Source organism: Stenotrophomonas indicatrix, assembly GCF_050573115.1.
GTDB classification, from domain to species: domain Bacteria; phylum Pseudomonadota; class Gammaproteobacteria; order Xanthomonadales; family Xanthomonadaceae; genus Stenotrophomonas; species Stenotrophomonas lactitubi_A.
This window is the reverse complement of the sequence record NZ_JBNYZT010000008.1, coordinates 112,642-291,484: the sequence shown is the minus strand read 5'-3', so window position 1 is coordinate 291,484 and position 178,843 is coordinate 112,642. Positions and strand designations below refer to the sequence as shown.

Annotated in this window: 156 protein-coding genes, 1 tRNA gene and 7 pseudogenes (1 of these 164 cut by a window edge); 84 read left to right on the top strand and 80 right to left on the bottom strand. The window is 65.6% G+C overall.

Annotated elements, in window-relative coordinates; translation table 11 throughout:
• Window positions 1–123: 123 nt before the first annotated feature.
• From ACQ5SA_RS18625 to ACQ5SA_RS18610, 4 genes are all read right to left on the bottom strand, one after another.
• Window positions 124–1,263 (bottom strand): hypothetical protein, encoded by a 1,140-nt coding sequence (locus ACQ5SA_RS18625; protein ID WP_499315497.1) that lies wholly within the window; start codon window positions 1,261–1,263, stop codon window positions 124–126.
• A gap of 141 nt (window positions 1,264–1,404) precedes the next feature.
• Entirely contained in the window at window positions 1,405–2,013 is a 609-nt protein-coding gene (locus tag ACQ5SA_RS18620; protein WP_499315496.1) for a thioredoxin family protein, read from the bottom strand.
• A 16-nt stretch (window positions 2,014–2,029) separates the two neighbouring features.
• Window positions 2,030–3,529 (bottom strand): peptide MFS transporter, encoded by a 1,500-nt coding sequence (locus ACQ5SA_RS18615; RefSeq protein WP_230112150.1) that lies wholly within the window; start codon window positions 3,527–3,529, stop codon window positions 2,030–2,032.
• A gap of 179 nt (window positions 3,530–3,708) precedes the next feature.
• Window positions 3,709–4,584: a tryptophan 2,3-dioxygenase gene (locus ACQ5SA_RS18610; RefSeq protein ID WP_230112148.1), complete on the bottom strand. Its 876-nt coding sequence runs from the start codon at window positions 4,582–4,584 to the stop codon at window positions 3,709–3,711.
• Between the two features lie 325 nt (window positions 4,585–4,909).
• On the opposite strand from ACQ5SA_RS18610, the gene pdhA reads away from it, so the two are divergent.
• From pdhA to ACQ5SA_RS18590, 4 genes are read left to right on the top strand one after another with little or no spacing between them, the layout of a single operon-like run.
• Window positions 4,910–5,992 (top strand): pyruvate dehydrogenase (acetyl-transferring) E1 component subunit alpha, encoded by a 1,083-nt coding sequence (gene pdhA / locus ACQ5SA_RS18605; protein WP_089237414.1) that lies wholly within the window; start codon window positions 4,910–4,912, stop codon window positions 5,990–5,992.
• Window positions 5,985–7,052: an alpha-ketoacid dehydrogenase subunit beta gene (locus ACQ5SA_RS18600; RefSeq protein ID WP_089237416.1), complete on the top strand. Its 1,068-nt coding sequence runs from the start codon at window positions 5,985–5,987 to the stop codon at window positions 7,050–7,052. The genes pdhA and ACQ5SA_RS18600 overlap by 8 nt, the downstream gene beginning before the upstream one ends.
• 1 nt (window position 7,053) lies before the next feature.
• Complete coding sequence (locus ACQ5SA_RS18595) at window positions 7,054–7,407, top strand: SH3 domain-containing protein (RefSeq protein WP_025874583.1); 354 nt, start codon at window positions 7,054–7,056, stop codon at window positions 7,405–7,407.
• Window positions 7,404–8,798, top strand: coding sequence for a dihydrolipoamide acetyltransferase family protein (locus ACQ5SA_RS18590; RefSeq protein ID WP_499315494.1), 1,395 nt, complete (start codon window positions 7,404–7,406; stop codon window positions 8,796–8,798). Before ACQ5SA_RS18595 ends, ACQ5SA_RS18590 begins: the two co-directional genes overlap by 4 nt.
• A gap of 185 nt (window positions 8,799–8,983) precedes the next feature.
• Here the strand turns inward: ACQ5SA_RS18590 and ACQ5SA_RS18585 are convergent, their stop codons facing one another.
• From ACQ5SA_RS18585 to ACQ5SA_RS18575, 3 genes are all read right to left on the bottom strand, one after another.
• Window positions 8,984–9,370 (bottom strand): VOC family protein, encoded by a 387-nt coding sequence (locus tag ACQ5SA_RS18585; protein WP_499315493.1) that lies wholly within the window; start codon window positions 9,368–9,370, stop codon window positions 8,984–8,986.
• A gap of 221 nt (window positions 9,371–9,591) precedes the next feature.
• A complete protein-coding gene (locus tag ACQ5SA_RS18580) occupies window positions 9,592–10,299 on the bottom strand; it encodes a helix-turn-helix transcriptional regulator (protein ID WP_499315492.1) in 708 nt (235 codons plus the stop codon).
• A complete protein-coding gene (locus tag ACQ5SA_RS18575; protein ID WP_499315491.1) occupies window positions 10,299–10,934 on the bottom strand; it encodes a Rossmann-fold NAD(P)-binding domain-containing protein in 636 nt (211 codons plus the stop codon). The genes ACQ5SA_RS18580 and ACQ5SA_RS18575 overlap by 1 nt, the downstream gene beginning before the upstream one ends.
• A 105-nt stretch (window positions 10,935–11,039) precedes the next feature.
• On the opposite strand from ACQ5SA_RS18575, the gene ACQ5SA_RS18570 reads away from it, so the two are divergent.
• The gene (locus tag ACQ5SA_RS18570) at window positions 11,040–12,578 is read left to right on the top strand and encodes a GGDEF domain-containing protein (protein ID WP_499315489.1); all 1,539 of its coding nucleotides are present in this window, start codon (window positions 11,040–11,042) and stop codon (window positions 12,576–12,578) included.
• Window positions 12,579–12,685: 107 nt separating this feature from the next.
• Here the strand turns inward: ACQ5SA_RS18570 and ACQ5SA_RS18565 are convergent, their stop codons facing one another.
• Complete coding sequence (locus ACQ5SA_RS18565; protein ID WP_089237428.1) at window positions 12,686–13,612, bottom strand: DUF808 domain-containing protein; 927 nt, start codon at window positions 13,610–13,612, stop codon at window positions 12,686–12,688.
• 245 nt (window positions 13,613–13,857) lie between these two features.
• On the opposite strand from ACQ5SA_RS18565, the pseudogene ACQ5SA_RS18560 reads away from it, so the two are divergent.
• Window positions 13,858–15,504: pseudogene (locus ACQ5SA_RS18560) on the top strand (ABC1 kinase family protein); the annotation flags it as partial.
• A gap of 271 nt (window positions 15,505–15,775) precedes the next feature.
• Window positions 15,776–17,881, top strand: a complete 2,106-nt coding sequence (locus tag ACQ5SA_RS18555) for a phosphoglycerol transferase I (RefSeq protein ID WP_499315487.1) — start codon at window positions 15,776–15,778, stop codon at window positions 17,879–17,881.
• 582 nt (window positions 17,882–18,463) lie between these two features.
• On the opposite strand, the gene ACQ5SA_RS18550 is transcribed toward ACQ5SA_RS18555, so the two are convergent.
• The gene (locus tag ACQ5SA_RS18550; RefSeq protein WP_499315486.1) at window positions 18,464–20,893 is read right to left on the bottom strand and encodes a DUF3772 domain-containing protein; all 2,430 of its coding nucleotides are present in this window, start codon (window positions 20,891–20,893) and stop codon (window positions 18,464–18,466) included.
• A 90-nt stretch (window positions 20,894–20,983) separates the two neighbouring features.
• Window positions 20,984–21,232 carry a hypothetical protein gene (locus ACQ5SA_RS18545; protein WP_089237451.1) on the bottom strand — a complete coding sequence of 83 codons (249 nt, stop codon included), beginning with the start codon at window positions 21,230–21,232 and terminating at the stop codon, window positions 20,984–20,986.
• 182 nt (window positions 21,233–21,414) lie between these two features.
• On the opposite strand from ACQ5SA_RS18545, the gene ACQ5SA_RS18540 reads away from it, so the two are divergent.
• The 3 genes from ACQ5SA_RS18540 to ACQ5SA_RS18530 all read left to right on the top strand — a co-directional run bounded on the left by ACQ5SA_RS18540 (window position 21,415) and on the right by ACQ5SA_RS18530 (window position 23,748).
• Window positions 21,415–21,909, top strand: a complete 495-nt coding sequence (locus ACQ5SA_RS18540; protein ID WP_340568678.1) for a lipocalin family protein — start codon at window positions 21,415–21,417, stop codon at window positions 21,907–21,909.
• Between the two features lie 12 nt (window positions 21,910–21,921).
• Window positions 21,922–23,133, top strand: coding sequence for an NAD(P)/FAD-dependent oxidoreductase (locus ACQ5SA_RS18535; protein WP_499315484.1), 1,212 nt, complete (start codon window positions 21,922–21,924; stop codon window positions 23,131–23,133).
• Between the two features lie 123 nt (window positions 23,134–23,256).
• A complete protein-coding gene (locus ACQ5SA_RS18530) occupies window positions 23,257–23,748 on the top strand; it encodes a hypothetical protein (RefSeq protein WP_099819724.1) in 492 nt (163 codons plus the stop codon).
• Between the two features lie 512 nt (window positions 23,749–24,260).
• On the opposite strand, the gene ACQ5SA_RS18525 is transcribed toward ACQ5SA_RS18530, so the two are convergent.
• Window positions 24,261–24,695 carry a PepSY domain-containing protein gene (locus ACQ5SA_RS18525; protein WP_229980339.1) on the bottom strand — a complete coding sequence of 145 codons (435 nt, stop codon included), beginning with the start codon at window positions 24,693–24,695 and terminating at the stop codon, window positions 24,261–24,263.
• A gap of 148 nt (window positions 24,696–24,843) precedes the next feature.
• Here ACQ5SA_RS18525 and ACQ5SA_RS18520 point away from each other — a divergent pair, with 148 nt between their 5' ends.
• From ACQ5SA_RS18520 to ACQ5SA_RS18510, 3 genes are read left to right on the top strand one after another with little or no spacing between them, the layout of a single operon-like run.
• The gene (locus ACQ5SA_RS18520) at window positions 24,844–25,134 is read left to right on the top strand and encodes a PepSY domain-containing protein (protein WP_089238156.1); all 291 of its coding nucleotides are present in this window, start codon (window positions 24,844–24,846) and stop codon (window positions 25,132–25,134) included.
• A complete protein-coding gene (locus ACQ5SA_RS18515) occupies window positions 25,134–25,793 on the top strand; it encodes a response regulator transcription factor (protein ID WP_499315483.1) in 660 nt (219 codons plus the stop codon). Before ACQ5SA_RS18520 ends, ACQ5SA_RS18515 begins: the two co-directional genes overlap by 1 nt.
• Complete coding sequence (locus ACQ5SA_RS18510; protein ID WP_499315481.1) at window positions 25,790–27,109, top strand: ATP-binding protein; 1,320 nt, start codon at window positions 25,790–25,792, stop codon at window positions 27,107–27,109. Before ACQ5SA_RS18515 ends, ACQ5SA_RS18510 begins: the two co-directional genes overlap by 4 nt.
• A gap of 164 nt (window positions 27,110–27,273) precedes the next feature.
• Here the strand turns inward: ACQ5SA_RS18510 and ACQ5SA_RS18505 are convergent, their stop codons facing one another.
• Entirely contained in the window at window positions 27,274–27,594 is a 321-nt protein-coding gene (locus ACQ5SA_RS18505) for a DUF6122 family protein (RefSeq protein ID WP_033832425.1), read from the bottom strand.
• Window positions 27,595–27,637: 43 nt separating this feature from the next.
• Window positions 27,638–29,527 carry an arginine decarboxylase gene (gene speA / locus ACQ5SA_RS18500; protein ID WP_049465636.1) on the bottom strand — a complete coding sequence of 630 codons (1,890 nt, stop codon included), beginning with the start codon at window positions 29,525–29,527 and terminating at the stop codon, window positions 27,638–27,640.
• A gap of 179 nt (window positions 29,528–29,706) precedes the next feature.
• Here speA and speE point away from each other — a divergent pair, with 179 nt between their 5' ends.
• Complete coding sequence (speE, locus tag ACQ5SA_RS18495; RefSeq protein ID WP_191077689.1) at window positions 29,707–30,561, top strand: polyamine aminopropyltransferase; 855 nt, start codon at window positions 29,707–29,709, stop codon at window positions 30,559–30,561.
• Between the two features lie 124 nt (window positions 30,562–30,685).
• Here the strand turns inward: speE and ACQ5SA_RS18490 are convergent, their stop codons facing one another.
• Entirely contained in the window at window positions 30,686–31,591 is a 906-nt protein-coding gene (locus tag ACQ5SA_RS18490; RefSeq protein WP_049465655.1) for an aspartyl/asparaginyl beta-hydroxylase domain-containing protein, read from the bottom strand.
• A gap of 205 nt (window positions 31,592–31,796) precedes the next feature.
• On the opposite strand from ACQ5SA_RS18490, the gene ACQ5SA_RS18485 reads away from it, so the two are divergent.
• Together ACQ5SA_RS18485 and ACQ5SA_RS18480 are read left to right on the top strand one after the other, a co-directional pair.
• The gene (locus ACQ5SA_RS18485; RefSeq protein WP_499315479.1) at window positions 31,797–32,765 is read left to right on the top strand and encodes an alpha/beta fold hydrolase; all 969 of its coding nucleotides are present in this window, start codon (window positions 31,797–31,799) and stop codon (window positions 32,763–32,765) included.
• A 210-nt stretch (window positions 32,766–32,975) separates the two neighbouring features.
• Window positions 32,976–33,635 carry an RIO1 family regulatory kinase/ATPase domain-containing protein gene (locus ACQ5SA_RS18480; protein ID WP_236508963.1) on the top strand — a complete coding sequence of 220 codons (660 nt, stop codon included), beginning with the start codon at window positions 32,976–32,978 and terminating at the stop codon, window positions 33,633–33,635.
• 90 nt (window positions 33,636–33,725) lie between these two features.
• Here the strand turns inward: ACQ5SA_RS18480 and ACQ5SA_RS18475 are convergent, their stop codons facing one another.
• Complete coding sequence (locus ACQ5SA_RS18475; protein WP_499315478.1) at window positions 33,726–34,064, bottom strand: P-II family nitrogen regulator; 339 nt, start codon at window positions 34,062–34,064, stop codon at window positions 33,726–33,728.
• 158 nt (window positions 34,065–34,222) lie between these two features.
• On the opposite strand from ACQ5SA_RS18475, the gene ubiK reads away from it, so the two are divergent.
• The 7 genes and pseudogenes from ubiK to arr (ACQ5SA_RS18440) all read left to right on the top strand — a co-directional run bounded on the left by ubiK (window position 34,223) and on the right by arr (ACQ5SA_RS18440) (window position 38,165).
• On the top strand, window positions 34,223–34,474 hold the full coding sequence (gene ubiK / locus ACQ5SA_RS18470; protein ID WP_089237467.1) for a ubiquinone biosynthesis accessory factor UbiK: 252 nt from the start codon (window positions 34,223–34,225) through the stop codon (window positions 34,472–34,474).
• A gap of 126 nt (window positions 34,475–34,600) precedes the next feature.
• Window positions 34,601–35,035, top strand: coding sequence for an NAD(+)--rifampin ADP-ribosyltransferase (gene arr, locus ACQ5SA_RS18465; RefSeq protein WP_499315476.1), 435 nt, complete (start codon window positions 34,601–34,603; stop codon window positions 35,033–35,035).
• A gap of 451 nt (window positions 35,036–35,486) precedes the next feature.
• Entirely contained in the window at window positions 35,487–36,209 is a 723-nt protein-coding gene (locus tag ACQ5SA_RS18460) for a hypothetical protein (RefSeq protein WP_499315475.1), read from the top strand.
• Between the two features lie 240 nt (window positions 36,210–36,449).
• A complete protein-coding gene (locus ACQ5SA_RS18455) occupies window positions 36,450–37,001 on the top strand; it encodes a hypothetical protein (RefSeq protein WP_499315473.1) in 552 nt (183 codons plus the stop codon).
• Window positions 36,998–37,471 (top strand): hypothetical protein, encoded by a 474-nt coding sequence (locus ACQ5SA_RS18450; RefSeq protein WP_499315472.1) that lies wholly within the window; start codon window positions 36,998–37,000, stop codon window positions 37,469–37,471. Before ACQ5SA_RS18455 ends, ACQ5SA_RS18450 begins: the two co-directional genes overlap by 4 nt.
• Before the next feature lie 9 nt (window positions 37,472–37,480).
• Window positions 37,481–37,609 (top strand): annotated as a pseudogene (locus ACQ5SA_RS18445) (accessory factor UbiK family protein); the annotation flags it as partial.
• A gap of 124 nt (window positions 37,610–37,733) precedes the next feature.
• The gene (gene arr / locus ACQ5SA_RS18440; RefSeq protein ID WP_499315471.1) at window positions 37,734–38,165 is read left to right on the top strand and encodes an NAD(+)--rifampin ADP-ribosyltransferase; all 432 of its coding nucleotides are present in this window, start codon (window positions 37,734–37,736) and stop codon (window positions 38,163–38,165) included.
• A 1,451-nt stretch (window positions 38,166–39,616) separates the two neighbouring features.
• Here the strand turns inward: arr (ACQ5SA_RS18440) and ACQ5SA_RS18435 are convergent.
• The gene (locus ACQ5SA_RS18435; protein WP_499315470.1) at window positions 39,617–40,870 is read right to left on the bottom strand and encodes an HNH endonuclease; all 1,254 of its coding nucleotides are present in this window, start codon (window positions 40,868–40,870) and stop codon (window positions 39,617–39,619) included.
• Between the two features lie 719 nt (window positions 40,871–41,589).
• Between ACQ5SA_RS18435 and ACQ5SA_RS18430 the strand changes: the two genes are divergently transcribed.
• From ACQ5SA_RS18430 to ACQ5SA_RS18415, 4 genes are all read left to right on the top strand, one after another.
• Window positions 41,590–41,946, top strand: a complete 357-nt coding sequence (locus ACQ5SA_RS18430; RefSeq protein WP_499315469.1) for a hypothetical protein — start codon at window positions 41,590–41,592, stop codon at window positions 41,944–41,946.
• A gap of 47 nt (window positions 41,947–41,993) precedes the next feature.
• Window positions 41,994–42,539 (top strand): cold-shock protein, encoded by a 546-nt coding sequence (locus ACQ5SA_RS18425; RefSeq protein WP_499315468.1) that lies wholly within the window; start codon window positions 41,994–41,996, stop codon window positions 42,537–42,539.
• Window positions 42,540–42,688: 149 nt separating this feature from the next.
• A complete protein-coding gene (locus ACQ5SA_RS18420) occupies window positions 42,689–43,351 on the top strand; it encodes an imm11 family protein (RefSeq protein WP_499315467.1) in 663 nt (220 codons plus the stop codon).
• Window positions 43,352–43,392: 41 nt separating this feature from the next.
• The gene (locus ACQ5SA_RS18415) at window positions 43,393–46,071 is read left to right on the top strand and encodes an XVIPCD domain-containing protein (RefSeq protein WP_499315466.1); all 2,679 of its coding nucleotides are present in this window, start codon (window positions 43,393–43,395) and stop codon (window positions 46,069–46,071) included.
• Between the two features lie 52 nt (window positions 46,072–46,123).
• Here the strand turns inward: ACQ5SA_RS18415 and ACQ5SA_RS18410 are convergent, their stop codons facing one another.
• A complete protein-coding gene (locus tag ACQ5SA_RS18410) occupies window positions 46,124–46,843 on the bottom strand; it encodes an FtsX-like permease family protein (protein ID WP_499315465.1) in 720 nt (239 codons plus the stop codon).
• A gap of 7 nt (window positions 46,844–46,850) precedes the next feature.
• Between ACQ5SA_RS18410 and ACQ5SA_RS18405 the strand changes: the two are divergent.
• From ACQ5SA_RS18405 to ACQ5SA_RS18385, 5 genes and pseudogenes are all read left to right on the top strand, one after another.
• Window positions 46,851–47,036: pseudogene (locus ACQ5SA_RS18405) on the top strand (IS3 family transposase); the annotation flags it as partial.
• Between the two features lie 401 nt (window positions 47,037–47,437).
• Entirely contained in the window at window positions 47,438–47,656 is a 219-nt protein-coding gene (locus ACQ5SA_RS18400; protein ID WP_488766790.1) for a hypothetical protein, read from the top strand.
• 450 nt (window positions 47,657–48,106) lie between these two features.
• Window positions 48,107–48,313: pseudogene (locus ACQ5SA_RS18395) on the top strand (transposase); the annotation flags it as partial.
• 49 nt (window positions 48,314–48,362) lie between these two features.
• A complete protein-coding gene (locus tag ACQ5SA_RS18390; protein ID WP_488766817.1) occupies window positions 48,363–50,483 on the top strand; it encodes a peptidase domain-containing ABC transporter in 2,121 nt (706 codons plus the stop codon).
• Window positions 50,480–51,724: an HlyD family secretion protein gene (locus ACQ5SA_RS18385; RefSeq protein ID WP_488766788.1), complete on the top strand. Its 1,245-nt coding sequence runs from the start codon at window positions 50,480–50,482 to the stop codon at window positions 51,722–51,724. Before ACQ5SA_RS18390 ends, ACQ5SA_RS18385 begins: the two co-directional genes overlap by 4 nt.
• A gap of 81 nt (window positions 51,725–51,805) precedes the next feature.
• On the opposite strand, the pseudogene ACQ5SA_RS18380 reads toward ACQ5SA_RS18385, so the two are convergent.
• From ACQ5SA_RS18380 to ACQ5SA_RS18370, 3 genes and pseudogenes are all read right to left on the bottom strand, one after another.
• Window positions 51,806–52,002: pseudogene (locus ACQ5SA_RS18380) on the bottom strand (IS3 family transposase); the annotation flags it as partial.
• Window positions 52,003–52,113: 111 nt separating this feature from the next.
• Entirely contained in the window at window positions 52,114–52,590 is a 477-nt protein-coding gene (locus tag ACQ5SA_RS18375) for a nuclear transport factor 2 family protein (RefSeq protein WP_191077680.1), read from the bottom strand.
• A gap of 63 nt (window positions 52,591–52,653) precedes the next feature.
• The gene (locus ACQ5SA_RS18370) at window positions 52,654–53,223 is read right to left on the bottom strand and encodes a TetR/AcrR family transcriptional regulator (RefSeq protein ID WP_180165154.1); all 570 of its coding nucleotides are present in this window, start codon (window positions 53,221–53,223) and stop codon (window positions 52,654–52,656) included.
• Between the two features lie 183 nt (window positions 53,224–53,406).
• On the opposite strand from ACQ5SA_RS18370, the gene ACQ5SA_RS18365 reads away from it, so the two are divergent.
• From ACQ5SA_RS18365 to ACQ5SA_RS18355, 3 genes are all read left to right on the top strand, one after another.
• Window positions 53,407–54,912, top strand: a complete 1,506-nt coding sequence (locus ACQ5SA_RS18365; RefSeq protein ID WP_499315463.1) for a YifB family Mg chelatase-like AAA ATPase — start codon at window positions 53,407–53,409, stop codon at window positions 54,910–54,912.
• A 99-nt stretch (window positions 54,913–55,011) separates the two neighbouring features.
• Window positions 55,012–55,464 carry a hypothetical protein gene (locus tag ACQ5SA_RS18360; RefSeq protein WP_499315462.1) on the top strand — a complete coding sequence of 151 codons (453 nt, stop codon included), beginning with the start codon at window positions 55,012–55,014 and terminating at the stop codon, window positions 55,462–55,464.
• Window positions 55,465–55,500: 36 nt separating this feature from the next.
• Window positions 55,501–59,844 (top strand): AAA domain-containing protein, encoded by a 4,344-nt coding sequence (locus ACQ5SA_RS18355; RefSeq protein ID WP_499315460.1) that lies wholly within the window; start codon window positions 55,501–55,503, stop codon window positions 59,842–59,844.
• Between the two features lie 39 nt (window positions 59,845–59,883).
• Here ACQ5SA_RS18355 and ACQ5SA_RS18350 read toward each other — a convergent pair whose 3' ends face one another.
• From ACQ5SA_RS18350 to ACQ5SA_RS18335, 4 genes are all read right to left on the bottom strand, one after another.
• The gene (locus tag ACQ5SA_RS18350; protein WP_499315458.1) at window positions 59,884–60,192 is read right to left on the bottom strand and encodes a hypothetical protein; all 309 of its coding nucleotides are present in this window, start codon (window positions 60,190–60,192) and stop codon (window positions 59,884–59,886) included.
• A gap of 262 nt (window positions 60,193–60,454) precedes the next feature.
• A complete protein-coding gene (locus ACQ5SA_RS18345) occupies window positions 60,455–62,770 on the bottom strand; it encodes a TonB-dependent receptor (protein WP_499315457.1) in 2,316 nt (771 codons plus the stop codon).
• A 334-nt stretch (window positions 62,771–63,104) separates the two neighbouring features.
• Window positions 63,105–64,040, bottom strand: a complete 936-nt coding sequence (locus tag ACQ5SA_RS18340) for a ComEC/Rec2 family competence protein (protein WP_499315455.1) — start codon at window positions 64,038–64,040, stop codon at window positions 63,105–63,107.
• Between the two features lie 228 nt (window positions 64,041–64,268).
• Window positions 64,269–65,819 carry a sigma 54-interacting transcriptional regulator gene (locus tag ACQ5SA_RS18335; protein WP_499315453.1) on the bottom strand — a complete coding sequence of 517 codons (1,551 nt, stop codon included), beginning with the start codon at window positions 65,817–65,819 and terminating at the stop codon, window positions 64,269–64,271.
• Window positions 65,820–66,065: 246 nt separating this feature from the next.
• Between ACQ5SA_RS18335 and ACQ5SA_RS18330 the strand changes: the two genes are divergently transcribed.
• From ACQ5SA_RS18330 to ACQ5SA_RS18315, 4 genes are all read left to right on the top strand, one after another.
• Window positions 66,066–66,674: a hypothetical protein gene (locus ACQ5SA_RS18330; protein ID WP_353098952.1), complete on the top strand. Its 609-nt coding sequence runs from the start codon at window positions 66,066–66,068 to the stop codon at window positions 66,672–66,674.
• Window positions 66,675–66,793: 119 nt separating this feature from the next.
• A complete protein-coding gene (locus ACQ5SA_RS18325; protein ID WP_499315452.1) occupies window positions 66,794–67,111 on the top strand; it encodes a hypothetical protein in 318 nt (105 codons plus the stop codon).
• Window positions 67,108–69,912 (top strand): hypothetical protein, encoded by a 2,805-nt coding sequence (locus ACQ5SA_RS18320; protein ID WP_499315450.1) that lies wholly within the window; start codon window positions 67,108–67,110, stop codon window positions 69,910–69,912. Before ACQ5SA_RS18325 ends, ACQ5SA_RS18320 begins: the two co-directional genes overlap by 4 nt.
• Window positions 69,909–70,511: a tail fiber protein gene (locus ACQ5SA_RS18315; RefSeq protein WP_499315448.1), complete on the top strand. Its 603-nt coding sequence runs from the start codon at window positions 69,909–69,911 to the stop codon at window positions 70,509–70,511. Before ACQ5SA_RS18320 ends, ACQ5SA_RS18315 begins: the two co-directional genes overlap by 4 nt.
• On the opposite strand, the gene ACQ5SA_RS18310 is transcribed toward ACQ5SA_RS18315, so the two are convergent.
• From ACQ5SA_RS18310 to yidA, 3 genes are all read right to left on the bottom strand, one after another.
• Window positions 70,474–71,058 (bottom strand): hypothetical protein, encoded by a 585-nt coding sequence (locus ACQ5SA_RS18310; protein WP_353098956.1) that lies wholly within the window; start codon window positions 71,056–71,058, stop codon window positions 70,474–70,476. The genes ACQ5SA_RS18315 and ACQ5SA_RS18310 overlap by 38 nt on opposite strands.
• Window positions 71,055–73,196, bottom strand: a complete 2,142-nt coding sequence (locus ACQ5SA_RS18305) for a protein kinase domain-containing protein (RefSeq protein ID WP_353098957.1) — start codon at window positions 73,194–73,196, stop codon at window positions 71,055–71,057. The genes ACQ5SA_RS18310 and ACQ5SA_RS18305 overlap by 4 nt, the downstream gene beginning before the upstream one ends.
• A gap of 179 nt (window positions 73,197–73,375) precedes the next feature.
• Window positions 73,376–74,209 (bottom strand): sugar-phosphatase, encoded by an 834-nt coding sequence (gene yidA / locus ACQ5SA_RS18300; protein ID WP_499315446.1) that lies wholly within the window; start codon window positions 74,207–74,209, stop codon window positions 73,376–73,378.
• Window positions 74,210–74,381: 172 nt separating this feature from the next.
• Between yidA and ACQ5SA_RS18295 the strand changes: the two genes are divergently transcribed.
• The gene (locus ACQ5SA_RS18295) at window positions 74,382–75,044 is read left to right on the top strand and encodes an exopolysaccharide biosynthesis protein (RefSeq protein WP_230110961.1); all 663 of its coding nucleotides are present in this window, start codon (window positions 74,382–74,384) and stop codon (window positions 75,042–75,044) included.
• A 52-nt stretch (window positions 75,045–75,096) separates the two neighbouring features.
• Here the strand turns inward: ACQ5SA_RS18295 and ACQ5SA_RS18290 are convergent, their stop codons facing one another.
• The 4 genes from ACQ5SA_RS18290 to ACQ5SA_RS18275 all read right to left on the bottom strand — a co-directional run bounded on the left by ACQ5SA_RS18290 (window position 75,097) and on the right by ACQ5SA_RS18275 (window position 77,685).
• Window positions 75,097–76,407, bottom strand: a complete 1,311-nt coding sequence (locus tag ACQ5SA_RS18290; protein ID WP_499315445.1) for a PQQ-dependent sugar dehydrogenase — start codon at window positions 76,405–76,407, stop codon at window positions 75,097–75,099.
• The gene (locus ACQ5SA_RS18285) at window positions 76,400–76,840 is read right to left on the bottom strand and encodes a DUF2231 domain-containing protein (protein ID WP_230110963.1); all 441 of its coding nucleotides are present in this window, start codon (window positions 76,838–76,840) and stop codon (window positions 76,400–76,402) included. Before ACQ5SA_RS18285 ends, ACQ5SA_RS18290 begins: the two co-directional genes overlap by 8 nt.
• 93 nt (window positions 76,841–76,933) lie before the next feature.
• On the bottom strand, window positions 76,934–77,257 hold the full coding sequence (locus ACQ5SA_RS18280; protein WP_230110964.1) for a hypothetical protein: 324 nt from the start codon (window positions 77,255–77,257) through the stop codon (window positions 76,934–76,936).
• Window positions 77,254–77,685, bottom strand: a complete 432-nt coding sequence (locus ACQ5SA_RS18275; RefSeq protein ID WP_230110965.1) for a hypothetical protein — start codon at window positions 77,683–77,685, stop codon at window positions 77,254–77,256. Before ACQ5SA_RS18275 ends, ACQ5SA_RS18280 begins: the two co-directional genes overlap by 4 nt.
• A gap of 278 nt (window positions 77,686–77,963) precedes the next feature.
• Here ACQ5SA_RS18275 and ACQ5SA_RS18270 point away from each other — a divergent pair, with 278 nt between their 5' ends.
• The gene (locus ACQ5SA_RS18270) at window positions 77,964–79,730 is read left to right on the top strand and encodes a S8 family serine peptidase (protein WP_499315442.1); all 1,767 of its coding nucleotides are present in this window, start codon (window positions 77,964–77,966) and stop codon (window positions 79,728–79,730) included.
• Window positions 79,730–80,311, top strand: coding sequence for a S8 family serine peptidase (locus ACQ5SA_RS18265; RefSeq protein ID WP_499315441.1), 582 nt, complete (start codon window positions 79,730–79,732; stop codon window positions 80,309–80,311). Before ACQ5SA_RS18270 ends, ACQ5SA_RS18265 begins: the two co-directional genes overlap by 1 nt.
• A 174-nt stretch (window positions 80,312–80,485) precedes the next feature.
• On the opposite strand, the gene ACQ5SA_RS18260 is transcribed toward ACQ5SA_RS18265, so the two are convergent.
• From ACQ5SA_RS18260 to cyoA, 5 genes are all read right to left on the bottom strand, one after another.
• A complete protein-coding gene (locus tag ACQ5SA_RS18260) occupies window positions 80,486–81,172 on the bottom strand; it encodes an SCO family protein (RefSeq protein ID WP_499315440.1) in 687 nt (228 codons plus the stop codon).
• A 114-nt stretch (window positions 81,173–81,286) separates the two neighbouring features.
• Entirely contained in the window at window positions 81,287–81,619 is a 333-nt protein-coding gene (cyoD, locus tag ACQ5SA_RS18255; protein WP_025877422.1) for a cytochrome o ubiquinol oxidase subunit IV, read from the bottom strand.
• A 1-nt stretch (window position 81,620) separates the two neighbouring features.
• Entirely contained in the window at window positions 81,621–82,256 is a 636-nt protein-coding gene (cyoC, locus tag ACQ5SA_RS18250) for a cytochrome o ubiquinol oxidase subunit III (RefSeq protein ID WP_080353828.1), read from the bottom strand.
• Window positions 82,253–84,229 carry a cytochrome o ubiquinol oxidase subunit I gene (gene cyoB, locus ACQ5SA_RS18245; protein WP_312786093.1) on the bottom strand — a complete coding sequence of 659 codons (1,977 nt, stop codon included), beginning with the start codon at window positions 84,227–84,229 and terminating at the stop codon, window positions 82,253–82,255. The genes cyoC and cyoB overlap by 4 nt, the downstream gene beginning before the upstream one ends.
• 5 nt (window positions 84,230–84,234) lie before the next feature.
• A complete protein-coding gene (cyoA, locus tag ACQ5SA_RS18240; protein ID WP_499315438.1) occupies window positions 84,235–85,140 on the bottom strand; it encodes a ubiquinol oxidase subunit II in 906 nt (301 codons plus the stop codon).
• A gap of 183 nt (window positions 85,141–85,323) precedes the next feature.
• On the opposite strand from cyoA, the gene ACQ5SA_RS18235 reads away from it, so the two are divergent.
• The 4 genes from ACQ5SA_RS18235 (at window position 85,324) to ACQ5SA_RS18220 (ending at window position 89,215) form a co-directional block, all read left to right on the top strand.
• Window positions 85,324–86,739: an aminotransferase-like domain-containing protein gene (locus tag ACQ5SA_RS18235; RefSeq protein ID WP_499315437.1), complete on the top strand. Its 1,416-nt coding sequence runs from the start codon at window positions 85,324–85,326 to the stop codon at window positions 86,737–86,739.
• 74 nt (window positions 86,740–86,813) lie between these two features.
• The gene (locus ACQ5SA_RS18230) at window positions 86,814–87,074 is read left to right on the top strand and encodes a hypothetical protein (protein WP_499315435.1); all 261 of its coding nucleotides are present in this window, start codon (window positions 86,814–86,816) and stop codon (window positions 87,072–87,074) included.
• Window positions 87,074–87,676: a DUF6436 domain-containing protein gene (locus ACQ5SA_RS18225; protein WP_499315433.1), complete on the top strand. Its 603-nt coding sequence runs from the start codon at window positions 87,074–87,076 to the stop codon at window positions 87,674–87,676. The genes ACQ5SA_RS18230 and ACQ5SA_RS18225 overlap by 1 nt, the downstream gene beginning before the upstream one ends.
• 9 nt (window positions 87,677–87,685) lie before the next feature.
• A complete protein-coding gene (locus ACQ5SA_RS18220) occupies window positions 87,686–89,215 on the top strand; it encodes an aminotransferase-like domain-containing protein (protein ID WP_499315431.1) in 1,530 nt (509 codons plus the stop codon).
• Window positions 89,216–89,352: 137 nt separating this feature from the next.
• Here the strand turns inward: ACQ5SA_RS18220 and ACQ5SA_RS18215 are convergent, their stop codons facing one another.
• From ACQ5SA_RS18215 to ACQ5SA_RS18205, 3 genes are all read right to left on the bottom strand, one after another.
• A complete protein-coding gene (locus tag ACQ5SA_RS18215; RefSeq protein ID WP_499315429.1) occupies window positions 89,353–90,654 on the bottom strand; it encodes an aminotransferase class V-fold PLP-dependent enzyme in 1,302 nt (433 codons plus the stop codon).
• Window positions 90,654–93,059, bottom strand: a complete 2,406-nt coding sequence (locus tag ACQ5SA_RS18210) for a TonB-dependent receptor plug domain-containing protein (RefSeq protein ID WP_499315428.1) — start codon at window positions 93,057–93,059, stop codon at window positions 90,654–90,656. Before ACQ5SA_RS18210 ends, ACQ5SA_RS18215 begins: the two co-directional genes overlap by 1 nt.
• A gap of 142 nt (window positions 93,060–93,201) precedes the next feature.
• A complete protein-coding gene (locus ACQ5SA_RS18205) occupies window positions 93,202–93,585 on the bottom strand; it encodes a hypothetical protein (RefSeq protein WP_499315427.1) in 384 nt (127 codons plus the stop codon).
• Window positions 93,586–93,771: 186 nt separating this feature from the next.
• Between ACQ5SA_RS18205 and ACQ5SA_RS18200 the strand changes: the two genes are divergently transcribed.
• The 3 genes from ACQ5SA_RS18200 to ACQ5SA_RS18190 all read left to right on the top strand — a co-directional run bounded on the left by ACQ5SA_RS18200 (window position 93,772) and on the right by ACQ5SA_RS18190 (window position 96,484).
• Window positions 93,772–94,599: an AraC family transcriptional regulator gene (locus ACQ5SA_RS18200; protein WP_499315426.1), complete on the top strand. Its 828-nt coding sequence runs from the start codon at window positions 93,772–93,774 to the stop codon at window positions 94,597–94,599.
• 73 nt (window positions 94,600–94,672) lie between these two features.
• Window positions 94,673–95,695 carry an alpha/beta hydrolase family protein gene (locus ACQ5SA_RS18195; RefSeq protein ID WP_499315505.1) on the top strand — a complete coding sequence of 341 codons (1,023 nt, stop codon included), beginning with the start codon at window positions 94,673–94,675 and terminating at the stop codon, window positions 95,693–95,695.
• Between the two features lie 117 nt (window positions 95,696–95,812).
• The gene (locus ACQ5SA_RS18190; RefSeq protein ID WP_230110986.1) at window positions 95,813–96,484 is read left to right on the top strand and encodes a VOC family protein; all 672 of its coding nucleotides are present in this window, start codon (window positions 95,813–95,815) and stop codon (window positions 96,482–96,484) included.
• A 1-nt stretch (window position 96,485) separates the two neighbouring features.
• Here ACQ5SA_RS18190 and ACQ5SA_RS18185 read toward each other — a convergent pair whose 3' ends face one another.
• The 3 genes from ACQ5SA_RS18185 to ACQ5SA_RS18175 form a co-directional block, all read right to left on the bottom strand.
• On the bottom strand, window positions 96,486–97,898 hold the full coding sequence (locus tag ACQ5SA_RS18185; protein WP_499315424.1) for a TPM domain-containing protein: 1,413 nt from the start codon (window positions 97,896–97,898) through the stop codon (window positions 96,486–96,488).
• On the bottom strand, window positions 97,895–99,733 hold the full coding sequence (locus ACQ5SA_RS18180; RefSeq protein ID WP_499315422.1) for a M3 family metallopeptidase: 1,839 nt from the start codon (window positions 99,731–99,733) through the stop codon (window positions 97,895–97,897). Before ACQ5SA_RS18180 ends, ACQ5SA_RS18185 begins: the two co-directional genes overlap by 4 nt.
• 72 nt (window positions 99,734–99,805) lie before the next feature.
• Window positions 99,806–100,318: a hypothetical protein gene (locus ACQ5SA_RS18175; protein ID WP_353098972.1), complete on the bottom strand. Its 513-nt coding sequence runs from the start codon at window positions 100,316–100,318 to the stop codon at window positions 99,806–99,808.
• Between the two features lie 81 nt (window positions 100,319–100,399).
• On the opposite strand from ACQ5SA_RS18175, the gene ACQ5SA_RS18170 reads away from it, so the two are divergent.
• Entirely contained in the window at window positions 100,400–101,026 is a 627-nt protein-coding gene (locus ACQ5SA_RS18170) for a YiiX/YebB-like N1pC/P60 family cysteine hydrolase (RefSeq protein WP_499315420.1), read from the top strand.
• Between the two features lie 54 nt (window positions 101,027–101,080).
• Here the strand turns inward: ACQ5SA_RS18170 and ACQ5SA_RS18165 are convergent, their stop codons facing one another.
• A complete protein-coding gene (locus ACQ5SA_RS18165) occupies window positions 101,081–101,242 on the bottom strand; it encodes a hypothetical protein (RefSeq protein WP_165378361.1) in 162 nt (53 codons plus the stop codon).
• A gap of 309 nt (window positions 101,243–101,551) precedes the next feature.
• Here ACQ5SA_RS18165 and ACQ5SA_RS18160 point away from each other — a divergent pair, with 309 nt between their 5' ends.
• A complete protein-coding gene (locus ACQ5SA_RS18160) occupies window positions 101,552–103,216 on the top strand; it encodes an AMP-binding protein (RefSeq protein ID WP_499315418.1) in 1,665 nt (554 codons plus the stop codon).
• 101 nt (window positions 103,217–103,317) lie between these two features.
• Here the strand turns inward: ACQ5SA_RS18160 and ACQ5SA_RS18155 are convergent, their stop codons facing one another.
• Window positions 103,318–104,742 carry a short-chain fatty acid transporter gene (locus ACQ5SA_RS18155; protein ID WP_499315416.1) on the bottom strand — a complete coding sequence of 475 codons (1,425 nt, stop codon included), beginning with the start codon at window positions 104,740–104,742 and terminating at the stop codon, window positions 103,318–103,320.
• A 170-nt stretch (window positions 104,743–104,912) separates the two neighbouring features.
• The gene (gene ubiA, locus ACQ5SA_RS18150; protein WP_499315414.1) at window positions 104,913–105,806 is read right to left on the bottom strand and encodes a 4-hydroxybenzoate octaprenyltransferase; all 894 of its coding nucleotides are present in this window, start codon (window positions 105,804–105,806) and stop codon (window positions 104,913–104,915) included.
• A gap of 149 nt (window positions 105,807–105,955) precedes the next feature.
• Here ubiA and ACQ5SA_RS18145 point away from each other — a divergent pair.
• Both ACQ5SA_RS18145 and ACQ5SA_RS18140 read left to right on the top strand, forming a co-directional pair.
• Window positions 105,956–106,032, top strand: a tRNA-Arg gene (locus ACQ5SA_RS18145).
• Between the two features lie 1,072 nt (window positions 106,033–107,104).
• Window positions 107,105–108,814 carry a DUF4434 domain-containing protein gene (locus ACQ5SA_RS18140; protein WP_499315412.1) on the top strand — a complete coding sequence of 570 codons (1,710 nt, stop codon included), beginning with the start codon at window positions 107,105–107,107 and terminating at the stop codon, window positions 108,812–108,814.
• 190 nt (window positions 108,815–109,004) lie between these two features.
• On the opposite strand, the gene ACQ5SA_RS18135 is transcribed toward ACQ5SA_RS18140, so the two are convergent.
• The 3 genes from ACQ5SA_RS18135 to ACQ5SA_RS18125 all read right to left on the bottom strand — a co-directional run bounded on the left by ACQ5SA_RS18135 (window position 109,005) and on the right by ACQ5SA_RS18125 (window position 116,892).
• A complete protein-coding gene (locus ACQ5SA_RS18135; protein ID WP_499315411.1) occupies window positions 109,005–110,360 on the bottom strand; it encodes a Gfo/Idh/MocA family protein in 1,356 nt (451 codons plus the stop codon).
• 64 nt (window positions 110,361–110,424) lie between these two features.
• Entirely contained in the window at window positions 110,425–113,400 is a 2,976-nt protein-coding gene (locus ACQ5SA_RS18130) for a TonB-dependent receptor domain-containing protein (protein ID WP_499315409.1), read from the bottom strand.
• A gap of 132 nt (window positions 113,401–113,532) precedes the next feature.
• Window positions 113,533–116,892, bottom strand: a complete 3,360-nt coding sequence (locus ACQ5SA_RS18125; protein WP_499315504.1) for a TIM-barrel domain-containing protein — start codon at window positions 116,890–116,892, stop codon at window positions 113,533–113,535.
• A 321-nt stretch (window positions 116,893–117,213) separates the two neighbouring features.
• Between ACQ5SA_RS18125 and ACQ5SA_RS18120 the strand changes: the two genes are divergently transcribed.
• The 6 genes from ACQ5SA_RS18120 to ACQ5SA_RS18095 all read left to right on the top strand — a co-directional run bounded on the left by ACQ5SA_RS18120 (window position 117,214) and on the right by ACQ5SA_RS18095 (window position 124,477).
• Window positions 117,214–118,368 carry an SIS domain-containing protein gene (locus ACQ5SA_RS18120; RefSeq protein WP_191077660.1) on the top strand — a complete coding sequence of 385 codons (1,155 nt, stop codon included), beginning with the start codon at window positions 117,214–117,216 and terminating at the stop codon, window positions 118,366–118,368.
• Window positions 118,361–119,299 carry an ROK family protein gene (locus ACQ5SA_RS18115; protein WP_499315408.1) on the top strand — a complete coding sequence of 313 codons (939 nt, stop codon included), beginning with the start codon at window positions 118,361–118,363 and terminating at the stop codon, window positions 119,297–119,299. Before ACQ5SA_RS18120 ends, ACQ5SA_RS18115 begins: the two co-directional genes overlap by 8 nt.
• 17 nt (window positions 119,300–119,316) lie before the next feature.
• Complete coding sequence (locus ACQ5SA_RS18110) at window positions 119,317–120,651, top strand: D-tagatose-bisphosphate aldolase, class II, non-catalytic subunit (protein ID WP_499315406.1); 1,335 nt, start codon at window positions 119,317–119,319, stop codon at window positions 120,649–120,651.
• 33 nt (window positions 120,652–120,684) lie between these two features.
• A complete protein-coding gene (locus ACQ5SA_RS18105; protein ID WP_099819958.1) occupies window positions 120,685–121,461 on the top strand; it encodes a DeoR family transcriptional regulator in 777 nt (258 codons plus the stop codon).
• Entirely contained in the window at window positions 121,458–122,573 is a 1,116-nt protein-coding gene (gene nagA, locus ACQ5SA_RS18100; protein WP_499315404.1) for an N-acetylglucosamine-6-phosphate deacetylase, read from the top strand. The genes ACQ5SA_RS18105 and nagA overlap by 4 nt, the downstream gene beginning before the upstream one ends.
• A 101-nt stretch (window positions 122,574–122,674) precedes the next feature.
• Window positions 122,675–124,477 (top strand): MFS transporter, encoded by a 1,803-nt coding sequence (locus ACQ5SA_RS18095; RefSeq protein WP_499315403.1) that lies wholly within the window; start codon window positions 122,675–122,677, stop codon window positions 124,475–124,477.
• A gap of 111 nt (window positions 124,478–124,588) precedes the next feature.
• On the opposite strand, the gene ACQ5SA_RS18090 is transcribed toward ACQ5SA_RS18095, so the two are convergent.
• The 4 genes and pseudogenes from ACQ5SA_RS18090 to ACQ5SA_RS18075 all read right to left on the bottom strand — a co-directional run bounded on the left by ACQ5SA_RS18090 (window position 124,589) and on the right by ACQ5SA_RS18075 (window position 126,551).
• Complete coding sequence (locus ACQ5SA_RS18090) at window positions 124,589–125,140, bottom strand: HdeD family acid-resistance protein (protein WP_353099106.1); 552 nt, start codon at window positions 125,138–125,140, stop codon at window positions 124,589–124,591.
• A 58-nt stretch (window positions 125,141–125,198) separates the two neighbouring features.
• Window positions 125,199–125,894: a ComF family protein gene (locus ACQ5SA_RS18085; RefSeq protein WP_499315401.1), complete on the bottom strand. Its 696-nt coding sequence runs from the start codon at window positions 125,892–125,894 to the stop codon at window positions 125,199–125,201.
• A gap of 117 nt (window positions 125,895–126,011) precedes the next feature.
• Window positions 126,012–126,218 (bottom strand): annotated as a pseudogene (locus tag ACQ5SA_RS18080) (PEP/pyruvate-binding domain-containing protein); the annotation flags it as partial.
• 66 nt (window positions 126,219–126,284) lie between these two features.
• Entirely contained in the window at window positions 126,285–126,551 is a 267-nt protein-coding gene (locus ACQ5SA_RS18075; protein ID WP_499315399.1) for a CPCC family cysteine-rich protein, read from the bottom strand.
• 353 nt (window positions 126,552–126,904) lie between these two features.
• Between ACQ5SA_RS18075 and ACQ5SA_RS18070 the strand changes: the two genes are divergently transcribed.
• Complete coding sequence (locus tag ACQ5SA_RS18070; RefSeq protein WP_499315397.1) at window positions 126,905–127,396, top strand: GNAT family N-acetyltransferase; 492 nt, start codon at window positions 126,905–126,907, stop codon at window positions 127,394–127,396.
• Window positions 127,397–127,556: 160 nt separating this feature from the next.
• Here ACQ5SA_RS18070 and ACQ5SA_RS18065 read toward each other — a convergent pair whose 3' ends face one another.
• From ACQ5SA_RS18065 to ACQ5SA_RS18045, 5 genes are all read right to left on the bottom strand, one after another.
• Complete coding sequence (locus tag ACQ5SA_RS18065; RefSeq protein WP_499315396.1) at window positions 127,557–127,886, bottom strand: hypothetical protein; 330 nt, start codon at window positions 127,884–127,886, stop codon at window positions 127,557–127,559.
• A gap of 78 nt (window positions 127,887–127,964) precedes the next feature.
• Window positions 127,965–129,074 carry a hypothetical protein gene (locus ACQ5SA_RS18060; protein ID WP_499315395.1) on the bottom strand — a complete coding sequence of 370 codons (1,110 nt, stop codon included), beginning with the start codon at window positions 129,072–129,074 and terminating at the stop codon, window positions 127,965–127,967.
• A gap of 77 nt (window positions 129,075–129,151) precedes the next feature.
• On the bottom strand, window positions 129,152–130,207 hold the full coding sequence (locus tag ACQ5SA_RS18055; protein WP_499315393.1) for a DUF5694 domain-containing protein: 1,056 nt from the start codon (window positions 130,205–130,207) through the stop codon (window positions 129,152–129,154).
• 200 nt (window positions 130,208–130,407) lie between these two features.
• Entirely contained in the window at window positions 130,408–131,055 is a 648-nt protein-coding gene (locus tag ACQ5SA_RS18050; protein WP_499315392.1) for a hypothetical protein, read from the bottom strand.
• Window positions 131,056–131,316: 261 nt separating this feature from the next.
• The gene (locus ACQ5SA_RS18045; protein ID WP_499315391.1) at window positions 131,317–131,865 is read right to left on the bottom strand and encodes an NIF family HAD-type phosphatase; all 549 of its coding nucleotides are present in this window, start codon (window positions 131,863–131,865) and stop codon (window positions 131,317–131,319) included.
• Window positions 131,866–132,112: 247 nt separating this feature from the next.
• Between ACQ5SA_RS18045 and ACQ5SA_RS18040 the strand changes: the two genes are divergently transcribed.
• Complete coding sequence (locus ACQ5SA_RS18040; protein WP_499315389.1) at window positions 132,113–132,535, top strand: H-NS histone family protein; 423 nt, start codon at window positions 132,113–132,115, stop codon at window positions 132,533–132,535.
• A 174-nt stretch (window positions 132,536–132,709) separates the two neighbouring features.
• Entirely contained in the window at window positions 132,710–133,273 is a 564-nt protein-coding gene (locus ACQ5SA_RS18035) for a fasciclin domain-containing protein (protein ID WP_499315502.1), read from the top strand.
• A 121-nt stretch (window positions 133,274–133,394) separates the two neighbouring features.
• Here ACQ5SA_RS18035 and ACQ5SA_RS18030 read toward each other — a convergent pair whose 3' ends face one another.
• Window positions 133,395–133,703 (bottom strand): hypothetical protein, encoded by a 309-nt coding sequence (locus ACQ5SA_RS18030; protein ID WP_499315388.1) that lies wholly within the window; start codon window positions 133,701–133,703, stop codon window positions 133,395–133,397.
• A gap of 38 nt (window positions 133,704–133,741) precedes the next feature.
• Window positions 133,742–134,308, bottom strand: coding sequence for a DUF3658 domain-containing protein (locus ACQ5SA_RS18025; RefSeq protein WP_499315387.1), 567 nt, complete (start codon window positions 134,306–134,308; stop codon window positions 133,742–133,744).
• 157 nt (window positions 134,309–134,465) lie between these two features.
• On the opposite strand from ACQ5SA_RS18025, the gene bioB reads away from it, so the two are divergent.
• The 5 genes from bioB to bioC all read left to right on the top strand — a co-directional run bounded on the left by bioB (window position 134,466) and on the right by bioC (window position 139,304).
• A complete protein-coding gene (bioB, locus tag ACQ5SA_RS18020) occupies window positions 134,466–135,509 on the top strand; it encodes a biotin synthase BioB (protein ID WP_499315385.1) in 1,044 nt (347 codons plus the stop codon).
• A 67-nt stretch (window positions 135,510–135,576) separates the two neighbouring features.
• Window positions 135,577–136,800 (top strand): 8-amino-7-oxononanoate synthase, encoded by a 1,224-nt coding sequence (gene bioF / locus ACQ5SA_RS18015; RefSeq protein ID WP_100553932.1) that lies wholly within the window; start codon window positions 135,577–135,579, stop codon window positions 136,798–136,800.
• Window positions 136,801–136,818: 18 nt separating this feature from the next.
• A complete protein-coding gene (gene bioH, locus ACQ5SA_RS18010) occupies window positions 136,819–137,598 on the top strand; it encodes a pimeloyl-ACP methyl ester esterase BioH (RefSeq protein WP_499315383.1) in 780 nt (259 codons plus the stop codon).
• 29 nt (window positions 137,599–137,627) lie between these two features.
• Window positions 137,628–138,407, top strand: coding sequence for an SDR family oxidoreductase (locus ACQ5SA_RS18005; RefSeq protein WP_499315381.1), 780 nt, complete (start codon window positions 137,628–137,630; stop codon window positions 138,405–138,407).
• A 12-nt stretch (window positions 138,408–138,419) separates the two neighbouring features.
• Window positions 138,420–139,304, top strand: coding sequence for a malonyl-ACP O-methyltransferase BioC (gene bioC, locus ACQ5SA_RS18000; protein ID WP_176022262.1), 885 nt, complete (start codon window positions 138,420–138,422; stop codon window positions 139,302–139,304).
• 119 nt (window positions 139,305–139,423) lie between these two features.
• Here the strand turns inward: bioC and ACQ5SA_RS17995 are convergent, their stop codons facing one another.
• Together ACQ5SA_RS17995 and ACQ5SA_RS17990 are read right to left on the bottom strand one after the other, a co-directional pair.
• The gene (locus tag ACQ5SA_RS17995; RefSeq protein WP_099819815.1) at window positions 139,424–140,056 is read right to left on the bottom strand and encodes a YdcF family protein; all 633 of its coding nucleotides are present in this window, start codon (window positions 140,054–140,056) and stop codon (window positions 139,424–139,426) included.
• On the bottom strand, window positions 140,053–141,015 hold the full coding sequence (locus ACQ5SA_RS17990; RefSeq protein ID WP_499315378.1) for a pyridoxal-phosphate dependent enzyme: 963 nt from the start codon (window positions 141,013–141,015) through the stop codon (window positions 140,053–140,055). Before ACQ5SA_RS17990 ends, ACQ5SA_RS17995 begins: the two co-directional genes overlap by 4 nt.
• A 159-nt stretch (window positions 141,016–141,174) precedes the next feature.
• On the opposite strand from ACQ5SA_RS17990, the gene ACQ5SA_RS17985 reads away from it, so the two are divergent.
• The 10 genes from ACQ5SA_RS17985 (at window position 141,175) to ACQ5SA_RS17940 (ending at window position 152,598) form a co-directional block, all read left to right on the top strand.
• The gene (locus ACQ5SA_RS17985; protein WP_089237625.1) at window positions 141,175–141,642 is read left to right on the top strand and encodes a hypothetical protein; all 468 of its coding nucleotides are present in this window, start codon (window positions 141,175–141,177) and stop codon (window positions 141,640–141,642) included.
• A gap of 587 nt (window positions 141,643–142,229) precedes the next feature.
• Entirely contained in the window at window positions 142,230–144,119 is a 1,890-nt protein-coding gene (gene mnmG / locus ACQ5SA_RS17980; protein ID WP_499315376.1) for a tRNA uridine-5-carboxymethylaminomethyl(34) synthesis enzyme MnmG, read from the top strand.
• Between the two features lie 129 nt (window positions 144,120–144,248).
• On the top strand, window positions 144,249–145,067 hold the full coding sequence (locus tag ACQ5SA_RS17975; protein ID WP_499315375.1) for a nucleotidyltransferase domain-containing protein: 819 nt from the start codon (window positions 144,249–144,251) through the stop codon (window positions 145,065–145,067).
• A 117-nt stretch (window positions 145,068–145,184) separates the two neighbouring features.
• The gene (locus ACQ5SA_RS17970; protein WP_099819819.1) at window positions 145,185–145,715 is read left to right on the top strand and encodes a gamma carbonic anhydrase family protein; all 531 of its coding nucleotides are present in this window, start codon (window positions 145,185–145,187) and stop codon (window positions 145,713–145,715) included.
• A gap of 124 nt (window positions 145,716–145,839) precedes the next feature.
• The gene (locus ACQ5SA_RS17965) at window positions 145,840–146,529 is read left to right on the top strand and encodes an RDD family protein (RefSeq protein WP_499315373.1); all 690 of its coding nucleotides are present in this window, start codon (window positions 145,840–145,842) and stop codon (window positions 146,527–146,529) included.
• Window positions 146,526–147,518 (top strand): stage II sporulation protein M, encoded by a 993-nt coding sequence (locus ACQ5SA_RS17960; protein WP_353099121.1) that lies wholly within the window; start codon window positions 146,526–146,528, stop codon window positions 147,516–147,518. Before ACQ5SA_RS17965 ends, ACQ5SA_RS17960 begins: the two co-directional genes overlap by 4 nt.
• Window positions 147,508–149,133, top strand: coding sequence for a DUF4129 domain-containing protein (locus tag ACQ5SA_RS17955; protein WP_499315371.1), 1,626 nt, complete (start codon window positions 147,508–147,510; stop codon window positions 149,131–149,133). Before ACQ5SA_RS17960 ends, ACQ5SA_RS17955 begins: the two co-directional genes overlap by 11 nt.
• Window positions 149,130–150,320: a DUF4350 domain-containing protein gene (locus tag ACQ5SA_RS17950; protein WP_499315370.1), complete on the top strand. Its 1,191-nt coding sequence runs from the start codon at window positions 149,130–149,132 to the stop codon at window positions 150,318–150,320. Before ACQ5SA_RS17955 ends, ACQ5SA_RS17950 begins: the two co-directional genes overlap by 4 nt.
• Window positions 150,317–151,303 carry an AAA family ATPase gene (locus ACQ5SA_RS17945; protein ID WP_089237639.1) on the top strand — a complete coding sequence of 329 codons (987 nt, stop codon included), beginning with the start codon at window positions 150,317–150,319 and terminating at the stop codon, window positions 151,301–151,303. Before ACQ5SA_RS17950 ends, ACQ5SA_RS17945 begins: the two co-directional genes overlap by 4 nt.
• The gene (locus ACQ5SA_RS17940; protein WP_499315368.1) at window positions 151,300–152,598 is read left to right on the top strand and encodes a DUF58 domain-containing protein; all 1,299 of its coding nucleotides are present in this window, start codon (window positions 151,300–151,302) and stop codon (window positions 152,596–152,598) included. Before ACQ5SA_RS17945 ends, ACQ5SA_RS17940 begins: the two co-directional genes overlap by 4 nt.
• Window positions 152,599–152,712: 114 nt before the next feature.
• On the opposite strand, the gene ACQ5SA_RS17935 is transcribed toward ACQ5SA_RS17940, so the two are convergent.
• A complete protein-coding gene (locus ACQ5SA_RS17935; RefSeq protein WP_499315367.1) occupies window positions 152,713–153,891 on the bottom strand; it encodes a glutathionylspermidine synthase family protein in 1,179 nt (392 codons plus the stop codon).
• Between the two features lie 7 nt (window positions 153,892–153,898).
• Window positions 153,899–154,468 (bottom strand): DUF1190 domain-containing protein, encoded by a 570-nt coding sequence (locus ACQ5SA_RS17930; protein ID WP_499315365.1) that lies wholly within the window; start codon window positions 154,466–154,468, stop codon window positions 153,899–153,901.
• A gap of 504 nt (window positions 154,469–154,972) precedes the next feature.
• Between ACQ5SA_RS17930 and ilvD the strand changes: the two genes are divergently transcribed.
• Window positions 154,973–156,811, top strand: coding sequence for a dihydroxy-acid dehydratase (gene ilvD / locus ACQ5SA_RS17925; RefSeq protein WP_499315363.1), 1,839 nt, complete (start codon window positions 154,973–154,975; stop codon window positions 156,809–156,811).
• A 71-nt stretch (window positions 156,812–156,882) separates the two neighbouring features.
• On the opposite strand, the gene ACQ5SA_RS17920 is transcribed toward ilvD, so the two are convergent.
• The 4 genes and pseudogenes from ACQ5SA_RS17920 to aroE form a co-directional block, all read right to left on the bottom strand.
• Complete coding sequence (locus ACQ5SA_RS17920) at window positions 156,883–157,173, bottom strand: hypothetical protein (RefSeq protein ID WP_499315361.1); 291 nt, start codon at window positions 157,171–157,173, stop codon at window positions 156,883–156,885.
• 129 nt (window positions 157,174–157,302) lie between these two features.
• Window positions 157,303–159,360, bottom strand: a pseudogene (gene dinG / locus ACQ5SA_RS17915) (ATP-dependent DNA helicase DinG); the annotation flags it as partial.
• Between the two features lie 197 nt (window positions 159,361–159,557).
• On the bottom strand, window positions 159,558–159,908 hold the full coding sequence (locus ACQ5SA_RS17910) for a hypothetical protein (protein ID WP_108265742.1): 351 nt from the start codon (window positions 159,906–159,908) through the stop codon (window positions 159,558–159,560).
• A gap of 3 nt (window positions 159,909–159,911) precedes the next feature.
• A complete protein-coding gene (gene aroE, locus ACQ5SA_RS17905; protein WP_353101630.1) occupies window positions 159,912–160,757 on the bottom strand; it encodes a shikimate dehydrogenase in 846 nt (281 codons plus the stop codon).
• Window positions 160,758–160,805: 48 nt separating this feature from the next.
• Between aroE and ACQ5SA_RS17900 the strand changes: the two genes are divergently transcribed.
• Window positions 160,806–161,669, top strand: a complete 864-nt coding sequence (locus tag ACQ5SA_RS17900) for a TolB family protein (RefSeq protein ID WP_499315359.1) — start codon at window positions 160,806–160,808, stop codon at window positions 161,667–161,669.
• A 195-nt stretch (window positions 161,670–161,864) separates the two neighbouring features.
• On the opposite strand, the gene ACQ5SA_RS17895 is transcribed toward ACQ5SA_RS17900, so the two are convergent.
• The 4 genes from ACQ5SA_RS17895 to ACQ5SA_RS17880 form a co-directional block, all read right to left on the bottom strand.
• Entirely contained in the window at window positions 161,865–162,134 is a 270-nt protein-coding gene (locus ACQ5SA_RS17895; RefSeq protein WP_230112891.1) for a gas vesicle protein GvpG, read from the bottom strand.
• A gap of 33 nt (window positions 162,135–162,167) precedes the next feature.
• Window positions 162,168–163,157: a porphobilinogen synthase gene (gene hemB, locus ACQ5SA_RS17890; RefSeq protein ID WP_025877543.1), complete on the bottom strand. Its 990-nt coding sequence runs from the start codon at window positions 163,155–163,157 to the stop codon at window positions 162,168–162,170.
• 19 nt (window positions 163,158–163,176) lie between these two features.
• Window positions 163,177–164,094, bottom strand: coding sequence for a bestrophin family protein (locus tag ACQ5SA_RS17885; RefSeq protein ID WP_230112890.1), 918 nt, complete (start codon window positions 164,092–164,094; stop codon window positions 163,177–163,179).
• 123 nt (window positions 164,095–164,217) lie between these two features.
• Entirely contained in the window at window positions 164,218–164,466 is a 249-nt protein-coding gene (locus ACQ5SA_RS17880; protein WP_032952021.1) for a hypothetical protein, read from the bottom strand.
• A 183-nt stretch (window positions 164,467–164,649) separates the two neighbouring features.
• Here ACQ5SA_RS17880 and ACQ5SA_RS17875 point away from each other — a divergent pair, with 183 nt between their 5' ends.
• Window positions 164,650–165,108 (top strand): hypothetical protein, encoded by a 459-nt coding sequence (locus ACQ5SA_RS17875; RefSeq protein WP_099819834.1) that lies wholly within the window; start codon window positions 164,650–164,652, stop codon window positions 165,106–165,108.
• 69 nt (window positions 165,109–165,177) lie between these two features.
• Here the strand turns inward: ACQ5SA_RS17875 and ACQ5SA_RS17870 are convergent, their stop codons facing one another.
• The 5 genes from ACQ5SA_RS17870 to ACQ5SA_RS17850 form a co-directional block, all read right to left on the bottom strand.
• The gene (locus ACQ5SA_RS17870; protein WP_499315349.1) at window positions 165,178–166,980 is read right to left on the bottom strand and encodes a DUF885 domain-containing protein; all 1,803 of its coding nucleotides are present in this window, start codon (window positions 166,978–166,980) and stop codon (window positions 165,178–165,180) included.
• Window positions 166,981–167,018: 38 nt separating this feature from the next.
• Window positions 167,019–168,389 carry a M12 family metallo-peptidase gene (locus tag ACQ5SA_RS17865; protein WP_499315347.1) on the bottom strand — a complete coding sequence of 457 codons (1,371 nt, stop codon included), beginning with the start codon at window positions 168,387–168,389 and terminating at the stop codon, window positions 167,019–167,021.
• A 299-nt stretch (window positions 168,390–168,688) separates the two neighbouring features.
• A complete protein-coding gene (locus ACQ5SA_RS17860) occupies window positions 168,689–169,204 on the bottom strand; it encodes a cytochrome c oxidase assembly factor Coa1 family protein (RefSeq protein WP_230112887.1) in 516 nt (171 codons plus the stop codon).
• A gap of 25 nt (window positions 169,205–169,229) precedes the next feature.
• Window positions 169,230–171,455: a S9 family peptidase gene (locus tag ACQ5SA_RS17855; protein WP_499315340.1), complete on the bottom strand. Its 2,226-nt coding sequence runs from the start codon at window positions 171,453–171,455 to the stop codon at window positions 169,230–169,232.
• Window positions 171,456–171,612: 157 nt separating this feature from the next.
• On the bottom strand, window positions 171,613–172,302 hold the full coding sequence (locus ACQ5SA_RS17850; protein ID WP_251474249.1) for a glutathione binding-like protein: 690 nt from the start codon (window positions 172,300–172,302) through the stop codon (window positions 171,613–171,615).
• A 113-nt stretch (window positions 172,303–172,415) separates the two neighbouring features.
• Between ACQ5SA_RS17850 and ACQ5SA_RS17845 the strand changes: the two genes are divergently transcribed.
• A complete protein-coding gene (locus ACQ5SA_RS17845; RefSeq protein ID WP_089237670.1) occupies window positions 172,416–173,045 on the top strand; it encodes a TIGR00645 family protein in 630 nt (209 codons plus the stop codon).
• A gap of 200 nt (window positions 173,046–173,245) precedes the next feature.
• Window positions 173,246–174,253 carry an energy transducer TonB gene (locus ACQ5SA_RS17840; protein WP_499315334.1) on the top strand — a complete coding sequence of 336 codons (1,008 nt, stop codon included), beginning with the start codon at window positions 173,246–173,248 and terminating at the stop codon, window positions 174,251–174,253.
• Window positions 174,254–174,327: 74 nt separating this feature from the next.
• Here ACQ5SA_RS17840 and ACQ5SA_RS17835 read toward each other — a convergent pair whose 3' ends face one another.
• Window positions 174,328–174,582: a hypothetical protein gene (locus ACQ5SA_RS17835; protein WP_230112882.1), complete on the bottom strand. Its 255-nt coding sequence runs from the start codon at window positions 174,580–174,582 to the stop codon at window positions 174,328–174,330.
• Window positions 174,583–174,657: 75 nt separating this feature from the next.
• Here ACQ5SA_RS17835 and ACQ5SA_RS17830 point away from each other — a divergent pair, with 75 nt between their 5' ends.
• Entirely contained in the window at window positions 174,658–175,446 is a 789-nt protein-coding gene (locus tag ACQ5SA_RS17830) for an AraC family transcriptional regulator (protein ID WP_499315332.1), read from the top strand.
• Between the two features lie 67 nt (window positions 175,447–175,513).
• On the top strand, window positions 175,514–175,939 hold the full coding sequence (locus ACQ5SA_RS17825; protein WP_394196686.1) for a DUF7832 domain-containing protein: 426 nt from the start codon (window positions 175,514–175,516) through the stop codon (window positions 175,937–175,939).
• A 72-nt stretch (window positions 175,940–176,011) separates the two neighbouring features.
• Here the strand turns inward: ACQ5SA_RS17825 and ACQ5SA_RS17820 are convergent, their stop codons facing one another.
• The 3 genes in view from ACQ5SA_RS17820 to ACQ5SA_RS17810 are tightly spaced (each overlapping or abutting the next) and all read right to left on the bottom strand, a layout consistent with a single transcriptional unit that may run on beyond the window.
• Window positions 176,012–177,196: an ABC transporter permease gene (locus ACQ5SA_RS17820; RefSeq protein WP_230112880.1), complete on the bottom strand. Its 1,185-nt coding sequence runs from the start codon at window positions 177,194–177,196 to the stop codon at window positions 176,012–176,014.
• Window positions 177,193–177,939 carry an ABC transporter ATP-binding protein gene (locus ACQ5SA_RS17815; RefSeq protein ID WP_100553960.1) on the bottom strand — a complete coding sequence of 249 codons (747 nt, stop codon included), beginning with the start codon at window positions 177,937–177,939 and terminating at the stop codon, window positions 177,193–177,195. The genes ACQ5SA_RS17820 and ACQ5SA_RS17815 overlap by 4 nt, the downstream gene beginning before the upstream one ends.
• Window positions 177,936–178,843 carry the 3' portion of an alpha/beta fold hydrolase gene (locus ACQ5SA_RS17810; RefSeq protein ID WP_499315328.1) on the bottom strand. 619 nt of this gene lie beyond the right edge of the window, so only the last 908 of its 1,527 coding nucleotides appear in the window; the start codon falls outside the window, past its right edge — the gene reads right to left on this strand; the stop codon is at window positions 177,936–177,938. The genes ACQ5SA_RS17815 and ACQ5SA_RS17810 overlap by 4 nt, the downstream gene beginning before the upstream one ends.

The window sequence follows — 178,843 nt, the reverse complement described above, 5'->3', positions numbered from 1 at the left end:
GTGGATGCGGAACCACCAGCACCAGCAGTAGATCCACGCCATGAGTGGATGCGGGACCACCAGCGCCAGCAGTAGATCCACGCCATGCGTGGATGCGGCCTCACGCGTGGATGCCCCACGTACTCAGCTCAGATGCTTGCGCCGCGCATGGATCCACGGCACCGCAAGCGCGCCAATGGCGCCACCAGCGAATCCGAGCGACGCGGCAACGGTGGCCGCTTCAACGGCTCCCGGCAACGCCAGCGCGGCAGTGACCAGCAGCAGCGACGGCAGGCCAACAAACGTACCCAGGAAGAACGGCCAGCGCGGCGACCAGGTATTGAGCTGCAGCAGGCTGACCGGCTGCCACGCCTCGGACGAGGCGTCTTCGGCGATCTTCGCGACAACTCTGCCCAGATCCACTTCCGGCAGCAGCTTGCCCGGACGCGCGGCGGCAATCGCTTCGGCCACGGCCTCGACGGGCGGGAAGCTGCCCGGCCACGCTACCGGTGCAGGCACGCCATAGGCGGTCAGCAGCGGCACGCTCAGCCACGGCGCCACCAGCGGGCGTAGCCTGCGCCGACCATGCACACACCAGATCTGGGGCTGGCCGTGCGCGGTCACGCTGTACAGCGCCAGCTCGCTCGGCGGCGGGTAGCCCAGCATGGTCACCCGTGCCGCCAGGCTGTCCTGGTCCATCGCACGCAGGAAGCCGGGGCGGCTGCGCCCTTCCTGCATCCAGGCTAGGCCAAGCGCGCCGACCAGATAGGCCTCGGCGACATCCTTGCTGCCCGCGTTGGCGCGATCGTCGCTGGCCAGGTACCAGGCCAGTGACTTCGGTTCGGGCACGTCGGTCAGTCCCCAGCGGCTGTCGTCGCCCAGTACATGACGCACCGGCAGGCGGGCCGGTGCGGTTTCACCACGCTCGCCGGGCTGCAGGAACGGCAACACGCCCTGCACGAAACTGGACAGGTCAATCGCGCGCACGCCGTTGCCGTGCCATTCCGGCGGCAGCAGTCCGGCCAGCTGTCCTTCGGCGGCCAGTCGATCCAGCCGCGCTTTCTGTTCCACCAGCTTCTGCACCGCCCCCTTCAGCACCACGTTGTCGGGCAAGGCGATCTGCGGCAACCGATGCCGCGGCGGTGCCAGCTCGAAGGCTGCTTCGCCGGTGCCGGTGTCGTCCAACAGAGTTTCCTGCGGCGGCAGGCTCACGCCATCGGGTGCCTCACCTTCGACCAGAGTGCTGGCAGATTCGGGCAGACGTTCGGCGTGGTCGCTGTGCATGGGCGCTCCGGAAGGTAGAGAGTCGACGGTCCTGTCGACTGACGTCCTTGCCGTTAGCGGCAGCAGAGAAATGTTCTGTAGATCCACGCCATGCATGGATGGCGCCGCAACCGGCGAAACGCCACCGGGCATGGCCCGGCGCTACCGCGGCGTTGGCGGCGCCCACTGCTTGAGGAACGCCAGTACGCGTGCGGTCTGCACGGTCTTGCCCTTCCGCATCGCTTCGCTGGGCTGCGGTGTCAGCAGGGTGCCATCGGCATCGATCACAAGCAGGTGTGGGTGCTCGCCTTCGAACGGCGGGAACTGGCCCAGGAAGGCCGCGTTCGGGTTCTCGGCGCTGTCGTTGACCTTCACCCACACGTAGTGGGCATCACGGAAGCGGCGCAGATCGCCATTCCCTTCCACGGCTTCATCCAGCGCATGGCAGGGCTCGCACGCGGCGTTGCCCACTTCCAGGATGATGCGCTTGCTGCCACGCTGGGCTTCGACCTTGGCCGTTTCCAGGTCGGCAACGGGATTGCGGGCCGGGTCGAACTGCGCGCCAAGCCCGGCAATGGCGGCGATATCGGCCGCCGCCGGGGTGTTGCCCGAGGCCACCGGTTCGCTGGGGTCAGCGACCGGTGGCTCGGTGGGGCGGGTATCGAGCGGCTGCGTGGGTTCGGGGGCAGCGGGAGGTTGAGGCTGCGAACAGGCGCCGATCAGCGCCGCACATACCACTGCCACCACTGCACCACCGAACGTTGTACGCATGCCCACTACCCTCCCATTACTTCACGCCATGCATCAGCTTGTTGATCAGCGGCGCGACCAGGAACAGGACCACACCCGAACCGATCAAGGCCCAGAACCCGAAGGTATACCCCTTCAGGGCCGACTCGACCGTCATGCCACCTTCACCACTGACCGCACCGGCGAAGATGCCCGACAGGTTGTTGCCGATGCCGGTGGACAGGAACCAGCCACCCATGCCGAAGCCGACCAGGCGCACCGGGGCCAGCTTGGTCACCATCGACAGGCCGATCGGCGACAGGCACAGCTCACCGACCGACTGGATGACGTAGACCATGAACAGGGTCCAGAACGGGATCTTGCCGTCCACGACCATCTGCGACAGGGCGTACATCAGCAGTGCGAAGGCAGCGCCGTTGAACAGCAGGCCGAGGCCGAACTTGCGCGGAATGGACGGATTGGCGCGGCCCAGGGCCACCCAGATCCAGGCGATGATCGGCGCCAGGGTGATGATCGCCACCGAGTTGACCGACTGGAACCACGCGGTCGGGAAGGTCCAGTCACCCAGCTGGCGGTTGACGATGTTCTCGGCCAGGAAGGTGAAGGAGCTGCCGGCCTGTTCGAAGAACATCCAGAACATGACGTTGAAGGCGAAGATGATCAGCATGGCGATCACGCGGTCGCGCTGCACCTTGCCCTCGCGGATGCCTTCCACCAGCAGCAGCACCGCCAGCGCGGCAAACATCACGCCGAGGATCCAGGCCAGCGCGGTGGCGCCGGTGGCGAGCAGGAAGTAGGCCACCGGAATGGCGAACAGCGAACCGACCAGCACCATGATGATGCGGCCGAAGCCTTCAGCACCGGCCGGCGGTGCACCAATGCCCTTCAGGCCGGCACGACCGATGTAGAACCACACCAGCGAGACCAGCATGCCCACGCCGGAAGCGATGAACACGACCTTGTACGACGGCATTTCCGAGGTGCCGAAGACCTTGCGGGCCAGGTACTCGGTCAGCACCGGAGCGATCATCGCGCCGATGTTGATGCCCATGTAGAAGATGGTGAAGCCCGAGTCGCGACGCTCGTCTTTCAGGCCGTACAGCTTGCCGACCATGGTCGAGATGTTGGGCTTGAACAGACCGTTGCCGACGATGATCGTGGCCAGGCCCAGCTTGAAGATGTGCTCCTGCGGCAGCGAGATCATGAACAGGCCGATGGCCATGATGACCGCGCCGGTCAGGATCGAGCGCTGGTAACCCAGTACCCGGTCGGCCACGTAGCCGCCGAAGATCGCGGCGGCGTACACCAGCGCCAGGTAGGCGCCGTAGATGCGGCTGGCGTCGCCTTCACCGGCAGCGTTGCCGTTGTAGAACTGCGACACGATGTACAACACCAAGGCCCAGCGTATGCCGTAGAACGCAAAGCGCTCCCAGAACTCGGTCATGAACAGCATCCACAACGGGCGCGGGTGGCCCATCGTGGTGTTGAAGTCCGGCAGCGCCGGCTCTGGGGTGTTCGCAGTGGCGTTTACGCTCATGCGGAATTCCTGGTTCGGTGGATGGAGGCACGTCCGATGTGCGGTGAAGCAACGCGCGAGGATCACCGACTTCTGGCGTTCACGTCAAATACACGCCGTTTGAGGCAGGTCGCGGCCTGCTCGCTGAACTTGCATCTGAAACGATCCAGCCAGCCGCGGGCGGCCAAGCTGAATGGGGATCAGGCCAGATCCGGCGGGGGCGCGACCTGCAACGTGGTGCGCACCTGGAACAATTCGGGGAAGAAGGTCAGTTCCAGCGCCTTGGCCAGGAAGCCCACGCCGGATGAGCCGCCGGTGCCGCGCTTGAACCCGATCACCCTCATCACCGTGCGCATGTGGCGGAATCGCCACAGCTGGAAGGCCGTTTCCAGGTCCACCAGGTCCTCGCACAGCGCGTACTCGCGCCAGTAGCGGTCGGTGTCCTGGTAGATGCGTTCGAAGACCGGCTGCAGTGCATCATCGGCCACATGCGGCTGGGTCCAGTCGTGGGCCTCGTACACTGCCGGCACGGCATGGCCGAAGCGGGCGAGGTACTTCAGGAACTCCTCGTACAGGCTCGGCGCCTCCAGCACGGTGCGCAGCTGCGCCTGCCCGGCCGTGTCGTGCTCGAACACCTGCAGCATCTGCGCGTTCTTGTTGCCCAGCAGGAACTCGATGTAGCGGTACTGCAGCGATTGGAAGCCCGAGGACGGGCCCAGCACGTCGCGGAACCCCATGTACTCGGACGGGGTCAAGGTCTCCAGTACCGACCACTGTTCGGTCAGCTGGCGCAGCACCTGCTTGCTGCGCGCCAGCACCTTGCGACACTGCCAGACCTCATCGCGCTGCAGGAAGGCGATCGCCGCACCCAGCTCATGGCCCAGCAGCTTCAGCCACAGCTCGGAGGTCTGGTGCTGGATGATGAAGAGCATTTCGTCGTGATGCGGCGGACTGGACAGCGGCTGCTGCGCACTGAGCAGCTGGTCCAGCCGCAGGTAGCCGCCGTAGGTCAGCCGCCCCTGCAGATCGGTGTGGATACCGGCTTCGAGATCGCGTTGGTTGTTGTCGACGGACATGGGCGGGACCAGATCGGGGGCGGCAAGGGTAGCGCGTTGCTGCCGCGCTGGCAGCCGCGGTGACCGTACCGGGGCGTGCGGCGCGGCTGTGGAACGGCCGTTGCGCGTGGAACCGTTTGCGCCGTTCTACTGGCGCTCAGCCCAAGGCGCTTTGTGATGCTTTGCAGCAATGGCTGAATACGTTGAAGTTATTGGCATCAGGCACCCGGAAGGGGGTACAAAGGCCGGCAGGCCGTGCTGCGCCGCAGGAGAGCTTTTTCGTACGCATTCCTTAACATGGCGATTCATATCATTTGTAACTTCTCTGTCGAAGGTGCAGTACGCAATGACGGTTGCCGCTGAGTTCAAGATCGAATACCTGCAGTATCTGGACACGGACGGCACGCTCGTCCGCGATGATCTGCCCGAAGCCCTGCGCGACCCGCGCGCGTTGCTGCCGATGTTCAAGCAGATGCTGTTCGTGCGCGTGTTCGACGGCAAGTCGATCGCGCTGCAGCGCACCGGCAAGCTGGGCACCTACGCGGCCTGCCTCGGCCACGAAGCCGCGCATGTGGGCATCGGCGCCTCGATGCAGAAGGACGACGTGTTCGCACCGTCCTACCGCGAGTACGGCGCGATGTTCATGCGTGGCGTGCGCCCGCACGACGTGCTGATGTACTGGGGCGGCGACGAGCGCGGCAACGACTACGGCGGCAATGCAGCCAAGGACTTCCCGTTCTGCGTGCCGATTTCCACCCAGTGCCTGCACGCCGCAGGCGCAGCGCTGAAGTTCAAGCTCAACAAGGAACAGCAGATCGCGGTAGCCGTGTGTGGCGACGGCGGCAGTTCCAAGACCGACTTCTACGCCGCACTGAATTCGGCCGGTGCCTACAAGCTCCCGCTGATCCTGTGCATCGTCAACAACGGCTGGGCCATCTCGGTCCCGCGTTCGGCCCAGACCGGCGCCGAGACGCTGGCACAGAAGGGTCTGGCCGGCGGCCTGCACTGCCTGCAGGTGGACGGCAACGATCTGATCGCGGTGATGGCCGCCATGCTGCAGGCGCGCGAACGTGCGCTGGCCGGCGACGGTGGCACCGTGCTGGAACTGATGACCTATCGCCTGTCCGACCACACCACCGCCGATGACGCGCGCCGCTACCGCGACGACGCCGAAGTGAAGGATGCCTGGCAGCGCGAGCCGATGCTGCGCCTGCGCAAGTACCTGACCAACGCCGGCGTGTGGAGCGAGGAAGAAGAAGCCGCCTGGACCGCCGAGTGCGGCAAGCGCGTGGACGAGGAAGTGAACCTGTACCTCAACACGCCGGTACAGCCGGTCGAGGCGATGTTCGATTTCCTCTATGCCGATCCGCCGCAGGACCTGCTGGCCCAGCGTGCCCAGGCGATCGCCCTGGAGCAGCGCCATGGATGAGATCAAGAACGGCGCGTCCAGCGCGCACACCAACGCCGCCGACAGCGCTGCCGTCGCGCGCGGAGAACAGAACATGACCGACACCCCGATCACCCTCATCGAAGCCATCACCCAGGCGCTGGCCTGGGAGCTGGAGCACGACAAGTCGGTGCTGGTGCTGGGCGAAGACGTGGGCGTCAACGGCGGCGTGTTCCGCGCCACCGCCGGCCTGCAGCAGCGCTTCGGCGCCGACCGCATCCTCGACACTCCGCTGGATGAAACCACCATCGCCGGCCTCACCATCGGCCTGGCCGCACAGGGCATGAAGCCGGTGGCCGAAGCCCAGTTCGATGGCTTCATGTACCCGATGGTCGACCACATCATCTGCCACGCCGCGCGCCTGCGTTACCGCACCCGTGGCCGCCTGCACTGCCCGATGGTGCTGCGCGTGCCGTGGGGTGGCGGCATCCGTGCGCCGGAGCACCACAGCGAGGCCAACGAAGCGATCTTCACCAACGTACCGGGCCTGCGCGTGGTGCTGCCATCCTCGCCGCAGCGCGCCTATGGCCTGCTGCTGGCCGCGATCCGCGAGCCGGATCCGGTGATCTACATGGAGCCCAAGCGCATCTACCGCCAGTACAAGGAAGTGGTCGTCAACGACGGCGAAGCCTTGCCGCTGGACGTGTGCTTCGTGCTGCGCGATGGCACCGACGTGACCCTGGTGACCTGGGGCGCGCAGGTGAAGGAAGCGCTGGAAGCCGCTGACAAGCTGGCCGGCGAAGGCATCAGTGCCGAAGTCATCGACGTGGCCACGCTGCGTCCGCTGGACTTCGCCACCATCGCCGAGTCGGTGGCCAAGACCGGCCGCTGCGTGATCGTGCAGGAGGCCCCGAAGACCGCGGGCTTCGGCGCGGAAATCGCCGCACGCCTGGCCGAGGAATCGCTGTACGACCTGCTGGCTCCTGTCGAGCGCGTTACCGGCTACGACACCCACATTCCGCTGTTCCGCCTGGAGATGAAGTATCTGCCGAGCGTGGAGCGGATCGTGGCTGCGGCCAAGCGCGCGGTGGCGGCAGGCTGACATGCGGGCCCGCCTTCTCGGGGCTTACCGCAGCCAGTATCCCAACCCGCTCCGGTTCCGCACCGGCCAGATCGTCGAAGTAGGTGTACGTGACGAGGAATGGCCGGCGTTTGCCTGGGTGCGCACCAGTGATGGGCGCGCCGGATGGGCACCGGTAGCGTGGTTGCAGCTGTTGGACGATGGTCGCGCAGAAGCCCTGCGCGACTATGACGCCCGCGAGCTGGATGTGGAGAACGGCGAGATGGTCAAGCTTCATCACGAACACGGCGGGTGGTGGTGGTCCGAGCGCGCCAATGGCGCGACGGGCTGGTTGCCTGCCCGCGAACTGGAACTGCTGGAAGAGAACTGCAAATGAGCCAGACCAAGAACTTCAACCTGCCCGACCTGGGCGAAGGCCTGCCGGACGCGACCATCGTCGAGTGGTTCGTCAAGGAAGGCGATGTGATCAAGCTGGACGAGCCGCTGGTCTCGATGGAGACCGCCAAGGCCGTCGTCGAAGTGCCCTCGCCGTTCTCCGGTACGGTGCTGAAGCTGTCCGGCGCTGCCGGCGACATCATCCCGACCGGCGCGGTGCTGGCCAGCTTCGCGCTGGACCCGAACCTGCCGCAGCGCGCTGACGGCCAGGACACCGGCCACAGCCACGGCCATGCCGCTCCGGCGGCACCAGCCGCACCGACGCCGCCGCCGCTGCCCACCGCAGCCGCCCCGGTAGCTGCTGAAGAAGCCAAGCCAGCGGCCGCCGAGCGTGATGACGCCGGCACCGTGGTCGGCGCGATGCAGAGCTCCAACGCAGTGCATGCCGAACAGGCGCTGGCCGTTGGCGGCGTCAAGGCCGTACCGGCCGTGCGTGCCACCGCGCGCAAGCTGGGCGTGGACCTGAGCCGCGTGCGTGCCACCGGCACTGATGGCGCGGTGACCATGGCCGACGTCAAGCAGGCGGCTGCCGATGGCAGCGCGAAGATCGGCGCCGCACCGGCAACGGTTGCTGCACCGGTTGCTGCCGCACCGGCTCCGGCCCAGGTGGCCGCGCCGGTACAGTCCGACGCACGCACCCCGCTGTCTGCCGCTGGCAAGCCGATGCGCACCCAGCCGCCGGGCGTGGTTGCCAAGGGCCAACCGGAGCCGCTGAAGGGCGTGCGCCGCAACATGGCCCGCGTCATGGCCGATGCGCACAGCAAGGTCGTGCCGACCACGCTGAACGACGACGCCGACATCCACGCCTGGCTGCCGGGCAACGACGTCACCGCGCGCCTGGTGCGCTCGATCGTGGTCGCCGCGCAGAAGGTGCCGGCGATGAACGCCTGGTTCGATGGTGAAGCGCTGACCCGCACCCTGCATGCGCAGGTGGACATCGGCATCGCCGTTGATACCGACGACGGCCTGTTCGTGCCGGCGCTGCGCAATGCCGACATGCTGGATGCCCGTGGCATCCGCGAAGGCGTGAACCGTCTGCGCGAGCAGGTGGAAGCGCGTTCGATCGCGGCGTCGGAACTGAGCGGCTACACCATCTCGCTGTCCAACTTCGGCATGTTCGCCGGCCGCTACGCGACCCCGGTCGTGGTGCCGCCGTGCGTGGCCATCGTCGGTGCCGGCCGTGCCCGCCACCAGATGACCCCGGTGATGGGCGGCGTGGAAGCGCACAAGGTCATTCCGCTGTCGGTGACCTTCGACCACCGCGCTGCCACCGGCGGTGAAGCAGCACGCTTCCTGCGCGCGATGATGGACGATCTGGCGCTGGCCAGCTGATCCGGTAGGTGCCAACCTTGGTTGGCACACATTGGAAGAGAACGCCGGGCAATGCCCGGCGTTTTTTGTGTCCGCTCCACTGTAGCGCCGAGCCATGCACGGCCGCTTTTCAGTAGATCCACGCCATGCGTGGATGAAGGCATGAAGCAAGCCGAGCTTGGGCTCGGCTATACAAAATGCGTGGATCAATCACGCGCGACCATTCCCTCGGCACGGCTGTAGACACGCAGGCGGTGACCATCGGGATCGACGCCGACGAAGGTGTGGCCGAACTCCAGCGTCACCGGTGCCTGCGCGATCAGCACACCGAGTCCGCGCCAGGCATCGTGCAACTGCTGCACTTCATCAGGATTGGCGACCACCATCGCCAGCTCGGCTGCACCCGCCTCGGCAGTGACCGGTGGCTGCACGTCATCGCGTTGCCACAGGCCCAGCGCGGCGCCATCGCCGAGCAGGAACAGGGCGAAGCCGGGCGACTGTTCGACCGGTGCCGTGCCGAGGATGCCGCTGTAGAAGGTGGCGCTGGTGTCAACGTCGCGCACGTACTGCAGCAGGGTGCTGGGCTTGAACATGGGGAACCTCCGTTGTTGGGAGCATCCATGGTGGCGCTGCCCTGCTGACAGATCCTGTCAGCAGCGTCGAGCCTGCTCGCGCTCTGGCTCTGGTAGAGGTCGAGCTTGCTCGACGCTTTTGCTCTTTGCTCTCCGCTCTCGGTAGATGTCGAGCTTGCTCGACGGTCTTGCTCTTCGCGGAGAGCAGTCGAGCAAGCTCGACCTCTACCAAAGCTAGTCCGTCACGAACGGTCCAGCCAATCCGGGGCGATGCCCTGCGCCTTCTGCCAGCGCCTTAGCAAGGTAGCTCGAGGCACCAGGTAGTGCGCTTCCAACACCCGCACATGGCGAATGCCGTCCAGGCGGAAATGGCGGAAGTCCTCGCGGCCCTCGCACCATGCCGCCAGCATCGGCACTTCATCGAAGTACCCCAGTGCGAACGGCCAGACCACGCGCTCGGTATGCCGTCCCTGTGCATCCTCATACGCGAACTGCAGCCGCTGCTGCGTGCCCACGGCCTCGCGCACGGCCTGCAGGCGCGCTGGGGGCACCTTGGCCGCCGTACGCGAAGGGCCCACCCGCAAGCCGTTGTCACGCAGTGCTTCGCGGCGTGCTGCCGGCAGCACATGGGCGATGCGCGCCAACGCATCACGCGCGGCCGCGGCCAGCGCCGGCTCGGTGCGTGCCGCCACCCAGCGCAGGCCCAACACCAGCGCGTCGATCTCGGCCGGTGGCAAGGTCAACGGTGGCAGCACGTCGCCCGGTTCCAGCTGGTAGCCGACACCGGCTTCCCCACGCAGGTCGGCGCCCTGTTCGCGCAGCGTTTCGATATCGCGGTACAGCGTGCGCAGGCTGATGCCCAGCTCGTCGGCCAGTGCCTGCCCGGCCACCGGCCGGCGGTGGCGGCGCAGCACCTGCAGCAGCTGGGTCAGACGCAGCGCGCGCGACATCAGTCCACCAGGTCTTTCGAAGCCACCACGTGCTCGCCCGGAGCCGGCGCCAGGGCCGCGTTCACCAGCGCCCGCGCGATACGCGCGCCCGGGTTGATACGCCACGCACGCGGCAGCACCGGCCGCAATGCCCCCAGCACCTGCAGGGCGAACTGTTCGCCGCGGCGCGCCTGTGGGCGGTGGCCGCCGATCAGGCCCGGCCGGACCAGGGTCAGTGAAGCGAAGCCCAGCGCGCGCAGGTCGCGCTCCAGCTCACCTTTTACCCGGCTGTAGAAGATGGCCGAACCCGGGTTGGCACCCGCCGCCGAATTCAGTACGAAGGCACGCGCGCCCTGGGTTCTGGTCAGGCGGGCGAAGGCGAGCGGATAGTCGTGGTCGATCCGGTAGAAAGCCTCGCGGCTTCCCGCCTGGGCCATGGTGCTGCCCAGCGCGCATACCACCGCATCCACCGGTGCCCAGCCCGGCGCATCCGGCAGCTGATCGAAGTCCAGCACCGGGGCGTGCAGTTTCGGGTCGCGCAGGTCCAGCGGCCGCCGGGTCGGGGCCACCACAGCGCGGCAGCGCGGGTCGTCCAGCAGCATCGGCAGGGCCAGCCCGCCCACCAGTCCGGTCGCCCCCAGCAACATCACACGCATACCCACCTCCACTGCGGCATCCTGTCGCCCATCCTATCGGTTCAAGCCACCGCCAGTTGCGCCGATATGCTGTGACCAGCCCCCTGCCACCCCAGGATTCGTTCCATGACGGACCAGCCCGACCCCCGCCCTGCCCCCGGCACCGCCATCGGACCGCCTGCGCGCGTGCGCGCGGTTGTCGACGACGGGCGCGGCGACCGGGTGGTGCTGCAGGGAGGGAACAGCGTGGCATTGCAGCAGCTGTTTGCCGGGGCCGATGCGCCCGAGCCGCTGCTGGCCGCCTTCGCCAATGGCATGGCCACCCTGCCAGGTGAGCTGGGCGACATGGGCGATCGCCTGCAATCGGCGCAGGCCAGTGCCGACTGGCCGCGTTATGGCCGGGCAATGCGGCAGCTGATCGACAAGTACATCCGCACCATCGACCAGCATTCGCCCGATGGCCAGCCCGACAGCCTGCGCCTGTCCGAGCAGCTGCGACTGCTGCTGGGCGGCGCGGTAGTCGCGCTGCTGCAGCACGATCCCGACCTGCGCGATCAGGCGCAGGCGTTGGCCGTACGCCTGCGCCAGTGGCAGCCGGGCGCGGCACTGGAACCGATCGAACAGGGTGCGCGTGAGCTGGGTCACCAGATCGGCGTGCGCGCCGAGAGCTGGCAGGAACAACAGGCGCTGCTGCTGGAATTGTTCGCACTGCTGCTGGAGAACGTCAGCGAGCTGCTGGATGACCGCAGCTGGCTGCAGGGTCAGATCGCAGCCGTGCGCCAATTGCTGGCCGGGCCGCTGGAAGCCGAGTCGGTCGAGCGCACACGCGCCGAGCTGCGCGAGGTGATCTACAAACAGGGCCTGCTGCGGCAGGGAATCGACGATTCGAAAGCGGCCATGCGGGGGTTGATGGGCGAGTTCATCGAGCGCATGGACGGCATGGCCGCCAGTACCGGTGAATACCACGACCGCATCGGCAGCTACGCGTTGCAGCTGCGCGAAGCGCGCAGCATCGCCGACCTCAACCACCTGCTGCAGGAAGTGATGCAGGACACCGGCAAGGTGCAGCAGCAGGCGGCGCAAGCACGCGATCACCTGGCCAGTGCGCGACAGGAAGTGGAGCGCGCCGAACAGCGCATCAACCAGCTGGAACAGGATCTGCGCGCGGCCGGCGATCTGGCGCGCATCGATCCGTTGACCCAGGCCCTGAACCGGCGCGGCCTGGATGAACTGCTGCAACGCGAACTCGCCCGCGCCGCCCGCAACAACTCGCCCTTGGGGCTGGCGGTGATCGATCTGGATGATTTCCACCAGACCAACGACGAACACGGCCACGCCGGCGGCGACGCGCTGCTGCAGCATCTGGTGGCGGTGTGCCGCCTGCTGCTGCGTGCCACCGATGGCATCGCCCGGCTGGGTGGCGACGAGTTCGTGCTGGTGCTGCCGGAAACCCCCGGCGCGGACAGCATGGCCACCGTGCAGCGCCTGCAGCGTTCGCTGGCGCATCGCGTACTGACCGTGCAGGACCGGAGGGTACCGGTGCATTTCAGTGCCGGGCTTTCGCAATGGCAGCCGGGCGACGATGCGGATTCGATGCTGCGACGCGCTGATGACGCCCTGTATGTGGCCAAGCGCGAAGGCAAGAACCGGGTGCACGCCGGGTAGTTCCCCGGCGCGCCGGAAACTGCTTGGGTAGGTGCCAACCTCGATTGGCACACGCAGCAGACAAACCGCCGACCAAGGTCGGCCTCTACCAGGCAGCGGGCTGGCGCTTACTTGCCGCGCAGCTTCTGCACGCCGGTCACCACCGCCAGCACGATCGCACCGGCAATGATGCCGACCACCATGTTGCCCAGCGCGTTGACCAGCCAGCCCCACTGGCCTTCACCGCCCAGCGCCTGCACCGCGTGGTGCAGCGCCGGCACGTTGTGTACCAGGATGCCGCCACCGACCAGGAACATCGCCGCGGTACCGGCCACCGACAGGAACTTCATCAGCCACGGCGCCGATACCAGCAGGCCACGGCCGACTGCCGCCAGCGCTGCGCCCTTGCGCGACAGATACAGGCCCAGGTCGTCCAGCTTGACGATGCCGGCGACCAGCCCATAGACGAACACGGTCATCCCCAGCGCGATCACCACCAGGGTACTGACCTGGTTGATGAACGACGCCGTGGCGACCACGCCCAGCGACAGCACGATGATTTCGGCCGAGAGGATGAAGTCGGTGCGGATCGCGCCCTTCACCTTGTCCTTCTCCCACGCAACCATATCCACCTGCGCATCGGCCAGCGCCTTGCGCCGCTCAGCCTGGTGTTCGGCGTCCTCGTCGGCTGAATGCAGGAAACGGTGCGCCAGCTTCTCCACGCCCTCGAAGCACAGGAAGGCACCGCCGATCATCATCAGCGGCACGATCAGCGGCACGTTCCAGCCACGGCTGTGCAGCCAGGCTTCCAATGCGCTGATCGCCAGCGCCGCCGGCACCAGGATCACCTTGTTCACCAGCGAGCCCTTGGCCACTGCCCACACCACCGGCAGCTCGCGGTTGGCATTGACGCCGGTCACCTGCTGCGCGTTCAGCGCCAGGTCGTCGCCCAGCACGCCGGCGGTCTTCTTGGCGGCGACCTTGGTCAGCACCGAGACGTCGTCGAGCAGGGAGGCGATATCGTCGAGCAGGGCAAACAGGCTGGCACCGGCCATGGGGGATCCAGTAAAGGGAATGAGCGGATTCTGACCGATCCTGCGCCACCTGCGGTAGCGGTCGGATTCACCGCGTGCCTACCGCCGCCCGGCGACACTGCGAAATCAGGTAGTGCCGGCCGCTGGCCGGCAAGCGCGCAGTTCCGGACATTGCCGGCCAGCGGCCGGCACTACCTGCCCTAGTCGCATGGGAGTTCCGCTTGAGCAATCCGCCCACCGCCAATGGCAATCCCCCGCTGGTCAAAGGCATGAACCGGCGCAGCCAGATCCTGCGCCTGTTGATGCGCTACCGCCATTCCGGCGTGTTCTCGGGCATGAACCTGGACGCTGCCGGCAGCCACACCGATGTGCCGCCCGACGGCAATCCCGAGCAGTTCGTCAGTGACCTGGAAGCGCTGGGGCCGACCTTCGTCAAGCTCGGGCAGATGCTCTCCACCCGTCCGGACATGGTGCCAGTTGAGTTCGCCACCGCCCTGGAGCGGATGCAGGAGAAGGTGGCCGAGATCCCCGTCGAACGCATCCACGCCATCGTCGAGCAGGAGCTGGGCGCACCGGTGAACAAGTTGTTCGCGGCATTCGATCCGCAGCCGCTGGGGTGCGCGTCCATCGCGCAGGTGCATCGCGCGGTGCTGCATGACGGCCGCGAGGTGGCGGTAAAAGTGCAGAAGCCCGAAGTCGCAGCGCAACTGCGTTCGGACCTGGAAGTGCTGCGCAGCTTCGCCCTGGCCGCCGACCACCTGACCCAGATCGGTCGCCGCGTGCGCCTGCGGGACTGGCTCAACGAATTCGCCAAGACGCTGATGCAGGAGCTGGACTACCACGCCGAGGCCGAGAACCTGTCGCGCTTCGGCCGTCATCTGAAGCCGTTCCGGCGCCTGTGGATTCCGCAGCCGCTGTGGGATTACTGCAGTCATCGCGTGCTGACCATGGAACTGGCCAGCGGCGTGCGCGTGGATGCCATTCCCGATGTGCGCCGTACCGAACAGGCGATGGACCCGCTGGCGGCGGCGCTGATCCGCGGCTATCTGGACCAGATCTTCGTGCACGGCGAGATCCACGCCGACCCGCACCCGGGCAACCTGCGGGTACTGCCCGACGGGCGCCTGGCGATCTTCGACCTGGGCATGGTCGCGCACATGCCGCCGCGCCTGCGCGAGCGGCTGCTGAAGATCCTGTTCGCCGCCGTCGATGGCCGCGGCGAGGAAGTGGCCGACGACCTGATCAGCATCAGCACGCGGCTGGAAGCGTTCGATGAGGAGCGCTATCTGCGCGAGACCGGCCAGCTGATCGCGCGATATGCGGCCAGCGCGAATTTCTCCGAAGGACGTGTGGTGCTGGACATGGTGCGCATCGCCACCTCGTCCGGATTGCGTACGCCGCCGGAGCTGAGTCTTCTGGGCAAAGCACTGCTCAACCTTGAGACCGTATGCAGGCTGCTGGCGCCGGACCTGGATACGCGCCGCATCGTCGAGCGGCAACTGCAGCACGTGATGCGCGCGCGCCTGAAGAAATCCCTGTCGGCCGCAAACCTGGCCAGCGAAGCGATGGAGGTGCAGCAACTTCTGCGCGATGGACCACGCAAGCTGTCGGACATCATGGCGCTGCTGGCCGAGAACCGCCTGCAGATGAAGGTGACCGGGCTTGAAGAATCGCGGCTGATGGAAAACCTGCAGAAGATCGCCAACCGCGTGGCGGCCGGCATCATCAGCGCGGCGTTGATCATGGCCGCGGCGATGATGATGAAGATCGACACCGGCTGGCATGTGTTCGGCTATCCCGCCATCGCACTGGTGCTGTTGTTGATCGGCGTGGTGCTTGGGCTGGGCATCGTGACCAGCGCCTTGTTGTTCGATCGGCGCGCGCGTTCGCGCGAGGAACGTGGCCACCGGTAGTGGTGATGCGTAGTTGTATCCACGTGTGCGGTGGATCTACGAAAACAGCGCATTCATGCGGTTTTTAATGCAATCGAGCGTGAGTTTTCACGCTCGATTTACGTTCGCGGCGTGATATCGCACGCGCGATTTCAACAAACATTTCAGTCAGGTTCGTGCATGCACTATCGGGTCATCGGCCTGTCATGCAGATGTGCTTGCAGCAGCGCCGGTCGGATGGACACGCGTCGGTACGACGTCCATCGCCACCCCGTCACTGCCGAAGCTGCCCATGCTCTGGATTCTGCTGCTGTCGCTGTTGTTGTTGTCCTGGTTGTTCCTCGCGTCCGCAAAGTGGGTGTGGTGGAAAGCCGGCTTGTTCTCGCTGTTGCTGCTGGCGCTCAGTGCCTGGTGGCTGATCGACAAGCTGTCCGGTGACGGACTCAACGCCGCCACCCTGTACCACCTGGGTGCGGATATGGAGGGTGCTGGTGTCGCCGACTTCAAGGGCTATATCGCCGGCTTCATCGTGCTGGCTGCCGTGTCGCTGCTGCCGCTGTTCGCTACGCGGGTGAAGCGTTGGCGCCGCCCCACGGCCGGTGGTGCGTGGTTTGCCGGTTTCGCCGCGCTGTGGGTGGCCACGATCATGATCAGCCCACTGGCGCGCGATGGCCAACGCCTGTACCAGCAGCTGCGCCCGGTGGATTTCGCCCGTATCGCCCCCGAATACCAAGTGCCTACGCAGGCCCTGCAGCGCCCACGCAACATCGTCTGGATCTACGGCGAGAGCCTGGAGCGCACCTATCTGGATGAGGCCGTGTTTCCCGGCCTGATGCCCAATCTCAACCGTTTGGCGGCCAAGTCGCTGGATGTGCGCGGGCTGACCTCGGCCGAAGGCGGCGGCTGGACCATCGCCGGTCTGGTGTCGTCGATGTGTGGCGTGCCGCTGACCACCTCGCAGGGTGATGAGAACAGCATGGACCGGATGGGCAGCTTCCTGCCCAAGGCCGTGTGCCTCGGCGACTACCTGAAGCAGCAGGGCTACACCAACCACTATCTCGGCGGCGCCAACGGCCAGTTCGCCGGCAAGGGCCAGTTCCTGGCCAGCCATGGCTTCGATGAAGTGCATGACCTGGCGTGGTTCAAGCAGCAGAAGAAGATCGGCCGTATCCACTACTCGGCGTGGGGCGTGCATGACGACGTGCTGCTCGACACCGCCTACCAGCGCTTCGAGCAGCTGTCGCGGCAGGACGCACCGTTCATGCTGACCACGCTGACCATGGACACGCACCACCCGGCCGGGCATCTGCCGGTGGCCTGCAAGGGCGAGCGCTACCAGAGCCAGTACGGCAACATCGGCATGCTCAACGCACTCAAGTGCACCGACCGCCTGATCTCGCAGCTGGTCGAGCGCATCCAGGCCAGTCCGTATGGCAAGGACACGCTGATCGTGATCGCCTCCGATCACCTGGCCATGCCCAATGACCTCAGCCATATCCTGACCAGGCAGAAGCGCGAGAACCTGCTGCTGTTCCTCGGCGACGGCGTGACCCCGCGTGAGCTGGCGGCCGAAGACGGCTCGACGCTGGACTCTGGTGCCACCCTGCTCAGCCTGCTCGATCCGAACCTGCAGACGATGGGCTTTGGCCGTTCGCTGTTGGATGACAAGCGCGCGCCGAGTGCCAGCGCCGCCGCGCGCCGCGATGGCGGCCGCGACTATCCGCAGTACCTCGCCTTCGCCCGCTCGCTGTGGCTGGGTGAACCGACCCGGCAGCTGAAGATCGACGGCGATGACCAGGTGGTGGTCGGCCTGCAGCACGTGCAGCCGCCGGTACTGCTGGAGTACGACAAGGACTGGGACCTGAAATCGGTGTACCTGGAAAACACCTCACGCCAGTTCGACGACGCCGACCCGGACAACACACTCGCCTATGTTGATCGCTGCACCGCGTTCGAGGATGGCTCGGCCGACGGCGACTGGTGCGCGCTGCTGGTCAACCGCGACAACGGCATCAAGCTGTACCGCGATGGCCAGCTGCGTAACGGCATCGACGTGGATGCACCGCTGGATGCGTTCCAGGGCCCCCGCCCCAGCGTGCGCCAGGCACACATGATCACCCAGAAGGGCCGCCGTACCCGTGCCGGCCAGTACATGCTGCAGTTGGTGGCGAGCACGCGTCCGGATCGCGGTTTCTGGATCGAAGCGGTGTCCTCGCAGCGCAAGGTGGTGCTGGCCCAGCAGTGGGTGCAGCCCGATGCCGACGGCAAGATCAACGTGTCCTTCGGCCTTGACCACGAAGTGGACGATCTGGAAATCCGCGCGTGGTTGAACCACGCCGAGAAGCTGGCAGTGGATACGTTCGCACTGGTGCCCTCGCGCGGGCGACCGCGGGGGTAAAGGGGGCTCGGCAGGGCTGCGCCCTGCACCTGCCGAATCAACGTCAACGTCAACAGCAAGAGCGGCATTCCGTTGGATGGCGGGGCGGTGTCGGAGTGCGGGGACGCCGCAAGTACGTCCTTGTAGGCTTGGCAGCCGCATCCATGCGGCTGACACCCCGCAATCCGACACCGCCCCACCTCTGACAGATCTCCGCGATCTGGTAGATCCACGCCATGCGTGGATGAATGTCCATCGAAATCGAATATTTCGACAATTGATCGAAAAGCATCCACGCATGGCGTGGATCTACGTGTCGACCAAGGTCGACACCTACCAACAGCAGCGCGGTCGACACCCACCAAGAGCACGCCATGCAATTCCAGCAGATCGCGGGAAACTGTCGAAGGCGGGGTGGGTCCGGTTGCGGGGGTGTCCGCGGCATGGATGCCGCGGCCAAGCCCCCAGGGATGGGTTTACGGCGTCCCCCGCAACCGGACCCACCCCGCCATCCCACGGAATACCAGCTGTTGCTTCGGCCGTTGCTGTTGCCGTTGCTTCGGCCTCGGCAGGTGCAGGGCGCAGCCCTGCCGACCCACCCTCTTACTGCTGCGGATCGCGGGTGATGTGGATGTCGGTTGGCGTGGACAACGGAATGTTCCGCTCGGCCAGGATCTGCAGCAGGCTGAAATACAGATCGCTGCGCGTGCCGTAGACCTGTCGCGGGCTGGCCACGTAGGCGAAGCTGTTGATGGTGATCTGACCGCCGGCGATGCTGTCGATGTAGACCGTCGGCGCCGGCTGCTGCAGCACCGTGTTGTGGGCCCCGTAGGCATCCAGCAGCGCCTGTCGCAGGCCGGCAACGTCCGTGCTGGTCGGCACTGCGAACTGGATCTGGACGCGGCCCTGGTTGTTGCCCATCGTCATGTTGCGGATGGTCTTGGTGATCAGTTCGGAATTGGGCACGATCAGGGTGGACTTGTCGCTCACCTGGATCTCGGTCGAACGCACGTTGATGCGCTTGATATCACCTTCTTGGTCACCCAGCTTCACCCAGTCACCGATCTTCACCGGCCGCTCGGTCAGCAGGATCAGGCCGGAGACGAAATTCTGGATGATCGCCTGCAGGCCAAAACCAATACCCACCGAGAGCGCGCTGACCAGCAGCGCCAGGTTCTTCAGGTTCAGGCCCATCGCGGTCAGCGCCCACAGGCCCACCAGGATGATGCCGACGTAGCCGGCGATGGTGCTGATCGAATTGCGTGCACCCAGGTCGAGTTCGGTCTTGGGCAGGTAGGTATCGGTCAACCAGCGCTGCAGCAGCTGGGTCAGGCCCATGCCCACCAGCAGCACCAGCACGCCGGTGACGATGCGGCCCGGCTGCAGCGTCAGGTCCTTGTTGATCACGATGCCATTGGCCAGCGAGGCAATGCGTTCAACGATCGTGCCGATGTTGCCGAACGGTGCGGCCAGCGCCAGCAGGGCGATCAACACCACCAGGGTGCGCAGCATCGCCGACAGCAGCACGCCCGCCTGTTCCAGCTTCGACACGCTCAGGCCGGTGCTGAGCAGGATGGTCTGGCCAACCTTGCTGTCGGCGTTGAGCAGCCAGGTGGAGAAATCGTCGACGAACTTGAACAGCAGCGTTGCCGCCAGCACCACGATGCTGCCGCCGATCAGCTGCTGGTTCACGAACTTGGCGAAGTTCACATAACCCAGCAGGGTGGCGATGATCGCGGCGACCACGGCGATGTTGCCCGCCACGCGGGCCAGCACCAGCCAGCTGCTGCGTCGTACCGGCAGCTGTGCGCCAAGACCGTCGGCCTGTGCTTCCAGCTTCGCCTCGGCCTCGGCGGTCTGCCGCCGGTGCAGGCGCGCCAGAGTCACCAGCATGGCCATGATCAGGCCCAGATAGGTCAGCGCGATCACACCATCCAGCGCCACCGTGGTGACATCGCTGGTGCGCGTGGCGCGATCAAGTGCCACCAGCACCGTGCTCAACCAAGCCAGTGCCGCAGCGCCCCAGGCGTACTTGCGCAGTTTCAGCGCGGCGGTGTCATCCAGATTCAGCAGTCGCCACGAGGGCCGCTTGGGCACCAGCAGGCAGGCGCTCAGCGCGGAAATGAAGGCCGCCGCAAACGTCGCCGCCTGCACGCCTTCGGCCACGCTCTGCAGCCGCGGCGGAATCGCGCCGATGGCATCCAGTGCAGCCACCAGCACCACCACGGCGTAACCGGGCAGCAGGGTGCCTACCAGCAGCAGCCACATGGCCAGGCCGGAGCGGCGCAGGCGGCCGTCGGGGGCGCGCTCGGACGCGGCGAACCGGCGCCCCAGCGCGCGCAGCCACAGGCGCAGCGGGAACATCATCACCAGTGCCGCCGCCAGCCCCAGCAGCAACGTGCCCCAGCCATGGGTGGCAATGGCCGTGGTCAGCGCCGCACGGCCCTGCTGGGCCAAGGGAGTGACGCGGGCGATGTCGTTTGGCAATTGGTCGGCCACCTGTCGCCACAGCGTCGGCGACAGCGGCGAGGCGACCTTGCGCCCCAGCTCCTCGGTGCGCTGCGCGTTGCGCTGCTTGTCGATGTCCGCGCTCAGCTGCTGCGCACGGACGGCGCTGGATCTGGCCTGGGCAATCGATGCCACCAGGGCATCGCGCTGGCGGGTCAGCGTGCGCCGCTGCGCGGCCAGCTCCGGCGGTTCAGTGGTGTCCTTGGGGGCATCGCCCAGCTGCGTCAGCTGCTCGTTGAGCTGGTCCAGCTGGGGCTGCAGGGTCTTTTCCAGCGCCTCGGCGTCGCGCTTGGCCTGTGATGCATTTTCCGAAAGCGTGCCCAGCGTTTCGGTGGCCTCGGCATCAACACGCTTGCGCTCAACATCCTTCAGCGTGCTGTCGATCTGCGCCAGCTGCTGCTTCGGTGTGGGGTCGTCATCCTGGGCCAGCGCCGGCACAGCCAGCAGCAGCGTGCAGCACAACAGCAGGCCCAACCAGGGGCCACGCACCAGGATCGTTCGGAAGAAAGAAGACAAGCCAGCCACACCGGTTCACGCGGACCACCGCGCCTGCGCGCGACTATACGGCAGGTGCTGTAAACGGCGGATGCGCAGGGGCTGGTGGGTGGCGGCGGCTCAGTACTTCAGCCGCAGCTCTTCTACCTGTGGCTGCTGCAGCGCGTACCACTCCTGGAATTCTTCCTCGGTGATCTCGTCCGGTGCGTACACCGCGATCGGATGCCAGGCATGGTCGGTCGGCAACGGCTGGCGCGGCCCGGCGCGCAGGCTGTAGGCCACGCCTTCGTAGTCCACCAGATCGTCAACCTGCGGCCACTGCTCGCGGGCGAACTGGGTTTCACTCTTCAACAGGATCACCTGGTACATCGGCACCTCCACTGCGGTTGGATCGGAAAAACGCGGCGCTGGCGGAAGCATACCGCTGCGCCGATGACGGCACGCGCTTCGCCGGGGCGACGGAATGTTCTGGACATGGCCATCGCCCTGGCTTCACCCGCCCGTGGCAGTGTCCTCGTCATCGTGGAGGTCCTCTCCTGCCACGCCTGACAATGACCGACCTGCCGCCCCTGAAGACCGTCACCGACCTCAAGCTGCCCCGCTACCTGGGCACCTGGTACGAGATCGCCCGCCTGCCGATGCGCCACGAGCCGGAGGGCTGCACCGATGTGTCGGCCCATTACCAGCTGCTCGACAACGGCAACGTGGGGGTCACCAACCGCTGCCGCATGGACGGCGAGGTCGAGGAAGCCACCGGTGAGGCCTGCGCCATCGACAACGACAGCGCGCGGCTGGAAGTCAGCTTCCTGCCCAAGGGCCTGCGCTGGCTGCCCTTCGCCAAGGGTGACTACTGGGTGATGCAGGTGGCGCCGGACTACAGCGTTGCCCTGGTCGGCAGCCCGGATCGCAAGTACCTGTGGCTGCTGGCGCGTGAGCCCCGGCTGGATGCCACCGTGCAGGACCATTATCTGGCAGCCGCACGCCTGCAGGGCTTCGATCTGTCCGAACTGATCCAGACCCCGCATACCGGCCACCCCACTGCCTGAGCACGAACCCGCATGGACCTGAAGAGTGGCTACCCCTGGTGGGCGGTGCGCAACGGCCTGATCCAGGCCTTCCCGCCGCTGGAGCAGGATCTGCACTGCGATGTGCTGGTGGTCGGTGGCGGCATCACCGGCGCGCTGATCGCCGATGAGCTGTCGGCCCATGGGCACGACGTTGCAGTGATCGAGCAGCGCGACATCGGCTGGGGAAGTACTGCGGCCAGTACCGCGTTGCTGCAGTACGAGATCGACACCCATCTGCTGGAGCTGGCCTCGCAGTATGGCGAAGACGCTGCGGCGCTCGCCTACCAGGCATGCGCCGATGCGATCCCGGCCCTGCGCCAGGTGGCACGCGGCCTGAAGGACGTGGATTTCAAGCAGATGGACAGCCTGTACCTGGCCAGTCGCCGCCGTGACGTACCGCGGCTGATGGCCGAAGGCGAGGCGCGCCGTGGCATCGGCCTGGATGCGCGCTGGCTGGACCGGGAGGCGCTGCAGGAACGTTTCAGCGTCGATGCCGGCGGCGCGTTGCTGACCCGGCAGGCCGCGCGCGTGGATCCGTACCGTCTGGCCTATGGCCTGCTCGACCGCGTGCGCAAGCGCGGCGGCGTGGTCCATGACCGCACCGTGCTGCATACCCTCACGCCAAGCGCGCGCGGCGTGACTGCGCGCACCGAATCCGGCATGCAGATCCGCGCCCGCCACGTGGTGCTGGCGATGGGCTATGCCAACCAGCAATGGCTGGACCCACGCGTAGCCCGCAACCGCAGCAGCTACGCCTTCATCACCGACCCGATCAACGCCGACGAGCTGGGCTGGCTGCAGCGCACGATGGTCTGGGAGAGCGCGCGTCCCTACCTGTACCTGCGCGCCACTGGCGACCGTCGGTTGCTGGTGGGTGGGCTGGACGATGCCATCGATATTCCCGCCCGCCGCGATGCCCGGGTGGAAAGCAAGGCCCGCAAACTGATGAAGCAGTTGCTGCAGTGGTTCCCGCACCTGCAGCCGACCCCGGCATTTTCATGGGCAGGCACCTTTGCCGAAACCGCCGACGGCCTGCCGTTCTTCGGGCCGCATGCGCAATGGGGCCAGCGGGTGCAGTTCGCCATGGCCTACGGTGGCAACGGCATCACTTATTCAATGATCGGCGCAGAGCTGCTGCGGGCACGGATCGAGCGGCGCCGGCACCCGCTGCAGGAGCTGTTTGGGTTTGCGCGACTGGGGTGAGGTTGCCGGCCAGCGGCCGGCACTACCCTCATCGGCGGGGGACAGGCATCATTCAAGCAGCGCCTGCTAGCGTCGGCCTGTACCGCCGCGTGCTGCGCGGCCCCTCTCCGTTGGAGCGCCGTCATGATCCGCCCCCTGACCCTGCTGCTGTGCCTGGCCGCCCTGCCCGGGACCGCGTTGGCGCAGTCCGCCGCCGGCGCCACCGCGCCGCAGGCTTCCGGCCTGGACCTGTCCGTGCCGCAGACGCCGATCCGTTATCTCAACGATCCGACCCTGCAGCAGGATCCGCCCGGCACGTTCTACGGCGACAAGACCGGCCCGCGCGTGAATGGCGACGGCAGGATCGCCGACGTGACGGATGACAAGGTCAAGGTATCCGGCAGCTTCACCACCGGCATCGGCTACGCCAAGAATTACGGCAACACGCATTACAACGCCGCCACGCTCAACCTCAGCAAGAACTACACCAACGATGAAGGCAAGACCCGTGGGGTCAACGTCAACATCCACGTGAGCGAAGGCAAGGGCCCGGGCTTCTTCGGGCCATATGGTGGTGGCGGCTACTACGGTGGTGGCCCGGGCTATTGGGATTACCCGCCGCCTTACGGCTGGTAAGAGCCCGGTAGTGCCGGCCGCTGGCCGGGTACGCGTCAGCGCATGCGCGCTGTCGCTCCCACGCTTCGCTGCGCGAACCGCGGGCCCCACTTACCGACCTCCACACCCCCGCGCCTATGGCGCTGCCCCCGTACTCCGGGGGCGGTAGTGCCGGCCGCTGGCCGGGTACGCGTCAGCGCATGCGCGCTGTCGCTCCCACGCTTCGCTGCGCGAACCGCGGGCCCCACTTACCGACCTCCACACCCCCGCGCCTATGGCGCTGCCCCCGTACTCCGGGGGCGGTAGTGCCGGCCGCTGGCCGGCAACCTCCGCATGTCGGAAATACCGTGCAGCCGCCGGCCGCCGGCCGGCTCTACCCGCCATCAATCCGGTAGGTGTCGACCTAGGTCGACACGCTTTTCCGGCCCTGTGCCGACCAAGGTCGGCATCTACCGAAGCGCAGCTCAATCCAGCCAGCCGCCGGCTCTACCCGGTAGGTGTCGACCTTGGTCGACACACCCACCGAGCAGGCATCAATCCAGCCAGCCATCACGCTCGCTGTGCAGGATGCGGCCGTCATACCCACTCAGACGCACTTCCACGCGCTGATTACGGGCATTGCGGGCTTCCAGCGACCACGTCGCACCGTCGCGTTCCAGCGAATGGATCTCACGCAGCCCCTGCGACTGCGCCTTGGCCAGCACCTGCTCGGTACTCAGCTGTGCGCGGCTGTCGTGCTCGTCGAAGATCTCGCCGGTCTTCGGGTCCACGTAGACCTCACTGAAGCGACCGTCGGCACGGCTGACATCGGCTTCCCACAGACCATCATCGCGCTCGATCTCATGGATCTGGGTGTAGCCCGCCTTGCGCAGGGTCTGTTCAACCTGGGCCATGCCCAGCGGGGCCGCCTGGGCAGCGGGAGCGATGGCAAGCGCGACGACAGTGGCGAGGGTGAGCGACTTCAACATGGGGGTTCTCCTGTTCGGTGCCGGACCATCCCGGCAACGCCACGATGCGCCGCGTGGTTAACAGCCACTTAGCCGGCGCTGTTAGCCAACCGTTAGTCGGCGGCGGCACACTCGCGCCTGTTCCCCATTTCCAGTCAGTCCCGTGCCGATCCTGTCTTCCCTGTCCCTGCTGCTGGCGCTGGCCAGCGCCCCGACCGCCACCGGCCCTGCCCAGGACCCGGCGCAGCAGGTCGCGCGCCGGGCCGTTCAACAAGGCCGTTACGTGCCGCTGGAAAGCGTGGTGCGCGATGCACTCAAGCGCCACCCCGGCCAGCTGCTGGAAGTGGAGCTGGACGATGGCGTGTACGAAGTGGAGATCCTGCGCGCCGACGGCGTGGTGGTGGAGCTGGACTATGATGCGCGCAACGGCAGGCTGCTGAAGACGGAGCTGGACGACTGATGCGCATCCTGTTGGCCGAAGACGATGCCGCATTGGCCGAGCGCCTGCAGCCGCTGCTGGAACAGGCCGGTTACGTGGTCGACGTGGTGGCCGATGGTCGCCAGGCCGAGGAGATGGGCCAGGTGGAAGACCTTCAGGCCGCCATCGTCGATCTGGGCCTGCCCGGGCTGGATGGCCTGAGCGTGATTGAACGCTGGCGCGGCAATGGCCGCGACTTCCCAGTGCTGGTGCTGACCGCACGCGGACGCTGGCACGACAAGCTGGCCGGCTTCGATGCCGGCGCCGACGATTACCTGACCAAACCTTTCCAGGCCGATGAACTGGTGCTGCGCCTGCGCGCGCTGATCCGCCGCAGCCACGGCCATGCCAGCCCGCGCCTGCAGTGCGGCCCGCTGCAGCTGGACGTCAATGCCGGGCGCTTCGACCTGGACGGCCAGGCACTGGCACTGAGCCCACAGGAATTCCGCCTGCTCAGCTACTTCATCCACCACAGCGGTCAGGTGATCGGCCGCGACCGTCTGGGTGAACACGTGTTCGATGGCGGCCACGATCCCGATTCGAATGCGCTGGACGTGCTGCTGGGGCGCGTGCGCCGCAAGCTCGGTGCGGACCTGATCCAGACCGTACGCGGCCAGGGCTGGCGGTTGGCCGCGCCGTGAGCCGGCAACCGTCACTGCGACGCCGGCTGCTGCTGGCCGGCGGCATCGGCCTGCTGCTGGTCTCGGCACTGGCCAGTGCGCTGCTGGGCGAACTGTTCAAGCGCAGCGCGCGCGACCGCCTGGACAACGAACTGCAGCAGGACATGCTGACCCTGCTGGCGCAGGCCGAGATCGATGCCGATGGGCAGCTGCAGCTGCGCCAGGAACCGAACGACGCGCGCTTCCAACGCGTGTTCTCCGGTGCCTACTGGCAGATCGCCGATGGCAGCGGCAAGGTGCTGCTGCAATCGCGTTCGCTGTGGGACGAGACGTTGCCCGTGGCCGCCAATGGCGCGGCCGCACGCAACCTGCCCGGCCCGCTGCAGCAGTCGCTGCGCGCGCGCGTGCAGCAGGTGCGCCTGCCACGCGCGAACGAACCCTATGTCGCCGTGGTCGCCACCGACCGCAGCGCACTGGACGCGGATGTCGCCGCGTTCCGCCAACGCAGCGCGATGGCGCTGGCGGTACTGGTCGCCGCATGGCTGGCGGTACTGGCCAGCCAGGTGCATTTCGGCCTGCGCCCGCTGCAACGTCTCGGTACGCAGCTGGAGCGTGTGCGCCGGGGCGATGCACAGCGCATCGATACAGCGGGACTGGGCGCTGAAATCGCGCCGCTGGGTGACGAGCTCAACGCGCTGCTGGACCACCAGCAACGGATGGTGGCGCGCGCACGTACCAGTGCACAGGATCTGGCGCATGCGCTGAAAACACCGCTGAGCGTGCTCGCCGCCGAAGCCGATGGTGAAGGCCGCGAGTGGCGCGCGACGCTGCGTGAGCAGGGCGCGCGCATGCAGGCCAGCGTCGATCGCTATCTTGCCGCTGGGCTCACCGCCGATCATCGCGAGCGCACGCCGGTGGCAGCAGTGGCGCAGGCGATGTGCAGATTGATGGCACGGGTGCATGGCGACCGTGCGCTGCAGTTCCAGGCCGAGGGTATTCCCACCGACCTGCAGTTCGCCGGCGCCAGCGCCGACCTGGAAGAGATGCTTGGCAATCTGCTCGACAACGCCGGCAAGTGGGCACAGCGGGAAGTAGCTGTTACCGCGCGTGCGGAAGAAGGGCAGTTGCGCATCGACGTGCGCGATGACGGCCCCGGTCTGGCAGCCGAGGCGCTGGCGCAGGTCACCCAGCGCGGCGTGCGGCTGGATGAGCGCGAAGGCAGCAGCGGCCTGGGGTTGGCGATCGTCGGTGATATCGCCGCCAGTTATGGCGGGCGGTTGGCGTTGGAGAATGCGCAACCGGGATTGCGCGCGACGCTGTGGTTGCCGCTGGGGTGACGCGCCGCAACGCCGGTGGTAGTGCCGGCCGCTGGCCGGCAACCGCCTGATTGTCGGAAACACGCTGCAGCAGCCGGCCAGCGGCCGGCTCTACCGGATCACGCGCCACCCGGTAGGTGTCGACCTTGGTCGACGCGCATCAAGGCGCCGACCAAGGTCGGCAACTACCGGTGATGCATCCACCAGCAGTCGATGGCATCCAACACGATGTGGATCATCAAACCGATCCCCACCAGCCGCGTCTTCTTCGGTACGCACAGGCCCGCGTACACGGCAATCGCCGGCGCGGTATGCAGCGGGTGGAAGCCGATGCTGCAGCGGTTCGGGGCGTAGATCGGGTCGGCCAGCAGATGGTCCAGGTCGATGATCCAGCCCAGCAGCAGCAACAGCCACGCCGAGGCGAAACGCTTGCGCCAGAACAGCCATGCCAGCAGGGCTGGCACGGCGGCATGCAGGAACAGATGGAAGATCGCGCGCGCGCTCATCAGGACCGGTAGCGCCGGGCCAGGCCCGGCGTTCCCGTCACCCTCAAATCAGCGGTTCGTCGGACAGGTAGGTATAACCGGTCAGGCCCGCTTCCAGCGCTTCGGACAGTTCCTGCGCGCGCTCCGGCGACAGGTCTGCCGATGCCACGCGTTCGGCGTAGGCCGCACGCAGGTCATCCAGCTTGTAGCCCACGTAATCCAGCATCACGTCGGTGGTATCGCCGCGACGCTGCTGGGTGATGGCGTAGCCATCGGCATCGGCCAGCACTTCCACCGCGTCGGTATCACCGAACAGGTTGTGGATGTCGCCGAGGATTTCCTGGTAGGCACCGACCATGAAGAAACCGATGCGGTAGCTCTCGCCGTGCTTGATCGCGTGCAGCGGCAGCGAGCTGTCCAGGCTTTCGTTCTCGACGTAGGTCTTGACCATGCCATCGGAATCGCAGGTCATGTCGGCGATGATGCCGCGGCGATCCGGCGTCTCGTTCAGGCGCTCGATCGGCACGATCGGGAACACCTGGTCGATCGCCCACGCATCGGGAATCGACTCGAACACGCTGAAGTTGACGAAGTACTTGTCGACCAGGCGCTCGTTCAGTTCATCCAGCGCCGGGCGATGGCTCTTCTCGTCGTAGCTCAGGCGCGCACGCACGCCATGGGCGATGGCATAGAACAGATCGTCGATGCGCGCACGCTGCGGCAGGTCGATCTGGCCCAGCGCATAGCTTGACAGGCCTTCGGCGTGGAAGTGCTGTGCTTCCTGGAACAGCTCCACCGCCGGACGCACGTCCAGTTCCTCGTGGATCTCGCGCAGGTGGCGGATCGAGGCCGGCTCGTCGTCGTGCTGGTCCGGCACGCGGCCTTCCTGCGCCTGTTCCACTTCGGACACGTTGGCGATCAGCACCGCGTGGTGCGCGGTCATCGCGCGGCCGCACTCGGTGACGATACGCGGCGGGGTCAGGCCGTGTTCTTCGCAGGCATTGGCCAGCGGCTGCACGATGTTGCTGGCGTACGAATTCAGGCCGTAGTTGATCGAGCAGAAGCTGCGCGAACGAGTGCCTTCGTAGTCCACGCCCAGCCCGCCGCCCACGTCGACGTGGGTGATCTTCGCACCCAGCTGTGACAGCTCGACGAAGTAACGGGTGGCTTCACGCATGCCGTTGGCGATGTCGCGCACGTTGGAGATCTGCGAGCCCATGTGGAAGTGCAGCAGGCTCAGGCAGTCGGCGTACTCGGTATCGCGCAGCGACTTCCACAGGTCCAGCAGCTGACGCGGCGAAAGCCCGAACTTGGCCTTGTCGCCACCGCTGTTCTGCCACTTGCCGGCGCCCAGCGAGGCCAGGCGCATGCGCACACCCAGGCCCGGCTTCACGTCCAGCGCCTTGGACTCTTCCAGCACCAGCTTCAGCTCGGACGGCTTCTCGATGACGATGAAGGTCTGCAGGCCCAGCTTGCGGCCGATCAGGGCCAGGCGGATGTACTCGCGGTCCTTGTAGCCGTTGCAGACGATCAGGCCACCCGGGCGCGACAACGCCAGCACGGCCATCAGTTCCGGCTTGCTGCCCGCTTCCAGGCCGAAGCCTTCGCCGTGGTGGCTGGCCAGGGTGCCGGCCACGCCGCGGTGCTGGTTCACCTTGATCGGGTACACCGCGGTGTAGCCGCCCGGGTAGTCCCAATCCTGCTGGGCCTGGGCGAACGCCGCCTGCAGCTTGCCCAGGCGCTGGCCGAGGATGTCCGGGAAGCGCACCAGCAGCGGCAGCTTGGCGCCGGCCGCGCGCGCGGCATCCACCACCTTGGGCAGCGACACCACCGGGCCATCCGCCCCGGTCGGTCTCACCACCATGTGCCCGGCCTGATCCACGTCGAAATAACCATCCGCCCAGTGCGGGATCGAGTAGGTCTTGCGGGCTTGGTCGAGGGACCAATCGGTCATTGCAGTCGGCCTTGTGGCAAATAAAAGGGGGGGCATGATAACGCCTATATGCCCACAGGTTCGTTATCATGCGCGCCCGCGCCCGCGGCAGGTTCCAACCTGAACGGGCCGATCCGTCCGGATGCGTGGCACCCCGCCTTCAGCCCGGCTCCATCCCTTCCGAACAGGAATGCTTTCCCATGACTGACAACAGCAACTGGTACATCGAACACTTCGAGCGCACCGGCTCGGCCATCGGCTACCGCATCACCGGCAAGCTGGACGAAGTGCAGTCGCCGTTCCAGAAGATCGAAATCTTCCAGACCACCGACTGGGGCAACCTGATGACCATCGATGGGGCCATCATGCTGACCAGCAAGGACAACTTCTTCTACCACGAGATGATCAGCCACCCGGTGCTGTTTACCCACGCCGCGCCCAAGCGCGTGGTGATCATCGGCGGCGGCGACTGCGGCACCCTGCGCGAAGTGCTCAAGCACAAGGGCGTGGAGAGCGTGACCCAGTGCGACATCGACGAGCAGGTGACGGTGATGGCGCGCAAGCACTTCCCGGAACTGTGCGATTCCAACAACGACCCGCGCGCCGAGCTGATGTTCGATGACGGCGTGGCCTACATGGCCAACTGCCCGGCCGGCAGCGTGGACGTGGTGATCGTCGATTCGACCGATCCGGTCGGCCCGGGCGAAGGCCTGTTCAACAAGGCGTTCTACGAGAGCTGCTTCAAAGCCCTGAAGGACGACGGCATCCTGGTGCAGCAGTCCGAGTCGCCGCTGATGCAGCTGGAGCTGATCAACGAAATGCGCACCGAGATGGGCAAGGCCGGCTTCGGCTCGTTCAAGACCCTGCCGTTCCCGCAGCCGTGCTACCCCACCGGCTGGTGGAGCGTGACCCTGGCGCGCAAGGGCGACAGCAGCTTCGACTTCCGCCAGGCCGATTCGGCCGCCAAGACCTTCGATACCCTGTACTACACCGCCGCGCTGCACACCGGCGTGCTGGTGACCCCGCCGTTCGTGAAGGCGGCGCTGAAGGGTTGATCGGAAAGCGTGCCAACCAAGGTTGGCACCTACCAAAACAAAAACCCGCGCTGGCGACAGCGCGGGTTTTTGTGTTTACGGGTAGTGCCGGCCGCTGGCCGGCAACCTCATCAAACCCAACGCTTCAGAGCGCCCAGATACCAGCGATCACCGCCACCACCAGGCCCCACTTGATCACCTGGTAGGCCACCACGCTGCGCTCGCGCAGGGCCTTGGCCTTCAGCCGCACCTTGTACACGCTGCCGAAAGCCTTGTTGACGCCACCGGTCGGGTCACCCGGCAGGTTCGGCGATGCCCCACCGGCCAGCAGCGTGGACGCCACCAGACGGTTGAACAGACCCGGCAGACCGAAGCGCAGCGGACGGGCGATATCGCAGAACAGGATCACCCGGTCATCGGGCGTCTCGTTGTGCGCGTGGTGGATGTAGGTCTCGTCGAACATCATCCACTCGCCGTCGCGCCAGCTCTTCTTGATGCCGTCCACTTCGATGTAGCAGGCATCGTTGTTGGGCGTGGCCAGGCCCAGATGCAGGCGCAGCGAACCGGCGAACGGATCGCGGTGCGGGCGCAGCTCGCTGCCCGACGGCAGCTGCGCGAACATCGCCGCGCGCACGTCCGGCAGCGATTCCAGCAGCGCGGTGGTCTTCGGGCACATCGCCTTGGCGGACGGGTGCGAGGGGCCGTACCACTTCAGGTAGAAGCGCTTCCAGCCGCGGCGGAAGAACGAATTGAAGCCCGCATCGTTGAACGTACTGGACGCGGCGATCGCCTGCGCATCGCGCAGCGCCAGTGCCTCGTCGCGGATCATCTGCCAGTTCTGCCGCAGCGGCTCCAGCTGCGGGAATTCCTTGCCCGGGTCCAGGAACGGCGTGGTCGGCACTTTGGAGAACATGTACATGACCACGTTGATCGGGGCCATGAAGCTGGAGTGGTCCAGCAGCTGGCGCGACCAGCGCGCACGGACCTTGCCACGGAAGTGGATGTACAGCACGCAGGACACGAACAGCGCCGCAAGCACGATTTTGATGATCAAAACACTTTCCTCCAGCACACGCCGGACAGGGAAACAGGGCGATGCGGCCACGGGGCCAGCACCAGAGGGGACGCGGCAGAAGACGGGGACGTGCCGGGTGGGTGCGGCCGTCGATGTCGCGGATTAACAGCTTATGGTCGGCAGGCCGTGCGCCGGGGTCAAGCCGGGCGTGCGGGACAGTCAGTGCTGCGTCACTGAACAGGTGGCCTACACTGCCTCGATGCCGTTGCCACAGACCTATCCCTACCCCGCCCTGAGCGCACGCTACGGCGACTTTTTCGCCCCGCCCGCACAGGCCGCCGCGCCACGCAGCGAGGTCTTCGGCTGGGGCGGTGGTTGCCTGCGAATGGACCGGCATGGGCCCTCCGACGCCAGCCTGACCGTGCTACTGGTGCACGGCGCCGGCGGCTACGGGCGAATGTTCGCACCACTGGCGGCAGAGCTGGCAGCGGCTGGGCACGAGGTGCTGGCGCCGGATCTGCCCGGCTATGGGCTCAGCCCCGCGCCCTGGCAGCAGGTGGACTACGGCATCTGGAAACAGGCGCTGCTGGCGCTGATTCACGCCGAACACCAGCGGCGACCACGACCGTTCGTGCTGCTCGGCGCCAGCATCGGCGGCTATCTGGCCTATCTGGTGGCGGCCGAATCACCGTGGGTACGTGGCCTGGCCGTCACGACCCTGGCCGACCCGCGCGATCCGGTGGTGCAGACGGCGCTGGTCCGCCAGCCGTGGATGCGCGCCCTGCTGCCGGGGCTGCGCCCGCTCAGCCGGCTGACCCGCGGCCTACGCGTACCCGTGCGCTGGTTCACCCACATGCAGCGGATGTCGCGCAATCCAGAACTGACGGCGCTGGTCTGCGCCGACCCGCTGGGCGGCGGAAACCGGGTGCCGGTGGGGCTGATGGCATCGCTGTTCGACACCGCTCCGGCCGTGGAGCCCGAACGCTTCACCCGTTGCCCGGTGCTGATGGTGCACCCCGCCTGCGACGACTGGACGCCGGTGGCGATCAGCGACCGCTTCTACCAGCGCCTGGCGGCTCCGAAGCAGCGGGTGCTGCTGGATGAATGTGGCCATTTCCCCATCGAGCAGCCGGGGCTGGACCAGCTGCGCGACGCATTGCTGCCGTTTGTTGCGCGCATTGCTGGCCTTGACCCCACTGCAAGTGATTGATTTCAATGACCCCACTCGAAAGTGAGACAGAATTGTCCGAATGTATGTGACGAACTGTTCCAGCCACGACGCCGACATTTCTCCGACAAATCGTGGAATAGCGAACTCGCCGGTACTAAAATTGACTTAACGAAAGTTTAGCCAGTTCCCCCAGTCGTACCGGTTCGCTTGACGCTTCAGCGCCGCCCACCGGGTCGCCCGAGACCCCAGATGATCCCTTCAATCACCCCCTCCCCGTCCTGCGGCGATGACGCCGTGGCGCCGCTGCTGCTCAAGCGCGGTGAACGCTTCCTCGCCCCCGATGTCTACCGCACCTGCCTGGACGGTCGTCCGGCCGTGGTGAAGGACTACTCCCGCTACCGAGGCACCCCGGTGTCGCCGATCGCCCGGCTGATGGTGCGCCGCGAGGCGCGCATGCTGGAACGCCTGGGCGGCTGGAAGCACGCCCCTGCCCTGCTCGGCACCCTCGGTGGCCTGGCGCTGGGCATGGAATTCATCCCCGGGCAGACGCTCAGCACCGCGCAGGCCGTGGGCAATGAAGTGTTCGAACAGCTGCAGCACGCGATCACCCGCCTGCATGCGGCGGGCATCACCCACAACGACCTGCATGGCACCAACGTGGTGGTCAGCGCTGGCGTTCCGGTGCTGCTGGACTTCACCTCGGCCTGGCGCGTACCGCGCTGGCTGCGCCGCAACCCGCTGAGCCGGCAACTGAGCCGCAGCGACATGAAGAACCTGCTGAAGATGCGCCAGCGCGTGACCGGCCAGGCGCCGAGTGCCGCGCAGGCAGCCATGGTGGCCGACCCCGGTTGGGTGGCGGCCGTGCGCCAAGGCTGGAAGCGGTTCTACAAATGGGCGAAGCGGCGGTAACCACCGCCCCGCTTCACCGGTAGGGGTCGAGCTTGCTCGACCGCTCTTCGTTCCGGCGACGCAAAACCCCGCGCTACGCGCGCAAGCTGCTTACAACGCGTCCGCGTCCAGCTCACCGGTACGAATGCGCACCACGCTGCCCAGGTCGTACACGAACACCTTGCCGTCGCCGATCTTGCAGGTGCCCGCCGCCTTCACGATGGCTTCCACCACCACTTCCACCTGATCGTCGGTCACCGCCACTTCCAGCTTCACCTTCGGCAGGAAGTCGACCACGTACTCGGCGCCGCGGTACAGCTCGGTATGGCCCTTCTGGCGACCGAAGCCCTTCACTTCCGTCACCGTGATCCCGGTGACCCCGCGCTCGGCCAGCGCTTCGCGCACGTCGTCGAGCTTGAACGGCTTGATCACCGCCATGACCATCTTCATCGTCTATCTCCTGTATTCCGGCGTGGAGGATAGCGCCTGAACGCGGCCGGTGCGAAACCCGCAGCGCCTGTCCGGCGGGCCGGGGCCAGCAGTATCCTTATCGCCGAACCGCCGTGGCCGCGCCGGATGCGCAGGCCCACCACCCCACGGAGCACCCCATGATCGACCTGAACCAAATCGATGACCTCGCCCGTCGCCTCAGCGACCTGGTGCCGCCGGGCCTGCGCGAATCGCGCGAGGAACTGCAGGCCACCTTCAAGAGCGCGCTGCAGGCGGGGCTGGCCAAGCTGGACCTGGTGACGCGCGAAGAGTTTGAAGTGCAGCGTGCGGTGTTGTTGAAAACCCGCGAGAAGCTGGATGCGCTGGAAACGGCGGTGCGCGAGCTGGAAGGCCGCAGCAAGGCAGAATGAAAAAAGGAGGCGCACCGCGCCTCCCGTTTACAGATTATTTCCCTGATGGGGCCTTGCCGCAAGGCCCACCCGGCGCCCTAGACTCGCCGGCCTGTCGATCCGGCAGGACAGGTAGGGGCAGTGCCGATGGCACAGGACACCGAATGGACACCCGTCTCGCATGACACCTGCGACCAGGTTGCCGGGCCGTTCTATCACGGCACCCGCGCTGACCTCGCGGTGGGCGAACTGCTGAGCGCGGGATTCCGCTCCAACTATCGCGACAGCGTGGTGATGAACCACGTCTACTTCACGACGATTGCCAAGGGCGCCGGGCTGGCTGCGGAGATGGCCATGGGTGAGGGGCGACCGCGTGTGTATGTGGTGGAGCCGACAGGGCCGTTTGAGGACGATCCGAATGTGACCAACAAGAAGTTTGCGGGGAATCCGACGCGATCGTATCGGAGTGCTGAGCCGTTGCGAATTGTTGGGGAGGTTGCGGAGTGGGAAACCTACGATGCGGCGTTCGTTCGGCAGTTGAGGGCGTTTGTTGCTTCGGGGAGTGGGGAGATCATCAACTGAGGTCAAGGCAATACCGATGTCATACCGCGATCTCTTCCGATTGACCTAGGGCGTGCCTTCCTGCGGCGCCACTCTCAGCGCCACAGGCATTTCAACGACCCGCGAACCGACCTGGAGCGTTAAAGACGTCAAAAAAATGCAAGCGTCAGCTGACGCTGCTTCCAAAGCAGCAGGAGCGCAGTATTTAGATTAAATCGCAGTAAACAGCAAATTCAGCCTCGCCTGCCGAGCTCTTCGAACAGAACGTCCAAGAGGTCAAATGAAGCGCCTTCGGCGATTATGATCGATCCATAGGCCTCGGGCTCGGAAGCCCAAAAACTAACGCCTGATTAGAAAATGGACAACCCCATTTACATTAGTAATTATTGCATGATACACAAGCCACAATAGGAAAATGCAAAACACCGCAAGCTCCATTGCCTCGCTCCGCACAATCAAAGGACTGATACGCATGAAGCGGATTGGAAGGATTTCATTTATCGCGGCTTTTTTCGTCGCGCTTCCTGTTTCCTCACAGAGCACGCTGACTACCGTGACTGTAACTGCCCCAAAGGTCGGCGGAGGAACAATCGTTTGCATGGGCATTGGGTGCGGCGATATGCTCCGGGGCCTGCAGGAGCAGCGCTTCAATGAGATGTACTACGATCAAGAATTTCCATACATGGGCCTGTTGGAAGACGTTCCCATTCACCAAGCCAAATTCTGCTCTTCTCTAAAGGCCACCAGACCCGCTGGTTGCAACCAGAGTAATCCGCCTGCATCGCCGGGCATCCAGGTTCCGGGGAAACCACCCTATATGCCGAATGGATGCGGCACCGGGAAATTGGCAAATGTCTTTGCCGACGCCATGCTTGAAGTGGTATCCCGCCCGACCTACTCAGGTGACTTTCAAGCCCCCTACCCCGGCGTCAGCTTTCAAAGTTCATGCAATGGTCACGACACCTGCTGGGCATCTGGTGGGAACAAAGAGCAGTGCGACTACACCTTTCGGGACGACATGATCTCAGCCTGCGGAGGGAACTCCCCACAGAACAATGTATGCCTCGGCTTTGCCGGGCTCTATCATGGCGCCGTCTCGACAACGGGGTTTGCCCAGTCCGCCTACTCTAGTTCAATTGGAGACAGATCGTGCGCAGTGTGGGCAGAGAACGTCCGCGCCAACTCCTGCAACTGACACTTGTAGAGAACTTATATGACAATGCGCGCTCGCACTATCTTGCTGCTTGGTCATCTCGCTTTACTCTTCGGCTGCGCGGCTACTGAAAGTCACGCCCCCGGTGCAAAGCAGACCAACCCTGCATCTGCGGCCAACGACCAGACACACAAGACGCCAACCACGGTCACTCGGCCCGTGCCTGCTCACACCGATGCAGACGTGCCCATCGCTACCTCTTGGGAACAAGAGGTGCGTCGTATGCCTGAAGACAAGGCCGCATACCTGCATTCGATCAAGAACCGCTACTTCGGCGCCATCGCCTATGAGAACGAACAGGAGCGGCGCTACCTGGAAGACTCGGGGTTCCCCAGTATTGACGAATGGCTGCAGGCACGAGCGATGAACGACAACCAGCTGCAGCAATGGGCGAGCAACGGCGATGGTAAGGCGATGGCCTTCTACATTGACAGGATGCTCGAGCGCGCGACGCCATACCTGCACCTGCGTGGCGTCGATGAGACCGCCTATAAAGCGAGCCCCGCTGCATCCTACGCTCTCAAGGCCTACGAGTTTTCAACCCAGATTCAGTCTACCCATAAGAGTCCGTTTACGGGCTATCTCCTTGGCGCAATGTTCTCCACGCTGGCCTATCCACAATCGCCAGAGTCTGCCGCTGCAGGGATCATGGCCGCCCGAGATGCAGGTGACCCACGGGCAAGCGCTCTACTGCTTGCGTACGAGGTGAATCACCCAGGCATGAATCAGCAAGTAATCCTGGCTGCTCGTCGTGCCATGGAAACCTCCCAATGACCCAAGCCACCGTGCGGCTCGCGGCCTCATCGTTGCTGTTGCTCTGCACATCAATCCTGCTCCCCCATGACGTAGCCGCAGCCGAGTCTTTCGACATGAACGGTCTGCATCTTGGCGCCACCGCTGCAGAGATTCGCAAGGCGTTCCCCACCGCAAAATGTGAGTCTAGCTGCGTGGGGCCAGGCGCCAACTATCTGGGTGCCTCTGGAAAATTCGTTGCCTTTCTCCGCGATGGAAGAGCCACCATGCTTGCCATGTCATTCTCTTCGGTATCGGCGGGCGAACGCGTCCGCCTGCGTGCAGAACTGGAAGGAAGATATGGCCCTCCCACGGACAACCTTGGGATCACCGGTTGCACTGAGTGGTCCATGTCCAATGGCTTCGTCGCAGCATGTTTCAATGAGGAATTGAGCCACATCGTTTTCAGCAATGAATCCCGCGCGGATGTGAACAAGCGCCGTGGCAATTGAGCTGGAACGCAAGCCACCTTCAAGGGCGCGCTGCAGGCCGGGCCGACCAGGCTGGACTAGGTGACGCGTGAAGAATTTGAAGTGCAGCGCGCGGTGCTGCTGAAGGCGCGCGAGCTTGAAGATCCCGGCGCGCAATAAAAAAGGAGGCGCACTGCGCCTCCCACTTACAGATTATTTCCCCGATGGGGCCTTGCGGCAGGGCCCGCCCGGCGCCCTAGACTCGCCGGCCTGTCGATCCCGCAGGACAGGTAGGGCAGTGCCGATGGCACACGACACCGAATGGATAGCCGTTTCCCATGACACCTGCGACCAGGTTGCTGGGCCGTTCTATCACGGCACCCGCGCTGACCTCGCGGTGGGCGAACTGCTGAACGCGGGATTCCGCTCCAACTATCGCGACAGTATGGTGATGAACCACATCTACTTCACCGCACTGCCAAAGGTGCTGGACTGGCTGCGGAGATGGCGCGGGGTGAGGGGCGACCCCGTGTATGTGGTGGAGCCGACCGGGCCATTTGAGGGCGATCCGAATGTGACCAACAAGAAGTTTCCCGGGAATCCGACGCGGTCGTATCGGAGTGCGGAGCCGTTGCGGGTTGTTGGGGAGATTACGGAGTGGGAAGCCTACGACGCAGAGCTCGTTCGGCAGCTGAGGGAGTTCGTTGCGTCCGGGAGTGGCGAGATCATCAATTGATGAAGGGGAGGATCGGCACGCCCGTGTGCCCTTATCTGCAAGGCGTGCTACCCGGTATCTCGCCTTTCAACTGTCGCATCGTGGAACCTAGCCCCTCCCTGAGCGACGCGTACTCACCCGTCGCAAGCTCACCCGCCCGCATGAGCATCACTTCAGCCCGGTGGCAGTTTTCGCTTCCGCCTAACGAAATGAGATGCGAAGCGAGGCGCTGCATCGCTGCAGGGTCTCCTCTCGAAACCCCCTCTTCCATCCATTGCCTATACAGCGCTGCATTACCATTCTCGCGGTAGTGATTCTCCACCAACGCCTGAGCGTGCCCATCGCCGGAGCGGGCCTTGGCTTCCATCAGCGCGGCGGACTCGGGGCCGTAGCTTTCGCTTCTACTCCCTGCGACCACGCCGTTGGGAGCTTTGCCGGAGGGGCTTACGTCGGGCTTGCTGCAGGCCATAAGGCATACCGTGAGGCATGTCAGCAATGTCATTCTCGTCGGTGATCTCATTCTGCTCCTCCGAATGCCTGATTCACGCTCTTGGCTCAACAAAGCCTTGCGCTTTGCCTGCAAGGCATCAAACCGCACTGTAGCCGCCATCACTTGCCTGACACGATTCCAGAGACGACCGGCAGAGTGCCCGGCCCACTTCACCATACGAGTGAAGTCACCACACACGACCGGCTAGCCGGCCGTGTATCGGCTTACAAGTAATGCGATCTTCGCCTTGCAGCGACCCTCAGTCACTGACCGCCGCTGCAGGCCACATCATTTACCGCAGCTGCCATGTTCGTTGGCTACGACGGCGGTACAGATGAAACCCCCATCGGGATCCTTCCTGCACTCTTCAATCTTCGCCGGCGTGTAGCAGGTTCCGCCAGCGCCGCTGATCCCCTTCTTCTTGGCAATCTCGGCTGCTCTCCGATTGGCGTCATCGGCAGCTGCGGACTTGGTCGGGCCACTACCGTTAACGGGCTCACCGGCGAAGGCCGGAGCAGACAGGGTCAATACACTGGCGCACAGCAGGGAGGCTCCGCGTATGCATTTCATCGCTGACTCCTAGTTAATGGGAAGTGTTTATCAATGAAACACCCTCACACCCAAGGGCAGCCGATTTCGGACGAACCACCGTCGCTCCGTCCGGCTTCCCGTTCGAACGCTCTTGAACTACACGAGCGTGCAACTGACAGAAACTACCGTGTTTAGCTAGGACTGAACGGCAGGACCAAGGCAGCCATAATATGATTGAACCCGTGGAAATGCCGAGTCCTGAGTCATAGAAATAACGTTAACGACCGGATCAATTGCAACTTTCCTTACACACTTCAACTTCCCCCAGGGTGGAAACCCGACGGATAATCGATACTTCACTCAGAGGCTCACGAGACATCACCCCCCATATGCAACCAATCTCCAAAGGAGATATTTATTCGCAGGCAGCTGCTTCCTAAGTCCCAAGGCATTACGATGCGATACGTCGAGAGTTGAATCTCTCTCGATGATGTTCCAAGTAGCGCTTCAGTTCCGGCCCTGGCTTCTTCAGAAGGGTGGCGGGAATCCCAAGTTCCTCGCGTTCTTCTGGCGTGATAACGCTACTGATCAGCATGCCGCCCTCGTCATCAAAGCTAATGAGCAACGCATCGAACAACGCATCTAGGTTTGCCGTAAGCGGCAAACCATTTTGGGGATCCAGCCGTTCATCATTGTTTGAATCGCGCCACGGTTTGCAGTGTGATGCGCGTAAAAGCGCTGCAATGGCGGTTCCAGTGACAGCGCACCTGCCCTCCCATAGACGCATGAGATCACGGCGGAAGCGACCCTGTCCCAGACGGGCATCTGTCAAGGCCGTCCGAGTCGTTTCAGCTTGTTCGTTCGCACGGATCTGCGCTAGGTCTCGTTCCAAGTCCCCGCCCGACGTATGCGACGATAGGGATGACACGGCCACTGTAGAGCCGAGCGTCATGTACAGGTCGCCCTCAATATTGGCCAGGGCGCTCAACCATGAAAGATGGCCGGACTCAAAGCTACCAATGCTTGTCGTAGGCGTGCCCCCCTTTACACAGACAATCGCATAAGCATCATAGCCACTATTTATCAACTCCAAGTGACGCTGGCGCTCGGCCCAGCCATGGCGATTGGTGTGCTGTTGAGCAAGCACTCGGATAATCTCCAAACCGTTGTGCTGTTTGATGTCGTCACGCCACACCCGCAGAAAAACGCGCCGCTGCGTCTCATCTACGGAGCCCCATGACCAGCGATCATTCGCGACCGGCGCTAGCAGGATATCTCGGAAGAAGGAATTGATACGTATGTCATTGACAGGCAAGGAGGTGTCCTGCGCTTCATTGGCAGCATCGTCCAAGGCATTGTGGAGCGGCAATGGCGCAGCATTGGATTGCGGAGTGTATGGCTTGAACGAATACCCCGTCCCAGCCAGCAGTGCTTCTGCACGGGCGATTAGAGCGGGATCGAAATACTGGCGCCATCTCGTCTCCACAATCAGCGCTTCACAGCTCAGATCTAGTCGTCTAAGTTCCCACAGTCGCGCGAAGCCATCGGAAGGCTTCCCAGTAGCCAGCACGCGCTGCACCGTCTCATATCCACCATATTGCTCGAGCATTCGCTTGAAATGAGTAGGTCGATAACCCATTTTCTCGGCCTGAAGAGCAGCGTCACGCAGGAGATCGGTAAAGGCTTCGTTTTCACGCACTTCCATTATCGTAGCACCCCTTTTGTGCAAAAGTAGATATTCATCATTCTCGTTCCCTGAGGCTTAGTCGGCAAGCCAGCCCAATGGGATTTCCCTGCAACGCGACTCATGGCGTAGCAAGGGGAAGCGACTAGTTTGCTCCTGAGTCATGCCAGCCCGATACTCGCAAGCTCCATCCGGCCAAGCGGTGGCACGCTGGCCATTGAGATCCTGTGATGTGAACTCGTTAGTAGTTCAGCTGGGCCAGTAACTTATGTGCTTCCGATCGTTTCCAACACCAACGGCCTCCTGTCCAGCCATGTCGCATGTGGCATGAACTGCGCCATGTAAGACCAGCATCTGGCTAATCCACCGATGAGGTGGCGAAACCTACCCGCCCCACGCCTCTCGCGCCAACCTGCCCTATGCGACAATGCCAAAAACGTCTCGGGCTTTGGCGGCATTGACCCCAACCCCTTGGCATTTCCAACAACATCAGGCAACTCTGGTAGAGCCACCGACAACGGGTGGCCGGGCGTCGAAAACCCGATTCACTAGAAGTTGTTTACGCTTGTCAGCCGGCACCACCACGCGTGGTGCCGGCTGGCAATCCGTCTGCCGGCTATGGCGGGCGGTGCGTGGGGGTCTTGTACCCGCCGGCATTGTCTAGTGATCCGGTTTTCGAGCCACGCATCGTCCGCCACCTTTATCGGTGGCGGCTTCTGCCTGCTTGCACGGAGCCTGCCATGACCACGCCGCACTCCCCTCCCCCGCGCCCCATCCAGGAGGCGCCCTCGCCCTCCCCTGCGCTGGACCCCAACAGCCTCATCGCCATCCTGCGCAGCATCGGCGCAGGCGCTGCAGCCGACGGCCAGCCCTGGCCCGAACGCCATCACCTGCGCAGCCGGCAGATGCAGTTGTCCGACGCCGACTGCGCGTTGACGGGCCAGCGCATCGTGCAGGAACTCCTACTCGCGGCCGAGCGCACGCGCCAGAACGGTGAGCCCGACCAGTACGTGGGCGACCGGGTGATGGAGGGGCTGGTGATGGCCGACATCGCACTCACCGCCTTCATCCACGAACGGATGCGGCCACAGGACTGAGGGCGCGCTTGTGGGCGTGACGTTCTGTTTGCGTGCGGGGGTGACGAATGAAGAAGCACGGCCTTGCCGCTGCGGCGGTGTGCATCGTGGTGATCGGCGCGGTATGGGCGGGATGGCCCGAGCCAGCGGGCGATCAGGTGTGGGCCTACCAGAAGCTGCAGCCAGCCGATTACCGGCTACTGCACAGTGATGCACTCGGCTTCGTTACCGCGAAAGCGGATGAGGGCTTTGAACTGCACACACGCTATGCCGGGGTGACGTCCTTCGAGATCTGGTGCAAGGGCGTTCTGGTGATGGACGTGGAGAACGCCCCTTCACGTGTGCTGATCCGGATGCCTGCCGATGCCCGGTGGCGGGCGCCGGATATCGAACGCCTTCGCATCAGTTTCGAGCGCTGGTTGGATCTCCACCAGAGCAAGGGCCGGTTGCTGGTGGAGAGTGCAAGGCCATCGTGGCTTGAGGCACGGTTTGGGCGCTTCGGCGGGGCGGTGCCTGATCAGCAGCGGTGTCTGTTTGAGGACCCGGGCCGCGGTTGGCAGGTTTCCCCCTGGTCGCTTCGTCCATCCCGCGGACTACTGCAGGCAGTCGAATGAGTCACAGCACCATCTTCTGCATTGTCCCGAATTTTCCCGGGATTCACGTAAATCGGGTATCGCGGCACCGTTTAGGTGGAACTTGTGGCTGCGCTGCAGCCCCGCTAGCATCGGCTCGACAGCTTTCCCGTCCTGCCCCCGCATCCATGATGGAAGCCCCCGTGACCGAATCGACTCCCATTGAAGTTTCAGCCGAAGCCGCATCTCACAAGGGCGAATTCTTCCTGATCGACGCCGGCCTCCTGGGCAATGGCAAGGTTCCCGGCATAGAGATCGCCAACGAAGAGAAGCTGATCGACCCGGGGATGAATGTCGTCTCACGTCCTGATGGAACGCCAGACCAGTATCCGGAGCGCCCCCATCTGGTTCATGTGCCGGAGAAGGGCGGAATGCCACGCGATCTGGAAGAGCTCGCTGGCATATGGATTGTTTCGGAGCCGTTGAAGCAGCTGTTTGAGGAGTTGGACGCCGAGGCGTTTGCATTTGTGGCCTGCGACTTCAGCCTTGCTGACGGCAGCCCCGGCCCTCGGTACTACCTGGGCAATGTGCTGCGCAGGCTCGACGCCCTGGATGAAGCCGCTTCCCGCGTGAGGATCAAGCTCGACCACAATTATCAGACCGGCGAGGACGAGAAGCTTTACAGCCTCGTCGGCGGAGCCAGCCTGGTGTTCAAACAGGATGTTGTGGGAGATGCCCATATCTTCCGCCAGGATCGCATGGGAGCACCGCCCATCTGCGACCGCGCGATGTTTGATGCTTTGAGTGCGGCCAACTTCTCCGGCGTACGGCTGCGCGATGTAGCCGATATTTAAGACGAGCTCTTTCAAACGGATTCTTGAATGAGGTGGTGCGCATGGCCGACACACCGGTTTTTCAGGGACACCATCTGATCGAACAGATTGCGTTCGAACAGAGCCAGCTGCTGAAGTCGCTTGCCAGGAGTGGTCATTTCGCGCTCCACGGACCCGACAACATTCTCAACCTGCCCGCGAACCCTGCGCTGGCGACCAGGCTGAGTATTTCGCCACACTCAGGCGGTCCGTTGAGTGCGTACTCGGATCAACTGAAGTTCGTTCTCGACGACCTCGCGGAAACATCCGATGGCCGCGCTCTGCTGTCGAAGGAGACGCCGCCGGATGTGCGGGCCGCCGCGGCCGAGCGTATGGGTGCCCGCATCCAGAACCTCGAACATACCCTTCGCGCCGGCATCCTCAACGGCGACCTGGTCACCAACACGCCCGAGAACATGACCCCGGCGGAAGCCAACGCCAAGGTCCGCACCTTCTTCTCTGATCTGGACGGCTACCAGCGCACCCACGCCACGCAGATTGCGGAACTGAAGACGCTCAATCCGTCCGAGTTGCGCTGGCGCGGCGTCACCCAGTCCGAAGCCAACGTGAGGTTGGCACTGGATGCTATCGACGAACCCGGCAACTCCGCCCTGAGCGAGCGCTGGGGTGGCCGCGCATCGTTGGGCACCGCCATTCAAGAGGCCAACCAGGGCGGCCGCCTGCCGTTGAGCGAGCACACCGCCGTCCGCGTGCGCACTGCGTTCAACCCGGAAATGCCACTGACCATCGTGCGCCCCGGCCCGGCAACCACGGCTCCGGAACTGGCTGGCACTGCAGGGCGATCGGGTGCTGCGGAAGGTGCCGCCGAAGCTGCCGCCGCCGCGCGCGGACAGATTACCGGCGCGCGCGTACTCGGTGCCGCGGGCGTCGCCGCACTGGCCGTGGACTTCGCCATCACCGGCCACCGCGTGGCCGAGTTGCGCAGCGAGGGCAACGACGCCGGCGCAAAATCAGCTGCCACCCACTTCGTGGGGCGTACCGCGGGCGGCTTCGGCGGCGGTTTCCTGTTGGGCGCTGGGTACGGAGTCGTTACCGGCTCGTGGACCGGACCAGGTGCGCTGGCTACCGGGCTGTTGGGCGGCGTGGCCGGTGGCTTCGCCGGTGAGTACTGGGCCCAGTACCAGGACAAGAAAGCGGTCTACACCCAAGTGGATCGCAGCGGCAACGAATGGAGTCGCGACCCGGAAGATTCAAATGGCACCTGGAGCCGCAGCGTGCGCACGCCGCAGCCCGACGGAAGCTACCGCGATACCACGGTGGCCGCCGGTGGCCGGCTGGTGGATGAGCTGAACTACAAAGCCGCCAACGACTCATATTCGCTGGGCATGGCCAACCTGCCCAAACCGCAGAACCCCTTCAAGCTGGATGCAAGCGGAGAGAACACGCCCCCGCGCGAACCGTTTGAAACCAACCGCCACTACGTGCGCAACCCGCACAACGGCGAATGGAACCTCTCCATCCACTCAATGATTGATGGGCGCGTCCCTTTCGACCACAGCGTGTCAGTCAGCCCGGAAAAGGCTGGCCAACTGGAACTGGAATCGCAGCGCATCATTGCCCAGAACGCCGCCAACACGCCGGAGGCACTCGCCGCCCGTTACCAAGTGGCGTTCAACCAGTACAACTGGCACGAGTTCGCCACCATCGAGCCGGTACCGGAGGTGATCGCCAACGCGCAGACCCAGACCCAGCCCTTGCGCGCTTCCAACGGCGAGAAGTACACACAGGACGCCAACGGGCAGTGGCAGACACCGGGTTGGGTGTATGGCACCAACCCGGCCGAGGGCAGCATCATCGAGGAGCTCAATCGCACGCGTCAAAGCCAGCAGGTCGGCGTGCAGGAGCTGACGTCCATGGCCGACATTGCCCGCGCCAATCCCACGCCAACCGAGTACGGCCTACGCAGCCAGGTGGTGGACGCCTACCGTCGCGCCGGCATTGCGCGCAACGCAGAAGAAATTGATGACGCTGTAGCCGCGGTTGCCCAGGACCACGCGAGCTCCCTGCCCGGCTCCAGCACCTTCATGCTGCAGGTACAGAAGGATGGCTCGCTGGCTACACTGGCAGGGAAAGATGACGAGCGCATGCAGATCGTTTCCGTCACCACGCCGGCGGAGATTGCACTGGCGCACGCGCAGCGCGCTACCGCAGGGCAGGAACAGCCACCCGCGGTCGCTCCTCCGAGCGCACCCTCGCCACACACCACCACGCCCGCCACGCAGCACAGAACTGAAGTAGACCAGCACCACGGCACAGCCCTGCGCCCGGAAGACGCCGGGCTGCTGGGGCAGTTGCGCTCGTCAGTGGCCATACTGGATGAAAAGCACAACAAACCGTGGGATCAGAGCAGCGACCGCCTGCTGGCCAGCGCCTACAGGCTTGCGGCAGAAGCCGGGTTCAAGCCCAGCGACAAAGTAGACCTGGCGTTGAATGAGGCCACCGAAACCCATGCGGCTGGTACCACACTGTTCGTGATGCGCTCAGGGCCGGGCGCGTCATCAGATCCCGCTGCCAACCGGGTGCATATATCGACGCAGGACGCGCTGGCTGCCGCACCGGAGCAGCAATATGCAGCGGCCAACCGGAGCCTCGGCGCTCAGGACCAGGAGCGGTCGCAGCAGCTGGCGCAAGCGCAGACGCAAGAGCAGGAGCAGAGCCGGCAGGGGCCGCGGATGGGCTGATGGCAGCGTGACAATGCATACTCCATGAAACGCAATGACCGGCCCGTCGGCGTCAAGCGCTGCGCAGGATCGCTACCGGGGCTTCTTTGGCTGCTCGTCGAGCCGGAACATAGGCTGCGGCCTGGCCCAACAGAAGCACGGTCAGCACGCCAATCGCGAGAAATGGCGCCTCGATCCTGGCTACCTCGTAGTATCGGGCCACGGCCATGTTCAGGCCGATGGCCAGTGCGGTGCCGACAGCAGACCCGGCGGCGGTGAGAATCAGGTTCTCCACCAGGAAGCACCGCAGGATGTCGGATTTGCGGGCGCGCAGTGCGCGCCGGATACCGATCTGACGATACCGCTTGCGGACCCAGAAGCTGGCCAGTCCATACACGCCCGTTGCAGTTACCACCAACAGCGCCAACCCGGAGCTCAGGAACATGATCGCCATGGTTTGATCGTGGCGGAAGTAGTCGGCGCGCAGCTCCCGGAACGAGATGCTGCGGGCGATGGTGCGGTTCGCATCGCGCTGCGACAACGCGGCCTCACTGGACGCAATCACGTCCGCCACTCGCCCATCCGCAGCACGGATGGTGAACATCACGCGGGGCCCGTCCGGAATCAACGGCAGGATGAGTGACATGTCATTGTCTGCATCGGTCTTCAGAACAGGCCGGGAAAGCGTCTTGACCACGCCGACCACCTGGATGGGGTGCTGCGCATCGGCATACAGGAACTTGCCGACGGCGCCGCCCCCCGGAAACAGCTTGTCCGCCAGTGCCTGCGACACAACGGCCTCGCTCGCCGAGAACTTCTTCCAACTTCTCAAGCGCGAGCGCTTCAAACGCCGGATCAACGTGACACGCAAGGAAGCAAAGTCCTACGTCTTCAACTGCATCGAGATGTTCTACAACACCAGACGACAGAAAGGACACAACAACGGGCTGTCTCCGGTGGAGTTCGAAAAGCAGCATTCACAATGAAGCTTCGGGGTGTCTACAGAAACCGGGGTGATTCAACATCGCATGGGCACCTGAACTTCCTCGCCGGGCAAGCAATGTCGTATTTGCCACGCACTGAATCCTCTACCGGAAGAACCTGACGAAGCGGCCCATGCCCGCCGGATGCGATGTCCCGCAAGGGCTCATGAAATGCCCCCCCCTATGCAACAACGCCAAAGACATCCCGGGTTTTGACGGCATTGCCCCAACCCCTTGGCTTTTGCAACAACATCAGGGAACTCTAATAGCGCCACCGTCAACAGGGTGGCCGGGCGTCGAAGACCCGATTCACTGATGGAAAACAGAAGCTTTTCCTGGGGATTTGTCAAAAAAATCTCGACCCCGGGCGCGGGGATCTGCGCAATCTAACTAGGAGTTCCATAATGCGTAATCTGACACATGCAGAAGTAATCGAGGTTAGCGGCGGAAATCAAGGAGCAAGCATTTACACTCCAGAGAGTCACCAGCAGTTTCGAGATATGGCGGTGGGGGCTGCTGCTGGTGGCTTGATGGGTGGCCCTATTGGCTTTGCTGTCGGCCTGGTAGCGGGTGCGATTACCGGCTATCGCAAGCCCGTTCCAGTTACGAAAAGAGAAAGATAATTCTCAAGGGTGCCGCCGTGAAAATCGACGGCACCTGACTGAAAGAATTCATAGCAAGAGGAATAGACTGCATGATTTATCCGAAACCATTACTTGCACTATGGCTATTAAAGAAGGTTGGCCGATCCATTGGTGTGGATCAACTTCAGCATCACTTCGGCTTGCGGTGGTCTATCAATTCTCTGAACTTCCTCATGACCTGGGGCGCCGGGGCCATAATTATCTGGGCAATAATTGGCTCTAGAAATATATGGAGCACGGGACTGATCTCTGTAGTGGTAGGCTCACTTGCTTATGGGGCACTTGTGGCAGCTACAGAGCAGAGAAAGGTTCGCCCACCTGACAATTAATTTCGTGTAAAAGCGCAATAGAAAAATGGACCAGCTTTCGCAGCCCTTCTACTTTCTTCAGCTCTTGCGCCGGTGTACACAGAGGGATGCTCTGCCGGTGGTGCCGGCCGCTCGCCTGCAGCCTGATGGATTGCGCCAGAGCAAGCCGACCCGGCGCGCGATCTTCTTTGCCGAAGTAGAGCAGGTAGTGCCATGGGAGGGGTTGTAGGCATTCGTTGACCCGCACTACTTGGGTGCTGGGCGTCGTGGCCGACAGCCTTATCCGCTAGAGACCATGCGCCGTGTGCATCTGCTACAGCAGTGGTACAACAAGGACTTTCAAATCCTCCTTTCACACTTTCTGAAGATCTTAGTTTATTGACGCCGTCACTCAATCCGAAGCGGCGGAATGCGGACTTGCATGCTTGGCCATGGTTGCATCACATCATGGCAACAAGATTGGACTCCGAGAACTCCGTCGCCGCCATGCCCTTTCTCTTAAGGGTGCGACTCTGGCTCAAATTATTGAAATCGGGGGAGCGCTCGGCTTTCGCTGCCGCCCACTACGCCTAGACCTGGAGCACTTGAGCCAACTTCTACTGCCTTGCATCGCGCACTGGGACCTCAATCACTTCGTCGTGATCAACAAGGTGCATCGCAATGGCGTTACCGTTCTGGATCCGGCCTTTGGCAAGCGCAAGCTTTCCTTGGAGGAAGTCTCAAGGCACTTCACTGGAATCGCTCTGGAGTTGCATCCAACTGCCGAGTTCCGGGCTACCCCTCGCCCGCCGGCCGTCTCGCTTGCACAGCTGACAGGAAGGATCGACGGGCTCTGGCAGGCCTTTGGCTTGCTGCTGCTCCTGTCCCTTGCTCTTCAGGTGTTCGTCCTGATAGCACCATTCTTCATGCAATGGACCGTCGACCAAGCGCTCATTGCCCATGACAGAGACTTGCTGACCGTACTGGGCACGGGGTTTGCCTTGGCGCTGCTGCTGCAGGTCTGCATCGGGCAGATCCGAGGCCGAGCGGTCATCTACCTGTCGAACCGGCTTAACCTCCAATGGACCGGGAACGTCTTCCGGCACCTGCTGCATTTGCCCTTGGACTTCTTTGAGAAGCGCCATCTAGGTGATGTCACCTCACGGATGGGAAGCGTCCAATCCATCCAGCAGACATTGACGACAAGCTTCGTAGAGGCGCTTATTGATGGCCTAATGGCGATTATTACGCTGGGAATGATGCTGCTCTACAGCTGGAAGCTTGCGCTGGTCACGCTGCTTGCGGTTGCTCTGTATGCAGTCGCGCGTGCCTGTGCCTTCGCGCCCCTCCGGCGAGGCACAGAGAAGCAATTGATCGCCGGTGCACGCCAAGAGAGCCATCTGCTTGAGTCCATTCGCGGAGTTCAATCGGTAAAGGTCGCCGGCCGAGAATCCGTTCGCCAAGCAGGCTACTTCAACCTTATGAACGAAACGGTCAATCAAGACGTTTGGCTCTCGAAGTTTGGGCTGAGCTTCGGTGGCGCCAATCACTTGCTGTTTGGGCTGGAGCGCGTTGCGGCTATTTGGCTGGGTGCACTACTGGCGATGGAAAACGTGTTCTCCGTCGGCATGCTGATTGCTTACCTCGCCTACAAAGACCAGTTTTCACAGCGGGTGGGAGCGTTGATCGACAAGTGGGTGGAATTCCGCATGCTTCGCCTGCACGGCGAACGACTCTCCGACATTGTTCTCGCCGAACCAGAGAGCCTCACTTCCAGCACCAGCGCTCTGTCGCCGGACGGCATCCGAATTGAGGTCGAAGGGCTTGGCTTCCGCTATGCCCCAGGAGAACCATGGGTGCTGAGGAACTGCAGCTTTGTGGTGGATCCTGGTGAATCCGTCGCCATCATCGGCCAATCCGGCTGCGGAAAGACCACACTGGTCAAGATACTCCTTGGCCTTCTCCAGCCGACGGAAGGTGAGATCCGCATCGGAGGCGTGCCTCTGTCAAAGATCAGCGTAAGCGAGTATCGCCGCATGGTCGGCGCGGTGATGCAGGATGACCAGCTCTTCGCGGGAAGTGTCAGCGAGAACATCGCCTTCGAAGACGATCACCATGATGAAGCCAGGGTGCGTGAAGCCGCACAGTTGGCCGCCGTGCATGACGATATCGCAGCGATGCCCATGGGCTACAACAGCCTGATCGGCGACATGGGGACGACCCTCTCTGGCGGTCAGAAGCAGCGGGTGATCCTCGCACGCGCGCTGTATCGCGAGCCCCGGTTGCTCTTCCTGGACGAGGCAACCAGCCATCTGGATGTTGAGCGGGAAAGGCTGGTGAATGAAGCCGTCGGGCGGCTTGAGCTGACCCGGGTGATCATCGCCCATCGCCCAGAGACCATCGCCAGTGCCGACCGGGTGCTGATCATGCACGCCGGTGCTGTGGCACGCGTCCTGACGCAGAACGCGTCAAGCTCCATGGAGGCGGCACAAGGTGGCGTCGAGGAGGTCCCGGCATGAGTGGCCTATTCCGCAAAGAAGCCATCGATGCCCAGCGGCGAAGTTGGCTTGGTGGAGTATCCCTGGCGCAACCGCTCCGCTTCTGGATTCTGGCGGTGTTCGCAGCGATGGCTGCCTTGGCCATCGTCAGCTTCCTTTGCTTGGCCGAGTATTCACGCAGATCGAGGGTTTTGGGTGAGCTTGTGCCCGATCTCGGGCTTTCCACTGTGGTCGCTCCGTCGGCAGGTGTGGTTGCGAGACTGGATATTGAAGAAGGGGATCACGTCCAACGCCAGGACGGGCTGCTGACGATCAACGTGCCGCGGGTCACCTCCTCAGGACAGGATGCCGTGTCGACCTTGCTTGAGGCACAACGCTCCCGTATGACCAGTGTGGAGGCGATGAGCGGATTTCAGGACAGGCAGCTCTCAGCACAGCAGGAGGGTGCGAAGGCCCAACGCACTGCGCTGCTGCGCGAGCTTTCGCAGATCGAGGCAGAGATCCACACCCGCGGCGAGCAGGTGCGAATTGGTCGCGAGACCCTCGCCCGATATCGGAGCGTCGAGGTTGAGCGCTACGTAAGCCTGGTTCAGATCAACCAACAAGAGCAATCGATGCTCGAGGCGGTCAACGCACAACAAGCGCTTCAACGCCAAGCGACCTCAATTCGGCGGAACTTGGCCGAACTGGAACAGCGGCTTGCAGAAATTCCCCATCAGAGGCTCTCCGCCAAGGCGGCTTCTGAACGTGATCTGGCTGCATTGAGTCAGGAGACCGTCCGGATGGAGGCCGACGGAGAGCTGCTGCTTCGAGCACCGGTAACGGGATTGGTGGCAAATCGACTCGTCGAGGCAGGCCAGGCGGTGCAGCCGGGACAGCCCATTCTCAGCCTGCTTCCCAAGGGGTCCGAGCTTAGAGCACAGCTGCTGGTGCCCAGTTCGGCCATTGGGTTCGTCAAATCAGGCGACCGAGTTCTCCTGCGCTATCAAGCTTATCCTTACCAGAAGTTTGGAGCCCACGAAGGAACGGTCATCCGCATCTCTCGCAGCGCGCTGACGGGATCCCAGAAGGACGGCGATGCAAAGCGGTCCCTGTATCGAGTCCTGGTCTCGTTGGATCAACAGGGAGTGCTGGCTTACGGTAAGACGGAACCACTTCGTCCTGGCATGCAGCTGGAAGCCGACATCATGGGCGAGCGCCGCAAACTCTATGAATGGCTGTTGGAGCCTCTCTATTCCGTTAGCGGGAAGCTGGGCACTTAGTTGTGTAATCCCGCGACGTTGTTCAGCGGAATCCTCGAAATAGATGGCCTGCGGCCGATCTCCGAGTAGGTGGGTGGGGTTCTACCCCGAAATCACGGACGGTTGTAGAAGGGCTGCAAACTTCCGATCTAGCTGGACGATCCTTCGCCGCATGGATGGGGGAGTCGCTCGATGTCGTCAAACACATCCGCTCGTGCCGCATCCAGTGGGGTGTAGTTCGTTCGATAGATCCGCTCGCGTTTGAGCAGGCCAAAGAAGCCTTCGCGCGCGGCTTTCTCCATTGGCGACCCACTACGTGATGGCTGCTGCGCAGCCGCTTGCGGCCAAGATCAGCACCCTCGCGAGCTGGGCGTGCGCTGGATCAAGCCGCTGCGACAGACCCAGCAAGCTTACATGCCCAGATCGGACAGCCCTGGATGATCATACGGGCGACGCCCCAGCGGCCAGTGGAACTTGCGCTCGCTTTCCTTGATGGGCATGTCGTTGATGCACGAGAAGCGACGCACCATCAAACCATCCGCCCCGAATTCCCAGTTCTCGTTTCCATACGAGCGGAACCAGTTGCCGGAATCGTCGCGCCATTCGTACGCATAGCGCACGGCGATACGGTTCCCGGTAAAGGCCCATAGTTCCTTGATCAGGCGGTACTCCAGCTCCTTCTTCCATTTGCGCGCAAGGAACTGCCGGGCTTCCTCCCGACCGTCGGTAAACTCGGCACGATTACGCCACGTGGTGTCGAGCGAGTAGGCAAGCGCGACCTTGTCGGCATCGCGGGTGTTCCAACCATCTTCGGCAAGGCGAACCTTCTGGATCGCCGATTCAAGGGTGAAGGGGGGAAGCGGGGGACGGGTTTCAGCAGCGGACACGGTGTGACCTCCAGTCAAAATGGATGAACGGGTTGCTTCAACGGATTCGGTGTCGCCCGGGCGCTAACGCGTGGCCTGTTTCAGCAGCAACTGCGCGACGTCTCTTGCATTGTCTGCGGCGTCGTAGTCGCCCATTACGCGCGATATGGTGATTGCGCCTTCCACCAGCACCAGCAGTTGCCGTGCCAGAGTGGCCGGCTGCTTGATGTCCAGCTGGCCTGTGAGCTCAAGCGTGTAGTCGAGCAGTTTCCGTTTATGGTGCTTGGCGATCACCCTGATCGGATCATCGGGATTTCCGACTTCGCCTGCGGTGTTGATGAACGCACAGCCGCGGTAGCCTTCCGACTGGAACCACCCCTTGAGCACGGTGAACATGCGCAGGATGCGTTCTTCGGGGCCATCGGCCTTGTTGCATTCCTGCATGAACCAGTCGAGCCAACGCACGTCGCGCGCACTCAATGCAGCGGCTGCGACCTCGTCCTTGTTTTCGAAATGACGGTAGATGCTCTTGCGGGCGACGCCGGAGGTCTTCACCAGCAGGTCCATGCCCGTGGCATGGATACCGTTCTGATAGATCAGCGCTTCGACCGTTGCCAGGATCTTCTGCTTGGTGTCGGTCATGGGCTTGTCCATGGCGCCAAGGTAGAACGCTCGTTCCACCTTGTCAACACGTAGTTTGTTGGGTCATACGGCAGCGCATTACGCGTGGGCGTGGCCTGCGGGCCAGAATCCACCTAGGCGCATCACCTGCAAGCCCCGATAGCACCCGCAGACCGCCGACCGCACCATCGAGCGTCTGTCCGCAGGAAACCACACATGAGCCTGGCGCTGGTCCACAGCCGTGCCCGCGCCGGGGTCGACGCCCCGCTGGTGCGCATCGAGGTACATCTCTCTGGCGGTCTGCCGGTTACCCAGATTGTCGGCCTGGCAGAGACCAGCGTGCGTGAGTCGCGCGAGCGCGTGCGTGCCGCCCTGCTCTGCGCGCGCTTCGATTTTCCGCAGCGGCGCATCACCTTGAACCTCGCCCCGGCCGACCTGCCCAAGGAAGGCGGACGCTACGATCTGGCGATTGCCTTGGGCATCCTCGCCGCCAGCGGTCAGGTCGATCCGCAGTCGCTGCTGCAGTACGAGTTCCTCGGTGAGCTGGGTCTGACCGGTGAACTACGACCGGTGTCCGGCGCGCTGCCCGCCGCCATTGCCGCCGCCGAAGCGGGGCGCATCCTGATCGTGCCACCCGGCAACGCCGCCGAAGCCGCCCTCGCCCAGCACGCCGATGTGCGGGTGGCGCGCACTCTGCTGGAATGCTGCGCCGGGCTGGGCAATCCACGCTTGCTGCCACAGGTGGAACGCGTGGACACCACACCATTGCCACTGCCCGATCTGGCCGATGTGCGCGGTCAGGCGCTCGCGCGCCGGGCGCTGGAAGTGGCGGCGGCCGGTGGCCATCATCTGCTGCTGATCGGCAGCCCCGGCTGCGGCAAGACGCTGCTGGCCTCGCGCCTGCCCAGCCTGCTACCGGATTCTGAAGAGATCGATGCGCTGCAGTTGGCGGCCATCACCTCGGTCAGCGGCGAAGGGCTGGACCCGAAGCGCTGGCGGCAGCGGCCGTTTCGGGCGCCGCACCACAGTGCGAGTGCGGCGGCCTTGGTGGGTGGCGGCAATCCGCCCTGCCCCGGCGAGATCTCGCTGGCGCATCACGGCGTGCTGTTCCTGGATGAGCTGCCCGAGTGGAACCGCAGTGCGCTGGAAACCCTGCGCGAGCCGCTGGAGTCGGGCCACATCCGCATTTCCCGCGCGGCGCGCAGCGTGGTCTATCCCGCGCGCTTCCAACTTGTGGCGGCGATGAACCCATGCCCCTGCGGCTGGGCCGGCGACCGCAGCAACCGCTGCCTGTGCAGCGACGAACGCATCACCCGCTACCGCGCACGAGTATCCGGCCCGTTGCTGGACCGCATCGACCTGCACATCAACGTGAGTCGCATGGATGCGGTGGAGCTGCGCGAAAGCACACCGCTGGGCGAGCCCAGCGCCAGCGTGCGCTCGCGGGTGGAAGCGGCGCACGCGCGGCAGCAGGCGCGTGGCGGCCTCAACGCACACCTGCCGCCTGCCGCCCTGCGTGCCTGCACGCGCTTGAGCGAAGCCGACCAGGACCTTCTGGAACACGCCATCGAGCGCCTGCAACTTTCGGCGCGGGCGATGCATCGCATCCTGCGCGTAGCACGCACCATTGCCGATCTTGCCGAAAGCGAGACCATCCAGACCGCGCACCTGGCCGAGGCCATCGGCTACCGGCAGCTGGATCGGGGCAAGCCAGGTACCTAGCACGCTGCTGCATGCACGAAGGAATCAGATTCATCTGATATCTGCGATGCCACCTGCGCCCTGACCATTTCCGCGAGCCCATACACAAGGAGATGCGGTTTGCTCAGGATGCTCATCATGGGCGGGCAGGAGGCCGCCCGTCAGCGGATATCACGGACGATAGGACGGCGCGGCCTGATACGCATGGAATCAATCTACAGCGTGGACAGCGGCCTGTCGGTGCTGGAGTGGCGCAACTACGATCTGGTGGGAACGTTCCTGGCGGCCGGTCTCGGCACGCGTCTGCAGGAATCATTCGTGCTGCGCGATGCGAAGGTGCAGCTGGTGCTGTTCGGCATGGGGTTGAGCGAAGAAGTGGCCAGCATTCGCCTGCGTCTGCGCGCGCAGGGTCTGCCGTCGCCGATTCTGGTCCGGACCGACTTTGACAGCTACGACGAGTCGCTGTTCTGGCGATCGCTGACGGCACACATGATCCTGCCGTCGGTACAGGAGGGCGCTGGCCCCCTCCCCGCCACGGGCGACGCGTGCGACCATGCAGGGCCCAGTCCCTAGCGGTGCCTGCCTCGCCAGGTGCCCGCCCAGCCATTCATGAGCACTCCCCAGCCGCCGCACCTGCCGACCTCCGATGCATCCACTCCGCTGACACCTGCGGCAACCGGCGGCGGGCCACTGGGTGAAACGAAGATGCGCGAAATCGCGGTGCGGATCTCGCAGTACTTCCGTGATTTCCTCGAGTCCGATTTCAAGCGCGCGCAGGCACCGCGGCGCCGCATCGTGCTTACGAGCGATTCCGGCTTCCGCGCAGGCATGCGCACCGCGCCGTATCCGGCGTTGGACAAGGAGCTGTGGAAGCTGCTCAGCCGGCCCTCCGGCGAGGAGCTTTCGCTCACCATCGGCCCGCGCAGCTATACCCGGCCGATCAGCGCGACGCTGCGCCGGATTGTCGAAGAGCAGGTGAACGCCATCACCGAGACCGCCATCGCCACGGTGCGCGTGGCCGTGCTGGACACGGCGCGCGCCAGCATGGCCGGTGCATTGGAAGACCCGGAAGCCTGGGTGGAATCGGTGCAGGGCAGCCTGGTGGATGCGATGTGCGCGCAGGTGGTGCGGCCGCTGATCGCGCATCTGGCCGGCCCGCTGCAGGGCCAGGCGTACTGGGTGATGGATTCGCTGCATGCGGCGGAATCGGACCTGGTCACCCGTTCCGTTGTCGATCTGTACCAGACGCTGCCGGAGGTGCTGGCGCGCCTGCTGGCCACCGGCGACGAGCTGCCGCTGCAGCTGGCCTGTGAGCACCAGCTGACCCGCGAGGGCACGATCAGTGCGTTGATGGCGTTCTTCGAGAACTTCGTGGCGGCCGATGCCTTCCATGAGTTCCGCGACCTGGAAACCTATGTCGCCACCGGCGATGGTCTGCAGCTGTATCTCTACGTGGGCACGCTCAAGTATGCGGGCGTGCAGTACCCGGTGTTCTATCTGCCGCTGGACGTGGTGCGGGCCAAGGATGGGTCCGGTTACACCCTGACCCTCAGCAACCGCCTGTTCGCCAACCGCCGCGCGATCGACTTCGTGCTGCAGGAGCTGGCCGTGGACATGGCGCGCGAGTGGGTGTCGCCGATCCAGGAGCGCATTCAGTACCTCGATCCGGCACAGAGCCTGTTCGAGATGGCCGCGTCGCTGTTCCGGCAGGTGGCCAACGCGGTGGATCTGGGCGGCGACGTCTCGCTGTCCTCGTCCGCCAGCGAGGCCTCCACCGCCACCGTTGCGCTGTCGCCTGCGCTGCACCTGGCTGCGTTCGAGCGCGCCGACGAGGCGCTGCTGAATGATTTCGAGGAGATCATCGACCAGGCCCGCAATGGCGGGTCGAAGCTGGTGGACCTGTTCCACGGCATGGTGGAAGGTGTGCTGATGCGCAACCCCGAGCCGATCGGGGAACGGGTGGAATCGGCCTGGGATGCGCTGCCGCTGGTCGAACGCATGGTGTTCGATTCGCCCATTCCGTTGAACGAGGAACAGCGCAAGATTCTGCTGGCCGTGCGCGAGCCGCAGGGGCGGATCGTGGTGGTCGAAGGGCCACCCGGTACCGGCAAGTCGCACACCATCACCGCCATTGCCGCCGACTGTGCCTTCAACAAGAAGAGCTGCCTGGTGCTGTCGGACAAGACCGAAGCGCTGGACGTGGTGTACGACAAGCTGTCCGATGCGATGAGCCGGGTTCGCCACGATCGTGATTTCCCCAACCCGATCCTGCGGCTAGGCCAGCAGGCAGCCAACTTCAAACGCCTGACTTCTACCGGCACCATCAGCCAGATTTCGGCCTTCGCCAAGGCCATGAAGGCCAACCAGCCCGCACTCGAAAGCGAGCGCCAGGACACGGCGCAGACCCTGCGCCAGGCCATCTCCAGCACCGTGCAGACACTGGGGCGTGTCTCGCTTGCGGCCGTGAAGACCATGCACGAGCAGGAGGCGGAACTGGGCGAACGCGCACCTGCGGTATTGCAGCAGGTGCATGCGGTGATGGATGCCAACGTGCTGGCCGAGCTGGAAGCGGTGACTGCACAGGCCGACGTGCTTGAGGCCTATCTTGCCGATCTGTTCGGCAGCACCGACTACACCCCGGCGTCGCTGGACGAGCGCATCCGCCGCGATGCGGTGACAACGGCCTTCCTCGCTGACCGACCGGTTGACGGCTGGGAGCTGTTCGAATCGCTGGATGCCGACCAGGTACGGCTGCTGGGCACGCTCCTGCTGCAGTACCAGCAGCTGAAGATGCCGGTGCTGGGCTATCTGCTGCGCGGCAATGCGGTACGCGGGCTGGAACTACAGCTCAACCAGCTGGGCACCACCCGCCCGCTGCTGCTCAAGCACGATGCAGCGGCGCTGCAGGCCATCGTGCAGGGCGCAAACGCGCTGCGCATGAAGCTGGAGGCCGAAGGCCTGGGCACGCAGCTACCGGCCAGCTATCGACAGATTGCCCACGGCGCCGCGCCGGGACCGGGTGCAGCGGTTGCACGGCAGGCGATGACCCTGCTGGCGCGGCTCAACCCGGCCATCGTCGAGACCCTTCTGGCCGAGCCGAAGGACGACCCCGCGCTGTGGGCGCTGACCCTGCGCTTCCTGCAGGGCTGGATGGCCACGCGCAAGGCCTTCGTCGATGCGCCGCAATACGACTATGTGGGCACCAAGACCAAGCTGGAGCGCCTGAACACCTCGGTGATGAATGCCCACGTGGATGGGCGCCTGATCAGCTTCATGGACCATCACCGCGCAGACGCGCGGGCGTTGGCTGGCGTGATTGCCAACCGGCAGAAGTTCCCGGTGGACAAGTTCGAGAGCGTGCGCGAGTCGTTCCCGGTGATGATCGCCAGCATCCGCGAGTTCGGCGAGTACATGCCGCTGGCACCGGACCTGTTCGACGTGCTGGTGATCGATGAAGGCTCGCAGGTGTCGGTGGCGCAGGCGCTGCCGGCGCTGCTGCGTGCGCGCAAGGTGGTGGTGCTGGGCGACTCCAAGCAGTTCTCCAACGTCAAGGCAGCCAACGCCAGCATCGCGCTGAACGACAAGTACCGCTCGGACCTGGTCAACTACTTCCGCGCCAACGTCAGCCAGCAGGCCGACGTGCTGGAACGGTTGGCCATGTTCGATGTGAAACGCTCGGTGCTGGAATTCTGTTCGCTCTCGGCCTCGTACTCGGTGATGCTGCGCAAGCACTTCCGCAGCTATGCGGAACTGATCGGGTTCTCGTCCTCCACCTTCTACAACCACCAGCTGCAGGCACTGAAGATCCGCAGCCGGCCGCTGCAGGAAGTGATCCGCTTCAGCCAGGTCGATGCCAGCGGGCACCGCACCAGCCGCAGCACCAACGACGCCGAAGCGGCCTTCATCGCCGAGCGCCTGGTCGAACTGCTCGATACCGACGCGCCGCCTACGGTAGGCATCATCACGCCGTTCCGCGAGCAGCAGACGCTGTTGTCCAAGGCGCTGTTCAATCATCCGCGCGGCCGCGAGTTCGAAGAGCGGCTTCGCCTGAAAGTGATGACGGTCGACTCCTGCCAGGGTGAGGAGCGCGGGCTGATCTTCTATTCGATGGTGGCGACCGCCGGCCAGGATGCGCTGAACTACATCTTCCCGGTCAGCCTGACCGGCGCGGTGGATGCGGTGGAGGACAAGCTGAAGGTGCAGCGTCTGAATGTCGGCTTCTCCCGTGCGCAGGAGGCGATCTGGTTCGTCCATTCGATGCCGGTGGATGCGTTCCGCGGCGCAATCGGCAATGCCCTGCGTTACTACGCGAGCCAGCTGGACCGCCCTGCGCCCGACGCCGCGCAGACCGACGCGCGCAGCCCGATGGAATCGAAGGTGCTGCAGTGGCTGCAGCAGACGCCGTTCGTGCTCGCGCATGGCGATGCGGTGGAGATCATTCCCCAGTTCCCGGTGGGCGACTATCTGCGCCAGCTTGACCCGACCTACCAACATCCGGCCTGGCGCGTGGACTTCCTGGTGACCGTGCAGACCGTGCGCGGCGCGCTGCAGATCGTGATCGAGTACGACGGCTTCGAGTTCCATTTCCGCCGCGACAAGCCGGTGCATGTGGGCAACCACGAGCGCTATCTGGTCGAGGCCGATGTCGAGCGCCAGCTCACGCTGGAGAGCTACGGCTATCGCTTCCTGCGCATCAACCGCTTCAACCTCGGCAGCGACCCGGTGCAGACGCTGTCCGACCGGCTCTATCGCCTGATTGAAGTGGCCGGCACCGAGATTCGCTCGGCAGCGGTCGATCAGGTGATCGAGCAGGTGCAGGGGCTGGAGTCGAAGGAAAAGAAGGTCTGCAGCCGCTGCGGGCAGATCCGTAGCCAGGAGGAGTTCTTCGACCCTGACCTGCGCGCGGGTGCCGGCGGCGTGGGACGGATCTGCATGCCCTGCAAGGTCAGCTGACGGAGATGTTGGCGCGCGTGATGGGTGATGCGGGACGGATCAGGGCGCCAGCCTGCGGAGAGAATCCTTGCCGCGCACTGCCACCGCCGCCAGCCGGCGGCTGACCAGCCCATACAGCTCCTCCAGCTCGGCGGCGCGGTCGGCGGTCATGTTCGCGCCGAACAGCACGCGTGACAGCGCGAGCTTGTGGGTGTCGTCGGGATAGCGCGCCCGCGCCCGGTACACGGTCTGCAGCACCAGCCAAGCCAGGCGGAAACCGCCCCCGGGCAGGGGCCGGACCACGCGGTCATAGACCTGCCAGAACTGGTACTCGGCCTCCAGGTCGACCGTCGGTGCTGCGAACGGCACCGGACGCGCACGTCCGTGGGTGCGCCTGCGGACTGGAGGGAAACGGGGGTTGTGCTGTGCCATGCCTACAGGATGACCCAGCAACATTGTGGGAACCTTGCGTTGGTGCCACGAAATCAGTGCAGATTGTGCAACCAGCGGGTGGGGTCGGAGCCCTTTGCATGGCAAAGGGATCCGACCCCGGTCGTGGCAGGCGCCGAGGAGCCGCCAAGTGCATCCACGCATGGCGTGGATCTACTGGGGTCAGAGCCCGTTCCGCAGTTCAGAACGACATCGAGGTGCTGAACATCACCTGCCGTGGGGCGCTGCGCTGCAGGGTCTGGTAGTCGCCCGAGAACGAGGAGCCGGCGATGGTGGCGGTGCCGATGTTGTTGCGGTTGAACAGGTTGCTCACGTCCAGCCGCAGCTCCAGCCCCGGCAGCAGGCTGTCCGCCCCCAGCTTGTAGGCCGTGTATGCGTTGACCTGCCAGAACGTCGGCACCCGGATGTCGTTTTCATAGGTGAAGGGCTGGCGCAGGTACGAGGTGCTGGTGGCACCGAAGCGCCAGCCGCCGAAGTGCGCGGACAGGTCGCTGACCAGCGACAGCTGCGGATAGCCCGGCTGTGCATTGCCCTTGATCGGGTACACGGTATCGCCCACCACGAAATCGCTGTCGTAGTACGAGCGCGCCAGTGCGATGCCTTGGTAGAACTGCAGATGATCGGTCAGGTCGGCGGTGATGCCGAGGTCGGCGCCGATCACGTGCATCTTCGGCATCAGCCGCACCGTATTGATCTGTGCGAACTGGGTGCCGATCGCCGCTGACAGCAGGCGGTTGCGGATGTCGTTGTAGAACACGTCCGCCGTCACCGTCAGCCGGTCGAAGCGATGGCTGGCGCCCACCGTCAGGTTCCAGTTCTTCTCCGGCCGCAGGGTGCCAGCCACGCGGTCGAACTCTTCCTGGTCAGTGATGGTCCATGCCGATGCGGTGTAGCCGATGTTGCCGCGCTGGGCCACGCGATAGCCGTTCATGGTGTTGGCCAGGTCGATGAAGGCGTCGGTCTTCTCGGTCGGGCTCCAGTACAGCGACACGTGCGGCAGGAAGCTGCTCTTCGCACGCAGCGTGCCGAACACCGGGCGCTCCGGTGCGTCGCCGATGCCACCGCCGGTGGTGCTGAAGTCCACCGCCTTGAAGCCCAGCCCCAGCACCAGCGTGTCGGTGACAGCGTAGTTGTCATGCAGGTAGAACTGCCGTGAACGGGTCACCCAGCTCGACGCGTTGTCGGTCTGGAACGCCGGGCCGTACACATCGAACGGCCCGGTGGCCTTCAATGGCTTGCCTTCGCCCAGCAGCGGCTGCTGGTACCACTCGGTCTTCGCGGCCGCCTTGCTCTTCTCCTGCCAGAGCCCGGTGGTGATGGTGTGCGCGCCGGTCTCGAACTGCAGGTTGAACATGCCGCCCAGACGGTTGAGGCGCGGTGTCTGCACCTGTTCGGAGAAGGGTGCGCCGTTGGGCGACCGCACGGTCGGGTCGGTCAGGGTCGCCTGGGTATGGCTGTTGGCGTTGTACAGCTGCACGTTGCCGCTGAGCGCGGGCGTGATCTGGAAACGGTGGTTGATCGATGCGACGCGGTCGCGGGTCACCTGACCGGTGTCGTAGGGAATCAACTCGGACAACTCACCGCAGGTGTAAGCGCCGCAGGATTTGTCGGCGTTCTCCGGCGAGGCCACGTAGTATGCCCACGCATAGTCCGGATAGAAGCTGTCGGCCTTCCAGCCCAACTTGCGGATCATGTCGAAGGAGATGTTGTTGTAGCCCCACACCGCGGCCTTGCTGTCGGACAGGAACACGGTGAAGTCACCCCATGCCACATCCTGCTGGGCCTTCAGGTCGCCGCGCAGGAACTTCTGCGTGCCCGCGCCCTGGTACTTGTCGGCCGACACGCGCTGCAGGTCAACCAGCAGCTTCGGGCCGTGCTCGCCCAGCTGGCCGCTCTGGCCTGACACCGTGGTGACCAGGGTGTTGTTGCTGCCTACGCCCTGTTTGATGCGCAGGCTGGGCGTGTCCTGCAGGTCGCGCAGGCGGTACTCCAGGCTGCCACCGTTGACGCTGCTGGAGAACACGCTGACCGGCGCACCGCCCGGGCTGACCGTGATCGAGCCGATGCCATCGGGCACGCCGACGTTGACCACGCTGGTGCCGGTGAGCGAGAGGAAGCCGTTGTCGTTCAGCGGCACGCCTTCGAAGGTGATGCCCATTTCATTCATGCGGAAACCGCGCACGAACAGGCTGGTAGCGGAGATGTCCAGACCGAGACCGTCGGTGGCGGTATAGCTGGCGCCCGGGACGTTCTTCAGCATCGACAGGCCGTTGTTGCCGGACACCATCGCATCCAGGTCGGTGGCATTGATGACGTAGCGGTTGGGGCCGACCACCTGGGTGGGCGCGACAGCGGCACCGCGCGGCGTGGCGATGACCTGCAGCGCGTTCAGGGTGGTGGGGGTGTCGTGGGCCGCGTCGGTCGACTCTGCGGCGTGCAGCGGTGCAACGAGAGCGGTGCCGATCGCCAAGGCAATAAGCGTAGGTGGAGTGTTCATGGGCAGATCCAGGGTGCAGGGGGAAGGTGGCGCAGGCGCACGCCCAGCGCGATGCAGCGCCGGTGTGCGGCGCGCTGGCTGGCGGCGATTGCGTTGAAGGAATGACGGCGCGGTGCGCGCCGGTCAGCAGCGGATGGAAGCGGTGATCTTCCGGTGATGCGGCGGGGTGATTTCGACGTGCGGAATTCTTGCATCTGCCCGCCCATACCGCCATTGCGCCTTGGGAAAGCATCACTACCCTGACGGATTGCCCAGCTATCCCTGGGTATAGGAGCCGCCCTGCGCTGCGAGATCGCCACGGCTGATCGCACAGCGCAGGGCAACGCGGGTGCCGCTACAGTCCCCAACTGAAGTTGAAGGTACCGTCCGAAGCGGCATCCACCCGGATCAGACCATTGGAATCAGTGGTCAGGACATTGCGCGTGTTGGTCACGTTCGTCCATCCGCCATTGTCGCCACAATGGAAAGTGTGGCCGGGACTGTTTGCGCCCACGTAACCCCAGTAGACCGCCACCGCCGAACACCGGGGATGGTGGAAGCGGGTTCCTGCACTGAACAGCACCAGCTCCGGCTGTGTGGAGGCGGCCCAGGTGGTGCTGTTGCTGCCATGGCTTTCGCTGCCATGGTGCGGGCTGGTCAGCACGTTGCTGCGCAGGGTGCCCAGGCCGGCGGGTACATGCAGCTGCGCTTCGGTGGCAGCGGTCATGTCGCCAGTGAAGGTTGTCCGGAAGTTGCCATAGCGCATGGCCACCACCATGCTGCCTTCGTTCGCACCGGTGCCGGTGTTCACCCCGAGGATGTAGCTTTGCGCCTCGCTGTTCAGTCCGCCATGTCCATTCGGTGCCCAGCAGCCCAGTGCAGCCTCGGGCGTGGTCGAGGCGTAGAACCCGGGATAGGCGATGACATTCATGCCTGCGTGCACCTGCTGCTGATGGGCCCAGTTGCGGAAATCCGCGTTGTAGCTGGACAGCTGGCGGGAGATGTACAGGTTGCGTACCGGAAGAACGTCCAGCACGCGCGGCAGGTAGCGGTAGTGATCGACATGCGGATGGCTGACCGTCACCGCGATCTCGGTGGAGGCGTTCACCAGGCCATGGAGATACGTGCGGGCGTCATCTGCACTCCAGTTCTGGCTGCCGGCACCGCCCGAGCCGCAGTCCATGATGATGAGCTTGTTGCCTGTCGGGCACTGGGCTATCTGGCAGTTGCCTGCGCCGATGGGCAGGGTATGGATCACCAGCCTGCCAGGATCGATGACACTGACCGCCATCTCCTTCTCCGATGTGGAAGCCGGCGGTGGCGGTAACGGTGGGGGTGAGAGTGAGGGTGGCGTCGGCAGCGTGCTGCAGGCGTTCAACAGCAGGATCGCAGACAAAACGAGCCCGCGACCGACGAAGTCGATACGTATCATGTGCTTGCCCCTTGTGTGGTTGAGACAGGTCCGTTACCTGTCAACCGGGCTTAACGCATGATCCGTGCCAAGCGCCTGTGCGGCGCGCTAGCGCGTCAGCAGGCCCAGCTGCTGCACATGCCGCCGTAGCGTTTCACGTGGCGTCCGCAGTTGCGATGCCCAGTAGGCGGGATCGCCAGGGGCACTGCGCACCACTGCATCTATTTCATCAAACGGGATGGTTTCAACACGGCGGATTGCCGGTGAGGCATACAGCAGGGCGTAGAAAGAAGGCCGTGACAGGGAAAGATGCTCGGCAGCCTTGCGCACGCACCATTGATGCGCTTCCAGTGCTTCAAACATTTCCGCTTCGCTCACCGAGGCCGGCATGCGGTAGCGCGCCGCCGTCGCCTTGTTCGCAGCCTCTGCGGGCGGCACGCGAGGGGCATCGGACGGCGATGCAGGCGAAGGCTCGAATCCTGGCAGTTCCAATGGATCGCCCACCTGCAGGGCCAGTACCAGGCGCTGCAGGAGATGTTGCAGTTGCCGCACGTTGCCAGGCCAGTCGTGCAGGCACAGCGCCTGGATGACCGAAACCGGCAGTTCGGGTACCGGCGTGTCGATGCCGCCGAAGCGTGACAGCCCGTGTGCGATCAGTACTCCGATGTCCTCGCGCCTCTCGCGCAGAGGCGGAATTGGAATGACGTAGGCCTCCAGCCGACGCAGCAGGGGTTGGTTGAAGCCGGCCGACGACAGGTCTCTGTCGGTGGCTGCGATCAGGCGTACGTCCGCCCGTTCGGTGCGCGCACTTCCCAGTGGGCGGTACTCCCCGGTTTCAAGCGCGCGCAGCAGCATCGGCTGCACCTGTGCGGGCGTATCGCCGATCTCATCCAGGAACAGGGTGCCACCGTGCGCCTCGGCAAACAGGCCCTTGCGTGCCCCCAGCGCGCCCGTATAGGCGCCCTTGCAGGCACCAAACAGATCGGCTGCCGCAAGCGATTCACCCAGCGTCGCCATGTTCACGCTCACCATTGCCTGCCCTTCCCGCTTACTGGCGGCATGGATGGCCTGCGCAGCCAGCTCCTTGCCCGTCCCCGTCTCGCCGAGGATCAGCACCGGCAACCGGGTGGCCGCCACCTGGGCAATGGCCGACCGCACCCGCGCCATCGCCCGGCCGACACCCGCAAGCGCGCTGTCCCGCTGCGGAGATGGCAGCAGCCCGACATGGCCGAGGCAGAGCAGTACGCTGCTTCCCAGCCGCAGCACCACGCCATTGGCGAGCTGCTGCACGCCAAGCAGCAGCCCCTCCGATGCAGCACAGGCAGCAACAACGTTGCCGTCCACCTCGAAATGCATGCGGCTGGCACTGTTATGCAAGGTGATGCTGCCATCGGCGTTGCGCAGGAACCGGATTGGTGTACGTGAAATTCCCTGGTGATCCAGCGCCTGACCCACGTCGCTGCCCGCTCGCTGGAAATCGGGCGCCGTGCGGTGCACCTCGCACTGGTCACCCTCGAACATCAGTACTGCCTGTTCGCCGATGCGCTTGCGATTCGGATGCCACAACACGGTAAGACCCAACAGCTTCTGCGGCTGCGCTGCCAGCACTTCGGCAGGCGCTTCCAGCGTGGCTTCCCGATCCTGTCTGTTCGACCCCATGTCTCCGCCCCCGTTCTTCCAAGTTGCGGATCGTAACCGAGGTCAGCAGCAACGACTGCGGGTAGGATCGCAGTTTCCGGCATGTCGGACGTGTCGGCCGACATTATCGACACGCCTGCGGAACGCAGTTATCTGCATAAACCCCCTGTCTGGGCGGTCTGGAAAGTTGGCATGGAAATTGAAAATGGAACTCCTGAGGCGCAGACGCACCTCACTTTCACTCAACCAAGGAAAAGGAATCAGCTCATGTCGAATATCGTACTGGTCAACAACACCGCCGAAACCATTCGCCTGGCCATTTTCCAGAAGCCGGTGTACAACCCGACCCTGGCCACCATCGCCTGGCAGATCGCAGCACCGCCGCCGGGCGGCACTTCCATCGTCGCCCTGCCCGACGACTTCAGCCTGCACGCGCGTTACTCGAACGATCCCAACCGCCCGGACAACCTCGACACCTCGGCAAAGCCGGTGTCCTTCGCCGAGACCTCGGCGGCCTTCACCATCGACAGCGTGATGTCGCAGGATCGGCTGGCCAATGGGGCGGTCATCAACCAGACGTTCAACGACCTGGTACTGAACGAAGTCCGGGTCAAGAACAACTTCAGCATCGGCGTGGAAGCCTCGATCCTGCGTGGCCAGGATGCGATCTATGAGCCCCAGATCATCTGGCCGGGCGGGCTGTTCATGGAGGACGTGCGTGCAAGCCTGTACGTCGCGGTCGTGTCCCAGTTCACGTACAAGGGCCAGCGCCTGGTGCAGGAGGAAATCAGCATCACCCAGACCGAAGTGCTGGAGGGTGACGCGCTGACGGTGACCGGTTCGAAGTGGAAGGGATATGCCCTGAGCAAGGCCTGACCCCCTACGGGACGGAGTTCGCTCCGTCCCGTTTCCGCACTGCAGTCCCCTCCAGCGAGCCTGCCATCATGCCCAACAGCCTTTCCTCACATGCATCTTCACTTCCCTCCAAGGCCTGGATGCCCGACGGCAATGCCAGCATCTGCGTCTACTGGGACTGCATCAGATCCGGAACTTTCAGCGTCGCGCTGCAGGTGTTGGACCGCTCCCTGATACCCCCGGGCGACAGCGGGATCATCCTGTACACGGCGATGTCCAGTCCCGAGCGGGTGCAGGTTCCCTACTCGCTGCTGGATGGCCAGTCCGGTACGACCTTGCTCCGCGGCAGGTTCGTGCTGCGCGCCGATGACCACGGCGTCCTGCAACTCTGGCTGCTGGATGCGCACTACCCGGGTGGCTTCACCGCCGAGGCACAGATTTCAGGACAGGCAGCATGAGCGCCGCCCTGCCCACGGCGGAGTTCGACAGGTCCGGGCGCTACCACCAATGGGATGTCTGCATTGCCTGGACACTGACCGAGGATGCCCGTGCCTGCCAGGTGGACGTCAGCTGGCGAGGGCAGTTGATGGCCAGGAAGGTGCTGGGACGATCGGATACCGAACTGGTGTTCGATGCCCGCAGCGAATACGACCCTCACATGCGCATGGGTGGCCTGGTGGATTTCGACCCGGAGACCGGCCGGTTGCTGCTGGTCCGCCTGCGCTGTCCCGAGGGCAGCGTCAGCGACGTTGAACTGGCAGGAGCGCAGCCGGTTCCACCGCCGCCACCGCCGGTGCCGCCGCCGGAGGTGAGCGCGCAGCAGACCGGCGAGATCCTGATCGAGCAGACAGGTGATCTGTTCCCCTACATCCATCTGAACAACTGGCCGGCGGCGGCACCGCAGACGCTGTCGGCTCGCTTCGTGTTCTACACCTGCGCGGACTGCAGCCCGGACGACCCACGCCTGTATTGCCGCCTGGCTGCCGTCGACCGCAGCGCCCCCGGAGCACGGCAGAAGATGCTCGACCAGGCGCTGGCCTTCCTGCAGGATCAGCCGCCCTACCAGGGTCAGCATATGCCTGACCCGGGGCACCTCGTGCCAGGCTTCTCCGCGCTGGAGCGATTCGCGCATGAAGCGCAAGAGCAACACCCGGCCACTGTGCAGGGATTGACCGCACTGGCTTCCCGACTTTGGGGCATGCCCTGGCAGGATGTCGCCCATATCCTCCAATCAATCGAATTCGCCGAGCGCCTTGATCGCGCATGGCAGAACGTGTTCGCCCTCAGCTGTCTTGCAAGCTACACGACGGCAACGATGGAGGCGCTGACCGCCTGCATCCGCTCGGCCGGCCTCCTGCAACGCCTGGCGCTGATTGGCGCGAACCTGGATGGCGCCCCGTGGACGCCGCAGCGTCTGCACGAGTGCCTGCACGCGACGCTGGTGCTGCCCGAGCCGGTGTTCCCGCTACCGGCCGTCGCCGAAGGCGATGGTGCCACCGCGCCGACGGTCACCCTGCTGCCGTACGCCATCGGTGAGCTGTGCCAGGTCAAGCGCAGGCTGCTGGGCTATGGACTGGGCGCGATCAGCCATATCGAGAACGTGATGGCCGATGAGAAAAAGGTGCGCTCACGCCATGACCTGCTGACCACGGAGTCGCAGCACACTTCGCACGAGCACCAGGACGATGTGCAGGAAGGTCACCAGGAAGGATGCCGCCTGACCCTGGATTCGCAGGTCAGCGCCGCCGTGCGCGAGCATTTCCAGATCGACTACGTAACCCAGTATGGGCCCCCTACCGAAAGCAGGCAGACCGGTTCGTACACGGTCGCTCCGGTGGGGGACGCACCGGCACGCGAGACGTTGGACCAGGATCGCCACCTGGTTCGGCAGCTCACCCAGCGCGGTGCGCAGCGACTGTCCAGCCAGTTGACCGAGCAGCGCCTGCAGCGCCGCCACCACGCCCGCCGCAACGAAATCTCGCAGTGCTTCAACCGACGCGGTCGCGACCAGAATCAACGCGGCATCTACCGCTGGCTTGATGCGCACTACCAGTGCTGGATCGAACGCGTCGGACGCCGGGTCATGCTGGAATATTTCGTACCGCAGCCGGCCGCGCAGCTGATCGCTGCGCAACGGCAACAGCTGGGAACGCAGTGGGAAGAACCCCTTCCTCCGGCGCAGCTTGGCCTCCTGAGTGCGCAGGACGTTTCGTTGGATCCCAGCAGCGAGTGCTACTACGTCACGCTGTGCGCCCGTTACGGTGTGGAGCTGAAGCAACAGCCGCCCGCAGCCACCGCCTATGCCTGTGCGACCATGGAAGGTGGGGCTGCATTGACCAGCCAGCGCATGACGCTGCCTGAAGGTTATGCCGCCACGACTGCGACGCTGTCACTGGCCACACTCCAGCCCGGCCTGCAGATTGGCGGCTGCATCGGCGCCGCCGGTTTCCTGCTGGGCGACCCGGCCAGCACGCTCACCGTCACGCTGGACGGGCAGACCCGCTGCCTCCCCGTCTCGCTTGCTCCGCCGCCGGGCACCCTGCCTTCGGAGCCATGCTACGGGCTCAACATCGAAGTCAGCCTTGCCTGCCTCCCCGCCCATCTCCTGGCGTGGAAAGCAGGCGTGTATGGCCAGGTGCTGGCCGCATATGGACGCAGCCAATCCGATTACCTGCAGGCGGCGGGCGTCGGTCCCGGGGCCCGAATGGATCCACAATCGCAACAACGCATCATCCGCCAATCACTGAAGCGCGCCGGCCAGGCAAGCCTGCTGCAGCTGGCCGCGCGCACCAGTGACGAGTACGCCGACTGCGGGCGCCTGGCACCTGCGCTCCATCTCTGGCTGGATGCCGCGCTTGAATGGCCGCAGATGAGCTACACGCTGATCGATCATCCCGAAGCAGCCCTGTCCCTGGACGAACAGGTGGCGCCATTCACGGCGTTCCTGCAGGCCCGTTGTGCGCGGGTACTGATTCCGGTGTCGGCCGAATACGAACGTTCCGTTCTGTACTTCCTCGCCTCAGGCATGGTCTGGAATGGACACGATTCGATGGCACCGGTCTTCGAGAGCACGCTGGACGATGGCCATTCCAGGCTGCCTTCCACGCAGCGCTACCTCGATCTGGCCGACGCCCTGAAATCAGTGGATGCCGCGCCGCTGCCACCACCCTCACGCGAACCCTGGTCGTTGACGCTGCCTACCGACCTGAGCGTTCTGCAGGATGGGGACGCACTGCCCGGCTTCCTGGAAGCGCCATGATCGTCGAGGTTCCGATTGGCGGGGTGTGCCTGTACATGGGGGATGTTGCCTGTCTGGCATCGTCTTCCAACCCCGCCTGGCCGGCACCCTCGCAAGCCGACGTGCTGTCCGCGCCCGGAGCCGCCGGGCACCCAGGCACGCTGCTGGAGGCGATGGGCTGGATGGTCTGCGACGGTCGCGAACTGCTGTGTTGGAAATATCCAGAACTGTACGCAGTGATTGGCACCCTGCATGGCGGAGACCCCACTCGCGGGGTCTTCCGCCTGCCTGACCTGCGCGGCCTGTTCGTGCGCGGGGTCGACAACGGTGCCGGTGCAGACCCGGACACGGGCACACGCACCCATGCCGACGGCACGGGCAGCTATGCCGGGGTGGGATCACTCCAGCTCGATGCGCTGCAGGTTCATCAGCACGGCTATGACGCGCCCGGGAAGAAAGCCCTGTCAGGCGACAAGGGACCGGCGTGCGAACCACCCTTGCCGAATACCCCGACCTCCGACCCGCTCTCGGCACGCACCAGCGCCCACGAAACCCGCGCACGCAACATGGCGGTGCACTACATCATCCGCGTGAGCTGGAGGACGGGCCGGTTTCCGTAGGCGGTTCGGTGCCCGAACCCACTTCAGCTTCCGGATCGAAGGAAAACACCCGAATCTCGCTGATCTTCTGGCCGCCGACGTATCGTTCGATCAGCACGGTGATGATCAACGACAGTTTCCAGCGTCCGTCTGTTTCCACGACCTGCAACGGTGCCAACGACGTCTGTACTGCCAGCTTCAGCTTGCGCTCGTGGCACCGATGGATCTCGGCCGGAGACCACTGCCCGACCGGGGTGGTCGCGCGCACCTTGGAGAACGGGGACGGTGCGCAGAAGACACCGCCGGAGGTATGCGGCACCGTATAAAGCATCGCGTCGATGACGTTGATGGTGACCAGCGCGTCTTCATCGCCGTAGGCGGTGACCTGCACCGTGACCGCGTCGTCCTGGCGCAGGTGCACCGCCCCGGCGAAACGACCGACAGCAGCAAATAGATCGCGGTTGCTCTTCACCTCTGCAGCGCGCCACACCAGATCCGAACTGATCTGCTCGATATCGAAACTCACCCGGATGATCGCAGCATCCGCTTCCAAGTCATTCGCGCTCACTGAACTTCCTCTGTAATGATCTGGTGATAGCGCCGATCCCGGCGCAGAGCCAGAAAGTCCGGCTCGCTGGCGATCATATTCGGCGGATAGCCTTGGGCGAAAGCGCGCTGCAGATGTTGCAGCGCCTGGCTGCGGTCACCTGTCAGCTCGGCCACGATCGCGGCGCGGAAGCGGATGTCGGCGCTGTCGGCGCCCGTGGCCAGCACGTTGGCCATCCGCTGCCGGGCCAGGGGCAGCTGACCGACGCGTGCGGCATAGACCGCGCTGCGACTGGCCAGTGTGGCGCTGCCAGGGCTGCGCTGCAGGAGCTCGGTGGTCATCTGCAGTGCGCGTGTGTGGGCCGTGCGCGCCTGCTCTTCGCGTCCTGGCAACCAACGCAGCGCGTCGCCCAAGTTGGCCCACTTCAGGTAGTCGTTGGGACTGCCACTGGCCTGCGAGATCGCCCGCTCGAACGCATTGGCGGCCTCCACGTAGTCGCCACGCGCGAACAGCACGGTACCGAGGTTTCCATACAGACGACCGTTGCTGCCGTGACGCAGGCCTTGCTGCAGCACCTGCAGCGCCGCTTCGCTGCGCTCGGCGCGCAGCAGCACGCCGCTGAGGCTGACATAGGCCTGTACGCCATCGGGCTTGAGTGCGATGCTCCTGCGCAGTGCGCGCTCGGCTCCCTGCAGGTCGTTCTGCTGATAGAGCAGCCCGCCCAGGGTGTCATGGAACCAGCGTTCGGTCGGATGGCGGGTGATGGCTTCATCCAGCAGCGTGCGCGCCTCTGCACTGCGGTTCCACGCCGCATAGAGGCGTGCCAGACCCAGCAGGGCGTATCGACCGCCAGGATCCAATGCGAGCGAGCGCCGATAGTGTTGCTCGGCTCCAGCTTTGTTACCGAGGTATTCCTCGACCCAACCACGCGAAGACTGCACGACCGCCAGTTGCGGCTCCTGCTGCTCGGCCAGCGCAGCGGCCTGGCGTGCACGGTCGAGCCACACTTCGTCCCGTTCGTCACCCGCATAGCGCAGGCAATACACGATGGCCAGCACAGCTGCCGCAGTGGCATCGCCACTGTCCCGGGCAAGTGTGCCTTCCAACACGGCCGTGGCCTGGGCCAGCGCGCCGGGCGTATCGAAGTCCGCGAGCAGGCGCTCGGCCGTGGAAACCGGGTCGGCCTGCTGCGCACCCGGCAGGATCTCGCGTGGTTCGGCATCGGCATCAAGTGCGTGATCGTGGCTGATGAACAACGCCATCGTGAGTACGACCACCCGCGCCGCCATGCGCCAGCGACGACCGCAGGCCGTGGTGGCGCGATCGCCGTCGGCCCGCAGCTGCCGCAGGCGTTCATGCACCTGCAGCATGGTCGGCGGACGATCCTGCGCGCGGTGGCGGGTCATGCGCTCGATCAGTTCGCGTAGCGCCGGCTCGAAGCGGGCCGGCAACTGCCGTCCCCTGCGATCGCCATACAAGCGTTGATGCAGTACCGGCCACGAGGCCTCGTCCTCGTCCTCGCCGGTGGCAGGACCACCCAGTGCCTCGAACAGCACCAGCCCCAGTGAATAGATGTCGGCTGCTGCGCTCGCCCGTGCCCCCAGCAGGCGCTCGGGCGCGAGATAGCGCAGCGTTCCACCGGCATTGCCTGCAGGAACCGCCTGTACCGTCTGCAGCGGATCGAGGGTGTCGGCTGCGCCGAAATCGAGAATGCGCAGCCGTTCTTCTGCGGCCAGCATCAGGTTGGAAGGCTTCAGGTCGCCGTGCGCCCAACCTTGGTCATGCGCTACTGCCAGCGCTTCGGCTGCTTGCGTACCAAGATCGATCACCCGCGCCTGCGCCAGACTCCCCTGCAGCTTCAGGATCTGGGCCAGCGTACTGCCGTGCACGCGCTCCATGACCAGTGCCAGCTCCCCGCGATGCTCTTCCAGCGCGTGCACGGCAACGAACGCACGATGCTGCTGCGCGGCCAGATGCTGCGCCTCGTTGCGCAGGCCAGCGCTGCCTTGCGGGCCGGATACAGCGAACTTGATGGCCACATCGCGCGCGAGGCGCTCGTCCCATGCGGAATGGACCCGGCCGAAACCCCCTTCGCCCAGCACTGTACCGATGCGGTAGTGTGAAAAATGCCGCTCCTGCGGCCTGTCCTGCGTCTCCATCAGCGCCCCCTTTCCCAGCCAGTGAAAAGCGCTGAGAATCAGTCATCGCCGGGAGGCGTGCGAATCACTCCGTCACGAACGTGGACAACGGGCGGGAAAAAGCGGCGGCGACGCCGATCTGAATCGTTGCAGCTGAACGGGGAGGCCGCGTACCGGCAGCCGCCGCCGAAGGTTGCCGTTCACCTCAGCACGTAGGCTTCGATGGCCTTGGCCACGCCTTCATCCGCGTTGGTCGCGGTCTCGAAACGTGCGGTCGCCTTCACCGCATCGATGGCATTGCCCATCGCCACGCTGGTGCCGGCGTACTGCAACATGGTCAGGTCGTTTTCCTGGTCGCCGATGGCCATCACGTTGGCGCGATCGATGCCCAGGTGCTCGGCCAGCTTCTGCAGGCTCGGCCCCTTGCCGGCACGACGGTCGAACACTTCCAGGAAGAACGGCGCGCTCTTCAGCACCGCGAAACGCTCGGTCAGCGCAGCCGGCAGGCGCGCGATGGCGGCATCCAGCACCTCCGGCTCATCGATCATCATCAGCTTGATGAAGGACATGCGCGGGTCCATGTCGGCCACGCGGCGGTACGACAGTGGCATGCGCGAGAGATGCGAGTCGGCCACGGTGTAGATGCTGATGTCCTGGTTGGGCGTGTACATGCGCTGTGCGTCCAGTGCCTGGAAGTGCACGCCGATCTCGCGGGCAACCTGTTCGCAGTACACGAAGTCGTCAAAGCTGAGCGGATACTCGACCACCGTCTCGCGCGGGCCGATGCGCTGCACCAGGCCACCGTTGCAGGCGATGCAGTAGTCATCGTCGCCGTCGATGCCAAGTTCCTGCAGGAACGGCGCCAGCCCCGGCACCGGGCGACCACTGGTCAACACGATATGCACGCCCAGCGCGCGCGCCTGGGCGATGGCCTGCTTCACGCGCGGGGTGAGCTTGTGGCCGGGGTCCAGCAGGGTGCCATCCATATCGATGGCGACCAGTTCGATGGTCGATTGCCTGCGACCCATGTCCATCATCTTCAACCAGTGCGGGGAACGCCCATTTTAGGCCAGGCTGCCGGGCGCTGCCGGCCTCATGCCCGGTTCACCTCCGCGCAGCGCCGGCCGGGGATACTCATGGGGCCTGTGCGTCCCCCACCGCAGGACGGCCCTATCGACCGCCCTTCCCTGGACACTTCTTCGACGCATGACCTACCAAGCGCCCGACGCCAACGACACTGCCCCGCTTGCCCAGCAGATTGAAGACCTGATCGACGGCCTGCCTGGCGACCACATCCGTGTCGGCACGCTGCTGCATGCACTGGGCGACGAAGGCCTGATGCTGGTGGTGATCCTGCTGTCGGCGATCTTCCTGATTCCGGTGTCGATTCCCGGGCTGAGCACGGTATTCGGTGCGTCCATCCTGCTGATCGGCCTGAGCCGCGTGCGCGACCGTCCGCTGTGGGTGCCGCAGCGCTTGGCCGACAAGCAGATCGCCACCGACAAGCTGAAGGCCAACCTGGGCCGCGCCCTGAAATGGGTGCACCGGATGGAACGCCTGTCACGGCCGATGCGGCTGGCAGCGATGGTGCGCTCGAAGAAGATGATGCGGTTGAACAACCTTGCGCTGGTGTTCGCCACGATCCTGCTGATGCTGCCGGCCGGACCGATTCCCTTCAGCAACACGCTGCCGGCGCTGGCGCTGATGTCATTTGCGATCGGCTTCATCCAGCGCGATGGCGCCGCGGTGGCGGCCGGCTACGGCTTCGTGGTGGCGTCGGTGGTGTATTTCGGCGTACTGCTGGGCGGTGTGGGGTTTGCGGCCGAATCGGTGTTCAGTGGGCTGCGCACCGGATCATCAGCGCTGTAGAGCCGAGCCCATACTCGGCTCTACAGAATGCCTGGGATGCGCGGGTGGCCGGCTACTTCGCCGATACACGCCACACCACGTCGCCCACATCGTCGGCGACCAGCAACGCACCCTCCGCGTCGATGGCCATGCCGACCGGCGCGCCCATCAGCGTCTTCTCATCCTTGGACGCAAACCCGCTCACCACCGCCTCCGGTCGGCCGGCCGGCTTGCCATCCTTGAACGGCACGTACACCACTTCGTAACCGCTCAACGGCGAGCGGTCCCAGCTGCCGTGCTCGCCGATGAAAGCGCCGCCGTGATACTTCGCCGGCAGTGCCTGACCGGTGTAGAACAGCAGGCCCAGCGGCGCCACGTGCGAGCCGATGGCGAAGTCCGGGCGGATCGCCTTGGCCACCAGGTCCGGCCGCTGCGGCTGCACGCGCTCGTCCACGTGCTGGCCGTAGTAGCTGTAGGGCCAGCCGTAGAAGCCATGCTCCTGCACCGAGGTGAGGTAATCCGGTACCAGGTCGGCACCGATCTCATCGCGCTCGTTCACCACCGCCCACAGCTTGCCGGTGCTCGGCTCCCAGTCCAGGCCGGTAGGGTTGCGCAGACCCGAGGCGTAGATGCGGCTGCCGCTGGTGGCCACGTCCACTTCCAGCACCACCGCGCGGCGGTACTCGACGGCCAGGCCGTTCTCGGTGATGTTGCTGTTGGAGCCCACGCCCACGTACAGCTTGCTGCCATCGCGGCTGGCCAGCAGTTCCTTGGTCCAGTGGTGGTTGATGGTGCTGGGCAGGTCGGTGAACTCGCGGCCTTTGTCGGACATACGGGTTTCGCCGGGCACGTAGTGGTACTTCATGATGTTGCCGGTGTTGGCCACATACAGCGTGTCGCCGATCAGCTGGATGCCGAACGGCGAGTGCAGGTTTTCGATATAGACGTGCTGGGTCCAGGCGTTGGTACCCGGCGTACGCCGCAGCAGGGTGACCCGGTTGCCGCCCTTGCCGGCCTTGCCCGAGCGCGCCTTCACCTTGCCGGCAATCCACTGCTTGGGCGTGGTGACCGGCTCTTCGCCCGGGCCATTGCCTTCCACCACCAGCACATCGCCGTTGGGCAGGGACAGCAGCCGGCGCGGGTGCTGCAGGTTGGCGGCGATGCGTTCGATCTTCAGGCCCTCGGCCACCGACGGTGCCTGGCCCTCGGCCCAGCCCACGCCCTTGGGCACCTGCATCGGCGGCATCAGGTAGTTCTGCGGCGCAGGCAGCGGAGGTTGCGCACCGGACTGATCGGCCGGGTGGTACTCGGCCTTGCCGGCACAGGCGGCCAGCGCCAAGGACAACGAGAGCACGCCCACGGCGGGCAGGATGCGCTTAGCCATGACGAGCTCCTTGCAGCACCGGCTGCTGCAGCGAAAGCAGGACGAAGCCGAGCGCGATCAGTGCCACCGTCAGCGCGGAAAGGATGGTGCCTGGTACGGCCGCCGCATAGGCGTCGCGGCTGTGCACGAAGGCGTTCCAGATGGCCAGCACGATGGCGACCAGGTTGAGCAGGAAATCGAGGCGGTCGGTGCCGGTGGCGGTGCCATTGCGGCGCCACACCGCGAACAGGTTGATCAGGCGCGGCAGGATGGCGATCAGCAGGCCGAAGGTGATCAGCCACGCCGCCGACTTGCCCCACATCACTTCAGCGGTGTTGAGGTAGAGGATGTCGAAGATGAGACCGGCCACGAAGAAGCCGAACGGTATTGGGTTCAGCAGGCTGAAGAGCGTGGTGCCGAGGCCGCGATGGGCCTGGGCTACGGGGTTGACCATCGTCGTGCTCCGTTCGGGAAGGGGTGCACGGGCTGTAGTAGCACAGGGGGGCGGGAGGGGGTGCGATGACCCGGGCATCGGATGGCCTCGACGCTATGGCGATGCCCAATGCGAAGTCCGCACGACGTGGCCAGTGCCATCCAGCTCCACCGACCACGCCTCGATATGGGGCAGGAATGGGTTTTCGTACCACAGCCGTTCCACGCAGGTGCCACTGCATGGCGTGCTGGCATAGCGGGAAAACCGTTGTCCACGCGGCTCGGTGACATCGGGTGCGCCCAGCGCATCGATGACCGCCTCTCGACGGTCCCCGGGCTGCAGGGAAGCGATGCCGCGCTCGGTCAGGACGGAAGTAGCCGAGCATCCCCCCACGTAAAGCACGGCTGCCAGCGCCAACAACCACGCCAGGGTCTTCACGTCTGCGCCTCCGCCTCCGCATCCAGCTCCATGGCAGCGTCGCGTATCTCGTGGAACGGCAGCATGGTCTCGAAGCCGAACTCGTGTTCCATGCTGATGCGGACCAGGCCGCCAATGGCGTACCAGCTGGTGTTGGCGTGTATATCGATGCCAAGCCAGCCGCCCTCAGCCCGCAGATACAGCGTCTGCGCCCGGGGCATCTTCTCCCTCTCCTCCCGCAGCAGCGCGCGGCGGTGCCGTTTCATCAGCAGGCGCAGCTGCTTCACCGTGGTGATGTTGAATGCGCTGAGCTCCGGCAGCAGCTCGGCGATATCCGCGTCGGTCCAGTAGTCGTGGCGGCGGTGATACATCGACAGCACAACCTTGCGGATGGTGGCCACGGTGAGCGGGGCCAGATCGGCATGGGCGCGGGCATTGGGGCGTTTCATCCGGTGTCCTCCGGGGGCTGCGGGCATGGTGGCATGGCGGCGGGTTCCCGGCGTGGATGCGCGGTGCCAACCAAGGTTGGCATCTACCGAAACTCAGGCCTGACGGGCGCAGTCGTGATTACCAGACGGCATAAGTGTTTGTGACGCATTTTGCACATCAGCACATTGGCTGTGTGAAGAGGTAGGGGGTTGTTCGTTGTGTCGCGTTTGGCTCGTTGCGATGGGGCAGATCCGCCCCGCCGTCCTGCCATGCCGATTCACAACAGAAGGATTCGTGTATGAAGCGACACACGCAACGCTCCGCGCCACCGCGCTCTGCGCGCCTGGCCCTGGCCACTGCCCTGGTACTGGGCAGCCTGGCCCTTACTGCCCAGGCACAACAGGCTGATCCGCTGGCGGGTATCCAGTGGCATCTGCTCAACACCGGGCAGACGGTGCCGGCGGACACGCTGCCGGTGGCCGGCAACGATCTGAACGTCGATGGCCTGTTCCGCAATGGCATCCGTGGCCAGGGCGTGGTGATCGGCATCGTTGATGACGGCCTGCAGATCGCCCACCCGGACCTGGCCGCGAACGTGGCGACGGTGGCCGGCAAGAACTTCGCCAATGGCTCCAACAACCCCACGCCATCCAATCCCGATGCCGACAACCACGGCACGATGGTCGGCGGCATCGCCGGTGCTGTGGGTGCCAACAACCTTGGCGTGCGCGGCGTAGCCCCGGCGGCGACGCTGAAGGGCTTCAACGTGCTGGCCTCCAATGCGCAGGGCAACCAGCAGAGCAACATCGAATACGCCTGGTGGGATGGCGCAGAGTCGGCCGATGTGCAGGTGTTCAACAACAGCTGGGGCGCAGGCCCAGGCAACCCCAACCTGCCGGTTGCCTACAGCCAGAACACGGTGAGTTCGTACGAGCAGGCACTGTCGGGTACCCGCGGTGGCCGCGGCGGCATCTACGTGAAGTCGGCCGGCAACAACTTCAACAACGCCTCGATCAGCCAGACCCAGGACGTCTGCACCACCGATACCAAGAACCGCAACACGGGCTGCGTGCCAGCCGGTCGCGATCCGCGCAACAACCTGTTCAACGTGATCACCGTAGGTGCGGTGCGCGCGGACGGCGTGCGTTCGTCGTACTCGTCCACCGGCTCGGCACTGTGGGTGTCGGCGTTTGGCGGCGAGTACGGCCTGCAAGCGCAGTACGCGCCGAACCTGGTGGCGCGTGCGTACGATCCGGCAATCGTCACCACCGACGTGACCGGCTGCACGCAGGGCAGCAACAAAAACACCAACCGCCAGAACACGCTGGACAGCAACCTGTCGGCCATCGACAGCACCTGCAACTACACGGCAAAGATGAACGGTACGTCGGCGTCGGCGCCGATGGTGTCGGGCGTGGCGGCGCTGGTGCTGGAGGCCAATCCGAACCTGTCCTACCGCGATGTGAAGTACATCCTGGCCACCACCGCTACCCGCAACCATCCGAACCAGCCGGCCGTGACGCTGGCCGATGGGCGCACGCTGGTGCCGGGCTGGACGGTGAACGCCGCCAACCGCGCGTACAGCAACTGGTACGGCTTCGGTGTGGTGAACGCGGCACGTGCTGTGCAGGTCGCGGAGACCTTCCAGTCGTTGGGCCCGCTGCTGGATACGGGCTGGCGCACCACCACGCGCACGGTCGCCATCGGCAACACCTCCGCTGCGGCGGCACGGTTGACCTTCCAGGTGGCCAACGGCGCACGCAACGTCGAATCGGTGCAGCTGGGCTTCCGGGTGAGCCACAGCAACACCCGTCAGCTGCAGTTCGTACTGGTTTCGCCCAGTGGTACGCGCAGCGTGGTGCAGCCGGCGTTTACCGCCATCGGCTCGGGTACCGGTGGCGTGCAGCGCAACTTCACCAACTGGGATCTGCTGTCCAGCAATGCCTTCCTGGATGAAAACGCCACCGGCACCTGGACGCTGGAAGTAACCGACATGGGGCAGGCCGCGAACGCTGCATCGCGCGGCAACCTCGAATTCTTCAAGATCCGCGTTCTGGGGCACTGATGATGAAGACGACCATTCTGTTGAGCACGCTCGCCTTCGCGGCGATGACCTCCCCTGCCTGGGCACAGAGCTCGGGGCAGACCCCACCGGCCCGGAGCCTGTCCACCGTGGATGCGCAGGAACTGAAAGCCTCCGCCACCGGCCGTTCGTTCGACGTGGGCGGCACGCGTTTCCAGCTGTCTCCTTCGACCACGGTGAAGCAGGCCGCTGGCGGTCAGTTCACGATCACCCCGCAGGCGGCGGCGACCACGACCAGCGCGCGCAGCAAGCGTTCGCTGGATGGTGCAGCGGCAGGCGGTGCTGATGCGGGTGCCGCCAAGTTCGCGGCAGCGGTATCCAACGATGGTGCGCCGGTGGTGGCGACTTCGCGGGTAAAGGTGTTCTTTACCGATGCGGCGTCTGCACAGCGCGCGGCGAAGGCCACCGGTGGCACCGTGGTGAAGGTGTCCAAGGCCGCGGGTCTGGCCATCGTGGAATACCCGTCGGTGAACGCAGCGCTGGATGCGAGCACCCGGCTGCTGTCGACTGCGGGCGTCAAGGCGGCCGAGCCGGACGTGGTGCAGTGGGAAGAGAAGAAGTGATCTAGGCGTTGCGTGGTGCCCCCGGCCGGTTGGCTCTCCTGGCCGGCCGGGGGATTGGCGAGCGGGGGCGTGCCGACCAACGGTCGGCACCCACCAGATTCCCGATGTCGGCACCCACCAGATTCATTCATCGCGTGTCGACCAAGGTCGACACCTACCAGGGCGATGCGTCGTTCAGCGGGCGGCGACGCTCGCGCTGTGCGGCAGCTTGCACGCCGCCAATGCTTCACTGCCCGCGGCCGGGTGTTCCGGCTCCAGCAGCAACCGCTGCACGTCCGAGAACAGCTGCTCCACCGGCATGCCGTAGGGCGCGAACAGGCGCAGGCGGCCCTGGCGGTCGAACACGTAGCCGCCGGCGATGTGGCTCATCGTGTAGGTGTCCGGCAGCTGTCCGGGCTCTTTCTCGTAGAACGCCTTGAAGTCACTGGCCATCGCCGAGAGCTGTGCCTCGTCACCGACCAGTGCCATCGCCTTCGGGTCGAACGCGTGCACATAGGTGTGCGCGACTTCGGGGGTATCGCGCGCCGGATCGACGCTCACAAACACCACCTGCAGCTGGTCGGCATCCTTGCCCATCAGGTGCTTGACCTGGCTGAGCTCGACCATGGTGGTCGGGCACACGTCCGGGCAACTGGTGAAGCCGAAGAACAGGTAGGTCACCTGCCCCTGCAGGTCCTTCGGGCCACGCAGGGTGCCGGCGCTGTCGGGCATGGTCCAGTGCCGACCCAGCTCCTCGCAGGCGATGTCCTTGGAATAGAAATCCATGCGCGACTGCGCGCTGCAGCCGGCAAGCAGGCCGAGTGCGAGGCCTGCGGCAAGCAGCGGCAGGCGGAGGGAACGAACAACGGAAGCAACACGCATCACGGGTACCACCAACACGAGGTGGGCGCGGTCTCGGTCAGGCCTGCCCTGGGGGGAGAGAGGGCTGAGGTGCCAGGGCGATCGCGCACTCCTTGCCGATCGCCCCGGCCACGGTCAGTTGATCATCATGTGGTAGTGCATGCTCCAGATGATCCAGATCGACAATGCGACCACGATGAACAGGATCACCAGGGTGAACACGAAGCTGGCGAGGTTCCAGCCACCTTCGGACTTGCGGTCCATGTGCAGGAAGTACACCAGCTGCACCAGGATCTGCGCGACGGCGAAGCCGACCAGCAGGAACAGCGTGACCGGCCGCGACAGCACCGGGTTCATCACCAGCGCGAACGGCACCACCGTCAGCAGCGCGCACAGCACGAAGCCGATCAGGTAGGACTTGGTGGAACCGTGCGCATTGCCGGCGCGCGAGGTTTCGACGTGGGCCATGTCAGAAGGCTCCGATCAGGTAGACGAAGGTGAAGACGCAGATCCACACCAGGTCCAGGAAGTGCCAGAACAGGCTCAGGCAGGAAACGCGGGTGATGTTGGTCGGGGTCAGGCCGCGGCGATACACCTGGTGCATCACCACCGCCATCCAGATCAGGCCGCTGGCCACGTGCAGGCCGTGGGTGGCAACCAGGGCGAAGAACGCCGACAGGTAGGCACTGGTGCTGGGGCCGGCCCCTTCATGGATGAGGTGCGAGAACTCGTACAGCTCCATGCCGATGAACGAGGCACCGAGCACGAAGGTCACGCCCAGCCAGCGCAGCACCGCCGCCTTGTCCAGGCGGTGCATGGCCAGCACGGCCTGGCCATAGGTGATGCTGGACACCAGCAGGATGAAGGTCTCGGCCATCACGAACGGCAGCGAGAACAGCTCCTTGCCGGTCGGGCCGCCGGCGTATGCGGTGCTGAGCACCGCATACGAGGCGAACAGCGAGCCGAACAGCACCAGGTCGGACATGAGGTACACCCACATGCCGAACACCTTCATGCCGCCCTGTTCGTGGGCGTGGTCGTGCGCGTGGTGGTCGTCGTGGACCAGCGCATCGCTGTCCAGTTGCGGACGGGTCAACAGGTTCATGCGCCTGCCTCCTGCAGCTTGGCGTGGTTGGCCGCTTCGGTACGCGCCACCTCTTCGGAGCTGACGTAGTAATCCACGTCCTCGTTGTAGGAGCGCGCGATCAGGGTGGCGATCATCGCGATGAAGCTGGCACCGGCCATCCACCAGATGTGCCACACCAGGGCGAAGCACAGCACCAGGATCCAGACGTTGAGGATCAGCGGCACACCGGTGTTCTTCGGCATGTGGATCGGTGCGTACTTCTTCGGTGGAGGCGGCAGGCCACGCTTCTTCGCTTCGTGGAAGGCGTCCAGCTCATCGGCCTTGGGCACCACGGCGAAGTTGTAGAACGGCGGCGGCGAAGGCGTGGCCCATTCCAGCGTGCGTGCATTCCACGGGTCGCCGGTGAGGTCGAGGTTGCGCTTGCGGTCGCGCACGCTGACGTAGATCTGCACCAGCATCAGGATGATGCCCGCGAACACGAACAGCGCACCGATGAAGGCGGCGATCAGGTACGGCGTCCACGCCGGGTTGTCGTACTGGTTCATGCGCCGGGTCATGCCCATGAAGCCCAGCATGTACAGCGGCATGAAGGCCAGGTAGAAGCCGATCACCCAGCAGGCGAAGGACCACTTGCCCAGGCGCTCGTTGAGGGTGAAGCCGAACACCTTCGGGAACCAGTAGACGAAGCCGGCCAGGTAGCCGAACAGCGCGCCGCCGATGATGGTGTTGTGGAAGTGGGCGACCAGGAACAGGCTGTTGTGCAGCAGGAAGTCCGCGCCCGGGATGGCCAGCAGCACGCCGGTCATGCCACCGATGGTGAAGGTGACCAGGAAGGCGATGGTCCACAGCATCGGCACGCTGAACTCCACGCGGCCGCCGTACATGGTGAACAGCCAAGTGAAGATCTTCACGCCGGTGGGAATGGCGATGATCATCGTCATGATGCCGAAGAAGGCATTGACGCTGGCACCGGAACCCATGGTGAAGAAGTGGTGCAGCCACACGATGAAGGACAGGATGCCGATCGCCAGGGTGGCGCCAACCATCGACTTGTAGCCGAACAGTTTCTTGCGTGAGAACGTGGCGGTCACTTCAGAGAAGATGCCGAACGCCGGCAGCACCAGGATGTACACCTCCGGGTGGCCCCAGGCCCACACCAGGTTCACGTACATCATCGGGTTGCCACCCAATGTGTTGGTGTAGAAGTTGAAGTCCAGGTAGCGGTCGAGGGTGAGCGCACCCAAGGCCACGGTCAGGATCGGGAAGGCGGCGATGATGATCACGCTGGTGACCAGCACGGTCCAGGTGAACACCGGCATCTTCATCAACGTCATGCCCGGCGCACGCATGCGCAGGATGGTGATGAACAGATTGACGCCGGTCAGCAACGTGCCGATGCCGGACGCCTGCAACGCCCAGATGTAGTAATCGACACCCACGCCTGGACTGAATTCGATGCCCGACAGCGGCGGATAGGCGACCCAGCCGGTCATGGCGAATTCGCCGACACCCAGCGAGATCATCATCAGCGCAGCGCCGACCACGAAGATCCAGAAGCTGAAGGCGTTGAGGAACGGGAACGCCATGTCGCGTGCGCCGATCTGCAGCGGCACGATGATATTCATCAGGCCGACCACGAACGGGGTGGCCACGAAGAAGATCATGATCACGCCGTGCGCGGTGAAGATCTGGTCGTAGTGTTCCGGTGGCAGGAAGCCGTCACTGCCCGGCCCGGCGGCCGCCAGCTGTGCGCGCATCATCAGCGCATCGGCAAAGCCGCGCACCAGCATGACCAGCGCCACCACTACGTACATGATGCCGATCTTCTTGTGGTCCACGGTGGTGAACCAGTCGCGCCAGAGCACGCCCCACAGCTTGAAATACGTCACCGCACCAAGCAGCGCGAGGCCGCCCAGCACCATGGCCGCCAGCGTGACCACCACGATCGGCTCGTGCAGCGGCACGGCCTCCCACGTCAATTTACCCAACATGTTCGTTACTCCTGGGAAACCTGGGCACCGGCGGCCGTACCGGCCGGGGCCGCGGCAGCGGTGTTCTCACCGACGCCGATGAACTGGTCGATGACTTTCTTGAACAGCAGCGGTTCGACGCTGGAGAAGTGCTGCACCGGTGCGTTCTTCGACGGTGCGGCCAGCGTTTTGAACTGTTCGAAGCTGAGCGCATCCGGCGCGCTGCGTACTTCGGCCACCCAGCGATCGAAGTCTTCGTTGCTGCTGGCGGTGGCCATGAACTTCATGTTCGAGAAGCCATGACCGCTGTAGTTGCCGGACATGCCACGGAACTGGCCGGGCTCGTTGGCGATCAGGTGCAGCTGCGTGCGCATGCCGGCCATCGCGTAAATCTGCCCACCCAGCTGCGGGATGAAGAAGGTGTTCATCGTCGAGTTGGAGGTGATGTTGAACGCCAGCGCGCGGTTGGCCGGGAAGTTGAGCTGGTTGACCGTGGCGATGCCGAGGTCCGGGTAGACGAACACCCACTTCCAGTCGGTGGCGATCACGTCCACGTGCAGCGGTTCGCCGGCCACGTCCAGCGGCTTGTACGGGTCCAACTCGTGCGTGGACTTCCACACGATCACCGCCAGCACCGCGATGATGATCAACGGCACGCCCCAGACCACCACTTCCACCTTGGTGGAGTGCGACCAGTCCGGCGTGTACTTCGCCTTGGTATTGCCGGCGCGGAAGCGCCAGGCGAACACAAAGGTCAGCACGATGGCCGGCACGACGACGATCAGCATCAGGCCGATGCAGATCAGGATCAGGTCGCGCTGTGCGATCCCGACCATGCCTTTCGAATCCAGCAGCACCCAATCGCAGCCCGTCAGGGCGATGCAGGCCAGGGCGACCAGCGCCAGGCGGATGCGGTTCCAGCAGATATTCATTGGAGGTCAACCCTGTTGAAGATGCGCGCTTGACCGGCTCGCCTGCGCGCAGCGCCCGGGCGTGGAGCGGCTACACTGTGGGTACGAGGTCGCCTACAAGCAGGCGAACCACTCCAGTCAAGTCCATACAAGATACATCATTGTATGGACTTGTGCATCTGCACGTATGGAAAAATCCGACCGATGACGCCTCCTGCTGCCGGCCGCCGCCTGAAACACCCCAACCGGACCTGGGTTCGCCCCTTCCGTGAGGGCGCCGGACCGCTGTACCTGCAGATCGCGCAGCAGGTGCGCGAGGCGGTGGACGACGGCGTGCTGCGCCCCGGCGACCGCCTGCCACCGCAGCGCGATCTGGCGCAGCAGGTGGGTGTGGACCTGACCACGGTCACCCGCGCCTTCGCCGAGCTGCGCCAGGCTGGGCTGCTGGACGCGCAAGGCGCCGGCGGCACCTTCATCGCGATGTCCGCGGGCAACCGCAGCACCTCGGTCGACCTGAGCATGAACATCCCGCCGCTGCTGGGCAGCGCGCCGTTCGCGCAGGGCATGGAGGCCGGTTTCCAGCACCTGGGCCAGCAGCTGGGCCAGGGCGAGTTGATGAGCTACCACGTCGGCGCTGGCAGCCGCGACGACCGCGCGGCGGCCGTGCAATGGCTGGCGCCGATCCTCGGCCCGGTGGGCGCCGAGCGGGTGGTGATCTGCCCCGGCGCGCAGACTGCGCTGTGCGCACTGATCCTGGCCCGCACCCAGCCGGGCGAACTGATCGCCGCCGAACAGCTGACCTACCCGGGCCTGCTGGCCGCTGCGCGCGTGCTGCAGCGGGGCGTGGTGCCGGTGGCGATGGACGCCGAAGGCATGCTGCCCGACGCGCTGGAGGAAGCCTGCCAGCTGCGCCGGCCGCGCCTGCTGTACCTGGTGCCGACCATCCAGAACCCGACCACCGCGACGATGTCGGCGCAGCGCCGGCAGGCCCTGCTGGCGGTGGCGCGGCGGCACGAACTGACCGTGGTCGAGGACGATCCCTACTGGCTGCTGGCCGGTGATGCCGCGCCGCCACTGGCCGCATTGGCCGACGGTGGCTGCCCGGTCTACTACATCTCCACTCTGTCCAAATGCCTGGCCCCCGGCCTGCGCACGGCCTACCTGGTGGTGCCGGCCGGCCAGCCGATGGAGCCGGTGCTGGACGCCCTGCGGGCGATCGCGCTGATGCCCACCCAGTCGATGGTGGCCGTGGCCTCGCACTGGATCCGCACCGGCCAGGCGCAGGCGATGGTGCAGCGCTTCCAGCAGGAACTGCGCGAGCGCCAGGCCATCGCCGCCCGCTACCTGCCCGCCCGCCGCCAGGCCCATCCGGCCGGCCTGCATGTGTGGCTGCCCTTGCCGCCGCGGTTGGACCAGTACCGCTTGATCCAGGCCGCGCAGGAACAGGGCCTGGGCATTGCCAGCTCCGATGCCTTCAGCGTGGAAGAACCGCCACCGGGCAACGCCATCCGCCTGTCGCTGGGCGGTGCCGTGGACCAGGACGCCCTAGCTGGTGCACTGGCCAAGCTGAATGAGATTCTGTCCGAGGCGCCCGACGCGCGGCATTCGGCGATCGTCTGAGCCCCCCCCCGTAAGCCATAGCCATACAAGATGATATCTTGTATGCAATGTATGGACCGAGGGACGTGCCGCCGATGGCCGCCGACAAATTGAAGTTCCACCTGGTGATGGCCGGCTGCGGCGGCTTTGTCTTGCTGATGCTGGCCGCCCTGGCCTGGGTCTGCCTGCAACCGCAGACCGTGGATGTGCAGGCCGCCGAGCGCCACGCCATCGCACAGTGCCTGCAACGTAGCGAGGACACGGCGCGCAGCGAGATCCAGCGCCGCGCCCAGGCCGATTCCTGCCGCGAAATGCGCAAGCAGTACGCGCACAAGTTCGGCGCGGACGGCTCCTGATGGGCGCAACCGCGCCGCGCCCACGCCGTTCGATGCTGCCGGTGATGATCGCCCTCGCCTGCCTGTTCATGGCCGGCGTGGCGGCGGCCCTGTGGCAGTACTTCGGCTATGGCGAGCAGTCCACGTTCACCGAACAGGCGATCGTCTTCGATGACTCGCAGTTGCGGTTGCCTGCGGAACTGGCCGGCGACACCGGCCGCATCCGCGTAGTGCATTTCTGGGACCCGGCGTGTGGCGTATGCAACCGCGAAACCGGTGCACACCTCAGCTACCTGATCAGCATGTACCGCCGCGCCGGCATCGACTTCTATGCGATCCGCCGCCCCGGTACCGAAGGTGAACTGCCCGAACCGCTGCGCAACAAGGTCATCAACCTGCCGACCATCGACGGCATCGAGAACATTCCGGCCAGTCCGGCGGTGGCGATCTGGGACCGCCAGGGCCACCTGGCCTATGCCGGCCCGTACAGCATCGGCATGGTCTGCAATTCGGCCAACAGTTTTGTCGAACCGTTGCTGGACAAACTGGTGCGCGGGGAAACCGTGCGCCCGAAAGGACTGCTTGCCGTGGGCTGCTACTGCCCCTGGCAGGCCAAGCGCTGAGGACGCGCGATGACATCACCGACGCTGGCCGGCGCAGCCGCCGCAAACAACAACGGCGGTCACCTGTCCGAACCGACCGATGGTTGTGGACAGGCTCCCGCCGTTGGAAGCAACGATACGCCCCGACATCCTCCGTACATGCCGCGACCCGATGTCGCAGGGCCTGGCGTCGCAGGGCTGGGCTGGGTGCAGGACGTGCATGTGCACAGCGGCCCGATCTACCTGCGCATCGTCAATACGCTGGAACGCACCATCAATCGCGGCGGCCTGGCACCCGGGCAACGGCTGCCCTCGCAGCGTGCATTGGCACAACAGCTGGGCGTGGACCTGACCACGGTGACCCGTGCGTTCGATGAAGCACGCAAGCGTGGTCTGATCGAAGCACGTGGTCCGCAAGGCAGCTTCATCGCGCCGCCGAAAGCGGGCTTTGACCAAGCCGTCGATCTCAGCATGAACGTGCCGCCGGTACCCGACGCTGATGCACTGGCGGACATGCTGCGTCGAGGCGCAGCGGCGGTGCTCGCACGCAGCAATGCGCCGAACCTGATGACCTATCACCTGGGCGGTGGCAACCCGACCGATCGCCACGCGGCGGCGCGCTGGCTGCAGCCGATGCTGGGCACGGTGGACGATGCACGCCTGCTGCTGACCGAAGGCGCGCAGGTGGCGCTGGCGTCGATCCTGGTCAGCCAGGGACGCGAGGGCGATGCGATCCTCTGCGACCGCTTGGTGTATCCGGGCCTGCTGCAGGCGGCTGCGGCACTGGGGCGGCGGCTGGTCACGGTGGAGGGCGACGAACAGGGCATGTGCCCGGAGGCGCTGGCACGCCAGGCGCGGGAATGTGGCGCGCGTCTGGTCTACCTCAACCCCACCTGCCAGAACCCGACGGCGCTGACCGTGCCCACCCCGCGGCGCGAGGCGCTGGCGCGGGTGCTGGAGCGCGAAGGCCTGCTGGCGATCGAGGACGATCCGTACTGGCATCTGGCCGTCACCGCGCCCATTCCGCTGGCGACACTGGCGCCCCGGCACGTATTCCATGTGGCCACGCTGTCGAAGGTAATCAGCCCCGGCCTGCGTACCGCGTTTGTGCAATGCCCGAGCGCCCCCCACGCCGAGGCGATGGCTGCCGCACTGCGCGCCACGCGGTTGATGGGCCATCCGCTGGTCTCTGCACTGGCCAGCCAACTGCTGCTGGATGGTTCGGCGCAGGCACTGCTGGTGCAGGTGCGCGAGGAAGCGCGCGAGCGCACGCGGATGGCGCGGTATCTGCTGGCACCGTCATTGCTGGAACGCGCCGATGGGCTGCATGCATGGTGCCGGGTGCCAGCGCCGTGGACCGACGCCACGCTGGTGCGGACGGCACAGCTGCAGGGTCTGGCGATTGCGCCTTCATCGGCGTTCTGTCCGCCGGGCGCGCCGTTCGCGAGCGGGGTGCGGCTGTCGTTGGGATTGGCTGCGGACCGGCGGCAACTGGAGAACGCGCTGCGGCGGATCGATCGGTTGTTGTTGTCCGATGGGTTGCCGGCGATTGATCGGTAGGCAGAGAGCATCCACGCATGGCGTGGATCTACTGGGCTCATTGATGCCATGGGTGCATGGGCGTTGCGCCTGGTAGTGCCGGCCGCTGGCCGGCAACGGCAGGCAAGGGTCATGAGGTTGCCGGCCAGCGGCCGGCACTACCCCAACGCGGCCAGCGCCTGCACCAGCGCATCCATCTGCGCGGGGCGGGTGAACACCGACGGCGTCACCCGCACGCAGGCACCGGAGTCCAGACCATCGCGATGCGTGGTGAATATCCGATGCTCATCCAGCAGACGCTTCTGCAGTGCCTGGTTCTCCTCCACCGAGGTATGGCCACGCAAGCGGAAGCTGGCCAATGCACTGGCCAACGCCGGATCCGGCGACGACAGAACGTCGATATGTGCCATCTGGCGCGCCGGCACCGTCCAGCGTTCACGCAGGTAGCGCAGGCGCGCCTGCTTGTTGGCTGCGCCGATGCGCTGATGCAACGCGATGGCCTCGGGCAGGGCCAGGTACGCGGCGAAGTTGACCGTGCCGGTGTGCACGCGGCTGCCCACGCGATCATCGTCGGTCTCGCCCATGTAGGGATCCAGGTCGGCCACGCGCCCTTTGCGTACGTACATCGCGCCCACACCCACCGGTGCGCCGATCCACTTGTGCAGGTTGATGCCAACGAAATCGGCCTTCAGGTCCGGCACCGCGTAGTCGATCTGACCGAAGCCGTGCGCGGCATCGACTATCACATCGATGCCACGCGCACGCGCACGCTCGGCGATCTCCGCCACCGGCAGCACCAGCCCATGACGGTGACTGACCTGGGTCAGCAACACCAGTTTCAGGCGCGGCAGGCGCGCGAATGCGTCATCGTAGGCCTGCAGGATCTGCTGATGGGTTGGCACCGCCGGCAGTGCGATGCGCTCCACCTGCACGCCACGACGCTGCTGCAGCCAGCGCATCGCGTTGATCATGCTGTCGTAGTCGACGTCGGCGTACAGCACCTGATCGCCCGCAGCCAGCCGGTTGTAGCCACCGATCAGCGCCAGCATCGCCTCGGTGGCGCCGCGGGTCAGCGCGATCTCATCGGCGCCCACGCCCAGCATGTCAGCCACCTGCCGATGCACCGCCATGTACTGCGCCGGGAACGCGTGGCGGCCATACCATGCATTGCCGCGATTCACTTCGGCGGTGTGCCGCTGGTAGCTGGCCAGGGTCTCCCTGCCCATCGCGCCCCAGTAGCCGTTTTCCAGATGATTCACTTCATCGGTGATGTCGAAGTGGCTGGCCACGGTCGCCCAGTAGCCTTCGTCGCGGGCCAGCACGTCCGGCGCCACGGTCGTTGCGGGAATCTGCATGGACCCAGCGTAACGCGCGGCGCCCGCGGCAGGCAGTGAAGACAACGCCGCAGCGGCCGGCAGCAGCGCGCCGGCACGCAGCAGGAAACGACGGCGGCCGTCCATCAGAAGGTCAGCCGGTACTGTGCGTACACGTTGGCGCCGTCGGTGTCATACGGAGCATTGCGCGAGTAGATCAAGCCACGGCTGGCCTGGAAGGTCGCTTCGTCCGGGTAACGGTCGAACACGTTGTCTGCGCCCACACGCAGGCTGTGGTGTTCGTTGATGCGGTAGCCCACGGCCAGATCCAGGAAGGTCATTGCACCGAACTGCTGGTAGATGTCACCGGTCGCATTGCCGGTGGAGTCGGTCCACTTGCCGTAGTAGCGCACGCGCGCCATCAACGACCACGCGCCGACGTCCCAACTGCCAGTGAAGCTGCCCTTGTGCTCGGGCAGGCGGTCTTCGAACAGCACGCGCTGGGTCTCGTTGGTCGCCACCGAGGTGCTGCCGTTGTCGACCCGCGTCTGGTTGTAGTTGTAGGCCAGGGTCAGCGTCATGCGGCCGGCGCCGAGATCGCGCAGGTAGTTTCCGACCACGTCCACGCCGGTGGTGGTGGTGTCGAAATCGTTGGTGAAATAGTTCACCGACGTATAGCCCAGCGGGTTGGGCGTGCCGGCCGGAATGGCGAAGCTGGCCGACTGGCTGAAGCGGTCGCTGAGCTTGATCCGGTAGACATCCACCGAACCGGACAGGCCCATGTCGGTGCGCCAGGTCAGGCCCAGCGAGGCGGTGCGCGATTCTTCCGGGGTCAGCGGCTTGGCACCGAGCAGCTGCGCCAACGGATCGCTGGGCGACAGGCGGCCGCTGGTGAAGATCTGCAGCGTGCGCGTGTCCAGGCCCTGGGTGGTGCTGGTGGTGTTGAGCTGGGCCGGCGTGGGCGCGCGGAAGCCGGTGGACACGGTGCCACGCAGTGCCACGTCCGGGGTGATCGCAAAGCGTGCCGACAGCTTGCCATCCACCGTGCTGCCGAAGCTGGAGAAGTCTTCATAGCGACCGGCCGCGCCGATGCTCCAACGCTCCCCCAGCGGCACTTCCATGTCCACGTAGGCGGCCTTGCTGCGCTGGCTCCACTGCCCGGCCTGGCTGGCCGAGAAGCCCGGCGCGCCGTTGGAGTTGGCTTCCAGCCCCGCCGCCGCACCGCGGCCCACCGCATACGAAGCAGGGTCGCCGGCGCGCACCTGGTAGGTCTCCTGGCGGAACTCGGCCCCGAAGGCGACGTTGATCGGCTTCGACAGCGCAGCCACGTCCCATTCGTAGTTGAAGTCCGCATTGGCGTTCTTTTCGGTCTGGGTCAGCCGGCCGAGGTCGAAGGAGGTCGGGCTGTCCGGGCCCAGCGATGCGTTGATCGAGTTGTCCAGGCTGTAGTCGATGGCATTGCGGCCATACGAGGCGCTCAGGTCCCAGCGCAGCTTGGGGGTGATTTCACCGCGCAGGCCAGCGACCAGCTGCAGGTCGTTCTGCGTGTTGCCGTACTGCGGGCTGAAGCCCACCGGATACAGCGAGCGCAGGTTCCAGCCCGGGAAGATGCTGGTGGTGCGATAGGCGCCGGTGGTGGTATCCGGGTTGCGCCAGTTGAAATCACTGACGCCTTCGCTGTGGCTGTACAGCCCAAAGGCATACAGCTCCAGGGTGTCGCTGGCATTGGCCTTCAGGTTGAAGCCCACGCGGCGGCTTTCCAGCTCCGGCTGGCCCCAGCGCTGCACCGGGTTGGGCACATCCAGTTCGGGATGCGCGGCTTGGAAGGCGATGGCATCGGGGCGCTGGCGGGTGCGCGAGGTCGCGTCGGAGTTCGACGATTCGGCGAACAACGCCAGGCTGCCGTAGTCCCCCAGCGCCCAACCGGTGCGCGCACTGAAGTCGCGCGAGCCGCCATCGCCCTGCGCGTACTGCGAATAGCCCGCGGTGATCTCGGTGCCCGGGCTGTCTTCCAGGATGATGTTGATGACGCCGGCGATAGCGTCCGAGCCGTACTGCGCCGACGCGCCATCGCGCAGCACTTCGATGCGCTTGATCGCGCTGGTCGGGATCTGCGCCAGGTCGGCGGCCTGTGCGCCGCGGTTGCCAAGCAAGGCACTGCGATGGAAGCGGCGGCCGTTGACCAGCACCAGCGTCTGGTCCGGCGACAGGCCACGCAGCGTGGCCGGGCGCACGAACACCTGGCCATCGGCCATCGGCAGGCGCTGCACCACGAACGAAGGCACCAGCTGCGCCAGCACGTCCTTCAGGTCGGTGGAGTCGACCGACTGGATGTCCTGCTTGGTGAACACGTCCACCGGCGCCAGGGTTTCAAACTGGGTGCGGTTGGAGGCACGGGTACCGGTGACCAGCATCGCGTCGAGCTGGGTAGGTGCGGTGTGGCTGCCACTGCTGGTGGTATCTGCCGTTCCGGCATCTGCAGCGATCGCGCCTCCTGCGCTGACCAGACCAAGGGCGAGGAGGATGGAACGCGACAACTTCGAACGATGCACGGCGGAACTCCGGGAAGGCACGACAGGGCCAGGTGGGACCTGGACAAGGCGCGCAGTCTCGGGCTGCGATGTGAAGCAGCGATGACGTGGAGACGACAGTTGCAGCGGTTACGGTGCGGGGGCCGCCCGTACCGGGCGTGCGCTACCCGGCAGCGTCGTCGTCGAAGCCGAAGGTGGCTGGCCGTGCCGTGCGTAGCGGGATGAACAGCGCGATCACGAAAACGAACAGGAAAGGCGCGGAGAGGATGGCAGTGTCCTCGGTTCCGAAGGCAATCAGGTTCACCTGCAGATGGCCGATCCACTCAAGGTCCATGAGCACCAGCACAAGGCCACCGATGGTGGGGCACGGCAGGCCGCCATGGCCTGCCATCAACAACGTGGGCGCCAGCAGTGCTGCCAGCAATGAGAACATCACACGGTACAGCCAGGGATCCCCGCGCCAGCGCGGTGCCCGCCGCCACATGATCACCAGCAGCGCCAGTGGCAGCAGCGCCGACAGCAGGGCAATCGCAATGATCATCACCATGCGGCGATCTGCGCGGTCTGGCTGATAGCGGTCACTTCCGGCATGTCCCTGGCCTCGATCGTATCCATGAAGGCCCCATTGTTGCTGGTGCAACGGCAAACGCAAAGCCTGCCGGCGCAAGAACTGCTAAGCGCCCCACCCCGTCGATCCGTTACGCTGCCCGGCATTCGAACAAGGGACAGCGCGATGAGCGCAGCCGGCAAAGCGTTGTGGTACATCGAAAGCCATGCTGACAAGCCGCTGGCGCTGGCCGACATCGCGGCCGCCGCCGGACTGTCGCCCTTCCATCTGTCGCGCCTGTTCCAGGCCCACACCGGCACGTCGGTGGTGCGCTACCTGCGCGGACGCCGCCTGACCGCCGCTGCGCAGCAGCTGGCCAACGGTGCCGGCGACATCCTGCAGGTGGCGTTGTCAGCGGGCTACAGCACCCATGCCGCCTTCACCCGTGCCTTCTGCGAGCAGTTCGGGCAGACCCCGGAGCGCGTGCGCGAGCAGGGCCTGCAGGAGCTGGCACTGGTACACGCGATCCGCCTCGACGATGCACCGCGGGCCTGCAGCGAGGCGCCGAAGCTGATCGACTGCGCCCCCTTCCAGGTGGCTGGCATCGGCATGCGCCACACCCGCAACAGCGGCGGTGCGATTCCGGGGCAGTGGGCACAGCTCAATCGCGAATGGCCAACGCCGGCACCGGTCAGTTTCGGTGTGTGCTGCAACAGTGACGACGATGGCGGCTTCGACTACATCGCAGCGCTGCCGGTGAACGCACTGCCATCGGTGCCGGCACACTGGCAGCGGGTGGATGTTCCTGCACGCCGTTACCTGGTGGCCTGGCATGCTGGCCATATCGCCACCATCCGCGCGACCTGGTTCTGGCTGCTGGACCAGTACCTGCCCGCAAGCAACCTCAACCTCGCCAATGCGCCGGACCTTGAACGCTACGACACCCGCTTCGACGAGCATAGCGGCCGCGGTGGCGTGGAAATCTGGCTGCCGGTCGATCAACGCCCTGCCTGACCCGGAGAGACTGACGATGCACGCAACGCGATGGATCCTGGCCCTGCTGCTGGCGTCGCTGGCGCCGACGGCGATGGCCGCAGCTCCTTTCACCGCCGGTGAGCGCCACGGCGTGACAACGCTGGAAAGCGCGGCGATACGCGATGTCGCACACCGCGATGTGCTGCGCTTCACCGTGTGGTACCCGGCAACACCAGGCAGCGAAGAAACACCGCTCACCATCGGGCCAGCGGATGCGCCGCTGTTCGAGGTGGGTCGCGCGGCAAAGAATGCCCCCATCGCCGACGGGCGCCTGCCGACGCTGTTGCTGTCGCATGGCAACGGCGGCACCGCGCGCATGATGGGGTGGCTGGGCACCGCGCTGGCGCGCGCCGGCTACCTGGTGATCGCCGTGGACCACCCCGGCAACAACGGCGCCGACGAGATGACGCTGGCCGGCAGCGTGCTGACCTGGCTGCGCGCCGACGACCTGAAGGCCGCGCTGGCGGCGGTAAAAGCCGACCCGCAACTGGGGCCACACATTGATGCGTCGCGGCTGGGCGTGGTCGGCTATTCCGCCGGTGGTTTTACTGCACTGCTCAGCGCCGGCGCGCAGCCGGACATGGCGCGGTTGCTGTCGTTCTGCCGGGCGCACCCGGACGACGGCGTATGCAGACCGCAGCAGGAAGCGGCCGCACATACGATGGAGGCGCGTCTTGCTGCAGCAGCATCGCCACAACTGCGGCCCTACGTGCAGCATGCGCAGGATGATCGTTCGATTCCCGGTGTGCGCGCGGTATTCGTGCTGGCGCCGGCCATCGTGCAGGCATTCGCACCGGAGCAGCTAAGGGCGTTGCAGCAGCCGGTGGCGATCGTGCTGGGTTCTGCTGATGAGGTGGCGCCGCCAGCGACCAACGGTGATGTGGCGGCGGCGCTGATTCCGAAAGCAACGCTGCACGCACTGCCAGGTGTCGGCCACTACGATTTCCTGTCCGGGTGCACGCCGCTGGCGAAAGAGCGGCTGCCGGCGCTGTGCGTGACTGCGGGGCCGAAGGAACAGACGCACGCCGTGGTGGTGGAAGACGCGGTGCGCTTCTTCGGCGAAGCACTGCGGTAAACGCTGTCGAGCACGGTTTGAGGTCGGCGGTGGGGTAACGATTCGTTGCGCAGGTGATGACGCGACGCGAAGGTGCGCGGGACTACACTGCATCCAGCGCTACACGGAGGATCGACCATGCGCCTGCTGCACCTCACCCTGCCGGTATCCGATGTCGCCAGCGTTGCCGCCTGGTTCCGCGACGTGCTGCAACTGCAGGTGGCCGGCGACCAGATCCGCATCGGTTGGAGCACGATCCAGCTGCAACCTGCCGGCGACCACGCGGTCGGCGGCGTGCACCTGGCCTTCAATGTGCCGGACAACCGCTTCGCCGAGGCCATGACCTGGCTGCGTGCGCGCACGCCATTCCAACGCAACCCGGAAGGCCTCGATTACTTCGCACTGGAAAGCAGTTGGCAATCGCAGTCGGTGTATTTCACCGGACCTGATGGACTGATCCTGGAACTGATCGGCCGCAGGCGCTTGCCGGCCAGCGAACGCAGCGGTGCCTTCCATGGCAGCGAACTGACCTGCCTGAGCGAGGTCGGCCTGCCCAGCCACGATGTCGATGCGGTGCGCGAACAGTCCAGCCAGCGCTTCGGCCTGCAGCCGATCAGCCGGCCGTCGCCGCAGTTCGCACCGATGGGCGACGACGAGGGCCTGCTGATCGTGGTTGCCGCCGATCGCCGTTGGTTCCCCGAGCAGAAGGACCTGCCCAACGCGCAGGGACTGCAGCTGCAGGTGGGCGATGTGAGCGGCAGCGGCGAACTACACGATGCCGCACTGGGCTGGCGGGTGCAGGCCGCCTGAGCTACCAGCTGCCCGAGGCACCACCGCCGCCGCTGCGGCCGCCACCACCGGACCAGTCGCTGGAACTGCTCGAGGACGAACTGGACGACGAGGTGCTGGAGGAGGAACGGTAGCCTCTGGACGAACCGCGGCCGCTCCGGGCTTCTTCGCCAGGCAACAGGGTGAACACCCAGATGAAGTACAGGAACAGCGTGCCCACGCTGGACAGGATCGTTGCCAGCACGCGGGCGTTCTCGTCGCCGGCACGATCGATGGCCAGCAGTGCGCCCAGCGCATAGCCCCCAGTCAGCAGCACCAGCACCACCACGCGGATGGCGAAGCTGTTGCGGTTCTTCCGCCAGCGCGCGCGTCCGGCCTGCACCAGGAAGAACACCAGCATGGCGGCGATGCCGACCGCGAGGTTCAGCAACGTGTGCAGCGCAAGGCTGGGCGGCAACTGGCCACGGACCAGCAGCACCACAAAGAAGCCGGTACTGACGGCGAGCATGCCGCACAGCACGATGCGCACGCCACGGCTGCGTCGCCAGCACCAACCCAGCAGGGTCGCCACCAGTACAGCGGGCACCGTCACGAAGAACAGCGCCGGCAGCACGTGGCGCGGCAACAGCAGCGTCGCAGACAGCAGTCCCGCAGCAATCACCGCCGTCACCAGCAGCGGCCTGCCCCAGGCAGGCAATGTCGGCCACGTGGGCCGGGGCACCGCCGCATTGGCTGCCAGTGCCTTGCGCCGCCGCTCGCGGCGGTTACCGGTGAACTCGGCTTCGGTCCTGGTCGCCAGCAAGCGCGGAGGTGATCGCCACAGACCCGCCAGGAAGCCCGCCAACAACGTCAGCGCGACGACCGAATCCCCCGTGCGCCAATCCGGTGGCAACACGTTGCGTGCCAATGAATCATCCCAAGCTGGCAGTTGCTCGCCATCGACCAGCGCCACCAGCACGCTGGTACCGTCCAGCACGCCCCGGTCCAGGTCTCCCTCGCGCAACCGCGGCACGATCGCCTTGTCGATGATGCGTGCGGCATACGCATCAGGAATGGTGCCTTCCAGGCCATAACCGGTCTGGATGCGTACGCGCCGATCCTGCACCGCCACCAGCACCAGTACGCCATCATCGACGCCAGCACGGCCCAGCTGCCATTGGTCGAAGACGCGCTGCGCATAGGCTTCGATGCCTTCTTCGCCAACGCTCGGCACCACCAGCACCTGCAGCTGCGCACCCTTGCGTGCCTGCAACTGCAATGCCTGCTCGCGCAGCGTGGCGCGGGTGCTGGCCGACAGCGCGTCGGCAGTGTCCACCACCGGGTCATTCAACGCAGGGATCGGGGCTGCCGCCAGTGCCAGCAGCGGCAGCAGGCAGAGCAACAGCGCAAGCCACGCCCACGGCCTGGCAACGTGCGCCTGCGGCACGCCGCTCATGTGCCCTGCCCTGCCTCGATCTGCGCATACAGCGCCTGCAGCCGGGCAGCGTTCTGCGCGAACACCTGCAGATCCGCATCGACCAGTGCCGGCCAGTCCGGTGCATGACCCAGCAACTGCGCTACCTGTTCCTGCGGTGCGCGGTCAAAGCCCTCACCCAGTACGGTCAGGTAGCGCTGGCGGAAGCCCTCCGGGTCCTGCTGGTCCTGCACATACAGCTGCACCGCCAGCAAGCCGGCATAGAGATAGTTGACCAGATACTGCGGGTCGTCATACATCAGGCGCTTGCCGATCCAGCTGCTGCGGAGCTGAGGGCAGCGCTGGGGCTGCTGGCCGTAGCGCGCCAGCACCTGGCCGGTGAGCGCGTCCAGATCGTCGGCGGTGCCCAATGTATTGCTGGCCACGCCCTGGTAGATCGACTGCTCCAGCTGCGCTTCCTCGGAGGAAGTGAACAGCTGCAACACCATGTCGTCGAGCAGCGACTTCAGGTAGTACGCCTTGGCGCGCGGGTCCTGCGCCTGCTGGTACAACTGGTCACGGAAGCGCAGCTCGTTGTAGATGGCGAAGGCCTCGGTCATCCACGCACTGCCATTGAGATGCAGTGGCGAGGCGTGCCCGCGCAGCATCCACTGCCCATGCATGGCGTGACCTGCTTCATGGGCGATCTCCACGTCACTTTCCAGATCGCCGCTGCGCAGCCCGACGAACAGCAGCGCCGGCGTGTCCGGTGCGAACACATGGAACGCGTCCTGGCTGCGACTGCCGAGCACTGTGGCCAGATCCATGCGCTTGTGCGCAGGATCCAGCAGCGCGCGCAGCTCGGCGACATATTCCGGCCCCAAGGGCTGCATGGCGTCGGCCGCGGTATCGCGCAGCTGCTCCAGGGTCAGCACCGGTGGGGTGTAGCCGGCATCCGGCACGGTGGTATCCCACAGCTGCGGCGACACCACACCGCTGCGCCCGGCATGCTGCAGCAGCACGTCCTGGTAGTCACGACGGTCTGCCGCTTGGCGCTCGATCGCCGCCAGCGTCGCGTCAACCGTCTGCGTATCCATGCCCATGCGTCGATAGCCGCGTGCGGTGGCCGAGCCGTCGCCCTGCAGACGCGCGGCGGCCTCATTCACCTGCACCAGTCCCAGCAGTACCGACGCCATCGGTTCACGGCGCGACTGCACGCCCTGCCAGTATCCCTTCCAGCCGGCCTCACGCAGCGCCCGGTCCGGGTGCTGGGCCAGGGCCTGCTTGTCGGCACCGGTATCCCAGCTGCGGCCAGCACCCTCGATACGCGGGAATTCCGCGCTGTGCATGATCTGCCGGCGCAGGCGCGCGAAGGTATCCAGCGCCGGGTCGGCCAGTGCATCCACGGCATCATCCAGCTGCGCATTGGCCGGCGCCGCGCCTTCCTGCAGCGCGCGGGCGCGCAGGAACCCATAGGACGCCAGCCAGGGGGCATCCGCCGGCGCCTCACGCAGGGCGGCTCTGCCGGTGCGGGCGATACGGCTGCACAGCCCCATCACCTGGTCCAGCGCCTGCGCCGGGCGACGATCGCGTGCGTTGCGCGCGGCCTGCAGATGCAGATACGCATGGTGACGCATGCACTGTGCCTGCAGCACTTCGGCCTGGCGGAAGCGCGTGGCCGGCTCGCCCGCCGTGGCGCTCTGCAATGCCTCAACGCGCTCGCTCAGGATCACGCGCGCCGCCTGCTCGGCGGGGGCGCTGGGGAAGTACGCGCGGTCATCGGCGTGCAGCGACTGTGCATGGGTGCCGAGGGAGGTGGCCATCGCCCACAATGTGGCGATGACTACGGTAGTGGTGCGCATCCTGCGGGCCCGCATCGGCGTCTCCCTGCCTTGATCGAGCTTCGAGCCTAGCAGCCGCCGACGGCCTGCGCCTGTCCCGATCTGGCCTCAGATCGACTCGTCTTCACGCTTGACCAGTGTCCAGCACGGCTTCTGCACGAAGGTATAGGTCTGCTGGTCGCTGCTGTCGGGCGTGCGGATCTGCACCTGCATCTGCCCATCGGCCACGGCCGTCACCTGCATCTGCCGGCCCTGCCCGGCCAACCCGGCTGGATCAGGCATCACCGGCCATTCGACAGCGGCCAATGCCAGCGGGCGCTCCACAGTACGCGGCTCGGGCTCGGCACCCGCGTCAACGTAGCTGTCCAGCAGCGGATCGGCCGTGGCCTTTTCCTGCAGGGTGATCTCATTGCCGAAGTGCTTCAGGAAGGTATCGAACGCGGGATGGGGGCACGCCGCTGTCGCCACCGCGGGTGCCGGCTCCACCGCCTTCGCCGTGCTGGCAGGTGCCGCTGCAGGGGCCGGGGCATCAGCAGGCGCTGGCTGCGGCGCAGGCGTGCAGGCGGACAGCGCAAGGCCAAGGGCGGGTGCCAGCAACGCAAGGGAACGGCGGGGCTTCATGGGATCGTCCTGATTCCGGTTTGGTCGCGCCATCCTATCCTGCCGCCTACAATCGCGCCTTCCCGCCTGTTCGAGATGCCCATGCGCCGCCTCCTGCTCCTGATCGGCCTGCTGCTGCCCGCCCTGTGGCCAGCCTTGGCGATGGCCATCGAGGTCCGTGAAGGCGACCTGCTGTTCGTCACCGCTGGCCGTGCCGGCCTGAGCGCGGCCATCGACGATGCGACCGGAAAGCAAGGTGCGCCCAGCTTCGACCATGTCGCCCTGGTGGCGTCGTCGCCGCAGGGCTGGGAGGTGCTGCATGCCGATGAGAAGGGCTCGCGCCGGCAGACGCTGGACCAGTTCCGCGAGGATGCGCATGGCAAGCAACGACAGGTTGTGGTCTATCGCCTGCGCGCGCCGCCAAAGAATGCCATCACCGATGCAGTGGCCACCGCACGCACGATGCTGGGCAAGCCGTACAACACCGCCTACGTGTTGAACGACGAACGCTACTACTGCTCGGACTTCGTCGAACGTGCGTTCCGTGCACACCATGTGTTCGCGCTGCAGCCGATGAACTTCCGCAACCCGCAGACCGGTGAGATTTCCCAGCACTGGGTAGACCTGTATCGCGGCATGGGCCTGGATGTACCGCAGGGCCTGCCCGGTACCAATCCCAACGACATGGCCGCAGCGACAGTGCTGCAGCGGATCGGCGTGCTCGAATAAGCGAAGCCCCGCGCGGGGCGGGGCTTCGTCGGTGATGAATGGCGACTGCCAGGATCACTCTTCCTCGTCCTGCCCGCCCTGCTGCTGGTTCTGGTTGCGCTTCTGCTGTTCCTGCTGCTGTTGCTGCTGCTGGTCGCGGCCGCGCTCCTGCTGCTGATCCTGCTGGTTCTGCTGGCCCTGCTGCTTCTGGTTCGGGTTCTGGTTCTGCTGTGCCATGTCCGATCTCCAAATGCCACGCGCGGAATGCGGTGGACGGGGCCATCGTCGGCAGCAATTGGTTAACCATGCGTTGTGAGCGGGCTACACCTGTGTGTACGCGCGTGAATGAACGCGCGCCAGCCCTTGCGGCACAAGCCACGGAAGGATTCATGCGGGTTTGGCATGTCCTCATGCTGCAGACGGAAACGAACGCATTCAGCGGCCTGCACCGCCGTGGCGTGCGCAGCAGCCGCCTACGCCTATGGTCCCATTTGCAGCATGCCGGGGCGCCGCCTATCGTCGGGTGACATCACCCCGGAGATGCGCATGGCCCGCGACACCGCAGCACGCACCACCTACGAACAGGCACTGGCCGGTTTCAGCATCGAGCTTGCGCAGCGCCAGCTGCATGGTGACCTGCAGGCCGGCATCAACGCCTGCGTGGAGTGCTGTGACCGCCATTGCGGCCGCAATGCGCTGGCGCTGCGCTGGGTGGATGTCCAAGGGGCAGTGCACCTGTACACCTTCGAGGACCTGCGCGATGCCTCCGCGCAAGTTGCCCATGTGCTTGTTAGCAACGGTATCGGCAAGGGCGATGTGGTGGCCGGCCTGCTGCCGCGTACGCCCGCACTGCTCGCGACCATCCTCGGTACCTGGCGCGTGGGCGCGATCTACCAGCCGTTGTTCACCGCGTTCGGCCCCAAGGCCATCGAAACACGGTTGAAAACCGGCCGCACCGCCCTGGTGGTGACCGACAGCGCAAACCGCAGCAAGCTGGACGAGGTCGATGGCTGCCCGCAGGTGGCCACGGTGCTGGCATCCGGACAGGCGCTGCGTGCCGGCGACATCGACTGGACCGCACGCACCGCCGGTGCCACACCCGACTTCGCGCCGGTGATGCTGCGCGGAGATGAGCTGATGGCGCTGCTGTCCACCTCCGGCACCACCGGCAGTCCCAAGGGCGTGCCGGTGCCGCTGCGCGCATTGCTGGCCTTTGCCGGTTACATGCAACAGGCCGTAGACCTGCGCGTAGACGACGTGTTCTGGAACATCGCCGATCCCGGCTGGGCCTATGGGCTGTACTACGCCGTGATCGGCCCACTGCTGCTGGGTCAGGCCACCACCTTCAGCGAGGCCGGTTTCAGCGTGCAGGTATTGAACGACATCGTCGCGCGGCTGGGTGTCACCAACCTTGCCGGCTCGCCGACTGCTTACCGGCAGGTCATCGCCGCCGGGCCCGAGGCCAGCGCGTCCATCAAGGGGCAGCTGCGGGTGGTGAGCAGCGCCGGCGAACCGCTGAACCCGGAGATCGCCCGCTGGTTCGCGGCCCATCTGGGCACCACGGTGCTCGACCACTACGGCCAGACCGAGACCGGCATGGTGGTGAACAACCACCACGCGCTGGAGCATGCCGTGCGGCCGGGGTCATCGGGCGTTGCGATGCCCGGTTACCGTGTGGCGGTACTGGACGATGCCGGCAACGAACTGCCGCCGCGCACGCCGGGCATCCTCGCCGTGGACCTGCGGCAGTCGCCGATCATGTGGTTCACCGGCTACTACGGTGCCGACACGCCGGCGCTGGGTGATCGTTACTACTTCACCGGCGATTCGGTGGAATGCGAGGACGATGGCTCGATCAGCTTCTTCGGCCGCTCGGACGACCTGATCACATCGTCGGGCTATCGCATCGGTCCATTCGACGTGGAGAGCGTGCTGATGGAACACCCTGCAGTGGTGGAGACCGCGGTGATCGGCGTGCCGGATCCCGAACGCACCGAGATCGTCAAAGCATTCGTGATCCTGCGCGATGGTGTCAGCGGCAGCGACGCGCTGGCGCAGGAACTGCAGCAGCATGTGCGTCGCCGGTTGTCCGCGCATGCGTATCCGCGACAGGTTGAATTCGTGGCGGAGCTGCCGAAGACACCCAGCGGCAAGCTGCAGCGCTTCCTGCTGCGCAAGGCGGAGATCGAGAAGCAGGCGGCGGCTGGCTGAGGGTCTCCGGGGTCAGAGCCCTTCCTTCGGAAGGGATCTGACCCCGGGGTCGAATCCTCTCCAGCGGAGAGGCTCTGACCCCACATGACCCCGTGTCTGCGCTACGGCATCACCGGCGGCACGTACGCCAGCGTCATCCCCAGCAGCCACAACAGCCCCAGCACCAGCGGGATATGCACCAGCAGCTGGATGAAGGTGAAGCCAACGATGTCGCGGGCCTTCAGGCCGAGCACGCCCAGCAGCGGCAGCATCCAGAACGGGTTGATCAGGTTCGGCAGCGCTTCGGCCGCGTTGTAGACCTGCACCGCCCAGCCCAGGTGCGCCTTCAGTTCGTTCGCGGCCTGCATCACGTACGGCGCTTCGATGATCCACTTGCCGCCACCGGACGGCACGAAGAAGCCCAGCACCGCCGAGTACACGCCCATCACCAGCGCGAAGCTTTCGGTGCTGGCCACGTGCACGAACAGGCTCGACAGCCGATGCGCCAGGGTCTCGCCATCGCCACCGGCGGCATGGGTGAGGATCATCGCGATGCCGCCGTACAGCGGGAACTGAATCAGTACACCGGTGGTGCTGGGTACCGCCTTGGCCACCGCGTTGAGGAAGCTGCGCGGGCGCCAGTGCAACAGCAGGCCCAGCGAGATGAACATGAAGTTGTAGGTGTTGAGGTTGGCAATGGCGCTGACCAACGGCTTGTTGGCGAACTCGTTGAACAGCCAGCCGAAGGCCAACAGCGAAAGCAGCACGGTGAGCAATGGGCTGTATTCCAGCCATTCACCGGGCCGCGTGCGGCCCTGCAGCGGTTCCGGTTCGGCCTGGGCGGCGCCGGGGAAATCTTCGGCGGTGCGCGCACTGCCGGCGGCCGGTGCGGTCAGCCAGGCGATCAGCAACGAGACCAGGATCAATACGGCGGTCAGCACAATCGACTGCCACAGGAAGATGGTTTCGGTGAACGGCAGTACGCCGGTGATCTCCACCAGCCCCGGCGGCATGCTGGCCGGATTGGCCTGCAGCTGTGCAGCCGACGAACTCAGGCCCATCGCCCACACGGCGCCAAGGCCCAGATAGGCCGAGGCACCGGCAGCACGGTAATCCATGCGCAGCTCGGTGCGGCGGGCCAGCGCACGCACCAGCAGGCCGCCGAACACCAGCGAGAAGCCCCAGCTGAGCAGCGAGGCCAGCATGCTGACCAGACCGACGTACACCACTGCGCCGCGACCGGTGCGCGGTACGCGGGCGAGGAAGTCGATGAAGCGCGCCACCACCGGCGCAGTGGCCAAGGCATAGCCACCGATGACCACGAAGGCCATCTGCATGGTGAAGGGAATCAGGCTCCAGAATCCGTCGCCGAAGGCGCTGGCGGTGGCCTGCGGGGTCGCGCCAAAGCTGATCGCCGCCACGGCGACGATGACCACGCCGAGCACCGCGAACACATACGCATCGGGGAACCACTTTTCCGCCCAGGCGGCCGAGCGCAATGCTGCGCGCGCCATCCAGCCGTCCTGCACTGCCGCGGTCGATGCCATTGCCTACCCTCCCAGGTTCGATGGCCTGATTCTGGGCGGTGGGGTGCGGGCTGTCAGCCACCTATTGGTCGTAGGTGGCAGGCATGACGGCAGTGCCGGCCGCTGGCCGGCAACCTCGGGATCGCATACGGGTGCAGCCGGCCAGCGGCCGGCTCTACCAGACCCTGGGATCAGCGCAGCGCCAGATCCACGGCGATACCGGCAAACAGCGCGGCACCCACCCAATTGTTGTGCAGGAAGGCCTTGAAGCACGGCCCACGCTCGCGGTTGCGGCAGATCCAGAACTCGTACACCACCAGCAGCGTCGCCACCGCTAAGCCGGCCAGGTAGTAACCGCCCAGCCCGCCGCGCACGCCCACCAGCGCCATCGTGGCCAGGAACAGTGCGTACAGCACACCCTGGATGACCAGGTCCAGATCGCCGAACAGGATCGCGGTGGAGTGCGATCCCATCTTCAGGTCGTCTTCGCGGTCGACCATGGCGTACCAGGTGTCGTAGGCGGTGGACCACAGGATGTTGCCGGCATACAGCAGCCAACCCAGCAACGGCACCTCGCCCTGCACGGCCGCGAAGGCCATCGGGATGCCCCAGCCGAACGACATGCCCAGATAGACCTGCGGCAGATGCGTGTAGCGCTTCAGGTAGGGATAGCTGGATGCCAGGAACACGCCGATGAAGCTCAGGGCGATGGTCAGGCCGTTCAGGGTCAACACCAGGCCGAAGGCCACCAGCATCAGCACCGCGAACAGGGCCAGCGCGGCACGGCCGCTGATCGCGCCGGTCGCCAACGGCCGCGCCTTGGTGCGTTCCACGTGCGGGTCGAGCCAGCGGTCGGCGTAGTCGTTGATGACGCAGCCGGCGGAGCGCGTCAGCCAGACGCCGGCAGTGAACACGAACAGGGTCCACAACGGCGGCAGGCCGCCAGCGGCCAGCCACAACGCCCACCAGGTGGGCCACAGCAGCAGCAGCGTGCCGATCGGGCGATCGGCGCGCATCAGACTCCAGTAATGACGCCAGCGCGGCGTCGGCGCCGGATGCGGCGCGGAAAGGGGGGTATCAGCCATGACACTAGGATACTCCTGTGCCTTCTGACCGACTTTGCCGGCGGGGGGAGATTTGTGCGGCGAAACTGGATAGAATGCCCATCCCGCACCGCCTCATTGCGTTGCGATGCCCGCCCCGGCCCTGGCCGACGGCGCGGCGGTTCCACCACGCGCTCGTAGCTCAGCCGGATAGAGTAGTGGCTTCCGAAGCCATTGGTCGGGGGTTCGAATCCCTCCGGGCGCGCCAATTTGAACGCTTGGCTGATGCCAAGAAGTGCGAACCCCGAGGAGATCCGGGGTTCTCTGCATCCGGCGGCCCGATCAAGTTCGCCTTCGACACCTTCCCCCGCTGACGTCAGCTATCACCCAGAGCGCCCTGGTTCAAGGTGCATGCGCAGCGCCGGGTCAGTCTCGACCAGGCGCACGTTGAAAAGATGAGTCTTGTCTCTCGACCAATGTGCTTGCAGGAGTTGCCATGTACGGCATCTACTCGCGGTAGCTTCTTCTCGATGAAACAGATGCGCGTGTCGTCACGACAGCCACTAGGCCGCGCACGCCATCGCGTTGGTTCGGCGCCCGCCAGGGGCTTACCATCGCAGCACACGTCGGGATCACCGCAGACATACAACAGATCGTTGACGAGCATCTGCAGGCGATCACCCTGCGTGTAGCGCTTCAACTGTTGTCCGCAGTACCAACCACCCTGATCGTCGGCGCCGTAATCACCGCTCAGGTCGCGGAATGTCCTGATGTCTGCAACGGCCAGGGCCTTCAGTGACGCTTCTTACTCGATATAGACGTGAAGGTAGTCCTGCCAATGCGTGCCGCATTGTCGGAAGCTGTGACTATCCATGCCCGATGCCCGTCTGACAGGTCCAGGCGTGATAGACCGCATGTGTATCGCGTGCGATGAAGGCATGGTCGGCAACGAAGCCAAAGCTCTCCGCATTGGCCTTGCGCGGCAACCACCCGTTGTGGAGAACCTAGCACTTGCGGAGTATCCAGAACTCGATGCCGCACACGTCAAAAAAGCGCTCCTCCGACAAGCAGCACACCTTCTGCCACGCCATCGCGTAACCACTCCGCTGATGATGCAGCTCACCATCGGACACCGCCTGCATTCATCGCACAGCTTCGGCGTGCTGTGCCGTGCAGAGGTCGGGAACCGAAGAGGATGAAAACCGTGGGGAGCCAAGCATTGACACCGCCTCATTCCTTTCACAATCTTTCTACGAGCCACGTTCTCTACATTTAGGGTTCGGGCCTCGAATCATGTTCTGAGGCGAGAACATCATGGAAAGAACTTCAAAGGAGAACTCATGAAATTCAGATTCTTGCTAGTGCTGATCTCGATACCTGCACTCACGATTTTTTCAGCTGAATCAAGGGCATCAGAGACGATCGGCTACTGCGGCACTCAGTACGATACCGCTGTGACAGCGGACTATCCAATACGCGGCACCTGGATGTACCAACGCTCGGCCTGTTCATGGCAGACCACGCTTCAGGATTTCCACCGAACCGGCGGCACAACTGTTCTGAACTTCGCGCCACATCTGAAACGCCACGCAGATCCCGCAACTGTCGCAGTTGGCTGCCGAACTTCAACGGGAGCTTCCTGCGTGCAACAGGCTTTGCAGGAGATCGGCAGCACTCGTATCCGCGGCTGGCTGAGCTATGACTTCAATGAGCACTATGGCCCCGCGATTGCTTGCCCCAGCGGCTTGGACCGACGAATTGAAGCGGTCGTGGATGGCACGCCAAGGGTCTTCTGGCGCATTGTATTGCCGCATGATGGTCAGGCACCTTGCGACTACTCAAGTGGAACCTTCGATGTTCTGTTCGTTCAGTACGATTCGAATGCGATTGAGAGTACTACTGCGATGCTCACCGTCGCCGATCACCTCGACATGGAGGTTTACCTCGGCGCACCCGCATTCCCGATCGTGACCGGGCAAGAATGGATGATCGATGCAGAGATGCTCCCCTCACATCGAGACTGGGCACGGCGCGTCTATGCCGATTGGCAAGAAAGGCATGCTGGACACCGTAGCTTTCGCGGCGCATATCAGACTTACGAGGCGCTGCTTGGCACCACCTACACTGCATCCGACAACGAGTACGGTCTAGATGCCAGCGCTTTTCGCAGCCTGATCCCGAATGGAAAATATGTTGTCTCGCCTTATCTCTTCCTTCTCAAGGATGGCGGCGGAAATACGCAGACGGTCGAGCAGACTGTCAACGGCTTCAGGCGATTGGCAAACGCTGGCGTGGACATCATTGCGCCTCAGGATGGTCGGGGCACGGGAAATGCGGCTTACTACTGGCCGGGGCAGGAAACACAGTTCATCGGCGCGGTAGACCCAGCTCTTGGCGATTATCCTCGAGTTGACGCCAATAGATCATTTTCTAGTCAGTACACAGGCTCAATACGGGATGTTTTCAGCGCTTTGAACAGTGCGAAATCAGAACTCAATCAAGGAGGAAGGAGAGTTGATCTGTGGGCAAATCTGGAGGCATTTGAAGAAGACACTGATAGTCCGAACTACACCGGTTGCAGTTTCGTATCATTGTCTCGAACAACCAAGGCGCGTATGGATCGAGCGCTGACATTCGTGACCAGCCGTGCAGACAGGGTTATCTCATTCATGTACGACCCCCTGTTCACTTGCAGCGAGCGTTTCGGCCTACCACTTTCCGAAGCCATTGCAGCCGATCACGATAGGCCGGTGGTGACGGACGCCTTCTTCTGGGACTCGCCCACCACTGGCCTCGTGGTGAATGGGCATGGAATTTCTTCCGGCACTGAGTTCCAGATCACGTGGTACGACTCGAAATGGCAAGTTCAGACCCAACGCTTTGCACCAGGCTGGATCTACCCTGGAGGCGCGGGTGGTGGTTTGGATTCGGTTTGGATTCCCTTCCAGCGATCCAACCTTGCGCCAGGCTTCTTCCTCTATGTGGGCGCGCTCAAGAGTACGCCGTCAGGGATCAAGTCGACGACAGAGAATTTCAGCATGAGCTATTGATCTACTTCACCAATGGCTGCACGCAATTAGTTATGCAATGAGGCGGTTTATTGAACACTCGCCAACAATGATGACGTTGCGGAGCCGACTCCAAAAGCCCCATACAAAAGGCCGAAAGCAACGCCGGTCATGGTCCGGCGTTGCTGGTAGCTAAAGCAGCCGAACGCCGCTCGGCTTCATACATTGCAGGTCAATACTTCCCGTCAAACGCAAAAATAGGCTTGCGCTTCTGCCACAGCCCCGCAGTGAAATCCGGGAACTCCAGCGTCTGGAAACTGTTGGCGATCGACTGCTCGCTCAACGGGGTAATCGCGCTCCACGTCACTGCGTCGTAGATGTCGATCGGCATCGGTGCCTTGGCCTTCAGCGCTTCCACGAACGCATGGATCACGAACCAGTCCATGCCACCGTGACCTGCACTCGCAGCAGTGTCTGCATTCTGCTTCCACAGCGGATGTTCGTACTGGTCCTGGTACGTCTTGAACTCTTCCCACTGGTGCGGCGGGCTGCGGCCTTCGATGTGGATCGAATGGTTCACGTCCATCCACAGGCCCTTGGTGCCCTGCACGCGGAAGCCCATCGAATACGGTCGCGGCAGCGAGGTGTCGTGCTGCAGCAGGATGGTCTCGCCGTTCTCGCAGGCCAGCGTGGTAGTCACGATGTCGCCGAGCTTGAACTTGACCTTGGTGCTCGGGTGGGTGGTGCCGCCACTCTTGGCCACGGTGTATTCGTGCAGGCCGCGCGCCTTGGTGGCGAACGCGTTGATGTGGGTGAAGCGGTTGCCGCGGTTGATGCCGGTATACATCGCGCACGGGCCGATGCCGTGGCTGGGGTACAGCTCGCCATTGCGCTCCACCGAGTGCTCGGTGCGCCAGCGTGCTTCGCTCCAGCCCTTGGGGCCGAACTCCACGCCGCTGTCGTAGGGCTGGTTCGGGTCGCCGGAGTTGAACTTCACCCCGCGCAGGTCGTGCTGGTAACCGGCCTGCAGGTGCACCAGTTCGCCGAACAGACCCTGCCGCACCATCTGTAGTGCGGCCATCACGTCGCGGCGGTAGCAGACGTTCTCCAGCAGCATGTACGGGGTGCCGGTGCTCAGCTGGGTCTTCAGCACATCCCAGTGGTCCTGCAGGGTGATGCCGGCCACCACTTCGCAGCCCACGGCCACGCCGGCCTGCATCGCGGCAATCGCCATCGGTGCGTGGTATTCCCAGGGCGTGGCGATGATCACGCCGTCGATGCCCTTCTGCTCCAGCAGGCGCTTCCAGGCATTGCTGTCACGGTCCTGGCCGTAGGTCTTCGGCGCAGGCTTGCCCGCCTTGCTGACCATCTCCACGGCGCGACCGAGCATGATCGGCTCGATATCGCACAGGGCAACGACTTCCACGTCGTTGCGACGCACCAGTTCCTTCAGCAGCACCAGACCACGCATGCCGGTGCCGATCACGGCCAGGCGTACCTTGCGGCCACGTGCCCATGCCGGGGTCTGCGGCAGCAGGCTGCTGGCGGCGACAGCGGCACTGGCCGCGATGAATTCCCTACGCTTCATGGCAAACACTCTCCTCTTGAAGGCGCGCCAGCCTTGGCCGACGCGCCTGGTCACGCAAACGGAATTACTTGAACCGGTAGCCGATGGTCACACTGTAACCACGACCGAAGATGGTGGCGTAGTCACTGGAGTCACCCAGGAAGCTGTTCGGGTCGTAGAACGGCAGGCGGTTGAACAGGTTCTTGACGGTGAAGCTCAGGTTCCAGGCATCGTCCGGGCGCCAGGTGACGCTCATGTTGGCGGTCCACCACGACGGTGCACCATCGCACTTGCTCTTCTGCAGTGCCAGGTAGCCGCCGGTGCAGGTTTCCTTGTTGTTGCTCACTTCGTCGACCTGGTCGGTGGCCCACTTGGTGCCGCCCACGTAGTTGACGAACATGCTGGTGGTGACCTGCTTGTAGGTCCAGTCGGCATTGAGCGTCGCGCGCAGTCGCGGGTTGTTGTAGTAGCCCACCACGTCGCCGTAGAACCAGCCGTTCTGTTCGTCCATGTAGAAGCGGTTGCGGTTGGCGATGGTCGCGGCCAGGCCGATGTTCAGCCCACCCCATTCACCCAGCGAGAAGCGGCTGCGCGCATCGATGTCGAAGCCATCGATCAGGGTCTTGCCGCGGTTCTTGTACTGGCCCACCACGCTGGAAACGTTGCCCACGCTGTAGCCGGGCAGCGCGCCGGGGCAGCTGACGCCGCTGGCCGGATCGCCACACATGGCGGCCAGCGCGGCCAGGTTGGCGCGGTCGCTGTCGGTAATCGGCGAACGGGTGGAGGAGATGATGTCCTCGGCGCGGCGGTAATCCGGAGCCACGATTTCGTTGTCGCGGTAGATGAACCAATAATCGGCGGACACTGACAACCAGCTGGCCGGCTCGTAGACGAAGCCGAGCGTGGTGATCTTGGCCTTCTCCGGCTTCAGGTCCTTGTTCGGCTGGGTCATGCGGGCGACCGTGCGGCTGCAGTCCACGTTCAGCAGGCTCTTGCCCAGGTCCACATCGCCACCGCGTGCCGACTTCAGCAGCAGGTTGGCGATGGCATTGGTCTCGCCGCAGCGCACTTCGTCGCGGTAACCGCCCAGCTGGGCGAACACGCCGCCGTTGCCGGACTCGGCCAGGCTCGGTGCGCGGAAGCCGGTGGAATAGGTGCCGCGCAGCATCAGCTGCTCGAATGCCTGGTACTTGAAGCCGATCTTCGGCGCGACGTTGGCGCTGAAGTTGGGGTACTTGTCCACGCGCAGCGCGGCATCCAGTTCCAGCTTGTCGGTAATCGGCGCAACGGTTTCGGTGAACAGTGCATAGGTGTTGCGCGCACCGTCAAACCACGAGCCACCCTGCTGGGTGATCAGGCCGGCGGCGGCATCGGCGTTGCCCGGGGTGTAGAAGGTTTCGCGGCTGGCATTGAAGCCGAACGCAGCGCGCATCTCACCGGCCGGCAACTGGAACAGCGGACCTTCGATCTTCCCGTCCAGGGTGTGCAGGCGGGTCCACGACTGGATGTCGAAGGTCGGGAAGGCCTCGCGGATCAGGGCGCCGTTGGCTTCGCTGATCTCGCCGAACTTGTAGGCGGGGTGGTCGGAGATGATCACCCGGCCGGTGCCCGGATCGATGCTGTACGGACCGAATGCCTTCTCGAAGCCCTTCACGTTGACGTTGATCGTCTGGTAAGTGGTCGAGTGGGTGCCGGCGGTGGCGAACGCGGTTTCCCAGTTCCAGTCGCCGATGTTGCCACGCGCGCCGGTCAGCACGCGGTAGCTCTTGTCGGTGTTGCGCTGGCCGAAGTAGTTGGCGCCGGCATCCTGCAGCAGGTACTGCAGGCCGACCACACCGCCCATCATCGCGCGCAGCTCGGGGCTGGCGTGGTTGTACTCGTTGTTCGGGCCCAGGAACGGATACAGGAACTGGTTGACGTTGGTGCCGGTATCACGCGAGAACCAGCTGGTTGGGTTGCCGGTGGTGGTGCCGTAGCTGCGCGGGGTGCCGCCGTTGGCGCGCAGGTCGATGTCGGTGTAGGTCGCTTCGGCGAAGATTTCGGTGCTGTCGCCCACCAGGAAGGTGCCGTTGAGGTAGGCGGTGTTGCGCTCGGATTTGGCACCGGCATCAATCTCGTTGTTCATCCAGGTTTCCCAGACACAACGCGGGCCGGCGGCTTCACCCTGCAGCACGTTCTGGCAGCCCGGCGCGGCTTCCTGCACGCGGCGGCCGGTCACCGGATCGAACGCGAAGTAGCTGCCCGGGTTGAACTGGCCCGGCTTGCTGCCCACGCCCAGGCGCAGGTTGGTCAGGTAATTGGGATTGTTGACGTAGTACTGGTCCGGGCGCTTGTCGTAGAAGTCGGCCAGCGGGATCGCGTCGCGGCGGTACATGTTGACCGCGCCGTAGATGTTGAAGCGGTTCTCGGTGAGGTCACCGAAGCCGGCGGTGATGCTGGCCTGACGCTCGCCGTAGGAGTCGATGCGCGAGGACGTGTCGTTGCTGAAGCTGATCTCCGCACCCTGGAAGTTGCGCTTGGTGATCACGTTGATCACGCCGGCCACCGCGTCGGTGCCGTACACGGCGGAAGCGCCGTCGGTCAGCACTTCCATGCGTTCGATGGCGGCGGCGGGAATCGCATCGATGTTGACGAATTGGGTCTGGAAGCCTGCTGGCGCGCCGTAGTACGACAGGCGACGGCCATTCAACAGGACCAGCGTGCCCTGTGCGCCGAGGCCGCGCAGGTTGGCCTGCGATGCGCCGTCCGAGCCGGTAAACAGCGAGCGCGAATCCTGCTGCGCTGGCCGCGCGGCCGGCAGGTTGTCGAGCACCTGCAGCAGCGTGCGCGCACCCATGTTCTGGATGTCCTGCTTGCTGATCACCTGCACCGGCGAGGCGGTTTCAACGTCGGTGCGGCGGATGTTGGAGCCGGTGACCTCGATGCGGGCCAGGTCGGTGGCCTTGTCCTTGCTCTCCTGGGCGAAGGCAGGAACAGCGACCGACAGCAGCGCGCCGGCAATGGCCAGCGACAGCGGGGCGATGGAACGACAGGGGGGGCGGTGGTGGCGGGCGGGCAACATCGGGGTTCTCTCCTGGCAGGGGTGCGGCGCGAATAGTGGATCGGCGGGCAAAACGCTCCCGGGCCACGGCCCCCACAGTCGTGGTGAAGCCGTAGTCGGAATGGGCGGGGGAGGAGCGGTGTTACGTGGCGGTCATGGGGCGACGATGCTGGCGGAGTCGCCCTCCTGGCCGATCAGCACGGCGTTGGCCCAGTTGGCACAGACCTGGGCGGGTTGGCTGCCCTGCGCACCCAGCGTGCGCAGGCTCAGGGTGGAAAGACCACGGATATCCAGCTCAGGCTTGACCACACCGGGCGCCTTCACCAGGCCGCTGTCGTACAGCAGATGGTTGTCACCCCAGACCTGGAACTGCAGGCCACCGGCCGTGCGGCAGGCGTCGTCGATGCCGAGGTCGGCACGCAGCAGGCGCCAGCCACCCTGCAGACGCAGGTCGATGCGGCTGCTGGCGGCTACGCCGAGGCCACGACGGAACTGCAGGCCGTTCATGCGCATGCCGGCGTCACCAGTGAACGCCTTGTCGGCGCGCACCTGGCTGGCCAGCGCGGCCGGCACCGGCAGCTCGGAGAGATAGCGCTGCCGGGCCGGTCGCTCCGGTTCCTGGTGTTCGAGGATGTGGAAGGTGGACAGCGCAATCGGGCCGACGTCGCGCGGTTGCAGCGCGTCGAAGGCACGCGCACTGCCCTGCGCGGCAGTCACCATCGGATCGGTGCTGCTGGCGCCATCACCTTCGGGGTTCTGCACGCTCAGCACGCGGAAGCGCAGCAAGCGACCGGCGTGGGCAGGGAAGTCGATGCGCTGCATGCCTTCCTTCAGCTGCAGGTGACCGCGGGCGATGGGTTCACCCCACTCGCCATTGCTGTCGCCCAGGTACACCTCGTAGTCGCGTACTTGGCCGTGCTTCCAGTTCTTGTCGTTGCGCGGTGCGATGTCGATGCCGTCGATCATCTTCCGTTCGCCGAAGCCGATCACCCACTCATGGGCACCGGTGCGCACGGCCTGGTTGCGCACGCTGCGGAACCAGGTGGCCGGCTCATCATCGAACGCATTTTCCAGCGCATGGCCGGGTTCTTCGGCCGGGCGATTGACCACCAGCAGGCTGTCGGCCGGCAGTTCGCGGCCCAGCACCGGTGCGGCCGGGTAGGCATCGTCAGTGGCCGCTGCGGCGACGGCGAAGTCCAGCTGCAGCGGCAGCGGCTGGCGGATGTCCTGCGCAGCAGTGCGCACATGCACGGTACCGCGACGCTCCTTGGCGTCGAAGTACCAGCCCTCGTTGGCACTGTTGAACGCGGTCGCGTCGGCCAGCGCAGGCAGCGTACGACCGGCGGACTGCACCGCACGCGGCGCCTGCCGGCTGAGCACGCGCAGGCCATAGTGGCGCTGCGCCAGCTGGCCGTTGTACTGGCCCTGCACCGCATCGATCTGCACCTGCACCGGGCCACTGCCCTGTGCAGGCGCCTGTACTCGGATCACCTGTGTACTCGACTCGCCCTGCTGGTAGCGGCGGGTGTTGCCATCGTCTTCGTACAGCGTGTACTGCGAATCGCCCTGCGGGTACAGATCGAAGGTCACTTCATCGAGGGGTTTCTCGCCGTCGAACAGCATCGACGGGTACATCGGCAGGATCGCACCGGCACGCACGAACACCGGCAGCGTGGCCAGGTCCACCTGGCGGTCAAGCTGACGGCCATCGGCGGTGGCCTGCACGCGGCGGCCATCCCAGTAGTCGATCCAGCCGCCGGCCGGCAGGTGGATGTCGCGGCGCCAGCCACGGCTGGCGGCCTGGCTGCGGTACACCGGCGCGACCAGCAGGTCGCGGCCGAGCAGGAACTGGTACTTGTAGGTTTCATCCTGCGCGTGCGGATCGCGCGGGTTGTCCCACATCAGGCCACGCACCGGCGGTGCGCCGGTCTGTGCGGCCTCGTGCACCAGCCCGTACATGTACGGGGTCAGGCGCATCTTCAACTTCAGGTAATCGCGGTTGATGCTGCGGTACGGTTCGTCGTACCACCACGGGTGCTTGCGTGCGTTCGACGACCAGCCGCTCATGCCCATCAGCACGGGAGTGAACGCCTTCCACTGCAGGTCACGGGTGAAGGTCTCGGCGCTGCCGCCGAAGATCGCGTCCACATCGCCACTGGCGTAGGCCATGCCGGACAGGCCCGAACCCACCAGGGTCGGCACGTGCCAGCGGATGTAATCCCAGCTGCTGCTCTGGTCGCCAGTCCAGGCCACGGCATAGCGCTGGATGCCGGCCCAGCCCATCACCGTCCACAGGAAGGGACGCGAATCGGAATTGTCGAGGATGCCGTTGAATGCCTGGCGGTTGGCATCCATCGCGAACTGGTAACCCTTGCCGGTCCAGGCCACGTCCAGTTTCTGCACGCGGCTGCCGGCCCTGCCCACTTCCCACGCGATCTTGTCGACACCGTTCTCGGTCCACAGCCCGGTGCGGAACCCGTACTTGGCCAGGCCCTGTACCGTTTCCGGCAACTGCTTGTAGCCGCAGCCGTAGCCGTCGTTGGGCAGGATCCAGCCGCCGGGCATGTCGTTGGCGCGGTACTGCTTGGCCACGCTGTTGATCACATCGGGGGTGGTGCCGGTCGGGCCGTCGCTCCAGCCTTCGGGCACGGTGCCGGGCTTCTTGCTGTTGTCGCCGTCGTTGTAGCAATCGGCATCGCCGTAGGACAGCGCCCAGCGCGCCACCATGTTCGGGCGGCCGGTCAGCTGGGTGTAGCGCTCGATCAGCTTCGGCAGGTCGGCGCCAACGAAGTAATAGGCATCGAAGCGGTCTTCGCGATGCAGCAGGGTGGCCTGGTCGCTCTGGCGCAGGTCGTAGCTGCCGTCGCTCCACGTGTTGCGCAGCATGCCCCAGCCACGGCTGCTCAGCAGCATCGGCGCCGGGCTCGGGCGATCGCCCTCTTCCCAACCGCCGGAATACGAGACTTCCAGTTCGCGGCCCTTGAACTGGTAGCGGCCGTTCTGCTGGCCACCACCGTAATAGCCTTCATCGGCCTGCGAGGACAGCACCTGCACGCTCTGCGTGGCATCCAGGTCCAGCGGCTGCAGTTCCTGCCACAAGGCGGTGGGCTGGCCGTTGTCCAGGCGCTCCAGGCGCAGGCGCAGCGGCTGCCGCTGCACATGCAGCACGAGTGCAGCGGTCCGCACGCGGATTTCCTGCGCGTCTTCTTCCAGCTGCGCCTGCACGTTGGCCTTGGGCTGCGGCAGCACGATCGGCGCGGCCTTGTCGCCGGCACCGGTCAGTTTGCCGTTGCGGCCGGCCTGCACGCGGATGATGTCGGTGGCCGGCAGTTCGATGCGGATGCGCGTGCCGTTGTCGGTCTGCAGGTCCCAGCCACTTACACCGTCGGTGCTGGCACTGGCGCTGACCGAGCGCAGGTTGCCGACCGGTGCGGCCTGGGCCGACAGGGACGCCGACAGCAATGCCGGCAACAGGGCCAGCAGCAGTGGCGAACGACGAACGCAGATTTCCACACGGACTCCCAACCCGTTCACCGGGCGTTTCGAAAGCGGTTGGGCCGACTCTAGGGCAGCGATTCGAAAGATGTCAACAAATTGAAAGGAAAAAGGAAGATATATTTACATGAAACGAAAGTTGGTGCGCTGCAATACTTTGTGTAAGCGCTTGCAGCCCCCTGTTAAGCATTGTGCGATACGGCATCTGGCGGTTTCTTTCGTTTCCAGCAGCCTGCCGCGCCGGGAAAGTAGTTGCCTCAATATCTTTCTTTTTACTTTCGGTATTTGACATTTCGAAAGAAAACACAGATGGTGCGGTGGCCCAACTGGAACCTCCGAATGGACGTCACCCTGCTTTCCGATGTGTCCGCCTGGCAGCGCCGCGGCGGAGCCGATACCGCTACCGAAATCGCCCAGCAGCCGGCGCTGTGGGAAGCCCTTGCACAGGATCTGTCGCGTGCCCGCGACCGCCTGCAGGCCTTCCTCGGCGACAGCCTCAATGACCCGAACCAGCGTGTGCTGTTCACCGGCGCCGGCAGTTCCGGCTTCATCGCCGAAATGGTGGCCGATGCCATCAACGCGCAGTGGCCGGCCGACGTGCGTGTGGTGCACACCACCAGCCTGCTCACCCATCCGGCGCTGTACCTGCAGCGCGACCGTCCGACCCTGCTGGTGTCGTTCGGCCGCAGCGGCTCCAGCCCCGAAAGCGTTGCCGCCGTCGATCGCGTGCGCAGCGACGTGGACGATGCGCGCTTCCTCGACATCACCTGCAATGCCGATGGCGAACTGGCCCGTCGCGGCGCCGGCCGTGCCGATACCTGCACCCTGCTGATGCCGTCGGCCAGCTGCGACCGCGCCTTCGCCATGACCAGCAGCCTGACCTGCATGCTGCTGGCCGCGCTGACCGTGTTCGACCGTTCGCCGTGGGATGCGCGCATCGCGCGACTGAAGCAGATTGCCGGTCTCGCCCGCGAAGGCCAGGCGCAGTGGGACGCGCCCGTGGCCGCGCTGGCGCAGCGCCCGTTCAACCGGGTCATCTACCTTGGCAGCGGCCCGCTGGAAGCACTCGCTCGCGAAGCTGCGCTGAAGGTGCTGGAGCTGACCGCCGGCCGCGTGCTGGCGCTGGCCAACACCCCGCTCGGCTTCCGCCACGGCCCGAAATCCACGCTGGACGGCACCACCCTGGTGGTCGTGCTGCGCAGCGGGCAGCCGCTGGCGCGCCGCTATGAACAGGATCTGCTGGAAGAACTGCGCCGCGATGGCGTGGCCGGCCAGGTATTGTCGATCGGCCCGCATTCGGATATCGGCGCCGATGATGATTACACCCTCACCGTGCCTGCCCTGGATGACCCGTGGCTTGCGCCGGTGTGGCTGGGCTTTGCGCAGCTGTACGCGCTGCAGCGTTCGGCCGCACTTGGCCTGACCCCGGACAATCCGTTCCCGGACGGCACCGTCAACCGCGTGGTCAAGGGTGTCACCATCCACCATGGCTGAGCTGATCGCCAACGCCTGCTACGGCATCGACATCGGCGGCACCAAGACCGAGCTGGTGGTGTGCGATGCGGCGATGCAGGTCACCTGGCGGCGCCGCGTGGCCACTCCGCAGGGTGACTACGACGGCTTCCTGCAGGCGGTGGTGACATTGGTCGCTGAGGCCGATGCCGCGCTGGGTCGCAGCGATGCGGCCATCGGCATCGCCCTGCCCGGCGTGCGTGATCGTCGCAGCGGCCGCCAGCTCAGCGCGAATGTTCCTGCGCTGACCGGCCAATGCGTGGCGAGCGATCTGCAGGCACGCCTGCAGCGCCCGCTGCATTTCGGCAACGACCTGCAGTGTTTCGCGCTCTCTGAAGCGCATGGCGGCGCCGCCGATGGCTACCCCAGCATGTTCGGCGCCATCCTCGGCACCGGTGCCGGTGGCGGCTTCTGCCTGCAGGGACGCCTGCTGTCCGGCTTCAACGGCCTGGCCGGCGAATGGGGCCACTGGAGCGTGCCAGGGCACCTGCTGCAGCGCCATGGCCTGCCGTTGATCGATTGCGCCTGTGGCCTGCAAGGCTGCGTGGAACGCTACGTGTCCGGTAGTGGCCTGGCGATGATCGAGCGCCACCTCGGTGGCAGCGCTGCCGATGCCAGCGTGGTGATCGCCCTGGCCGAAGCCGGCGATGCGCGTGCACGGCAGGCGCTCGACATCCATCGCGACCTGCTCGGCCACAGCCTCGCCGCACTGGTGCTGGCACTGGACCCGCACGTGATCGTGCTCGGCGGTGGTCTTTCCCAGTACGCACCGCTGTACCAGCTGCTGCCTGCGGCCATCGCCGCGCATCTGTTCAACGGCGTGCAGGTACCGCCCATCGTGCCACCGCGCTTCGGTGATGCCGGTGGCGCACGCGGTGCCGCGCTGCTGGCCAGCCAACCCTCGTTTTCCTGATTGACCGGAGCTTGACCATGTCCCCGTTGCAGACCCTGCTTGCCTCCCACCGCGCCGGTGCCAACGTCGGCCTGTACAGCGTCTGCTGCAGCAACGAACAGGTGCTGCGCGCGGCCATGCACGTTGCGCTGGCGCACGACACCGTGCTGCTGATCGAGGCCACCTCCAACCAGGTCGACCAGTTCGGCGGCTACACCGGCATGACCCCACCGCAGTACCGCGACTACGTCGGCACACTGGCTGATGAGGAAGGCTTCCCGCGCGGGCGCCTGATCCTCGGCGGCGACCACCTCGGCCCGAATGCGTGGCAGAAGCGCCCGGCCGCCGAAGCGATGACCCACGCACGCGTGCTGATCGAGGCCTACGTCGCCGCCGGCTTCCACAAGATCCACCTGGACTGCAGCATGTCCTGCGCCGATGACCCGGTGCCGTTGCCCGATGCCATCGTCGCTGCACGTTCGGCCGAACTGGCCGAAATCGCCGAGCGCACCGCTGCCGAGAACGGCCTGCCGCTGCCGGTCTACGTGATCGGCACCGAAGTGCCGATTCCCGGTGGCGAAGCCTCGCTGGCCGGCGGCCTGCAGGTGACCACGCCGGCCGCCGCCGCACAGACCCTGGCCATCCACCAGCAGGCCTTCGATACCCCGCAGCTGCGCGATGCATGGCAGCGCGTGCTGGCAATGGTGGTGCAGCCGGGCGTGGACTTCGACCACAGCAGCGTGCACGAGTACGACGCTGCCGCCGCCAGCGAGCTGGCCGACTTCCTCGAACAGCAGCCGCGCATCGTGTTCGAAGCGCATTCCACCGACTACCAGCGCGAAAGTGGACTGCATGCCCTGGTGCGCGACCATTTCGCCATCCTCAAGGTCGGCCCCGCGGCCACCTTCGCCTACCGCGAAGCGCTGTTCGCGCTGGCTGCCATCGAAGCCGAGCTGCTGCCGGCCGCGCAGTGCTCGCGCCTGCCGCAGGTGCTGGACGAGGTGATGGTGGCGCAGCCGAAGTCCTGGCAGTCCTACTACCAGGGCGACGAAGCGACCCTGCGCCTGCTGCGCAGCTATTCCTTCAGCGACCGCTGCCGCTACTACTGGGGCGAGCCGACGCTGGTGCAGGCGGTGCAGACCCTGTTCGCCAACCTGGAACAGCACGCACCGCCGCTGGTGCTGCTCAGCCAGTACCTGCCCGAGCAGTACCGCGCCGTGCGCGAGGGCACCCTGGCCAATACGCCTACCGCCCTGGTGCAGCATCGCATCGGCCTGTGCCTGGGCGAATACGCCCGCGCCTGCAGCGCCAACCAGGCCGGATCCCGCAAGCACAACGCAACTTCGGCTGCCGCCGTACTTGCGAACGGCTAATCTCTACCTTTCCCTGCGAAACCGAGAATGGCCATGCGCAACACCCGCTCCCGCCGGCAACAGATCCTGCAGCTGCTGATCGAGCACGGCTCGGTGCAGGTGGCCGATCTGGTCGAGCGCTTCGGCGTGTCGGCGGTGACGATCCGTGCCGACCTGACCCACTTCGAAGCGCAGGGGCTGGCCACGCGTACCCACGGTGGTGCCACCCTGGTGCGAACACCGCCGCAGGAACAGGACATCCATGAAAAGGATGCGCTGAACCTGCCGCTGAAGGACTCCATCGGCACGGCGGCCGCGCGCCTGGTGCAGGCCGGTGACAACATCATCATCGACTCCGGCTCCACCACGATGACGTTGGCCCGCCACCTGCGCGAACACCGCGATGTGACGGTGATGACCAATGGCCTGAACATCGCCTGGGAACTGGCCAACGCCGCCGGCATCACCGTGCTGCTGACCGGTGGCCTGTTGCGCCAGCAATCGCTGTCGCTGCAGGGCAGCCAGGCCGAAGCCAGCCTCAACTCCTACAGCTTCGACACGCTGTTCCTGGGCGTGGATGGCCTGGACCTGCAGTTTGGCCTGACCACCCACGACGAAGCCGAAGCACGCCTCAACCACCGCATGGTCGAACGCGCGCGGCGCATCGTGGTGCTCACCGACGCCTCCAAGTTCGGTCGCGTCAGCCTGCACCGCATCGCCCGCCTCGATCAGATCCACGCCATCATCACCGACGCCGGCATCGACGAGGCAACCCGCGAAGGGCTGCAGCGGCTGGGCATCGAAGTGATCATCGCCGAGCCACCCGCATGACCGACACCCGCTCCCTGCACGGCCGCATCCTCACCCCACTGGGCTGGCGTCGCGGCCAGGTCCAGTTCGATTCGCACGTGCGCCAGCTGCAGGTGGACGACCACAGCGGCGGCGATGACCCGCAGCTGCCGGTGATCCTGCCCGGCTTCATCGACCTGCACGTGCATGGCGCGGCTGGCGTCGACCTGATGCAGGGCGGCGATGTGGCCCGCACCATCGCCCGCACCCATGCTCGCTTTGGCACCACCACGCTGCTGGCGACCACCATGACCGCCGGCCTGGATGAGATCGAGCACGCGCTGCACGGCGTGGCCGCCACCATGGCCGCGCCGGATGCCGACGCCGCCAGCATCGTCGGCGTGCACCTGGAAGGCCCCTTCATCAGCCCGCAGCGGCTGGGCGCGCAGCCCAACCGCACGATCGAGGCGACGCTGGCACTGGTGCAGCAGCTGCATGCGCTGGCACCGATCCGGGTGATGACGCTGGCGCCTGAGATCGGCGAGCACACCGCGCTGATTCCCGCGCTGGCCGCACTCGGCATTCGCGTACAACTCGGCCATAGCGCCGGCACCTACGAGGAAGGCGTGGCTGCATTGCAGGCGGGTGCTTCCGGCTTCACCCATCTGTTCAACGGCATGACCGGCGTCGACCACTACCGGCCTGGCATCGCCGCGGCTGCCTTGGCGCACGCGCAGTACGCTGAGATCATTCCCGACCTGCAGCACATCCACCCGGGCGTGATCCGTCTGGCCGCACGCGCGATTCCGCGGCTGTATGCAGTGACCGATGCGACCGCCGCCACCGGCATGCCCGATGGCGAGTACGCGCTGGGCGAGCAACGCGTGCACAAGTGCGGCGGCTGCGTGCGCGTGGCCACCGGCTCACTGGCCGGCAGTGCACTGACCATGGACCAGGCGCTGCGCAATCTGGTGCAGGTGGGATTGGAACTGGCTGACGCGTCGCAACGCGTGTCCACTTTCCCGGCCGATTACCTGGGCTTGAGCGATCGCGGCCGCATTGCGCCCGACGCCCGCGCCGACCTGGTGGTGCTGGATGCGGAACTGCGCCTGCAGCAGGTCGTGGTCGGTGGCCGGGTGATCGACCTGCACTGAGTCGAACGTTTCTGTGGAGCCGAGCATGGCTCGGCTCTACATAAGGCGCGCAAGCGCATTGCATCAGCCACGCACCATCCCGTTAGTCCAGGAACGAGTCGATGACCGCAGCCACTGCACCTGCCGTACCCGCTTCCACCGCCCCGCGCTGGCCCGTGCGCTATCTGCTCTTCATCGGCGGCCTCGGCGGCCTGCTGTACGGCATCGACATCGGCATCATCGCCGGCGCCCTGCCCTATCTTGAAGCCACCGCCAGCCACGCCTGGCAGCTCAGCAGCCAGCAGCTCGGTTTCGTCGTCGCCGCGGTGCTGCTGGGCAGCGTACTGTCCTCGCTGTTCGCCGGCATGATCGCCGACCTCATCGGCCGTCGCGGTGCGATGCTGCTGGCCGGCATCCTGTTCACCGCCAGCATCCCGATCATGGCGCTGGCCTCGGGCTACACCCCGCTGCTGCTGGGGCGCCTGCTGCAGGGTGTCAGTGGTGGCCTGATCGGCGTGGTGATCCCGCTGTACCTGGCTGAAGTGCTCAGTCCAGAACGGCGCGGCCGCGGCGCGGCGATGTTCCAGCTGCTGCTGACCGTCGGCCTGGTGTTGGCCGCGTTGATCGGCCTGTACCACGCGCATGCCGTGGATGCCGCCGCAGAGTCGGTGCGCTCGCTGCCGGTCGCGCAGCAGGCGCAGGAACTGTTCACGGTGAAGGACCACGCCTGGCGCACCATCTTCTGGACCTGCCTGGCGCCGGGCCTGCTGTTCTGCGCCGGCATCTTCTGGCTATCCGAATCGCCGCGCTGGCTGGTGCGCCGTGGCCGCATCGATGATGCCCGCCGCAGCCTGCAACGCGTGCTGCCCGCTGCCGACGTCGAGCCCACGCTGGCGCAGATCCAGGCACCGGAATCGAGCAGCAGCAACGGCAAGCGCGACCCGCTGCTCAGCCGCCGCTACGTGGTGCCGTTCGTGTTGGCCTGCGTGGTGCTGGCCTGCACCCAGGCCACCGGCATCAACTCGGTGCTGGCCTATGCGGTGAACATCCTCAACCAGGCAGGCCTGTCCGGCTCGGTCGCCAACGGCGCCGACGTGGCGATCAAGCTGCTCAATGCAGTGATGACCGTGGTCGCGCTGCTGCTGGTCGACCGCAAGGGCCGCAAGTTCCTGCTGATGCTCGGCAGCGGTGGCATCTGCGTGGCCCTTCTCGCGGCCGCCACGCTGTTCTTCCAGGCCGAACGGGGCCGCGCCGACGTGCAGCCGCAGCTGCAGGCCGCGGTAAGTGGCGAGGGCCTGCAACTGGTACTCGACGACGTGCAGTGGCAGCGACTTGCCGGTGGCATCGACCGCGAGGGTCGGCCGCTGCAGCTGACGGTGTCCTACGCCTATGGCGACTTCACCAACGTGCGCGCCCTGCGCAGCGACAACCTGACCGACCGCGAGCTACGCATCGAACGCGCCGGCACCGTGCAGCCGGACAGCGTCATCGGCGCGTTCTTCCGCACGTTGCACCTGAATCCGTTCGCCGACCCGGCCAGTGCCGCGCACGCGCCGCTGCGCATCGAGCAGGCACGCATCGGCCCGATCCCGCCGCCCGCGCATGGCTGGGCCGTCGCCACCTGCATCCTGGTGTTCGTCGCGTTCTTCGCCGTCGGCCCCGGCGTGTGCGTGTGGCTCGCGCTGTCCGAGCTGATGCCCAACCGCATCCGCTCCAACGGCATGAGCATCGCGCTGCTGATCAACCAGTTCGTGTCCACCACCATCGCCGCGATCTTCCTGCCGACGGTGGGGCACTACGGCTACGCCAGCATGTTCCTGTTCTGGGCGGGCTGCACGTTCGTGTTCTTCCTGGTCGCCGCATTGTGGCTACCGGAAACCAAGGGGCGCTCGCTGGAAGAGATCGAAGCCGGGTTTGCCCGGTAGCGGTCGACCTTGGTCGACCTCCGCGCGCAGCGCGGAGGTCACATGGCTGGATCAAAGCGCAGTCGACTTTCAGTCGACGCTAGCCAACGCGCTGCCGCAGCGAAGTAGACCTCAGCGCAGCTTCCTCAGCTTGAACGCCACCAACACCTGCAGCGCGCCGTACAGCAGGCTGCCGATGCCGATCCACAGTGTGGTTACCGCCACGCCGGCATACGGATTGGCTGCGAACAGCAGGCCCAGCACGATGGCCAGCACCCCGCTGAGGATCAGCAGCCACTCCCCCTGGATCTGCTTGCGTACGCGAATGGCGAAGACGATGCGATAGATGCCCGCCACCAGCAGCCATGCCGCCAGGAACAGCACCAGCACGCTGGCGGTGGCCAGCGGATTGATCACGGCCAGGATGCCGAAGCCCAGGGAGGCGACCACGTAGAGCAGCAGCCATCCGCGCGAGGCGCCGCTGGCACCGGTGATCAGCGCCAGCAGGCTGATGACGCCCTCGACGATGGCCATCACACCCAGCGTCCACGCCAGCGCGATGGCCGCCGACATCGGCCAGCCGATCGCGATGATGCCGAAGCCCAGCGCGACCAGACCGTACAGCAGCAGGATCCACCAGCTGCGTCCAACGGCCGACAACAGGGGAGACAAGGGGGAATTCATGACCACTCCTTCGATCCGGGTTCGTGGCCATCCTAGCCTTTGCGGATGAAAGGGGCGATCACGGCACGCGAGCGCAGACCCACGCCCGTACATCTTCAGCCCCCACCAGCCGCAAGGTCTCTGCGATCTCCAGTACGGTACTGCCAGTGGTCATCACGTCGTCGACGATGGTCAGTCGAGCCGGTACAGCGCCGCGCACATCGAAGGCGTCGAACAGGTTGTCGCGGCGCTGCTCGGCGCTGCGTTCGGACTGCGGCGCGGTGTGGCGACGGCGATACAACCCGCGCCACGTCGGCAACGGCAGCAGACGACACAGCTCAGCGGCCTGATCGTAGCCACGCTGACGCAGTCGCTTCCGGTGCAGCGGCACGGGTGCCAGTGGCGCGCACGACCACGGCGGCGAGTTGCGCAGCATCAACTGCGCAAGCAGTCGCCCTGCAGACAGGTCCTGGTGGAACTTGTAGCGGACCAGCAGTTGATCGACCGGCGGCAGGTACAGCAGGCTGGCATGGGTCGCGGTCTGCGGTGGCGGCTCGTCGCGACAGGTTCCGCAGATGGGCAGGGCTACATCCGGCAGCGGCAGCGCGCAGCGAAAGCAGGCGCGACCCGACCACGGTAGATCAGCGAGGCAGGCGGGGCAGAGATCGAGAGTGTCATGGCCACGCTCGCCGCAGACCAGGCAGCGCAGGGGCAGCAGGAGGCGAAAGGCGGCCGGCAATAGCTGCCCAAGGGAAGAAGGCAGGGAGAAGCGCATGCCGCAGCATCGCCCTGCACGCTCAGGCTGCCCATCAGTGAAGTAACTGGACGCATGTCAGTGCAAGGCGCGTTGCCCGATGGGGCTGCACCTTGCCGCCAGCCTGCATCGCAGCCGCTACCGCGCGCTTCCATCCACATACGGCCGCGACTGCAGAACCAGCACTTCATCGCCCACCAGGGCCCACTCGATGTCCTGGTCCACTCCGCCCAATGCCTGCTTGGTCTTGGTACCGATCCTGGCAAGCCGCGCGATCAGCGCGTCGGTCAGCACCTGACGTGAGGCGGTGATGGGCACTTCGTGAACACTGGCGGCTGAGGTCTGTACGACGTCTACACGCTGGCATCCAGGATCCGGCCGTGACCGGCCTACGCAGAGCTCGGGTGAGCATTACGGCGCATCCGACAACTCATGGGGAAACGGTGAGCGAACATAAGGGAGATCCTCCTTTCGCGATGCGCCGAACGCTCTGTAGTTGGAGCGACCTTGCATCAGGCTGAGACTCCCATTGGGTCCGTCGCGTACAACTCCAGCATCGTGATCATCCTGACCGTCATCCTCCCAGAAGCAGACAGCGCAAATTCTGACTGTCCCGCGCTCGTCGAGCGTCCTGTGGCCGCAGCATGGACAGCGCAGAGGAAGATCCGGAATATCCATCATTCAGCCTGACGCTTGAGCCAGGCGCTCAGCGAGATGAATTCGATTCCATCGAATGGTCGACGCGTGATACGAACTGCATCATTAAGCTGATCGAGTCGATTGGACATATCCGGAATTTTCCACTTCGTTCCCATCAATAGTGCAGCCAGACATCAGCTAGGGCGATTCCGGATCGGAAGTGACATTGTCCCCACTCCGACACAGGGCTATCAACCACCGGGTGATTGCGGCGAGGAATACACACTCTGCACTCCTGGATCCAGCACCAGCCGCTGAACAAACCCGCTCTGCGGATCCTGCACCAGCTATCATCAGCATAGGCGCAGTTGCCCTGGATGGATCTCTACCGCATGGACGGACTGACGCTTGTCAAAGCAACTGCGCATGACGCGGATGTGGTCTTCAGACTGATGCAGCTGTACTACTTCGAAGCTTCGGCCTGGAGTGATGAAGAGATCCGTGCCGATGGTCTCTACGACTGCGCATTTGCCGATGTCCAGGCCCGGCTGCAGGAAGAGCCCGAGTGGACCCGTCTGCTCTGGCTCGATGGCCTGCTGTGTGGATTCGTCCAGGTGGATGACGTCGAGTTCCAGGGGCGACGCCTGCCAGAGTTGGCGGATCTGTTCATCCTTCCGAAGCACCGCGGTAAAGGCATCGCATCTGCGGTGGTTGCAGACCTTGTGCGGCCAACAACGGGGGAATGGTTGCTGGCCACATTCCGCAAGGATCATGCAGCGCACGCATTCTGGGAGCGGAATCTTGCAAAGATGGGAATGGCGTACAGCGTCCCAACCGGGTCCGAAGGAACAGATTTCCGTTTGTTCCTGATCAGGGCGATATGACGAAGGGGAGCGCCTGCGCGATCGGCTATGCCTGCGGTCCGCTTCCGGCCCGACGCGTTACTCGCTCAGGCCTCGCTGATCAGGCTTCCCGCAAGCGATGTGGTTGGCTCAAACGCTGAACAAGCAAAGCCGCAAAGCGGCTCTGGCCTTTAGTCGACAATCAAGGGCTGTCCTGTCTGGTGGCGACGCCAAAGGCAAAGGACTCAAGGGGAACGTCCTCACCAGCCGAATAGAACAGGGTGCCGCCCTTTTGCTTGAATCCGTGAAGCAGGTCAAGCGCCAACGAGGATGCAAGGCAAAGGGCCTGAAACGAGCTGCCGCCATGAGCGTCCTGGAGGCTTTTGCAGAGTGGCCGTACTGCCACCGAACACGCCCACTCGTGAGGGTCATCCCCGACGTGATATGGCGTTCCGATTTCGATGTGAATTTCGAACGCCTCTTCACCCGGACGTTGGGCCCACATCACTTCATTGGCAATCACTGCGTTCATCTGAACCGCCTCCTCAGGGTTCGCCCATGCAAGCGTCCACCTTGCCTCGCGTTCGACCAGAAAGCCGACCCGCGCCCCCTACCGCATCCCGCAGGTCGCACCGATACATTGCCCGTTCTCCATGAACCGCACCTGCGAGTGCCCTGGCTCCCCGGTAGGGGCCGGCACCCCCGGTGCCACGAAGAACGTCGCCGCGTGCGCGCCATACAATCCCGCCGGGATGGCGAAGGCCTTCAGCACGGTGTAACTACGGAAGGGCACGCCCTGCTCCCGCTCTGCGTTGACGCCTTCGATGCGCGGGATGTCCGCTGCACCGCCGTTGCGTCGGCCGCCAGCCTCCCATGCGCGCAGGTCGGCCACCGTCGTCGGGCGCAGTACCCCGCTGCGCAGCGCGGCATCAATACCGGCCTGCCCTGCTGGCGGTGCGCCCTTCAGCTGGAAGTCCGCCACGGGCTTGGCCGTGGCATCGGTCACCAGTTGCGCCCCAGGCGGCAACGTGCCGATGACCGCCCGGCCGTCGCGTGCCGCGTAGGCCACATCAACCGCGCGACCGAACACCTCGCGGGCCAACGGATTGAGCTTGTTCGAGCCCTCCCCTCCCACATAGGCATAACTGCAGGGGCCGCGATCCTCGTAGGAGCTGATCAGCACCGGCACGCCAGCGGGCAGTCCGGTCAGCCGTTGCCGGTGATAGCCCGTCACCAGCACCGCCGCTATCTGCGTACCGCGCGTCCAACCGACGCTCCACACGGTGGGTTCGTAAGCGCCCAGCAACAGCACCACCCGCGCGTTGGGCTCGTGCACGGCCACCTGGATGGTGGTGGCCTGGTGGCCGCTCTGGTCGATCTGGAAATCCGCTTCCTTGCCGCCGTAGGCCCCCGCCGCATAGACCTTCGCGTTGGCCGGCAGCACCAGGCCGTCGATCCGGCAGATGCTCGGCGGGGTATCCACCGTCACCGGAGCGTCGAACGAGAAGGGCTGGGTGTCCGCATCGGAATGCACGATCACGGGCGCTACCTGGATGGGGTCCGCCGACATCGCGTCCGCAGCGCCAGGTGCGTGGGCTCCCTGCCCTGCTGATGCCTGCACATTCGGCTCGGACAGTGTTGGTTCGGTGCACCCAGCCAACAGCACCATCCCGGCGACCGCGACGTACATTCTGGTGCCGGAAATGACGTTGCGTTTCATGTTGTGATCCTTCGTGGCAAGGAATCGGGCACTGATCGGGAACAGCTTGCCTCATGCAGCCGCCGGTCCTTGGCGGGTTATTTCAGGAACGGCTGAACATCGACAATCCGCACGTCGTGCATCTGCTCGAGATACGCATCCAGGTACGCCTTGTGTGAGGCACCGACAATCACCAGCGTACGCATTCCCGGGGTCGGTCCCATCAGGTCGCGGATGTTCGCCGCCATGCGCAGGTTGCGCGTCTCCCACGAGGTGACGTAAAGGCGCCCGTAGCCCTGCGGAGACGGTTCCTCCAGCGCGGCACCGTAGTCGCTTTGGAAGGTGACCGCTGCCACGTCCGGTGCGTTGTAGCGGCGATACAGCGCAAGTGCTTTCTGCGGCATATCGACCTGCGCTTCCAAGTCGCCAAACATTGTCCGCCGCTGCTTGCTCGCCGGGTTGTCCCAGGCCTTCCTGACCGCAACTGCATAGGCCTTGGGATCAGGGCCAAACTGGTCGGAGCTGTGGTCATCCATCGGCCACAACCGCTCGTGGCCAAGACGGGCGGCGAGGGCCGCGGCGATGAGCGTGTTCTCATTGCGGCTGACACGCAGCGCTTCCAAGGCCGCAACCAGATCCTGGTCCAGACCGTCGCCTGCCTGCCGATCCGCTTCGGGGAGGCGCAGCCATTGCACCAGTGCCGATTCGCGTTCACCGGCAGCCAGGAACGTAGCGGCAAGCACGCGCCGTTGCGCGGCCGTGGGATGCGTGGGCCAGGTCGCCAGCATCGTCTCTGCCGCCGCGTTCGCCGCCGGCACATCGAGGCCCGTTGCTTTCTCCGCCGCCGACACATCGGGGCAGTAGTCCTTCACCGTATATCGGTAGCGGGAAGGGTATCGCCGCAGCATGTCGCACTGCTGGCCCGATACCGCCTCGATCGCGATGGCCTTCGGCTGCCACGCTGCGAGCCGGTCGATCAGGGTACCCAGTGACGAGGGCTCGAAGGTTTCCGGCAGCACCGCCAGATGCGCGGTACCGAGCACCATCACTTCGTTCGGCACCCCGCGCTGCGGCCCTTTGTGGGCGCGCGGGTCGAAGGTCTGTGCCTGTGCCGTTACTGCGAGCATCCCTGCCGCCAGCAGCGAGCCGTTCAATACGCGTCGTCCCCACATCCCCTGCATCATTCCCTGTTGCATATGGCTCGCCGTTGAAGCGCTTGTACAGCGCGTAGCGGCGCAGATTCCATCGCCGCCAGCGCTTTGTCAATCGTCATGAAGCTGCTGCTGCAGGACGCGGCCGACGCTTGAATGTCGGTCACAAGGGATCAGCGGAGCGTACCGATTGCGGGATCGCCTCAAGCCTCGAACTGCCTGGCTGCACTCTGCTGGGCGGGTAGTCGCAGCGCTGCGCGCGTTCGCCCGATCGTGGCCGCGATCTCCTGTTCAAACCCGCCCCCGGACTCCAGGCAGCGCAGCAGGTCGGCAGCCCTCTGCTTCAGCTCAATGGCCCATGCCACGTCATGTGGATCGGCAATCACCTCTGAGAACAGCAACCCGCTGCGTTCGACGTCGCCAGCCAACCCGGCCGACACCGCCGAGTGGTACGTGTTCCATAGCGTGGGCGATGCATTGGCAGTCATCCATGCGAGCGCGTGGGCGACCGAGGGGAAGCGCTCGCGCAGCGCCAGCACTTCCTGTTCCGCACGTCTGGCCAGCAGCGTGGCCGCCGCGGAGAACTGCTCCTCGCTGGTGAACTCGTGGAAGCCTTCCACCCGGTGCCCGGCGTCGAACGAAAGAAAATCCTTCTCATGCCAGAGCCAGCACGCTCCAACATTCAGATAGCTTCCCTTCCCCCACGAAGATGGCTGGAACTCGACCACGCCGATCCACCACCCCTGGTCGTCAAGCCAGATTCTGGACCGCCCCTTCTGCACGCAGCCCAGAGGGCGCAGCATTGTTCTGGCTGCGGCAGTGATCATTCGAGAGTGCTGGGCGGTCGACATCGAAGGCATCCTTGCGCTTGCGAGCGTTCATGGAATCCTACTGGAAGCAACGATGACCAGCACCATTGCATCGGCGAAGAACCTCCCCACTCGACTCTACATTGCAGGTCGTCCGATTCATACGAGAGCGCAGAGACGTCGGTGGAAACGGAAAGGGTGCCGGCTGCGAGCACCGCATACCGCATGACTACGATGCCGTACGCAGCGTGAGACTTCCGCAAACGACAGGGGATAGTGGTTTTGAATCGATGACCTGCCGATTCACTCCATCATGCGCTCGCGCCAACGGCGCTTCTCCACGGCCCGGATGTTGGGCTGCGGGCGTAGTACATCCAGATATCGAGAAAGATGAAGCAATTCGTCGTCATCAATATCACCAGTGAACTCCCGCACCTGTATCAGATTTCCGTAGTTTTTCGCGTACTTGCTGGGAGTGTCGTCAATGCCGATCATCTGTTCCAGCGTAAAGCCTAGACGTTTCAGCTTGGCCAGGCGCTTCTGGCTGGTGTAGCCGCCGGTCTCCCAATCACGCGCAGTACTGCAGCGCTGGGACGACCACAGGAACTCCAGCGTGCGCCCTGGCATCAACCACGCCACCAGTGGCTCGGCATACAACCTGCCGGAAGATGTCCACACCCCTACGTTGAAGTGCGCGAATGCGAAATCCAGGAAGTCGTCAACGTAGGGACGCTTGTAGACGTGGTAGCCCACCACTTGAGTATCTGCAGGGCGTTGCAACTGACGCGCACTGGCATGAACCAGCGTTTCATCGAGATCGAGCACCAGGAGCTTTCGGTCAATTGCGGGCATGCTTCCGGTCCGGTCTCGTTCGATGCTCAGCGGCATCTGTAAAAGAAAAGTACTCGACAAGGTAGCGGCTTGGTCCGCCGCCTTTCAACAACATGCTCCGCGGCTTCAGCAGCATGCTGGATACCCTGGGCCAGCCCACACTGGTGGTGAGATGCTTGGTGTCAGGCCGGCCAGGGGATTGGTTGCCCTGGCTGAGATAACCCTCCGCCGCTTGACAGGCAACCAGGATGTCCGGAGTCTCCGCACGATGACTATCGACGTTGAACACCTGAGCCTGCGCGAACTGAACGCCCTTGTGGCTGCTGCCGAGCAGCGGAGGGCGCTGGTCGCCAGCCGCCGCCCCGTGGCCGTCGTCCGCCGCAAGCTGATCGCCTTTGCAGCGCAGTGCGGCTACACGATCGAGGAACTGATCGGCACCGCGCCCACCGAGGCCACGGCGCCGGCCAGAAAACCTGCCGCACGACGCAAGCCCGGCAAGGTGGCCGCCAAGTACCGCGATCCGGACAACAAGCGCAACACGTGGTCGGGCCGCGGCCGGATGCCGCGCTGGCTTGCCGAGAAAACCAAGCATGGCCGTAGCCCAGCCGACTTCCTGATTCCCGGGCTGGGCCGGTCCGACGCACGCAAGACGAGCACGATTGGCCAGAGAACGGTCTTCAAACAAGGCTGATTCCAAGCACTGGGCGCTCGGAGCGGACGCTGGCCAGCCCTCACGGCGGCGTCTCATCGCTGAACCGTGCAGCTAGTGCGCGTGTTTCCACGTACGACGGTGCATCCGCTGGTCTGCTTGCTGCGTACCTTCCATGCCCCCATGCCGGGGGTGGAAGTACTCAGGAGACGCATCATGCACGCTCTTCTTCAACGTATCGCGCTCACCGCCAGCATCGCCGTGCTCTGCGGCACCGCTTCAGTCAGCTTCGCCGCTGATACGGTGATGGTCGGTGGCGCTGCGATGTACCCGAACAAGACCATCGTCGAGAACGCCCTCAACTCCAAGGACCACACCACGCTGGTGGCAGCCGTGAAGGCCGCCGGGCTGGTGGACACGCTCAATGGCAAAGGCCCGTTCACGGTCTTTGCGCCCACCAACGAAGCATTTGCCAAGCTGCCCGCAGGCACGGTCGACACCCTGGTCAAGCCGGAGCACAAGGCAGACCTGACCAAGATCCTGACCTACCACGTGGTCGCCGGCACCCATACCTCTCAGCAGCTGACGGCCGACGCCAGGAAGCATGGCGGCACGGTGTCGCTGAAAACGGTGGAAGGCGAGCCACTGACCGTGAAATTGCACGACGGCGCGCTTTGGGTGGTTGATGCCAAGGGTGGCAAGGCCGCCATCAGCATTGCCGATGTCAGGCAGTCCAATGGCGTGATCCACGTCGTGGACGCGGTGCTGATGCCGAAGTGATCTGATGCGCCGGGCGGGCATTCACGCGAGTGCCCGATCCGGCGTGGACTGGCACGGCCGCGCGTCTGCAAGTATTGGCGCCGTCGGCGGCATCCGCAGCGCTTGCCGGATGTGGCAGAGGTCATGCTCCAAGACGATTGAGTACGTGCACCAACTCCAGCTGGTTGCAGCCTCCGGCGGGGAGCACGCCATCCACGCCCGGCACTCCTATCTCGAACCCATATTCCACGTCCTCGAAGTACAGCAGGCCCTGTGGGAAATGAGCCACGACCAGCACCGGCTCAATCAACCCTAAGCGATGCAGCCGCACCGGATGGATTGGCACCCTCAGCAACGCAAAGGCTGATTGTTGCTGCGGCGAGCAATCCTGCAGTTGGCGCGCAATCAACGCTTCCAGTTCCTGCATGGTCATCGGTTCCCAGCTGTCCACGTGGACTCCTGCAGTTTCACTTCCCGCTGTCGGGAGCATCAGCGTGTCCTTCGTACCTCGCTGTAGCGCATGCGCGACAGGTCGCCGACAGCCTCCAGCACGCCCCGCTCAACCAGCCTGCGCACACGCCCTGCGTAGAACACATCTGGAATTCCCGGTTGACGTTCGGGGTCCAACGACATCGCCGTGGCCACGACATAGGCGACTTTGCGGACCTGATCGTCACACCGGGACAGCAGCTGCTGATCGATCCACGCAACGTCTTCGTCGGTCAACGCTGCGATGCGATGCCGCTGCTCGTCGGTGAGGTGCGCATCGCTGTCCGGTGCGTCGTCAGCATCAGGTAACCGGCCATTTACAACCAGCAGGCGAACCAGTACGGAAAAGCCAAAGTTCGCCAACTCCGCCTCAGACAGGCCTTTGGGGTCGGCAAGCATGCCTGCTGGATAGTCCTTGGAGGTAAAGAACGTGTGGTGCTGCCACATACCGGCGGTGTCCGATTTCCGCAGGTCATCCACTACCACGCGCAGGCCTCCATCAGGCAGATCAGCCAGGCTGCACAGCACAGCGTTGAGACAGGTTGCGGCGTTCTGATGCGGGTTCATGCCGATTCTCACGTTCCATGTGTAGCGGCGAACTTAGCACCGCCGCATTTGATTTGGGCGATGGCATTCTGTAAACCACAAATATAATCAGATGGTTGACAGAAGTCCCGACCCCACCCAGACTGCGCCCTCGCTCCAGCCCTTCCAAGGTCCCGCCATGGCAACCGCCATCCGCCACGACTGGCACCACGACGAACTGCAGGCGCTGTTCGACCTGCCTTTCCCGGAACTGCTGTTCCGCGCCGCCACCGTCCACCGCGAGCACTTCGACCCGGCCCAGGTGCAGGTCTCCACGCTGCTGTCGGTGAAGACCGGTGGCTGCCCGGAAGACTGCGCGTACTGCCCGCAGGCGCAGCGCTACAGCACCGGGGTCAACGCGCAGAAGCTGATGGAGACCGACGCGGTGCTGGCCAAGGCACGCCAGGCAAAGGCCGCCGGTGCCTCGCGTTTCTGCATGGGTGCGGCCTGGCGTTCGCCGAAGGACCGTGACATTCCGAAGGTGGCCGCGATGATCGCCGGAGTGAAAGCGCTGGGCCTGGAAACCTGCGCCACGCTGGGCATGCTCAGTGGCGAACAGGCGCGCGCGTTGAAGGACGCCGGCCTGGACTACTACAACCACAACCTCGACACCGCGCCGGACTACTACGACTCGATCATCCACACCCGGCAGTACCAGGATCGCCTGGATACGCTGGGCCATGTGCGCGATGCGGGGCTGAAAACCTGCTGCGGCGGCATCGTCGGTATGGGCGAAACGCGCGCGCAGCGCGTCGGCCTGCTGCTGGCGCTGGCCACGTTGCCGGCGCATCCCGATTCGGTGCCGATCAACAAGCTGGTGCAGGTCGCCGGCACGCCGCTGCATGGCAGCGCCGAGCTGGACCCGTTCGAGTTCGTGCGCATGATCGCCGTGGCCCGCATCGCCATGCCGCGTTCGATGGTGCGGCTGTCGGCCGGCCGCGAGGCGATGAGCGACGAACTGCAGGCGCTGTGCTTCCTGGCCGGCGCCAACTCCATCTTCTATGGCGACAAGCTGCTGACCACCGGCAACCCGGAAAGCGAGCGCGACATGGCCCTGTTCGCACGGTTGGGCCTGCAGCCGATGGCGGTACAGGTTGACGCCGACGGTCACGACCATGGCGGCACCGTCCATGCCGATATCAGCGCCGATGCCCCCGGCTGCGGCTGCGCCCACGCGGCCTGAGCCGGCGGCCAAGCAGGCGTCGCGGCAACGCGCTACCCTAGCCGCCCCGTCGCCGCATCCAGCCGCCATGGCACGCCCCGACCTGACCGCCCGCCTCCAAGCCCAGCGCGCGTTGCGCGATGCACAAGGCCGTCGCCGCCCACGGCGCACGGTCACCCGTCGCGATGGTGTGCGCCTGGAAGTCGATGGGCGCTGGCTGACTGGCTTCTGCAGCAACGATTACCTTGGCCTGGCCCAGCAGTTCAGCGTGGTCAACGCGCTGCAGGATGCCGCCGCGCGCGAAGGTGCTGGCGCCGGTGCTTCGCACCTGGTCTGCGGCCACCACGCACTGCATGACGCCTTGGAGCGCGAAGTGGCCGAGTGGCTGGGTTACCCACGTGCGCTGCTGTTCGGCAGCGGCTTCGCCGCCAACCTGGCGGTGCAGCAGGCGCTGCTGAGCGAAGAGAACGATGTCTGCGTACAGGACAAGCTCAACCACGCCAGCCTGCTCGATGCCACGCGGCTGGCCGGCGCGCGCCTGCGCCGCTACCCGCACCTGGATGCGGAAGGTGCGATGCGCCAGCTCAAGCATGCGCCCGATGGCGCGGCGATGCTGGCCACCGATGGTGTCTTCAGCATGGATGGCGATATCGCGCCGCTGCGTGCGCTGTCGCTGGTCGCGCGCCTGCAGCAGGCGTTGTTCTACGTGGACGATGCGCATGGCGTGGGCGTGCTTGGCGATGGCCGTGGCGCGGTCGCCACCGCCGGCCTGGGCGTGGACGATGTGCCGCTGCAGCTGGTCACACTGGGCAAGGCGCTCGGCGGTTCCGGCGCGCTGGTGCTCGGCCGCGAAGACCTGATCGAGCATCTGGCCGAAACCGCACGCCCCTACATCTACACCACTGCCATGGCGCCGGCATTGGCGGCATCCGCGCTGGAAGCGGTGCGTCTGGCCCGCCGCGATCATTGGCGGCGCGCGAAGCTGGCCGATCTGATTGCACTGTTTCGCGGCGAAGCGCGCCGTCACGGGCTGGATCTGATGGCATCGGAAACGCCGATACAGCCGTTGCTCTGTGGCGACGACCACACCGCCGTGGCGATGTCACAGGCGCTGGAACAGGCCGGCTGGCTGGTCGGCGCGATCCGCCCACCGACCGTGCCGGAGGGCAAGGCGCGCCTGCGCGTCACCTTGTCTGCGCTGCACACAACCGAACAGGTGCGCGGTCTGGTCGAAGCCATCGCCGTGGCACGCGACCGCGTGGCCTTTGCCGCGCGCGAAGTGCTGCCACCGTCGTTGCCGGCGCTGGCCTGAGTGATCGTGTAGTTCCCCATGCATATCGAAGTGACCGGCCATGGGCCGGACCTGGTACTGATCCACGGCTGGGCCCTGCAGGGCGGCGTGTTTGCGCCGCTGGTGCAGCGTCTGGCCGATCGGTTCACGTTGCATCTGGTCGACCTGCCCGGCCACGGCCACAGCCGAGACGACAGCACGCCGCTGCGTCTGCCGTTCGTGGTCAACGCCATTGCCGCGGCCACGCCGCCAGCAGTGTGGTGCGGCTGGTCACTGGGCGGCCTGTTCGCGCTGCACGCGGCGGCCACGCTGCCGAAGGTGCGTGGTCTGGCGATGATTGCCGCCACGCCGCGCTTCGTGCGCGCTGACGACTGGCCGCACGCCGTGGAGCCATCGGTGTTCGAGCAGTTCGGTCGTGACCTGGCCCAGGACTTCAGTGGCACCCTGGAACGTTTCCTGGCCCTGGACGTGATGGGTTCGGCGCATGCCCGCGAGGAACTGCGCACCCTGCGCCAGCGTCTGGTCGAACGCGGTGCGCCTACCGAACGCGCACTGCGCGAGGGCCTGCAGCTGCTGGAGAGCACCGACCTGCGCGGCGCCCTGCCCGCACTGGGCAAGCCCAGCCTGTGGATTGCCGGCCAGCGTGACCGCCTGGTCTCTCCCGCTGCAATGCAGGCCGCTGCCGCGCTGGCACCGGGCGGGCAGTCGCTGACCGTCGCCCATGGCGGCCACGCCCCCTTCCTCGGCCATGCCGATGAAGTGGCAGCCGCTCTGCAACACTTCGTTGCCGGCCTGTCACCGGCCGATGGCGGACAATGAGCCTCCCTACGCTTCTGCAGGACTGACGCATGGATCTGGGCATTTCCGGCCGCTGGGCACTGATCTGCGGCGCCAGCAAGGGGCTTGGGCTGGGCTGCGCGCGTGCATTGGTGCGCGAAGGCGTGAACGTGGTCATCGTTGCCCGCGGTGACGCTGCGCTGCAGGCTGCGGCTGAAGAACTGCGCACGCTGCCCGGTGCCGCTGAAGTGCGCGCGATTGCTGCCGACGTCACTACCGAGGCGGGCCGCGCCCACGCGCTGGCCGCCTGCCCGCAGGTCGACATCCTGGTGACCAACGCCGGTGGCCCGCCGCCGGGCGACTTCCGCACGTTCGAGCGCGACGACTGGATCGCTGCGCTGGACGCCAACATGCTGGCGCCGATCGCGCTGATCCGCGCCACCGTGGACGCGATGATCGAACGCGGCTTCGGCCGCATCGTCAACATCACCTCGTCATCGGTGAAGGCACCCATCGATACGCTGGCGCTGTCCAACGGCGCGCGCAGCGGCCTGACCGGCTTCGTCGCCGGGCTGGCACGGCGCACGGTCGCCCACAACGTCACGATCAACAATCTGCTGCCCGGCCAGTTCGATACCGACCGCCTGCGCGCCAACTTCGCCCACGCCGCGGGGCAGGATGGTGATGCGCAGGCTGTGGCCGAACGCCGCCGCCAGCAGATCCCCGCCGGCCGCTTCGGTACGCCGGACGAATTCGGCGCCGCCTGCGCCTTCCTGTGCAGTGCACAGGCGGGCTACCTCACCGGACAGAACCTGCTGATCGACGGCGGCGCCTACCCCGGTACGTTCTAAGAGACTTCTGCAATGCCGTCCCACTTCGATGCCCGCCATGTCCGCCGCGCCTTCGCCCGCGCCGCCACCAGCTACGACGCTGCCGCCGCCCTGCAGCGCGAGGTGCAGTCGCGGCTGCTGGAATCACTGGATTACCTGGAGGCGCGCAAGCCGGAGGTGGTGCTGGATATCGGCGCCGGCACCGGTCATGCCAGTGCGCTGATGAAAAAGCGCTGGCCGAAGGCACAGGTGATCGCGCTGGACGTAGCGCTGCCGATGCTGGACCAGGCCAAGCGCCAGGCCGGATGGTGGAAGCCGTTCCAGCGCCTGTGCGCCGATGCCGCTGCGCTGCCGCTGGCCGACAACAGCGTGGACGTGATCTTCAGCAACCTGTGCCTGCAGTGGGTGGACGACCTGCCGGCGGTGTTCGCCGGTTTCCGCCGCGTGCTCAAGCCCGGCGGGCTGCTGGTGTGTTCAACCTTCGGGCCGGAAACGCTGGTCGAGCTCAATGAAGCCTTCGCTGCCGCCGATGACCGGCCGCATGTCAGTCGCTTCGCGCAGATCGCCCAATTCGGCGATGCGCTGATGATGGCCGGCTTCCGCGATCCGGTACTGGACCGCGACCTGTTCACCCTCACCTACGACGATCTGCCGTCGTTGATGCGCGAGCTGCGTGCGATGGGCGCGACCAACGCACGGGTTGATCGCCGCCATACGTTGACCGGACGGGGTCGGTTTGCGGCGGCAGCGGCGGCGTACGAACCGATGCGCCGTGACGATGGCAAGCTGCCCAGCAGCTGGGAAGTGATCTACGCCCATGCCTGGGCACCCGACCCGGGCGCACCGATCCGCGAAGGCGGGCATGACATTGCTTCCGTGCCGGTGTCAGCGATCCCGATCCGGCGCAAGCAGACCTGACGTTCGCGCGCGATCCGCTCTGGTAGAGGCCGACCTTGGTCGGCGCTGTGCTTCCTGTGCCGACCAAGGTCGGCAACTACCAACAGCAGGTCCCGGCCGGCGCCATTGCACGCCTGCCCTCAGGTATTGGCCGGTGAACTCAGCGGCGGCCGCACCAGGTCGCGGTGGAAGAAGTAGATCTCCTGCACCAGGAAGCGCCAGCTGGTATGGAAGCTGCGGAAGCGCGTACTCGGCGTGGACGACGCCAATGCCTGGATGCCCAGCGCCTTGCTCAAGCGCAGCGCGCGCGCCATGTGCAGCGGGTCGCTGACGATGATCACCGAATGCAGCTTGCGCTGGTCCATCAGCCGCTTGGCCTCGACCAGGTTCTGCACGGTATTGCGCGAGGCGGTCTCGATGAGGATCGCGTCATCGGGAATGCCGTGCTTGAGCGCGTAGCGCCGCGCCACCTGCGATTCCGAGAAGCGCGCGCCGGTGCCGCCATAGCCGCCGGTGAAGATCAGCAGTGGCGCGTAGCCGGCGTCGTACAGATCCAGGCCGTGGCGGATGCGCTCTTCAAACACCGGCGAGGGCTTTGAATCATAGGCGGCTGCGCCGAGCACGATGATCGCGTCCGCCTTGGCCGCCTGGTCGCGTTCGCCGACCCAGACGATCCAGGCGGTCACGCCCAGCAGCCAGATCACCAGCAGCACGAACAACCGCCACAACCAACCGAGCAGGCCGGTACGTTCGCGATGGCGGCCGCGGCTCATGGCGCTCCCCAGCGCAGGGCAGGCAGATCGACATTGCCGCCGGACAGCACCAGTCCAACGCGCAGGCCTGCAAAGCGCGCCGGCTGCGCAAGCACCGCCGCCAGCACGATCGCCGAGGACGGCTCGACCACCTGCTTCAGCACGTCCCACAGCAGGCGCATCGCCGCCAGGGTGGCGGCATCATCAACCACGATGACCTCGGCACCCGCGGCCTGCAGCAGCGCGAAGTTGGGCGCGCCGATCAGCGTGCGCAGGCCGTCGCAGATCGTCTGCGGGGCAAATGCCTCCTGCCGCTTGCCGGCTGCCAGCGAACGGGCGGTGTCGTCGGCACCGGCCGGCTCGGCCAGCACCAGTCGGGTGCCCGGGCTGGCGTGCTGCAGGGCCAATGCGGTGCCACTGGCGAGGCCACCGCCGCCCACCGGCACCACCAGCACGTCGAACGGACCCTCGCTGTGCAGCAGCTCCAGCGCGGCCGTGCCCTGCCCGGCCATCACCGCAGGGTTGGTGTACGGGTGAACCAGGGTAGCCCCGGTATCGGCCTGCACCCTGGCGCAGGTGGCTTCGCGGTCGGCGATGGTGGCTGGGCAGCGCCAGAGGGTGGCGCCATGCCGGGCAATGTTGGCCAGCTTGGCCGCCACTGCCCCCTCGGGCACCACCACATGGCAGGGAATGCCACGCGTGCGGGCCGCCAGCGCCAACGCGGCACCGTGATTGCCGGAAGAATGGGTCACCACACCGGCACTGGCGTGATCGGCATCCAGCGACCACACCGCATTGCAGGCACCGCGGAACTTGAACGCGCCGCCACGCTGCAGGTGCTCAGCCTTGAACGCCAGTCGCGCACCGGCCAATGCGTCCAGCGTGCGCGAGCGCAGCACCGGGGTCACGCTGGCATGGGGCGCTATCCGCGCAGCGGCGGCAAGGACGTCATCAGCGCGGGGCAACAGTGAATCGCTCATGACGCAAGATTAACGTATGCCTCCGCGCTGGCGAGGGCGCCATCGGTCATGCCAGCATGCAGTCCTACACCGCCATTCATCCTGGCCGGCGGAATTAAGGGCTGATTCAACGCCGACGGCCGAAGCTGCCTGCATACCCGTCCTCTGGGGGGACCCATCATGAAAACGCGCCTGATGCTTGCCGGTGGCTTGTTGCTGGCCCTGACCGGTTGCACCACTTATGACTATGTCGGTGGCCGCGGCGGTGGTTACTACCACGGTGCGCCGTCGGTGGAATACCGCTACCCCTATGGCTACCCGGCCGACTACGGCTATCCGTATTACGGCGGCGGTGGCTATTACGGCTACGGCGGCCCGTACTACCAGCGGCCGATCTATCGCCCGCCGCACAACAACCATCGGCCGCCACCGCGCCCCGGCAATGGCGGTGAGAACCGTCCGCCGCCGCCGCCGCGCCAGAACAATGGCGGCTCGCCGTGGCGCAACATGGATTCGATGCGTCGGCCGTCGCAGCCCGCACAGCGGGTCGAGCGCCCCTCGCCTCCGCCGCAGGCACGCCCAGCTCCGGCTCCGCGTGCGCCGAGAATGAACAGTTCCCCCTGGCGTGCGATGGATCAGGAGAGATAGCGCACAGTTGCGCGTGTTCCGTCTTGCATTTCACACGGTCCAAGCCTCAATCTACGCAGGTGGTGACGGCCCGCGTCACAAAGTGACAAAAGCGGCAGGACACGTCGCAATCAGCTCTACGTCGATATCCGACAGGAACATCTGGATCCCCCCTGTTCCGGCCCTGTCGGATGTCGGCACCTTTGAAGACGAACGGCCCCGCACTGCGGGGCCGTTCGTTGTTCCGGGGCGCCGCAACGGCATCCACGCATGGCGTGGATCTACGCAGGGGCCGAGCATCAGTAGATCCACGCCATGCGTGGATGGCGCTTTCCCGGCTAAAAAAACAGGGCCGGACAGTCCCCCGACTGCCGGCCCCTCTGCTCCCCCACCGTGCGCCTGTACCGGCCCCTGTTCCAATTCCGGTCACGGGCGCCTGCGGCGCCAGCCACGGTGGGTGCTATTGGGTTATCTGCAAAAATCCTGCCAACTTTAGGGTTGATTTGGACGCAAGCCGGCCGGCGCCGACGTCCCCACCCCGATTGGCGTTAAAATCGCCACCCCGGCGCGCCCCCAAGCTGCGCCCGCCTCCTTGCTGAACAGCCCCCATGATCGATTCCTTCCATCGTTACGACGTCATCGTCATCGGCGGTGGCCACGCCGGCACCGAGGCCGCGCTGGCTGCGGCCCGTACCGGCGTGCGCACCCTGCTGCTGACCCACAACATTGAAACGGTGGGGGCGATGAGCTGCAACCCGGCCATCGGTGGCATCGGCAAGGGCCATCTGGTCAAGGAAATCGACGCCCTCGGCGGTGCGATGGCGCATGCCGCCGACCGCGCCGGCATCCAGTGGCGCACGCTTAATGCGTCCAAGGGCCCGGCCGTACGCGCCACCCGCTGCCAGGCCGACCGCAACCTGTATCGCATGGCGATCCGCGCCATCGTCGAGGGCCAGGCCAACCTGACCGTGTTCCAGGCGGCGGTGGATGACCTGGTCATCGAGGGCGACGCCGTGCGCGGTGTCATCACCCAGACCGGCCTGCGCTTCGACGCCGAGGCTGTGGTGCTGACCGCCGGCACCTTCCTGGCCGGCAAGATCCACGTCGGCCCGACCCAGTACGCTGCCGGCCGCATGGGCGACCCGCCGGCCACCACGCTGGCCGCGCGCCTGCGCGAGCGTCCGTTCCAGGTGGACCGCCTGAAGACCGGCACGCCGCCGCGCATCGACGGCCGTTCGCTGGACTACAGCGTGATGGACGAGCAGCCCGGCGACACGCCGCGCCCGGTGATGTCCTTCCTCGGCTCGGTGGACGAGCATCCGCAGCAGGTCAGCTGCTGGATCACCCACACCAGCGAGCAGACCCACCAGATCATCCGCGACGCTCTGCACCGCTCGCCGCTGTACAGCGGCCAGATCGAAGGCATCGGCCCGCGCTACTGCCCGTCCATCGAAGACAAGGTGGTGCGCTTCGCCGAGAAGGCCAGCCACCAGATCTTCGTCGAGCCGGAAGGCCTGGGCATCGTCGAGATCTATCCCAACGGCATTTCCACCTCGCTGCCGTTCGACGTGCAGCTGGAGATGGTGCGCAGCATCCGCGGTTTCGCCAACGCGCACATCACCCGCCCTGGTTACGCCATCGAATACGACTTCTTCGATCCGCGCGGGCTGAAGGCCTCGCTGGAAACCAAGCTGGTCAACGGCCTGTTCTTCGCCGGCCAGATCAACGGCACCACCGGTTACGAAGAAGCTGCCGCGCAGGGCCTGCTTGCCGGCCTCAATGCCGCACGCCAGGTGCGTGGCCTTGATGGCTGGTGCCCGCGTCGCGACGAAGCCTACCTCGGCGTGCTGGTCGATGACCTGATCACCCACGGCACCAACGAGCCGTACCGCATGTTCACCAGCCGCGCCGAATACCGCCTGCAGCTGCGCGAAGACAATGCCGACCAGCGCCTGACCCCGGCCGGCCGCGACATGGGCCTGGTCGATGACCGTCGCTGGGGTGCCTTCGAAACCAAGCAGGCCGCCGTAACCGCAGAACGCACGCGACTGGGCGCGCTGTGGGCGACCCCGGCCAATGCGCTGGGCCGCGAAGTACAGGAAACGCTGGGCGTTGCGGTCAGCCGCGAAACCAACGTACTGGACCTGATCAAGCGCCCTGAACTGGATTACGCGCAGCTGATGCAGGTGCCCTCGCTCGGCCCGGCCGTGGCCGATGGCAAAGTGGCCGAACAGGTGGAGATCGGGGTGAAGTACGCCGGTTACCTGGATCGCCAGCGCGAGGAGATCGAGCGCCAGCAGCGGCATGAAGCCACCCCGATTGCGGGCGATTTCGACTACGCCATCGTGCGCGGGCTGTCGGCCGAAGCGCTGCAGAAGCTGGAGCGCGTTCGTCCGCAGACCATCGGCCAGGCACAGCGCATTCCGGGCATGACCCCGGCAGCGATCTCGCTGCTGCTGGTGCATCTGGAACGTGCGCGGCGCGGACGCGTGGCGTAACGCGTGTGGCAGCGCCGGGCATGGCCCAGCGCTGCCGATGATCCGGCGCGTCAAGCGCCGCAGTAGATCCACGCCATGCGTGGATGAGGTTCCCGGTACCGACCGGCCCATGCGGTACAGTGGATGAACATGGACGACATCCACCCGATCGCGCCGGACAAGCGCGCCGCCATCCTGGCCACCCTGGCCGACATCGAACGCAGGCATGACGTGCGCGTGCTGCTGGCCTGCGAATCGGGCAGCCGCGGCTGGGGTTTCTCGTCGCCGGACAGCGACTACGATGCACGCTTCATCTACGTGCACCGCCAGCCCTGGTACCTGAGTGTCAACGAGAGCACCGGGCCGGGCGAGGCGCAGCGCGATGTGATCGAACTGCCGATCGACGACGAGCTGGACGTCAGCGGCTGGGACCTGCGCAAGGCGCTGCGGCTGGTATCCAAGTCCAACCCGACACTGATCGAATGGCTGCGCTCGCCCATCGTGTACCAGCAGAACGATGCTGCCGTGGCGCAGCTGTGGGAGGCTGCTACCCGCTTCTATTCGCCACTGGGCAGCTGGTGGCACTACATGAGCATGGCGCGCACCACGTACAGCCGGCATCTCGGCGGCGCGGCCATCAGTACCAAGAAGTATCTGTACGTGCTGCGTGCGCTGCTGGCCTGCCAGTGGATCGAAAGCGATTCCAGCCCACCGCCCATGGCATTCGAGCATCTGCTGGAGCGTTTGCTGCCGGATGGCGCGGTACGCGAAGCGATCGAAGCGCTGCTGGTGGTAAAACGCGCCAGTGCCGAAGTGACGGCAGGTCCCCGCATCGCCGCCATCAGCGATTACATCAACCAGGAAATGGCCAGGCGCGCCGAAGGCCCGGCGTTGCCTGTCGGGCATGGCGATGGTCCATGGCTGGACGGCCTGTTCCGGCAGATGCTGGCCGAGCACGCGCCGGGGTAGGCGCTTCGCGCCTGCCGCCCGTGGTCGCCACGGGGGGGCATCCACGCATGGCGTGGATCTACCGACGCTTTCGCCGCGTATCATCATCACGATTGCCCTGATCTGCCGGAGACACCGATGACCCCGCTGCGCCCTTTCCGCGACAAGATGCCGGTGCTCGGCCAGCGCGTGTATGTCGATCCGGCCTGCACCATCATCGGTGATGTCGAACTGGCCGACGACGTGTCGGTCTGGCCGGGCACGGTCATCCGGGGTGACGTCAATTTCGTCCGCATCGGTGCACGCACCAATGTGCAGGACGGCACCATCATCCACGTCAGCCACCACAGCCCGTACAACAAGGCCGGCTACCCGACCCTGATCGGCGAAGGCGTGACCGTCGGCCATGGCTGCATCATCCACGCCTGCAGCATCGGCGATTACAGCCTGATCGGCATGGGCGCGTGCATCCTCGACGGTGCCCGGGTCGAGCGCCATGGCTTCGTCGGTGCCGGTGCAGTGGTCGGCCCCGGCAAGGTGGTGGGCGAAGGCGAACTGTGGGTGGGCAACCCTGCCCGTCCGGCGCGTACGCTCAGCGACAAGGAAATCGAGTCGCTGCACTATTCGGCCGACCACTACGTGCGGCTGAAGGACGAGTACCTGGGCTGAGGCCGCATCACCGGTGGCCGGGCTCTGCTAAAGTCTGGGCCCGACCAGGAACCGTCGAGACCCCCATGCCCGTGGCTGCACGCCGGAGAGGACTCCAGCGCCCACTTCGGCGGCCATCGCGCTGATGGCCGCGCCGATGCTCGATACCTACCGCGAGGTGGTAACGCCGGAAGGCGTGCCGCTGCAGTTGCCTGCGGCAGGACCGATGCCGCGCGCCCTGGCCTGGCTGATCGACCTGGCGGTCCGCTTCGGCGCGCTGACTGCGCTGTCCATACCGCTGGCCCTGCTCGATGAGTTCGGTCGTGGCCTGTACAGGGCGCTGATGTTCCTGCTGATGTGGGCCTACCCCATCGTCTGCGAAGCGCTGTGGGGCCGTACGCTCGGCAAGCGCGTGCTGGGCCTGCGGGTGCTGGCACAGGATGGCGCACCGGTGGGCTGGATGGCATCGATCACCCGCAACCTGCTGCGCACCGTGGATATGCTGCCCTTCGGCTACGCGCTGGGCCTGATCAGCAGCCTGTTCGATCCGCATGGCCGCCGCCTGGGCGATCTGGTTGCCGGCACGATGGTGGTGCATGCACCGCCGCATTACCTGCCGCCGCCGGCCACCATCGACAGCGTTCTGGCCCCACCGCAACCGCTGCGCCCGGAGGAACAGGCGGCGGTGATGGCCTTCGCCGAGCGCGCGCCACGCCTGTCCCCCGCGCGCCAGCAGGAACTCGCCAGCATTGCCGAGCCGTTGACCAGCGCGTCCGGCCAAGTCGGCGTGCTGCGCCTGTATGCGATGGCCAACTGGTTGCTGGGACGACGATGAAGCAGGAACAGTTCGTCGCCCGCCATCAACAGGAATGGCATGACCTGGAGCAGTGGCTGCAGCATCGCGCGGATGCCTCGCGTCGGCGCCGGCGCAAGCCGGGCGCAGAGGAGGCCGGCGATGTCAGCTTCCCGCAGCGTTACCGACGGCTGTGCCAGCAGCTGGCGCTGGCCCGCGAACGCGGCTACAGCCCACAGCTTGTGCAGCGCCTGCAGCAGCTGATGCAGCACGGCCATGGCGTGCTGTACCGCACGCCACCGACCCGCTGGCGGCGCGCGCTGGAATTCCTGGTCGCTGATTTCCCGCTGCTGGTACGCAGCCAGGCGCGCAGCATGTGGGCCGCGCTGGCGATGTTTGCCGTGCCGGCGCTGGCCTGCTTCGTGCTGGTGCAGGTATACCCGGACAGCATCCACCTGCTGATGGACAACGGCCAGATCGCCGAGATGGAGCGCATGTACGATCCGTCCGCCGAGCGACTGGGCCGCGACAGCGGTACCGACTGGATGATGTTCGGCTACTACATCATGAACAACATCGGCATCGCCCTGCGCACCTTCGCCAGCGGCCTGCTGGCGGGGTTGGGCACGTTGCTGGTGCTGTTGTTCAACGGCATCACCATCGGCTCGGTGGCGGGCCATCTGCAGCACATCGGCCATGGTGGCCCGTTCTGGCGCTTCGTGGCCGGCCACGGCGCGTTCGAACTGACCGCCATCGTGATCGCTGGCGGTGCCGGCCTGCAGCTGGGCATGAAACTGCTGGCTCCCGGACGACGGCGGCGCCTGGATGCGCTGGTCGAAGGGGGACGCATCGGCGCGCGGCTGTGTCTGGGCGTGGCCTTCATGCTGCTGCTGGCAGCGTTCGTGGAAGCATTCTGGTCCTCCATCGCCGAAATCCCAGCTGCGGTGAAGTTCAGCGTGGCCGGTGTGCTGTGGGCCGGCGTGCTGCTGTGGCTGTGGCGCGGTGGACGCGGAGGCAGCCATGCGGATTGACCACCTGGACGTGGTGCTGCGCGCGCGCAGCAGCTGGGAAGCGATGGAGCTGGGCACTGCGCTTGCCCGCCGCCATGCACGCGGTGTGTGGGGCAGCTGGCTGCTGGCCAGTGCGCCGTTGTTCGTGCTGTTCAATGCGCTGGGCTGGTGGCTGGATGCCTTCGGCTGGGCCTGGCTGGCGATGTGGTGGTGCAAGCCCTTGTTCGAGCGCGCGCCGCTGTACGTGCTCTCGCGCGGCATCTTCGGCGAGCGGGTCGGTGCGCGCGCTGCGGTGCGCGCGCAGCGGCAGTGGGGTGGCAGCGGCTTCTGGGGTTACCTGGGCTGGCGTCGTTTCAGTGGCCTGCGCAGCCTGTGCCTGCCGGTCAATCTGCTGGAGGGCAATGCGCCCGCGCAACGCGGCGCGCGTCGGCGCGCAGTCGCTGCCGGCGCTGCGGGCCCTGCACTGGTGCTGGCGGTGACCTGCCTGGCATTCGAGCTGGTGCTGGTGGTGGGCGCGATCGCAACCATCTTCATCTTCATTCCCTTGGAACTGCTGCCCGAATCCTGGCGCGCGGCGTGGGCGATGGTCAGCGTGGAAGCACCCGCATGGGCCAAGCTTGGCCTCAACCTGCTGTTCTGGCTGGCAGCGGCGCTGATCGGGCCGTTCTACGTGGGCGCCGGCTTCGGCCTGTACTTGAACCGGCGTACGCAGATGGAAGCCTGGGACGTGGAAATCGCCCTGCGTCGCCTGCGTGAACGCTTGCTGCCGGTCGCCTCTTCGTTGGTGCTGCTGCTGTGCCTGGCGCTGCCGTTGGCGCCCGTGCACGCGCAGGACGCCGACACTCAGGACGCCGGGCAGACCGCTACGGCCAGCGCCGAGGAAGACGAAGACGCGGAAGAAGCCGAGGAAGCGGCCACTGCGGAAAACGATCCGGCCAACACACCGGCGGTGATCTTCGGCGACAAGGCAGTGGATACCGCTGGCTTCCGCCAGGCCGTGAACCGCGCTTACGAAGATCCGCTGCAGCGGCCGACGCGGCAGGTCAGCCGGTGGAAGCCGATCGAAGACGCCGCCGAAAAAAAGAAAGACAAGAAGGATCTGCAGAAGGACAGTAGCAGCGACACAGACCGCAAGGCGCGCAAAAGCGGCCAGCTGTGGCTGGCACGGATCGCCGAATGGGGCCTGTGGGGGCTGCTGGGCGTCCTGCTGTTGGTGTTGCTGTTGACCGCGCGGCTGTGGCTGCCGTGGTTGCGTGGTTCCGGCGGCCGCAAAGAAAAGCAGGCACCGCAGATCACCGAAGAGCAGGTGGAAATGCCGGTGGTGCTGCCGCCCGATGTGGCGACCCAGGCCGGGTTGCTGTGGGACCAGGGACGACCGCGGCAGGCGCTGGCCCTGTTGTATCGCGCCAGCGTACGCACACTGGTGGAGCGTACCGGCATCGCGCTGCCGCCTGGTGCCACCGAGGCACAGTGCCTGCGTGCCTCGCGGCGCATGACCGACAGCACCGACCGTGAACTGTTCGCGCGCATCGTGCGCATGTGGCAGTACGCCGCCTACGGTGGGCGCCTGCCCAGCCGCAGCGATTTCGATGCGTTGGCCAGCACCCTGCGCCAGCAGTACGGGTGGCAGGCATGACGCCGCGCCTGTTCTGGTCATTGCTGCTGGGCGCCCTGGTCCTGCTCGGCGTGCCTCTGACGATCCTGTTCCTGCGCACGCATGAAAAGGTGACCGAGACCGTCGTGCTGCCGCCACAGGGCGAAGCCAGCTACAACCCGCTGTATGTGCTGGGCCAGGCCCTGCGCGCCGACGGCATCGAGGTGCAGTCCCGACAGCGGTTGGACCTGGCACAGATGCCACTGGCCGCCACCGATACGCTGGTGTTGCTGCAGGACACCGCCGACATGCCGCCGCGCACTGCGCAGGCCCTGCTGGACTGGGTGGATACCGGCGGCCATCTGCTGCTGCGCACGCAGCCGCCGGCCGAGGACGATGCCAGCAGCACGCAGGGGCCCTTGCTGGACAGGATCGGCGTGGACAGCCTGTTCCATGGCAGCGACTGCCAGCCCTTCCACGTGGTCGATGATCCCAGCCATGTCGAGTTCTGCGGCGGCCGGCGCTTCAGCCTGGGCTTCCAGGCCAACGCCACGGCCGAGCGCCGATGGGGCGGCAACGAAGGACTGGTATTCGCACGCCTGCCGCACGGCAAGGGCCGCATTGACGTGCTGGCGGACATGGACGTCATGCGTGGTGAAGCACCGAACGCGTCGACGCGCCGTCGCCCTGTCGACGTCGATGCTGTTGCCCGCGATGGCCTGCACGACCTCTCGCACCGCGATCTGACCCGCTACCTGCTCGACCCCAACTATGGGCGGGGCACGGTCTGGCTGGTGTACGGCAGTCGCCCGCCCTCGCTGGGCGCGCGCATCTTCTACCAGGGCTGGCCGCTGTGGGTGCCGCTGCTGCTGGCGATCCTCGGCTGGTTGTGGTCACGCGCGCAACGCTTCGGCAGTGCCCTGCCCGCCCCGGTGATCGAGCGCCGTTCGTTGCTGGAACACGTGCGCGCCAGTGGCGAACTGCTGCTGCGCTTCGGTCATGGCGCGCGCCTTTACCAGGCCGTGCAGGCGCTGTTCCTGCATCGCCTGCGCCTGCGCGCACCCGTAGCGGCCGCACTCGACGGTGCTGCGCGTGACCAGGCCATCGCCGCGGTGCTGCAATGGCCGGTCAGTCGTGTCACCAGTGCACTCACGCCGCCTTCGCCGCAAGATTCCTCCGCCCTGCGCGAGCGCATCCGCTTGCTGCTCCAGATGAGATCCCTGCTATGACCGATGCCCCTGAACTTCCGGCGGCCGCCACCGCCCGCCTGATCGAACGCGTCGACGCCATCCGCCAGGCCGTCGGCCACGCCTTCATCGGCCAGGCCGATGTGCTCGACCAGATCCTGGTCGCCCTGCTGGCCGGTGGTCACGTGCTGATCGAAGGCGTGCCCGGCCTCGGCAAGACCCTGCTGGTGCGCGCGCTGGCGCAGGCACTGGAGCTGGACTATGGCCGCGTGCAGTTCACCCCCGACCTGATGCCCAGCGACGTCAGCGGGCATGCGGTGTACGACCCGAAAAGCGAGAGCTTCAAGATCCGCCGCGGCCCGGTGTTCACCAACCTGCTGCTGGCCGATGAAATCAACCGCGCCCCGGCCAAGACCCAGTCCGCGCTGCTGGAAGTGATGCAGGAAGGCCAGGTCACCATCGAAGGCAAGGCCTTCACCCTGGCGCCGCCGTTCATGGCGCTGGCCACGCAGAACCCGCTGGAACAGGAAGGCACCTATCCGCTGCCGGAAGCGCAGCTGGACCGCTTCCTGCTGAAGGTGCTGATCGACTATCCGCAGCTGGAAGACGAGAAGCGCATGGTCGCGGCGATCACCAGCGGCCGTGCCGCCAGCGATTTCGACCTGAGCCAGGTGCCGCGCGTACTCGGAGCCGGTGAACTGCTGGCATTGCAGCAGGCCACCGCCGCGATCACCGTCGATGATGAAGTGATCGACTACGCGGTGCGCATCGTGGCCGCTACCCGGCAGTGGCCGGGCATCGCCGTTGGCGCCGGCCCGCGTGGCAGCATCGCCCTGGTGCGTGCATCGCGCGCGCAGGCGGTGCTGGCCGGGCGTGATTTCGTCACCCCCGATGATGTGCGCGACATCGCCCGCCCTGCCCTGCGCCATCGCATTGCGCTGGCACCGGAGCTGCAGATCGAAGGCCAGGATGCCGACGACGTGCTGGGTGCGCTGCTGGCCAAGGTGGAAGCGCCGCGCCGATGAGGCCTGCGCCGCTGCTGCTGGCGTTGCTGTTGGCCTGGGCCGTGCTGGGAGGCGTGGTGCTGGGCGGCCTGCTGCCGCGCTGGAGCTGGACCGTGGCCGGCACATTGATTGCCGTGCCGGCACTGGTTGATCTGTGGCGGCAACGACGTCGGCCGTCGCCCAGCGTCGAACGTGACGTGCCCGAGGCGCTGGCACTGGGCGTACGTCGCGAAGTCGGCCTGCGCCTGCACAGCGAACAGAGCATGCACGTGCACGTGTTCGATCTGGTGCCGGGCGGTTGGCCACTGGAATCGCTGCCACAGCGCGTGCAGTTGCGGGCCGGCCATGTCAGCTCGCTGCATTACCACGTGCAGCCGCAGCAGCGCGGGCGCTTTGCCTTCGAGGGCGTGCAGCTGCGCATCCGCTCGCCGTGGCGGCTGTGGTGGCAGCAACGCACGCTGCCACCGGCGCTGGAGGTACGGGTCTATCCCAACTTCGTGCCGCTCACCCGCTTCGCACTGTTCAGCGCCGACCAGGCTTCACGCTTGGTGGGTGCGCATGTGAAGCGCCGCCGTGGCGAGGGTACCGACTTCCACCAGATGCGCGAGTACCGCATCGGCGACAGCCTGCGCCAGCTCGACTGGAAGGCCACCGCACGCGCGCGCAAGCTGATCTCGCGCGAGTACCAGGACGAGAAGAACCAGCAGCTGCTGCTGATGCTCGACAGCGGCCGGCGCATGCTGGCCAGCGAAGGCGGGCTCTCGCATTTCGACCATGCTTTGAATGCCTCGCTGGTGGTGGCCTACCTGGCCCTGCGCCAGGGCGATGCCGCTGGCCTGTTCGCCGTCGGCGGCGAGCGCCGCTGGGTGGCGCCGCAGCGCGGCATGGGCACGGTGCAGCACCTGTTGCGCGCCAGCTACGACCTGCAGCCACAGGCGGTGGCCACCGATTACCTGGCCGCCGCCACCGAAGTATCACTGCGCCAGCGTCGGCGCGCGCTGGTGATGCTGGTCAGCAACGTACGCGATGAAGACATCGAAGACCTGCTTGCTGCCGTGCGCCTGCTGCAGCGACGCCACCTGGTGTGCGTGGCCAGCCTGCGTGAGCGCGAGCTGGATGCTGCGCTGGAGGGTGAGGTGCATACGGTTGAGGATGCCGCGCAGGCCGGTGCCGCCGCGCTGTACTTGCAGCAGCGCGCGCAGGCGCATGACGCGCTGCGTGCCGAACGGGTGATGGTGTTGGACGTAACCGCCGATGCACTGCCCGCCGCGCTGGTGGAACGCTATCTGGCGGTGAAGCGCGAAGGGCTGCTCTAAGGGTAGTGCCGGCCGCTGGCCGGCAACCTCATGAACGTCAGCAGCGCCCTGCAGTTGCCGGCCAGCGGCCGGCACTACCTTGCAACAAACGATTCGGCTGATGCCGCACCTCCATCAGACGTAGATCCGCGTCGGCGCTTCGTCGATGATCGCGTGCGGCACGAAGCGCGCACTGTCGCGGGTGATCGCACTGTCGTCCTCGCGGATGCCGATGCCGCAGGCATGGTCGCCGATCACCCAGCTGCCGATCAGCGGGTAACCACCTTCGAAGCGGGTGAGCGGATGCGCACGCTGGATGATCGCCGGGCCGTCGTAGGGTCCATCACTACGCTGCGTGCTGCCGTTGGCCAGGTGCATCTCGATGTTGGCGCCTTCGCGCGAGAACAGCGGCTTGCGCACCCAGCCCGAAGCCAGTGCACTGCCATCGTCGAAATGTGCCTCCAGCAGGTTCGGGTGGCCGACATTGCGCTGCCACAGCAGCGGCAGGATGCCCTTGTTGCTCAGCACCGCCTTCCATGCCGGTTCCAGCAGCTGCACGCCCGAACCCGGCAACGCACGACCGAATTCCTCGGCCATCAGGTCTTCCAGCGGGTACAGCTTGAACAGCGTGCCGATCACCGTATCGTCCAGCGCGGTGAAGCGCCCGTCTTCGGACAGGCCGATGTCTTCGATGGCGATCGCTTGCCCGTGCAGTCCCGTCTGCGAAGCGCAGTCACGCAGGTAGTCGACCGTGCCGCGGTCTTCGTCCGAGCTGCCCACCGCACTGAAATACAGCGGCGGCGGCAGCTGCGTGGCCAGCTCGCCGAAGCGTTCGACCAAGGCTTCATGGATCGCGTTGAACTGGTCGGCATGCTGCGGCAGGCGGCCGGCGTTGCGCTGGTCCTCCAGCCACTGCCACTGGAAGAAGCTGGCTTCGAACAGCGAGGTCGGCGTGTCGTAGTTCAGCTCGTACAGCTTGGCCGGGCCGGTGCCGTCGTAGGCCAGATCCAGTCGCCCGTACAGGTGCGGCTGGCGCTGGCGCCAGCTGTCGGCGATCCAGTCGCGGTAGTGCGCGGGGATCGCCAGCTGGTCCATCAGGCGCTCGCTGGCGATCACATCGCCGACCAAGTCCATCGCCATCTGGTGCAGTTCGGCGCTGGGGTCTTCGATGTCCTGTTCGATCTGCCGCAGGGTGAACGCGTAGTACGCGCCTTCATCCCAGTACGGCTGGCCGTCGATGGTGTGGAAGCGGAAACCGGCTTCCTCCGCGCGCGCCCGCCACTGGGCGCGCTCGGCAATACGGATACGTTGCATGGATTGATCAGCCGCCGACGCTGCTGCCGCTACGGCGCGCACTGGTACTGCCGAAGCCGCTGCGGCTGGCGGTCACCGCACGGTTCGGCTCGCTGCTGACCGGGGCCAGCCCGGCCTTGCCCGCGCCGATGCCGCTGGCGGTGTTCAGGCCGCCGCTGCCACCGGGGGCAGGACGCGCCCAACCGGCACTCTTGTCCTGGTAGGCCGGCGCCGACGCCGGCGCCTGCGGGGCCAGGCCACCGCGGTTGCTCAGCATCTGCGACATGAAGAAGCCCATCATCATCGGGCCGATGAACGAGGTACCGGCCGAGGTGTGCTGCTGCACGCACTGCTCAGGCTTGTAGTCCTGTTGGCAGGCTTCCTTGGTCGCGTACTTCGGCGCTGCATCGACGGACTTCTTCTGCGCCTCGGCGAATGCATTGCGGCAGGCAGAAGGATCAGCGGTAGCCGTGGTGCAGGCCTCCACCGAGGTATACAGGCCTTCCTGCACCTGCACCTGCTCTTCCTTCTGGCAGGCAGTGAACAGCAGCGGCGCAGCGCTCATCAGCAGCAGCGCGGTGGTGCGGGAACGTTTCATGGCCTCATGCCTTCAAGTCGGAACAATGCCCCATCATGCCAAATCCCGGCCAACAACCGGAATCGGCAAAGTGGGAAAGATGAACGATCTTTCATTTTCGTCGTTCTCTCCCTCGCTCCACCCACGCATGGCGTGGATCCACGTGTCGACCAAGGTCGACACCCACCAACAGCAAGAATCGGGTCAGAGCCCACTGTGCAGCAACGGGATTCGACCCTGTCAGATCGCGGACAACTGTCGAAGGCGGGGTGGGTCCGGTGGCGGGGGTGTCCGCGGCATGGATGCCGCGGCCAAGCCCCCAAGGACGGGTTTACGGCGTCCCCCGCCACCGGACCCACCACGCCATCCCGCGGAATGCAGGCTGTTGCCGTTGACGTTGCCGTTGATTCGGCAGGTGCAGGGCGCAGTCCTGCCGGACCACCACCGGTGGTTGCAGCAGCAACCGAAAAACTCCGCCATCATCAACCGACCCCCACGTCGTACGGCCCGCCCGTTCCGCCAGCCATGCCTGAATACCGCTCCCGCACCTCCACCGCCGGCCGCAACATGGCCGGCGCCCGCGCCCTGTGGCGTGCCACCGGCATGAAGGATGGCGACTTCCACAAGCCGATCATCGCCATCGCCAACTCCTTCACCCAGTTCGTGCCCGGCCACGTACACCTGAAGGACCTTGGCCAGTTGGTCGCTCGCGAGATCGAACAGGTCGGCGGCGTGGCCAAGGAATTCAACACGATCGCCGTGGACGACGGCATCGCCATGGGCCACGACGGCATGCTGTACTCGCTGCCCAGCCGCGAGATCATCGCCGACTCGGTGGAGTACATGGTCAATGCGCACTGCGCCGATGCGCTGGTGTGCATTTCCAACTGCGACAAGATCACCCCCGGCATGCTGATGGCCGCGCTGCGCCTGGACATTCCGGTGGTGTTCGTGTCCGGCGGACCGATGGAAGCCGGCAAGACCAAGCTGTCCGAGCACAAGCTGGATCTGGTTGATGCGATGGTGATCGCCGCCGATGCAACCGCCAGCGACGAGAAAGTGGCCGAGTACGAGCGCAGCGCCTGCCCCACCTGTGGTTCGTGCTCCGGGATGTTCACCGCCAACTCGATGAACTGCCTGACCGAAGCGCTGGGCCTGTCGCTGCCCGGCAACGGTACCACCCTGGCCACGCATGCCGACCGCGAAGCGCTGTTCCGCCGCGCCGGCCGCCTGATCGTCGAGCTCTGCCACCGCTGGTATGGCGGCGAGGATCCGCGCGCACTGCCACGCGGCATCGCCACCCAGGCCGCGTTCGCCAACGCGATGACCCTGGATATCGCCATGGGCGGGTCCACCAACACCATCCTGCACCTGCTTGCTGCCGCGCAGGAAGCGGAGGTCGACTTCGACCTGTCCCACATCGACGCACTGTCGCGGCGCGTGCCACAGCTGTGCAAGGTGGCGCCGAACTCGCCCAAGTACCACGTCGAAGATGTGCATCGCGCCGGTGGTGTGTTCGGCATCCTCGGTGAGCTGGACCGCGCCGGGTTGCTGGATACGTCTGTGCCTACCGTGCACAGCAGCACGCTCGGTGAAGCACTGGATCGCTGGGACGTGATGCGCAGCGACAACGACACCCTGCACACCTTCTTCAAGGCCGGCCCGGCCGGCATCCCCACCCAGGAAGCCTTCAGCCAGGCCACGCGCTGGCCGTCGCTGGATGTTGACCGCGCCGAGGGCTGCATCCGCTCGCTGCAACACGCTTACTCACTGGAAGGTGGGCTGGCCGTACTGCGCGGCAACCTGGCCGTCGACGGCTGCGTGGTGAAGACTGCGGGCGTGGACGAATCGATCCACGTGTTCGAAGGCAATGCGCGCGTGTTCGAAAGCCAGGACGCGGCGGTGGCCGGCATCCTCGCCGATGAAGTGAAGCCCGGCGACGTGGTGGTGATCCGCTATGAAGGCCCGAAGGGTGGCCCGGGCATGCAGGAAATGCTGTATCCGACCAGTTACCTGAAGTCGAAGGGGCTGGGCAAGCAGTGCGCGTTGCTGACCGACGGGCGCTTCTCCGGTGGCACCTCGGGCCTGTCGATTGGCCATGTCTCCCCGGAAGCGGCCAGCGGCGGTGTGATCGGGCTGGTGGAGGATGGAGACCGCATCCGCATCGACATCCCCGCGCGCCGCATCGACCTGCTGCTGGACGACGCCACGCTGGCACAACGCCGCGCCGACGCCGATGCACGTGGCTGGAAGCCGCGTGCATCGCGCCCACGCAAGGTCACCAGCGCGCTGAAGGCGTACGCCCTGCTGGCCACCAGCGCCGACAAGGGCGCCGTGCGCAACACCGCCCTGCTCGGCGATTGATAGAAAAGGGGACGGAGGGGATTAAGTCGTTTGTGGCACAAACGACTTAATCCCCTCCGTCCCCTTCTTGCTCAGAACGCGAACGGCTCGCCATCCATGCGGCACGCGCCTGCGGAGATGTGGACCGCACCGCCGGACTGCAACTCGAACACCACGCGGATGCCGCCCTCGGCGCGATCCTCGCTCGCCATCACTTCGTTGATCGATGCACTCGGCCCCCAGGGCTCGCTCCTGTCCAGCACCACATGCTCGACCGCTTCGAACTGCAGATGGCGCTCCGTTTGGGTCGCATCGCGGAGGACGAGCTCGAAAGTGGCGGCGATCCAGTCACTGTGGGTCGCGATGATTGTCCAATCGTGCATGTGACTCCCCTCTGCGCGTGCGGTCGCGCCATGGTAGTCCGATCCGCGAGGTTGCCAGCCAGCGGCCGGCACTACCACTTAAGGGGTTGAGGCTTTTCACCGGGCATGGCCCGCCGCTACCAGAGCACCTCAACCGATGGTGCGCTTGAACGGCGGCAGCGCGTCGATGATCCGCTTGCCGTAACGGCGGGTCAGCAGCCGCGAGTCGAGGATGATCACCCGCCCGGTGTCGGTGGAGGTGCGGATCAGGCGGCCGGCGAACTGGGTCAGCGTGCGCAACGCATGCGGAATCGCAATCAGGTTGAACGCATTGAGGCCACGCGCTTCCACCCACTCGCTGAGCGTGGCGGTCTGCGGATCGGTCGGCACCGCGAACGGTACCTGGGTGATCACCACCGTGGTGCAGGCTTCACCCGGAAGATCCAGGCCTTCGCCGAACGAGTTGAGCCCGAACAGCACCGAGCCCTCGCCGGCAGCTACGCGACGCAGATGTTCGTCGATCATGCGCGTCTTCGACATCTCGCCCTGCACCAGCACCTGCTTGCGCTTGGCGGCAGGCATCAGGCCCGCCACCTTCTCCATCTTCCAGCGCGAGGTGAACAACACCATCGAGCCCTTCGTCCAGTCCAGTTCCTTGCCGATGTAGCGCGCCACTTCACGCGGATGGCCTTCGCGGTCATCGGGCGTGACCGGGAACGGCGGCACGATCAGCTCGGCCTGGTTGGGCAGGTCGAACGGGGAAGACAGCGACACCATCTCGGCGGTTTCAGGGATGCCGTTGTCGATCGCCAGCGCCTGGAAATCGCCGCCGCCGGTCAGCGTCGCCGAGGTCAGCACCACCGAATCCACTTCATCCCACAGCAGCTTGCGCAGCACGTGCGCGGCCGACACCGGCGAGCCATGCAGCACCAGGTCGCCATCGCGGGTGGCGGTCACCCAGCGCGCCATCGGCGGCGCGCCTTCCTTGTCTTCGCGGCGCCAGACCTGCCACAGGTTGTACTGCTGCTCGATCATCTCCAGGGCCATGCCCAGGTTGCGTTGCAGGCGCTCGCGTGCCGGATCATCCGGCTTGCCCTTGGCGACCTGCGCGGTGGCCGCGTGCGCCCAGTTGTAGAGGCTGCGGGTATCGTCGGCCAGCGCCTCGATCGGTTCGCGCCAGGCCTCGGGCAGACGCCCGTTGGCGGCGCGCCACATCGGTTCCTCATCGGCCGGCGCCGGCATCCACACCGCTTCCACGTGGTCGCGGAACATGCGCAGGCCCTTGGCCACGTTGCTGGCCGCGTCGATGGCTTCGTTCGGCAGCAGGTTGCCAAGGCGATCCTTGTCGACGGCACGGTAGGCACCGGCAATCAGGATCTGCAGGCGGCCGGTGCGCTTGGCCATTTCATCCAACGCCAGGCTGGCCGCGCCCTGATCGATGGCCACATTGCCAACGTGGTGGCCTTCGTCGAGCACCAACAGCATGTCCGACGGCGCGGCGATCATCGGCTGGCCGTTGTCGCTGTCACCAATGGACAGCGCCGACAGCAGCAGCGCGTGGTTGGTGACCACGATCTGCGCGTCACGCACGGTGTTGCGTGAGCGCAGCACCGCGCACTGCGCCGAGTACGCACAGCGTCGCCCCGCACAGCTCGAGGCCGGCGTGGTGATGCGCCCGCGCAGGCCGGGGCTGATGGTTTCCGGTGCGTTGTCGATGTCGCCGTCCCAGCTGCCGTTGCTGAAGGCCACGGTGAGGCGCTTGGCGATGTCCATCTCGATCGGCGCCAGCGGGCGGTCGAACAGCGGCTGCTCGTCGTCGAACATGCCGTTCTGCGCGCCCTCGCCATGTGCTTCGGCGGCGTTGCGCGTGCACAGGTAGCGGGTACGGCCCTTGGCCAGCGCGATGGTCGCCTCCAGGCCAGTGGCTTTGAGGAAGTTCGGAATATCGCGCTCGACCAGCTGCGACTGCAGCGCCACGGTACCGGTACTGATCACCAGCTTCTTCTTGCTGGCCAAGGCAATCGGTACGCCGGCGGTCAGGTAGCCCAGGCTCTTGCCAACGCCGGTCGGCGCCTCGACCACGCCCACGCCACCACTGGTGGACAGCGCGCGCGACACCACGCCGATCATCTGGCTCTGCGAGCGGCGGGTGGAGAAGCCGGGGGTATTGGCCTGCAGCGTCGTGTACGCCTTGCGGATCGCGTCCTTCAAGGTGTCATCGAGCTTGCGTGGGGCGGCGACGGTTTCGGTCACGCCAGAACTACCGTAGCGGGGTCAGGCCGGCCATTGTCGCATGGCCGGCCACGGGCTCCGATGCGCGGGCGCTGAACAGGGTCAGCAGCGTCGCGCGGTGGCTGGATGCGCGCCCCACAACGCCACCAATGCGGCCAAGGCCGCCATCGGGGTCAGGGCGTCGCAGCGCGCTGCCGCAGCAGCCGTACCAATGCCCAGACCAGCAGTACCGTGCCGACGGCATCGAGCATCGCCAGGCCGAAGTGGACCACACCCAGCACGGTGCTCAGCTGCGAGATCGCACTGAAGTCGCCCTTGCTGACCATCCACATCGGCACCAGGTTGGCCAGCAGGCTGCCCATGCTGGACGCCAGCAACAGCAGCAGGCCGGTCAGCGCACCGGTGCGTGCCGGATCGCGCGGCGCGCCCATCACCCAGACCAGGCCGACGCACAGGGCGATCAGCACCGGCAGGCGCACGCCGACCATGGTCAGCAGGGAGACCATCAGAGCCTGGCTGTCCATCGATCAGTCTTGCCCGGCGAAGGCACCGGCACCGGCGCGCAGCTGCTGGTAGACCTCGTCGGTCTGCGGGCGCACGGCATGCCACTGCAGGAAGCTCTCGGCCGCCTGCTCGACCAGCATGCCCAGGCCATCAACCGTGTTGCGGCACTGCACGGCGCGCGCCCAGGCCAGGAAGGCGATGGCGGCCTCACCGTAGTTCAGGTCGACGGCGGTAGTCATCGAATTGACCAGCGACAGCGGCAGCTTGAACTCGGCGTCGCGATCACGGCCGGCCGAGGTGGCGTTGAGGATCAGCTCGAAATCACCGAGGTCGCGCAGATCGTCCCAGTAACGGCTGAGCGCGCGGCCCGGCTCGCCCATGGCATCGATCAGTTCGTCGGCGCGTTCCGGCGTGCGGTTGACCACCACCAGTTCGGTGATGCCGGCATCCAGCAGCGCCGGCGCGACGCTGCGCGCCGAACCACCGGCGCCCAGCAGCAGCACGCGGCGGCCGCGCAGGTCCAGGCCGTGGCGGTCGGTGAGGTCGCGCACCAGACCGATGCCATCGGTGGTGTCACCGTGCCAGCGGTCGCCCTTGCGCAGCAGGGTGTTGACCGAGCCGGCGCGGCGCGCGCGTGCGGTCAGCGTGGTGCACACGGAGAATGCCGCTTCCTTGTGCGGTGAGGTGACGTTGGCACCGACACCGCCCTCGGAGGCGAACGCCTCCAGCCCGGCCAGGAATGCGTCCGGGGCGAGATCGATGCTGCGGTAGTCGAGGGAGATGCCTTCCTGGCGACCGAACGCAGCATGGATCTGCGGCGACTTCGAGTGGGCGACGGGGTGTCCGAAGACGGCGTAACGATCGGTCATGGAATCCTCAAGCTGGCTAGACTGGTGCTCTTTCATGCATGGACCTGGATGATGCGTATCGCCCCGACCCTGCTGGTGCTCGCCGCCAGTCTACTCTCTGCCCCGGTGGCGATGGCGTTGAACGAGTACGGCATCGAGGGCATGGGCGTGGTCTCCACCCGTGCCGATGAGGGCCGGGCCACGATCAGCGCCGATGGTCAGCGCATCGTCTTCGCCCGCCGTGGCGATGCCGGCTGGGGGTTGTGGCAGGCGCGCGTGGCCGACGGCCGCTGGCAGCAGGCGCAGGCGTTGCCGCTGGCGGTGTCCGGCGAAGTGCGCGATCCGTATTTCAGCCGCGACGGCCGCTGGCTGCTGTTCGCCGCAGGTCGCGAGGGCCGGCTGGCGCTGTACCGGGTGGCGATTGCCGCCGATGGCGGCTTGGGCGCCCCGCAGCCGTTGGCCGGCGATGGCGGTCGCCATGAGGAGCGCGGCCCGGCATTGAGCGCGGACGGGCGGCGGCTGCTGTTTGCCCGCCAGCAGGGCCGTGGTGCCGGCTGGGACCTGTTCGTGGCCACGCTGGACGCGGAAGGCGCGCGCGGGCCGGCGACGGCGTTGCAGGCATTGAACAGCGCTGCCGATGAAACCGACGGCGACTGGCTGGGCAGCGCGGGCGCCGTGGCCTTCAGCCGTGGCAGCGGTGACACCGCGCAGGTCTGGACCAGCGGCTGCGCGTGGACGGGCGCTGCGCTGCAGCCGCTGGGGTTGTCGTTCAACCAGGGAAGCGGCTGGACCGGCGCGCCGGTGGTCGACAACGCCAAGCCAGGCGAAATGATGGTCGCCAGCAGTGCGGCGAAGTCGCCACGCGCCGGTGGCGTGGACGTGTACCGGCTGGCGGTGCCGAAGGTGGTGGCAGAGCCGGGGTGCGTGCGGTAGATCCACGCCATGCGTGGATGATGGTTCGGAGGATGCCGACCGCCCCCCTCCGGTAGGTGCCGACCTGGGTCGGCACAGAAACAAAACCGCCAACCAAGGTTGTCCCCCACCAGTAGATCCACGCCATGCGTGGATGATGGTTCGGAGTGGGCACCCGGAGCGCCAACCAAGGTTGGCGACTACCAGAACATCAGATCAGCGCGACAGCACCTTCGCGCGCTGCTGCTCGTATTCCGCTTCGCTCAGCTGGCCGTTGTCCTTGCGCCGGTTCAGTGCGGCCAGTTCGGCCTGCACGCTCTCCGGCACGGCCTGCTCGCGGGCAACCTGGGCGGCAGCGGAGAGCTGCTCGGGCGGCCGCCGAGCGGCGCGCCAGGCAGCGACGAACACGCCGACGATGATGGCCCCGAACACCAGCGTACCGGTGCCCCAGATCAACCATTGCATCCAACCCATTTCAGGTCCCATCGCGTGTTCCTCCGTCCGTCGTGGGCGCTATTGTCAGCGCTCGCGCAGCCAACGCGCCACCTGCGGCGCGAAATAGGTCAGCACGCCATCGGCGCCGGCACGCTTGAAGCCCAGCAGCGATTCCAGCACGCAGGCACGCTCGTCCAGCCAGCCGTTGGCGAACGCCGCCTTCATCATCGCGTACTCGCCGCTGACCTGGTAGGCGAAGGTCGGCACGCCGAAGGTTTCCTTCACCCGCCGCACCAGGTCCAGGTACGGCATGCCCGGCTTGACCATCACCATGTCCGCGCCCTCCTCCAGGTCCAGCGCGATCTCGCGCATCGCCTCGTCGCCGTTGGCCGGGTCCATCTGATAGGTCTTCTTGTCAGCCTTGCCGAGGCTGGCCGCGCTGCCCACCGCGTCACGGAACGGGCCGTAGAACGCCGAGGCGTACTTGGCCGAGTAGGCCATGATGCGCACGTTGAGGTGGTGGTCGGCGTCCAGCGCACGACGGATCGCACCGATACGGCCATCCATCATGTCCGAGGGCGAGATGATGTCCGCGCCCGCCTCGGCGTGCGACAGCGACTGCTTGACCAGTGCTTCGACGGTGATGTCGTTGAGCACGTAGCCCTTGTCATCGATGATGCCGTCCTGGCCGTGCGTGGTGTACGGATCCAGGGCAACGTCGGTCATCACCCCCAGTTCCGGGAAACGCGACTTCAGCGCGCGGATCGCACGCTGCGCCAGGCCGTCCTCGGCCCAGGCCGCGGAAGCATCCAGCGACTTCTGTGAGGCGTCCAGAACCGGGAACAGATCGATCACCGGGATGCCGAGTTCCAGCGCTTCCTCGGCCACCTTCAGCAGTTCTTCGATCGACAGGCGCTCCACGCCGGGCATCGACGGCACCGCAACGCGGCCAGCCGGTTCGTGCACGAACACCGGATAGATCAGGTCGTCAGTGGTCAGCGTGTTCTCGCGCATCAGGCGGCGCGAGAATTCGTCATGGCGCATGCGCCGCGGGCGGTAATGGGGATGAGGCATGGCAGGCTCCGAGGAGTGGCTATTGCAACAGGTAGCCCTGCGGCAGCAGGGGTTCGGGCAAGGGGCGTTCGCCGAGGGCATCGAGCTGATCGATCTCGATGGTGCGCACCAGCGCGTCCAACGGCAGGTCGTTCGGCTCCAGGCCGAACGGGTCTTCCATTTCTTCACCCAGCTGGTCCAGGCCGAAGAAGGCATAGGCCAGCACGGCCGACAGCACCGGCGTGGCCCAGCCCAGCGAACTGGCCAGGCCGAACGGCAGCAGTACGCAGAACATCCAGGCGCAGCGGTGCAGCAGCAGGGTGTAGGCGAACGGCAGCGGGGTGGTGAGGATGCGCTCGCAGCCGGCCTGGATCGAGGACATCGCGTGCAGGCGCTCTTCCAGCTGGACGTAAAGAATGGAATCGAGCGCGCCTTCGCGACGGGCCTGGGCCAGTTCGGCGGCGATCATCGCCAGCAGCGCATCGGGCACGTTCCCGCGCTGGGCAAGCTGCCCGCGCTGTTCCTCGTCCAGCCATGGCACCGCCGCCAGCGCCACGTCGCGGGCGCGCAGGCGCGCGGCCAGTGCATAGGCAAATGCGGTGGTCAGGTAGCTGATGCGCTGGCGGCGCAGCGCATCGTCGGCCAGCAGCACCTGTACCTGCCGCGCGAGCGAACGCGATTCGAACACCAGTTGGCCCCACAGCTTGCGACCCTCCCACCAGCGGTCGTAGCAGGCGCTGTTGCGGAAGCTGAGGAAGATCGACAGGACCAGGCCGAGCAGGGTGAACGGGGTAACCGAGACGCGCTCGATGCCGATCGGCGGCGCCAGTTCCACCACCGCGGCGACCGCGATGGAGAGGGTGAGGATGGCCAGTACCTTCGGCGCGATCGCCGGGACGATGGATCCACGCAGGATGTACAGCAGTTGCCAGCCGTGGGGACGGGAACGAATGATCATGGGAGCAGCCGCGCTGCGCGCGGTTCAACAGGCACGCGGGGGGCTCGCGCAGCCGCCCATTCTACTCCCTGCCCGGCCAGCGGCCGTGTCACTGCGACGCCCTGTCGCACCGACCGGATCGGCTCAGATCACGCCGCCACCCAGCCCCAGGCGCAGGATGCCGACCACCACCACGATGCCGTTCAGGATCAGCCCGGTCCAGGCCCGACCGCGCTTGCTGGGGTGGGTGAACAGGATGCCGAGCGCGGCGATGATCGCGCCGACCGCAGCAAATGGGATCAGGAACCAGTTGCCCCAGCCCAGCAGCGGTATCAACGCCAGGATCATCCACAACAGGGCCAGTACGCCCCACAACAGACTGATCACACCCATAGCGCACTCCCCGTGGTTGTTCTTGCTCCCAACCATAGCCGTTCCCGGCAGCGCCGCCTACCGCCGTTGCCGTCAACCTCACCGGCACCGTGCTAGCGTGCGGCCATGGGTCGAGCCCCGATGTTGGCGCCGATTCAGAGTGCCCGGCTGATGATCCGAACCAGTCCTACAGGGGTATACGCCATGAACATCCGTTGGGTCGCCTTGGCGGCCATGCTGCTGACCGTTGCCGGTTGCGCCAGCACCTCCAAGGTCATGCTGGGCCGCGCCCGTGCACCGATCGATCCGGCGCAGGTGCAGATCTATTCGACGCCGCCCGCCGGCTCGCAGGAAATCGCCCAGCTGGAGTCGTCTTCGGCAGTGGGCTTTGGCACGCAGGGCCAGACCGATGCCGCCGTGGCGCGCCTGAAGCGCGAAGCGGCCGCGCTCGGTGCCAACGGCGTGATCCTGATGGGCGTGGGCAGCAGTGGCTCACCGGTCGGCATGTCGGTGGGTGCCGGCAGTTACGGTTCGCACGTGGGCGGTGGCGTGGGCATCGGCATACCGACCACGCAGAAGCGCGCGGCCGGCGTGGCGATCTGGGTGCCGAATCCGGCGCCGCCGGCGCGCCTGCCGACGCAGACGATCACCCCGCAGCGGTGACGGTAGTGCCGGCCGCTGGCCGGCACCCGCAGGGCAAAGGCAATGCCGGCCAGCGGCCGGCACTACCGGTCAGTTCTTCTGGTATTTCGGCACGAACACCTGGTTCACCGCTTCGGCCAGCTGGTCCGGCGGCAACAGGCCCTGGTCGAGCAGGAAGTTGTTGAACGCCAGACGGTCGAACTTCGCGCCCAGTGCCAGCTCGGTCTGCATGCGCAGTTCGAGGATGCGGGTGTAGCCGTAGAAATAGCTGCCCGCCTGGCCCGGCATGCGCACCATGTAACGGTCCAGTTCCTGGGTGGCCATCGCCTTGGACAGGCCCACCTGCTCGATCAGCACGCGCTCGCCGTTGGCACGGTCGGTCAGGCCGAGGTTGAGCATCGGGTCCAGCATGGCGCGGGCGGCACGCAGCAGGCGGAACTGCAGCGCGATCATCTGCCCGTCCAGCGGCTCGTACGGCACCATCTCCGCTTCGGCGTACAGCGCCCAGCCTTCCACGTTCACCGAATTGAACGCGAACATCGTGCGCGCCAGCGACACGCCACGCTCGACCATCGCGGTGAACTGCAGTTCGTGGCCCGGGCGGCCTTCATGCGCGCTCAACGTCCACGCCGCCGAACCGAAGTTGAAGTCGTCGTACTGCGCGCCCGCACCGGCGGCCGGGTTGCCCAGCGGCAGCACGAAGGTGCCCTGCTGCCCGGTGTTGTTGACCAGCGGCGCGGGCAGGAAGTGCGGTGCCGGGCTGGCAGCACTCTCGGCGGCCGAGCCCAGGCGCATCTGCATCGCACGCTGCGGCACGTCGACGATACGGTGTTCGCGGATCAGCGGATCGATGGCGTCGATCACCTTGCGGTAGTGGCCCTCAAGCTGGTCATCGGCGATCTTCTCGCTCTTCAGCGCGCGGATCACCGCCACCGGGTCGCTGGGGTCACTGACCTTCAAGCCCTTCTCTTTCGCGACCAGCGGCGCCAGCTGGCGCATCGCCGAGCGCGTTTCCATGAACTCCAGCTGCGCGCGCTGCATCAGCAGCTTCGGGTCGATATCGATGCCGACCTGCTTGAGCTGATACGCGTACAGCGGGGCCGGCAGGCGCGCATCGGCACGTGCCTTCGGCAGCACCTCCTTGCGGGTCCATGCGGCGTAGTCCTTCATCTGTGCGGCGAGCGCCTTCATCGCCTCGTCGGCACCAGCGACCTGGTACTTCTTCAGCAGCGACTCGATACCGGTGATGTAGGTCTCGACGTTGTCCAGCGACTGCTGCACTTCGATCTTCGTCGGCTGCAGCAGCGTGCTGTCCTTCAGACGCTCTTCGTAGCGCTGACGGGCCAGCGTAGTGAACGCGGTGCCACCCGGCTGCAGGCCGGCATACGCCTTGAGACGATCGAGCGCCTTGGCCCGGCGCTCGGCCGGCACCTGGTCGGACAGCAGCAGGTTGAGGCCGCTGAACACGCTCTGCGGCGCATCACGCCACGGCAGCAGGTACTTCTGATTGAGCTCGCTGCCTTCGATGCTCTGGTTGGCGGCGGCGATCATGATCTCCAGGTCCTGGCGGACGTTGGGATCCTTCTCGCTGGCCAGTTTGGCCTTCAGTTCGTCGCGGGCTTTGGCCATCGCGTCGCGATAGCGCTGGTCATTCTCCGGGCCGAGATCGGCGACCTTGTCGTCGTAGCCGGGCACGCCGAAGAAGCCGGTTTCCTCGGGCTGGAACGGACCTTGGGCATCCAGCAGGATCTGCGCCAGCGCGTTGCTGCGTGCGACCCAGGCCGGGCTGGCCGGCGTGGAGGCCTTGGCGGCCGATGCGGCCAGGGCCGGTGGGGCCGACAGCAGCGGGGCGGCGGTCAGGGCCAGGGCGATGGCAAGCGCGATCGGCTTCATGGAGCACTCCAGGACAGGGTTGACCGCACCCTACGCGCTCATGGCGGTGGCGACAATCGGCCGGACGTCACGGGGTGCGGATATAAGGCATCGGGGTTCTGCGATGGCGGATCCGGGTAGAAGCCTGCAACGACGCCTTTCGTCTCGCGCAGGACTCTTGCGTTGTCATGAAGATCAGCCGATCCGGTTGGCAGGCCCTCATGTTGGATCACCGGGGATGACCATAGATTCACCCGCGGGCAGGCCCGATGAATGCACTCCGAGGCCATGACGGTACGCCAGCCGGGCGCAGCCTGCTCGTTGAAACGATAGCCGTGCCCGTATGCGAATCTGGGCGGATCAAGTGCGGCGTTCCCGGGATCATGATCCGCTCCCAGCAAATGGCCGATCTCATGCGCAAGGGTGTGCTGGTCCAGGCATCTGCGCTCAACAGCGAGAAAGGCCGTTTCGCGGGTCGCCAATACCTGCTGGGCCAATCCGCATGCGGGAGCGCCCGAATGTGTATCGACGATCATCACCATTACGTCGGCTCGCTCACCCTCCCGCGCCACGTGCAGCAACCAGAGTGGTCCGTGCCTACCCTTTGCGATGTCATCGAGAGTCTGATCAAGCGTGGTTTCGCGGTATCCCGGAAGCGCGTTGGCCGCCGTCTGCAACTCCAGTTCAATACCGCTCGCTGCAAATCCGGCATTGGCCTCGATCACCGCAGCCCTGACCTGCTCGATGGCCGGATCCAGCCCGCCCACCAGCGGACCTGCCGCAAAGCCGTACGCAACCCGAATCACATCGCGCCCTTCGCCGCTCCCTCCGGCGGCGATTCCTGGAGGAAGGTCTGGAGCGGGCCGATCTGGTCGCCGGTCCCTTACATCGTCACGCTCGTCTCGTAGAGCGCGGCGCACATCGCGCTTTATCAGTCGATCACCGTCCAGCGTGTAATGCCAGAACCCATGGCTGAATCTCGCATGTGTTCCTGAAGCGTCCGACCAGATTCTCACGTACGTAGGCTGCCCAAGCTTCCTTTCAACATCCAGCGCTACGGACTTCACCTTGCCCACCCACTGCAGGCCTGAGATCGAGCGCACCTCTCGTTCGGCACCTTCGTCACCCGCAGGCCGGTAGATCACACTCTGCACGCTCTCGAACAGGGGTTCGGAAGGATCGCGGACAAGGTGAAGAACCATGTCGTGGAGATCGACGGTGATCTCATCAGCAGCCAAGGCGGCCTCATTCACGCGAACCCGGCGCACCCAGTCCACATCATCCCCTGCTCGGCGCTGTTGCTGCTCCGCTACAGCCAATGGCGCGTCCGAGAGCACCTCCACGAATGGTTCAGCAGCCATGCCGGGTGTGACCAACAGCAGCGCAAAGACTGTCAGCGCTACCACGCTCCTGATTGCAGACGTTCGCATTGCACGCTCCTTCCAGGATGAAGTGAAACGTTGCAGCCAGATCTACGCTGCAACGGATCAATCATTGGAGTGAGCCTGCGCCAGCATTCCGGGACGTCGTTCGCACTATCAATCCACGCTATCGAAGCAGCGAAGATTGAAGGCTGCGCCAATAGAGAACCGGCTCACCAGCGTCGTGCGGTGTCGGAATTGAGCGGTCTCTCCCGAGACGTGCTGAGCCGAGCCGGGGCTTGATCGGGAAGAGTGAATTCAACTGTGGCGGATCGCGACAGTCTCTGATTCCTCGGTCCGTCGTACAGTCACAACGCCAGCGTGAGCGGGCAATCACCCCGATCACGACACGCCTGCAGTTCGCATTCGCCGGCCGCTTCGGCATCATCCAGCGCGCTGAGGTCGAAAGTCTGCTTGTCTTCGGCCAGCACGTACATCACCGGGTAATCCCACACGTCGTCGCTGCGGGTGCCCTTCACGAACAACCGCCCGTGCGCATGCGGTCCTTCCAGCGCCACGGTCAGCCCGACATCGCGCTCGCCGTTGATGGCGGTCTGCATGCTGCCCAGTGGCAGCGTGCCGGCCTGCAGCGGTTCGCCGAATACCTGCACCAGTTCGACACTGCAGCCGGCGCGACGCATCGCCTCACGCATCGGCGCACTGTCGTGCGCGGCTTCGGTCCAACGCAATACGCTCCAGGCGATGGCACCGCCCAGTGCGATCAGGAACAGCAGCACCGCCAACGGCATCGCCCAGCGCCAATGCCGGCACCACCAGCCAGATCGCAGGTGGGAGGGAGCAGGAATCGGCGGTGGCAGGGTCATGGGCGGGCTCCTTCCCGGATGATGATCAAGGCTTCAGGCAACGTCCCAGGAAGGCTTCGGCAACGCGGTACCGATGCAGTGCGTCGGCACCGGACAGACCATGCTTGGCACCCGGATAGGTCATCAGTTCAAACGGCTGGCCACGCTTCTGCAGCGCGCTCATCAGGCTGGTCGAATTGGTGAACAGCACGTTGTCGTCGGCCATGCCGTGGATCAGCAGCAGCGGCGACCGCAGGCCCTCGATGTGGGTCAGCACGCGTGCTTCGCGGTAGCCGGCATCGTTGCGCGCCGGCAAGTCCATGTAGCGCTCGGTGTAGTGGCTGTCGTACAGGCCCCAATCGGTGACCGGTGCGCCGGCCACACCACAGGCGTAGCTGTCCGACGCCTTGGCCAGCAGCATCAGGGTCATGTAGCCGCCGTTGGACCAGCCCTGCACGCCGATGCGCGCCGGGTCCACCCACGGCTGCTGCTTCAGCCACGCCACGCCACGCAGCTGGTCGGCTACTTCCACCGTGCCCTGCTTGCCATACAGCGCGCCACCGAAGTCACGGCCACGGCGCGGGGTGCCACGGTTGTCCAGCGAGAACACCACATAGCCCTGCTGGGCCAGGTACTGGTTGAACAGATGGTCGCCACGGCCGGGCCAGCTGTCGGTGACGGTCTGGCTGGCCGGGCCGCCATACACGTACACCGCCACCGGGTAGCGCTTGGACGGATCGAAGCCGGCCGGCTTGATCACGCTGTAGTTCAGTGGCGTCTTGCCGTCGGCGGCAGTCAGCGTGCCGAATTCGACCGGGCGCTGCGCCTCGCGGTAGCGCGCATACGGATGCTTGGGATCGGCCAGATCGTTCTCGACCAGGGTGGCGATCTTCTCGCCATTGGCGCGGAACAGTTCGATCTGCGGCGGGGTGCTGTTGTTGGACCAGCTGTCCACGTACACGCTGGCGTTGCGCGCGAAACTGGCGCTGTGCATGCCCGGCGCCTTCGACAGGCGCTGCGGCTGGCCGCCCTGCAGCGGGACAGCGTAGATCTGGCTTTCGCGCGCCGATTCGATACCGGCGCGGAAGTACGCCAGGCCGGCCTTTTCATCGACCGCCAGCAGTTCATCGACCGACCAGTTGCCGTGGGTCAGCGCGGCGGCCTTGCCCTTGCTGTCGATGCGATACAGATGCTGAAAGCCGGTGCGCTCGGACGACCACAGGATGCTGCCGTCGTCGAGGAAACGCAGGCTGTTATGCAGCGGCACCCAGGTCGGGCTGGTTTCGTGGGCCAGCACACGCTGCTGGTTCGAGGCCAGGGTGACCTCCACCAGGTCCAGCTTCTTCTGGTCGCGCGACTGGCGCTGGAAACTCACGTGCTGCGGATCGCGCCAGTCGACGCGGGCCAGGTAGATGTCCTGCTCCTTGCCGAGGTCGATCCACTGCGTCTGCGCATGTTCCGTCGGCGAGATCACGCCCAGCTTCACCTGCACGTTGGCATCGCCCGCGGCCGGATAGCGCTGTTCGATCACATCGGTGCGGTCGGCATAGACTTCATAGCGCTTCTGCACCGGCACCGGGCTTTCGTCGATGCGGGCGTAGGCGATGGCCGAATCGTCCGGCGCCCACCAGTAACCGGTATGGCGGTCCATCTCCTCGTCGGCGACGAATTCGGCGATACCGTTGCCGATGGTCGTGCTGCCATCAGCGGTCAGCTGCATCTGCCTGCCGCTGGCCAGGTCGATCACCCACAGGTTGCGGCCGCGGATGAAGCTGACGAAGCCGCCCTTGGGCGACAGCTTGGCGTCGGTCGCAAAGCCTTCGCCGTGAGTCAACTGGCGCACTGCCGCCTTGCCTTCCTGCTTGAGGTCGTACAGGTACAGCTCGCCGCCCAGCGGGAACAGCAGGCGCTGTGCGTCCGGCGACCACTGGTAGTCGACGATGCCGGTCATCGCGGCGATGCGCTGGCGCTCGCGGCGGGCCTTTTCTTCGTCACTGAGGGTTTCGGTACCCGGCAGCACCACCTTCGAGTCCACCAGCAGGCGGGTCTGGCCGCTGCCGATGTCATAGCTCCACAGGTCCAGCTGGTTGCGGTCGCTGTCCTTGCCGCGCAGGAAGGTCACGCGCGAGCCGTCCGGCGCCACCTTCGGCTTCATCAGGGTCGGGCCGGACAGCGGCAGCGGGCCGGTGATGGCTTCCAGGGTGAGTTTTTCAGCGTGGGCGACGGTACTGGTGGCGAGCATGAGGGCGAGCGAGGCGAACAGATGGCGCATGGAGGATCCCGGCAAACGGCAGGTCCGTCACCGCGGCAGGCGCGGGACGGTCAGCCTCCATCCTAACCAAGCCGGTGCGGGAAGACAGCATGACCTTCTGCCCATGAGGTCTTCCCATGATGAGTGCCGACCAACGGTCGGCACCCACCGTGCCGGGTCAGCGCTTGCCGAACAGGTGCTTGCGCTCTTCGTCGCTGAGCGGCTTGCCAGCGTCCGGGTTCACCTGCGTGCGCAGCGCATAGGCGCGCTGGGTGGCCGGACGGGCGGCGATGGCCTGGTGCCAGCGCTTGAGGTGCGGGAAGGCGTCGAAGTCGGCCGGCAGCTTGTCGTAGGCGCCAACCCACGGGTAGCTGGCCATGTCGGCGATGGTGTAGTCCTCGCCGGCCAGGAAGGCGTGCTCGGCCAAGCGCTTGTCCATCACCCCGTGCAGGCGGCGCACTTCATTGTCGTAGCGCTCGATCGCGTACGGGATCTTCTCCGGCGCGTACACATTGAAATGGCCCATCTGCCCGCTCATCGGGCCCAGCCCGGCCATCTGCCAGAACAGCCATTCCAGGGTGGTGACGCGGCCACGCGGGTCGGCCGGCAGGAAGCGGCCGGTCTTCTCGGCCAGGTACAGCAGGATCGCGCCGGACTCGAACACGCTCTGCGGGGCGCCGCCGTCAGCCGGGGCGTGGTCGACGATGGCCGGCATCTTGTTGTTGGGGGAAATGGCCAGGAATTCCGGCTTGAACTGGTCTCCGGAGCCGATGTTGACCGGGTGGATGCGGTACTCCAGGCCGGCTTCTTCCAGCAGCAGGGTCACTTTGTGGCCGTTCGGGGTAGGCCAGTAATACAGGTCGATCATGGCGGCGGCTCTGGGGTACGGAAAGGAACCTGAAGTCTAGTGCGTGCGTTGGCTTGGCACCGTCATGGCGGGCCGGTAACCTCGCCTCTCCCCCGAAACGCAGCATCCTCCGCATGAGTGCAAACCGTCCGCTACTGTCCCCGCTGTCCAGCCTGATCTTCGCTACCCGCTGGCTGCAGCTGCCGCTGTACCTGGGTTTGATCGTTGCCCAGTGCGTTTACGTGTTCCTGTTCGGCAAGGAACTGTGGCACCTGATCTCGCACTCGGTGTCGATGGGCGAGCAGCAGATCATGCTGATCGTGCTGGGCCTGATCGACGTGGTGATGATCTCCAACCTGCTGGTGATGGTGATCGTCGGCGGCTATGAAACCTTCGTCTCGCGCCTGCGCCTGGAGGGCCACCCGGACCAGCCGGAATGGCTGAGCCACGTCAACGCCAGCGTGCTGAAGGTGAAGCTGGCGATGGCGATTATCGGCATCTCCTCGATCCACCTGTTGAAGACGTTCATTGCAGCCAGCCCGCTGGACGGCCTGCCGCTGTGCAAGCCGGAACAATGGGCGGCGGCGGCTTCGTCGGCATCGGCCAGCTTCTACAACGCCGGCCCCGATACCTGCACGACCCTGACCCCCGATGGCGTGCTGTGGCAGACCATCATCCACTGCGTGTTCATCCTGTCGGCGATCGGCATCGCCTGGACCGACAAGCTGATGTCCAACAGCCACAGCAAGGCTGCCGCGCACTGACGCCAACGCCGGCGGCGGCACGGTTGCCGCTGCCGGTCCCGCTCCCGGCCCTTGTACGCAAGGGTGGCCGGGATGCTAGATTGCACCCTCGCTGCAGGCGACGGTGACGCTGGGAAACGTCCCCCGCCACGCCCGGACCTTCGGTCCCGGCCATGCGTATCTACGTTTTTCGTAACGTCGTCTTCTTAGAGGGGAGCAGGATGTCGCACGTCGCAATGATCGCTGCCGCGCGCCGGTGGTTGCCGGTCGCTCTGGCATTGGCCCTGGCTGCCTGCTCGGGCAAGGAAGAAACACCGGCTCCGGCCGCGCAGGGTGCCGCCGCCCCCGTCGCTGCGGCGCCAGCCGCACCGACCGTGGCCGCCAAGGTGCAGTCGATGGGCACCGAACAGCTGCGCGAATCGGCCAGCCAGGCACTGCGCGAGAACCGCATGTACGCCCCGGCCGGCGACAACGCCATCGAGTATTACCTGGCACTGCGCGACAAGACGCCGGACGACGCCTCGGTGAAGAGCGCGCTGACCGACCTGCTGCCCTACACCCTGATCGCCGCCGAGCAGCACCTGGGCCGCGAAGATTTCGCCGAAGCGCAGCGGCTGGTCGCCCTGATCGAAAAGGTCGACGCCTCGGCCCCGGCCCTGCCGCGCCTGAAGGAAGGCCTGAGCAAGGGCGTACAGGTTGCAGCCAAGCGCACCGAAGACGAGACCGAGAAGGTCAAGAAGGACGCTGAAGACCGCACCAAGCAGCTGGCCGAGCAGCAGCGCCTGACCGAACAGCGCGCCAAGGAAGCCGAGGCGGCCAAGCAGATTGCCGCGCAGCAGGATGTTGCCCGTCGTGACAGCGAGCGCCAGGAAGCCGAGCGCCAGGCCGCCGCCCGCCGCGATGCCGAGCAGAAGCAGCAGCAGGCCGCGGCGCAGCAGGCCAACGCCGCCCGCCAGGCAGCGACCGCCGCCGCGCCAAGCCTGCGCCCGGTCAGCACACCGGCACCGCGTTACCCTGCCGATGCGCTGCGTTCGGGCACTTCCGGCGAAGTACTGGTGGAAATCACCGTCGGCACCGACGGCTCGGTGACCAATGCGCGCGTGCTGCGTGCGACGCCCTCGCGCGTCTTTGATCGCGAAGCACTCAACGCGGTCAAGCGCTGGCGCTTCGAGCCGGTCAATGCCCCGGTCACCACCCGCCGCACGCTGGTGTTCGCACCGGGCGGCTGATGCCCAAGGCGGTAGCGCCGGGCCGCGCCCGGCGGTTCTGGAGCAAGGCCCGGCATGTCCGGGCCTTGCCCGTTTCAGGCTGCGCCGTCGATCAACCGCTGCAGCGCCGGATCACGTGCGGCCAGCACCTGGAACAGACCCAGCGCGTGCAGCCCGGGCAGCAGACTGCGCAGATCGGCTTCGGCGGCGGCACGGGTGGCATCGTCACTGGCTGGGTCCTGCCAGTCGCGGACGCTGGCGAGGAAGGCACCGACACTGCCCTTGCGAACGGTGAGACCGTTCACCTGCACGTCGTTCTGGTGATCGGGAAGGATGTCCTGCGGTTGCATGGCGTGCTCCTGGGGAATGGACGACCAGTGTCGACGCTCGTTTCCGACAGTTCTGCCGTATAACTGCCAATCGATATGGCAAAGCAGACACCCCAGAGGCCTTTGATCGATCCTGCACTGGCTGATGCCAGAGAGGGACCGGCCCTGTTCGGCACGCAGCTGGCGATGCCGGGTGCGCGCCGCACCGCCCGCCACCAGCATGCGCGCGGGCAACTGCTGGGCGCCCACACGGGCCTGTTGCGGATCGAGGCGGGCGACATCCACTGGCTGCTTCCGGCCGGCCACGTGGCGTGGCTTCCGCCGCAGCACCCGCATGCGCTGTCCAGCATCGGCAGCTTCGATGGCTGGAGCCTGTACTTCAGCAGGGAAGCCTGCGCGGGCTTGCCCACCACACCACGCATCTTCCAGCCCAGCGACCTGCTGCAGGTAGCAGTGCCGCGGGCACTGCAGTGGTCCGGGCAGGCGTTGGATGCGGTGCAACAGCGCTTGGCCGGGGTGATCATCGATGAGATCGCCGCCGGCACGCCATTGCCGCTGGCCCTGCAGCAACCCAGCGACCGCCGCCTGCGCCGCATCGCGTCGGCCCTGGCGCGCGCGCCGCATGACACTCGCACCGTAGAGGACTGGGGCGCGGCGAGCGGCCTGTCCAGTCGCAGCCTCGCCCGCCGCTGGCAGGCCGAGACCAACATGACCCTGACCCACTGGCGACAGCGCCTGCGCGTGCTGCTGGCGCTGCCGCGATTGCTGGCCGGCGAACCGGTCACCACCGTCGCACTGTCATTGGGCTACGACACGCCCAGTGCCTTCATCGCGGTGTTCAAGCGCGAAATGGGAGTGACTCCGGCGCGGTATGGGGGAGGCTGACGTATTCAACACTCCCTTCGTACCTCTTCGCGACCTAAGCTGCTTGTCGATTTCAAGAGGAAGGCAGATGAAGTACGACGACGCCAGCTGGCATTCCGACGGGGATTTTCCCGCCGACCTTGCACCCGAGGCCGGTGCGACGCACATCGGCATGTACGTGGCTTGGTTGTTGCTGCAGGGTATGGCCGGAGAAGAACTGGTCGATGACATGAAGGACGAACTGCATGCCTTGACCCAGCGCACGATGACACCCGGTCAGTTCCTGCTGGTGTGCGACGGCAAGTTCCTGGACGACATGGTCAACGACGAGGCGAACGCTTTTACGCTGGAGTACTACCAGGCTGATGACTGTCTTTACCCGGATGACTACATCGAGCTGCTCGCAGATGACCTCCCTTCGATCTACCACGCGGCAGACACCTGGGAAAATTTTGATCGACTGGCGCCGGTGATTGCCCAGCGCTTCACCACCTGGCAGGCAGCACGCTCCTGAAAACAACGAGGCCCGGGATGACCGGGCCTCGTTCTGCATCCGCCGGGCATGGCCCGGCGCTACCGGTTACGCTCAGCCGGAAATCGCCAGCCGTTCGTTGTGGTAGCGGCGCACCGCAGCGAACCACAGCACTGCGGCCAGGCCAAGGCTTGCGCCGAGGTAGACCGCCCAGATGGTCGGGCTGATCGCCTCGTGGCGGATCACCTTCAGCAGCATCTGGTTCTGCGACAAGAACGGCACCGCGTACTGCCACAGCTCGCTCTTCACCGGGTAGGCCATCAGCGCGTAGCCGGGCAGCATCGGCAGCAGCACCAGCCAGGTCATGTGGCTCTGCGCCTCCTTCATGCTCTTGGCGGCGGCCGAGAGGAAGGTCAGCAGCGAGGTGCCGATCAGCAGCATCGGCACCATCACCAGCAGCATCTGCAGCATCGAGCCGATGTTCATGTTGAGCTGCCGGCCGACATTGCCGGGCGCGATCTGCGCACTGGCCTTGAACGCGATCAACGTCAGCAGCAACGAGGCGAAGCCGACCACGCAGGCGGCGGCGATCTTGCCGCTGACGATGGCACTGCGCGAACCCGGGGTCGCCAGCAGCGGCTCCAGCGATTGCCGCTCACGCTCACCGGCGGTGGCATCCATCACCAGGTACGCGCCACCGATGAACGAGGTCAGTGTCAGCAGCACCGGCAGCAGCATCGACAGCATCATGCCGCGCTTGGCCTCGGCACTGGCCATGTCCTGCGTGGCCACATCCAGCGGCCGCGCGACCTGTGCGTCGACGCCACGTGCCATCAACCGCAGCGCACCGACCTGGCCGTTGTAGGTCGCCAGGGCCGCCTGCAGGCGGGCGCTGGGTACCTCGGCGGCGCGCCGGGTACTGTCACGGATCACCTCCACCAGCGCGGGCTTGCCATCGGCCCAGTCCTTGCCGAAATCGGGGCTGATACGCAGGGCCACGTCGATCTCCTGCGAGCGGATCGCCTCGGCCAGATCCTTCGGTGCTGGAGTAGTGTTCAGCCCCTGCGCCGCCAGGAAACGCACCAGGTTCGGCGCATTCTCGGCACCGATGGTCGGGATCTGCAGCGGCTGTTCGATCTGGATACGCACGCGGCTTTCGGCCAGCTTGCCCATGCCCAGGATCAGCAGTGGGTACAGCAAGGGACCAAACAGCAGGGTCAGCAGCAGGGTGCGGCGGTCACGCGAGAGGTCGCGCAGTTCCTTGCGCATCACCGTCATCATGGTCGACATCATGCTCATGCGTGCAGGCCCTCTTCGCTGCCGATCAGTTTCACGAACGCATCTTCCAGGTTGGGTTCGCCGGACTGCGCACGCAGTTCATCGGCACTGCCTGCGGCCATCACCGTGCCCTTGGCGATGATTACGATGTGGTCACACAGCGCACCGACCTCCTGCATGATGTGGCTGGACAGGATCACGCAGCGCCCTTCCTCGCGCAGGCCCAGCAGGAAGCGGCGAAGTGCGCGGGTGGTCATCACGTCCAGGCCGTTGGTGGGCTCGTCGAGGATCACGTTGCGCGGGTCGTGCACCAGCGCACGGGCAATGGCGGTCTTGGTGCGCTGGCCCTGCGAAAAGCCATCGGTCTGGCGATCGAGGATGTCAGCCATGTCCAGCGCATGCGACAGCACTTCGATGCGTTCGCGGATGCGCGACGCGGACAGGCCATGCAGCTCGCCGAAGTAGGCGATGTTCTCGCGCGCGGTCAGCCGCTTGTAGACGCCACGCGCGTCGGGCAGTACGCCGAGATGGCGACGTACTTCCACCGGATTGCGGGCGGCATCGATGCCATCGACGGTGATGCTGCCTTCATCCGGCGTCATCAGCGTGTATAGCATGCGCATGGTGGTGGTCTTGCCGGCGCCGTTCGGCCCGAGCAGTCCGGTAATGCGCCCATCCTCGGCGCGGAAGCCGACATCGGCCACCGCCTGGATACGGCCGGTGCGGGTATTGAAGGCCTTGTGCAGGTTGTCGGCGACGATCATGGGGCCCATCCGTTGAACGAGGTGAACGCCGGCACGTAGCTCAGCGTGTCCAGGCAGCTGGCATCCAGCGCCTTGGCATCGGTGGTGTCGATGAACTGGCCGAGCAGGCGCGGCATGCAACCGGCGGCCAGGGTGCCGTGGCCTTGCCCGCGGGCAACCAGCGCACGTCCCTTCGGCAGCCCCTTGAGCACCTGTTCGGCGTAACGCGGCGGCGTCACCGGGTCCAGCTCGCCGGACAGCAGCAGCACCGGCAGATCGCTGCGCAGTGGCACTGCAGCATCAGCCGGCGCCGGCTGGTGCGGCCACACCGGGCAGGCGGCAAAGAACGCACGCGCCGCTTCCGGTCCGAACAACGCATCTCCGCTTTCCGCCGGCGCCTGGTAGCGCGGTGCATCTTCGCTGCAGATCACCGACCACTGCATGCCGCGGTTGATCTGGAAATCCATGCTGCGGGTCGCACCGCGTACCAGCGAGGCCAGTGGTGCATAGCGGCCCTGGGCGGCTTCATCCAGCACCAGCGGCAGCAGCGAGGAGTACTGCGGCACGTAGGAGAAAGCGAACGCCAAGCCGACCACGCTGTCCGGGGTCAACACATCCTTGCGCGGCGCATTCGTGCCCGGATCGCGGTACTCGACGGTAACCGGCGTGCGGCGCAGGGTGTCCGCGACGCTGCGCAGCTGTGCGCGGGTGTCGACCGGGAAGCGCTTGCTGCAAGCAACATCCTTGCGGCACTGCGCCGACTGCAGCGTAATGGCGTTGTCGAAGGTATTGGCGAACTCACCCCCTACCACCAGATCGTTCGGTACCACGCCATCGATCACGATGCTGCGGGTGTGCTGCGGATAGGCAGCCGCGTAGCGCTGGGCAACGCGGGTACCGTACGAGCCACCGACCAGATTGAGCG

Excerpts from the sequence above, each read along its gene's own strand:
- ACQ5SA_RS18625 (WP_499315497.1), bottom strand. The coding sequence starts at position 1,263 with ATGCACAGCGACCACGCCGAACGTCTGCCCGAATCTGCCAGCACTCTG.
- ACQ5SA_RS18620 (WP_499315496.1), bottom strand. The coding sequence starts at position 2,013 with ATGCGTACAACGTTCGGTGGTGCAGTGGTGGCAGTGGTATGTGCGGCG.
- ACQ5SA_RS18615 (WP_230112150.1), bottom strand. The coding sequence starts at position 3,529 with ATGAGCGTAAACGCCACTGCGAACACCCCAGAGCCGGCGCTGCCGGAC.
- ACQ5SA_RS18610 (WP_230112148.1), bottom strand. The coding sequence starts at position 4,584 with ATGTCCGTCGACAACAACCAACGCGATCTCGAAGCCGGTATCCACACC.
- pdhA (WP_089237414.1), top strand. The coding sequence starts at position 4,910 with ATGACGGTTGCCGCTGAGTTCAAGATCGAATACCTGCAGTATCTGGAC.
- ACQ5SA_RS18600 (WP_089237416.1), top strand. The coding sequence starts at position 5,985 with ATGGATGAGATCAAGAACGGCGCGTCCAGCGCGCACACCAACGCCGCC.
- ACQ5SA_RS18595 (WP_025874583.1), top strand. The coding sequence starts at position 7,054 with ATGCGGGCCCGCCTTCTCGGGGCTTACCGCAGCCAGTATCCCAACCCG.
- ACQ5SA_RS18590 (WP_499315494.1), top strand. The coding sequence starts at position 7,404 with ATGAGCCAGACCAAGAACTTCAACCTGCCCGACCTGGGCGAAGGCCTG.
- ACQ5SA_RS18585 (WP_499315493.1), bottom strand. The coding sequence starts at position 9,370 with ATGTTCAAGCCCAGCACCCTGCTGCAGTACGTGCGCGACGTTGACACC.
- ACQ5SA_RS18580 (WP_499315492.1), bottom strand. The coding sequence starts at position 10,299 with ATGTCGCGCGCGCTGCGTCTGACCCAGCTGCTGCAGGTGCTGCGCCGC.
- ACQ5SA_RS18575 (WP_499315491.1), bottom strand. The coding sequence starts at position 10,934 with ATGCGTGTGATGTTGCTGGGGGCGACCGGACTGGTGGGCGGGCTGGCC.
- ACQ5SA_RS18570 (WP_499315489.1), top strand. The coding sequence starts at position 11,040 with ATGACGGACCAGCCCGACCCCCGCCCTGCCCCCGGCACCGCCATCGGA.
- ACQ5SA_RS18565 (WP_089237428.1), bottom strand. The coding sequence starts at position 13,612 with ATGGCCGGTGCCAGCCTGTTTGCCCTGCTCGACGATATCGCCTCCCTG.
- ACQ5SA_RS18555 (WP_499315487.1), top strand. The coding sequence starts at position 15,776 with ATGCTCTGGATTCTGCTGCTGTCGCTGTTGTTGTTGTCCTGGTTGTTC.
- ACQ5SA_RS18545 (WP_089237451.1), bottom strand. The coding sequence starts at position 21,232 with ATGTACCAGGTGATCCTGTTGAAGAGTGAAACCCAGTTCGCCCGCGAG.
- ACQ5SA_RS18540 (WP_340568678.1), top strand. The coding sequence starts at position 21,415 with ATGACCGACCTGCCGCCCCTGAAGACCGTCACCGACCTCAAGCTGCCC.
- ACQ5SA_RS18535 (WP_499315484.1), top strand. The coding sequence starts at position 21,922 with ATGGACCTGAAGAGTGGCTACCCCTGGTGGGCGGTGCGCAACGGCCTG.
- ACQ5SA_RS18530 (WP_099819724.1), top strand. The coding sequence starts at position 23,257 with ATGATCCGCCCCCTGACCCTGCTGCTGTGCCTGGCCGCCCTGCCCGGG.
- ACQ5SA_RS18525 (WP_229980339.1), bottom strand. The coding sequence starts at position 24,695 with ATGTTGAAGTCGCTCACCCTCGCCACTGTCGTCGCGCTTGCCATCGCT.
- ACQ5SA_RS18515 (WP_499315483.1), top strand. The coding sequence starts at position 25,134 with ATGCGCATCCTGTTGGCCGAAGACGATGCCGCATTGGCCGAGCGCCTG.
- ACQ5SA_RS18505 (WP_033832425.1), bottom strand. The coding sequence starts at position 27,594 with ATGAGCGCGCGCGCGATCTTCCATCTGTTCCTGCATGCCGCCGTGCCA.
- speA (WP_049465636.1), bottom strand. The coding sequence starts at position 29,527 with ATGACCGATTGGTCCCTCGACCAAGCCCGCAAGACCTACTCGATCCCG.
- speE (WP_191077689.1), top strand. The coding sequence starts at position 29,707 with ATGACTGACAACAGCAACTGGTACATCGAACACTTCGAGCGCACCGGC.
- ACQ5SA_RS18480 (WP_236508963.1), top strand. The coding sequence starts at position 32,976 with ATGATCCCTTCAATCACCCCCTCCCCGTCCTGCGGCGATGACGCCGTG.
- ACQ5SA_RS18475 (WP_499315478.1), bottom strand. The coding sequence starts at position 34,064 with ATGAAGATGGTCATGGCGGTGATCAAGCCGTTCAAGCTCGACGACGTG.
- ubiK (WP_089237467.1), top strand. The coding sequence starts at position 34,223 with ATGATCGACCTGAACCAAATCGATGACCTCGCCCGTCGCCTCAGCGAC.
- arr (WP_499315476.1), top strand. The coding sequence starts at position 34,601 with ATGGCACAGGACACCGAATGGACACCCGTCTCGCATGACACCTGCGAC.
- ACQ5SA_RS18460 (WP_499315475.1), top strand. The coding sequence starts at position 35,487 with ATGAAGCGGATTGGAAGGATTTCATTTATCGCGGCTTTTTTCGTCGCG.
- ACQ5SA_RS18455 (WP_499315473.1), top strand. The coding sequence starts at position 36,450 with ATGCCTGAAGACAAGGCCGCATACCTGCATTCGATCAAGAACCGCTAC.
- ACQ5SA_RS18450 (WP_499315472.1), top strand. The coding sequence starts at position 36,998 with ATGACCCAAGCCACCGTGCGGCTCGCGGCCTCATCGTTGCTGTTGCTC.
- arr (WP_499315471.1), top strand. The coding sequence starts at position 37,734 with ATGGCACACGACACCGAATGGATAGCCGTTTCCCATGACACCTGCGAC.
- ACQ5SA_RS18435 (WP_499315470.1), bottom strand. The coding sequence starts at position 40,870 with ATGGAAGTGCGTGAAAACGAAGCCTTTACCGATCTCCTGCGTGACGCT.
- ACQ5SA_RS18430 (WP_499315469.1), top strand. The coding sequence starts at position 41,590 with ATGACCACGCCGCACTCCCCTCCCCCGCGCCCCATCCAGGAGGCGCCC.
- ACQ5SA_RS18425 (WP_499315468.1), top strand. The coding sequence starts at position 41,994 with ATGAAGAAGCACGGCCTTGCCGCTGCGGCGGTGTGCATCGTGGTGATC.
- ACQ5SA_RS18420 (WP_499315467.1), top strand. The coding sequence starts at position 42,689 with ATGGAAGCCCCCGTGACCGAATCGACTCCCATTGAAGTTTCAGCCGAA.
- ACQ5SA_RS18415 (WP_499315466.1), top strand. The coding sequence starts at position 43,393 with ATGGCCGACACACCGGTTTTTCAGGGACACCATCTGATCGAACAGATT.
- ACQ5SA_RS18400 (WP_488766790.1), top strand. The coding sequence starts at position 47,438 with ATGCGTAATCTGACACATGCAGAAGTAATCGAGGTTAGCGGCGGAAAT.
- ACQ5SA_RS18385 (WP_488766788.1), top strand. The coding sequence starts at position 50,480 with ATGAGTGGCCTATTCCGCAAAGAAGCCATCGATGCCCAGCGGCGAAGT.
- ACQ5SA_RS18370 (WP_180165154.1), bottom strand. The coding sequence starts at position 53,223 with ATGGACAAGCCCATGACCGACACCAAGCAGAAGATCCTGGCAACGGTC.
- ACQ5SA_RS18365 (WP_499315463.1), top strand. The coding sequence starts at position 53,407 with ATGAGCCTGGCGCTGGTCCACAGCCGTGCCCGCGCCGGGGTCGACGCC.
- ACQ5SA_RS18355 (WP_499315460.1), top strand. The coding sequence starts at position 55,501 with ATGAGCACTCCCCAGCCGCCGCACCTGCCGACCTCCGATGCATCCACT.
- ACQ5SA_RS18345 (WP_499315457.1), bottom strand. The coding sequence starts at position 62,770 with ATGAACACTCCACCTACGCTTATTGCCTTGGCGATCGGCACCGCTCTC.
- ACQ5SA_RS18340 (WP_499315455.1), bottom strand. The coding sequence starts at position 64,040 with ATGGCGGTCAGTGTCATCGATCCTGGCAGGCTGGTGATCCATACCCTG.
- ACQ5SA_RS18335 (WP_499315453.1), bottom strand. The coding sequence starts at position 65,819 with ATGGGGTCGAACAGACAGGATCGGGAAGCCACGCTGGAAGCGCCTGCC.
- ACQ5SA_RS18330 (WP_353098952.1), top strand. The coding sequence starts at position 66,066 with ATGTCGAATATCGTACTGGTCAACAACACCGCCGAAACCATTCGCCTG.
- ACQ5SA_RS18325 (WP_499315452.1), top strand. The coding sequence starts at position 66,794 with ATGCCCGACGGCAATGCCAGCATCTGCGTCTACTGGGACTGCATCAGA.
- ACQ5SA_RS18320 (WP_499315450.1), top strand. The coding sequence starts at position 67,108 with ATGAGCGCCGCCCTGCCCACGGCGGAGTTCGACAGGTCCGGGCGCTAC.
- ACQ5SA_RS18315 (WP_499315448.1), top strand. The coding sequence starts at position 69,909 with ATGATCGTCGAGGTTCCGATTGGCGGGGTGTGCCTGTACATGGGGGAT.
- ACQ5SA_RS18305 (WP_353098957.1), bottom strand. The coding sequence starts at position 73,196 with ATGGAGACGCAGGACAGGCCGCAGGAGCGGCATTTTTCACACTACCGC.
- yidA (WP_499315446.1), bottom strand. The coding sequence starts at position 74,209 with ATGGACATGGGTCGCAGGCAATCGACCATCGAACTGGTCGCCATCGAT.
- ACQ5SA_RS18295 (WP_230110961.1), top strand. The coding sequence starts at position 74,382 with ATGACCTACCAAGCGCCCGACGCCAACGACACTGCCCCGCTTGCCCAG.
- ACQ5SA_RS18290 (WP_499315445.1), bottom strand. The coding sequence starts at position 76,407 with ATGGCTAAGCGCATCCTGCCCGCCGTGGGCGTGCTCTCGTTGTCCTTG.
- ACQ5SA_RS18285 (WP_230110963.1), bottom strand. The coding sequence starts at position 76,840 with ATGGTCAACCCCGTAGCCCAGGCCCATCGCGGCCTCGGCACCACGCTC.
- ACQ5SA_RS18275 (WP_230110965.1), bottom strand. The coding sequence starts at position 77,685 with ATGAAACGCCCCAATGCCCGCGCCCATGCCGATCTGGCCCCGCTCACC.
- ACQ5SA_RS18270 (WP_499315442.1), top strand. The coding sequence starts at position 77,964 with ATGAAGCGACACACGCAACGCTCCGCGCCACCGCGCTCTGCGCGCCTG.
- ACQ5SA_RS18265 (WP_499315441.1), top strand. The coding sequence starts at position 79,730 with ATGATGAAGACGACCATTCTGTTGAGCACGCTCGCCTTCGCGGCGATG.
- ACQ5SA_RS18260 (WP_499315440.1), bottom strand. The coding sequence starts at position 81,172 with ATGCGTGTTGCTTCCGTTGTTCGTTCCCTCCGCCTGCCGCTGCTTGCC.
- cyoD (WP_025877422.1), bottom strand. The coding sequence starts at position 81,619 with ATGGCCCACGTCGAAACCTCGCGCGCCGGCAATGCGCACGGTTCCACC.
- cyoC (WP_080353828.1), bottom strand. The coding sequence starts at position 82,256 with ATGAACCTGTTGACCCGTCCGCAACTGGACAGCGATGCGCTGGTCCAC.
- cyoB (WP_312786093.1), bottom strand. The coding sequence starts at position 84,229 with ATGTTGGGTAAATTGACGTGGGAGGCCGTGCCGCTGCACGAGCCGATC.
- cyoA (WP_499315438.1), bottom strand. The coding sequence starts at position 85,140 with ATGAATATCTGCTGGAACCGCATCCGCCTGGCGCTGGTCGCCCTGGCC.
- ACQ5SA_RS18235 (WP_499315437.1), top strand. The coding sequence starts at position 85,324 with ATGACGCCTCCTGCTGCCGGCCGCCGCCTGAAACACCCCAACCGGACC.
- ACQ5SA_RS18230 (WP_499315435.1), top strand. The coding sequence starts at position 86,814 with ATGGCCGCCGACAAATTGAAGTTCCACCTGGTGATGGCCGGCTGCGGC.
- ACQ5SA_RS18225 (WP_499315433.1), top strand. The coding sequence starts at position 87,074 with ATGGGCGCAACCGCGCCGCGCCCACGCCGTTCGATGCTGCCGGTGATG.
- ACQ5SA_RS18220 (WP_499315431.1), top strand. The coding sequence starts at position 87,686 with ATGACATCACCGACGCTGGCCGGCGCAGCCGCCGCAAACAACAACGGC.
- ACQ5SA_RS18215 (WP_499315429.1), bottom strand. The coding sequence starts at position 90,654 with ATGGACGGCCGCCGTCGTTTCCTGCTGCGTGCCGGCGCGCTGCTGCCG.
- ACQ5SA_RS18205 (WP_499315427.1), bottom strand. The coding sequence starts at position 93,585 with ATGGTGATGATCATTGCGATTGCCCTGCTGTCGGCGCTGCTGCCACTG.
- ACQ5SA_RS18200 (WP_499315426.1), top strand. The coding sequence starts at position 93,772 with ATGAGCGCAGCCGGCAAAGCGTTGTGGTACATCGAAAGCCATGCTGAC.
- ACQ5SA_RS18195 (WP_499315505.1), top strand. The coding sequence starts at position 94,673 with ATGGCCGCAGCTCCTTTCACCGCCGGTGAGCGCCACGGCGTGACAACG.
- ACQ5SA_RS18190 (WP_230110986.1), top strand. The coding sequence starts at position 95,813 with ATGCGCCTGCTGCACCTCACCCTGCCGGTATCCGATGTCGCCAGCGTT.
- ACQ5SA_RS18185 (WP_499315424.1), bottom strand. The coding sequence starts at position 97,898 with ATGAGCGGCGTGCCGCAGGCGCACGTTGCCAGGCCGTGGGCGTGGCTT.
- ACQ5SA_RS18180 (WP_499315422.1), bottom strand. The coding sequence starts at position 99,733 with ATGCGGGCCCGCAGGATGCGCACCACTACCGTAGTCATCGCCACATTG.
- ACQ5SA_RS18175 (WP_353098972.1), bottom strand. The coding sequence starts at position 100,318 with ATGAAGCCCCGCCGTTCCCTTGCGTTGCTGGCACCCGCCCTTGGCCTT.
- ACQ5SA_RS18170 (WP_499315420.1), top strand. The coding sequence starts at position 100,400 with ATGCGCCGCCTCCTGCTCCTGATCGGCCTGCTGCTGCCCGCCCTGTGG.
- ACQ5SA_RS18165 (WP_165378361.1), bottom strand. The coding sequence starts at position 101,242 with ATGGCACAGCAGAACCAGAACCCGAACCAGAAGCAGCAGGGCCAGCAG.
- ACQ5SA_RS18160 (WP_499315418.1), top strand. The coding sequence starts at position 101,552 with ATGGCCCGCGACACCGCAGCACGCACCACCTACGAACAGGCACTGGCC.
- ACQ5SA_RS18155 (WP_499315416.1), bottom strand. The coding sequence starts at position 104,742 with ATGGCATCGACCGCGGCAGTGCAGGACGGCTGGATGGCGCGCGCAGCA.
- ubiA (WP_499315414.1), bottom strand. The coding sequence starts at position 105,806 with ATGGCTGATACCCCCCTTTCCGCGCCGCATCCGGCGCCGACGCCGCGC.
- ACQ5SA_RS18140 (WP_499315412.1), top strand. The coding sequence starts at position 107,105 with ATGAAATTCAGATTCTTGCTAGTGCTGATCTCGATACCTGCACTCACG.
- ACQ5SA_RS18135 (WP_499315411.1), bottom strand. The coding sequence starts at position 110,360 with ATGAAGCGTAGGGAATTCATCGCGGCCAGTGCCGCTGTCGCCGCCAGC.
- ACQ5SA_RS18130 (WP_499315409.1), bottom strand. The coding sequence starts at position 113,400 with ATGTTGCCCGCCCGCCACCACCGCCCCCCCTGTCGTTCCATCGCCCCG.
- ACQ5SA_RS18120 (WP_191077660.1), top strand. The coding sequence starts at position 117,214 with ATGGACGTCACCCTGCTTTCCGATGTGTCCGCCTGGCAGCGCCGCGGC.
- ACQ5SA_RS18115 (WP_499315408.1), top strand. The coding sequence starts at position 118,361 with ATGGCTGAGCTGATCGCCAACGCCTGCTACGGCATCGACATCGGCGGC.
- ACQ5SA_RS18110 (WP_499315406.1), top strand. The coding sequence starts at position 119,317 with ATGTCCCCGTTGCAGACCCTGCTTGCCTCCCACCGCGCCGGTGCCAAC.
- ACQ5SA_RS18105 (WP_099819958.1), top strand. The coding sequence starts at position 120,685 with ATGCGCAACACCCGCTCCCGCCGGCAACAGATCCTGCAGCTGCTGATC.
- nagA (WP_499315404.1), top strand. The coding sequence starts at position 121,458 with ATGACCGACACCCGCTCCCTGCACGGCCGCATCCTCACCCCACTGGGC.
- ACQ5SA_RS18095 (WP_499315403.1), top strand. The coding sequence starts at position 122,675 with ATGACCGCAGCCACTGCACCTGCCGTACCCGCTTCCACCGCCCCGCGC.
- ACQ5SA_RS18090 (WP_353099106.1), bottom strand. The coding sequence starts at position 125,140 with ATGAATTCCCCCTTGTCTCCCCTGTTGTCGGCCGTTGGACGCAGCTGG.
- ACQ5SA_RS18085 (WP_499315401.1), bottom strand. The coding sequence starts at position 125,894 with ATGCGCTTCTCCCTGCCTTCTTCCCTTGGGCAGCTATTGCCGGCCGCC.
- ACQ5SA_RS18075 (WP_499315399.1), bottom strand. The coding sequence starts at position 126,551 with ATGGATATTCCGGATCTTCCTCTGCGCTGTCCATGCTGCGGCCACAGG.
- ACQ5SA_RS18070 (WP_499315397.1), top strand. The coding sequence starts at position 126,905 with ATGGACGGACTGACGCTTGTCAAAGCAACTGCGCATGACGCGGATGTG.
- ACQ5SA_RS18065 (WP_499315396.1), bottom strand. The coding sequence starts at position 127,886 with ATGAACGCAGTGATTGCCAATGAAGTGATGTGGGCCCAACGTCCGGGT.
- ACQ5SA_RS18060 (WP_499315395.1), bottom strand. The coding sequence starts at position 129,074 with ATGAAACGCAACGTCATTTCCGGCACCAGAATGTACGTCGCGGTCGCC.
- ACQ5SA_RS18050 (WP_499315392.1), bottom strand. The coding sequence starts at position 131,055 with ATGTCGACCGCCCAGCACTCTCGAATGATCACTGCCGCAGCCAGAACA.
- ACQ5SA_RS18045 (WP_499315391.1), bottom strand. The coding sequence starts at position 131,865 with ATGCCCGCAATTGACCGAAAGCTCCTGGTGCTCGATCTCGATGAAACG.
- ACQ5SA_RS18040 (WP_499315389.1), top strand. The coding sequence starts at position 132,113 with ATGACTATCGACGTTGAACACCTGAGCCTGCGCGAACTGAACGCCCTT.
- ACQ5SA_RS18035 (WP_499315502.1), top strand. The coding sequence starts at position 132,710 with ATGCACGCTCTTCTTCAACGTATCGCGCTCACCGCCAGCATCGCCGTG.
- ACQ5SA_RS18025 (WP_499315387.1), bottom strand. The coding sequence starts at position 134,308 with ATGAACCCGCATCAGAACGCCGCAACCTGTCTCAACGCTGTGCTGTGC.
- bioB (WP_499315385.1), top strand. The coding sequence starts at position 134,466 with ATGGCAACCGCCATCCGCCACGACTGGCACCACGACGAACTGCAGGCG.
- bioF (WP_100553932.1), top strand. The coding sequence starts at position 135,577 with ATGGCACGCCCCGACCTGACCGCCCGCCTCCAAGCCCAGCGCGCGTTG.
- bioH (WP_499315383.1), top strand. The coding sequence starts at position 136,819 with ATGCATATCGAAGTGACCGGCCATGGGCCGGACCTGGTACTGATCCAC.
- ACQ5SA_RS18005 (WP_499315381.1), top strand. The coding sequence starts at position 137,628 with ATGGATCTGGGCATTTCCGGCCGCTGGGCACTGATCTGCGGCGCCAGC.
- bioC (WP_176022262.1), top strand. The coding sequence starts at position 138,420 with ATGCCGTCCCACTTCGATGCCCGCCATGTCCGCCGCGCCTTCGCCCGC.
- ACQ5SA_RS17995 (WP_099819815.1), bottom strand. The coding sequence starts at position 140,056 with ATGAGCCGCGGCCGCCATCGCGAACGTACCGGCCTGCTCGGTTGGTTG.
- ACQ5SA_RS17990 (WP_499315378.1), bottom strand. The coding sequence starts at position 141,015 with ATGAGCGATTCACTGTTGCCCCGCGCTGATGACGTCCTTGCCGCCGCT.
- ACQ5SA_RS17985 (WP_089237625.1), top strand. The coding sequence starts at position 141,175 with ATGAAAACGCGCCTGATGCTTGCCGGTGGCTTGTTGCTGGCCCTGACC.
- mnmG (WP_499315376.1), top strand. The coding sequence starts at position 142,230 with ATGATCGATTCCTTCCATCGTTACGACGTCATCGTCATCGGCGGTGGC.
- ACQ5SA_RS17975 (WP_499315375.1), top strand. The coding sequence starts at position 144,249 with ATGGACGACATCCACCCGATCGCGCCGGACAAGCGCGCCGCCATCCTG.
- ACQ5SA_RS17970 (WP_099819819.1), top strand. The coding sequence starts at position 145,185 with ATGACCCCGCTGCGCCCTTTCCGCGACAAGATGCCGGTGCTCGGCCAG.
- ACQ5SA_RS17965 (WP_499315373.1), top strand. The coding sequence starts at position 145,840 with ATGGCCGCGCCGATGCTCGATACCTACCGCGAGGTGGTAACGCCGGAA.
- ACQ5SA_RS17960 (WP_353099121.1), top strand. The coding sequence starts at position 146,526 with ATGAAGCAGGAACAGTTCGTCGCCCGCCATCAACAGGAATGGCATGAC.
- ACQ5SA_RS17955 (WP_499315371.1), top strand. The coding sequence starts at position 147,508 with ATGCGGATTGACCACCTGGACGTGGTGCTGCGCGCGCGCAGCAGCTGG.
- ACQ5SA_RS17950 (WP_499315370.1), top strand. The coding sequence starts at position 149,130 with ATGACGCCGCGCCTGTTCTGGTCATTGCTGCTGGGCGCCCTGGTCCTG.
- ACQ5SA_RS17945 (WP_089237639.1), top strand. The coding sequence starts at position 150,317 with ATGACCGATGCCCCTGAACTTCCGGCGGCCGCCACCGCCCGCCTGATC.
- ACQ5SA_RS17940 (WP_499315368.1), top strand. The coding sequence starts at position 151,300 with ATGAGGCCTGCGCCGCTGCTGCTGGCGTTGCTGTTGGCCTGGGCCGTG.
- ACQ5SA_RS17935 (WP_499315367.1), bottom strand. The coding sequence starts at position 153,891 with ATGCAACGTATCCGTATTGCCGAGCGCGCCCAGTGGCGGGCGCGCGCG.
- ACQ5SA_RS17930 (WP_499315365.1), bottom strand. The coding sequence starts at position 154,468 with ATGAAACGTTCCCGCACCACCGCGCTGCTGCTGATGAGCGCTGCGCCG.
- ilvD (WP_499315363.1), top strand. The coding sequence starts at position 154,973 with ATGCCTGAATACCGCTCCCGCACCTCCACCGCCGGCCGCAACATGGCC.
- ACQ5SA_RS17920 (WP_499315361.1), bottom strand. The coding sequence starts at position 157,173 with ATGCACGATTGGACAATCATCGCGACCCACAGTGACTGGATCGCCGCC.
- ACQ5SA_RS17910 (WP_108265742.1), bottom strand. The coding sequence starts at position 159,908 with ATGGACAGCCAGGCTCTGATGGTCTCCCTGCTGACCATGGTCGGCGTG.
- aroE (WP_353101630.1), bottom strand. The coding sequence starts at position 160,757 with ATGACCGATCGTTACGCCGTCTTCGGACACCCCGTCGCCCACTCGAAG.
- ACQ5SA_RS17900 (WP_499315359.1), top strand. The coding sequence starts at position 160,806 with ATGATGCGTATCGCCCCGACCCTGCTGGTGCTCGCCGCCAGTCTACTC.
- ACQ5SA_RS17895 (WP_230112891.1), bottom strand. The coding sequence starts at position 162,134 with ATGGGACCTGAAATGGGTTGGATGCAATGGTTGATCTGGGGCACCGGT.
- hemB (WP_025877543.1), bottom strand. The coding sequence starts at position 163,157 with ATGCCTCATCCCCATTACCGCCCGCGGCGCATGCGCCATGACGAATTC.
- ACQ5SA_RS17885 (WP_230112890.1), bottom strand. The coding sequence starts at position 164,094 with ATGATCATTCGTTCCCGTCCCCACGGCTGGCAACTGCTGTACATCCTG.
- ACQ5SA_RS17880 (WP_032952021.1), bottom strand. The coding sequence starts at position 164,466 with ATGGGTGTGATCAGTCTGTTGTGGGGCGTACTGGCCCTGTTGTGGATG.
- ACQ5SA_RS17875 (WP_099819834.1), top strand. The coding sequence starts at position 164,650 with ATGAACATCCGTTGGGTCGCCTTGGCGGCCATGCTGCTGACCGTTGCC.
- ACQ5SA_RS17870 (WP_499315349.1), bottom strand. The coding sequence starts at position 166,980 with ATGAAGCCGATCGCGCTTGCCATCGCCCTGGCCCTGACCGCCGCCCCG.
- ACQ5SA_RS17865 (WP_499315347.1), bottom strand. The coding sequence starts at position 168,389 with ATGCGAACGTCTGCAATCAGGAGCGTGGTAGCGCTGACAGTCTTTGCG.
- ACQ5SA_RS17860 (WP_230112887.1), bottom strand. The coding sequence starts at position 169,204 with ATGACCCTGCCACCGCCGATTCCTGCTCCCTCCCACCTGCGATCTGGC.
- ACQ5SA_RS17855 (WP_499315340.1), bottom strand. The coding sequence starts at position 171,455 with ATGCGCCATCTGTTCGCCTCGCTCGCCCTCATGCTCGCCACCAGTACC.
- ACQ5SA_RS17850 (WP_251474249.1), bottom strand. The coding sequence starts at position 172,302 with ATGATCGACCTGTATTACTGGCCTACCCCGAACGGCCACAAAGTGACC.
- ACQ5SA_RS17845 (WP_089237670.1), top strand. The coding sequence starts at position 172,416 with ATGAGTGCAAACCGTCCGCTACTGTCCCCGCTGTCCAGCCTGATCTTC.
- ACQ5SA_RS17840 (WP_499315334.1), top strand. The coding sequence starts at position 173,246 with ATGTCGCACGTCGCAATGATCGCTGCCGCGCGCCGGTGGTTGCCGGTC.
- ACQ5SA_RS17835 (WP_230112882.1), bottom strand. The coding sequence starts at position 174,582 with ATGCAACCGCAGGACATCCTTCCCGATCACCAGAACGACGTGCAGGTG.
- ACQ5SA_RS17830 (WP_499315332.1), top strand. The coding sequence starts at position 174,658 with ATGGCAAAGCAGACACCCCAGAGGCCTTTGATCGATCCTGCACTGGCT.
- ACQ5SA_RS17825 (WP_394196686.1), top strand. The coding sequence starts at position 175,514 with ATGAAGTACGACGACGCCAGCTGGCATTCCGACGGGGATTTTCCCGCC.
- ACQ5SA_RS17820 (WP_230112880.1), bottom strand. The coding sequence starts at position 177,196 with ATGAGCATGATGTCGACCATGATGACGGTGATGCGCAAGGAACTGCGC.
- ACQ5SA_RS17815 (WP_100553960.1), bottom strand. The coding sequence starts at position 177,939 with ATGATCGTCGCCGACAACCTGCACAAGGCCTTCAATACCCGCACCGGC.